Origin of the sequence: Eisenibacter elegans DSM 3317 (assembly GCF_000430505.1) — a bacterium.
GTDB lineage: Bacteria > Bacteroidota > Bacteroidia > Cytophagales > Microscillaceae > Eisenibacter > Eisenibacter elegans.
In genome coordinates, this window is record NZ_KE387154.1 from 173,873 (window position 1) to 404,558 (window position 230,686).

Annotated in this window: 186 protein-coding genes, 3 tRNA genes and 1 pseudogene (1 of these 190 only partly in view); 101 read left to right on the forward strand and 89 right to left on the reverse strand. The window is 47.9% G+C overall.

Annotated elements, in window-relative coordinates:
• Positions 1 to 398: 398 nt before the first annotated feature.
• The gene (locus tag G499_RS0116675; RefSeq protein ID WP_027000875.1) at positions 399 to 1,037 is read left to right on the forward strand and encodes an LON peptidase substrate-binding domain-containing protein; all 639 of its coding nucleotides are present in this window, start codon (positions 399 to 401) and stop codon (positions 1,035 to 1,037) included.
• 62 nt (positions 1,038 to 1,099) lie between these two features.
• Here G499_RS0116675 and nqrF read toward each other — a convergent pair whose 3' ends face one another.
• Entirely contained in the window at positions 1,100 to 2,398 is a 1,299-nt protein-coding gene (nqrF, locus tag G499_RS0116680; protein WP_035727943.1) for an NADH:ubiquinone reductase (Na(+)-transporting) subunit F, read from the reverse strand.
• A gap of 484 nt (positions 2,399 to 2,882) precedes the next feature.
• Here nqrF and G499_RS21325 point away from each other — a divergent pair, with 484 nt between their 5' ends.
• Complete coding sequence (locus G499_RS21325; RefSeq protein WP_081413863.1) at positions 2,883 to 3,995, forward strand: sensor histidine kinase; 1,113 nt, start codon at positions 2,883 to 2,885, stop codon at positions 3,993 to 3,995.
• Positions 3,996 to 4,021: 26 nt separating this feature from the next.
• Here G499_RS21325 and G499_RS0116690 read toward each other — a convergent pair whose 3' ends face one another.
• A complete protein-coding gene (locus tag G499_RS0116690; protein WP_154658514.1) occupies positions 4,022 to 4,525 on the reverse strand; it encodes a hypothetical protein in 504 nt (167 codons plus the stop codon).
• A gap of 304 nt (positions 4,526 to 4,829) precedes the next feature.
• Between G499_RS0116690 and cysS the strand changes: the two genes are divergently transcribed.
• Complete coding sequence (gene cysS / locus G499_RS0116695) at positions 4,830 to 6,347, forward strand: cysteine--tRNA ligase (RefSeq protein WP_051296346.1); 1,518 nt, start codon at positions 4,830 to 4,832, stop codon at positions 6,345 to 6,347.
• Between the two features lie 76 nt (positions 6,348 to 6,423).
• Here the strand turns inward: cysS and G499_RS0116700 are convergent, their stop codons facing one another.
• From G499_RS0116700 to G499_RS0116730, 7 genes are all read right to left on the reverse strand, one after another.
• The gene (locus G499_RS0116700) at positions 6,424 to 7,800 is read right to left on the reverse strand and encodes a M28 family metallopeptidase (protein ID WP_051296347.1); all 1,377 of its coding nucleotides are present in this window, start codon (positions 7,798 to 7,800) and stop codon (positions 6,424 to 6,426) included.
• A gap of 25 nt (positions 7,801 to 7,825) precedes the next feature.
• Positions 7,826 to 8,386, reverse strand: coding sequence for a crossover junction endodeoxyribonuclease RuvC (gene ruvC / locus G499_RS0116705; RefSeq protein WP_027000880.1), 561 nt, complete (start codon positions 8,384 to 8,386; stop codon positions 7,826 to 7,828).
• 271 nt (positions 8,387 to 8,657) lie between these two features.
• Positions 8,658 to 9,119: an ABA4-like family protein gene (locus G499_RS0116710; protein WP_027000881.1), complete on the reverse strand. Its 462-nt coding sequence runs from the start codon at positions 9,117 to 9,119 to the stop codon at positions 8,658 to 8,660.
• A 21-nt stretch (positions 9,120 to 9,140) separates the two neighbouring features.
• The gene (locus G499_RS21330; protein ID WP_027000882.1) at positions 9,141 to 11,765 is read right to left on the reverse strand and encodes a GAF domain-containing protein; all 2,625 of its coding nucleotides are present in this window, start codon (positions 11,763 to 11,765) and stop codon (positions 9,141 to 9,143) included.
• Positions 11,766 to 11,780: 15 nt separating this feature from the next.
• Positions 11,781 to 13,088, reverse strand: a complete 1,308-nt coding sequence (murA, locus tag G499_RS0116720; RefSeq protein ID WP_027000883.1) for a UDP-N-acetylglucosamine 1-carboxyvinyltransferase — start codon at positions 13,086 to 13,088, stop codon at positions 11,781 to 11,783.
• 75 nt (positions 13,089 to 13,163) lie between these two features.
• Complete coding sequence (locus G499_RS20520) at positions 13,164 to 13,835, reverse strand: DUF4290 domain-containing protein (protein ID WP_081413864.1); 672 nt, start codon at positions 13,833 to 13,835, stop codon at positions 13,164 to 13,166.
• 58 nt (positions 13,836 to 13,893) lie between these two features.
• Complete coding sequence (locus tag G499_RS0116730) at positions 13,894 to 14,364, reverse strand: regulatory protein RecX (protein ID WP_035727946.1); 471 nt, start codon at positions 14,362 to 14,364, stop codon at positions 13,894 to 13,896.
• A gap of 185 nt (positions 14,365 to 14,549) precedes the next feature.
• On the opposite strand from G499_RS0116730, the gene G499_RS0116735 reads away from it, so the two are divergent.
• On the forward strand, positions 14,550 to 15,266 hold the full coding sequence (locus G499_RS0116735) for an SUMF1/EgtB/PvdO family nonheme iron enzyme (protein WP_161627779.1): 717 nt from the start codon (positions 14,550 to 14,552) through the stop codon (positions 15,264 to 15,266).
• A gap of 166 nt (positions 15,267 to 15,432) precedes the next feature.
• Here G499_RS0116735 and G499_RS0116740 read toward each other — a convergent pair whose 3' ends face one another.
• Complete coding sequence (locus tag G499_RS0116740) at positions 15,433 to 15,822, reverse strand: DUF1987 domain-containing protein (RefSeq protein WP_027000886.1); 390 nt, start codon at positions 15,820 to 15,822, stop codon at positions 15,433 to 15,435.
• A gap of 277 nt (positions 15,823 to 16,099) precedes the next feature.
• Between G499_RS0116740 and G499_RS0116745 the strand changes: the two genes are divergently transcribed.
• The 6 genes from G499_RS0116745 (at position 16,100) to G499_RS20530 (ending at position 23,855) form a co-directional block, all read left to right on the forward strand.
• A complete protein-coding gene (locus tag G499_RS0116745) occupies positions 16,100 to 17,326 on the forward strand; it encodes a bifunctional 3,4-dihydroxy-2-butanone-4-phosphate synthase/GTP cyclohydrolase II (protein ID WP_027000887.1) in 1,227 nt (408 codons plus the stop codon).
• Positions 17,327 to 17,601: 275 nt separating this feature from the next.
• Positions 17,602 to 18,819, forward strand: coding sequence for an ABC transporter permease (locus G499_RS0116750; protein ID WP_027000888.1), 1,218 nt, complete (start codon positions 17,602 to 17,604; stop codon positions 18,817 to 18,819).
• Positions 18,820 to 18,993: 174 nt separating this feature from the next.
• Complete coding sequence (locus G499_RS0116755; RefSeq protein ID WP_027000889.1) at positions 18,994 to 20,268, forward strand: Glu/Leu/Phe/Val family dehydrogenase; 1,275 nt, start codon at positions 18,994 to 18,996, stop codon at positions 20,266 to 20,268.
• 84 nt (positions 20,269 to 20,352) lie between these two features.
• Positions 20,353 to 21,012 (forward strand): phosphatidylserine decarboxylase family protein, encoded by a 660-nt coding sequence (locus G499_RS0116760; protein WP_027000890.1) that lies wholly within the window; start codon positions 20,353 to 20,355, stop codon positions 21,010 to 21,012.
• A gap of 41 nt (positions 21,013 to 21,053) precedes the next feature.
• A complete protein-coding gene (locus G499_RS20525; protein ID WP_051296349.1) occupies positions 21,054 to 21,971 on the forward strand; it encodes a glycerophosphodiester phosphodiesterase family protein in 918 nt (305 codons plus the stop codon).
• 171 nt (positions 21,972 to 22,142) lie between these two features.
• Positions 22,143 to 23,855 carry a peptide MFS transporter gene (locus tag G499_RS20530; RefSeq protein ID WP_035727949.1) on the forward strand — a complete coding sequence of 571 codons (1,713 nt, stop codon included), beginning with the start codon at positions 22,143 to 22,145 and terminating at the stop codon, positions 23,853 to 23,855.
• 572 nt (positions 23,856 to 24,427) lie between these two features.
• Here G499_RS20530 and G499_RS0116775 read toward each other — a convergent pair.
• The 4 genes from G499_RS0116775 to fumC form a co-directional block, all read right to left on the reverse strand.
• Entirely contained in the window at positions 24,428 to 25,120 is a 693-nt protein-coding gene (locus G499_RS0116775) for a hypothetical protein (protein ID WP_154658515.1), read from the reverse strand.
• Entirely contained in the window at positions 25,117 to 25,737 is a 621-nt protein-coding gene (locus G499_RS0116780) for a coiled-coil domain-containing protein (protein ID WP_027000892.1), read from the reverse strand. Before G499_RS0116780 ends, G499_RS0116775 begins: the two co-directional genes overlap by 4 nt.
• A 33-nt stretch (positions 25,738 to 25,770) precedes the next feature.
• A complete protein-coding gene (locus tag G499_RS0116785) occupies positions 25,771 to 26,364 on the reverse strand; it encodes a coiled-coil domain-containing protein (RefSeq protein ID WP_027000893.1) in 594 nt (197 codons plus the stop codon).
• Between the two features lie 63 nt (positions 26,365 to 26,427).
• Complete coding sequence (gene fumC, locus G499_RS0116790; protein ID WP_027000894.1) at positions 26,428 to 27,819, reverse strand: class II fumarate hydratase; 1,392 nt, start codon at positions 27,817 to 27,819, stop codon at positions 26,428 to 26,430.
• A 332-nt stretch (positions 27,820 to 28,151) separates the two neighbouring features.
• Between fumC and G499_RS0116795 the strand changes: the two genes are divergently transcribed.
• Complete coding sequence (locus G499_RS0116795; protein ID WP_161627780.1) at positions 28,152 to 28,415, forward strand: hypothetical protein; 264 nt, start codon at positions 28,152 to 28,154, stop codon at positions 28,413 to 28,415.
• Positions 28,416 to 28,429: 14 nt separating this feature from the next.
• Here G499_RS0116795 and G499_RS0116800 read toward each other — a convergent pair whose 3' ends face one another.
• From G499_RS0116800 to G499_RS20535, 4 genes are all read right to left on the reverse strand, one after another.
• Positions 28,430 to 28,837 (reverse strand): hypothetical protein, encoded by a 408-nt coding sequence (locus G499_RS0116800; protein ID WP_027000896.1) that lies wholly within the window; start codon positions 28,835 to 28,837, stop codon positions 28,430 to 28,432.
• Positions 28,838 to 29,062: 225 nt separating this feature from the next.
• Positions 29,063 to 29,518, reverse strand: coding sequence for a MaoC family dehydratase (locus G499_RS0116805; RefSeq protein ID WP_027000897.1), 456 nt, complete (start codon positions 29,516 to 29,518; stop codon positions 29,063 to 29,065).
• A gap of 104 nt (positions 29,519 to 29,622) precedes the next feature.
• Positions 29,623 to 30,384 carry a DUF4129 domain-containing protein gene (locus G499_RS0116810; RefSeq protein WP_027000898.1) on the reverse strand — a complete coding sequence of 254 codons (762 nt, stop codon included), beginning with the start codon at positions 30,382 to 30,384 and terminating at the stop codon, positions 29,623 to 29,625.
• Positions 30,381 to 31,412: a stage II sporulation protein M gene (locus G499_RS20535; RefSeq protein WP_051296350.1), complete on the reverse strand. Its 1,032-nt coding sequence runs from the start codon at positions 31,410 to 31,412 to the stop codon at positions 30,381 to 30,383. The genes G499_RS0116810 and G499_RS20535 overlap by 4 nt, the downstream gene beginning before the upstream one ends.
• Before the next feature lie 440 nt (positions 31,413 to 31,852).
• Between G499_RS20535 and G499_RS20540 the strand changes: the two genes are divergently transcribed.
• The 5 genes from G499_RS20540 (at position 31,853) to G499_RS0116845 (ending at position 40,188) form a co-directional block, all read left to right on the forward strand.
• Positions 31,853 to 35,011: a VPS10 domain-containing protein gene (locus G499_RS20540; RefSeq protein ID WP_081413865.1), complete on the forward strand. Its 3,159-nt coding sequence runs from the start codon at positions 31,853 to 31,855 to the stop codon at positions 35,009 to 35,011.
• 345 nt (positions 35,012 to 35,356) lie between these two features.
• Positions 35,357 to 36,490, forward strand: coding sequence for a sensor histidine kinase (locus tag G499_RS20545; protein WP_051296351.1), 1,134 nt, complete (start codon positions 35,357 to 35,359; stop codon positions 36,488 to 36,490).
• Positions 36,487 to 37,230: a LytR/AlgR family response regulator transcription factor gene (locus tag G499_RS0116835; RefSeq protein ID WP_027000900.1), complete on the forward strand. Its 744-nt coding sequence runs from the start codon at positions 36,487 to 36,489 to the stop codon at positions 37,228 to 37,230. Before G499_RS20545 ends, G499_RS0116835 begins: the two co-directional genes overlap by 4 nt.
• Before the next feature lie 105 nt (positions 37,231 to 37,335).
• Positions 37,336 to 37,875: an acyl-CoA thioesterase gene (locus tag G499_RS0116840; RefSeq protein WP_027000901.1), complete on the forward strand. Its 540-nt coding sequence runs from the start codon at positions 37,336 to 37,338 to the stop codon at positions 37,873 to 37,875.
• 168 nt (positions 37,876 to 38,043) lie between these two features.
• A complete protein-coding gene (locus G499_RS0116845; RefSeq protein WP_027000902.1) occupies positions 38,044 to 40,188 on the forward strand; it encodes a protein-disulfide reductase DsbD family protein in 2,145 nt (714 codons plus the stop codon).
• A 402-nt stretch (positions 40,189 to 40,590) separates the two neighbouring features.
• Here the strand turns inward: G499_RS0116845 and ung are convergent, their stop codons facing one another.
• On the reverse strand, positions 40,591 to 41,247 hold the full coding sequence (ung, locus tag G499_RS0116850; RefSeq protein ID WP_027000903.1) for a uracil-DNA glycosylase: 657 nt from the start codon (positions 41,245 to 41,247) through the stop codon (positions 40,591 to 40,593).
• A 311-nt stretch (positions 41,248 to 41,558) separates the two neighbouring features.
• Between ung and apaG the strand changes: the two genes are divergently transcribed.
• From apaG to G499_RS0116870, 3 genes are all read left to right on the forward strand, one after another.
• The gene (gene apaG / locus G499_RS0116860) at positions 41,559 to 41,945 is read left to right on the forward strand and encodes a Co2+/Mg2+ efflux protein ApaG (RefSeq protein WP_027000904.1); all 387 of its coding nucleotides are present in this window, start codon (positions 41,559 to 41,561) and stop codon (positions 41,943 to 41,945) included.
• A gap of 12 nt (positions 41,946 to 41,957) precedes the next feature.
• The gene (locus tag G499_RS0116865) at positions 41,958 to 42,731 is read left to right on the forward strand and encodes an O-methyltransferase (protein WP_027000905.1); all 774 of its coding nucleotides are present in this window, start codon (positions 41,958 to 41,960) and stop codon (positions 42,729 to 42,731) included.
• Positions 42,732 to 43,024: 293 nt separating this feature from the next.
• Complete coding sequence (locus tag G499_RS0116870; RefSeq protein WP_051296352.1) at positions 43,025 to 43,840, forward strand: enoyl-CoA hydratase/isomerase family protein; 816 nt, start codon at positions 43,025 to 43,027, stop codon at positions 43,838 to 43,840.
• A gap of 59 nt (positions 43,841 to 43,899) precedes the next feature.
• Here the strand turns inward: G499_RS0116870 and G499_RS0116875 are convergent, their stop codons facing one another.
• The gene (locus tag G499_RS0116875) at positions 43,900 to 44,931 is read right to left on the reverse strand and encodes a threonine aldolase family protein (protein WP_027000907.1); all 1,032 of its coding nucleotides are present in this window, start codon (positions 44,929 to 44,931) and stop codon (positions 43,900 to 43,902) included.
• Positions 44,932 to 45,127: 196 nt separating this feature from the next.
• Here G499_RS0116875 and G499_RS0116880 point away from each other — a divergent pair, with 196 nt between their 5' ends.
• The 7 genes from G499_RS0116880 (at position 45,128) to mutS (ending at position 58,318) form a co-directional block, all read left to right on the forward strand.
• Positions 45,128 to 50,131 (forward strand): SpoIIE family protein phosphatase, encoded by a 5,004-nt coding sequence (locus tag G499_RS0116880; protein WP_027000908.1) that lies wholly within the window; start codon positions 45,128 to 45,130, stop codon positions 50,129 to 50,131.
• Positions 50,132 to 50,268: 137 nt separating this feature from the next.
• Positions 50,269 to 50,805 (forward strand): SiaB family protein kinase, encoded by a 537-nt coding sequence (locus G499_RS0116885; RefSeq protein WP_027000909.1) that lies wholly within the window; start codon positions 50,269 to 50,271, stop codon positions 50,803 to 50,805.
• Between the two features lie 69 nt (positions 50,806 to 50,874).
• Positions 50,875 to 51,273 carry a DUF1987 domain-containing protein gene (locus G499_RS0116890; RefSeq protein ID WP_027000910.1) on the forward strand — a complete coding sequence of 133 codons (399 nt, stop codon included), beginning with the start codon at positions 50,875 to 50,877 and terminating at the stop codon, positions 51,271 to 51,273.
• A gap of 126 nt (positions 51,274 to 51,399) precedes the next feature.
• Positions 51,400 to 53,379: a tetratricopeptide repeat protein gene (locus G499_RS0116895; protein WP_027000911.1), complete on the forward strand. Its 1,980-nt coding sequence runs from the start codon at positions 51,400 to 51,402 to the stop codon at positions 53,377 to 53,379.
• A 175-nt stretch (positions 53,380 to 53,554) separates the two neighbouring features.
• Complete coding sequence (locus G499_RS0116900; protein ID WP_027000912.1) at positions 53,555 to 53,944, forward strand: DUF1987 domain-containing protein; 390 nt, start codon at positions 53,555 to 53,557, stop codon at positions 53,942 to 53,944.
• Between the two features lie 38 nt (positions 53,945 to 53,982).
• Complete coding sequence (locus tag G499_RS0116905; RefSeq protein WP_027000913.1) at positions 53,983 to 55,242, forward strand: competence/damage-inducible protein A; 1,260 nt, start codon at positions 53,983 to 53,985, stop codon at positions 55,240 to 55,242.
• A gap of 475 nt (positions 55,243 to 55,717) precedes the next feature.
• Complete coding sequence (gene mutS, locus G499_RS0116910) at positions 55,718 to 58,318, forward strand: DNA mismatch repair protein MutS (protein WP_027000914.1); 2,601 nt, start codon at positions 55,718 to 55,720, stop codon at positions 58,316 to 58,318.
• Positions 58,319 to 58,351: 33 nt separating this feature from the next.
• Here the strand turns inward: mutS and G499_RS20550 are convergent, their stop codons facing one another.
• From G499_RS20550 to G499_RS0116940, 6 genes are all read right to left on the reverse strand, one after another.
• Positions 58,352 to 59,518, reverse strand: a complete 1,167-nt coding sequence (locus G499_RS20550) for a GNAT family N-acetyltransferase (RefSeq protein ID WP_161627781.1) — start codon at positions 59,516 to 59,518, stop codon at positions 58,352 to 58,354.
• A 147-nt stretch (positions 59,519 to 59,665) separates the two neighbouring features.
• Positions 59,666 to 60,511 carry a mechanosensitive ion channel family protein gene (locus G499_RS0116920; protein ID WP_035727953.1) on the reverse strand — a complete coding sequence of 282 codons (846 nt, stop codon included), beginning with the start codon at positions 60,509 to 60,511 and terminating at the stop codon, positions 59,666 to 59,668.
• 129 nt (positions 60,512 to 60,640) lie between these two features.
• Complete coding sequence (gene bioD, locus G499_RS0116925; RefSeq protein WP_027000916.1) at positions 60,641 to 61,246, reverse strand: dethiobiotin synthase; 606 nt, start codon at positions 61,244 to 61,246, stop codon at positions 60,641 to 60,643.
• A 12-nt stretch (positions 61,247 to 61,258) separates the two neighbouring features.
• Entirely contained in the window at positions 61,259 to 62,410 is a 1,152-nt protein-coding gene (locus G499_RS0116930) for an aminotransferase class I/II-fold pyridoxal phosphate-dependent enzyme (protein WP_027000917.1), read from the reverse strand.
• 130 nt (positions 62,411 to 62,540) lie between these two features.
• Entirely contained in the window at positions 62,541 to 64,151 is a 1,611-nt protein-coding gene (gene pckA / locus G499_RS0116935; RefSeq protein WP_027000918.1) for a phosphoenolpyruvate carboxykinase (ATP), read from the reverse strand.
• A 235-nt stretch (positions 64,152 to 64,386) separates the two neighbouring features.
• On the reverse strand, positions 64,387 to 65,319 hold the full coding sequence (locus tag G499_RS0116940; protein ID WP_027000919.1) for an ABC transporter substrate-binding protein: 933 nt from the start codon (positions 65,317 to 65,319) through the stop codon (positions 64,387 to 64,389).
• A gap of 379 nt (positions 65,320 to 65,698) precedes the next feature.
• On the opposite strand from G499_RS0116940, the gene G499_RS20555 reads away from it, so the two are divergent.
• The 3 genes from G499_RS20555 (at position 65,699) to aceA (ending at position 70,282) form a co-directional block, all read left to right on the forward strand.
• Positions 65,699 to 66,862, forward strand: a complete 1,164-nt coding sequence (locus tag G499_RS20555) for a lycopene cyclase family protein (RefSeq protein ID WP_051296354.1) — start codon at positions 65,699 to 65,701, stop codon at positions 66,860 to 66,862.
• Positions 66,863 to 67,291: 429 nt separating this feature from the next.
• Positions 67,292 to 68,899, forward strand: a complete 1,608-nt coding sequence (gene aceB, locus G499_RS0116955) for a malate synthase A (RefSeq protein ID WP_211231639.1) — start codon at positions 67,292 to 67,294, stop codon at positions 68,897 to 68,899.
• 108 nt (positions 68,900 to 69,007) lie between these two features.
• On the forward strand, positions 69,008 to 70,282 hold the full coding sequence (gene aceA, locus G499_RS0116960) for an isocitrate lyase (RefSeq protein ID WP_027000922.1): 1,275 nt from the start codon (positions 69,008 to 69,010) through the stop codon (positions 70,280 to 70,282).
• 181 nt (positions 70,283 to 70,463) lie between these two features.
• On the opposite strand, the gene G499_RS21335 is transcribed toward aceA, so the two are convergent.
• From G499_RS21335 to secA, 3 genes are all read right to left on the reverse strand, one after another.
• The gene (locus G499_RS21335) at positions 70,464 to 71,582 is read right to left on the reverse strand and encodes a methyltransferase (protein WP_051296355.1); all 1,119 of its coding nucleotides are present in this window, start codon (positions 71,580 to 71,582) and stop codon (positions 70,464 to 70,466) included.
• Between the two features lie 104 nt (positions 71,583 to 71,686).
• Positions 71,687 to 72,313 carry an SPOR domain-containing protein gene (locus G499_RS21340; RefSeq protein ID WP_051296356.1) on the reverse strand — a complete coding sequence of 209 codons (627 nt, stop codon included), beginning with the start codon at positions 72,311 to 72,313 and terminating at the stop codon, positions 71,687 to 71,689.
• Positions 72,314 to 72,375: 62 nt separating this feature from the next.
• The gene (gene secA, locus G499_RS0116975; RefSeq protein WP_027000923.1) at positions 72,376 to 75,729 is read right to left on the reverse strand and encodes a preprotein translocase subunit SecA; all 3,354 of its coding nucleotides are present in this window, start codon (positions 75,727 to 75,729) and stop codon (positions 72,376 to 72,378) included.
• 284 nt (positions 75,730 to 76,013) lie between these two features.
• Here secA and G499_RS0116980 point away from each other — a divergent pair, with 284 nt between their 5' ends.
• The 3 genes from G499_RS0116980 (at position 76,014) to G499_RS20570 (ending at position 80,731) form a co-directional block, all read left to right on the forward strand.
• On the forward strand, positions 76,014 to 76,691 hold the full coding sequence (locus G499_RS0116980) for an ABC transporter ATP-binding protein (protein WP_027000924.1): 678 nt from the start codon (positions 76,014 to 76,016) through the stop codon (positions 76,689 to 76,691).
• A 78-nt stretch (positions 76,692 to 76,769) separates the two neighbouring features.
• On the forward strand, positions 76,770 to 78,185 hold the full coding sequence (locus tag G499_RS0116985; protein WP_027000925.1) for a hypothetical protein: 1,416 nt from the start codon (positions 76,770 to 76,772) through the stop codon (positions 78,183 to 78,185).
• Between the two features lie 110 nt (positions 78,186 to 78,295).
• Entirely contained in the window at positions 78,296 to 80,731 is a 2,436-nt protein-coding gene (locus G499_RS20570) for a heavy metal translocating P-type ATPase (RefSeq protein WP_051296357.1), read from the forward strand.
• Between the two features lie 11 nt (positions 80,732 to 80,742).
• Here the strand turns inward: G499_RS20570 and G499_RS0116995 are convergent, their stop codons facing one another.
• Both G499_RS0116995 and G499_RS0117000 read right to left on the reverse strand, forming a co-directional pair.
• The gene (locus G499_RS0116995; protein WP_027000926.1) at positions 80,743 to 81,519 is read right to left on the reverse strand and encodes a type III pantothenate kinase; all 777 of its coding nucleotides are present in this window, start codon (positions 81,517 to 81,519) and stop codon (positions 80,743 to 80,745) included.
• A 176-nt stretch (positions 81,520 to 81,695) separates the two neighbouring features.
• Complete coding sequence (locus G499_RS0117000; protein ID WP_027000927.1) at positions 81,696 to 82,094, reverse strand: DUF1573 domain-containing protein; 399 nt, start codon at positions 82,092 to 82,094, stop codon at positions 81,696 to 81,698.
• Between the two features lie 128 nt (positions 82,095 to 82,222).
• On the opposite strand from G499_RS0117000, the gene G499_RS0117005 reads away from it, so the two are divergent.
• Positions 82,223 to 82,627, forward strand: a complete 405-nt coding sequence (locus G499_RS0117005) for a c-type cytochrome (protein WP_027000928.1) — start codon at positions 82,223 to 82,225, stop codon at positions 82,625 to 82,627.
• Positions 82,624 to 83,832: a glycosyltransferase gene (locus G499_RS0117010; RefSeq protein ID WP_027000929.1), complete on the forward strand. Its 1,209-nt coding sequence runs from the start codon at positions 82,624 to 82,626 to the stop codon at positions 83,830 to 83,832. Before G499_RS0117005 ends, G499_RS0117010 begins: the two co-directional genes overlap by 4 nt.
• Positions 83,833 to 83,956: 124 nt before the next feature.
• Here the strand turns inward: G499_RS0117010 and G499_RS20575 are convergent, their stop codons facing one another.
• From G499_RS20575 to G499_RS0117025, 3 genes are all read right to left on the reverse strand, one after another.
• The gene (locus tag G499_RS20575) at positions 83,957 to 84,382 is read right to left on the reverse strand and encodes a globin domain-containing protein (protein WP_051296358.1); all 426 of its coding nucleotides are present in this window, start codon (positions 84,380 to 84,382) and stop codon (positions 83,957 to 83,959) included.
• Between the two features lie 38 nt (positions 84,383 to 84,420).
• On the reverse strand, positions 84,421 to 84,843 hold the full coding sequence (locus tag G499_RS0117020; protein WP_027000930.1) for a globin domain-containing protein: 423 nt from the start codon (positions 84,841 to 84,843) through the stop codon (positions 84,421 to 84,423).
• A 303-nt stretch (positions 84,844 to 85,146) separates the two neighbouring features.
• Positions 85,147 to 87,222 carry a BatA domain-containing protein gene (locus G499_RS0117025; protein ID WP_027000931.1) on the reverse strand — a complete coding sequence of 692 codons (2,076 nt, stop codon included), beginning with the start codon at positions 87,220 to 87,222 and terminating at the stop codon, positions 85,147 to 85,149.
• A gap of 198 nt (positions 87,223 to 87,420) precedes the next feature.
• Between G499_RS0117025 and G499_RS0117030 the strand changes: the two genes are divergently transcribed.
• The 4 genes from G499_RS0117030 to G499_RS0117050 all read left to right on the forward strand — a co-directional run bounded on the left by G499_RS0117030 (position 87,421) and on the right by G499_RS0117050 (position 91,942).
• On the forward strand, positions 87,421 to 87,972 hold the full coding sequence (locus tag G499_RS0117030) for a hypothetical protein (RefSeq protein ID WP_154658520.1): 552 nt from the start codon (positions 87,421 to 87,423) through the stop codon (positions 87,970 to 87,972).
• Between the two features lie 612 nt (positions 87,973 to 88,584).
• Positions 88,585 to 90,414 (forward strand): tetratricopeptide repeat protein, encoded by a 1,830-nt coding sequence (locus G499_RS0117040; protein WP_081413870.1) that lies wholly within the window; start codon positions 88,585 to 88,587, stop codon positions 90,412 to 90,414.
• Between the two features lie 207 nt (positions 90,415 to 90,621).
• Entirely contained in the window at positions 90,622 to 91,404 is a 783-nt protein-coding gene (locus G499_RS0117045) for a TerC family protein (protein ID WP_027000935.1), read from the forward strand.
• Positions 91,405 to 91,498: 94 nt separating this feature from the next.
• Entirely contained in the window at positions 91,499 to 91,942 is a 444-nt protein-coding gene (locus tag G499_RS0117050) for a hypothetical protein (protein ID WP_027000936.1), read from the forward strand.
• Between the two features lie 54 nt (positions 91,943 to 91,996).
• On the opposite strand, the gene G499_RS0117055 is transcribed toward G499_RS0117050, so the two are convergent.
• The 4 genes from G499_RS0117055 to ileS all read right to left on the reverse strand — a co-directional run bounded on the left by G499_RS0117055 (position 91,997) and on the right by ileS (position 99,291).
• A complete protein-coding gene (locus tag G499_RS0117055) occupies positions 91,997 to 92,503 on the reverse strand; it encodes a phosphoribosyltransferase family protein (RefSeq protein WP_027000937.1) in 507 nt (168 codons plus the stop codon).
• Between the two features lie 12 nt (positions 92,504 to 92,515).
• Positions 92,516 to 94,327 (reverse strand): tetratricopeptide repeat protein, encoded by a 1,812-nt coding sequence (locus tag G499_RS0117060; RefSeq protein ID WP_027000938.1) that lies wholly within the window; start codon positions 94,325 to 94,327, stop codon positions 92,516 to 92,518.
• 376 nt (positions 94,328 to 94,703) lie between these two features.
• Positions 94,704 to 95,708, reverse strand: a complete 1,005-nt coding sequence (lplA, locus tag G499_RS20580; protein ID WP_051296360.1) for a lipoate--protein ligase — start codon at positions 95,706 to 95,708, stop codon at positions 94,704 to 94,706.
• Between the two features lie 70 nt (positions 95,709 to 95,778).
• Positions 95,779 to 99,291: an isoleucine--tRNA ligase gene (ileS, locus tag G499_RS0117070; protein ID WP_027000939.1), complete on the reverse strand. Its 3,513-nt coding sequence runs from the start codon at positions 99,289 to 99,291 to the stop codon at positions 95,779 to 95,781.
• A gap of 239 nt (positions 99,292 to 99,530) precedes the next feature.
• Here ileS and G499_RS0117075 point away from each other — a divergent pair, with 239 nt between their 5' ends.
• The 3 genes from G499_RS0117075 to G499_RS0117085 all read left to right on the forward strand — a co-directional run bounded on the left by G499_RS0117075 (position 99,531) and on the right by G499_RS0117085 (position 102,117).
• Positions 99,531 to 100,835: a flavin monoamine oxidase family protein gene (locus tag G499_RS0117075; RefSeq protein WP_027000940.1), complete on the forward strand. Its 1,305-nt coding sequence runs from the start codon at positions 99,531 to 99,533 to the stop codon at positions 100,833 to 100,835.
• A gap of 21 nt (positions 100,836 to 100,856) precedes the next feature.
• Positions 100,857 to 101,573 (forward strand): LiaF domain-containing protein, encoded by a 717-nt coding sequence (locus G499_RS0117080; RefSeq protein WP_027000941.1) that lies wholly within the window; start codon positions 100,857 to 100,859, stop codon positions 101,571 to 101,573.
• 142 nt (positions 101,574 to 101,715) lie between these two features.
• On the forward strand, positions 101,716 to 102,117 hold the full coding sequence (locus G499_RS0117085; RefSeq protein ID WP_027000942.1) for a hypothetical protein: 402 nt from the start codon (positions 101,716 to 101,718) through the stop codon (positions 102,115 to 102,117).
• A gap of 99 nt (positions 102,118 to 102,216) precedes the next feature.
• On the opposite strand, the gene G499_RS0117090 is transcribed toward G499_RS0117085, so the two are convergent.
• From G499_RS0117090 to G499_RS0117105, 4 genes are all read right to left on the reverse strand, one after another.
• A complete protein-coding gene (locus G499_RS0117090; RefSeq protein WP_027000943.1) occupies positions 102,217 to 102,792 on the reverse strand; it encodes a 50S ribosomal protein L25/general stress protein Ctc in 576 nt (191 codons plus the stop codon).
• Positions 102,793 to 102,820: 28 nt separating this feature from the next.
• On the reverse strand, positions 102,821 to 103,750 hold the full coding sequence (locus tag G499_RS0117095; protein ID WP_027000944.1) for a ribose-phosphate pyrophosphokinase: 930 nt from the start codon (positions 103,748 to 103,750) through the stop codon (positions 102,821 to 102,823).
• 159 nt (positions 103,751 to 103,909) lie between these two features.
• Positions 103,910 to 103,981 (reverse strand) — tRNA-Gln (locus G499_RS0117100).
• A gap of 152 nt (positions 103,982 to 104,133) precedes the next feature.
• Entirely contained in the window at positions 104,134 to 105,534 is a 1,401-nt protein-coding gene (locus G499_RS0117105) for an alanine/glycine:cation symporter family protein (RefSeq protein ID WP_035727956.1), read from the reverse strand.
• Positions 105,535 to 106,339: 805 nt separating this feature from the next.
• On the opposite strand from G499_RS0117105, the gene G499_RS0117110 reads away from it, so the two are divergent.
• The 8 genes from G499_RS0117110 (at position 106,340) to G499_RS0117150 (ending at position 115,137) form a co-directional block, all read left to right on the forward strand.
• On the forward strand, positions 106,340 to 106,759 hold the full coding sequence (locus G499_RS0117110) for an efflux RND transporter periplasmic adaptor subunit (protein ID WP_027000946.1): 420 nt from the start codon (positions 106,340 to 106,342) through the stop codon (positions 106,757 to 106,759).
• A 7-nt stretch (positions 106,760 to 106,766) separates the two neighbouring features.
• Positions 106,767 to 107,567, forward strand: coding sequence for an efflux RND transporter permease subunit (locus G499_RS0117115; RefSeq protein WP_027000947.1), 801 nt, complete (start codon positions 106,767 to 106,769; stop codon positions 107,565 to 107,567).
• A gap of 166 nt (positions 107,568 to 107,733) precedes the next feature.
• Complete coding sequence (locus G499_RS22440) at positions 107,734 to 108,372, forward strand: efflux RND transporter permease subunit (RefSeq protein ID WP_154658521.1); 639 nt, start codon at positions 107,734 to 107,736, stop codon at positions 108,370 to 108,372.
• Positions 108,285 to 108,587 carry an efflux RND transporter permease subunit gene (locus G499_RS22445; protein ID WP_154658522.1) on the forward strand — a complete coding sequence of 101 codons (303 nt, stop codon included), beginning with the start codon at positions 108,285 to 108,287 and terminating at the stop codon, positions 108,585 to 108,587. Before G499_RS22440 ends, G499_RS22445 begins: the two co-directional genes overlap by 88 nt.
• Positions 108,588 to 108,804: 217 nt before the next feature.
• Positions 108,805 to 110,682, forward strand: a complete 1,878-nt coding sequence (locus G499_RS0117135) for an ABC-F family ATP-binding cassette domain-containing protein (protein WP_027000951.1) — start codon at positions 108,805 to 108,807, stop codon at positions 110,680 to 110,682.
• A gap of 78 nt (positions 110,683 to 110,760) precedes the next feature.
• On the forward strand, positions 110,761 to 112,851 hold the full coding sequence (gene recG, locus G499_RS0117140; protein ID WP_035727961.1) for an ATP-dependent DNA helicase RecG: 2,091 nt from the start codon (positions 110,761 to 110,763) through the stop codon (positions 112,849 to 112,851).
• 11 nt (positions 112,852 to 112,862) lie between these two features.
• Complete coding sequence (locus G499_RS0117145; protein ID WP_051296361.1) at positions 112,863 to 114,125, forward strand: THUMP-like domain-containing protein; 1,263 nt, start codon at positions 112,863 to 112,865, stop codon at positions 114,123 to 114,125.
• A 277-nt stretch (positions 114,126 to 114,402) separates the two neighbouring features.
• On the forward strand, positions 114,403 to 115,137 hold the full coding sequence (locus G499_RS0117150; protein ID WP_035727963.1) for a glycosyltransferase family 2 protein: 735 nt from the start codon (positions 114,403 to 114,405) through the stop codon (positions 115,135 to 115,137).
• Positions 115,138 to 115,289: 152 nt separating this feature from the next.
• On the opposite strand, the gene G499_RS0117155 is transcribed toward G499_RS0117150, so the two are convergent.
• Positions 115,290 to 116,177, reverse strand: coding sequence for a hypothetical protein (locus G499_RS0117155; RefSeq protein WP_154658523.1), 888 nt, complete (start codon positions 116,175 to 116,177; stop codon positions 115,290 to 115,292).
• Between the two features lie 308 nt (positions 116,178 to 116,485).
• On the opposite strand from G499_RS0117155, the gene G499_RS0117160 reads away from it, so the two are divergent.
• Complete coding sequence (locus G499_RS0117160; protein WP_027000956.1) at positions 116,486 to 117,034, forward strand: SiaB family protein kinase; 549 nt, start codon at positions 116,486 to 116,488, stop codon at positions 117,032 to 117,034.
• 114 nt (positions 117,035 to 117,148) lie between these two features.
• Here G499_RS0117160 and G499_RS0117165 read toward each other — a convergent pair whose 3' ends face one another.
• Both G499_RS0117165 and G499_RS0117170 read right to left on the reverse strand, forming a co-directional pair.
• Positions 117,149 to 117,523, reverse strand: coding sequence for a DUF3127 domain-containing protein (locus G499_RS0117165; protein WP_027000957.1), 375 nt, complete (start codon positions 117,521 to 117,523; stop codon positions 117,149 to 117,151).
• Positions 117,524 to 117,652: 129 nt separating this feature from the next.
• Positions 117,653 to 118,366 (reverse strand): M48 family metallopeptidase, encoded by a 714-nt coding sequence (locus tag G499_RS0117170; protein ID WP_154658524.1) that lies wholly within the window; start codon positions 118,364 to 118,366, stop codon positions 117,653 to 117,655.
• A gap of 164 nt (positions 118,367 to 118,530) precedes the next feature.
• Here G499_RS0117170 and G499_RS0117175 point away from each other — a divergent pair, with 164 nt between their 5' ends.
• On the forward strand, positions 118,531 to 119,166 hold the full coding sequence (locus G499_RS0117175; RefSeq protein ID WP_027000959.1) for a rhomboid family intramembrane serine protease: 636 nt from the start codon (positions 118,531 to 118,533) through the stop codon (positions 119,164 to 119,166).
• Positions 119,167 to 119,303: 137 nt separating this feature from the next.
• On the opposite strand, the gene G499_RS20585 is transcribed toward G499_RS0117175, so the two are convergent.
• The 3 genes from G499_RS20585 to G499_RS0117190 all read right to left on the reverse strand — a co-directional run bounded on the left by G499_RS20585 (position 119,304) and on the right by G499_RS0117190 (position 121,359).
• Positions 119,304 to 120,242, reverse strand: a complete 939-nt coding sequence (locus tag G499_RS20585) for a bestrophin family protein (RefSeq protein WP_051296363.1) — start codon at positions 120,240 to 120,242, stop codon at positions 119,304 to 119,306.
• A gap of 154 nt (positions 120,243 to 120,396) precedes the next feature.
• Complete coding sequence (locus G499_RS0117185) at positions 120,397 to 120,918, reverse strand: 3'-5' exonuclease (RefSeq protein WP_027000960.1); 522 nt, start codon at positions 120,916 to 120,918, stop codon at positions 120,397 to 120,399.
• A gap of 21 nt (positions 120,919 to 120,939) precedes the next feature.
• The gene (locus G499_RS0117190) at positions 120,940 to 121,359 is read right to left on the reverse strand and encodes a hypothetical protein (RefSeq protein ID WP_027000961.1); all 420 of its coding nucleotides are present in this window, start codon (positions 121,357 to 121,359) and stop codon (positions 120,940 to 120,942) included.
• A 149-nt stretch (positions 121,360 to 121,508) separates the two neighbouring features.
• Here G499_RS0117190 and hppD point away from each other — a divergent pair, with 149 nt between their 5' ends.
• Positions 121,509 to 122,603 carry a 4-hydroxyphenylpyruvate dioxygenase gene (hppD, locus tag G499_RS0117195; protein WP_027000962.1) on the forward strand — a complete coding sequence of 365 codons (1,095 nt, stop codon included), beginning with the start codon at positions 121,509 to 121,511 and terminating at the stop codon, positions 122,601 to 122,603.
• 193 nt (positions 122,604 to 122,796) lie between these two features.
• Here the strand turns inward: hppD and G499_RS20590 are convergent, their stop codons facing one another.
• Both G499_RS20590 and G499_RS0117205 read right to left on the reverse strand, forming a co-directional pair.
• Positions 122,797 to 125,082, reverse strand: coding sequence for a sodium-translocating pyrophosphatase (locus G499_RS20590; RefSeq protein WP_051296364.1), 2,286 nt, complete (start codon positions 125,080 to 125,082; stop codon positions 122,797 to 122,799).
• 296 nt (positions 125,083 to 125,378) lie between these two features.
• Positions 125,379 to 126,152 carry a hypothetical protein gene (locus G499_RS0117205; RefSeq protein WP_027000963.1) on the reverse strand — a complete coding sequence of 258 codons (774 nt, stop codon included), beginning with the start codon at positions 126,150 to 126,152 and terminating at the stop codon, positions 125,379 to 125,381.
• A 437-nt stretch (positions 126,153 to 126,589) separates the two neighbouring features.
• On the opposite strand from G499_RS0117205, the gene G499_RS0117210 reads away from it, so the two are divergent.
• Positions 126,590 to 128,017: a TlpA family protein disulfide reductase gene (locus G499_RS0117210; RefSeq protein ID WP_081413873.1), complete on the forward strand. Its 1,428-nt coding sequence runs from the start codon at positions 126,590 to 126,592 to the stop codon at positions 128,015 to 128,017.
• Between the two features lie 216 nt (positions 128,018 to 128,233).
• Positions 128,234 to 131,515 carry a TonB-dependent receptor gene (locus G499_RS0117215; RefSeq protein WP_027000965.1) on the forward strand — a complete coding sequence of 1,094 codons (3,282 nt, stop codon included), beginning with the start codon at positions 128,234 to 128,236 and terminating at the stop codon, positions 131,513 to 131,515.
• 80 nt (positions 131,516 to 131,595) lie between these two features.
• On the opposite strand, the gene G499_RS0117220 is transcribed toward G499_RS0117215, so the two are convergent.
• Positions 131,596 to 133,836: a TerD family protein gene (locus G499_RS0117220; protein WP_027000966.1), complete on the reverse strand. Its 2,241-nt coding sequence runs from the start codon at positions 133,834 to 133,836 to the stop codon at positions 131,596 to 131,598.
• A gap of 39 nt (positions 133,837 to 133,875) precedes the next feature.
• Positions 133,876 to 134,003: transfer RNA gene (locus tag G499_RS21945), tRNA-OTHER, on the reverse strand.
• Positions 134,004 to 134,675: 672 nt separating this feature from the next.
• Between G499_RS21945 and G499_RS0117230 the strand changes: the two genes are divergently transcribed.
• Positions 134,676 to 135,119 carry a PaaI family thioesterase gene (locus G499_RS0117230; protein ID WP_035727968.1) on the forward strand — a complete coding sequence of 148 codons (444 nt, stop codon included), beginning with the start codon at positions 134,676 to 134,678 and terminating at the stop codon, positions 135,117 to 135,119.
• A 95-nt stretch (positions 135,120 to 135,214) separates the two neighbouring features.
• On the opposite strand, the gene rho is transcribed toward G499_RS0117230, so the two are convergent.
• Both rho and G499_RS21950 read right to left on the reverse strand, forming a co-directional pair.
• Positions 135,215 to 137,056, reverse strand: coding sequence for a transcription termination factor Rho (rho, locus tag G499_RS0117235; RefSeq protein WP_027000969.1), 1,842 nt, complete (start codon positions 137,054 to 137,056; stop codon positions 135,215 to 135,217).
• 80 nt (positions 137,057 to 137,136) lie between these two features.
• Positions 137,137 to 137,289, reverse strand: coding sequence for a hypothetical protein (locus tag G499_RS21950; protein ID WP_154658525.1), 153 nt, complete (start codon positions 137,287 to 137,289; stop codon positions 137,137 to 137,139).
• 475 nt (positions 137,290 to 137,764) lie between these two features.
• On the opposite strand from G499_RS21950, the gene serS reads away from it, so the two are divergent.
• The 11 genes from serS (at position 137,765) to G499_RS0117300 (ending at position 150,429) form a co-directional block, all read left to right on the forward strand.
• A complete protein-coding gene (gene serS / locus G499_RS0117245) occupies positions 137,765 to 139,060 on the forward strand; it encodes a serine--tRNA ligase (RefSeq protein ID WP_027000970.1) in 1,296 nt (431 codons plus the stop codon).
• Between the two features lie 174 nt (positions 139,061 to 139,234).
• The gene (locus G499_RS0117250) at positions 139,235 to 141,220 is read left to right on the forward strand and encodes an alpha-ketoacid dehydrogenase subunit alpha/beta (RefSeq protein WP_027000971.1); all 1,986 of its coding nucleotides are present in this window, start codon (positions 139,235 to 139,237) and stop codon (positions 141,218 to 141,220) included.
• A gap of 17 nt (positions 141,221 to 141,237) precedes the next feature.
• Positions 141,238 to 142,371 (forward strand): glycosyltransferase, encoded by a 1,134-nt coding sequence (locus G499_RS20595; RefSeq protein ID WP_051296365.1) that lies wholly within the window; start codon positions 141,238 to 141,240, stop codon positions 142,369 to 142,371.
• Positions 142,362 to 143,105: an RNA polymerase sigma factor gene (locus tag G499_RS0117260; RefSeq protein WP_081413874.1), complete on the forward strand. Its 744-nt coding sequence runs from the start codon at positions 142,362 to 142,364 to the stop codon at positions 143,103 to 143,105. The genes G499_RS20595 and G499_RS0117260 overlap by 10 nt, the downstream gene beginning before the upstream one ends.
• 131 nt (positions 143,106 to 143,236) lie before the next feature.
• Positions 143,237 to 143,488: a phosphoribosylformylglycinamidine synthase subunit PurS gene (gene purS, locus G499_RS0117265; protein ID WP_027000973.1), complete on the forward strand. Its 252-nt coding sequence runs from the start codon at positions 143,237 to 143,239 to the stop codon at positions 143,486 to 143,488.
• A 542-nt stretch (positions 143,489 to 144,030) separates the two neighbouring features.
• Positions 144,031 to 144,204 (forward strand): hypothetical protein, encoded by a 174-nt coding sequence (locus G499_RS21955; RefSeq protein WP_154658526.1) that lies wholly within the window; start codon positions 144,031 to 144,033, stop codon positions 144,202 to 144,204.
• Between the two features lie 136 nt (positions 144,205 to 144,340).
• Complete coding sequence (locus G499_RS0117280; protein ID WP_154658527.1) at positions 144,341 to 144,901, forward strand: hypothetical protein; 561 nt, start codon at positions 144,341 to 144,343, stop codon at positions 144,899 to 144,901.
• A 303-nt stretch (positions 144,902 to 145,204) separates the two neighbouring features.
• On the forward strand, positions 145,205 to 146,287 hold the full coding sequence (locus tag G499_RS0117285) for a hypothetical protein (protein ID WP_027000975.1): 1,083 nt from the start codon (positions 145,205 to 145,207) through the stop codon (positions 146,285 to 146,287).
• Positions 146,288 to 146,524: 237 nt separating this feature from the next.
• The gene (locus G499_RS0117290) at positions 146,525 to 148,615 is read left to right on the forward strand and encodes a tetratricopeptide repeat protein (protein WP_161627782.1); all 2,091 of its coding nucleotides are present in this window, start codon (positions 146,525 to 146,527) and stop codon (positions 148,613 to 148,615) included.
• A gap of 65 nt (positions 148,616 to 148,680) precedes the next feature.
• Positions 148,681 to 149,916, forward strand: coding sequence for an ABC transporter permease (locus G499_RS0117295; protein WP_027000977.1), 1,236 nt, complete (start codon positions 148,681 to 148,683; stop codon positions 149,914 to 149,916).
• An 87-nt stretch (positions 149,917 to 150,003) separates the two neighbouring features.
• Positions 150,004 to 150,429 carry a hypothetical protein gene (locus tag G499_RS0117300; RefSeq protein ID WP_027000978.1) on the forward strand — a complete coding sequence of 142 codons (426 nt, stop codon included), beginning with the start codon at positions 150,004 to 150,006 and terminating at the stop codon, positions 150,427 to 150,429.
• A gap of 105 nt (positions 150,430 to 150,534) precedes the next feature.
• Here G499_RS0117300 and G499_RS0117305 read toward each other — a convergent pair whose 3' ends face one another.
• From G499_RS0117305 to scpA, 4 genes are all read right to left on the reverse strand, one after another.
• Positions 150,535 to 151,806 (reverse strand): glycosyltransferase, encoded by a 1,272-nt coding sequence (locus G499_RS0117305; RefSeq protein ID WP_081413876.1) that lies wholly within the window; start codon positions 151,804 to 151,806, stop codon positions 150,535 to 150,537.
• Complete coding sequence (gene asnB, locus G499_RS0117310; protein WP_027000980.1) at positions 151,713 to 153,521, reverse strand: asparagine synthase (glutamine-hydrolyzing); 1,809 nt, start codon at positions 153,519 to 153,521, stop codon at positions 151,713 to 151,715. The genes G499_RS0117305 and asnB overlap by 94 nt, the downstream gene beginning before the upstream one ends.
• 24 nt (positions 153,522 to 153,545) lie before the next feature.
• Complete coding sequence (locus tag G499_RS0117315; RefSeq protein ID WP_027000981.1) at positions 153,546 to 154,187, reverse strand: response regulator; 642 nt, start codon at positions 154,185 to 154,187, stop codon at positions 153,546 to 153,548.
• Between the two features lie 201 nt (positions 154,188 to 154,388).
• Complete coding sequence (scpA, locus tag G499_RS0117320; protein ID WP_027000982.1) at positions 154,389 to 156,533, reverse strand: methylmalonyl-CoA mutase; 2,145 nt, start codon at positions 156,531 to 156,533, stop codon at positions 154,389 to 154,391.
• A gap of 598 nt (positions 156,534 to 157,131) precedes the next feature.
• Here scpA and G499_RS0117325 point away from each other — a divergent pair.
• The 7 genes from G499_RS0117325 (at position 157,132) to G499_RS0117355 (ending at position 164,566) form a co-directional block, all read left to right on the forward strand.
• The gene (locus G499_RS0117325) at positions 157,132 to 158,715 is read left to right on the forward strand and encodes a hypothetical protein (RefSeq protein WP_027000983.1); all 1,584 of its coding nucleotides are present in this window, start codon (positions 157,132 to 157,134) and stop codon (positions 158,713 to 158,715) included.
• A 268-nt stretch (positions 158,716 to 158,983) separates the two neighbouring features.
• The gene (locus G499_RS0117330; protein ID WP_027000984.1) at positions 158,984 to 160,552 is read left to right on the forward strand and encodes a DUF4836 family protein; all 1,569 of its coding nucleotides are present in this window, start codon (positions 158,984 to 158,986) and stop codon (positions 160,550 to 160,552) included.
• A 6-nt stretch (positions 160,553 to 160,558) separates the two neighbouring features.
• On the forward strand, positions 160,559 to 161,203 hold the full coding sequence (locus G499_RS0117335; protein ID WP_035727972.1) for an ATP-binding cassette domain-containing protein: 645 nt from the start codon (positions 160,559 to 160,561) through the stop codon (positions 161,201 to 161,203).
• Positions 161,204 to 161,227: 24 nt separating this feature from the next.
• On the forward strand, positions 161,228 to 162,412 hold the full coding sequence (locus G499_RS21345) for an ABC transporter permease (RefSeq protein WP_051296366.1): 1,185 nt from the start codon (positions 161,228 to 161,230) through the stop codon (positions 162,410 to 162,412).
• 20 nt (positions 162,413 to 162,432) lie between these two features.
• A complete protein-coding gene (locus tag G499_RS0117345; protein ID WP_027000986.1) occupies positions 162,433 to 163,083 on the forward strand; it encodes a SiaB family protein kinase in 651 nt (216 codons plus the stop codon).
• A 115-nt stretch (positions 163,084 to 163,198) separates the two neighbouring features.
• Positions 163,199 to 163,741 carry a DUF4178 domain-containing protein gene (locus tag G499_RS0117350; protein WP_027000987.1) on the forward strand — a complete coding sequence of 181 codons (543 nt, stop codon included), beginning with the start codon at positions 163,199 to 163,201 and terminating at the stop codon, positions 163,739 to 163,741.
• 51 nt (positions 163,742 to 163,792) lie between these two features.
• Positions 163,793 to 164,566 carry a hypothetical protein gene (locus tag G499_RS0117355; RefSeq protein WP_027000988.1) on the forward strand — a complete coding sequence of 258 codons (774 nt, stop codon included), beginning with the start codon at positions 163,793 to 163,795 and terminating at the stop codon, positions 164,564 to 164,566.
• A 92-nt stretch (positions 164,567 to 164,658) separates the two neighbouring features.
• On the opposite strand, the gene G499_RS0117360 is transcribed toward G499_RS0117355, so the two are convergent.
• On the reverse strand, positions 164,659 to 166,197 hold the full coding sequence (locus G499_RS0117360; protein WP_027000989.1) for a YifB family Mg chelatase-like AAA ATPase: 1,539 nt from the start codon (positions 166,195 to 166,197) through the stop codon (positions 164,659 to 164,661).
• Between the two features lie 500 nt (positions 166,198 to 166,697).
• On the opposite strand from G499_RS0117360, the gene G499_RS0117370 reads away from it, so the two are divergent.
• A complete protein-coding gene (locus tag G499_RS0117370; protein ID WP_035727976.1) occupies positions 166,698 to 167,759 on the forward strand; it encodes a Fe(3+) ABC transporter substrate-binding protein in 1,062 nt (353 codons plus the stop codon).
• 123 nt (positions 167,760 to 167,882) lie between these two features.
• On the opposite strand, the gene G499_RS0117375 is transcribed toward G499_RS0117370, so the two are convergent.
• Entirely contained in the window at positions 167,883 to 169,724 is a 1,842-nt protein-coding gene (locus G499_RS0117375) for a DNA topoisomerase IV subunit B (protein WP_027000991.1), read from the reverse strand.
• Between the two features lie 525 nt (positions 169,725 to 170,249).
• On the opposite strand from G499_RS0117375, the gene G499_RS0117380 reads away from it, so the two are divergent.
• Positions 170,250 to 171,248 (forward strand): DNA adenine methylase, encoded by a 999-nt coding sequence (locus G499_RS0117380; RefSeq protein ID WP_027000992.1) that lies wholly within the window; start codon positions 170,250 to 170,252, stop codon positions 171,246 to 171,248.
• Between the two features lie 100 nt (positions 171,249 to 171,348).
• Entirely contained in the window at positions 171,349 to 173,196 is a 1,848-nt protein-coding gene (locus G499_RS21350) for a DUF4153 domain-containing protein (RefSeq protein WP_051296367.1), read from the forward strand.
• Positions 173,197 to 173,413: 217 nt separating this feature from the next.
• On the opposite strand, the gene G499_RS0117395 is transcribed toward G499_RS21350, so the two are convergent.
• The 5 genes from G499_RS0117395 to G499_RS22065 all read right to left on the reverse strand — a co-directional run bounded on the left by G499_RS0117395 (position 173,414) and on the right by G499_RS22065 (position 175,671).
• Positions 173,414 to 173,902 carry a peptide deformylase gene (locus G499_RS0117395; protein WP_027000993.1) on the reverse strand — a complete coding sequence of 163 codons (489 nt, stop codon included), beginning with the start codon at positions 173,900 to 173,902 and terminating at the stop codon, positions 173,414 to 173,416.
• Positions 173,903 to 173,923: 21 nt separating this feature from the next.
• Positions 173,924 to 174,406 carry a hypothetical protein gene (locus G499_RS0117400; RefSeq protein WP_154658528.1) on the reverse strand — a complete coding sequence of 161 codons (483 nt, stop codon included), beginning with the start codon at positions 174,404 to 174,406 and terminating at the stop codon, positions 173,924 to 173,926.
• A 12-nt stretch (positions 174,407 to 174,418) separates the two neighbouring features.
• Positions 174,419 to 174,976 (reverse strand): hypothetical protein, encoded by a 558-nt coding sequence (locus G499_RS0117405; protein ID WP_027000995.1) that lies wholly within the window; start codon positions 174,974 to 174,976, stop codon positions 174,419 to 174,421.
• A 260-nt stretch (positions 174,977 to 175,236) separates the two neighbouring features.
• Positions 175,237 to 175,395, reverse strand: coding sequence for a hypothetical protein (locus G499_RS21960; protein WP_154658529.1), 159 nt, complete (start codon positions 175,393 to 175,395; stop codon positions 175,237 to 175,239).
• Positions 175,396 to 175,491: 96 nt separating this feature from the next.
• Complete coding sequence (locus G499_RS22065; protein ID WP_027000996.1) at positions 175,492 to 175,671, reverse strand: hypothetical protein; 180 nt, start codon at positions 175,669 to 175,671, stop codon at positions 175,492 to 175,494.
• A 462-nt stretch (positions 175,672 to 176,133) separates the two neighbouring features.
• On the opposite strand from G499_RS22065, the gene G499_RS21355 reads away from it, so the two are divergent.
• Positions 176,134 to 177,333, forward strand: a complete 1,200-nt coding sequence (locus tag G499_RS21355) for a lytic transglycosylase domain-containing protein (RefSeq protein WP_051296368.1) — start codon at positions 176,134 to 176,136, stop codon at positions 177,331 to 177,333.
• Positions 177,334 to 177,558: 225 nt separating this feature from the next.
• Here the strand turns inward: G499_RS21355 and G499_RS0117425 are convergent.
• From G499_RS0117425 to G499_RS0117440, 4 genes are all read right to left on the reverse strand, one after another.
• Positions 177,559 to 177,642: transfer RNA gene (locus G499_RS0117425), tRNA-Leu, on the reverse strand.
• Between the two features lie 99 nt (positions 177,643 to 177,741).
• Positions 177,742 to 179,829, reverse strand: a complete 2,088-nt coding sequence (locus G499_RS0117430; RefSeq protein WP_035727979.1) for a tetratricopeptide repeat protein — start codon at positions 179,827 to 179,829, stop codon at positions 177,742 to 177,744.
• A 170-nt stretch (positions 179,830 to 179,999) separates the two neighbouring features.
• Entirely contained in the window at positions 180,000 to 180,713 is a 714-nt protein-coding gene (locus G499_RS0117435; protein ID WP_027000998.1) for an ABC transporter ATP-binding protein, read from the reverse strand.
• 24 nt (positions 180,714 to 180,737) lie between these two features.
• Positions 180,738 to 183,767 (reverse strand): tetratricopeptide repeat protein, encoded by a 3,030-nt coding sequence (locus G499_RS0117440; protein ID WP_027000999.1) that lies wholly within the window; start codon positions 183,765 to 183,767, stop codon positions 180,738 to 180,740.
• A gap of 302 nt (positions 183,768 to 184,069) precedes the next feature.
• Between G499_RS0117440 and aroQ the strand changes: the two genes are divergently transcribed.
• The 3 genes from aroQ to G499_RS0117455 are packed head-to-tail and all read left to right on the forward strand — an operon-like array spanning position 184,070 to position 186,203.
• A complete protein-coding gene (gene aroQ / locus G499_RS20615) occupies positions 184,070 to 184,513 on the forward strand; it encodes a type II 3-dehydroquinate dehydratase (protein WP_035727980.1) in 444 nt (147 codons plus the stop codon).
• Positions 184,514 to 184,549: 36 nt separating this feature from the next.
• A complete protein-coding gene (locus G499_RS0117450; protein ID WP_027001000.1) occupies positions 184,550 to 185,617 on the forward strand; it encodes a ferredoxin--NADP reductase in 1,068 nt (355 codons plus the stop codon).
• Between the two features lie 7 nt (positions 185,618 to 185,624).
• Positions 185,625 to 186,203 carry a ribonuclease HII gene (locus G499_RS0117455; RefSeq protein ID WP_027001001.1) on the forward strand — a complete coding sequence of 193 codons (579 nt, stop codon included), beginning with the start codon at positions 185,625 to 185,627 and terminating at the stop codon, positions 186,201 to 186,203.
• Between the two features lie 67 nt (positions 186,204 to 186,270).
• Here G499_RS0117455 and G499_RS0117460 read toward each other — a convergent pair whose 3' ends face one another.
• Positions 186,271 to 188,658, reverse strand: coding sequence for a ribonucleoside-diphosphate reductase subunit alpha (locus G499_RS0117460; protein ID WP_027001002.1), 2,388 nt, complete (start codon positions 188,656 to 188,658; stop codon positions 186,271 to 186,273).
• A gap of 380 nt (positions 188,659 to 189,038) precedes the next feature.
• Here G499_RS0117460 and G499_RS0117465 point away from each other — a divergent pair, with 380 nt between their 5' ends.
• Positions 189,039 to 189,839, forward strand: a complete 801-nt coding sequence (locus G499_RS0117465) for a helical backbone metal receptor (protein WP_027001003.1) — start codon at positions 189,039 to 189,041, stop codon at positions 189,837 to 189,839.
• A gap of 64 nt (positions 189,840 to 189,903) precedes the next feature.
• On the opposite strand, the gene G499_RS0117470 is transcribed toward G499_RS0117465, so the two are convergent.
• The 3 genes from G499_RS0117470 to aroC all read right to left on the reverse strand — a co-directional run bounded on the left by G499_RS0117470 (position 189,904) and on the right by aroC (position 194,051).
• Complete coding sequence (locus tag G499_RS0117470) at positions 189,904 to 191,562, reverse strand: ion transporter (RefSeq protein WP_027001004.1); 1,659 nt, start codon at positions 191,560 to 191,562, stop codon at positions 189,904 to 189,906.
• 148 nt (positions 191,563 to 191,710) lie between these two features.
• Entirely contained in the window at positions 191,711 to 192,841 is a 1,131-nt protein-coding gene (locus G499_RS0117475; RefSeq protein ID WP_027001005.1) for an AAA family ATPase, read from the reverse strand.
• 115 nt (positions 192,842 to 192,956) lie between these two features.
• Positions 192,957 to 194,051 carry a chorismate synthase gene (aroC, locus tag G499_RS0117480; RefSeq protein WP_027001006.1) on the reverse strand — a complete coding sequence of 365 codons (1,095 nt, stop codon included), beginning with the start codon at positions 194,049 to 194,051 and terminating at the stop codon, positions 192,957 to 192,959.
• A 275-nt stretch (positions 194,052 to 194,326) separates the two neighbouring features.
• Between aroC and G499_RS20620 the strand changes: the two genes are divergently transcribed.
• Together G499_RS20620 and G499_RS0117490 are read left to right on the forward strand one after the other, a co-directional pair.
• Entirely contained in the window at positions 194,327 to 194,857 is a 531-nt protein-coding gene (locus tag G499_RS20620; RefSeq protein ID WP_051296369.1) for a TRAP transporter small permease subunit, read from the forward strand.
• Between the two features lie 11 nt (positions 194,858 to 194,868).
• On the forward strand, positions 194,869 to 196,182 hold the full coding sequence (locus G499_RS0117490; protein WP_027001007.1) for a TRAP transporter large permease: 1,314 nt from the start codon (positions 194,869 to 194,871) through the stop codon (positions 196,180 to 196,182).
• 25 nt (positions 196,183 to 196,207) lie between these two features.
• Here the strand turns inward: G499_RS0117490 and G499_RS0117495 are convergent, their stop codons facing one another.
• Complete coding sequence (locus G499_RS0117495) at positions 196,208 to 196,909, reverse strand: carotenoid biosynthesis protein (protein ID WP_051296370.1); 702 nt, start codon at positions 196,907 to 196,909, stop codon at positions 196,208 to 196,210.
• A 4-nt stretch (positions 196,910 to 196,913) separates the two neighbouring features.
• Entirely contained in the window at positions 196,914 to 197,330 is a 417-nt protein-coding gene (locus G499_RS0117500) for a Fur family transcriptional regulator (protein WP_027001009.1), read from the reverse strand.
• A gap of 213 nt (positions 197,331 to 197,543) precedes the next feature.
• Between G499_RS0117500 and G499_RS0117510 the strand changes: the two genes are divergently transcribed.
• From G499_RS0117510 to G499_RS0117530, 5 genes are all read left to right on the forward strand, one after another.
• Positions 197,544 to 198,899 carry a tetratricopeptide repeat protein gene (locus tag G499_RS0117510; RefSeq protein WP_027001010.1) on the forward strand — a complete coding sequence of 452 codons (1,356 nt, stop codon included), beginning with the start codon at positions 197,544 to 197,546 and terminating at the stop codon, positions 198,897 to 198,899.
• A gap of 182 nt (positions 198,900 to 199,081) precedes the next feature.
• Entirely contained in the window at positions 199,082 to 201,316 is a 2,235-nt protein-coding gene (locus G499_RS0117515; RefSeq protein WP_027001011.1) for a peptidase domain-containing ABC transporter, read from the forward strand.
• A 22-nt stretch (positions 201,317 to 201,338) separates the two neighbouring features.
• Positions 201,339 to 202,730, forward strand: coding sequence for an HlyD family secretion protein (locus tag G499_RS0117520; RefSeq protein WP_027001012.1), 1,392 nt, complete (start codon positions 201,339 to 201,341; stop codon positions 202,728 to 202,730).
• Positions 202,731 to 202,822: 92 nt separating this feature from the next.
• On the forward strand, positions 202,823 to 204,247 hold the full coding sequence (locus G499_RS20625; RefSeq protein ID WP_154658530.1) for a TolC family protein: 1,425 nt from the start codon (positions 202,823 to 202,825) through the stop codon (positions 204,245 to 204,247).
• A gap of 140 nt (positions 204,248 to 204,387) precedes the next feature.
• On the forward strand, positions 204,388 to 204,621 hold the full coding sequence (locus tag G499_RS0117530) for a hypothetical protein (protein WP_027001013.1): 234 nt from the start codon (positions 204,388 to 204,390) through the stop codon (positions 204,619 to 204,621).
• 57 nt (positions 204,622 to 204,678) lie between these two features.
• On the opposite strand, the gene G499_RS0117535 is transcribed toward G499_RS0117530, so the two are convergent.
• Positions 204,679 to 205,089 (reverse strand): hypothetical protein, encoded by a 411-nt coding sequence (locus G499_RS0117535; protein ID WP_027001014.1) that lies wholly within the window; start codon positions 205,087 to 205,089, stop codon positions 204,679 to 204,681.
• 13 nt (positions 205,090 to 205,102) lie between these two features.
• Positions 205,103 to 207,412: a lytic transglycosylase domain-containing protein gene (locus G499_RS0117540; RefSeq protein ID WP_027001015.1), complete on the reverse strand. Its 2,310-nt coding sequence runs from the start codon at positions 207,410 to 207,412 to the stop codon at positions 205,103 to 205,105.
• 116 nt (positions 207,413 to 207,528) lie between these two features.
• On the opposite strand from G499_RS0117540, the gene G499_RS0117545 reads away from it, so the two are divergent.
• The 8 genes and pseudogenes from G499_RS0117545 (at position 207,529) to G499_RS0117575 (ending at position 213,134) form a co-directional block, all read left to right on the forward strand.
• Positions 207,529 to 207,849: a DUF6787 family protein gene (locus G499_RS0117545; protein ID WP_027001016.1), complete on the forward strand. Its 321-nt coding sequence runs from the start codon at positions 207,529 to 207,531 to the stop codon at positions 207,847 to 207,849.
• Between the two features lie 17 nt (positions 207,850 to 207,866).
• Positions 207,867 to 208,253, forward strand: a pseudogene (locus G499_RS0117550) (DarT ssDNA thymidine ADP-ribosyltransferase family protein); the annotation flags it as partial.
• 74 nt (positions 208,254 to 208,327) lie between these two features.
• The gene (locus tag G499_RS22590) at positions 208,328 to 208,456 is read left to right on the forward strand and encodes a hypothetical protein (protein WP_483782866.1); all 129 of its coding nucleotides are present in this window, start codon (positions 208,328 to 208,330) and stop codon (positions 208,454 to 208,456) included.
• Positions 208,431 to 209,492, forward strand: a complete 1,062-nt coding sequence (gene darG, locus G499_RS0117555; RefSeq protein ID WP_211231641.1) for a type II toxin-antitoxin system antitoxin DNA ADP-ribosyl glycohydrolase DarG — start codon at positions 208,431 to 208,433, stop codon at positions 209,490 to 209,492. Before G499_RS22590 ends, darG begins: the two co-directional genes overlap by 26 nt.
• Positions 209,493 to 209,496: 4 nt before the next feature.
• Positions 209,497 to 210,480, forward strand: a complete 984-nt coding sequence (locus tag G499_RS0117560; protein WP_027001019.1) for a cation diffusion facilitator family transporter — start codon at positions 209,497 to 209,499, stop codon at positions 210,478 to 210,480.
• Complete coding sequence (locus tag G499_RS21360) at positions 210,480 to 211,400, forward strand: glycosyltransferase family 2 protein (protein ID WP_027001020.1); 921 nt, start codon at positions 210,480 to 210,482, stop codon at positions 211,398 to 211,400. Before G499_RS0117560 ends, G499_RS21360 begins: the two co-directional genes overlap by 1 nt.
• A gap of 97 nt (positions 211,401 to 211,497) precedes the next feature.
• On the forward strand, positions 211,498 to 212,457 hold the full coding sequence (locus G499_RS0117570) for a polysaccharide biosynthesis protein (RefSeq protein WP_027001021.1): 960 nt from the start codon (positions 211,498 to 211,500) through the stop codon (positions 212,455 to 212,457).
• Positions 212,454 to 213,134, forward strand: a complete 681-nt coding sequence (locus G499_RS0117575; protein ID WP_027001022.1) for a nucleotidyltransferase family protein — start codon at positions 212,454 to 212,456, stop codon at positions 213,132 to 213,134. Before G499_RS0117570 ends, G499_RS0117575 begins: the two co-directional genes overlap by 4 nt.
• Positions 213,135 to 213,290: 156 nt before the next feature.
• Here the strand turns inward: G499_RS0117575 and G499_RS0117580 are convergent, their stop codons facing one another.
• The 6 genes from G499_RS0117580 to G499_RS0117605 form a co-directional block, all read right to left on the reverse strand.
• Positions 213,291 to 215,015, reverse strand: coding sequence for a DEAD/DEAH box helicase (locus G499_RS0117580; protein ID WP_027001023.1), 1,725 nt, complete (start codon positions 215,013 to 215,015; stop codon positions 213,291 to 213,293).
• 337 nt (positions 215,016 to 215,352) lie between these two features.
• Positions 215,353 to 217,200: an excinuclease ABC subunit UvrC gene (gene uvrC, locus G499_RS20635; protein WP_051296372.1), complete on the reverse strand. Its 1,848-nt coding sequence runs from the start codon at positions 217,198 to 217,200 to the stop codon at positions 215,353 to 215,355.
• Between the two features lie 40 nt (positions 217,201 to 217,240).
• Positions 217,241 to 217,552: an Asp-tRNA(Asn)/Glu-tRNA(Gln) amidotransferase subunit GatC gene (gene gatC, locus G499_RS0117590; RefSeq protein WP_027001024.1), complete on the reverse strand. Its 312-nt coding sequence runs from the start codon at positions 217,550 to 217,552 to the stop codon at positions 217,241 to 217,243.
• A gap of 23 nt (positions 217,553 to 217,575) precedes the next feature.
• On the reverse strand, positions 217,576 to 218,337 hold the full coding sequence (locus tag G499_RS20640) for a lysophospholipid acyltransferase family protein (protein ID WP_051296373.1): 762 nt from the start codon (positions 218,335 to 218,337) through the stop codon (positions 217,576 to 217,578).
• Between the two features lie 37 nt (positions 218,338 to 218,374).
• Complete coding sequence (gene pdxA / locus G499_RS20645) at positions 218,375 to 219,421, reverse strand: 4-hydroxythreonine-4-phosphate dehydrogenase PdxA (RefSeq protein ID WP_035727981.1); 1,047 nt, start codon at positions 219,419 to 219,421, stop codon at positions 218,375 to 218,377.
• A gap of 63 nt (positions 219,422 to 219,484) precedes the next feature.
• Entirely contained in the window at positions 219,485 to 220,372 is an 888-nt protein-coding gene (locus G499_RS0117605; protein ID WP_027001025.1) for a 3-hydroxybutyryl-CoA dehydrogenase, read from the reverse strand.
• A 318-nt stretch (positions 220,373 to 220,690) separates the two neighbouring features.
• On the opposite strand from G499_RS0117605, the gene sucC reads away from it, so the two are divergent.
• Positions 220,691 to 221,881 carry an ADP-forming succinate--CoA ligase subunit beta gene (sucC, locus tag G499_RS0117610; RefSeq protein ID WP_027001026.1) on the forward strand — a complete coding sequence of 397 codons (1,191 nt, stop codon included), beginning with the start codon at positions 220,691 to 220,693 and terminating at the stop codon, positions 221,879 to 221,881.
• A 206-nt stretch (positions 221,882 to 222,087) separates the two neighbouring features.
• Here the strand turns inward: sucC and G499_RS22180 are convergent, their stop codons facing one another.
• The 4 genes from G499_RS22180 to G499_RS0117625 all read right to left on the reverse strand — a co-directional run bounded on the left by G499_RS22180 (position 222,088) and on the right by G499_RS0117625 (position 224,501).
• A complete protein-coding gene (locus G499_RS22180; RefSeq protein ID WP_425387265.1) occupies positions 222,088 to 222,597 on the reverse strand; it encodes a DUF6997 domain-containing protein in 510 nt (169 codons plus the stop codon).
• Between the two features lie 12 nt (positions 222,598 to 222,609).
• Complete coding sequence (locus G499_RS22185) at positions 222,610 to 222,855, reverse strand: type II restriction enzyme (protein WP_211231643.1); 246 nt, start codon at positions 222,853 to 222,855, stop codon at positions 222,610 to 222,612.
• Positions 222,824 to 223,768: a DNA adenine methylase gene (locus G499_RS0117620; RefSeq protein ID WP_027001027.1), complete on the reverse strand. Its 945-nt coding sequence runs from the start codon at positions 223,766 to 223,768 to the stop codon at positions 222,824 to 222,826. Before G499_RS0117620 ends, G499_RS22185 begins: the two co-directional genes overlap by 32 nt.
• An 88-nt stretch (positions 223,769 to 223,856) precedes the next feature.
• A complete protein-coding gene (locus tag G499_RS0117625; protein WP_027001028.1) occupies positions 223,857 to 224,501 on the reverse strand; it encodes a hypothetical protein in 645 nt (214 codons plus the stop codon).
• Between the two features lie 90 nt (positions 224,502 to 224,591).
• On the opposite strand from G499_RS0117625, the gene G499_RS0117630 reads away from it, so the two are divergent.
• Positions 224,592 to 225,788 carry an amidohydrolase gene (locus G499_RS0117630; RefSeq protein ID WP_051296374.1) on the forward strand — a complete coding sequence of 399 codons (1,197 nt, stop codon included), beginning with the start codon at positions 224,592 to 224,594 and terminating at the stop codon, positions 225,786 to 225,788.
• 21 nt (positions 225,789 to 225,809) lie between these two features.
• Here G499_RS0117630 and G499_RS20655 read toward each other — a convergent pair whose 3' ends face one another.
• Both G499_RS20655 and G499_RS0117640 read right to left on the reverse strand, forming a co-directional pair.
• Positions 225,810 to 226,925, reverse strand: a complete 1,116-nt coding sequence (locus G499_RS20655) for a threonine synthase (RefSeq protein ID WP_035727983.1) — start codon at positions 226,923 to 226,925, stop codon at positions 225,810 to 225,812.
• An 18-nt stretch (positions 226,926 to 226,943) separates the two neighbouring features.
• Complete coding sequence (locus tag G499_RS0117640) at positions 226,944 to 227,951, reverse strand: adenylyltransferase/cytidyltransferase family protein (RefSeq protein WP_027001030.1); 1,008 nt, start codon at positions 227,949 to 227,951, stop codon at positions 226,944 to 226,946.
• A 203-nt stretch (positions 227,952 to 228,154) separates the two neighbouring features.
• Between G499_RS0117640 and G499_RS20660 the strand changes: the two genes are divergently transcribed.
• The 3 genes from G499_RS20660 to coaBC all read left to right on the forward strand — a co-directional run.
• A complete protein-coding gene (locus G499_RS20660; protein ID WP_081413880.1) occupies positions 228,155 to 228,994 on the forward strand; it encodes an outer membrane protein assembly factor BamD in 840 nt (279 codons plus the stop codon).
• A gap of 192 nt (positions 228,995 to 229,186) precedes the next feature.
• On the forward strand, positions 229,187 to 229,501 hold the full coding sequence (locus G499_RS0117650; protein WP_081413881.1) for a DNA-directed RNA polymerase subunit omega: 315 nt from the start codon (positions 229,187 to 229,189) through the stop codon (positions 229,499 to 229,501).
• A 13-nt stretch (positions 229,502 to 229,514) separates the two neighbouring features.
• Positions 229,515 to 230,686 carry the 5' portion of a bifunctional phosphopantothenoylcysteine decarboxylase/phosphopantothenate--cysteine ligase CoaBC gene (gene coaBC / locus G499_RS20665; RefSeq protein WP_035727986.1) on the forward strand. It continues 64 nt past the right edge of the window, so 1,172 of the gene's 1,236 nt are visible here — the first part of the coding sequence; it begins with the start codon at positions 229,515 to 229,517; its stop codon lies off the right edge, out of view.

Genomic DNA, 230,686 nt, shown 5'->3' on the forward strand with positions numbered 1-230,686 from the left:
CATTATTTGTTGAATGCCCCCTAATTAGTCGGGCACACCACTGGCTTTTGTCGTTATTGTGTTTATTGACACCTTGGGTACTCAGCCTACATTTACTCACAAAGGACACAAAGTATGTGCAAAGAGCGCAAAGAAGAGGCAAGTATCAGTGGTGTTGTGCATTTTTTGGAGAGCCTTTGTGATAAAAAACAAAATGAGAAAACGCCTGATGGTGTGCTACTACTCGACTTGTTTTTTTTGATTCTCAGAGATTTTCAGTACATATATTTCCCAAACCAATTTTGATTGGGTATAGGTGTTCATAGCGCCAACCCATCACTAAACTCAAGTAGCGCTTTGGGGTGTATTTTGAACAAACCAAGCCTACTTGCGTTATTATAACACAATAGTTATCAATTATGCAAAAGGCGTTGCCATTTTTTCCACTCTCGATAGTGGTCTTTCCTGGTGAAATACTCAATCTACATGTATTCGAACCAAGGTACAAACAGCTCATCCACGAATGCGCAGAACACGAAACCACTTTTGGCATTCCTACTTTTATTGACAAAGTGCTTTCTGGGATGGGTACCGAAATTGCCTTGCTCAACATTGAGCGCGTGTATGATGATGGTCGGATGGATATCCGCACACAGGGCTTGCAACCTTTCAAGATTCTGAGCTTTGTCAACCCCATAGAGGGCAAATTATATGCTGGTGGAGAGGTCAGTATCATAAGCCGCCACCCTGACCTTGAGCCTCTCCAATACGGAGAGCTGCTCATCAGTCTGACCAAGGAGCTACACCAATACTTAAATGTAGACAAAGAACTTCCCGATGCGTTTGTGGCTGATTTGTCGTACCAATTGGGTCATAAGATAGGGTTGTCGATTACACAAGAATCCCAATTACTTCAAATAGACTCCGAGAATACCCGTAGGGAGTTTCTCATTGCTCATCTACAGGCAGCCATTCCGATTGTCAGAGAGATGGAGCGCGCCAAGGCATTGATTCAGATGAATGGGCATTTCAAACATTTTGACCCACTCAATTTCTAGCAATACAAAAGCCACCCCAAGATGAGGTGGCTTTTTTTAGGAAAAATAATGGATGTTGATGCTTACCCGCCGAAGTCGTCAAAACGGATATTTTCTTCGGGGATGCCCAAGTCATAGAGCATTTTGTTGACGGCATCGTTCATCAAAGGGGGGCCACAGAGATAGAACTCAATCTCCTCTGGCTCGGCGTGTTTGCTGAGGTAGTTATCATACAACACTTGGTGGATGAACCCTACATAGCCTTCGCCATCTTTATCATCAATATCTTTCTTCACCTTCCAGTCATCGCTTGGCAGCGGCTCAGAAAGCGCGATGTGGTAGCTGAAATTGGGGAAATCTTTCTCGATAGCTCGGAAGTGTTCGGTATAGAAAAGCTCGCGTCGTGAGCGACCACCATACCAATAAGACACCTTACGCCCGCTCTTCTCGGTGTGGAAGAGGTGGAAGATATGAGAGCGTAGAGGAGCCATACCCGCACCACCACCGATGTAGATCATTTCTCTTTCGGTAGGATTGATGTGGAACTCTCCATAAGGGCCAGAAATCATCACCTTGTCGCCAGGCTTACGTGAGAACACATAAGACGAACATACCCCGGGATTGACATCCATCCACTTGTTGTTGGCTCTATCCCAAGGCGGGGTAGCAATACGGATATTGAGCATGATGATGTTTCCTTCGGCGGGGTGGTTGGCCATAGAGTAAGCACGGAACTGCTCTTCTTCATTGACCATGCGCAGCGACCATAGGTTGAACTTGTCCCAGTCTTCTTTGAACTTATCTTTTCCGGCAGGGTCTTCAGGGTGTGGCGCAATGTCCATATCCTTAAAATCAACCGTAATAATAGGTACATCGATTTGAATGTAGCCGCCTGATTCGAAGTGGAGTGTTTCGCCTTCGGGAAGTTTTACGACAAATTCTTTGATGAAGGTAGCCACGTTATAGTTGGATACCACTTCACATTCCCATTTTTTGATACCGAAAATCTCTTCGGGAACGCGGATTTTCATGTCGTTTTTCACTTTCACTTGGCAAGCCAAGCGTACTTTTTCTTGGCGCTCTTTTCGAGTGAGTTGGCCTACTTCGGTGGGGAGGACATCTCCTCCGCCTTCTTCCACCACACACTTACACATCGCACAAGTACCTCCGCCACCACAGGCCGAAGGCAAGAACATGCTCTCGGCAGACAGTGTGGAGAGTAGGGTGGAGCCGGCCTGTACAACTCTAGGGTTGGCCTCATCTCCATTGATGATTATTTTGACGGGTCCGCTCTGCACAAGTTTTGATTGTGCAAATAACAAGAGCATGACCAGCAAAAGAATCACGAAGGTGAATGCAATAATAGCAGCGACTACGGTCATAATCAATGTATGTTTGGTTTTATTGAATTTGCGTTTTAGGTGCGCTTATTCTTGAAGTGCAAATATATTGAATTAGGGGCTGAATTACTATGGGCTTTAAGGGCTTTTTTTAGGGGTATTAAGGTTTTTATACTAGGGTTTACTGATTTAAGGATTCACTGGACTTGATTTTCTTGATTCTCAATGATTCTTAGACCATCTATTTCCAAAACTCCCAGACTACACCCAATCAAATTTGACTTGGAAAATGTATATGTTGAAAATGCTTCAGGAGCCCATAAATCCTCAAACTAAGCACATCTTGGTACACATTCAGGAATCGAACAGTGTGTAGAGTCAAAAGGTTGTGTTTGGCGTTGTTTTTTTGTGTTCGAAAGAGGAAATTAAGAAAAAAATCACCCTTCGAAGCAATTTGGTACAATTTTGTAGCATTGTTTGAGAAGATGTATTTGGCCCTTTGTTTGTTGTTCTTGAGCGTGTTTATATGCCTAAACTATTATATGTTGCGCAGTGTTTGGAGTGGTGTCAGGGTTTAGTATGGCCAGAGGGCTGGGAGGCCGTCTGTGTTCATACCATTGATGTATTGGAGGAGCCACTGCCAGCGTTGTTGGTCTTAGACATATCGGGTATGGAAACCGAGCAGGCCTTGGGTTTATTGGCGGCTTGGCAGTCGCAAGCATCGACAAGCCAACTACCCGTGTTGTTGCTTACCCCTCCTCTGACAGAAGAAGCGCTTGGCCAATACCTCAAGATGGGAGTAAGTGACTATGTACTGCTACCCTTGTCGGGGCTTACTTTAGGGTTACGTCTACAGCAACTATTGGCAACACAACAACAACTACAGACCATCCAACAGCAAAAGTTGGCTCTAGCGGAGCTTCATCAAACCAGAGAGCGTTTTCTCTCGATTTTGGGGCATGACTTGCGCAGCCCGCTCAACTCTTTACATTCTTTTGCCTACCTCATCAGCCAACACCTCGATGCACTCAGCCGGGAGGAACTACAACAATTAGGCGAAGACCTTACCCATGCGGTCAAATATCTTCACAAGCTGCTCGACAGCTTGCGCGAGTGGGCGGTTGCGCCTCAGGCTGCCCATACCATTCCCCATAATGTTGTGTTGCAGCATCTTATCGAAGAAAATATTCAGCTTATGAGACATCTGGCTAGCCAAAAGACCATAACGGTGTCTAACGAAGTAAGTGAAAAACACTGGGTACAGGCTGACCGCAATGCGCTGCGCGCCATTATCCGTAATTTGCTTTCCAATGCGCTCAAGTTCACCCCCCAAGGCGGTGAGGTGGTGTGGAGCGCCCTGCCTTTGTCCGACACTGTGCTTGAAGTTTGTATACGTGATAATGGTGTGGGGATGAACGAAGAGATGTTGGGGCAGCTTTTTGAGCCCAACCACCGGTTCAGTACCAAAGGCACTGCCGGCGAGCAAGGTACAGGGCTAGGGCTGATACTCTGCCGAGAGCTCATCATTCAGATTGGGGGAGAAATCAGGCTCGAAAGCAGCCCCGAACAGGGCATGTCTGTGTACTTTACCCTTGCCTTGGCTGCGCCCAACCCTGATACAGAAAGCCTACAGCCATGAAAGAAGGCTGCATTAGCAAGCGTTCGTTATTCTTTGCCTCTACCAAGCTCATTGAGTTTGCGCTGCAAGAACCGTAAGTCATCGTCTTTTTCTAGGAGCAGTTCTTCGAGCTCAGCTATTTCTTTGAGCGCTTCGGCCAGCTCTAGCCTAATATCACTACAAGCGTCGGCCTCTTTGGTCGCATTTTTCTTAAAAGCCTCGTATGCTTGGCTGATACGATTGAGTTCTTGCAATAAATTATTGACATACACATCATTATTCTCTTGCGCGCGGCGCATTGCAGTAGTATCTTGTTGGAGCGTTTCCAACGCATCGTACAATGACTCTACTTGCAGGCGCATATGTTCGGTTTCATCTTTTGCCTGCTGGGCTTGTATTTGGCAAATGCTGTCCCGTAGCCGCAGAGCCTCCATCTGCTCTTGGTGTTGTCGGTATTTTTGAGGGGTCATGATACACCCTGTAACACTACTAAGAGCCAGTAACCAAAGCCCCAAGGGCACTGAGAATGGCAGTATACGGAGCTTATTCATGGTGATTGCTAGTTGTTTGTTTTTGGTGAATACACAGTCCACAGCTTTGTCAGGCGAACCTTTCAAGCACCTTGGTTGTTTGGCCTAAGTGAATTATGTACTTTTGCAAGTCTGGTAATCAAATGCTTTTGGGCGCTACCTAAGTGAGTAAATTTAGGCAAGTTTGAGAACATTAAAAAGCACCTGTACCGAAATCACAAGTTCTGTGCCACCTCTATAGCCCACACGGGCAAGGGCTTAGCACACCAAAACCGCCTTGTCTACCCCCTCCTCTTAACCCAACTAGGTGATTATTCTTTGATTTATGGCTAATTCTGCAAGCGCACACATCCCCCCCTTGAGTTTTTATAACTCCCTCAGCAAAGAGAAAGAAGTTTTTGAGCCGCTCAACCCTCCTTTTGTAGGGATGTATGTGTGTGGCCCTACAGTATATAACGAGCCGCACATTGGCAATGCACGTCCGGCGATTTTTTTTGATGTTGTAGCGCGTTATCTGCGTTATTTGGGCTATCGAGTGCGCTATGTCCGCAATATCACTGATGTAGGCCACCTATTGGGCGATACCAATGAGGGCGAAGACCGCATCTCGCGCCAAGCCCGCCTCGACCAGCTAGAACCGATGGAAATTGTTCACAAATACACCCATGCCTACCATCAGGTAATGGACGCTCTGGGGGTATTGCGCCCCAGCATTGAGCCTACAGCTACCGGCCATATTGTAGAACAAATAGCGCTCGTACAGCAAATCATCGATGCAGGCCTTGCCTATGAGAGCCATGGCTCGGTGTATTTTGATGTCCGTAAATATTCCGAAAATGAAAACTATGGTGAGCTTTCAGGGCGCGTTATCGACGAACTACTAGCCCAAACCCGCGAGCTGGACGGGCAAGAAGAAAAGCGTTTTTCGGCAGATTTTGCTCTTTGGAAAAAAGCTTCTCCCGAACACCTCATGCGCTGGCCTTCACCTTGGGGAGAGGGCTTTCCCGGCTGGCACTTAGAGTGTACCGTAATGAGTACCAAATACTTAGGACAAACCTTTGATATTCATGGCGGCGGGATGGACTTGCAGTTCCCACACCACGAGTGCGAAATAGCACAAGCCAAAGCCGCTCACAAAGGGCAAGCGCCAGTCAAATATTGGCTACACAATAACATGATTACCATCAACGGTCAGAAGATGAGCAAGTCTTTGGGCAATTTTATTACCATCCCCCAACTGCTCAATGGTGACCACGAGACCCTCAGCCGCCCTTATTCGCCGATGACAGTGCGCTTCTTCATCTTACAAGCGCATTACCGTAGCACGCTCGACTTCTCCGATGCTTCGCTCGAAGCCGCTGCCAAGGGCTACAAAAAACTTATCAATGGGCTACGTATTCTCAAAAAAATGGAATATCCTAGCAACGCTGATACGACAGCCATTGACCCCAAGGCTGAGGCTCAGATACACCAGTTTTGTGATAATACCCTGCGTGGTATGAACAATGACCTCAATACAGCCTTGGCCATCGGACAGCTGTTTAATCTCAACAAGAAAATCAATGCCTTCTACAATAATCCTGACTCTATCACTAGCATCAGCAAAGATGCTTTTGAACGGATGAAGCTGCTCTATATCAGTTTTGTAGAAGATATTCTCGGCTTGCAAGAAGAGAAGCCCAAAGACTCTGAAGCACTCATCGAGGCCATGTTGCAACTCTACAAACAAGCCAAGGAGCTAAAAGATTATGAAAAAGTGGATGAAATTAGAGGGTTTTTTAAACAAAATCAGCTGATTATCAAAGACTTAAAACACCTTATCGATTGGGCTTATGAAGAATAAGGGAGTTGCGATTGACGAACTAAAATCCCAAATTGTCAATCGTCAATCCCAAATACATATGGGGGAAGCATCTTGTTTATTTTCGTGAAATTCTGGAGGGAGTATCCAGCCCTTGAACCAAGCCGTGGGTAGCCTTGGCAATGGCCGTAATCAGCTGATGCATATTGTCAAGCGCCAAGGTAGACACCTCGTCGGTTACTTGGTGGTAGTGTGTGTCTGTATCAAGCGGGACACTGGAGAGTGTGTGGGCTGGAATACCGGCACGGGCCAACGTAGCATTATCGGAGCGGTAAAAAAGCTTGAGCTGTGGATAAGGGTCGGGCAAGATTTGATATACACTGCCTGCCAAGGCTTTTTGCAAAAGCGGCCCAAGGGTAGATTTCTCGAAGCCTGTCAAAAACAGTGATTTTTCACCAAATTTTGATACCTTTCCTATCATCTCGATATTGATGCCAGCACTCACCAACTCAGGGGTGATTGTTTGTGTAAAATATCGTGAGCCATAGCCTCCTACCTCTTCGGCTGTAAAGGCCACAAAATACAGGTCTCGTATGGGTTTGGGTGTTTGTTGGGCAAAATGTTTTGCCAACAACATCACCGCTACCACGCCCGAAGCATCATCATCGGCTCCGTTGGCAATGCTGTCGCCAGCCGCATTGGGCGGTAAGATACCGATATGGTCATAATGTGCCGAAAAGATCACACTTCCCTTAGCAGGCTCTTGCCCCTCTAGCCGCCCAATGACATTGTGTAGGCGCAGCCCTTGTGGTTGGCTCAATTGGCAGTATAGCTCTTGCGCCTCTACAGGGGTAGCCAATACGACCAATAAGGCCGTTAGCGGGCTAGGCACTAGCGACTGGGCGTTTACTTCGGCTTTGATAATGTTGTGGAAAAAGTCGGCCAGATGAGGCGCCACCACCACTAGCTGTGGTGCCGTTATCTCCTGTACATGCATTTCGGGATGTTGGCTTTGCGCCAGGCACTCCCGCCAAAAGGTAAGCCAAGTATCTTCGGCCTGTGTCAGATTTCCATCTATTATCGTGAGGCAAGCTTCTGCTGCCTGAAAGCGCATTTCGGGAAAAGAAGACAACAAAGCCCAACGTTCTTCGTCTAGGCTGCGATCGCCAATGAGTACCTGAGCCTGTAGCGCATTTTTATCTATTTTGGCAAAAGATTGAAAATGGGCTTGTAAGCCTTGCGCTTGGAAATACTGGTGGATATATTGCGCGGCCTGATCTAGCTCGGGGCTTCCGGTAGCGCGCCCACGCATCGCATCAGCCGCCAGAAATGTCAACAATGTTTCCATTTCTTGCCGGTCTATTTCGGGAGAAAGCGAAGAAGAGGTTTGTTGGCAGTAGCCGTTTAGCGTGCCCATTAGGGCACATATCAGCAATAGGCGGTACGACCACGCCCTAGAAAGGCGGCTGATGGGTTCAAAACTGGAGCTTGTCATACAGTTAGGGGAGTTTGTGGAGCGTTTAGCGAATCCGGTCAGGGTTTTGTTGGATGAAGTGGCTCCATCCTTTGTTTTTGGTTTGTGGTAAGTTGGCCTGAAAATGGTGGCAAAGTGCTACGCCGATGGCATCGGTCGCATCGAGTTCTATTTTTTGGAGATTGGGCGCATAGATTAGTTGAGGCAACATTGCGGCTACCTGCTCCTTAGAAGCATTGCCATTACCAGTTACAGACTGCTTGACCTTGCGGGGGGCATACTCCGTAATGGGGATATCTCGGGCGAGTGCGGCAGCCATTGCTACCCCTTGCGCACGGCCAAGCTTGATGGCTACTTGGATATTCTCCCCCAAAAAAGGGGCTTCTAGCGCTACTTCATCTGGGGCATATTCTTCGATAATGGCCGAAATGCGTTCGTATATCTTCTTTAGTTTTTGGGCTTGTTCGGTATATTTGACCAACCGGATGATACCGTACTGTAGCAACTCTACCCGCTGGGGCACTACCCGAATCAGGCCATAGCCCATCACACGTGTTCCCGGGTCAATGCCCATGATTATCTTCTCTTGTATTGCTGTATCGCTCATCGGTATGGGGGTTTGGGATATCAATGATACAAAAACTCTCTGACAAAAGCCTACACCCTCAAAAATATAGGGCTTCTGCTTTCACACCACTAGAAATTTTCCAATCCCCACAGTTAAAACTGTGGGCTAAGTCTCATTTTACCCCCAAATGAGGCATCAGCTCAGCTCCGAGATACTTTTCCAAAAATGCCCATATGAGGCTATGCCACAAAAAACATCCCTTGGAACAAACGAAGGGATGTTGGATAATGGGCAATACCAAGTTTTAGGCTTATGAGTGTACCATTGATGTATCCCCTTGTAGCGAGGCTTTTCCTTGCATCAGCATTGTTAGTTGGAACAAAAGCCAGCCGATAGGCCCAAGCATAAAGGTGGTCAACAAACAAGGAACAATCCAGCTATGCCCTATTTCTTTGGCCTGGGCTGTACGCAAAATAAGTATCCCTACCATCAGGTCAAAGGCCAGATAATGAAACCATGCAGCCGTTACGAGCCAGTCGCTGTTGTGTGCGGTGAGGGCTTTTACGCCTTCGAGGGTGCTGAAGTCTGCATTCCCGATGACTTGTATGTGTAACAATATAATAATCGCATAAGCAGCCCCTACCAAGGTAGGCACTGTAGTGTGTTCGCTAAGGTATTGGGTAATCTTCCATCGGGGCGCTATTATAAGGCAGAGCCACATCAATAGTGCTAACGTATTAAAACAAGTAAAAACCAATTCGGGAGCAGTCATTTCAGTGTTGCGTTTGGGTAATTAGGGTTTGTCTTGGGCTTGTTGTTCGAGCAAGTCTTTGAGGCGGCTGATTTCATCTTCTTTTTCGGCGAGCTGCTTGCGGAGCGTGCCTTCTAGCTCTGCCGCCCTTAGGTAGGCTTTCTTAAGGACGTTTTCGTTGTTTTTAATCTTTGTATTTTGCTGTTCGAGCAAGGCCTTGGAGCGTTCGAGCTCCATCTGCTTTTGCTTCATTTCTTGTTGTGCGGCCTGTAGCTGCATTACGGTGGCTTTCAGCTCCGACTCTTGGATGCGTTGCGCTTCGAGCGATGCCTGTAGCTCGCTTTCTTGTATTTGTTGGCGTTCTTGGGCTAGGCGTAGGCGCTCTTCATTGGCTTTGAGGCGTTGGTTTTGCGCCTCAAGTTCTTTGCGCGATTGCTCTAGCTCGGCTTCGCGCTTACGTCCGGCGGCTTGGAGGTCTTCTAGTTCGGCTATTTTATCACGCAAATCAATTTCAGCTTGATGGAGCTGCTTACTGCGTTCTTGCGCATCCCTCAGGAGGCTCTTGGTTTGGTCATTGATGCGTACCGTATTGAAGGTAGCCGCCACAGCCTCAGCGATTGCCTCTGCAAATTCCTGCTGGTAGGTTTCTATAGGTTGGAGCGAGGCCACTTCAATCACCCCAAGTGTTTGCTCTTCGTTTTTGATAGGGATAATCAGTACGGAGGCTGGTGGTGTACTGCCAAGGCCAGAGGTAATTTCGACATAGTCTTCGGGCAAATCGAGCATATAAATGCTTTCACCCTCTTGGAAGGCTTGCCCTACCAGGCCTTCGCCGGGCAGAATGCTTTTCTCAAAGAATTTATAGCGGTCATATGCATAGGCGCTGATCATTTCGAGTTGTTGGCTCTTATCATCAAACAAGAAGATGGCTCCGTGTGTGGCTTCGAGATATTTGACAAAATTGCGGATTAGCTCTTGGCAGAGCTGCGCTACATCGTCGTTATACTTGCGCAAAATTTCTCCAAAAAGCGCCCGTCCAGAGCTGACCCACCCCCGTATATAGTCTTGTTGGGCTACATCACGCAGGTTTTCTTTCATGTTCTGTAGGGCATTGCCGAGGGTATCTTCTTGGCTGATGGGTTTGAACTGATAGTCAAAATTACCCTTACCGATATTTTCAGCAAATAACGTAGCAGACTCAAAGTTCTTAATCAAGTCATTGAGTGCGGCATCAATTTCACCCAACTCATCCTTATAAATCACCTTACTGGGTTTGGGAATCACACCGATGGCCAGAAGCTTGATGTCGTCGCGTATCTTGAGCATTGGCTTAGACAGACCCTGCGCCAAAAAGAAGCCCAAGACAGCCTGAACCAATAAGATGACAGCACTAATGATAAAGAGGCGGTTGCGGAAAGAATATACTGATTGGAAAATCTCTTCTGCGTTGATTTCGGTCTGTATTGCCCACCGTGTATTGAACACATCAATAGGGGCATAAACATACAATACTTGGTTGCCTAGGAAGTCCCGCCCTAGGATATTGCCCCTTTCTCCTTTGAGCGCCCTGATGACAGCCTCGCCCTTGGCTTCGCGCAAGAGAATCGTTGTTTCGAGGCGCTTGATACGCTCTAAGGTAACGCTGTCAGTTTTACCCGAATTTTTGATATTGGTATAATACAATAGTGGGTTCGACAATATCGAGCGGGTATTGGTGCGTATCTTTCGGTCTTGGCCGATCAGGTTGACCTCTCCCGTCGTAGCCAGCCCCTCTCCTTCCCAATCTTGGTTGTTGGTAATGATGTGCTGGATGGGGGCTGTGGGCAGCTGTAGTGCCAATACGCCTATTTTTTCGTCACCATCATAAATAGCAGTTCCCATAAACATGGAGGGGCGGAAATAAGACGGCTCATAGTGTTCATAATCTACAAAGGCCACCTCATCGCGTTTGCTCTGATTGAGCAAGCGAGTAACCATTTTGCTGAGGTTCGATTTTTGATAAGGTCCTTTGAAAAGGTTGGTGGCGAAATCAACGTGTTTGGCCGTAGAGTACACCACATTGCCCTTGCTATCAATCAATAGCACATCCACAAACTCCATATTCCGCTGAAAGGCGTTCAGAAATGGGTGAAACCGGGTGTGGGCCTCTGCATAGCTGTTGCTTTCGTCAAGGCTGACGAGGCGTTGTTTGTAGCCTTCGGGGTTGGGGTTGTTGGCCAGGTAGTGATATTGCAGGATAATCTGCCGCTTATCGGTAGGCATAAAAGCCTTTTCCCCTTGTTCGTTGAGGCTGTAGTAAGTCAGGTTAGGGACAAACTCCTGCTGATAGAAGCGCTGGAGTTTGGGGCGCATCTTAAACAAATCTGTGGCATCTGTTTCGGCATCAATTTGCTGAAATCCTTTGACAAAGGCCTTCAGCCCTTCCGAAACAGTCGGGTTGGCCGCAAGGGTGCGCAGTTCTTTTTCGGTATTCTGAAAATACTGCTCTATGTTTTGGCGCTTGTTGTCGGTAATACTAATGAGGAGTTGGAAGGAGCGCTCTTCGAGCAAGCGCTTTCCTTCGTAGTAGCTCGTGATGGCGATAATGGCCTGTATCGAAGTCGATACGAGGAATATCGTAATCTGGAACTTGGTGTGTAGTTTTAGGTTCTTAAAAAACTCTCTCATACGTATTGGCGCGTGTTACAGGCGTTTGATTTCTGCCCCGAGGGCATTGAGGCGCTGGTCGATATATTGATAGCCCCTGTCGATTTGCTCTACGTTATCAATGACGCTGGTGCCTTCGGCAGAAAGCGCGGCAATGAGCAGAGCCACCCCGGCGCGTATGTCGGGCGAGGTCATACGAATGCCTCGGAGCTTGATTTGCTTATCTAGGCCGATGACAGTAGCCCTATGTGGGTCGCAGAGAATAATCTGCGCACCCATGTCAATGAGCTTATCCACAAAAAACAAGCGGCTCTCGAACATCTTTTGATGTACCAAAATCGTGCCTTTTGCTTGGATAGCCGTTACGAGTACAATGCTGAGCAGGTCTGGCGTAAAGCCCGGCCAAGGCGCGTCGGAGACCGTCAGGATAGAACCATCGATAAAGGTATCGAGGTGATAATGATCTTGGGCAGGGATATAAATATCATCGCCCCGAAACTCCATCGCGATACCCAATCGCTGGAAGGTATAGGGAATACAACCTAGTTGGTCGATGCGTGCGTTTTTGATGGTCAGCTCAGAGGCTGTCATTGCTGCTAGCCCAATAAAGGAGCCGACTTCTATCATATCGGGCAAGAGCGTGTGTTCTGTTCCACCTAAGCGGTCTACTCCATTTATTTTCAGTAAGTTAGATCCTATTCCTGAGATATTGGCTCCCATCCGATTGAGCATCAAGCAGAGCTGCTGGATGTATGGCTCACAAGCTGCGTGGTAGATAGTAGTTTCGCCTTTGGCCAATACGGCAGCCATAATCAAGTTGGCCGTTCCGGTTACGGAGGCCTCATCAAGGAGCATATAAGTGCCTTTTAGCGCTCGGGCTTCTACTTCATACCAGTGCGTTTCGGGCTGGTAATTGAACTGAGCGCCCAACTTCTGAAAGCCAATAAAGTGTGTGTCGAGGCGGCGGCGGCCTATTTTGTCGCCTCCCGGGCTGGGGATACGGCTGCGGCCAAAGCGCCCCAACATAGGGCCTAACATCATCACTGAGCCGCGCAGCGAAGCTGCCTTTTGGCGGTAGGTGGCGCTGTCGAGGTAGTCAAAGTTGAGGGCCTTGGCTTGAAATCTGAAGCTCCCCTCTGAGTCTAGGCGCGTTACTTGTACGCCTAAATCTCCCAACAACTCTATTAGTTTGTTGACATCTAGGATATTGGGGATATTGTGTATCGTTACGGGCTCGTCGGTGAGCAATACCGCACAAAGGATTTGTAGGGCTTCGTTTTTTGCCCCTTGTGGCACGATAGTGCCCGAAAGTTTTTTGCCGCCTTTTACTTCTATAGAAGCCATAAGTTTGTATTGATAGAGGTTTGGGGAGAAAGCCCTCCCCTGGTTTTGAATGGAGGTACGAACTGAGGTTCGATGTTATTTATTTTTGTTTTTATAATTGCGATACTGCCTCTTGAAGGTCTTATTGGTTGTTTTGCCTGTTGGTTGGGCGGGTTGGCTATACTTCACCGAAGGGTCTTTGATGGTAATTTCAAGCAGCTGCTCTTGTTTGATAAAGGCAGCGATTCCGGGTCTGATGGGCTGTTTGCCTATTTGTTCGATATGCCCTAGGATGGTGTCGGCTTCTACTTGGTCTTTATTCCAAGTGGTGTAGAAGTTTTTCATCAATCTAGCCACTGATACCAAGGCTACGAGATATTCTTCGGGGGTTTCGGCTTCATTTACTTGGCTGATGAGCTGCTCTACGCCCTTACCATAATGCCTAAACATCACCTTGCTATCATTGTAGGGCACTGGTTGGGGCTTTCGGCCTACCTTGGCGGGGTCAGGCATTGGGTATGGGCTATCGATATCGAGGTCGTAGCCGGCCAACATATAAAGGTCATCCCATATTTTGACATCAGCCTCTTGCACATCTTTGGCTGTCGGTTGTGGGATTAGTTGTTTTACCAAAGTTACCCATGCGTGGGCTTGTTGGGTGCGTTTGTCGCGGTCTTCGATGGTTTTGATGTGCTTGACAAGATCTTGCAAGCTCCTTCCGTATTCTCTTAGGAGAATTGGCTCGTCTTCTGTATGGTAGTTGTGCATAAAAACAAAATTAAAACAAATTCATTCAAATCAATCATCAACAATTCGCCTCAAGGCCTTAGTTGGCGGCTTGGGCGGCAATCTCTCCGATAATTTCCCAAATATGGGTATTTTCGTAGCCTTTTTGCGCTAAAAAGCGCCAAGTTTTTTGTTTGCGTTGGGCAGGCGGCTCTCCGTCGAGCGATGTCCATTTTTTTTGCGCCAAGTCGTAGAGGGTTTGGTAATAGTCTTCGGGGTCTATCTCTGCAAGCCCTAGGCGTACACAGTAGGGGCTAAGCCCGCGTGCTTCGAGTGCTTTTTGGATTTTGATTCGCCCCCATTGTTTGACCCTAAACTTACTTCCTGCATAGATTTTGGCAAATCGCTCTTCATTCAAAAAGTTTTCGGTAATCAACATCCCGATAATTTCTTCTATACTATCAGATGACAGGCCGCCGAGGGCATAGAGTTTATCACGAACTTCTTGTTGGGTGCGCTCTTGATAGGCACAAAAGCTACACATTTTCAAGAAGGCTTCTTTTTGGGTCATAGGCGGTATCTCTTGCGGGTCGTAAATGCCTATTGGGCTTCGGGCATACACTAGCCCGGATGAGCAAAGCGTTATTGGGTTATGAATATACAAAAATACGCAATATGGGCAAATATCTGACCGTAATCGGCTTACAATCTTTTATCAAACCGTATTTTTTTTGTCTGGGTTGTTGGCTTTGTCTTTTGGGAACCTTATCAGCCCAGCCGGCGGCTCCCAGCAATATGGTTCGGCTTTATGACAGCCTCTTTGTCGATATCAGTGAGGTGGCCAATTTGCATTATCTGGAGTATTTGAGTGATATCAGGCGTGACTCGGGCGAGGCTTATTTTTTAACACAACTGCCCGACAGCCAATTTATTGCCCATCCTACAGGGAGTTTGTTGGAGCATCCGGCCTACCGCTTCCGCCCGGTGATTGGCCTGAGCTACACACAGGTGCTCAATTTTTGCCGTTGGCGCTCGGCCAAGGCTACACAGATTTACAACCAACGCTATGCCAAGGGCAAACAAACCTATACCCTGACCTACCGCCTGCCTACTGCGCAGGAGTGGATGGTGGCTGCTGCCGGTGGGCTTGACCCCGGCCTTTATCCTTTTGGGCTGACCCACATCGAGCTAGTTACTGGAGACACACAGCCAAAGACCCTCATCAACCACAAAGCCGACCGCCTCAAACATTTTGTTTTGGAGGATGTGTATGCTGGCTTGCCCAACCCCCTAGGGGTTTTCCATGCCGCAGGCAATGTGGCCGAGATGCTACAAGAAGAGGGTGTCGCCAAGGGGGGGAGTTGGTGGCACAGGCTTGAGGATTGTAAGCTGCGCCATCAACAACAATATGACAGACCACAGGCTTGGCTTGGGTTTCGGAATGTCTGTATTATACGCCTCAACAACCCCTAAATACAACAGCTGATGTTGTTGGTGAGCAACATATTCGGGTATTGGTCTGCATTTTGGCGGCGCGGCGCTTGTTGGGCAGTGCCTAACGAAAATGGCGGTATTTTAAATCAAACTACTTTACAAACTTTCGCTCAATCAAAAGCGCATCAAGAACATTGCTTGCTTGTTAGATAATTTCTTCACAAGAAACCAAGGTAAAGGGCAAAGCTGTAAAGGCCTTGAAATCGTTGCCAATCTCACGCATGTCATCGTCTCCTTCCTCATAATACCACTTGGCCGCTACAGGGTGTCGTTGGCTATGAAGGCGCTCCAAAACTTTGATGATACGCGCCAAAATGGCTGATGTACTGGTGTTGATATAAATAAGCTTGAAAGAAACCGTAGTTTGTTTGCTCTTGGGCTTCTTGATATAATTCTCCAAATAATCGAGCAAATCACGGTAGAAGTCTTCTGTATCTTCCGGAATAGATACCCCTTTGATTTCTAATACTCCCTTTTGATAATTAAAGCTAATCTCAGGAGTGGTATCGGTCTCTTTCACAAAAATGTTTTCCATAGGTATTTGCTGACTTAGTATCAGTTGGTAAAGTAAGTACCCAAAGATGCAAATTAACTAAAAAGCCTTTAGAAATAAAACAAAATATTGGGCGAATGTTGTGCGCCTTTTCTGCTTCTTTGTACGGTATAAGCCCTCAGATGTGTTACCTTTGTGGTAAGGGTGCTTCGGTGCCTAGCTAAATACCCCTTGGCTACAAGGCCAAAAACTTATGAAGGGCTTTTGGTGTTAATCTTTTGAAGTCAATTTAGACGATATTCATACTTTTTTAGCGTTTATGAGCGAACAAAAAATAGCCCTCGATACTATCGAGGAGGCCATTGAGGCTATCAAAAGAGGGGAGATTATTATTGTGGTAGACGACGAAGACCGCGAGAACGAGGGGGATTTTATCTGCGCAGCAGAAACAGTAACCCCCGAAATGGTTAACTTTATGCTCAAAGAAGGGCGAGGAGTGCTTTGCGCCGCCCTGACCGAAGAGCGCTGTCAAGCGTTGAACCTCGACCTGATGGTCGGCAAGAATACAGACCCCAACAAAACAGCTTTTACCGTTACAGTAGACCTACTGGGGCACGGCTGCACCACAGGAGTATCGGCACACGACCGCTCCAAGACCTTACGCGCCCTTGCTGACCCTGCTACCAAGCCGACCGACCTAGGCCGCCCAGGCCATATCAACCCCCTAAAGGCGCGCAACGGCGGAGTATTGCGCCGAACAGGGCATACCGAAGCCACTGTAGACTTTGCGCGGCTGGCGGGATTCAACCCCGTAGGGGTGCTGATAGAGGTGATGAACGAGGACGGCTCGATGGCTCGCCTGCCTGACCTGCGCAAGGTAGCAGACAAGTTTGGCCTAAAGCTGGTTTCTATCGAAGACCTGATCGCCTACCGCCTCAAACACGAATCGCTCATACAGCGCGAAATAGGCGTACAAATGCCAACCGAATGGGGCAACTTTGACCTTGTAGCCTATCGACAGCGCAATACTGATGATATTCACCTCGCCCTTGTCAAAGGTAGCTGGGAGGCTGACGAGCCAGTGATGGTAAGGGTACACTCTTCGTGTGTTACGGGAGATATTTTCGGCTCTTGCCGCTGCGACTGCGGCCCACAGCTGCATAGCGCGATGGAAATGGTAGAAAAAGCCGGAAAGGGGGTTGTCCTTTATATGAACCAAGAGGGGCGCGGCATCGGGCTTGTCAACAAACTCAAAGCCTACAAGCTCCAAGAAACAGGACTGGATACCGTACAGGCCAACGAAGCCCTCGGCTTCAAAATGGATGCCCGTGATTATGGTGTAGGCGCACAGATTTTGCGCGACTTGGGCATCTCTAAGATTCAACTCATTTCTAATAATCCCAAGAAACGTGTGGGGCTGATTGGCTATGGACTCGAAATCGTGGAGATGATTCCGCTCGAAATTCATCCTAATCCCTACAATGAAAACTACCTGCGCACCAAACGCGATAAAATGGGGCATCAGATTTTAAAAAATGAGGACTAACGCCCCCAAGTGCTCTAGATGAAATACACCGGAACCGAGGGTATTTTGCTATGCTTGCTTGATGATATGTCAAGGTTGATTTTCTTGATGCTCAAGGATTTTCAGAACATCAGCCCCCAACTAATGTCCATTAAGTACAAATACTGCGTATTAAGCAATGTATCCTAGGTTCCAACCTATCGTTGGCACGAAAACGACAGCCTACGCGGCTATGGTGCTGCTCCATAACGCCAAACCGCAAACCCAAGCTTAAGATATCAAAGATTATCCTCTCGATGAGTATTTATTACTTTATAGCACAACGGGCCATTCAAAACACCCGGGCTTCCTTTTCGTCCATTGTCGCACGAGTGGCCATCGTTAGCGTGGCGCTGGGGCTTTCTATTTTGTTAATTGCCTTTGGCGTATTGGTCGGCTTCAAACAAGCCATTCAAGAAAAGCTTTTCAGCTTCAGCGGGCATCTGCAAGTAACCAAATATACCCTCAACCAATCGTATGAGGAGACCCCCATTTCGACCCAAACCCATCTGTATCAAAACTATGGGCAACACCCCGTCTTGCGACATTTGTATGCCTACAGCCTCAAGGCCGGCATTATCAAAACCCAAGAAGAGGTGATGGGGGTGATTATCAAAGGCTTGGGAGAAGACTACCCACGTGAGCGTTTCCGACACAATATGGTAGCCGGAGGGTTTCTGGATGCGCCCAGTGACAGCACTGACAGGCAGATACTCATCAGCCAAAAAATCGCTACCAAGCTGGCTTTGAGCATCGGAGATACGGCCTTGATTTTTTTTGTGCAAGACCCTCCACGCTTCCGAAAGCTGGTGGTACAGGGGATATACGAAACAGGTCTAGAAGGCTTCGACGACAAGTTTGTCATCGGCCAACTACCAATGATTCAGCGCCTCAATGGCTGGCCCGATACCTTGGTAGGAGGGTACGAGATTTTCACCGGTGATTTTGAGCAGCTCAACCAGGCCGCTGAGCTGGCCTATGAGCTGATGGAATACGATATGCAGCTTTCGAGCACACCCCGGAAGTTCCCCGAGATATTTGAATGGCTCTACCTGCTCAACACCAACGTGCGCGTTTTCCTTACGCTTATCTTGGCTGTAGCCAGTTTTAATATGATTGCCATTTTGCTGATTATGATTATGGAGCGTGTACAGATGATAGGCACGCTGAAGGCTTTGGGCGCAAGCAATTGGCAAATTCGGCAGATTTTTATTTATCAGGGGATGATTTTGATTGTCAAAGGGCTGTTTTGGGGCAATGTCATCGGGCTTGGCTTCTGTGTGCTCCAATATTATTTCAAACTCATTCCACTCAATACCGAAAACTACTATATGAGTACTGTGCCTATTGCTTGGGATTGGTGGAATATACTAGGGGTCAACTTATTGACCTTTCTCCTAGTATCGGCGGCTCTGCTGGTGCCTACTATCATCATTACCCAAATCGAACCTATCCGCGCCATCAAGTTTGATTAGCCTCCCCTGTCTGCCAAACTAACAACCCACACACAATCACATCAGATATTACGTATTGCTTTTCGAGGCAGATTTTTACGCATTTCAAATTTTTAATGCCTTTAAATAGTACAGCTTCGCATTTATTTTTTACTAACTTTGCAGCTCAGTTCCACTACAAAGCTTTCATACAATATGGCTTATTTAGAACCTGCACCCATTAAAGACAAAGAGAATCCATTTGATTCGATGATGTCGCGCTTTGATATAGCCGCCAAACTGCTTGGCATCTCTGACGAGATATACAACATACTCAAAACCCCCGCCCGCCAAGTCATTGTCGGTATCCCCGTTACGATGGACAATGGCAAGATTCAGGTTTTTGAAGGCTATCGCGTGATTCACTCCAACATTCTAGGCCCTGCTAAAGGCGGTATCCGCTTTGCTCCCGATGTACACATTGACGAAGTACGCGCCCTTGCCGCTTGGATGACTTGGAAGTGTGCCGTAGTGGATATCCCCTATGGAGGCGCTAAAGGCGGAATTACTTGCAACCCCCGCGAAATGTCAGAAGGAGAGTTGGAGCGCCTTGTGCGTGGCTATACGAGCGCTATGCTCAGTGTAATCGGTCCTGACAAAGATATTCCTGCCCCTGATATGGGTAGCGGCCCTCGCGAGATGGCCTGGATGATGGACGAATTTTCTAAAGCCCACGGGATGACCATCCCCGCTGTAGTAACGGGCAAGCCCTTAGTATTGGGCGGCTCACTAGGTCGTGTAGAGGCTACAGGCCGTGGCGTGATGGTCTGCGCTTTGGCCGGAATGGAACGCCTCCACATCAACCCTTATAAAGCTACTTGTGCCGTTCAAGGCTTTGGCAATGTAGGCTCTTATGCGGCCAAGCTGCTCAATGAGCGCGGTGTAAGCATATTGGCTATCAGCGATATGAGCGGTGGCTACTACAACGACAAAGGCATAGACATAGACAAGGCTATGGCGTATAGCCAAGCCAACAAAGGCTCGCTAGAAGGCTTCGACGGCGCCGAAAAAATCACCAACGAAGACCTTCTGACAATGAAGGCTGATGTGTTGGTGCCAGCAGCCAAAGAAGACGTAATCGACGAAAATATCGCCCGCAAGCTACAAGCTAAGCTGATTGTAGAAGGTGCCAATGGCCCTACTTCACACAAGGCCGACCCCATCATCAACGAAAAAGGTGTACTGGCTGTGCCCGACATCTTGGCCAATGCCGGCGGGGTAACTGTCTCTTACTTTGAGTGGGTTCAAAACCGCTTAGGCTACAAGTGGACTGCCGAGCGTATCAGCCGCCGTACAGACCGCATTATGAAGGAGTCGTTTGACCGTGTGTACCAAGCCTCTATCGACTATAACGTACCTATGCGTATTGCAGCCTATATCGTAGCTATCGACAAAGTAGCCAAAACCTACCAATTCCGTGGCGGGTATTAAGCTAAAAACAAGCCGATAGTTGTCAATATTCAAAAGCCGTTTGTGTATTTTTGCACGAACGGCTTTTCCTTTTGATTGATTCCCATGACTATTCACCGCGAAGGCCACCGGTTGTTATCAGTGGCATTTTTGATAGTATTATTGTTGCTAAGCCTTACTTGGGCTTATCTCCCTTGGCCTTGGCTGTCGAGCTTATTGACAATAGGGCTGGCAGCCTTTTTCCTGTTCTTGTTGCAGTTTTTCCGCAACCCCAGCCGTCAGCTTGTGGTTGATGCCTCACTGCTGATTTGCCCTGCCGACGGCAAGGTAGTCGTCATAGAGGAAGTATATGAGCCAGAATACCTTCAGACCCAATGCCGCCAGATTTCGATTTTTATGTCGCCACTGAATGTACACATCAACCGGGCAGTAGCCGCCGGCACTGTCAGCTACTTCAAATACCACCCGGGCAAGTACTTGGTAGCGTGGCACCCCAAATCAAGCACCGAAAACGAACGCACCAGCCTTGCACTAAAACTACATAACAACCAAGAGGTGCTGCTCCGCCAAATTGCCGGCGCAGTAGCGCGGCGTATCCGCTGGTATGTCAAACAAGGCGACAGTCTCGCACAAGGGCAAGAGTTTGGCTTTATCAAGTTTGGTTCGAGGGTCGATATTTTCGTGCCACTGGATGCTGAAATCAAGGTAACCCTAGGGCAAAAAGTCAAAGGAGGCCTTACGGTATTGGCTCAGCTGAACAAATAGCCTATTCCCCCATTCATTATCACCCACCCAAATAGCTCCTTATGCGTTTTTTAAGTCGTGTTGTGATTGGCATTATAGCCGTCCTCTTGTTGGGCACATTCCCCCTACAAGCCCAGCGTTATCGCCTAGCGCCCAAAACACAGGCAGCATTATACCAAATTTTTGCCTACAGCCCCGAGCGCGTGCCCATAGTCAGCGCCCACCGAGGAGGCCCGGCAGCAGGCTACCCCGAAAACTGCCCACAGACCTTTGCCCACACCCTCGACCACGTACCGGCTATCATCGAATGTGATATCAGCCTCAGCCAAGACAGTGTGCTGTTTATGTTGCACGACAACAAGCTCGACCGCACGACTACGGGCAGCGGCCCTGTCAACCAAACCCCTTGGAAACAAATCCGCAAGCTACATCTCAAAGACAATAGCGGGCAGGAAACCAAGTTTAAAGTCCCCACCTTGGCACAGTGCCTACGCTGGGGCAAAGGCAAAACTGTCTTGCAACTCGACATCAAACGTGGCATCAGGCCGGAGCAAATCGTGGCCGCCATTCGCAAGGCCAAGGCCGCACACCGTGTGATGGTTATCTGCTATACTCTCGAACAAGCCCAAGCTTACCATACCCTCGCACCTGACTTGCTGCTCTCGGTCTCGGCCAACAATATAGAGGAGTGGGAGGCACACAAGGCCGCTGGTATTCCCCCCCAACAAATGGTCGTTTTTACGGGAGTAGACACCCTCAAACCCGAACTGTATGCCGCCGTTCACGCCGACGGCGCAATGTGTATCATTGGCGCGATGAGGGCCATCGACAAGGCCGCCACACAAGATGGCCTGACAGTATACCAAGACATCGCCCAGCAAGGAGTAGATGTGTTTGCTACTGACCGCCCAATGGCCTTTGCCGAATGGATTATCCCATTGCTCCAACAAAACAATACACAAGGTTGGTTATTCAAATAAACCCCAAACAAGTATGAAGCATAGGTTAAATAAATATGGCGCAAGTATTTCCTTTTTCAAAAATAGCCGTATATTTGCCCCGCTCATACGCAAAAAATAATACAGCGATAACTCAGAAAAATTATATTGCACCCCTTTAAACGCCTAACATAGGCGTTTTTTTAAACTGTTATGAATCAGCAAGATACTCGTTTTTTTGGGCATCCCCTTGGGCTAGCCTTTTTGTTTTTTACCGAACTTTGGGAGCGTTTCAGCTACTATGGCATGCGTGCCATACTGGTGCTTTACATCTACTCTTCTATCGATGATGGAGGCCTAGGCTGGACACAAAAGTCTGCACTAGCCCTCTATGGCTGGTATACGATGTTGGTATACCTGATGAGTATTCCCGGTGGTTATGTAGCCGATAAATATTTGGGACAAAAACGCACGGTGATGCTTGGGGGAATCCTGCTCTGCATTGGGCACGGTATCTTGGCCGTAGATGCGCTTTGGGCTTTCTATGCTGGTTTGGCCTTTATTGTTATGGGTGTGGGTGGTCTAAAACCCAACATCTCTACCATGGTAGGTGGGCTATATACCGAAGGGGATCCCCGCCGCGACAAAGGCTTTACCATCTTCTACATTGGCATCAACGTAGGGGCTTTTATCGCTTCTATCATAGTTGGTTATGTGGGAGAAACCATCGGCTGGCACTATGGATTCGGTCTTGCCGGTATCGGGATGTTGCTTGGCCAAATTGTATTCGTCTATGGGCAGCGCTATCTCGTAGGGGTAGGCGACTATACTCCCGCCCCCAAAATTGAAGGCACTAACCGCAACGCCCCACTGACGAAGGTAGAAAAAGACCGCACCGTCGTACTCTTGATTTCATTCTTGATTGTCATTGTTTTCTGGGGTGCTTTCGAACAAGCCGGCGGGTTGATGAATATCTATGCCAAAGAAAAAGTAGACCGCGTATTTTTTGGGCTCTTTGAGATTCCAGCCAGCGTGTTTCAGTCTGTCAACGCCTTCTTTATCATCACTTTTGGTACAATCGTAGCTGCTTATTGGGACCGCCGTCGCCGTAAGGGAGGAGAAGTATCTTCGCTTTACAAAATGGCTATCGGTACGATTGTAATGGGCTTGGGCTTTTTGATGATGGCCTTTGCCTCTATCGAGGCCAGCGCAGAGCCTTTTGGCCGCGCAGGGATGTACTGGCTAATCTTGGCCTACTGGCTACATACCTTGGGCGAGCTTTCGGCCTCTCCTGTAGCGCTGTCTTTCATTACCAAGCTGGCTCCGCTCAAAGTAGCCTCCTTGATGATGGGCGTGTACTTTGCCATGACCGGATTTGGCAACAAAGTAGCAGGCTGGATAGGTGAAGCCGCCCAAATAGATCCTATAGAGATTGTATATACCGGCAACGCCGAACTATTACAAGAATTTGAAGAGGCTGCCCAAGCCATCAGCGAAGACAAAGGCTTCAGCTTCCGCGCCAAGTTATATCCGCAGACTGATGGCAGCTGGATACTCGAAACTTATGAAGACGGTAAGCCGCTCCAACAACTCTTCGCCCTCAGCGGGAACGCTGAAACTGTAGCCAAAGATGAAGCATACATCAAAAAAGCCCTTCAAGACGGCAAAGCTACCCAAGAAAAACCTTATCACGCTACCCTACGCTTCAACAAAGATGTAGAGGCTAGAAAGATAAAAGCCAACAAAGGCGATGGCAAAGACTACAGCGGTACACTCGTCATCGAAGAGGTACAAAACCGTGCAGAGCTATACACCTTCCTCTTTATCACGGTATTCACAGTACTCTTTGGCATCATTCTGATTGCTTTCCTCAAACCTCTAAAAGCCCTAACACACGGCGCAGAGAACGACAAGCACGAAGAATAATACTGCTTTGACAAGTAGCAACATATTTTACCCCTCACGGTTTTGAAAGCCTTGAGGGGTTTATTCTTTTTTGGGAAAAAATATTGTTGTGCTGATTGCCCACTGTGCTTGATATATATATTTAACCACAAAGGAGCATTCAGGTTACGGAGCTTTCGGAAGATATGATGTGATGAAGCAAGCTGTTGAATCAAACACAAATTAGAAAATATCCAGTGGCGAGCCAATTTGACTAACATTGTCTATAGTCTACTTCGTAGGTGATTATAAACAACAACCCCTCAAGGGTGTGGAGTCCTTGAAGGGTTGTTATTATACACCATCTTAAGCCCAATCAAAATAGCGTTAGAGACTATTCACTAAATAACTTACCTATTTCCAAAGTGTGCAAAGTGGTGATGTATGTATTCCTCATCCCGAAGGGATGAGATGTTTGTAACACATTAGGTCGTTGAGCGTGCGCCCCCTACAGGGTCGATTAATGGGTAGCTTTTTGAATACCCCCTTATGCCCAGTTTGACTTGGTGGCCCTGATTCTCAAATAGAATATATCTTATCTGAGGATAATCCGTCTAGAGGTATTCGCTAGGCAAATCCTTAACACTAAGGCGTTTACCTTTGCTATCATAATAGCGAATAAAGATTTGAGCCTTCGGCTTATGCTTTTCAAACAAATCCTTGATACCGAGATTTTCCATAGCGGCTAAGTTGCCATTGGGCACACTATGCATCAAGAGATACTTCCAGAGCGTGCGGGCTTCGTCTACATTGCTGAAATATCCGACGGTATAGCCCTTGAAAGTTTTGCCGGCTTCATCTTGATAAATTTCGCTGTCTACAAACTCGGGCAGGTTGTCGAGGTATCGGGTGGCGGTTGTATTTTCAAAAGCCCCTATTTGGAACTTCATATAGATATCGTGCTTTTGCTGTGCCGGAGATTGGTTGTAGAGCTCTTGCAGTTCTCGGAGCAAGTTTTTGACCAAGGTTTTCTTGTCGCGTAGTTCGTTTTCTCTTTTCTTAAACTCACTTTCGATTTTGGCTACTTGGGCTTCTTTTTCGGTGAGCTTGACTTTCATCGTGCTGATAGAGTCTGAAAAAGCTTTGTAGAGCGGCAGGTTTCGGCCAAAAGTTTTGAGTTCGGCTTTGAGCTGGCTACGCTCTTGGGCAGTGATTTTTTGCGCCTGTAAGGGTGTGTTACCCAGCGCTATCGTCATCACACACAACAAGCAGATAAGGTAAGTTGGGAAATATCTTTGATGCATCATTTTACCTTTTGGCCATTTTGGTATTTTGTTACGATTACTTTGGGGATGTCGATGCTTTGGAGATATTTTCTAAATTTCTGTGCATCTTCCTCGTTTTTGAAGTAGGCAAGGGTATATTTCCTGCTACCGTCAGCGTCAGTATCTCCACTAAAGACAGGAGTGCCTTTTTCGTCGAGGCGTGCCGGTTTCATCGTGGAGACATCAAACTGCACGACAAAGACCGTTTCCTCTGTAGGGATACGGTACTTGGAAGGGGCTTTATTTTCTCCATTTGGTTGATAGGAGCCTTCGGCAATCGCTTTTTTGAGAGAGTCGATTTCGGCGCGCAGTTGCTGTTCCTTAGTAAGGTATTCGGTCAGCTCTTCGCCTTGGGCGGCATATTGCCTTTTGAGCGCGCTATGTTTCTCATCTAGCTCTTGATAAGCCAGGCGATTGAGGGCGAGCTGATCTTTTTTTTCCTTATACTCCTCTATATTTTTGTAGAGGTTTTTGAGTTCTTTGATGAGGCGTTTGCGCTCTTTGCCGCTTATTCCCTGTGCTTGAGTAAGCAAGGGGAATAAGCACAAGAGAGCAGCCCCCACCAAACACTGGAGTGTCTTTAATGGGTGGCGTGTCATTTGTTGTCAATTAGTGCTGCCGGTAAGCAGGCTTTATTTCAATACATCTTTTACATCTACACGTACTCCGTCGCGGTAGGCAACTACCCAAGCGTCTTTGACACCCATACGGCGCACATAGTCGCGTAGCTCAGAAGCCTTGCTGTGGTCAGTAAATACGCCAAGTACGTATTTGTTGAGGCCGTCATCGGTAGTAGCATTGAGGTCGTTGTTGGTTACAAGCCCGTTGCCTTGTAGGTCGATGTTGCGGTAAGCGCCCAGCTGTACAGTAAAGTATACACCTTTTGAGGGGATTTGAGAGCCTCCGGGGTTGTTGCTACCATTAGCTTCTAGCTCACGGATTTTTTCGTTGCGTACGTTCAACTCAGCTTGTAGGCGGGTGATTTCATCGGCCTGTGAGCGTTGTTTGTTTTGTAGGCGGTCGATTTCATCCTGTAAAGCACTGGCGCGGTTCTCGGCAGATTCCTTGTCTTCTTTGAGTTGGCGGAATTCGTCGAGGTTTTTGACCATATTTTTTGCTTCTTTTTTGAGTGCTTTTCTTTCAGCCTTGGTCATATCTTGTGCTTGTACAAGGGGTGCCAACACAAAAGCCGAAAGTAGTACTACGAGAAATAATGGCTTTTTCATAGAGTTCGTATAGGGTTAAATAATTGAACGGTAAAAGTTGGTTACAAAATGAGTTCCAAAATGTTATAATCCGCCCACCATTTTTTCAGCAATTACCCATTGGTCGAATTGTTCGGCAGTGAGTAAGCCAAGTGCTAGTGCAGCTTCTTTGAGTGTAGTGCCTTCGGCGTGTGCTTTTTTAGCAATTTTAGCCGCGTTTTCGTAGCCAATATGTGGATTGAGCGCTGTTACGAGCATCAAAGAATTTTCCAAATGACGTTTGATCATCGGGTAGTTTGGCTCAATGCCTACGGCACAGTTGGCGCGGAAGGACTCGCAAGCGTCGCCCAATAGGCGGGCAGAGTTGAGCAAGTTATAAATCATCATCGGCTTGAATACATTGAGCTCAAAATGCCCGGTAGCCCCACCGATAGAGATGGCTGTATCATTCCCAATGACTTGGGCGCAGACCATCGTCAGGGCTTCAGACTGGGTAGGGTTTACTTTGCCGGGCATGATAGAGGAGCCGGGTTCGTTTTCGGGGATGAGGATTTCGCCGATACCGCTGCGAGGCCCAGAGCTAAGCATACGAATGTCATTGCCTATTTTCATCAACGCTACGGCCAGCTGTTTTAGTGCGCCAGAGGTCTCTACGATAGCATCGTGCGCGGCTAGGGCTTCAAACTTATTCTCGGCTGTGATGAACGGCTGCCCGGCAAACTCCGCAATTTTTTGGGCTACCAATTCGGCATAACCCTTGGGCGTATTCAGCCCCGTACCTACTGCGGTGCCGCCCAAGGCAAGCTGGCTAAGGTGGGCTAGGGTATTGCGCAGGGCTTTCATCCCGAAGTCAAGTTGGGCTACATACCCTGAGAACTCGTGGCCCAGCGTAAGCGGTGTAGCATCCATAAAGTGTGTACGGCCAATTTTGACTACATTGGCAAAAGCCTTGGCCTTTTGGTCGAGCACATCGCGCAGCCCCTGGATTTTGGGCAGCGTCTCTTCCACAATCAGCTTGTAGGCCGCAATGTGCATCGCTGTTGGGAAGGTATCATTAGACGATTGTGATTTGTTGACATCATCGTTGGGGTGTACTTTCTTCTTCTCGTCTACTAGTTGGCCGCCGGCGATGACGTGCGCACGGTTGGCTATTACTTCGTTCACGTTCATATTCGACTGTGTACCCGAGCCGGTCTGCCATACAACAAGCGGGAACTGATCGTCGAGCTTTCCGGCCAAAATCTCATCGCACACTTGGCTGATAAGCTGCGCCTTTTCAGCATCCATCACCCCTAGGGCTTGATTGGTTTGGGCGGCTGCTTTTTTGAGGATAGCAAAAGCCTTGATGATTTCATCGGGCATTCGGTTATTGCCGATGGCAAAGTTTTGCAAAGAGCGTTGGGTTTGAGCGCCCCAATATTTTTCGGCAGGTACTTGTACCTCGCCCATAGTATCTTTTTCGATGCGGTAACTCATTGGATTACTGTTGTGTTGGTTTTGGGTTTTGAGCGTGAAAATAGCAAACTCACGCTATATAAATGTCAAACTAGCACTTTTTTTCCAATTTACGCAAATGCTTAGCTTCATGATATGTTTTTAGGAATAAAAGTACGCTGCTTAGGCTTGGGTTATAGACAAAATATTTACTGTTTGCAGGCAACGCCGCAGCTGATTTTGCGTATAAGCAAATATCTATGCCTAAAGCGTTATGAAATTGATGGATAGAGTTATTGTTTAATATTGGAACCACAAAAACCTCCCCAATCTTTTTGAGGAGGTTTTTTCGTTTGGGCTTGTATTTGGGGCAAATGGACGATAATCCCTATATTTGTGCTTCTGTATTGCTTACCAATGGTTTTGTTTGGCCTATGAAAATGTTGTTTTTCTGCGCGTTGGTGGTATATGCCCTATTTCGGTTTCATCGTTTTTTGGGGCGTGTTATTCGGTGGCTAAGCCCTTTTGAGGTGGTTATCCGCACCAAGGCCAAGCCTCCGTTATCTTCCACACCGTCTGCTACCAAGGCCAAGCCTTCCATAGGCGAGTATATCGACTACGAAGAGATAAAGCCTTAATATTGGATATATTTTTATTGGTTGAGGCTCTTCAGCCAAGCCACTGCCGGGGCGCGTTTGTTAAAAATCTCTACGTGTATATCTTCGTTCAGGCGGCGCAAAATATTTTTGATGATTCCGGGGCGTATAATATCTCGCTCGCTCACTACCACAAAGGTATGTAGGCGGTTGCGCACCAACTCTGGATAAAACTGCGTTTCGAGCCACACTTCGTGGGCAGTACTCAGGCGGGGGCGGTCAGTGATATCTACCATATACTTAGTGAGGGCATTTTCTTTGAAGGCTTGCAAACCCTGCCCCACGGCTTGGGTCAATACTTCGAGGGTAAAAGGCTCTTGATAGGCCAATTTCCAAGTTTCGCTGATGCTGTGCAGTTGGTTGTCAAGGCGGATGTCAACCAGAGGATTTTGATAAATGGTCATATGAGTTTTTTTGGGTATATGGGTTGTACTAAAAACAGATAGACTGATACACTGCAAACACGATAAGCGCTTGTCTAAACGCTATATTTAGGGCGCAAACACAGTCGTGTTTGTGTTTGTTGGGGAAGGACTCCCAACGAGTACTCAACACACTTGATTATCTCGCTTACAGTGTATACAGCAAAGACTGTTGGCATCGTAGCCGACGGCTAATGCCGTGTTTGGCTATACATAAAAACGCATCAGAAACTCTGCGATACAGGCCGGTTTATCTTGGCCTTTGAGCTCATAGGTCAGGTGCATTTCTGCTTGTTGGCCACCCTCAAAAGGGCTTAGTTTTGCCAAAACAGCTTTGACACGCAGCTGCCCACCGGCAGGCACAGGCGAGGTAAAACGCAGTTTGTTGAGGCCATAGTTGATGCCCATTTTGACTCCCTCGACCTTGAATATTTGGTCCATAAACATCGGCGCGAGCGACATCGTCAGGAAGCCGTGGGCGATGGTTGTTCCAAATGGAGAAAAAGTCTTGGCTTTTTCGATGTCGATGTGTATCCACTGGTGGTCGCCGGTAGCATCGGCAAAGGCGTTGATTTGGTCTTGGCTGATGGTATGCCAATCGCTAGTGCCTATTTCGCTGCCTTCTAGGGCTTTGAGTTCTGCTATTCCATTGATGATTTTCATATTCTTTAAGGGGTTAGTGTAATAAGGGTATTTTCGATGTTCTAAAAAAGCAAAAATATCCGAGATTGGAAAATGCCCCGATATTTTTCAGCTGCGGTTTGGGTCTAGGTCTTTGGAGGTTTGCTAGGCTGTATGGCCATAAAAAGCGACCTTGCGTGCTCCCAGTGCGTACTTTGGATAGGAAATCCCCCATAGTATCCATATTCAAACAATTGCGTACAGGCGCGTATTTGCTCGTAGTGCGGGTGTTGTGTCAGTTGTATGAGGTATTCATTATTGGTGCGTTGTAGTTCCTTGCGTAGCCACCCTTGGCTGATGAGCTGCTCTATGAGCGCTAGGTATTGCCAACGTAGCGCCTCGGCATAGGCTTGTTCTTTGAGGGCTTTTTGTATCAGTGCTTCGAGCGATTGTGCGCTGGGCAGCGGCTCGTGTAGGTTGTCTATGGAGGAGTTGTAGAGGTTTTTCTTGTGTGCGAATAGGCCGATGTTGGCATTCAGTAACTTGAGTACAATCAGGGCGGCTAAACAAGCAAACAACGACCACGTCAGGATGCTGAGGGGGTTGTCCCAAGAGGGGTTCAGAATAGCGTCAGAAATCCGCATCCGCCAATAGTACCATTGCATGAGTAAGTTTTCATACCATGTCGGTGTATCGTCAAACTCGACCTGCTTGGTTTTGGTCAGATAGTCAAACTCCGGATCTTGATAATAACGCTTCAAAGCCTCCTCGTCAAACTTCCGAGTTTTTGCTGTGGCAGTAGTTTGGTGTTTTTGTGCAAAAGTCGTGGCGCTAGTGCCCCACAGTAGCACACACACCAGCCCTACCCAAAAGTAGTTGGGATAGGATAGTAATAGATGCTTTTTCATGACTTCATCGTGATAAAGGCCAACAGCTCTGAGAGTGTGGGTTCAGCGTCTTCTTCAAGCCTTTTGGGCTGGCGGGCTAGCCGCCGCGCTACTTGCCAAGGCCAATAAACAAAATACCCCACCATCAGAACCAACGACGACAAGATGATACCGACACGGATAATATTGGGCCATTCGGTGTGGCGCGTAGCAAAGCTCTCCAAGGCGGCGGCCACGATGATAAAGGGAATCAAACCCAACAATACCCGCCCGCCTGTTGCTGCGCCTCTTTTGAGACTCTCTACACGACTATATGTGCCCGGGAAAAGCCAGCTGCTGCCCAGTAATATGCCTGAGCCTCCAGCAATGACAATACAAAGGATTTCGATGGTACCGTGTATCCAAATAGTAAGCACTGACTCGGCCAGTAGGCCGTGCGACACAAACATATATTGGAAAGTACCCAACATCACACCGTTGATCGCCAAGATATATACCGTACCCACAGAAAACAGTATACCGGCAGCAAAAGTCCGAAAAGCTACCGAGAGATTGTTTTTGGCGATATAATAAAACATCCCAAAGGCATTTGTTTGTTTGTAGATGGCCAGCGGGTCGCCGTTCTGGATGTTGTAGAGGGTTTGGTCCACATACGCATCTCCCAAGATAATACGGACATAGTTTTCGTCGTGGTGGCTGGACAATACGCCTAAGGCCACAAAAGCCATAAAAAACAACAGACTATAGAGCATATACCAGCGCATTTGGTATACATTTAAGGGTAGGTCTATGAGCCAATAACGCCCAAAAGCAGCCCGGTCAAACCGCTGTTTTTGATGAATTTCTTGATATACCTTCCCAGCCATCGCATTGAGATAAGAGACGGCTTGCCCTTGGGGAAAGTGTGTGCGGGCAAAGGCCAAATCATCGGTAATGGCAATAAACAAATTGGCTAATTTCTCGGGGTCTTTAACCTGTTTTTGTCCCAGCTGTGCTTCAAAAGTACGCCATTTGTCTGCGTGTTGTTGAATAAATTGTGCTTCCTGCATACATTCAAGGCTCTTTGTGTTCGTAGTTGGTTGGTCTAAGAGCTTGTCTAAATTTTCAGCGCGGTACTCAAAATAGCTGATTTTTGCGCTGATACTAGACAAAAAGCGCAGGCCTTATGTTCAGCCCACAATTAAAATCGTGGGAGGGCTACGGCGAGCATTTTTAACGAAGTATCAGCCAAAAAGCGGCGTTTTGGTGTCGATGAAGAGAATTTTAGACAAGCTCTAAGCCTAGGAGGTCTTTGTTATTTGACAAAATGGTTTGTTTGCGCAATAACAGTGGGTTATTTTGCAATACTCTTGCAAAGTAATCATTGATACTGACATATTTACAGACTCAGAACAATGCTCCCAAGGCAAGTTATGGATTTGTTTTTAGTATCACAACAGCATTTGGGCTAAATTGCCGATGTGCTTTTTCAATTAAACTCTCCTATGATATGAAGCATTATTTTTACCACAAGCTTTTGTGTTGTACCCTCTTCTGTTATGTTTTGTTGCCCAGTGTGTATGGGCAGCAAAAAAAATCAGCAGCCACTACTTCTGAGGCTGTCGTAGCGCCTGCGGCCTTACAGTCGCTCCAGTGGCGCAATATCGGCCCCTTCCGTGGGGGGCGTTCGGCTGCCGTTACGGGGGTGCGGGGCAAGCCCAATGTCTTTTTCTTTGGCGCTACCGGCGGTGGCGTATGGAAAAGTATTGATGCTGGTGGCACGTGGCGCAACATCTCCGATGGCTTCTTTGGTGGCTCCATTGGGGCGGTGGCCATCAGCGAGTCTGACCCCAATATCCTCTACGTAGGCGGGGGCGAGAAAACTGTCCGAGGCAATGTGTCTCACGGCGACGGGATGTGGAAATCTGAAGATGGGGGCAAAACTTGGCGCTTCATCGGCCTAGCCGACTCGCGGCACATCACCCGCATCCGCATTCACCCCAAAAACCCCAACATCGTCTATGCAGCAGTGCTTGGCCACCTCTTCGGCCCCAACCAAGAACGGGGGGTATACCGCTCTACCGATGGGGGCAATACCTGGCAACGCTTGCTTTTTGTGAATAACCAAAGCGGCGCGGTAGACCTACGGATGGATCCCTCCAACCCAAGAGTGTTGTATGCCGCTACGTGGCGTGTTATCCGTACACCCTACAGCCTCGAAAGCGGGGGCGAAGGCTCCGGCCTTTGGAAGAGCACCGACGGCGGCGACACCTGGACAGAGCTGACCAAGGAGGCGCAAGGATTGCCCAAAGGCACCCTAGGCATCATCGGCGTTACGGTCTCTCCGGCCAACCCCAACAGGGTATGGGCCATCATCGAAGCCCACGACGGCGGGGTATTCCGATCTGATGATGCTGGGCAAACTTGGAAAAAAATCAACGAAGATCGCTCCCTGCGTCAACGCGCTTGGTACTATACCCGCATCGAAGCCGACCCCAAAAACCCCGATGTGGTCTATGTGCTCAATGTGCAGTTTCATCGCTCTAAGGATGGCGGGCGCACTTATGAGACCATCTCCACCCCACACAGCGACCACCACGACCTCTGGATAGACCCCGACGACCCCGAAAGGATGATTATTGCTGATGATGGTGGCGCACAAGTATCTATGGATGGCGGACAGAGTTGGTCTACCTATCACAACCAATCGACGGCACAGATGTACCGCATCGCAGTAGACAACTATTTCCCCTACCGCATTTACGGCGGCCAACAAGACAATACGGCTCTCCGTATCAGCAGCCAAAGCAATGAAGGCGGTATTACGGAATCGCATTGGCAAGTAACTGCTGGCGGCGAAAGCGCACACATTGCCCCACACCCGACAAAGCATGATATTGTCTATGGTACTTCGTATGGTGGCTACCTCACCCGCTACGACCACGCCCGCGAAGAGGAACGCTCCGTAGATGTATACCCCGACAACCCGATAGGCCACCCCGCCAAAAATCTCAAATACCGCTTCCAGTGGAACTTCCCGATTGCCTTTTCGCCACACGACGAAAATATACTCTACACCGCTGCCAACGTGTTGTTCAAAACCACCAATGAGGGACAAACTTGGACAGCTATCAGCCCTGACCTCACCCGCAATGACACTACCCGCATGGGTGCTTCTGGTGGGCCTATCACCAAGGACAACACCAGTGTAGAGTACTATGGTACTATCTTCGCCTTTGCAGAATCGAAGCGTGTGCCCGGCCTTATCTGGACTGGCTCCGATGACGGCCTCATTCACCTGACCCGCGACGGCGGCCAAACTTGGATTAACGTAACGCCCAAGCAAATGCCCGAGTGGATGATGATTAACAGCATTGACCCTGACCCCTTCAACGATGGCGGGGTATATGTAGCCGGCACACGGTATAAGTCCAATGACTTTACGCCGTATCTTTACAAAACAACAGACTACGGCAAAACTTGGACACTCATCACACAGGGCATCGCTCCCGACCATTTCACACGCGTTGTACGCGCTGACCCCGCCCGGCAGGGCTTGCTTTATGCCGGTACGGAGCGCGGCGTGTATGTCTCTTGGGATGATGGTAAACGTTGGCAACCACTTCAGCTCAACCTGCCCATCGTGCCCATCACCGACTTGGCTGTCAAGGAGAATGACCTCATCGCGGCTACCCAAGGGCGCGGCTATTGGATTTTGGATGACCTGCACCTGCTCCAAACAGCTCCCGAAGCAGCCAAGGCCAACAAACCCTACCTACACCCCATCGCCCCAACATACAACACCATACGTTCGGGCTACGGCTACAATCCGCTGCTACAGGGCCAAAACCCTCCCAACGGCTTGACGATGCACCTCTACCTGCCACAGAAGCCCGATACCTCGACCAAGGCCACGCTGGAGATTCTGGATGCCCAAGGGCAGGTGCTTCGCACACTCAGCACACATCCACCACAAGGCCAAAACCAAAACAAGCTATCGCTCAAACAAGGAGCCAATATGTTGGTTTGGAATATGCGCTATGACGATGCCCTGCTCCCCGATGGAATGATTCTATGGGCCGGAGGTACCCAAGGGGCGCGTACCGTGCCGGGCAAATACCAAGCCCGCCTGACTATCGGGGGGGAAGTACTGACACAGCCTTTTGAAGTGCTGCGGGACCCTCGCAGCGAAGCTTCTGAAACCGACGCACAGGCGCAACTCCAGTTTGTACGCGAAATTCACGAAAAACTCAACCAAACCCATCAGGCCATCTTGCACATCCGGGAGATGCGTACCGACCTACAACGCATTGCCAAGCAGTTTGCCAAAAACGAACAAGGGGCGGATGTGGTAGCCAAGGCCAAAGAAATAGAAAAACAAATCACAGCTATCGAAGAGGCCTTGTACCAAACCAAGAACCGTAGCGGGCAAGACCCGCTCAACTATCCTATCAGGCTCAACAACAAGCTCAGCGCCTTGGTATCCTTGATACAGATGGGCAATCACCGCCCCACTGATGGGATGTTGGAGGTAAAGCAGGCCATCACTGCCGAAATAGACCAAGAACTGGCCAAGTGGCAGCAAGTGCTGACTACAGAAGTGCCGGCCTTCAATACACTGGTAAAATCTAAGGATTTTCCCGCCTTGGCTACTCCACAACAAGATTAATTGTTTGCAGCCCGTCAAAATCATTCTTTGGCGGGCTCTTTTTGATTTGCCCAAAAACACCTTCTTACGACAGAAACCCGCTGCCTACCCTGATAATACCTTTTGCAGCGCCAAAAGTGTCGTTGAGGCTCAAACACAACGCATTGGTCTAAAAGCCAAAAAAAAGCAAACCTTTCCCCTCTTTTTGCGGTATTTTTGATAAATTGTATTTTACTGACCATAAGCTATCGCCCTCAAATATCACCAATACAATCGCGTTTCCGGCAAGTACCTGTAGTTTTGTTGGGGCTTTGTTGGGAGTTTATCCGCTTGTCTTATGTCAGAAACCATCTCTAAGGATATATTATGGAACTGAACTTGTCCAAAGGTGTGCCCTTTATCAAAAACCGCCTCCTAGCACACATCATACTTTGGGTATGCTACCTGAGCTTTTTTATTGTATTGGTGGGCAGCCATAAAGGGAAGTATTACGAAGAGTTTGTCATACAACTCTATCTTTTGCCTATTCGTTTGGCGGTAGTATACCTGAGCTTGTATGTGTTGTTGCCCTATTTGTTGCTCAAACAACGCTATGCGCTGTTTCTGAGCTCCTTGTTTACGCTCTTGGTGTTGGCCGTACTGCTGATGCGGGTAGAGGTGTATTACTTTATCTACCCTCGTTATTATCCTGAAGCCCTGACCGACTGCGAATGGTGTACCTTCTGGCACGTCCACAAGCTGATTCAATATACCTTTTCGCTGAGCGCTATTTTGTTTTTGGCGACTTCTATCAAAATTTTGAAACTATGGTACAAGGAGCAACAAAATGCCAAATCATTGGCACAAGAAAAGCTAGAAGCCGAGCTGAAGTTTCTCAAAGGACAAATACATCCACACTTCCTGTTCAATGTATTGAACAACCTCTACGCCCTGACACTCAAGAAATCAGATGTGGCTCCCGAAGTAGTACTTCGTCTGTCGGACTTAATGAACTACATGCTCTATGAGTCCAATACAGAATATACTACTCTCGAAAAAGAGGTAGAGTATCTCCAAAACTATATCGCCTTAGAAAAGGTACGGTATGGCGACCGCGCCGAGGTCGTGTTCAATGTTTCGGGGGGTATCAATGGCCGCCGCATTGCCCCAATGCTCTTGCTACCCTTTGTTGAAAACGCTTTTAAACACGGAGTAAGCGGGGAGATAGAGCTAAGCTGGGTCAGCTTGGACTTGGTCATCAAGGACGATATGCTCACCTTCAAGGTAGAAAATAGCAAAGCCCCGGCTCACTTCAGGCGCGCCCAACAAGACTATGCCCACGGCATAGGCCTGCAAAATGTGCGCCGCCGACTGGAACTCCTCTACAAAGACCGCCACGAGTTGAAAATTTTTGACGAAGAAAATACCTATATGATTGTGCTCAAAGTACGCCTAGGTACTGAGATGCACACACACAAAAGCCCGAGCCAAGTCTCCTCACAAGCCCCTGTTAATGTATGAAACTCAAGTGTATCATCGTAGATGATGAAGCGTTGGCCTTAGATATTCTTGAAAACTATATTGAGCGTATCGATTCTCTACAGTTGGTTGCCCGGTGTGCCAATGCAGTAGAGGCCTTCAACATCTTACAACAACAGGCCATAGACCTGATGTTTTTGGATATCCAAATGCCCAAACTCACCGGCATCGACTTCCTCAAAACAGTATCACACCCCCCAAAGGTGATTTTTACAACAGCTTACCGCGACTATGCGCTGGAAAGCTATGAGATGAATGCCGTAGATTATCTACTCAAACCGATTTCTTTTGACCGCTTCCTCAAGGCTGTCAACAAGGTTCAAGAGCTTTTCCAAGAAGCCGGAGCCGCGTTGCGCCCTCTGCCTACTGCCCCAGCTGCGGATAGCAGCTATGACGAAAGCTTTATCTACCTCAAGGCGGATAAGAAAATGGTAAAGATTTTCCTCAAAGACATCCTCTTCATCGAAAGCCTCAAGGACTACATCCGCGTAAGAACAGAACAGAAGGAGGTCATCTCTTACCAAAAAATCAGCTATATGGAGGAGAAATTGCCAGAGCAAAAGTTTTTACGCATTCACCGCTCGTTCATTGTAGCTGTAGATAAAATCGAAAGCTTTTCTGCTGCTTTTGTAGAGGTGGGCGGAAAGGAAGTACCTATTGGGCGAAATTATAAAAATGAAGTGCTCAAAATGTTGGAACAAAACAACTTGCTGGAAGAATAAACAAATTACAATTGACGAATCGTAAATCCCGAATCGTCAATCATAAATCGTACCTTTGCCCAAAGTTCCACCATTCCGGCTGTTGCCGGTACAAAATCGATACTTATGGTCAAGCGAAATGCCAAACCTGCTTCGGAATCGTTGACAACGATGACCGAAATGGTCTTGCCGAATGATACGAACACGCTCAACAACCTAATGGGAGGGCGTATGATGCATATGATGGACATTGTAGCAGCCATCGCTGCCCAGAAACACTCCAACCGCATTGTGGTAACGGCCTCTGTAGATAATATTACCTTTAGTGAGCCTATTTCATTGGGAGATGTGGTTACGATTACAGCCAAGGTTACCCGTGCGTTCAACTCCTCTATGGAGGTTTTCTTGGATGTAGTAGCCGAAAACATCCCCGCCTCTCGTAAGAAGGCCACCAACCGTGCTTTTTTTACTTTTGTGGCAGTAGACCAATTAGGCACTCCCATCAATGTGCCCGAAGTAATCCCCGAAACACCTGAGGAGCAAGAACTGTATGCCGGAGCGCTACGCCGACGGCAGCTGCGCCTCATCTTGGCCGGCAGAATGAAGCCCGACGATGCCACAGAGCTAAAGCTGCTTTTTGAAAGCCCCGCCAAATCGAAATCTTAGGCAATACTTCCTGACCTTTTGTCTCTTTGGGGGCAAAAGGTCAACTTTTATCCCCTACAGGCTGTCTTATGGCTGAGCAGCCAAAAAACAAAGAACTTTTGTAAAAACAGTAGTGTTTTCAGGTTGTCATCCGAACACAGACTACTCCACTTAAAACTTCACAAGACTATGCGACTTTACCCTTGGAGTGTTGCGCTTTTGTTTTGCCTTTGGAATTTGCAAGGGCTACAAGCACAAATACTCAAACCGGCCAAATGGCAGATGAGCCTCTCGACTACAGAAGTAACCGTAGGCGATGAGCTGGAGCTGATTTTTACGGCTACCATCGACGACAAGTGGTACCTCTACTCCTCTGATTTTGACCCTAACCTAGGCCCGCAAGTAACGGAGTTTAGCTTTACGCCTCACCCTTCTTACCAGCTCCTCGGTGGTATCCGCCCTATTAACCCACAAAAAAAGTATGACGACATCTGGGAGGGGGAGTATACCTACTTCAAGAAAAAGGGAGAGTTTAGGCAACGGGTCAAAATCTTGGCCGAAAACCCCAAAATCGAAGGCACCTACAGCTATCAAGTCTGTTCGGATGTAGATGGGAAATGTATCCCTTTCGAAAGTGATTTCAGCTTCAAAAACATCAAGGCAAAACCTGCCAAAGACACGCCAAAAGAGGAAAATACCAAGGCTGACACCAAGGCCGAAGAAGATGAAGCCCTAACAAAAGACTCTTTGGCTGCCAAGCAAGATACTGCTTCTGATAATATGGCAAATACCGCTACAACAGACAGCACCAACGCCCAACTAGCCGCAACAGATACCCTAGACCCACTACAGGCCAACCCTGAGCAAGAAACCAATGTGGCCTTGATTTATTTTATCGGTCTAGCATTTTTGGCAGGTTTTTCGGCTTTGTTTACGCCCTGTGTGTTCCCAATGATTCCGATGACGGTCAGCATCTTCACCAAACAAAGCGGCACCCGCGCCCAAGGAATTACCAAAGCCCTCGTGTATGGTGGGTCTATTGTCCTGATTTACACCATATTGGGCACATTGGTAGCCTTTTTCTATGGTGCAGGTTTCAACAACTGGCTCAGCACACACTGGCTACCGAACTTGTTTTTCTTCTCTCTCTTGGTCGTTTTTGCCCTGTCATTTCTAGGGATGTTTGAGTTAGTATTGCCAGCCTCTTGGGTCAATCAGGCCGATGCCCAAGCCGACAAAGGCGGCTACTATGGTATCTTTTTTATGGCTTTTACCTTGGCCTTGGTATCGTTTTCTTGCACAGCCCCTATAGTAGGCTTTATCTTGGTGATGGCCTCCAAGGGCGAAGTCATCAAACCCGTCTTAGGGATGATTGCCTTTTCGACAGCCGTGGCTCTGCCCTTCACCTTGTTTGCTCTCTTCCCTTCTTGGCTCAACAACCTGCCCAAGTCGGGGGGCTGGCTCAACAAGGTAAAGGTATCCTTGGGCTTGTTGGAGTTGGCCTTAGCGCTTAAGTTCTTGAGTCAAGCCGACTTGGTCTATGGCTGGCATATCCTGCCAAGGGAAATATTCTTGGCTCTATGGATTGTGATTTTTGCTGTATGGGGCTTCTATATGTTGGGAGCCATCCGCTTCCCACACGACAGCTCACAAGCATTTGTGCCCGTACCACAGGCCATTATGGGTATCCTGATTTTAAGCTTTGTAGTATATCTTATCCCCGGCATGTTTGGAGCACCCCTGCGGATGCTTTCGGGCTACCTCCCTCCCGAAACAACACAAGAGTTCAATATTGCCAATACAGGCACCGCGATGTATGCCGGCTACACGCCCAAAACACAACTGCCATCAGATCGCCTCTATGTCAATTTGTTTAAATTTCCTCATAATCTGAAAGGCTTCTTTGATTATGAAGAAGGCATGGCTTATGCCCGCAAGGTAGGCAAGCCGGTATTCATTGACTTCACAGGCCACGGTTGTGCCAACTGTCGAGAGATGGAGGCCCGTGTGTGGTCCGACCCAAACGTAATGCGTCGTTTAGATGAAGACTATGTGCTCATTGCCCTTTATGTAGATGACCGCACCAAGCTCCCCGAAGAAGCTTGGTATACCTCGCCCAACGACCAAAAAGTAAAAAAAACCATTGGTGCCCAAAATATAGATTTGCAGGTGCGTAAGTTCAATAACAACGCCCAACCTTACTACTGCCTACTCGACCACAACGGGCAGCTCTTGGTGCGTCCGGTGGGTTATGAGCTCAACATCTCCAAATTCAATGACTTCCTCGATGAGGGTAAGGCCGCTTTTAAACAACGGATGCTGGCCAAAAAATAAAAATCTTGCCCATCCCCGCGTATTTGTCATTAGCCATACCGGAGGATATCCCAAGATTCATCACACCCCTTGTGATGACAACCCTTCAAAGGCTTCTAGCCCTTGAAGGGTTTTTGTTTAGTAATCACCCACAAAATAGGCAATATGTGTTAAATGATTTGTGTACTGATACTAGGCAAGAAATGTAGGCGCGAGGGCGAGCATTTTTAACGACTTAGCAGGCCAAAAACAGCGTTTTGGTGTAGATGAAGGGTATTTTTTAAACACCCCACTGGACATTTTTGGAAAAGTAGCTCGGAGCTGAGGCCTCATTTTGGGAGTAAAATGAGACTTAGCCCACAGCTTTAACTGTGGGATTTGAAAAATGTCCAGTGTCGTGAATTTTAAACAAGATCTAATAGATTACCAATCAATTTCGGGCAGATTGTTTTGGGTTAGATAGTTATTGGCTTGGCTGAAATGTTGGCAACCATTAAACCCTCTGGCCAAGGGCGAAGGATGTGATGCCTTGAGCACAAGATGTTTTTGGGTATCAATATTTTTTCCCTTGTCTTGTGCATACTTGCCCCAAAGCATAAAAACAAGTTGCTCTTTTTGGTCAGATAAGACCTGTATGACCGCATCGGTGAACGTCTCCCAACCTTTGCGCTGATGGGAGCCGGCTTCAGCCGCACGAACCGTCAGGGTGGCATTGAGCAATAGTACGCCTTGCTTGGCCCAGCGCTCTAGGTTGCCGCTTTTGGGGATGGGCTTGCCGAGGTCTGTATTGATTTCCTTGAAAATATTGCGCAATGATGGTGGAATAGCAATACCATCATTCACCGAAAAACACAAGCCATTGGCTTGCCCTGGCCCGTGATACGGATCTTGACCTAGAATCACCACCTTGGTATCTTCAAAGCTGCAATGCTCGAAAGCACTGAAAATCTGCTTGCCCGGAGGGTATACTGTATGGCTCTTGTATTCATTTTTGACAAATAAGGTCAAGGCCTCAAAATAAGGCTTGGTAAACTCTGAAACCAAATGGCTTTTCCAAGAATCTGCAATTTTTACATCCATATTTTTTAATAAAACAATATTGCTATAGAGCGTGTTTAACAAAAAAATGACATCATCTTGATTGTTTGTACCCAATCAAAACTGGGAAACACCTATTTTGAAAATCCTTGATAATCAAGAAAATCAAATTCTGTGAACCCACAAACCCCTTTGAATTTAGGTATAAATTTGCCCAAAAAAAGTGGACAAACAAAAAGTTTGTTAAAAATACGTCTTTGCGCGCCCCTGTGGCCGCAGATTTGTTGTGTTTTTAGTAAGGAGTTTGTACCTTTATCAAATCATCGGCCATTCAAAAATTCCTACTTAGTACTATGGCTACACAAGTTTCTGAAGGCATTAAAATCAGTGTGCTGACGCAATATCAAGCAGACTACTCCAGTCCGCAACAGTTTCACTATGTATTCACGTACCGGATTCGTATCGAAAACGAAAGCCCCCACACCGTACAGCTTTTGCGCAGGCACTGGTACATCTACGATGCCAACGGAACGCTCAAAGAGGTAGAAGGCGAAGGAGTAGTAGGGCAACAACCTATCCTAGAGCCCGGCGACGTATACGAGTATGTATCGGGTTGTAACTTACGCACCGGGATGGGTAAGATGCGCGGCAACTATCTGATGGAGCGCATTTTGGATGGCAAGTCTTTCCGTGCTACTATTCCGGAGTTTACCTTGGTGGTTCCTTATCTCCTCAATTAGTCGATTTTTATTTTGCTTCGGGCTTATCTACTCCATCGGCTGCGTGCACGCAATGCACACGGCCTACACTCTCCTTTTGTCTATCAGTTTTATACCACTGTCTATCGGCCACGCCGCGATGCGTTTGTATACCCCGGTAAACTAGAGCAACACTACACACAGCTGGCCAAAAGCCGCCAGACGATAGACATCCAAGACTTTGGTGCAGGCTCACGCACAGGCTCCTCCAAGCGCCGCCACATTGGGCATTTGGTACGACATAGTGCCTGTGGGCAGCAGAAAGGGCGCTTGTTGTACCGCCTAGTGCAAAGCTTTGCCCCACAAACCATTCTCGAAACAGGTACTTGTGTAGGCATGGGCACGGCCTATTTGGCAGCAGCGCGCCCTCAAGCCCAAATTCATACCATCGAGGGCTGCCCACAGCTAAGCGCATTTGCCCAAGCACAGTTCACACAACTACAGCTCCCCAACATCCACCTACACACAGGTGCACTGGCCAATACCCTACCACAGGTATTGAGACAGTTAGAGCGCCCCTTGGACCTAGTATATCTGGATGCCAACCATCAGTTGGCTCCTACACTGGCTTACTTTGAAGCCTGTCTGCCCTACACCCACGAAGGGACTTGCTGGGTAATAGACGACATCCACTGGTCGGCAGCAATGGAGCAGGCTTGGGCGCAGCTTTGTGCCCGAGCAGAGATAAAGCTCAGCCTAGACTTGTTTTGGATGGGCATTTTGCTAGGACGAGATAAGCAACCCAAGCAGCATTTTGTCCTATATTGAACGCCAAAAAAAATGCGCTGCCAGAGGGATAGGTCAAATTTTGGACAAACAACCCCTAAAAGCCGCCCAATGCTCAATGAGCCTTTCCCAATAACCAAACAAAGAGAGGCATTGGTCGGTTAATGTGAGGCAACACTGATTTTTATAAAGTACTACCAATCAAGCAGATAAACAAAACTATCAGGCTTGGTACTTCCATAGGATAATTTTGTGTTTAAACAGGCAATCGTATTGATTGTTTGATAATTAGGGGTCAAATCCCTACATTTGAGAGTTATAAACACCAAAGCATTATGGTTAATTTTATATTTCAAGAAGTAGACCCTACCCACAAAAACATACGCCTGACAGTAGACCAAGATGGCATTGCTACCATCACTATCTGTCGCGCATCAAAGCTCAACGCCCTCAATTTTCAGACAATAGAGGATATCCGCTGGGCAATGCAGCAAGTGTATGAGCGCGAAGACATCAAGAGTGTCATTATTACAGGAGAGGGCACCAAAGCCTTTGCTGCCGGCGCAGACATTGCGGAGTTGGTAAAAATGGATGAAGTAAACGCCAAGCGTTATTCACAAAACGGGCAAGATGTGTATGCAATGCTCGAAAACTGCACCAAGCCTGTGATTGCTGCCGTCAATGGTTATGCCCTAGGTGGCGGCTGTGAGCTGGCGCTGGCCTGCCATATGCGTGTGGCTGTAGAGAACGCCAAGTTTGGCTTGCCCGAAGTAAAGCTTGGTACATTGCCCGGCTTCGGAGGCACACAGCGCCTCACCCAAAGCATCGGCAAGGCCAAAACCCTAGAACTGATTATGACCGGCGACTCGCTCTCGGCCAAAGAAGCCAAAGAACTGGGGCTTGTGAACCACGTCGTGTCTTCACAAGAAAATTTGATGAAGAAGTGTAAGGAGATTCTGTTGAAAATCTCTTCTTCGGGCCCTCTGGCCGTCGAGATGGTCATCAAGTCTGTCAATGCTGTATACAGCAGCCAAGAGCGTGGCTATCAAAAAGAAGCACAGTATTTTGGTTGGTCTGCCGGCACACACGACTTCCACGAAGGGATGCAGGCCTTCTTAGAGAAACGCAAGCCCGAATTTAAGGGCAAATAAGCGACTGAATAGTGACGTTGACGGGTGATGAGGCTTCATCACCCGTCAACACTTTATGGCTATCCCTTATACTGCCGAATCAGTGTCATTAGGCGCTCCAGCTGTAGGTCGTCAAAATCAAGATGGGTTACCATCCGGACAGCATCTGCCCCAATACGGCCTACCTTTGCCCCTGCCTGCGCGAGGTAGTTGTAGAAATTCGCGGCGGCGGCCTCGTGCTCAAAATACGCAATGACGATATTGGTTTCGACCGGCAAAAGCTCGGTAATGGCAGGCACGGCCTCCAATGCTTGGCCGATAAGCTTAGCGCGACGGTGATCATCAGCCAACCGGTCGATGTGGTGGTCTAAGGCATACAAGCCTGCAGCCGCCAAAAAGCCCGCTTGGCGCATTCCTCCGCCCAACACTTTTCGCAAGCGCTTGGCACGCTGCATAGCCGCCGCTGGCCCCAAAAGCACCGACCCTACCGGACAACCGAGACTTTTGGAAAAACAGATGGAGATGGTATCAAAATACTGCCCATAATCGGCGGCCTTGTCGCCAGTGGCAATCAACGCATTGAACAACCGCGCACCGTCGAGGTGTAACCCCAGCCCTTGTTCTTGACAAAAATCTGCAATAGGCGCAATGTCACTCAACCGATAACAACTTCCTCCCCCACGGTTGACGGTATTTTCGAGAGCTACAAGGCGCGAAACCGGATAGTGAATATCATCTGGATTGAGCGCCGGGCGCAACTGCGCTACCGTGAGCAATCCCCTAGGCGCGTCTACCAGCTTGTTAGAAATCAAGGCATTGAAAGCCAAGCCTCCAGCCTCATATTTGTAGATATGGGCATCTTTATAACAAATGACCTCATCTTGAGGTTGAGTAAGCAATTTGATGGCTATTTGGTTGGTCATTGTACCCGAAGGGCAAAACAACCCTGCCTCCATGCCAAACATTGCCGCGACCCTATCTTGGAAAGCCACCACAGTAGGGTCTTCGTCATACACATCATCTCCCACAACGGCTTCCAGCATTGCTTGTCTCATCGCAGCAGTAGGCTTGGTAAGGGTGTCGCTACGTAAATCTATTAGGTTTGTTGGCATATCCGACTAATATAAAAAGGCTTGAGAATTGTTTTGGCGTAAAAATTGAACAAATAAATAGAATTTCGCAAACTTATTGTGAGCAAAAGCAGGATTTTCACAAATAGCCCTTAATTTTGCTACCACTATTTTGTACGGGCTTCTGCTGTACAAAAACTTCACAAACACAGCTTATTACCATCGGCATATACCCTGAATGAAAGCCCAACGTTATTATTTTTTATACATACTATTTCTTTGTTGTTCGTTCATCCCAACAGCCCACGCACAGTTGTTGGAAGGGCTACCACATATTGATTTATATACCTCTGATGAATACAATGCTGATCGCAATATCTGGGGAGTAGTAGAAGACTTTAGGGGGGTAAGCTATTTTGGTTCCAACCAAGGTCTGTTGGAGTTTGATGGGCTGCGTTGGCAACTACACGAGCTTCCCTCTCGTACCCGTTTGCGCTCGATGGTATTTGGGGATGACCAGCGGCTTTATGTCGGAGCCATTGGCGAGATTGGCTACTTCGATTATGACGAACGCGGGCGCTGGCAGTATACCTCACTCTTGCCACTTATTCCTGAAGGACAACGACGTTTTACTGAGGTTTGGAATGTATACAAGACCAAGTACGGCATCGCTTTTTGTACCTTTACAGCCATCTACCTCTACCAAAACAACCGTATTCAAGTATGCCTGCCCAGCGAAGGCAGCACTTTTCACATCGCCCATACCGTACGCGAAGAGCTATATGTACGCGAGGTAGGTAAGGGCCTGCTCAAATACCACCAAGGGCAGATGATGTTGATGGCCGATGGGGAAAAAATGGCTGATGTACGGCTCTATGGTTGGGTAGGTCTGCCCGACAACAGCTTCTTGGCCTTTACACGAGAAGACGGCCTGATGCGCTACAAAAACGGTCAGTTTGAACCTTGGAACCCACCAGTGGCCGACTTTATCAACAAAGCGCAAGTATACAAAACCGAAGTACTCCGAGATGGTACTATCGCTGTAGCCACCCTCACACAGGGCTTGGCCATCATCAACACACAAGGCGAACTTGTCAGCCTATTTAACCGTAACCGTGGCCTACCCGACAATACCATCTACAAAGTATATGAGAACACCGAAGGCAATCTTTGGCTTTGCCTCAGCAACGGGATTGCTTTTGTAGAGCGTAACACAGCTTTTTATACCATCGATGAGCGCCTTGGGCTAGAGGGCGACGCCCAATTGCCTATCCAATATCAGGGCAGGCAATATCTGGCTACCTCGCGTGCACTCATGCAAGCCACCCCTCTTGGGGCAGATGATTGGCTCAAAGGAAAGGTAGCACCCTTCACGCTAGTTCCCAACACCACTAATTTCATCCTTTCTTTGGCTGTTGCCCAAGACCGCCTGTTGGTAGGGCATATCAATGGGCTTTATGAGCTGGATGCCAACAACAAGGTACGGGATGTTTCGCGCAAGCGGATAGAGTTTTTGGCCAATACCAAAGACCCCGAAGTAGTCTTGGCTGGTACAACCAACGGCATCGCCGTATTGCGCTGGAAAAACAAACGCTGGGAAGATGAAGGTATCCTCAAGGGTTTTGACTTTGAGGCCGTTTCGGCCAGTACCCAAATGATAGAGCAACGCCGTGGGATATGGTGGGTAGCAGACCCCGCACACGGCCTGAGCAAGATTGAACTGAATGAAGACTATAGCCGTATCCTGAAACAAGCTCGCTACGACCAAACCAAGGGCCTACCCCTACAACTACACAACTACCCGGCCCTGATAGGGCGCGAAGTATGGGTAGGGAGCGGTAAAGGACTGTACCGATATAACCCCCAAAAAGATATTTTTGAGCCACATACCGCTTTACAACAAGTACTAGGAGCCTATGGGAAAAAAGCCACTACATTCATCCACCAAGATGGCAAGGGTGTAATTTGGCTTGTTTGTGAAGGACGTGTGATTCAATTGTATCCACAAAAAGACGGTACATACCAACTAGACGACCGCAAGTTTCGTCGCTTACAAAAAGTGCGTGCCCTCCACTTTAACCCCGACGGAACCCTGCTCATCATACACGATAACCGCCTGACCTATTACCAACCCAAACACCAGACCAAACGCAATACCCCCTTTAAAGCATACTTGCGCTTGGTACAAGAAGATGCCAGCGACAATGACTCCATCTTTTCGATGGGCATATACCGCGAAAAAAATAAAAAACTCAGCATACAACAACCTCGCACAGAGGTGTTCAAGCTGCCTTTTGCACTCAATAGTTTACGCTTTGCTTTTGGATCTAACGCCGGAGCACAACCCAAACAAACGCTATACAGCTACTTGCTAGAAGGGTTTGAAGACCATTGGTCGCCTTGGAACAGCAAGTTCGAAAAAGAATATACCAACCTCCGCCCTGGAAAGTATACCTTCCGAGTGCGGGCACAAAACGCAGCCGGGCTTGTCAGCCAAGAGGCACGTTACCAATTTGTCATCTTGCCCCCGTGGTACCGCACTTGGTGGGCTTATCTGCTCTATGTCGTAGGAGGGTCAGGTGTTATTTTTGCCATTGTTTGGCTCAATATCTACCGCATACGCCTCCAGCGCAAAGCGCTGGAGCGCAAGGTAGAAGAAAAAACCCTTGAGCTGCAAGAGCAAAACGAACGCCTCCGCGCTCAAGAAGAGGAATTGCGCCAAAATATGGAAGAACTCATTGCGACCCAAGAAGAAATGGCGCGCACCCAAGGAGAGCTTTTTGGCCAATTGACCGCCCTCGAAAACAGCAATATCATCTATGCCGAAATAGACCCTGTGGGTACAGTCCTCAAGGTCAATCAGTCGTTTATGCGTTTCTTTGAATACGACTGGCAAGAAGTACTCACGCTAGACCACCGACAGCTACTACCCGAAGCCTATGCCAATGATGAAGCGTATCGCACCGATTGGGAGCGTATCCTGAACGGCGAGTACCTCTCGGGTACATACAAACGCTACGACAAACAAGGCAACCTCAAATGGATAGATGCTATCTACTCCCCTGTGCGCGATGCCCAAGGGCAGATTATCAAGGTGCTCAATATCGGCTTTGACATCACCCGGGTACAGGAGTTGCTGGCCGAAAGCGAGGCACAAAACACCATCTTACAAGCACAGGAGAGCGAACTACGTCATGCCCTCGAAGAGGCCATCGCCCTGCAATCAGAACTACAAAAGAAAACAGCCATCTTCGAAAACTCCCGTGATGCCATCTGGCTCTTAGAAGGGGCTCAAATTATCAACTGTAATGAGGCTGCGGTAGCTCTTTTTGAAGGCAAACACAAGGTCGATGTCATCGGGCACGCTATGACAAAGTTCTTGCCCGAGCAACAACAAAATGGCAAATCTTCTGCCGAGCTCATCAATCGCCGTATCCAGAAAGCCATAGAAAAAGGCACCAACTTCTTTGAATGGCAACATAAAACCCTCCAAGGGCGGGTGTTCTATGCAGAGGTGATGATGAGCTATTTTGAATTTGAAAACAAAAAACTCCTCGCCGCCACCATCCGCGATATCAGCGAAAGAAAGCTTCAAGAAGAAGAAATACAGCGCCAAAATGAGCTCATCCTAGAGCAAAAAGTAGCTATCGAAGCAGCTCTCCAAGAGCAACAAGAGCAAAACGAGCGCCTCCGCGCCCAAGAAGAAGAGATGCGCCAAAATGTTGAAGAGCTGATAGCCATCCAAGAGCAAATGCAAGCTACCCAGCTAGAGCTTTTAGGACAAATGAGCGCCATCGACAGCAGTAGCGTGCTCAAGGCTGAGTATGCCCTCGACGGAGAGCTTATCGCCGCCAACAGCGCCTTTATACAGCGTTTTGCCCTGCCCGAAGACTGGCAAGAACAAAGCACCTTTTACCACAAAATGTTTATCCCTTCGCGCTATGCCGACTCATATGAGTATGATTTCTTCTGGGATAACCTGCGCGAAGGAGCCACCTACCCCGGAGAATTCAAACGCTATGGGCTAGACAAAAAACGCTTCTGGATCAATACGGTATACTCCCCCGTTACCAATGCCGAAGGCAAGGTCTACAAAGTCATTGAGCTGGCTTTCGACGTAACCGAGTCCAAACAACTCACAGAAGAGCTGCGCTACCAAGCCCAAATCTTGCGCGAGCAAGAGGAGCAAATGCGCCAAAATATGGAAGAACTGGTAGCCACCCAAGAGGCCATGGAGCAGAAGCAAATCGAGCTAGAAAAAACCTCAGAAGAGGTAGCCCGCAAAAACCAAAAACTCGAAGCCAACGAAACCGTCTTGCGCAAGGCTTATGAAAAAATGCGGAGCCAAGAAGAACAACTCCGCCTCAGCTACGAAGCCCTCAAGTCTCAAGAAGAGGAGCTGCGCCAAAATATGGAAGAACTGGTATCGACTCAAGATGCACTCAAACAACAGAAAGAGACGCTCGAAGTAAAAAATAAACTCATCACTGCCAGTATTCAATACGCCCTCAATATCCAACAGGCTATCTTACCTGGAGAAGAAGTGTTGCGGCAGTATTTCAAAAACTGCTTCGTGATTTTCCGCCCCAAAGACATCGTGTCAGGCGACTTCTACTGGGTCAGCCGCAAAAAAGATTGTTATATCGTCGCAGTTGTAGACTGTACCGGCCACGGTGTACCGGGCGCGTTTATGAGTATGATAGGCAATTCACTGCTCAACGAAATCGTCAATAACGATGGCCATATCAGCCCTTCGACCATTCTCGAAAAACTGCATCTTGGTATCCGCCAACGCCTCAAACAAGAGAACACAGACAATCACGACGGTATGGATGTAGCCATTTGTAGTGTTCGACACGTATCAGAAGCAGATTTTGAAGTTACCTTTGCCGGAGCCAAACGCCCACTCTATTACCTGCCCCAAGGCCACACCGAACTGCAAGTACTCCAAGGAGAGCGCAAGGCTATCGGAGGCTGGCAACACGAAATCGAGCGCCGCTTCCATAACCAAACCATCACCCTCACAACAGGAAGCCTCATCTACCTTTGTACTGACGGCATTGCGGACAACCCCAACGCCCGACGCAAAAAATTTGGAGAAATTCCCCTTCGCCAACTCCTACAAGAGCTAGCCACAGAGCCACTCCAAACCCAACAAGCCAAAATCATAGAGGCTATCGTTAATCATCAAGGACGCGCCGAGCAACGTGATGACATGACACTCGTAGCCATACAGTTGTAAAAACAGCACGAAAATTGTAACTCAATAACTAACAAGCTCAATACACCAAAATCAATTACAAAAAAAACGATAGATTTGATTAATTACGAATTTTATTGTTAATTGGTGAAGTAATCTGAAGCCCTAAATATACGACCGTGGGAAACTTTAACTTTTTTGAGTATCACACACTGATTAGCAACGATAATGTGCTACTCTCATACAAGGGTCCTCTGACAGACATCTTGCTTGCCGAATTCAGCAGAGATATTCGTGATAAGCTCAAGGAGGATAAACGTGCTGGTAAGAAAGTCTTTGCCATTTTTATGGAATTGGCTCAGAATGTCTTGTATTACTCTAAGGAGGTGAATCTTTTCGGAAACAATGATAAGGTGGGGACTTTGGTCATCCTAGATATAGGGGACGCATACAAAGTCATCACTGGAAATATGGTTTACAAAACATCACTACCCCTACTGATTGAGAAATGCGAAATGGTCAACTCTTTGGATCGAGATGCACTGCGCGAATACAAACGCGAACTGCGCAGCGCCCCTTCTGAAGGAGAAAGCCGTGGAGCAGGCATCGGGTTGGTGCAGGCCGCCCTCACTGCCGATAATCACCTCGAAATGATTGTCCAAGAGCTGCAAGGCGAACACGCCTTCTTTGTCTTGGGGGTATTAGTCGAAAAATAAACCACCCTCCTAACGCTAACTCAAGTCAAACTCCAATATCACACCCATAAACACTGAAACATAACATATATGGAAAATTTAGAAATAAAAGGCGAAAGCGGCGTATACTTTATCCCCAATGTAAGCCTCAACGCTCAAACAGGGACTTGCGAAATCTCTGGAGAATCATATCTGGAAGATACTAGCGAGTTTTATAACGGTATCATCAACTGGATCGAACAATATACTATCGAAGTAAAAGGTGCATTGACTTTTAACTTCAAGCTGACTTATTTCAATACTAGCTCTTCGCGTAGCATCTTGGATGTACTACGTACACTCAAAAAATACCAAGACCAAGGCGGTGGCGTAACTATCAACTGGTATTACCCCGAAGACGATGACAGCATCGCCGAAGAGGCCGAAGACTATATGAAAGACACCGGCTTGGCGATTAATATGTTCTCTTTTGAACCTGATGAAGACTAAACCCTCAAGAATACAGACCACGACATAATGCCCTTTTGTCAGAGGTCTAATCTTGATGTGAGCCAAGGCGTGGGTTGAACCCAACTCACGCCTACACCCCCGACTGTTATAAGGGACTTCGATTGCATGAAACACATTTTACGAGCACCTCTAAGTCTGCTGCTGGTATGGGTATTGGCTTTGGCCTTCACCCACACAACAACGGCTTATGGCCAAGCTTCTTCCAATAAAGTAGAGCAACTAACACGCTTGCTAAGCGCTGCCAATACTGACAGCAGCCGCATCAGTGTATTGCATCAACTTTTTGATGAGCTGCTCAATTATGAGCCTGCAAAGGCCCGTAAATATGCTACCGAAGCACTCGAATTGGCTAAAAGCAGCCAAAACCATAGCGCCACCGCTGAAAGCCTTGATAAGTTTGGTATTTTTTATCGCCGCCAAGGTGATTACCGCCAAGCTACCGACTATTTTGAACAGGCGCTACAACTGCGGCAACGACACCAACTCAACCACCAGCTTGCGCTCTCTTATAACCACCTCGCCAATATGGCCGTTATCCGAGGCGATAACGAACGTGCTTTGCAATATTATCAAACCGCGCTCAATATCCGCCGCGACAACAAAGACCCCGAAGGCATTGCTGTCAGCCTAGCCAACCTAGGAGGGTTTTATTATAGACTCAAAGACTTCACAAACTCCATTGACCACCACCAACGCGCCCTGGCCATTGCCGACTCTATCGGCAACAAGGGTATGGTCAACTATAATCTCTACCGTCTTGGAGAAGGTTGTTTTTTGGTAGAAGATTATAAAAACGCCCTCAAATATTACCGTCAGTTGCTCTATACCGCCCAAGCGCAAGGTGATAAATTTGAAATGCAGCGCGCCTATCAAGGAATCTCAAAAGTATATGCCAAAATAGGAGACTACAAACAAGCCTACGAATATTATCAATACCACTCCATCGCCAAGGAGCAGATGTATGAGGAGAAAAGCTCCCAACGAATCGAACAAGTACAGGCCGAAAAAGAACAAACCAACAATGAGCTGATGCTCATCAACCAACAACGTGAAGAAGAACGCAAACGTAACCGCTTGGTACGTATCTTCTTGGCGGTAGCCTTTTTGTTGGCTAGCTCTATCGTGGTCATTCTGTACCGAAACAACCAACAAAAACAGCGTACCAACTTCTTGCTCGAACAACAAAAGCGCGAAATCGAACGCAAAAGCCAAGAACTCGAAAAGCAAACCGCCCAAATCGAACAACAAAACCAGTCCATCACCCGAAATAAGGATACGCTAGAGCGCGCTTTTACCGAAATTGAGCGCAAAAATAAAGAAATGACGGCCAGTATCAACTACGCCCAGCGGATACAACAGGCGATGCTGCCACTCGATAAGATGATTGTACGCCACTTGCCCGAACATTTCATCTTATTCCGCCCACGGGATATTGTGTCAGGCGACTTTTACTGGTTTTTGGAAAAGGATGACAAAATATTTCTGGCAGCCGTTGACTGTACCGGCCACGGTATCCCCGGCGCTTTTATGAGCTTGATTGGCAGTGATTACCTCACCCATATCATCAATCTACAACAAATAGAACACCCTACCGAAATCCTCAACCAATTGCATTTTAGCATTACCAAAGCCCTAAAACAAGAAGAAACTGACAATAGGGATGGGATGGACGTGGCTATGTGTGTGATTGATAAAAAATCCAATACGCTTCAATATGCCGGCGCGGCTCGCCCACTATTGTATGTGCAAGATAATGAGATGAAAGAGCTGCTTTCGACCAAGCTGCCCATCGGTGGGTTTCAAATAGAAACCGAACGCGATTTCGTTACTTATACCATTCCCATTGACCGGCCAACGACCTTTTATATCTATTCCGACGGCTATCAAGATCAGTTTGGTGGCCCCAAAGGTCGAAAATTTGCACAAAAAAAGCTCAAATCTCTACTTTTTGATATCCATCATCTCCCTGCCAAAGAGCAGAAAAAAGCGCTCGAAACAACCCTCGACGATTGGATGCAAGACAATCGCCAAATGGACGATATCCTCATCATCGGAGTACACCTCAGCCCTCTTCATAAATCCTAAGCTCAACTAACCACAGTTAGAGATTACCTTACATTCTTTAATCAACAAGCTAACAGTTAGTTACTCTAATTTTATACTGCTAGTTTTATCCCTAACCATTAGTTAGTCAAGGATTCTGTGTATATTTGTAAAAGCACAATACGCTCAAGGTTGATACTATTGATTCTCTGAATATATGGACTTTCTCATACCAAAAACTGAGTCTACCCCTGAGGTTAATTTTAAAGCAGAGCAAGGCGTGGTTGAAATAAAAGGTGTTTCTATTCCAGAAGATACCGACCAATTTTACCTCCCTTTGTTAGACAAAATCGAAGCACACATCCGCACAAAACCCAAAGGGCTATTTCGTTTGGTGCTCAGATTTATCTACATCAATACCGGCACTTCAGCATCGGTAGCCAAAACCCTCAGAGCTTTGGAAGTATTGACTGTAGAGACTGAGCGTGATATCCGTATAGAATGGCATTATGAAAAAGGAGATGAAGACATGAAAGAACTAGGGGACTACTTTGAGTCTTTTACCTCTCTTTCCTTTGAAAAAGTGCCCTGCAACGAAATCAGCTAAGCCTTACGTTTATCTGCTACCCTTTTTGATTTGGCCTTATGAAGCATACCCTACGCGCTGAGATAATTACCATTGGCGATGAACTGCTCTATGGGCAGATTCAGAACACCAATACCACTTGGATGAGCCAAGCGCTCACCAGTATTGGTATCAAAGTCAACCGGCAAATCTCTGTAGGGGATGAAGCAGGTCAAATCAAGGCCGTACTGCGTAGCGCCTACGAAGGAGATGCACAGATACTTTTGCTTACAGGAGGCCTAGGCCCTACCAAGGATGACATTACCAAAAAAACATTGGCTGACTTTTTTGGAACCACCCTCGCCCCACATCCCGAAGCCCTAGCTGCTGTGGAGGCCTATTTTCATCAAAGACAACGTATCCCCAGCGAAGTACAAAAGCAGATGGGCTGGATGCCCACCAATGCCAAGTTCTTAGTCAATAGTACTGGTGTTGCTGCGGGTATGTGGTTTGAAGAACAAGGTAAAATCCTTGTATCAATGCCCGGTGTGCCTTCCGAAATGCGCGCTATTATGCAGGAAGAGGTCATCCCACGCCTCAAACAACACTTCATATTGCCCGTTATCCAACATAAGGTCATCCGTTGTGTGGGGCAGGGCGAATCATTTTTGGCCTCCAAAATCGCCGAATGGGAAGATAATTTGCCCGAAAATATGGGGCTGGCTTACCTACCACAGGTCGGAACAGTAGACCTACGCCTAACGGCTACCGGCCAAGAGGCCTTACAACTGCGTCAGGAAATGGAACTACAAGTAGGGCAATTACTCCCCCTCATAGGCCGCTATATCTATGGCTACCAAGATGAGACACTTGAAGAAGCCATTGGCCAGCTACTGTTATCCAATCAAGCCACAATAGCAACTGCCGAAAGCTGTACAGGCGGGTATTTGGCGCACCTGTTTACCAAGGTTCCCGGCAGCTCGCGCTATTACCAAGGAGGTATCGTGGCCTATGCCAACGAAGTAAAAATGGCACAGTTGGGGGTAAGTGCCGACATCCTCCAAACCCACGGAGCCGTCAGTGAGGCCTGTATCCGTGCAATGGCCGAAGGCGTACGCCAACGATTAGGTACGGACATCGGGGTAGCAAGCAGCGGAGTAGCCGGCCCTGATGGAGGCTCCGCCGAAAAACCCGTTGGCACGGTTTGGGTGGCTTATAGCGATACCCAAGGCACTTATAGCAAAAAACTATTGCTCACCCCCGACCGCGCCCTGAACATCCAATTAGCCTCTATCCTAATCTTGGATTTGATTCGAAAAAAACTTAGCAATATATTGTAGGTCAAGCTCTTAGGCCATCGCTTATAGACAACGAAGGGATACCTTCTTCCAACAATTTGGTAAAAATTTAGCGCGCATTTTATACCCCCAATCACAACTGGTTTGAGAAACCTACACACTGAGCATCCTTGATAATCAAGAAAATCAACTCTTGTAAATCCCCAAACCCTGTGAATCTTGGTGATGGTTCCCAAGGACATTACCCCTTCAGGGCTTTTTCAGCAACGTAGTTGTGGTAACATCGATAGAAAAACCATATTTTTTGAAGAAAAGCTCCGTAGTTGCGCCACCATACAGGAGCTAACGATATCGTTACTCCGGAGCCTTTTGTGATGGTGCATTTATTGGGTATAAATGATTTTGATGCTATCGGCCTAGATTTGTGCCTAAACTTCGGAAGAACCAGCCAAAAGCCTTAAATTTGCTAGCTACTGGATTTTTCAAAACAACTCCTCTGACAAGACGCACACCCACTATGGCCAAGAAAAAAACGCCTCAGGAAACCCCGATGATGAAGCAGTATTATTCTTTCAAAGAAAAATACCCGGGGGCGATTTTACTCTTCAGGGTGGGTGATTTTTATGAGACTTTTGGCGAAGATGCCATCAAGGCCAGCAAGATCTTGGGCATTACACTCACCAAGCGCCACAACGGTGCTGCGTCAGAGATGGAGCTAGCCGGCTTTCCACACCACTCGCTCGAAGCATACCTGCCCAAGCTGGTACGCGCAGGGCAGCGCGTAGCCATCTGCGACCAAGTCGAAGACCCTCGGTTTGCCAAAAAACTGGTCAAGCGTGATGTAACTGAGCTGGTTACGCCCGGAGTTTCGTACCACGACAATGTGCTCGATACCAAACATAACAATTATCTCGCAGCACTACATCAGCAAAAAGAACAATGGGGCATTGCTCTGCTCGATATCTCTACCGGTGAATTTCTATTGGCACAAGGCTCAGAGGAATATGTCGACAAGCTATTACAGAGCTTTCAGCCTGCCGAACTATTGTTTAACAAAAAACACAAACAAGCTTATTACGACCGCTTTGGCGACCAATACCATGTCTTTTTCTTAGACGACTGGTTTTTCCAGTTCGACTTCGCCACCGATGCACTCTTGCAGCATTTCAAGACACAATCGCTCAAAGGCTTCGGTATTGCCGACCAACCCGAGGGCATTGTAGCCGCCGGAGCTGTCATGCATTACCTCAGCGAAAGCCGCCATACCAACCTACAGCATATTTCGTCCTTGGCGCGACTCGAAGAAAGTAATTATGTATGGCTGGATAAGTTCACCATTCGCAGCTTAGAGCTCCTTTATCCACAGCACGAAAACGGGGTGGCGCTTATCGACGTACTCGACCAAACCGTTACGCCTATGGGGGCGCGCTTGCTGCGCAAATGGGTCGCCCTGCCCCTCAAAGAAGTAAAACGCATCGAAGAGCGTCAGCAGATTGTCAAAATATTACTCGAAGACCCCGAAGTACTCGAAAAAACGGTAGACTCGCTCAAACCTATGGGCGATTTGGAGCGCCTTATCTCGAAGGTGGCCTCGCTGCGTATCAAACCACGAGAATTGCAACAAATCAAACGTGCACTAGGCCATATTGCCACGCTCAAGCAGTGGCTCGAAAGCAGTCCGCACGAGCTGCTCCATAAGTTTGGCAACCAACTCAACAACTGTCAGTTTTTGTATGACAAAATCGACAAAACCCTGCTTGACGAGCCCAAGAATGTCCTCAATGAAGGGCAGCTTATCAAGGCCGGCGTAGACGCAGAGCTGGACGAGCTGCAAGATATTGTCCGCAATAGCAAGGACTACCTAGAGCAAGTGCGCTTACACGCCATCGAAGAGACGGGCATCAGCTCGCTCAAGATCGACTACAACAAAGTTTATGGCTATTACCTCGAAGTAACCCACACACACCGCAGCAAAGTACCCAAGAGCTGGATACGCAAACAAACCCTCACCAATGCCGAGCGCTACATCACCGAAGAGCTGAAGGTGTATGAGGACAAGATTCTGAATGCGGAGGAGAAAATATTTGTCATCGAGCAGCGCTGTTATGAAGCCCTCGTGCGTGAGGCGGTAGATTTTACCCAGAGTATCCAACAAAACGCCAGGGTGTTGGCCACCCTCGACTGCCTAAGCAACTTTGCCCACTTGGCACAAAAAAACCGCTATACCTGTCCCACACTCAGCGACGACAACGCCCTTCAAATCGTTGGCGGGCGACACCCTGTCATCGAGCAACAGCTCCCCCCGGCCACGCCCTACATCCCCAACGATACCTACCTCGACAGCGAAAGCCAACAGATACTCGTCATCACCGGCCCCAATATGGCCGGAAAATCAGCCCTGCTCAGGCAGGTAGCCCTCATCACCCTGATGGCACAAATGGGCTGCTTTGTCCCTGCCGAAAAGGCGCATATCGGCATTGTAGACAAGGTCTTTACTCGCGTAGGGGCTTCCGACAACCTCTCCAAAGGCGAGTCTACCTTTATGGTAGAGATGACCGAAACAGCCAGCATCATGAACAACCTCAGCGACCGCAGCCTCCTGCTGATGGACGAGATTGGGCGCGGAACCAGTACCTACGACGGTATTTCGATCGCCTGGGCTATTCTGGAATACCTGCACCAACACCCCAACCTACGCCCCCGAACTCTCTTTGCCACACACTACCACGAGCTCAACGAACTGAGCAAGTCCTTGGAGCGTATCAAAAACTACCACGTAACGGTCAAAGAAGCCGGGAACAAAATTGTGTTTATGCGCAAACTGGCCGAAGGAGGCAGCGAGCATAGCTTTGGTATCCACGTAGCGCAAATGGCCGGCATGCCCCAGCAGATTGTCCGCCGTGCCGAAGAAATTATGCAACACCTAGAGCAAAACCGCAGCCGAGAGGTTACACAGGCCAACCTACAAGAGCTGCCTCAGCAAGTACAGATGCATATCTTTGAGCCCTCGCCCGAAGTAGAAGCCCTGCGCAAATACCTCAAAAAAATCGATGTCAACAGCCTTGCCCCTATCGAGGCCTTGCTCAAGCTCAACGAACTCAAAAATATGCTGAAATAACTCCCCAACTGTGGCGTTCTAAAAACACCTGATTTATAACCCGTAGCGTTGCATTGCCGGAATGGCAAAGCGAACTGAAAAAAATCGAAACAGCTGCCAAGGCAAACGCCGCCACCAAGGTAAATGCCGGTAGAAGGCCAGATTATACTCCAGATAAGGGATACCCCCTCTCATTTTTTTGAAGGGGGCAGCTCCAGAGCTAAGGTTCACCAAAGGATAGGCCTGTTGGCGTGCCTCTTGTATCAGATTGAAACTAAGGTAACGATACAAATCAAGCGCTTGTGGATGATTGCGGTCATAGCCAATCAGTGGCGTAGTCAGTACACCCTCACAAGCATACAACGCGCTTACCCCATCGATGCGGCCTGTTTCGCGATGACGCAAAACCCAAATCGGCATCCAAGCACTTTGTATTAAAGCAGCAATATACGTAGTCGTGTAGTGTGGATTGAAGGAAGAGTATTTTTCTAAATAAAGTTGATTGTATAACTGCTGTATTCTATCAAGTTCCTCACTGCTAGGGTTTTGAATTAGCTCCCAAGTATATGTCTGCTGCTTTTGCCAAAGCTTTTGGTCAGACTTATACATTCTTTTTTTGCCAAAACCCTCCTCTTGTGTAAACAACATATACACCTGTCTACTGATGATTGGCGTGCCTTTGAGCGCACAAAGTTCTGCCAAAAGTTGTACGTTATCACACTCATTGACCGACCGAAACACTATGGCGTGTTGTGGAAAATGTTGAAAAAGCCAAGGAATCATTGCTTGCAGCTGGGCCTCGCTGATAGCCGGGTATAAGTTGGTAGATACGAGCCAGTTGTTCACAAACAATACTTTATCAAATAAACAAGCTTTGCAAAGCCGCTTGGCAAGGCGCAACACCGGAGCAGCAAAGGGCTTTAGCCGGTTGTTGTCGTCTATCTCCAATTGGATTTCTTCGATGGTCAGATCTATGTACTGCGAGGTGGGCGAGCTGAGATAAGTTGCGGCTTCGGCCCGAGAATTACCCTCTACTAGGGGCAACAATAAGTCATCTATGGCCAACAAATAGCATTGGTTAGGGGCATTTGTTGCAAAATGTATGAGCTTGCCATCGGCAGAAAGAGGAGCAAACAATTGCTGAAGTACTGCGCCCTGTCGGTATTGCGTCCAAGGCAGATCCGCAAAATCAGCGTGTGTGTATAAGTGGAGATGAGACATAAAAAAAGCCACAAACTTGGCCTGTAAAGATGCACTTTTAAACCGACAAAGTACTATGCCAAGCTTCTTTTTAGCCCAAAAGCCTGCCCCCATCGGCTAAGACTTGGAACAGGCTTGTGAGCGTATATTTTGTTTGGTAGCGAACGTTTAGTCTTGGTCTTTTTTGAGATGTACGACCCGTTGTGGGAAAGGAATCTCGATGCCCTCTTCGTCCAGACGCAACTTGATTGCTTCGAGTACTTCTCCATAAACTGCCCAGTAGTCTGCGGATTTGCACCAAGGGCGTACTGCAAAATTGACCGAACTATCAGCCAAGCTTTGCACAAATACATTGGGGGCAGGCTCTTTGAGTACCTTATTATTAGTAGTCAATACTTCGTACAATACCTCTTTGGTTTTTTTGAGGTCGGCGTTGTAGCTCACCCCAATAATCAGATCGACGCGGCGGTTTGGTTCTTTACTGTAGTTGATGAGAGGGCTGTTGGAGAGGTTGCCGTTGGGGATGATGATATTCTTATTGTCTCCAGTTGTAAGTACAGTTGTAAAGATCTGAATCTCCTTTACTACTCCCATAAACCCTAATGCTTCTATAAAGTCTCCGACTTTGAAGGGTTTGAACGCCAGAATAAGTATCCCCCCGGCAAAGTTGGCCAAGCTACCTTGCAGCGACAAGCCAATAGCCAAGCTAGCTGCACCTAAGATAGCGGCGAAGGAGGTCGTCTGAATACCTAAAATAGAGGCTACTGTAATAAAAAGTACCACCAACAACACTGTGCGTATTAGGCTTTGCAAAAACTTGCTCAGTGAAGGGTCTTTGATGGTATGGCTGATGGCCTTCATTGCCAAGCGGGTAGCCAGCCGTACCAACCAAAGTCCTACAAAAAGCACCACTAGCGCATATGCCAGGGTCGTTAGTAAGGTCGTGCTGTATTGTACTACATAAGTAGAAAACAAGTCCTGCAATTGTTTGGGGTCAAGATTCATCAAGTTCATAAAAAGGGGTGAGGGTTATGAGAGTTAGAGAGTCATTTACACGCATTAAGTTAGCAGGCTATTTGGTAAAATGCTATTTTTCTTCAAAAAAAGAAAGCACATCCGGCGAATTTGCCACAGGGCATACTGTTAGAGATGCCTTAATACCCGTTCGGCATATCGTTTTACTGTGTCTTTATCTACAGAAGCTTCTTTCTTGATTTGCAATAAGCAAGGTACTTGGGCATACTGTAAGATAACTTCTTCGGCATAGAGGTTGCGTTCCCCGTTGAAGATAATACCTCGCAGACTGATGTCGCGCTGCCGGAGTGCCTCTATCGTCAGTAGGGTATGGTTGATACTCCCCAAGTAAGTGTTGCTCACTAAGATTACTTCGCAGCCAAATCGCTTGGCAATGTCAATGACAAAGGCTTGCTCGTTGATAGGTACCAACACCCCGCCGGCTCCCTCGATGATGAGGTGGTTTTCGGTATCGGGGAGCAGCAACTCTTCCAGGTGCATTGTTACCCCCACTGCTCTGGCGGCAGCTTCGGGAGCGATGGGCTGTTCAAAAGTATAGACAGCAGGGTGGAAAACCGTCCGCTCATTGCTGACCAAGGTCTGCATCACTTCGGTATCCGTGGGTTGTCCCGACTGGATAGGCTTCCAATAATCGGCTTGGAGCGCTTCGGTAAGGATGGCGCTGCACAGGGTCTTGCCGCTGTCAGTGCCGATGGCAGTAATAAAATAACGCATAAACTAAGAATCTCAGGAAATAGTGTGAAAAGAAAGCTGTTTGAGGGCTTGGCAGAGCTGTATGATTTGCACCGTACTATGGGTGGCATGTAGGCAAATACGCAAACACTCTTGCCCCAAGGGCACAGTAGGCGCTAAAATAGGCCGTACATCCATTCCGGCGGCTTGCAATGTTTGGGCGGCTTGGCGAGCGGCCTCATTTCCGCCCTCTACACGCCAAATTTGAATGGGAGCCGTACCCAAGGTAGGGTTTTTGAGTTGTTGGCAAAACAAGTCTATATTTTGGTGCAATTGCGTCTGCCACTGGGGCTGTGTTTCGAGCCATTGGAGTGCCTGTCCAATACCAATAGCGGTATGTAAGGGCATCGCTGTGGTATAAATGAAAGTTCGGGCAAAGTTAGTCAGATAATCAATCATCAGGCGGCTGCCTACTACACAAGCGCCGTGGTTGCCAAAGGCTTTGCCAAAGGTAAGAACACGCAACGGGACTGCTGTTTCGCCTAGGCCATCTTGCGCTACCAATCCCCGCCCTTGTGGCCCAAACACCCCTATGCTGTGTGCTTCATCTACGATAAGGTAAGCCCCATAGCGCTCACAACAGGCGGCCATCGCTTGGAGCGGCGCTTGGTCTCCATCCATAGAATATACGGACTCTACCACAACAAATGTCTGCCCTTGGCCTTGTTTTTTTTGAAGCTTTTGTTCGAGGGCTTCTAGGTCATTGTGAGCAAAATAATACCGTTTGGCTTGGCTGAGCCTAGCGCCATCGCGTAGGCTTGCGTGGATATTGGCATCACAAAGCAAGGTATCGCCTCGCTGTGGTAAGGTCGCCAATACGGCTACATTGGCCTGATAGCCACTATTGAATAATAGGGCGGCCTCTGTGCCTGCCCAATCAGCCAATTGCGCCTCCAAGTCCATCAGGTATGGATGGTTGCCCGAAATCAGCCGCGACCCAGTAGCTCCGCCACGTACGCCACCTTCAAGGCTACGCCAAGTATCGTGTACCGCTTCCCAGAAGCCCTGATGCCGGGCAAAGCCCAGATAATCGTTAGAGCAAAAGTCTACCAACTCTTGAGGAGCTGTCTTGAGTTGGCGGAGGTTTCCGTCTTCGAGGCGTTGCGCTAAAGCCGCTTGCCAAGATTTTTCAACAGAGTAACGCATTCCCTTCAAAGTCAAAATTTTGGACGGCAAAGTTCGACAAATCCGAAAGCTTGCACAACTATATGCCCATAAAAAAAGCCGCTACCGAAAAGGCAGCGACTTAATCATTCAAACGTGTACAAACAAAATTTTAGGCATTTACGCTCGCATTGGGAGCACCAGCCAAAATCTCTTCGTTGGCAAAATCAGCGTACTTGCTGAAATTTTTGACAAATTGCTGTGCTAGGTTCTGCGCTTGTGCGTCATATGCGTCCTTGTCTTGCCAAGTACTGCGGGGGTTGAGCACCTCGTCGGGTACATTGGGGCAAGCCTGTGGTACAAGCACACCAAAGACATTGTGTTTCTTATATTCTACACCATCGAGCTGCCCTTCGAGCGCGGCGGTAATCATCGCACGGGTATAGCTGAGCTTCATACGGCTGCCTACGCCATAAGGGCCGCCAGTCCAGCCGGTATTGATGAGCCATACATTGACATTGTGTTGGCGCATTTTCTCACCCAACATCTCCGCATACTTCGTAGGGTGCAGGGGCAAGAACGCTGCTCCAAAACAAGCCGAGAAAGTGGTCTGAGGCTCGGTTACGCCCATTTCCGTACCAGCAACTTTGGCTGTGTAGCCAGAGATGAAGTGGTACATAGCTTGTCCGGGGCTCAGCTTAGAAATTGGGGGGAGTACGCCAAAAGCGTCAGCAGTAAGGAAGAAGATATTCTTGGGAACGTCTGCCACAGAAACGGGCAGGGCATTGTCGATATGGTGAATAGGATAAGCAGTGCGGGTATTTTCGGTTACGCTTCCGTTGCTGTAATCTACTGTGCGGGTACCTTCTTGGAAGCGGGTATTTTCGACGATAGCTCCGAAGCGGATGGCATCCCAGATTTGGGGTTCTTTTTCGCGGGTTAAGTCAATGACTTTGGCGTAGCAGCCTCCTTCAAAGTTGAAGACCTTGTCGGCCCAGCCGTGTTCGTCATCCCCTACAAGGCCGCGTTTAGGGTCGGCAGAGAGCGTGGTTTTGCCTGTGCCTGAGAGGCCGAAGAATACGGCGGTGTCTCCTTTTTCGCCCACATTGGCCGAGCAGTGCATTGAGAGGACTTTGTGCTCGTGTGGCAGTAAGTAGTTGAGTACTGAGAATATTCCCTTCTTCATCTCCCCTGCGTAGCCTGTGCCGCCAATCAAGATGCGGCGTTTGGTAAAGTTGACGATGGTAAAGTTGCCTTGGCGTGTACCGTCGTGAGCAGGGTCAGCTTCAAACTCAGGAATATTGATAATGGTAAAATTCGGAACGAAGTTGGCTAACTCTTCTTGGCTTGGTCGGATGAACATGTTGTCGCAGAAGAGGTTGTGCCAAGCAAGGGTATTGACTACACGAACGTTGAGGCGGTACTCCGGGTGAGCGCCGGCGTAGAGGTCTCGCACATACACTTTTTTGTCGGCTAAGTAGGCAATCATTTTCGCTTCGATGCCGGCATAGTGCTCAGGAGAAAGTGGGATGTTGATATCGCCCCACCAGACAGTATCTTGGGTGGTTTCGTCTTTGACACAAAACTTGTCCTTGGGCGAGCGCCCTGTGAATTTGCCCGTATCGGCCATCAGCGCGCCTACATCCGTAAGTGTCCCTTCTTCGTTACGGAGCGCCTCTTCTACGAGCGCTGCGGGGGGAAGGTTCCAGTATGCAGCTGCTACTTGCTGAATGCCAAGGGTATCCAAGCCGCTTTTGGCAGACTTCAATCCAAATTCTTTCATTATGACTGTGATTATGGCGATGGAATGTACTTTTGGGTATTATGGGGGTGTTTTGTAGATAGAGCAATACTACCAAAGAATTGCGCCTGAGTACAAAGCGCAAATTTAATAATTATTCTTTATATGGGAGGGGATATTTTTGGTTTTTTGGCCTCATCAAAAAACCCCGAACACAGCGGCAACACTGTATTCGAGGTATAGGTGTGTGTTCTTTGGCTGGGGGCTACTGCCTTGGTTAATTGTTGCCATATAGGCGTTGGCTCAGGGCTAGGGCGGCTTCGGGGCTGTGAGTGCCAAAGTGTATGAGGGTATGTTTGGGTGCCAAGACTATCCGCCCTTCGCGAAAAGCTTTGGTATTGAGCAAGGTTTTGTTGCGAATACCATAGGGGGCTTTCTTGAGTTTTTCCCAATGCTCTTCGGCCATCAGGATGATATCGGGGTCGGCAAACACGAGTGTTTCCTCTGTGAGTTGGGTCATCTCTGAGTAGGTTTCGGCAGCGTTTTTGGCTCCGGCAGCCTCTATAATCCAGTGGGCGTGTGTGCCTGCTCCACCCATCAAGAATACCTCTGGTGAAGCTGGATATAGATACAATACCCGCAGGCTGTCGTTTACTCTGTTGGTGATTTTGGCTACTTCGTGCATTTGTTTGTCCATCTGGGTCAATACTTGCTCGGCGCGGTCAGCCACATTAAATGTTTTGGCGACGGTTTGCACCATATACCGCAAATTGGCCGTGCTGTATTCTGGCTCAAAGAGGTAGCAGGTAATGCCCAGCGTTTGTAGGCTATCTACCAAGCTGCGCATTTGTGGGTGGGTGTTGAAAGCCAACACGAGGTCGGGGCGGTGTTTGGTAATGCTGGCTACTGTTTGTTGCCCCCGCAACCCTACTTCTCCAGCCTTGGCAAAGGCTGTTGTGGCTCCACGGCGGTCTACCGCCACTACGCGTGTGCTTTGGTTCAAGGCCAACACCACCTCCTTGATAGGCTCGCCCAATATTACCGCACGACGATATTCTTTTTTCGTCGGGCGGGTTTTGTATTGGGCAGCTACTTCTCGCATGGTAGTCGTACTTTGCAAGCGGGCTTGCTCTGATTTTTCTTGGTGAATACCGCAGGCATATAAGCTGATGATCAGCGGCAGGTATAATCCGTATTTTGCTTTCTTCATGGTCGTTCGAGTATTTGGTGTACCAATAGGGCTTTCCCCACATCCTGACACGCAATCTTGTACCCTATACTTTTGAAGCGCTCGGCGCTTTTGTAAGATGACCGGTAGGCACTCGGACTGCATGTTTTGTGTACCCATGTATACGCAGCTATGAAGTCCTAACGATAACCGTTCACAGAACAAAATCGACCGTTTGTCTAATTATTCTCAATCAAAGTTGGTTTGGAAAATCTATGCCCTGAAAATCCTTGATAATCAAGAAAATCAACTCCTGTCAATCCTCCAATCAAATAAGTATTGGTATATTTTTCCAAAAAAAGCGACTTTTAGCCGCATAATTCTGTTATCTAAGGCATTAACCCTACCCTTTGTACTAGGTATGCACTACGACTTGATTATCGCCGGAATGGGCGCTGCCGGGCTTGACTTGGCCTACCGCCTCCAACAACATCCCCGCCTACGACAGTGGCGGCTGCTGTTGCTCGAAAAGCAGCCCAAAAACCAAAATGACCGTACCTGGAGTTTTTGGACGAAGCAGCCTACTCCCTACGACGACATTGTATACCACCGCTGGGACAAGCTTTGGTTTCACAATGAGCGCTTCTCCAAAATGCTTGACCCCAAGCCTTATAGTTATCAGACTATCCGTGGCATTGATTTTTATCGACATACCCTCAATTTTTTGGAGCAATGCCCCAATGTCGATATAGTATATGGGCAAGTAACTGCAATCCGCTCCGAAGGCCAGACTGCTGTTGTCAACCTACAACAAGAGGAAAATCATTCTACTTACACTGCTCCTTGGGCCTTCAGCGCTCTTTATACCCCTCCCAAGCCTAATGGCAAGCATCATTTTTTTCACCAACATTTCAAAGGATGGGTGTTGGAAACGGACAAACCGGTGTTTGATGCTTCTAAGGCTACTTTTATGGACTTCCGCATTCCACAACATCGACAAACGCGCTTTGTGTATCTCCTGCCTACTTCCCCCACACGCTGCTTGGTGGAGTTTACCATTTTTTCGGAGCCCTTGTTGGCCAAAGATGAGTATGATATTCACCTCAAAGAATACCTACAGCAATATTGGCCGCAACTTCAGTACCGCATTGTAGAAGAAGAATTTGGGATTATCCCCATGTTCGATATTCCACACCCATACCAACAAAGTGCCCGTGTGTTTAATCTAGGTACTGCCGCCGGCAACAACAAGCCCAGCACGGGGTATGCATTTATGAATATCCTCAAACACAATACACAAATCCTCAAAAGCCTCGATAAGTCTGGCTCGCCCGATTTCAGACACGGCGGTGCTTGGCGCTTCAAACTATACGACTCTATCTTGCTGAATGTGATGAAACATGACCGTGTGCCTGCTCCCGAGATTTTTGGGCGGATGATGGAGCGCCACCCAGTTACGCGTGTATTTCGGTTTCTGGATGAAGAATCTCATTTTGGCGAAGAGCTACAAATTATGGCTTCTATGCCAATGCTGCCTTTCTTACGCTCTGTTCCTAAGGCGCTACGCCTACATACGATAGGCTGAGCTTTGGCTGGTGATTTCTAGTCGTGAGTTTGTAATCAGTAACTCACATCCATCACCTGAGGGCTTGTATGATAGCCTTCAGGCTTTTGTATGCCCAGTGAGGTTTGTCATAGAACAAGACCGCACCAGTCGCAGACAATCCTTCTTCGCCCACTCCCCCAAATCTTATCCTACAAAACAGGTACTCATCCTCTAAAAAGCACAATAAAGTCTCAGAAGTCGAAATGTTATTTGGAAGCAGTGTATCCATATTTTTACACCAAAAGTGCAATTTCAACCCGATATCATACTGTTTTGACAAAAATTAGAGGCATAAATTCTTTTTTAGCGAAATTTCGCTTGACAATAAAATTTCGCTTACGTATGTTTGTTTCATCAAGCAAGCATTATCAACATAGTGCCATCGAGTATCTAAAAACCTCTCTGCTTATGTCTACTACTGTTATACAAGGTGTGATTTTGACAGGCGAAACCAAGCCCGCCTACCAACATATACTAACTCCTGAGGCGCTCAACTTTGTAGCGAACTTACAACGTCGCTTCAACGCCCGACGCAAAGAATTACTAAAAGCACGCATTGCCCGTCAAGAAGCTATTGCTGCCGGCCAACTACCCGACTTTCTGCCCGAAACGGCACAGGTGCGCAACGACGACTGGAAAGCCGCCGATGTATTGGCTGACCTCCAAGACCGTCGTACTGAAATCACCGGCCCGGTAGACCGCAAGATGATTATTAATGCACTCAACTCTGGAGCTAAGGTATTTATGGCCGATTTTGAGGACTCTAACGCGCCTACTCGTGCCAATTGTATCGAAGGACAAGTCAACCTCTATGATGCCATTCGCCGTCAGATAGACTTTACCAACGAACAAGGTAAGACCTATAAGCTGAACGAAAAAACTGCCGTCTTGAAAGTACGCCCCCGTGGCTGGCATCTTGAGGACAAAGGCTTATTCATCGACGGCGAGCCAGTATCGGGTAGCTTGATGGACTTCGGCCTTTACTTCTTCCACAATGCACATCAACTGCTTCAAAACGGAACTGCGCCCTATTTCTACCTACCCAAACTAGAGAGCCATCTCGAAGCCCGCCTCTGGAACGATGTATTTGTATTTGCACAAGACACCCTCCAAGTACCACAGGGTACTATCAAAGCTACGGTATTGATAGAAACTATCTTGGCTGCTTTTGAGATGGAGGAGATTATCTATGAGTTGCGGGAGCATATGGCCGGACTCAATGCCGGACGCTGGGATTATATCTTCAGTGCCATCAAAAAATTCATTACCTACCCCGACCGTATTTTCCCTGACCGCGCACAAGTAACTATGCAAGTGCCCTTTATGCGGGCCTATGCCAAACTATTAGTGAAGACTTGCCACAAGCGCAATGTCCACGCCATAGGCGGGATGGCAGCCTTTATCCCGAGCCGCAAGGACGAGGAGGTCAACCGACAGGCTTTTGCCAAGGTAAAGGCCGATAAAGAACTGGAAGCCTCTACCGGATTTGACGGAACTTGGGTGGCACATCCCGACCTAGTACCGGTAGCGATGGAAGTGTTTGACCGCACTTTTGGGCAACGCCCCAACCAAAAAGACGAAACCTTCAGCGCCGATTACCAAATCAGCGCCACCGACTTGATCAACTTCCAGATAGAGGGAGGTAAGATTACCGAAGCCGGTCTCAGAATGAATATCAATGTAGGGATTCTTTATATCGAATCTTGGCTCAACGGCATAGGCGCTGCAGCGCTCTATAACCTGATGGAAGATGCGGCTACTGCCGAAATCTCCCGCGCTCAGGTATGGCAGTGGATACACAACAAAGGCGTAACGCTCGACGACGGGCGCGAAGTCAATACGGCGCTCTACAAAGCGCTGCTCCCCGAAGAGCTAGAAAAAATAAAGGCTTATGTGGGTGAAGCACGCTACCAAAACGGGCAGTTCGAGCTAGCCACCAGGCTATTTGATGAGCTGGTCATGCACGATAGCTTCGAGGATTTTCTCACGCTCAAAGCGTATGAGTATTTGGCCTAAAAACCTAAAATCGCATTCTACAAAACCCCCAGATAGACGAAAGTTGTAGGCAGCAAAACCACCTACAACTTGATATAAACCAATTTTGACTTATAAAATTACAAAACCATGACAAAGATTGAAAAAATCAATCAAATAAACAAGGATTGGGCAACAAATCCTCGTTGGAAAGGAATTACCCGCCCCTACACTGCTGAAGAGGTGGTTCGTTTGCAAGGTTCTTTCCGTATTGAATATACCATTGCACGCCTAGGTGCTGAGCGTCTGTGGAACCTACTCCAGACACGTAAATATGTGGCTGCCCTAGGTGCCATGACCGGCAACCAAGCCGTACAACAAGTACAGGCCGGCCTAGAATCTATCTACCTCAGCGGCTGGCAGGTAGCTGCCGATGCCAACTTGGCTGGGATGATGTACCCCGACCAAAGCCTTTATCCTGCCGATTCTGTGCCCAAAGTAGTAGAGCGCATCAACAACGCCCTTTTGCGTGCGGATGAGATTCAGAGCGTAGCTGGCGATGGCGATATCTACTGGCTCGCCCCCATTATGGCCGATGCTGAGGCAGGCTTTGGTGGCAACCTCAATGCTTTTGAGTTGATGAAGGGAATGATTCGTGCTGGAGCTGCTGGAGTTCACTTTGAAGACCAACTCTCTTCAGCCAAAAAATGTGGCCACTTAGGCGGAAAAGTACTCGTGCCTACACAAGAGGCTGTAAATAAATTGGTTGCTGCACGTCTAGCTGCCGACGTAATGGGTGTGCCTACCCTTTTGGTGGCTCGTACAGATGCCGATGCGGCCAACCTCATCACAAGTGACATCGACCCACGCGACGCTAAGTTTATCATCGGGGAACGCACTGCTGAAGGCTTCTACTATGTGCGCAATGGCGTGGAGCAAGCCATCGACCGAGGCCTGTCATATGCACCTTATGCTGACTTGCTCTGGATGGAAACCTCTAAGCCTGATATCGGCGAGGCGCGTGAATTTGCCCAAGCCATCCACGAAAAATATCCTGAGCAAATGTTGGCCTACAACTGCTCGCCTTCGTTCAACTGGGCTTCACACATGACCGAAGACAAAATGGAGCGCTTCCGTGAAGAGCTAGGCGACCTAGGCTACAAGTTCCAATTCATTACCCTTGCCGGTTTCCACGCGCTCAACACCAGCATGTTTGAGTTGGCTAGCGCTTACAAGGCACGCGGTATGGCCGGATACTCTGCCCTACAACAACGTGAGTTTGCGTTACAAAGCCAAGGATTCAAGGCTGTAAAACACCAAGCGTTTGTAGGAACAGGCTACTTCGATGCCGTTCAAAACACTGTTCAGCAAGGCGAAGCTTCTACCGTAGCGATGAAAGGTTCTACGGAAGAGGAGCAATTCTAAGCCCGACTGAAATCTGAAAAACTCGATTTGTATTTTTTTGTTGTTCTCAAAAACAGCCCTGCCTTTGGTGAGGCTGTTTTTTGTTTTGTGTACCAAGGGGTTGTTTGATTTGAGAACGCATCGCATTGACAAACAATGCCTTTTATCAAAAAATAGTCCTCCAATCACCCTAGTTGTGGTTTTAGGGAGTGGTCTCGTCAGATGGGGGGAATAAATCTTGGGTATCGAGCGGGAAGTTACGAAGAAACTCCTGCCAGAAATCATCCGAAAATTCACTAACCATATCCTCTTCTTCATCGATATGATGAATGATAGAAGGATAGTTGGTTGCTTCGATGAGGTAATAGAGGTAGTACCAATGTTGGTCTATTGGCGCTCCGGGCAGGTCTGGGTCATTGGGTGGGCAAAGCCGGATGAGTTGGTTATCGGCATCGAGCATGGCCCAACCATCTTCTGTTTGCATAAACTTTACGGCAACTTCTTCCCCCTCAATCACCACTGTCGTGATAATAAAAGAATAGCCATCAAAGTCCTTTTGAGTAGCAAACTTACGTCCATTGGCATCTTTTTGGTACACACGCAAGTCAAGATCCATTTCTTGCAAAAAAAGCCACGTATCCATATAAGGCTGATGGTAGCTAGGGTCGATAGCGTGTTCGTAGGTATAGATATGAGTCCATTCTAGCCCCCAGTGTTTATTGAATAGCTCTATCGTACGGCGGTGTCCGTGGCGGCTGGAGCAAGAAGTAATCATTTTACCGCCGATATTGAGGTACTGTTGTGCTTCTTGGATCAGCGCATCAAGCACTAGACGGCCGTCGGCTCCGGCTTCGTTCCAAGCAGCACTACTGATGCGCTCTTGCTCGTTGTCAAGGTCTGTAAAGAGCCAAGGCTGCACAGGGGGGTTGGAGATGATGAGATCAAAGGTCTTGCCTTCTAAGGCCTGAAAGCGGTCGCTTTGTATGCTTTCTGCATCTTTGAAGCCATTGAGACGGGCGTTGACCTTAGCAATTTGGACTGCGGGCTGGCAGTAGTCTGTCAAGGTGATTTGTTTGGCTCCCAAAAGCGCGCATGCGATTCCGATAATGCCCGTACCAGTACCCATATCGAGTACAGTTTTGCCGCCGAGGTGGTCTAGGTATTGGTGGGTGTACAAAAAATTGAGCATTTCGGTGGCGCTATAAGGCTGCCAAACGCTAGGGTCTACAAGCATTTCTAACTCTCTACCGACTACGCGGTATTTTTTGAGGTTGAGGTGCTCTCTGAGCAAGTGATTGGGTGTCTTTTGTTCCGGTTTCATGGGGTCTTGTCAGTTGCCTACCTGTACTACTGTTTAATGCTGCAAAAAGTTGCTAAGTACCACTAGTTTTGTTGTAAGATTGTCCTTCCACCTACAAGATTAGCCTATGGCTTGTCAAACTCTTCATATTCTTCATACTCTTCCTCTTCTTCGCTTTTCTTTTTCTCTTCGGTAGTTTTTTTCTGTTTGTTGGGGTCATTCACCACTACAATCTGTACCTTATCAGGCACTATCATTGCCGTAGGGAACTCTTGTTTGAGGCGATTGTAGTACTTGATATACTCTGTCTGCTCTAAGAAGTCTCCTACTTTTACGCGATAGTTGGGCGCGCTATAGGTCATATACGCGGACATTTTGGGGAAGATGCGGTATGAGGAAGCCTTGGCGCGTTCGGCTTCTTCGCGGCTGCGGCCTCGATAGATTTGTATGCGGTAGCCGTCGAAAGTTCCGGTAGAAATAGGGGCTACATAGCGTACAGGCTTGGTATCCAATACCTTATGAAGGCGTTGGGTAATACTCAGTTCAAAGCCCGTAGTATCAGCGGGCAGGCTGATGGTGATGGTTTGAGGGTTGCCTTCAAAGGTTTCGGGGCTATAAGGGTATTGCACCCGGTGTTGGGCAAGATCTTCCCGATAGTCGTTTACTGTTGTTGCCTTGGGCAAGCCCTTGGGAGTACAGGCCGCAAGTAGGGCCATCAGGCTCCACAGAGGCCACAAACGCAAATTTTTCATAAGCATAGGAAAAAGCTCCACACCTTTTGATTGTTGAAAAATGGTGTGGAGCGACTGATGTATTAATCAATGATGACGCAGCGGTTGTTTTTCAAATCCTGCTCAACGGTTTTGTATTTGACATCTTTCTTGATGCTGCCGTCGGTGTATTGTACAGTTACTTTGTCGTTGCGCCCGATAGTTTTATCAGATTTGATTGGCTCGGCAATGCGCTCTGGCATAGGGGCGGTAGGCAGGGGTGCACTAGGGGTATTGCCTCCAAACTCTGGTTTGTTTTCGCGCAGCTTGGGCTGTTGGCGACGTGGAGTAGGGCGAGCCTCGCTCATTTGGTTAGGCTCTACACGGGGCACATCGGCCTTGAGTAAGAAGCTGACCGTCTGCCGGTTGAGGTTAGACACAAAGCTGCTAAACAACTGGAAGGCCTCAAACTTATAGACCAAGAGCGGGTCTTTTTGCTCATGAACAGCCATTTGTACCGACTGCTTGAGGTCGTCCATCTCACGGAGGTGTTCTTTCCAGAGTTGGTCTATCAAGGCGAGGGTAATATTTTTCTCCATCGACTTGATCAAGTGCTGCCCTTGGGTTTCGCAAGCTTTTTGTAGGTTGGCAGCCACATTGATTTGGCGTTTCCCGTCCGTAAACGGCACGACAATTTCTTCGACTACCGCTCCCTTTTCTTGGCGAATATCTTCCAAGATTGGCAAAATTTGCTCCGCGATACGGTCATTTTTGGCCTTATAGCTACGAAGCGCTCCTTGATAGAGCAGGTCGGTCAGTTGCTCGGCAGATACTTTGGAAAATTGCTCTAGGCTTACGGGCAGTTCTATACCTAGGTTGGTATAAACAGCCAGTTTGAAGCTTTCATAAGCATCTTCACCTTGGTAGCCTTGGGCAATATCTTCACTGGTTTGATACAACATATTGAGGATATCGACTTCAAGGCGCTCGCCGTGGAGGGCGGTATGGCGGCGTTTGTAGACAATCTCGCGCTGGGCGTTCATGACATCATCATACTCCAAAAGACGCTTACGAATACCGAAGTTATTTTCTTCTACTTTTTTCTGTGCACGTTCGATAGACTTGGTAATCATCGAATGTTGAATAACTTCTCCTTCTTGGAAGCCCATGCGGTCCATAAACTTGGCGATACGGTCGGAGCCAAAACGGCGCATGAGATCGTCTTCAAGGCTGACAAAAAACTGCGAGCTACCGGGGTCGCCTTGGCGGCCTGAGCGACCTCGGAGCTGTCGGTCTACGCGGCGTGATTCGTGGCGCTCGGTACCGATGATGGCCAAGCCTCCGGCAGATTTTGACTCAGGAGTAAGCTTGATGTCTGTACCACGACCAGCCATATTGGTAGCGATGGTTACGGTACCGGGCTTACCAGCTTCGGCCACAATTTCGGCTTCTTTTTGGTGAAGCTTGGCGTTGAGGACTTGGTGTTTGATTTTGCGGATAGTCAGCATACGGCTGAGCAATTCCGAAATCTCGACCGAGGTAGTCCCTACCAATACAGGGCGGCCTTGTTCGGTTAGGCGCACGACTTCCTCAGCAACGGCGTTGAATTTCTCGCGGATGGTTTTGAAGACCAAATCTTGCTCGTCTTTGCGGGCAATGGGCACATTGGTCGGGATGACCGTAACATCGAGTTTGTAGATTTCCCAAAACTCTGAGGCTTCCGTTTCGGCAGTACCAGTCATACCAGACAGTTTATGATACATTCGGAAGTAGTTTTGGAGCGTAATAGTCGCGTAGGTTTGGGTTGCGTCTTCGATTTTGACGTTTTCCTTGGCCTCTAGGGCTTGGTGTAGCCCATCAGAGTAGCGGCGGCCTTCCATCACACGGCCTGTCTGCTCGTCTACAATTTTGACTTTGCCGTCGACGATGATATAATCCACCTCTCGTTCGAAGAGCGCATAGGCTTTTAGTAGCTGGTTGACGGCGTGGATACGCTGTGCTTTGATGCTATAGTCATTGATGACCGCTTCTTTTTGGGCGAGCTTTTCTTCTTCGCTCAAGTCTGCCTTTTCTTCGATATTGTTAATTTCTACCCCAATATCAGGCAAGATAAAGAAGCTTGGGTCTTCACTATTGCCAGTGATAAACTCGAGTCCTTTTTCGGTAAGGTCTATTTGGTTATTTTTTTCGTCTATTGTAAAATAGAGCGGTTGGTCTGCCTCGGGCATTTGGCGGGCATTGTCTTGTAGGTAGTAGTTTTCTACCTTCTGCATCATTGTCCGCATGCCGGGTTCGCTCAAGAACTTAATCAGTGGTTTGTTTTTGGGCAATCCACGGAAGGCGCGGAACAGCGGCAAGCCTGCATCTTTTTCCTTCCCTTCTTTGACGAGGCGTTTGGCTTCGCTAAGGAAGTTTTGTACTACTTTTTTCTGCTCTTCAACCACCCGTTGGATACGTGGTTTTAGCTCATAGTACTCGTGTTCGTCGCCTCTTGGGATAGGGCCGGAGATAATCAGCGGTGTTCGGGCATCATCAATCAATACTGAGTCTACCTCATCAATCATAGCATAGTGATGACGGCGCTGCACGATTTGGTCTATCTCCCTGGCCATATTGTCGCGCAGGTAGTCAAAGCCAAATTCGTTATTCGTCCCATAAGTAATATCGGCACGATAGGCTGCTTTTCGTTCTTCAGAGTTGGGCTCATACTTATCGATACAGTCTACGATCATTCCGTGGAATTCAAAGATAGGAGCCATCCACTCAGAGTCACGTTTGGCCAAGTAGTCGTTTACCGTAACGATGTGTACCCCTCTGCCTGCGAGGGCGTTGAGGAATGCGGGTAAGGTAGCGACGAGCGTTTTGCCTTCTCCGGTGGCCATTTCGGCTATTTTACCTTCATGTAATACAACTCCACCGATGATTTGCACATCATAATGAAGCATATCCCAAGTAACGGTATTGCCTGCTGCCTGCCAGCTGTTGTGCCAGATGGCTGTTTCACCATTGATTTCGACATTGGCCTTCCGAGCAGCTATCTGCCGGTCATGCATATTGGCCTGTACTCGAAGCTGTTTATTTTCTTTAAAACGGCGGGCCGTTTCTTTGACAATAGCAAAAGCCTTAGGCAAAATATCTATCAAAACCTCTTCGAGGCGTTCATTACGCTTATCTTCTAAGCTATCTATTTGTGCAAAAATAGCTTCCTTAGTACTCAAATCAGTGGATTCGGCTGCTTGAGCTTGTAGGTCGCTAATTTGAGTATCGATACTTTGTAGCTGGTCAGCAATATGCGCCCGCAAGTCGGCGGAGCGCTGGCGTAGTTCGTCAGGGCTGATAGATTGTAATGTTGCCCACTCCTGGTTTACCTTGGTTACGTAAGGAAGCAAGCGTTTGAGGTCGCGCTCATATTTAGAACCAAATAGTTTGGTTACGACTTTGGTTACGAGGTTTGACATATGTTATAATAATGCAGAATGCTTTTGAACTATCAAGTGCAAAGTTAGTTTTTTTCGTAAAAAGAAGCCAAGAACCTTATCATATTCCCACATAAAAACTGCTTGGCTTGTAGCTTCTTCGGCAAAAGTCTAGCTTTGTAAGGAACAGAGCGCCTATATACTTTGTCCAAATTCTGACTCGTTTATATAAACCAAGTGTCTTGGCTTGCGTTATAAGGATGTTTATATACTCCGTACTTCACTTTTTTCCTAAAAACTACTGCTTACTTACTGATCCAAGAAATATGCTCACTGTCAAGAATCTATCCCAGCGTTATGGCCAGTTGGCCGTGCTCGACCGTATTAGTTTTGAGATTGCCACAGGGGAAGTCTGCGCGATTATAGGCCCTTCGGGCAGCGGCAAAACCACCTTGTTGGGTTTGTGTGCTGGCTTAGACAGCGCCACCGAGGGGGAAATTTACCTACTCGACCACCCGCTACACCGCCTAGGCGAAGAAGCACGAACTGCTGTCCGCAACCGTCATGTCGGATTTGTGTTTCAAAACTTTCAGCTGATTCCTACCCTTACGGCGCTCGAAAATGTGATGATTCCGCTGGAGCTAAACCGCAAGCCCAATGCCCGCCGTCAGGCCGCCGAATGGCTCGACAAAGTAGGCCTAAGCGCCCGCCAACGTCATTATCCTGTACAGCTCTCTGGCGGTGAGCAGCAGCGTGTAGCCTTGGCGAGGGCTTTTGCCAACCAGCCCCAAATCTTGTTTGCGGATGAACCCACCGGCAACCTAGATACCGAAACCGGGCAAGCTATCGAAGCCTTGCTTTTTGAGCTAAACCAAAGCCATCAAACAACACTCATCCTCGTTACACACGACCCCGAGCTCGCCGAAAAAGCCCAACACGTTATTGCGCTCAAAGGCGGCCAAATCGTCTCACAATCACATCAGGAGGGTTTTATCGCAAAGTGAGTCGCTTTTTTTCAGTTTTTTGTCAAAATAGAACAATATTTGCGAAACTAAACACTGCAACCAAGCATACAGCACTGAATGAACCCTTTACTGAAGATTTTATGGCTGTTGGGGCTAAGCCTTTGGATAAACAACCTGCTATATGCACAAGAAACGCTCAAGAAAGAGAAAATATACACCCTGAGTGCCGAAGAACAACTCGCATATAACGAAAACTCACTGGGCGTTTATCAAGACGAATTGGGCTACATTGTCGTAACAGCCAAGCTTACTAGCAACAGAACAAGCCGCACATACCATATACAGGGCAAATCGTATGGTCCTTATGACCGCCCAGTGGTGGATAAACCCGTATTTTCGCGCTGGGGTTGGGGATTTATTGACTCCAAGGGCGAAGTTTCGGATATTGTCGTCAACGGCGAACGTATCGGCAGACACAAAGAACCACAATACCCCCTAGAGCTTAAAATGTCACAGGGGGCTTGGGCGTATTTGCTCTACGATATGCTCACGGGCAACTCAATCGTCAAATACAATGGCAAGGAATATGGGCCTTATAAAAGCCTCAAAAACTGCTATCTCAACCACAAAGGCGATATTTGCGCCATTGCCTACAGCAACAAACCCGGAGAGTATAAGCTCTTCTTTACCCACGACCGTAGCGAGGTAGGGCCTTTTTTACAAATCCTTGACTTTAAATTTCTAGAAGGAGATGGTAATCGCTGGGTGATGACTGTCAAGAAAACTAACGATGCCTTTACAGTCGTTACCAATCAAGGCGAAGTAGGGTCTTTTAGCCTCTTGATGCCGGGGTACACCAAGGAAGCTGCAAATATTTTGGCCGAAGGGGTAAACTATGGTATGCCAGTACGGCACGAAGGACAAATTTATTTTTTGGCCAACGACGAGCTTTATGGTCCCTATGCAGATTACCCCAAGCAAGTCAGCTTTGGGAAGGCCTTCAACCGATTCAATTATCTTCTAGGCGAACAAAGTGATTTTTATTTCAAAGGCGAAAAAGGGTTTTCCACCAATGTAGAAAAGTATTTTTTGAGCGAATCACGCCAGACAGTGGCCATCATCAAACAAGGACAGGGCAAACAAGACTCACTCATTATCAATGACAAAGACCTTATAGGTCTGTTTGAGAATGTGGAATATGTCAAGTTTGCCCCCAAAAGCGAAGACTGGGTTTTGTTGAGTAACCGTGGCGGTGGGAGCTATGCCCTACACTTTTCGGATGGGCGAAGCCTAGGGCCTTTCAACCTAGGGGCTGTCAAACAAGCACCTGATGTATTGGTAGGGAAAGGCTGTAAAAACTGGGCTATCAGCTATACTGACAATAGCGGCAACAACCGCCTTATTATCAACAATGAAGAATGGAGCAATTCTTTTTTGGGTAATGTGGTCATCATTGCCGAAGGTGGGCAAGAGTATTTCTCGTGGTTTAGTATCGAAGACCGCACTATTTATTTGAACAAGTTGATTCTTTGAGATATTCTGAACAGTAACACTTCCTTCAAAAGCTGACAAAAATCATAGGTATCGCGCCTGAAGCAGTGCATTTTTGCTAACAATTACCACTGCTTTGTCTGCATTTGCTTATGGATACCACCAAATCTGCCCCCGATACTGTTGCTCAAGCTACTTGTTACCACTGTGGGGATGCCTGTGCGCCTCAAGAAGTCCGTCATTTTGATGAGAAAACTTTTTGCTGTCATGGCTGCCAGACGGTATACGAAATATTAGCCCAAAAAGACCTCTGTACCTATTACGATCTCAGCCCCAACCCGGGCACCAAGCAAGCCGGCGGCGCTTGGGGTGAGCGCTATGCCTTTCTGGACAATGAGGCGCTGGCGCGTCAGCTCATCAGCTTCGATGACGGTACTTGGCAGCATATCACCCTGCACCTACCCACGATGCATTGCAGCGCCTGCATTTGGCTGGTAGAGCACCTGCCCGGCATCCGCGCCGGAGTACAGTCTGCACGGGTCAATTTTACCAAACGAACGGTCGCGCTCGTATTTCGTGCTGATACCGTATCGCTGCGCCAACTAGTCGAGCAGTTGGCCGCCTTAGGATACCCCCCCGACATCAGTCTGGAGCACGGCGAAAAACGGCAAAAGCGACAACAATACGCCCAACTACTCTACAAAATCGGAATTGCCGGATTCTGCTTCGGAAACATTATGCTTTTTAGCTTTCCCGAATATCTGGCCCTCAACGACTGGCTCGACGGGCAATACAAGCAATGGTTTGGCTACTTGAGCATTTTGTTGGCGCTGCCCATCGTCTTGTATGCGGCCTCTGATTACTTTGTTTCGGCCTATCAGGCACTCAAAATACGCAAAGTCAATCTGGATGTACCCATCGCTGTGGGCATTATGGCCTTGTTTGGGCGCAGCACCTACGAAATCCTTACCCTTACCGGAATGGGTTATCTCGATTCATTGGCTAGCCTAGTGTTCTTCTTACTCGTAGGCCGCTGGGTGCAGCAAATGACTTTCGAGCACCTCTCTTTTGAGCGCGACTACAAGGCCTACTTCCCACTGGCCATCCAAGTACAACAGCCTGACGGCTCTTGGGAGTACCAAACCATCACCACGCTCAAAAAGGGGAATGTCATCCAAGTGCGCAACCAAGAGCTGATTCCGGCAGATGGTATATTGCTAAGCGCCGAAGCAGCCATAGATTACAGCTTCGTAACCGGCGAAGCACAGCTTATCCACAAGCAACAGGGCGACTACCTCTACGCAGGCGGACGACAAGCTGCGGCGGCCATCACCCTAGCCGTACAAAAAGAGGTGGCGCAAAGCTATCTGACCCAACTCTGGAACAATGAAGCCTTCCGTCAGCCCAAAGCCCTGCCCGACCTGAGGCTGGAGCGCCTCAGCCAGTACTTTACCCTCATTACCCTCAGCATTGCCACCCTGACGGCGCTGTACTGGTATTGGGCCGATGCCGGACGAATGTGGCAGACTTTTACGGCGGTGCTCATCATTGCCTGCCCTTGTGCGCTAGCGCTGGCTACCCCCTATGCTTTGGGGAATGCGATGCGCCTTTTGGGGCACGCCCGCTGCTACCTCCGCCAACCTGAAGTACTGCATTATTTGGCCAAGGCCACTCACCTCGTATTTGACAAAACCGGTACCATCACCCAAACGCGCAAACAGCATATCCGCTATGAAGGGGCGCCCCTGAGCCGCGCTCAACAGCAGGTATTGGCCTATCTCACCCAACAATCGACACACCCGCTCAGCCGGATGGTCGCTACTGAACTAGGCAAAGCACTGGGTACACTGCCCGACTACCTAGGTTGTGAACATTATCAGGAGCATACCGGCAAAGGAATCGAAGCATACCTTGGGGGGCAGTGTTATCGGATAGGGGCGGCGGCCTTTGTAGGTGCTGAAAGCCCTGCCGCCGCCCCCAATGAATCGCGGGTGTATGTGGGCGAAAACGGACAAGCTTGGGGCTATTTTGCTATTCAACATCATTACCGCCAAGGGTTGGGAGAAATGATGCAGGCCTTATCATCCTACGAATGTGCTTTGCTTTCGGGCGATAACGACCACGAGCGCGATAGGCTGACACCGTATTTCGCCCCTGATCAGATGCATTTCGAGCAATCACCACAAGATAAACTGACCTATATCCAAGCACTACAAGCAGCACCCCAAAATACTGTAGTGATGATTGGCGACGGCCTAAACGATGCCGGCGCTCTGCGCCAAAGCAATGTCGGGATTGCTATCACAGAAGACACTACGGCCTTCTCGCCGGCCTGCGATGCAATTCTGGACGCACAAATGCTCCCCCAGTTGCCTACTATCTTACGGTACAGTAAGGATACAGCGCGCATCATCCGCAGTAGTTTGGCGCTTTCGCTGGCCTACAACTTGGTGGGCGTATCAATAGCCGTAACGGGTAATTTATCCCCTATTGTGGCTGCGATATTGATGCCCATCAGCTCTATCACAGTAGTGGGGTTTGTGATTGGCACTACCTATTGGGCTGCCAAAAGACGGGGGCTTGTATGATAAGCGGAAAATCAATCGGGCTGCTGCTCGCTTTTCTCGTACAAAAGGCGGAGGCCGTCGAGGGTAAGGTGTGGCACAATATCATCAAACAGATAGGCCAGCGGGCGCATCACAAAAGACAGTCCTCCGGTTACGACCACACGGCAATTGCGGTTGAGTTCGCGCCGGATGCGCTCTATCATCTTCTCTACCATTCCGACATACCCCAACATCACACCGGCCTGAATGGCGTGGGTGGTATTGAGGCCTAAAACCGTTTCGGGCAGCTCCAACGGCACTTCGGGCAGCTGAGCCGTATTTTGGTAGAGGGCGTGGATGGCAGTTTTGAGCCCCGGGGCAATCGAAACCCCCACGATACTACCTTGGTCGTTGAGGGTAGTAAAAGTCAAGGCAGTGCCAAAATCAATGATAATACACGTTTGTCGGTATTTGTCAAAAGCAGCTACCGCATTGGCTACCAAGTCGGCACCGATTTCGTGTGGGCGCAAGATGGGCAGCTTCAGCCGCTCATACAAAGCTGCATTGAGCATTGTGGCGGGGCGTTGGAACACCTGCTCGCAGGCCTGCCGAACCAAGGGAGTAAGGTCTGGCACTACACTGCTGATAATGAGACCACTGGCTTGCCCAGCGCTTAGGTTTTGCTCCAAAAGATAGTCTGCAATTTGCAAACTAAACGACAGGGCAGAGGCTTCGCGGGCGCTTTCGAGGCGTAGCGTGTGTGTCCAAGTGGCGGCTTGATAAATACCCAATACCACATTAGAGTTACCAATATCTACTGCAATCAACATTGCTTTGGGGGTTACAATCGACAGAAAAAATGCCTCTACAGGTCATCAAACTCGAAGATACGTAGTTTGTATTAGAATATGGCTTTTGGCGGTTTTTTTTGTAACCCCGGGTTTCAAACAAAAAGCCGACCTGAGGCAAATTTCAGACCGGCTCTGTTGTTGAAAACACGAAGGGCTTATTGAACGACTTCGCCCTTGATAAAGAGCACGACAGGCTCGCCTACATTAGACATCACCGTGATGCTTTTGTTAAAATTACCCATAGCAGCAGCATTGTAGGTGGCTTTGATAGTACCGGTTTTGCCTGGGGCTATGGGGTCTTTGGTATATTCAGGTACTGTACAGCCACAAGAAGGGTTGACAGCACTGAGAATCAGGGGTGAGTTGCCAATATTGGTAAACTCAAAAATAGCGGTTTGGGGTGCGCCTTGCTTGATTTGGCCAAAGTCGTGGACAGTCTTTGTCCATTTGAAAGAAGGAGCCGCAGCCGTATCTCCTGCTGTTTTGGGGGAAGTCCAAGTCCACGCAACAAGTAATGCCATCACTGGCAAGGCAAAATACAATAGCTTTTTCATACAATTAAAAGGTTGGAACGGTTAAAAGTTATAGGGTTAACAATTTTTATGAGATAGAGGTTGCCTATTGGGACTTATATACGATTTTTGAGGCCAAAAGTCTTATTTTTGACAGAAAAAGAACACGGATGAAATATTTTAGTTTTTGTATTTGGATATTTTTGGGGCTATGGGCTTGCTCCAATACCAGCACCCAAAATGCCGCTCAAAACACAACCAACACCCCTGTAGCGGCTTTAGATGCCAATGATCCGATTGTGAAGGGTAAAAAACTGTTTAAGCTCAACTGCGGGATGTGCCATGCCCTCGAAGGGGTCATCATTGGGCCGGCGCTCAAGGGCATTACCCAAAAACACTCGCTGGAGTGGTTGGTATCATTCACCCAAAACTCTCAGGCAATGATCAAAGCCGGAGACCCCAAGGCGGTGGCTATTTATGAAGAATACAACAAGGTGGTGATGACTTCCTTTTCGCATCTGCCCGAAGAAGACATCAAGGCCATTTTTGCCTACATTGCCTCAGAAGGAGAATGAGCCACACCACGCCAACGGTCATTTATTTGTCTTATGACGGGCTGACGGATCCGCTGGGGCAGTCTCAGATACTGCCTTACCTCCAGGGCTTGGCGGCGGCAGGCTATCGGTTTTGTGTGATTAGTGCCGAGAAACCTGAGGCGTATCGGTTGCGTTCGGACAACATTCGGGCGCAATTGGGTGCACATATCGAGTGGTATCCAGTATTTTACCATAAGTCGCCGCCAGTCCTGTCTACCCTTTGGGACTTGAACAGGATGTGGCGGCAGCTCCGGCGGCTGATACACCAAAAACAAACGGCCTTGATTCACTGCCGCAGCTACCCTGTCAGCTTATTAGGCTTACGGGCCAAGCGCCGCTTCGGCCTTCCTTTTATATTTGATATGCGTGGATTTTGGGCAGATGAGCGGGTAGAAGGCGGGCTTTGGCCACTGAAAAGCCCTGTTTTCAGGCGTATTTATCGTTATTTCAAAGCCAAGGAACAACAATATTTACAAGAAAGCGCCCACACTATCAGCCTGACCCACAATGCTGCCGAAGAAATCCGGCGTTGGCAGTTGCCTAGGCTCTCTCCTATTACGGTGATTCCATGTTGTGTAGATACAACGTTATTTTGCCCTGCTGTGGGAGTTTCGACGGCCAAGCCTTATGCTTTGGCTTATTTAGGTTCGTTGGGCACTTGGTATATGCTCCCCGAAATGCTGGACTTTTTTGTGTGCCTGCGCCAATCATACCCTCAGGCGCGTTTCCTATTCATCACCCGTGATGCGCCCTCGCTAGTATACCAAGCAGCTGAAGCGCGCCAGATTCCGGCAGAAGCCTTGACTGTAGTAGCCGCTGAGCGCCACGAAGTGCCTCATTATCTTGCTCAAGCGCAGGCCTCGGTGTTTTTTATACGCCCCACATTCTCCAAAAAAGCCTCTTCTGCTACCAAACTAGGGGAGCTGCTAGCTATGGGCATTCCAGTAATCGGCAATGCAGATATTGGGGACCAAGGGCTGATTCTGCCCCAAGCCGGGGCGATGGTCCAAGCATTTAACCAAGCCGAGTATCGGCGTGTGGTGGCACAATGGCCACAACTGATGGCACTACAGCCAGAGGAACTCCGCACCTTGGGGCTACGCTATTTTAGTTTGCAAGAAGGTATTTCCCGGTATGAAGCAGTATATGCGGCAGCGCTCAAAAATTTGCGCCAGGGCAAATAGGTTGCCCTAGGGTAGGATACCTTTGTAACAACAACGAACGTAACGGTGCCCAAACTTTGCGGGGAATATTTCCTCGCAAAGTTTTTTTTGTGGATATACTCCAGACAAAATCAGCTGAGGTAAGTTATGCCCCTGCAAGTACCTTCTTCATTGCCTCTCCGACGTTATGTAATACTTTTGACCAAGCGTTATTCAACTCATCCGACCAATATTCAGGGTATACTTCTTTGATAGATTGTAATAGAAGAGCCAAAAAGGGGTCGAAATACTCAGGCCGAACTTGATAGTTTATGTGGCGTTTGCCGAGGTATTTTACTTCTTCGCCGATATGCTCCAACTTATCGAGTTTGGTTACAACGAGGGTGATGATATAGCTCAGTTTGCGGGCTTGTTCTTGGGTGTTATCCTTGAATAAGGGCTGAAACTCTGGATGTTGCTCAAACAATTGGGTGTAAAAATGCAGTCCTATTTGTTGAGATTTGGCGACTAAGGTCGCCCAAGAGTTTTTGATAAGCTCCTTTTCGTCAGCATTCAGTATTGTATTATCCATTATAGCATCTGTTAGAATATCAAAAAAACATTTTTATGCTACTTCAGGTGCTCTTTCATTGCGTCAGCTACTTGATATAGTACCTGCTCCCAGGCCTCAGCCAGTGCCGTATTCCATTGTGCTCCTAAAGTATCTTCTAGTGATAACAAGAGTTGTTTGATAAAGGGTTCAAAATGTACGACCCTCACTTGGTAGGTTTTGTGACGTTTGCCTAGGTATTTTACCTCCTCTGCGATGGTTTCGAGTTTGTCCAATTTCGTAACTACTAGAGAAATCACATAAGTAAGCTTACGAGCTTGGGTACTGCGGTCTATGCTATCAAATAGACGCTCATACTCAGGGTGTATGCGGAAAAGCTCCGAATAGAAGTGTTCGCCTAATGTTTGAGCTTTAGCAACTATCAGCCCCCAAGAGGATTTGATAAGCCCTATTTGGTCTACGTTTAGCTTTTGGGATGACATAGAGGGAGTGTTATTAATTATTTCTGAGCCGATACCTGCTTAGTTGCAATGGTCAACGGTTGTAACTTCATAAAGTACAAAAATAAGGAAATACGTCTTTATTTTCATTATGAATGTAACTTTTGCCAGCAAAACATATTATACAGCATTGTTATCAATAGCCACAGCACTTAGTATTAGCCCCTTGCCAAAGCCAGCATATCATAGTTTGATGTATGTTAATAGAACAAGATGCGCACTGTTATCGACCATACGACAGTGCAGGTACAAAAAATTACTTGATTGACAAGTGAAACCAAATTGTTACAAAAGTCTGATAAAGGCGATTTCGAGTGCTAGTGCCAACAAGGCAATGAGGAGCATTGTTTTCCAAAGTTCTTGGCGCAAGTTACGTTGTTTGAAGGTGTCGGCCAATCTGGTTTCAGCTGTTTCTCCTTCATATACTTCTACTTTTTTATTTTCTTTAAAATAAGCTTGTATCACTTCTTTATCATAAAAACTCATTTCTGATTCTGCTTTATCAGTATTGAAAGCCAGCAATCTAATCAATTTATTGCCTGCATAAAGTTGGTAATGCCCGGGGGTTTGTATCTCTTCCGGCATCTCCAGCATCAACACATTATCTACCAAGCGCTGCGCGGGAGTAAACTGAATCGAGTCTTGGCGGAGATGGTAGACTTGTTGGGCGGGGGGATTATCAAGCGCTAAGCTGATATTGTTTTCTTGGAAGGTATAAGCTAGGCGTTCGTTACCGGTCTTGCTTTTGGTGGCGATGGTATACATCACCGGCACAAAGAGGGCGTGTTTGGCAAAGGTGCTGTATTTGGCTTGTAGCGGTGCGGCGCAGAGGTATACTTTTCCTTGGCCGGTGCGCCATTCTGTTAAAAAAGGGTTGTTATTTTTAAAACCCAAAATCAATTGTTGATACCTTTTCCAGCTCAATACTGCCTGCGCTTGGGGCATATCCATCTGTTCGGGAGCGCGCTCAAACACTCCGTCATAAAAAGGATTGTTGATATTGGGAGCGGCCAGCTGCGCAGACACCTCTTGGGTGTTCTCTCCGGAGCCTCTGTTGTTTGTCCTCTTAGGTGGCACTAGTTGTATGTCGGCTCCGGTAAGGGCGCTAGTCAGCGAAGCCCAGCTTGGGTCAGGCGCTGCTGGGGGGAACATCAGCAGGCTTCCGCCTCGTTGAACAAAGGCCTTCAGGGCAGTAGCTAGCGCCCCATCAAGTTGTGTTAGCTCATCTATCACCACCAAATCGGCCAAGTCCATTTGTTTGAAATCCAAGTTATTGGCGCTCAAGGTTTGTAATTTGAACAGAGACTCATTGGCAAATACTCGTTGGATATAAGGGCTGTTGTTTTGTTGTGTGAGGTGAATGATGCGTACCGCAGGGGCGGCATTGAGCACAAAGAAGTACTCGTTGTCGAAAGTAACGGGGAAGTCTTCAAAACTGATTTTGGCAGCCTGCCATCCTTGTTCTCCCTTCATGGTGAAGTTAAAATAAGTTTGGGTGGTTTGTTGGGCTTCGATGCTGACATTGGCGGTAGATATTTGTCTATCAGCCACATACAATTTCAGGATAAGGTCTTCGTAGCGCTCTTCTCCTGAGTTGTGTATCCTTACTTGTAGTTTATTGCTTTCGTTGGCCTTGAGGAAGGGGTTGTCGAGCCACACCGAGTCTATACTCAGATTGGTTCGCACGCTGGGTGTAAAAGGCACTAAAAAATAGCGGTAATTGCTGTCAAGGGGCAGTTGATCCAAGGATTTGAGTGTACTCTTCTGAAAATCAGTCAATAAGAATACCCAAGGCTTATCTGCTGCGCCAGCTTCTTTTTGCAAGAGCTTGTGTTGTCGGGCCAATACTTCGTCCAGGGTACGGAACTGGGGGGCAAAGCGCAGCTCTGTCAGGCGGTCGGCAGCTTCTTGGGGCGAGATAACAAACTGTTCTTTATTTTCAAAACCATTGGTAATGAGCTGAATACGGCTGGCTTCGGGCAGCGTAGCGAGGAGTTTTTCGAGTGCTTGACTGGCCCTACTAATGAGGGATTCGTTGCCTATTTCGCTCTGCATGCTATACGAATTATCAAGATAAATGCTGACCAAAGGGCGGGAGCTGCCTTGGGTGGCGGCCTCTCCCTTGGGGAGGTAAGGCTGCGCAAATGCCAATACCAAAGCCGCCAAAGCCAACATACGCGCACTCATGACGAGTAGACGCTTGAACCGCCGTACGCTGCGCGTGCTGGTCTGCACCTCCTGTAGCCAAGCTACATTGGGGAAGTATACCTTACGAATGCGGCGGAAGTTAAACAAGTGTACCAACAGGGGGATGGCCAAGGCCAACAACGCCCACAAAAACTGAGGATATACAAACAGCATAGAGTTACACATGGATAGGTCTTGCTGCAAGATAGCATCCTTTGCCCTATGGCACAACCTTTTGTGCAAATCTTATCCGACTATGGTACGGTTTGTGAAATATACATAAAACTTATCCACACCATAGGTCAGCCCCCTGTGGATAACTTGTGGATATTGCTATTTATCTTATTTCACCTACTTCACAATCAATCGCTTATGGCACAGTTTGTTTGCTTCTACCCCAACGCCACCGTCTCCGGACGTGTGGTGAATATGCTCCTCAAAATCGCTCCGCTACAGCATGCACCTGTATACGAAACCCTCCAGCGGCATGGCCTCCAAAACCCACATGAAGAACAATGGTATAGCCTTCAGAACTATCTCAACGCCTACCGAGAGCTGTCGCGGCAGCTGGGCAGCTATTTCTTGCTCAATGCCGGAAAACAATTCTTCTCCTTCATTCGCCTTGGTGCCGAAATCCAAACCCTGCCCGATGCGGTCAAGGCTTTGAACGAATGGTACAAAGACCAGCACCGTGGCGAGCAACTGGAGTACTTTCAAGTACAGGGGGTTTTCCCTGAACGTTGCGAGATACAAGTGCTCTGCCAAAACCCATATCCTTGCTATTTTGACCGTGGGCTGCTACTGGCGCTAACGAAGAAATATCGCCCGGAGCAGGCCAAATTCTTTAATGTTGAGCTACATCCCAACAAGCCCAACCGCCTCATGGGGAGTGATGAAAGCACTTATATCATCTCTTGGGTCTAACAATCTGAGAAGCAATCTCTTGTGACAAAAGGCCTCTAAAAGGCTGTGGATAGTATTGTGGATAAATCGCGAATTTATCCACAAATGCGTTTTTTCTTGGTGGATTGTCTAAAATTGGCACAGCATACTTTTGCACTTGTCCACCAAAGTTATCCACAGCCTCAGCTGATTTTAGTGGAAAAGTAGCTATTTTTGGGGGATAACCCTGTGTATTAAGTGCCCATCTATACACAATTTTCCGCCCGGACGTACAGGTTTCAAAAGCCTGTGGGAAACCCGCTCTTTGTCCACCATTAATCCACAACTTATGCCCCATTTATACACAATTTATGCACATACTTATTGTACTCAAAGTAATATGGATAAGTTGTGGACAAGTAGTGGATAGCTTGTGGATAGGCTGTGAATTGGCTTATAATCAAGTCTGTTTGAAACGTGGATAACTTTTGCCTCAAACAGGCGTTTCCATGAAAAGTGAAAGCTTTGTCAAGTTATCCACCGCATGATAATAACAACAAAAGTTTTTAAAAAATATAAGAACTACTACTATTAACAGGGCTGTATGCTCATGCGGACTTGTGTCTCTCATTATCTCTTTTGACGGATTATTTCATGATGAATCAATCAACTCTCCTTACAGCTTTTGTATATGTGCTGGTGGCCGCGTTTTTGGGTAGCGGCGGTGTGGTTTATGCACAACAAGCCGAGCTTGCCGACCAGTATTTCTATGACCAAGCCTACGACAAGGCCGTGGATTTGTATCAAAAGTTTTGGGACAAGCCCCAATACAACCTAGAGGCTTATCCCAAATACCTCGAAGCCTTGCGCCAGCTCCAAGACCACAAAACAATCGAGAAGGTCATCAACCAACAAATCAAGATGCACCCCCAGCAGGCCAGTTACCAACTGGACTTGGCCTTCTGGCTCGAATCCCAAAATAAGGGCAACAAAGCCGAAGCAGCCTATCAGCAAGCGGCTGATTTGGCCTTGCAGGACGAGCGCCAGCTTAGCCCTATGATTCAGAAACTACTTGACCAAGACCAGGCCGGGCGTGCGGAGAATCTCTTGTTACAGGCCCGCAAACGCAGCCGTAATGAGTTTGCATATTCGGCGGAGCTGGCCCAGGTATACAGCGCCAAAGGCAATACCGAAGGCATGGTCAATGAATATATCAATGCGGCGCTCGAAAATCAGAGCAATTTCAACTTGGTCAAGGCTGCGCTCCAAGACCGCCTCAGCCGCGCCGAGGACTATGAGCTGCTAGAACGCGTACTGCTCTCGCGTGCTCAGAGTGCCCCAGGAGAGCTTATCTACAACGAGCTGTTGCTGTGGTTGTATATTCAGCAAAAGTTGTTTGAGCGTGCCTTTATACAAGCCAGAGCCATAGACAAACGCAAACGGCTCGAAGGGCTGGGGCTGATAGAGCTAGGGATGATAGCCATGCGCAACGAAGACTACAAGGCTGCTGTATTGGCTTTCGAATATGTGGCCAAAACCTACCCTCGCAGCCCCAATTATGCTGTGGCAAAACACTATGCAATCAAGGCCAAGGAAGAGGTACTCAAAGGTACTTATCCTGTAACCCGTGAGCAAATTACAGCCCTTATTCAGGAGTATGAGCTGATGGTCAATGAGTTGGGGCGCAGCCCCAATACCGTACCCTCATTGCGCAGTATGGCCTTGTTGTATGCTTTTTATCTAGATGATCGCGCCAAGGCCATTGCCTTACTCGAAGAGGCCATCCAGCTTTCTGCTCGCAACAGCAGGCTTTTGTCTGAGTGTAAAATAGACCTTGGAGACATCTACCTGCTCAACAATGAGCCTTGGGAGGCTACCTTGTTGTATTCGCAAGCCGAGAAGGAACAAAAAGACAGCCCCATCGCCTATGAGGCCAAGCTCAAAAACGCTAAATTGTCTTATTACAAAGGCGAGTTTGTCTTGGCCAAAGAACTGCTCGATATCCTCAAAATGGCTACTACCAGAGAGATAGCCAACGACGCGATGGAGTTGTCGCTCTTGCTCCAAGACCAACTCTTTGTAGATACCAGTGGCTTGGCGCTCAAGGGCTATGCCGCCGTAGAGTTGTTGGTTTTTCAACATCGTTACCCACAGGCGCTGGAAGCTCTAAACAAAATAGCACAAAACTACCCCCAACATCCTATCTTGGCGTATGTGTTTTGGAGCAAAGCCCAAATTTATTTACGTTTGGGGCAATACAGCGAGGCCATCAAGCACTTTGAGTTGGTCGTAGAGCGTTTTGGAGATGGGGTGCTAGCCGATGATGCCTACTTCCTCATTGCACAAACCTATGAGCGGCATCTCAAAGACAAAACCAAGGCTATGGAGTATTACCAAAACCACCTTATCCGCTACAAGGGAAGTATCTATGCCGTTGAAGCCCGCAAACGTTTCCGTATCCTAAGGGGCGACTTTGTCAACTAACCTTGCCTTCCAAAGCCCCACCGGACTGTACTTGGCTTCCATGGAGACAGCGGCGTTGTTTGTCTCTATGGGTGAGCTATGAACCAGTGGTTTGTAGAAAATTGTGATGTCCAATTATTTTTAGCAACCTCAATACTATCAAGTCGTTTAAATGCGTACTTTGTTCCGAAATATTTTGGCACCCCATAACCCACTCCCTAACTCATTATGGAAGTACTCTTTACCTCTGCGGGCTTGATTAGCTTGGTAAGCCTGACTTTTATGGAAATAGTCCTTGGTATCGACAATGTTGTTTTCATCTCCATTGTTTCGAGCAAGCTCCCCGCCGAACAACAAGCCCGTGCCCGCAATATCGGCTTGGTATTGGCGCTGATTCCAAGGCTGATTCTGTTGATGTTTATTTCTTGGCTAATCAATCTTAAAGACAACCTCATTGACATCACCCTATTGGGGCATCAAATCCAACTAACAGAAAAAGGCTTGGTATTGCTGGTCGGGGGTTTGTTTTTGCTTTACAGCGCCACTAGCGAAATACATCATAAAATAGATGAAGTAGGGCATAGTGGAGATAAAGATGATAAAAAGGGTAATAAAAAGAAAAAAACGCCTAGTATGACACAAGCAATCGTACAGATTGTCTTGCTCAACATTGTTTTTTCTTTTGACTCTATCCTTACGGCAGTAGGTTTGGCCAAACACATAGAGGTGATGGTCATAGCCGTGATTTTATCTTTGTTGATTACCCTGGCATTTGCCGGCACAGTGTCGCGCTTTGTCGAGAAGCACCCTACCGTCAAAATGCTTGCTTTGTCATTTTTATTGATGATTGGCTTTCTGCTCATTACAGAATCCTTCATCGTAGACGGCCACCCTGTCGAAGTACCCAAAGGCTATGTCTATTTTGCGATGATGTTTTCTTTATTTGTAGAATTGCTTAATTTACGCCTTCGTCGTAGTCATGAGTTGAAACAAGAGTTCAACAATGCCTGATTAATTCTCCCACGTTCACCAGAGATAGCAGCTTATTGTTAGGCAAAACAATAAGCCGGCTATTGCCCGAATGCCCCCATAGGCAGTAATTTATATGGATATTAGCCAACTGTATCAAGCCTACAAACAAGAGCGTAAGACTCCCCTCACCGAAGAGCAGTTTCTTGTATTGTTGATTTTTTTTCCCACCTTATTGCTGGTACGCTCCGAGCCTACCCCCGATCAAACCGCCCGACACTACCTACAGCGCCTTTGTGTCAGTATGGGCAGAAGCTTTGAACCAATGGGCTACCAAGAGGCTCAACTGGCCAGCCTCAGTACCCACTACTTAGACGAGGTCGATTACCTAATGGAACAGGTAGCTGTTTGGGAAGATAATTTTTTGACTTGCCTGCGTACTTATCTGAACGCCTTTCCAGTATTTAAACCAGTGGTTTTGGATGCGCTGTATTCGTTTGCCGAAATATCAGAGCGCTTTTCTCCTACCGAACACGAAACCCTGCACTTGTTAGTCCAGACACTAGCCTTAGAGGCCTGAGACTTTAGAGTTTGCTTATACCCAAACCAATTGTGATTGGGTATAAACAAGCTCTTAGGACATATACACTCCTTCAGGGGTATCAAAGCTGACTTCTATGTAGTCTTGGAGAGTGGTTGCAAAGGCATAGCCTACATATGTAGCCGATACGGGAAACTGTGCGTGGCTGCGATCTACCACAACTGCGGTTTGTAGTTTTTTGACCCCTGCCTCCAAAAATGGGCACATACAATAGGCCATTGTACGGCCTGTATTGAGCACATCATCTACCAAAATGACGGTTTGTCCGTGGAAACTTTGCACTGCTTGGCTGACTTGTATGTTGCTGGGGTTGGGTGATTTTTTATCGAGGCTGACTTCTATCAATTGAATCGTGATAGGGCTGATAAGCCCTAAGGCTTTTTGTAGGCGCTGAGCCAAGATATAGCCGCCACCGCTGATTCCGGCCAATACAATATGCTCTTCTTTGAAATTATTTTCATAAATTTGGTATGCCATGCGGGTTATTTTCTGGCCTACTTGGGTATGGTTTAAAATCAAAATTTTTTCTTGTGTGCTCATTATCGTGGGCTGTTATTGTTTTTGGCTTTTGAGCTTGGCTGCTTGGTATAGCTCCTGTATTTCTTGGTCGTCAGGGTAATATTGCAACACCAGTGTATAGGCTTTGAGTGCTTCTTGTGGCTTGCCTTGTGCGTCATACACCCTACCACGGAGGTAGTATGCCGACATATTTTGGGGGTTTTGCTTCAATACCCGCTGACAGGCCTCTAGGGCTTCATCATAATTTTTGGCCTGTAAGGCATAGTAGGCCCAGTCGGTGAGGTATTCCTCTTCGTTTGGCGACAGACTGATAGCTTTGCGAATATCTTCAATAGCTTTTTTGGGTTGGTCTAATGCTTCATATACCTCAGCGCGTTCGGCATAATATACAGCCTCCTCATTGTTTTTTTGAATAGTTTGATGGAGATAATCAAGTGCTTTTTCCCAAACTTCCAGCGATTTGTATACCAAGGCTATGGTAAAAAAGCTGCGTTCGAGGTCTTGGTTAAGTGGTTTTCTCAGGCTTTGCTCTAGGCTGGTGAGCGCATCGTCGTAGAGTAGTTTGAGGGCTTCGATAGTACCTTTGACGAGCCATATTTGCGAGTCCTCCGCATCTAAGTTCAGGGCTTGTTCTATGGCTTCGAGCGCATTATCTGCATCCCCTTGCCAGAAAAGCGCCTCAGCGCGGTCGCGATAGCCCGTGGTGATGGCGCGCACTGTTTGTGGTTGGTTGATATTGATGCCAAGGGCTTGCGCCGGATTGTCGAGTAGCTCAGGATATTTCTGAGTTTGGCTCCAGAGGTCAGGGTCTAGGTATAGGGCTTGTAAAAATTGTTGGCGGCCTTCTTCCAAAGATTTGGCCTTGAGCGCAATGCAGGCAAAGTTGTAAAATAGTGGCGCGTATTGTTCGTTGTTAGGGTCGGCGAGGGCTGCGGCTTTGCGGATTTGTTCGAGCGCTGTTTTGTAGGTTTTATTTTGATACAAGGCCATTGCGAGGGCGTGTAGCAGCTCGGGGTTTTGGCTATCTTCGGGAAGCTCAAAGAAAAACTGTGCTTGGAGATACTCTTGTTGTTGGTAGTGCGCCATTCCCCAAGTATAGAAGTCATCTTCTTCAAATAAATCTACCCAAGCTTTATTTTTTTGCCATTGTTGATACGCATGAATCACGGCAGGGTACTGCCCTTGGGTGTAGAAAATTCGGATACGTAGGCGCTCATATTGTGTTTGCTCTTGTGGGCTTTTGCCAAACTTTAGTGCAGTATTGATGGCCTGATGTGCTTGGGCAAAATCATTCATAGCCAGCGCCAACTCAGCGGCATAATAATAGTTTTCGGCAACTTGAGGCCCTATTTCGAGTGCTTTTTGGATAGCGTCTTGTGCTTCATCAAACCAGTCGAGCTGGGTGTACAACAAACACAAAGTTTGGTAAGCATCGAGGCTTCTGGGGTTGATGGTGATGGCTTTGAGCAAGTCCTGCTCTGCTTCTTCATAATTCTCGGTGTAGAGGTAGGCCTGGCCACGATAGATGTAAAGTTGCTCGTCGGTGTGGTTTTGCTCTCCTGTCAAGAGAATGAGCAAGTCAAGGTCTGAAATTGCTTGTTCGTAATTTTCTTCTAAAAAATGCAAATAAGCTCTAGCATAAAGAGCATCATTCGACTTAGGGTTTAGCCCAATAGCCCGATTGAGATATTCCAGCCCTTGTTGATTATTCCCTGCGTCGAGCGAGGCGATGGCCTGTAAGTAAAATTTCTCAGATTCAGCAGTTTGTGCAAATACAGGGTGGGGGTATACGCTACAAAATAAAAAGCCCAATAATAGATAAAAGGTTTTTTTTGTATTTTTCATAGCAAATTTAGTTATACACATTTTGTAAAAAATCAAGTAGCTTTTGCTACAACAAGGTTTAGTATAATTTGGTAGATGAAAATATGGGTACTTATTGATAAGTTATTGTGTTGGTAGTCAAGCCAAAACAAAACCGACTTTGTGGGTAGCATGTTTGGTACTTGATACAATATACATCCCAAAACCCCCTCGTGTTTATTGTTTTGCCAAGGATTGCATCACAAATATAATGGTAAGGTGATAACAATCTATGTGTAAATTAGATGAATCGCACGTAAATTCGACCAGTGTTATTTTTAGCAAGATAAGCCCCAAGCCTACCAAGCCCGAAGGGTACAGGTAAGCGCGCAAAAAGTCAGCCAAAATCCAAACGGAATTATATTGGCCAGACAAAATCACAGATTGCTGCTGCCCATTGATCTACAGAGGCCTGAGTATTGTTTAGGTGGCGGAGTTGTTGTTGGATTTGGGTGTATTCATAAGGACTTTGGAGCAATGATTGGCTGACTGCTTGCAACACTTCTGGGGTAATATGGGGGGCTTCGAGCGCCAATTCTTGGATACGGCCTTCGCGGATGTGTATGGTAGCAGTCAGGATTCCGAGCCCTAATGGGCGGCTGCGCTCAATCGTACAGGCAGGGTTGCGGCCTAGTGTCCAAGCCCAGCCAAGGTATTTTTCTTGAACCAATGCTTCTATGGCTTGCCAAGCGGCCTCATCGAGCTGATAGCGTGGTGCTGCTTCTGCTGTAAATACTTCAAAAATATGGCATATCAAGGCTTCTTCTATTGTTTGGAGGCTGAGGTCTTGGCCTAACCAGTGGCGGATATTTTCTACTTGGCTTCGATAAGATTTCACACCGTTGGAGCTGATCTTGTCGATTGGTGGCTGAATTGCTTGGCGCAGGCGCTCCAGGTCAGCTTCTATCAACAGGGTGCCGTGGCTCATCATCATTTTGGTAGACGAAAACTGGGCATTACCCGATATTTTTTTGCCTTCGGCAATGATGTCGTTGCGGTGGTTGGCCATTGCCGGAACTCCCAAACTGTTGAGTGCCGCAATCACCGGCGCATTGAACAATGGATAATTACCCACTTTGTGGCTGTCGTAGCGGGTAATAAAGCTGAAATTCATATTGTTGGTATCATGATAGACCGTACCACCACCCGAAATGCGCCGCACTACTTTTACGCCTGCCTCACGCACATAGGGCCAGTTGACTTCTTCTAGGATATTTTGGTGCTTGCCCACAACCACAGATGACGCATTGCGGTACAGCAGTACGTATTCGTGTGTGGGGTCGGCGTGGCGCAAGAGGTACTCTTCGAGGGCAAGGTTGTACGCCGGATGGGTATGGGCCCGATTGTCTACCAGAAATTTCATAACTACCGAAACGATATGATTAAAAAAACTTTCCAAACCTCAGGGCTTGGAAAGTTCTAAAAATGGAGGGTTAGGCCTTTTGAATCAGGGCTTCGAGTACAAAGCCTTCCATCTCGATGGTGCGGCCTTGGCTGACTTGGGGCTGTAATACGAGCGAAAGCGCCTGTGTTTCTTCACAGATGTATTCTTTGAAGTTTTCGAAGGCCGCATCGTTAAACGCCTCTCCTTTTTGGAGTATGATTTGAATCTTGTCCTGTACTTCGAGCTGCATATCCTTACGGATATTTTGGATGCGGTTTACCAAGTCGCGGGCAATGCCTTCTTGTTGTAGCGCATCGGTCAATGTAGTATCGAGGGCAACGGTCAGACCGTTTTCAGACAAGACCGAAAGCCCCTGCACATCTTCAGAACTGATGATGACATCATCCAAGGTGAGTACAAAACCTTCTTTTTCGAGTTGGCCGGCTTGCTCCAGCGCCCGGATGTCATCCGTGCTAAATTGCTGAATAACAGCCGACACCTCTTTTACTTGGGCCTTAAACTTCTGCCCCAAGGTACGGAAGTTGGGTTTGACACTTTTGACCAAAATGTCCGAATCGTCGCTGATGCACTCAACTTGCTTCACATTGACCTCGCTCATAATCAAGTCAGCTACGGCCTCCACATATTGGCGGGTTTGGGCATCGAGCGTGGGTATCAGAATACGGCTCAGTGGCAGGCGCACACGCAGGTTGTCCTTCTTGCGTAGGGCGTGTGTGAGCGAAGAGATGCGCTGCGCGAGGGTCATTTTTTGCTCCAGTGCCGTATCGATGGCGGCGTTGTCGGCTTGCGGAAAGCGTGTGAGGTGGATAGAAGCTTCGGGCTCGCGTTGGCTGACCTCGTTGAGGTTTTGGTAGAGGCGCTCACTGAAGAAAGGCATTACCGGAGAAGCCAACTTGGCCACCGTCATCAAGCAATCGTAGAGGGTTTGGTAAGCAGCGATTTTATCTTCGTTGTACTCCCCTTTCCAGAAACGTTTGCGGTTGAGACGCACATACCAGTTGCTTAGGTCGTCGATGGTGAAGTCCTGAATGAGGCGTGCCGCCTTGGTAGGCTCATAATCTTCGTAAGCTTCGGCCACAGCAGCGGCCAAAGAATTGAGCTTGGAGATAATCCAGCGGTCGCTTTCGGGGCGTTTGGCCAAAGGCACAGGAGCCTCTTGGTAGCTGAAGTTGTCGAGGTTGGCATAAAGCGCAAAAAACGCATAGGTATTGCGCAAAGTGCCAAAAAACCGGCGCTGCACTTCTTCTATCTTTTCGGAGCGTTCTTCAATACCCTTGGCGCGTTCTTCGGCAGTAGTCCAGCTGAAGCGCAGGTTGTCCCAGGGGTTGGCATTGCTGACCATATACCAGCGCGTTGCATCGGCGCCGTACTTGTTGAGCACAAAGAATGGGTCTACGGCATTGCCCAAACGTTTAGACATTTTCTGTCCTTTGGCATCCAACACCAAGCCATTAGAGACTACATTTTTGAAAGCCACCGAATCAAAGAGCATTCCGGCGATGGCGTGCAGGGTAAAAAACCACCCACGGGTTTGGTCTACCCCCTCTGCAATAAAGTCAGCAGGATAAGCTTGTTGGAAGCGCTCCTGATTTTCGAACGGATAGTGCCATTGGGCATAAGGCATAGCACCCGAGTCAAACCAGACATCTATCAGGTCTAACTCGCGGAACATAGGCTTGCCCGACTCAGACACCAGTACCACACTATCGATATAGGGGCGGTGTAAGTCGGTAAGGCCTTTTGAAAAATCTTGATGTGTTTCCCAGGCTTGTAGCAGCTGCTTGACAATGTCCGGGTTTACTTGTTTTGAAGCCTTCACTTCGGGCAGGTCGTATACCTTGTACTCCACGACAGCGCGTCGGAGTTCGCGGTTTAGCTCCTCCACACTACCGATGGCCTTCTCCTCTGTGCCGTCTGTAGTGCGCCAGATGGGCAGCGGAATACCCCAGTAGCGTTGGCGTGATAGGTTCCAGTCTACTAGGTTTTCGAGCCAGTTGCCAAAACGGCCTTCACCGGTAGACTGCGGCTTCCAGTTGATGGTTTTGTTGAGTGCCACCAGCTTGTCCTTCATCGCAGTAGTACGGACAAACCAAGAGTCGAGCGGATAATACAAGATAGGCTTGTCGGTACGCCAACAGTGTGGGTAAGAGTGAACGTATTTTTCTACCTTAAAGGCCTTGTTTTGTTCTTTGAGCAAGATGGAGATTAGCACATCAGAGCTGTACTCGGGGGCTTCTCCTTCTTCATACTCTGCCTTCATATACTTGGGCAGGTCGTATTCGTGGGGGGCTTTGCCGTGTTTTTGGGCTATTTGGCGCAGGTCTGCGTTCATTCCGGCTACCAAAGGAGCCACAAAGCGCCCTTGTTTATCAACAAGAGGCACGTCGTTCCCTTGCTCATCTTTAATCATCACAGCAGGCACATTGTTTTGTTGGGCTACGCGGAAGTCGTCGGCGCCAAACACCGAAGCCGTATGCACCACACCCGTACCATCCTCGGTCGTTACGAAGTCGCCGGGAATCACTCGGAAGGCGTTTTTCTCCAAGTTTTCGTTGCTGATATAGGGCATCAGTTGTGTATAGCGGATGCCTACCAAGGCTTTGCCCTCAAAAGCCTCTCCTACTTGGTAAGGAATAAGTTTTTGACTGGGCTGGTAGTCGGTCAAGGCCAGCTCGGCAGCCTTGGCATTGAAATACGCACCCACACGGTCTTTGGCCAAGACCACTGACACAGGAGCGTGGGTGTAGGGGTTGAAAGTTTTGACCTTGACATAAGCAATCTTTTCGCCAATGGCCAAGGCACAGTTAGAGGGCAGTGTCCAGGGGGTGGTGGTCCAAGCCAATACAAACACCTCTTCGTCGGGGCTGTCGAACAGGAAGGCAGAGGCCTCATTACGACGAACAGCAAACTGCGCCGTGATAGACGTATCCGTTACATCGCGGTAGCAACCCGGCTGGTTCAGTTCGTGTGAGCTAAGCCCTGTACCTGCTTTGGGTGAGTAGGGCTGTACGGTATAGCCCTTGTAGAGCAAGCCTTTTTGGTGGAGCTTTTGGAGCAAATGCCAAACAGACTCGATATAGGTATTGTGATAGGTTACGTAGGGGTTGTCCATATCCACCCAATAGCCCATCTGCTCGGTCAGCGCACGCCACTCATCGGTGTATTTCATAACCGTTTCGCGGCAGCGTTGATTGTATTCGTCTACCGATACTTTGGTGCCAATGTCATCTTTGGTGATGCCGAGTTCTTTTTCTACTTGCAGCTCTACGGGTAGGCCGTGGGTATCCCACCCGGCCTTACGCTGTACTTGAAAACCTTGCAGGGTCTTGTAGCGGCAAAAAATATCCTTAATCGTTCGCGCCATTACGTGGTGAATGCCGGGCTTACCATTAGCCGAGGGAGGGCCTTCATAAAAGGTAAACTGAGGCTGCCCTTGGCGGCTGCTGATGCTTTGGTCAAAAATGTTGTTGGTTTGCCAAAACTGTAGGATTTCTTGCTCAAGACTTGGGTAGTCTGCTTCTTTTTCTCTGTACTTTTTCACTGCGGTTTATCTCTTTCGGGGAAAAATGGGTCAAGCACCCGATACACTAATGGTTTGAATGGGTACAAGCAGGGCAAAGTTACGTTTTTTTTCTATTTTTTTTGAGTAGGGCTTTTCTGAAATGCGCTGTCATTTTTTGGGTTCACAGTTGTGCATCGTATATTTGATTGTTATTGGCAAGACTATGTTGATATCAAGGGAGGTATCCCAAAATTTATTTGTGCTACAAACCTGAGAATATGAGTGAGACAAACAACTGGTATGGCGAAGTCCTTATCATAGGAGCCGGAGCTGCGGGCTTATCAGCAGCACATCTGCTGCATAATCAGGAGATTTCTTTTATGTTATTAGAAGCCTCTAACCGCGCCGGAGGGCGTATTTGGAGCATAGACGATGGCTTTGCCTCGTTTCCGCTGGAGATGGGCGCAGAGGAGATTCACGGCAGCCAGTCGATTTGGTATGAGTGTGTACGGCGAGCAGGCAAACACCTGTTGCGGCCTAGCGGTTGGGATTATTTCTACCTCAATGGCCGCTTAGACTCAGAGCGGCAATGGTATCAAGACCAAGACTTACAGTGGTTGGATGTGTTTTTTGCAGAGCTATATGACTATGAAGGCGCAGAAATCAACCTTATGCACTATATCCGTGAGCAAGAAGTACCCCCACATTTGCTGCCATTATTGGAGGCTTGGGTGGGCAACGAATACGGTACTTCTAACGAACGTATCGGGCTACGTAGCCTGATTGAAGCTGATAGGGCCTGGTTATCGGGCAATGGCAATTATGTTTTGCAAGAGGCTTCGTGTATGTCGGTGATAGATAAAGTTTTTGCCGAAGTAATGCCGAAAATTAAGTATGGACACGCGGTTAAACATATTGATTATTCTGGCGAGTTTGTACGCGTAACAGACCAAAACGGCAACCTATTTTTTGCTGACAAGCTGATCATTACAGTTCCATTGACAGTCTTGCAGCGCAATGATATTGTGTTTCATCCACCCCTACCCGAAACAACCCAAACCGCTATCCATAGCCTTCGGATGGATGCAGGTTTGAAGGTTATCCTCAAGTTTAGCGAGGCTTTTTGGCCTGCCAATATGCAATCACTTTATGGGGGTACTTTTGTGCCCGAATACTGGGTAACCAATCTTGGACGAAGCCAAGGGGAATATCTGCTTACGGCCTTTGTAAATGGCAAACCTGCAGAGCGTCTTTCTGAAATGCCACAAGCGGATGCCTTGGCTCTTATTTTGCAAGAATTGGGCACGCTGCTAGGAAGAGCCAACCCCAAAGACCTCTTGCTGGATTACCGCTGGGCTGATTGGAAAAAGGAGCCGTTTATCGGAGGAGCTTATTCATATCCATCGCCAAACGCCACACAATATCGACAAGCTTTGGCACAACCTATCAACAAAACATTGTACTTTGCCGGAGAAGCTACTCATACCGGAGGGCATTTTGCCACCGTACACGGAGCGATGGAAACGGCCTATGTCGCCGTCGAACGGCTTTTGAAAGATGTGGGCATGCTGCCTCAAATCTAACCCCCCGAAAACCTAGTATTTATGGCTACCACCTACGGACTACCCAAAAAGCGCGAAGAAGTCATCGAAGTGCTACAACAAGCTTTCAACAACCAAAATCTTGAAGAAGAAGAATATGAACGCCGGCTGAAAGAGGCCAACAGCGCCCGCTCGGTTGAAGACTTGACCTTGGTCGTGTTTGATTTCCCACATGACATCCGTAGAAAACTGTTCCCTGAAAGCCCTCTAGCCAGAACAGCAAATACCCCAACAGAGGCGCATTTGCCTCAAGTAATCGCACCGCAAGAAGATACAGCCCTGACAGTAATGGTTACTGATACTAGGCAGTTTGCTGTGCTCAATGAAGGGCCTATGCGCTTTACGGCCATTATGGCGACTCAAAAGCTCGACTTCAGGCAGGCAGAGGTGATTGACCAAGACATCCATATTTTGGTGCGTTGTTGGCTCAGTACGACTGTCATCGACTTACGCAATGAAGCACTCGATGGCCGTACACTGCACATCAACATACATGGCGCGTTGGGGGAGGTCAAGGTGATGCTGCCGCCGGGCATTACGGTCAACAGAGCGGTGAACGTAATAGGAGGGGATTATACCCTCAAAGACCACCGACGCAGCTGGATGTACCGTGTCTCGGATATACTACAACTAAATGCGACCCCGCCCCCTCAGCCCGCCCAACTGACTGTAAACATTACCGGAAGGTATTGGTTTGGCAGCGTAAGGCTGGTATATTGAGGGATGGTGCGATTGTTCTGGCTGATTTTGAACCAAAATAATTGCAGACATGTTTCGTTCTAAATATGTGGAGGGATTGCTTTAGGACAAGCTCCTTGGGCGAATACCCCCGTATTTTTTAACCAAAATAAAACCATTCAATATGCGACACAAGTTAGTTCAAACAGGTTTTTTGGCCTTATTATTCACCACACTATACAACCTACCAACACAAGCACAGATTTTGAATAAAATCCTGCCCACAACACTCCAAGTAACCGTATTGGATGATAAGGGTAAGATTTTGCCCAACACCATCGTCTATCTGTATGAGAATGAGACAGACTACGAAAACAAGAAAGCGACCATTACCCCACAAGTAGCCAACAAACGTGGGCGGGTGGAATTTTCGGGATTAGAATCGAAGATTTACTTCATTCGCGCCGAAAACGGAGCGCTCAACAACAGCCAAGGCGTATTCCAAACTCCGCCCCTGACGGAAGCCAAGCAAAACCAAATCAACATCATTGTCAAACAAGAAGAGGACAGCTTCCCAGGGTTTTAACCCCCCGATACCTTAGGTCTAGCACCAAGGATACTAAAAAAGCCACCCCGTAAGAGGTGGCTTTTAGTTGGTATATCACCGAAAAGCAGTGTAGCGCTATTATTGAGCGTTTGCGCCCATTTTGCCACGGAGTGCTCTTGGAATATCGATAGAAACTACGGGGTTAGACATATTGTCTAGGATTTCATAGCCTTCTACAGCAATCTCACGTACTTTGATAGACTTGCCCAGCTCTAATTCGCTGATGTCTACCTGTACAGTATCAGGCAATTGGGCAGGAAGTGCTTTTACGCGCATTTTACGCATTTTATACACCAACTTACCACCAGCTTGTACCCCTGGAGACACACCTACAGTCGTGATAGGCACGGCCATTTTCACAGGCTTGTCAGGGAAGATTTGTAAAAAGTCAACGTGTAGCATCACCTCACTTACTGGGTGAAATTGAGCTTCTTGCAATACACACTCATAGATATCGCCTTCGATATTGAGTGTAACAATACAAGCTTCGGGGGTGTACAACACCTCGCGGAACAAAATCATCGGAGAGTAGAAGTGTACCTGCTGCTCACCGCCGTATAGTACCCCTGGTACCAAACCTTCGTTGCGCAAGCGCTTGGCTTCTGCCTTACCGAGATTTGCTCTTTTATACCCTATAATCTCTACTTTTTTCATAAGTTTTAAAAGATAAGTGAATTGTGAATTAATGAATAAATAAAGAACTGATAGACTCGTGTTGGTGTATGCGGCGGATAGCCGTTGCAAAAAGCTCCCCAACACTGAGCTGATGTATTTTTTCTGACTGGGTCTTGAGTGGAATGGTATCCGAAACGACCAACCTAGTCAGTACAGAGTTTTCAATATTTTCGACTGCCTTGCCCGAAAGCAGTGGGTGTGTACAGATAGCCTGTACAGATTTTGCCCCCTTCTCCATAATGATTTCGGCAGCGCGGCAGAGTGTTCCGCCAGTGTCGATGATATCATCCACCAAAACCACATTGGCACTTTCCACATTGCCTATCACCTGCATAGAGGCTATTTCGTTGGCGCGCTTGCGGTGTTTGTCACACACGACCATATCGGCACGGAAGTATTTGGCATAGCTACGGGCGCGCCCCACACCGCCTACGTCAGGAGCGGCAAATACGAGATTCTCAAGGTTTTGCTGCTCGATATAAGGAATAAAGATGGCTGACCCGTCGAGATGATCTACCGGAAAATCGAAAAAACCTTGGATTTGGCCTGCGTGTAGGTCGCAAGTCATCAGGCGGCTTGCTCCAGCAGCCGAGAACAAATTGGCCACCAGCTTGGCAGCAATGGCGACGCGGGGCTTGTCTTTGCGGTCTTGGCGAGCATAGCCAAAATAAGGCACCACAATCACGATACTGGCCGCAGAGGCACGCTTGGCTGCATCTATCATCAGGAGGAGCTCCATCAGGTTATCTGCCGGAGGGAAAGTAGACTGAATCAAAAAAATCTCACATCCTCGAACTGATTCGTCGAAAATGGGAGACATTTCGCCATCGTTGAAGCGCTGTACAGTCAGCTCGCCTAAAGGCTTGCCATAAGCAGCAGCTATTTTTTCGGCCAAGTAGCGGGAGTTTGTCCCAGAGAAGATTTTTACGGCAGACATGGGGCAGGGTATTTTTACTATCAGAGAATCGAAACTAGCCGCAAAGATACAAGGAATTATCTGCCTGACGAAACCATCACCTCGCTTATTCTAGCCTTTTTCAAAAGAGGGCTGATAGATAAAAAAACTAACAACACTCGCAAGTATTGTTAGTTTTTGTTGCCCGACTAGGACTCGAACCTAGACTGACTGAACCAAAATCAGCTGTCCTGCCAATTAGACGATCGGGCATCCTGAAAGCGACTTCAAAGTGGTTTGTTGTCGTTTGGGAATGCAAATATGCAGGTCTTTTTTTTATATTCCAAACAGTGTGTAAATATTTTTCAAAGTTTTTTTTAACTAACTAATTGTCAGTAACTTATTTTTATTATTGGGGACAAAATCTAGCGATGTCTCAGCTCTTGCCGTCTCAATTTATCAAAATATACTTGGCTAGCCTGCCGGACTTTGGGAGCCAATATCAGGGCTGATACCATGGTGGGGATGGCCATCAGGGCATACATAAGATCAATAAAACTCAGCACTCCTTCGATGGAGCCCACAGCGCCCAAGATGATGGTGGCGATATAAAAATAGTTGTAGCGCTGCTTGTAGCGTGCTCCTATCAAAAAAGACAAACATTTGACACCATAATAAGAATAGGAGAAGAGTGTGGTGATAGAAAAGACCATCGCACACAAGAGCAAGAGCCAGCTACCAAGGTCGGGAATGGCTTGGTCAAAGGCCTGAGCTGTCAGACTGATACCATTGGCTCCTTTTTGTTGCCACACACCCGTAACCAAAATAGCCAAGGCAGTCATCGTACAGACAATGAGGGTATCAATCACTGGGCCGAGCATGGCCACCAGGCCCTCACGCACGGGCTCCGAGGTTTTGGCTGCTCCATGCATCATAGGCGCAGTACCGATACCAGCTTCGTTGGAAAAGGCCGCTCGCCTTACACCAGTACGAATGACCTCACCCACAGCCCCGCCCAGCACTGCCTGACCAGTGAAGGCATCGTGGAAAATCAGGGCAAAACAGGCCGGTACTTGTGCCCAGTGTGTTATCAGGATGTATACCACAGTCAGGACATAGAGCAGTACCATCATTGGCACGAGTCGCTCGGCTTGGCGTGCTATGACCTTGATACCTCCAAAAATCACTCCCGACACCAGTATAACCAAGGCCAAACCAGTGAGCAAATCACTATAAAAATGAGACTCGGCATTACTCAGACCCTGTGGAATCAGCACCATATCGCGCAGCACTTGTGTAAACTGGTTGGCCTGAAACATAGGGGTAGCCCCAAACAGGCCTGCAATGGCAAAAAACACGGCCAGTGGCCTCCATTGTTGCCCCAAACCTTCGGTGATGACATACATCGGCCCGCCTTCGGGTTGGCCTTGGGTATCACGCCCACGGTACATGACGGCCAGCGTACAGGTAAAAAACTTGGTGGCCATCCCAATGAAGGCGCTGACCCACATCCAGAACAGCGCTCCCGGCCCTCCGGTAGTAATGGCTACAGCTACCCCGCTGATATTGCCCATTCCGACGGTGGCCGCTAGGGCTGCGGAGAGTGCCTGAAAATGACTAATCTCGCCCGGATCGTCGGGGTTGTCATATTTGCCCCGCAAAATAGCAACTCCGTGCCAGAAGTACCGAAAAGGCGAAAACCGAGCATAAAACATAAAAAAAATACCCCCACCAAGCAACAAAGCCAAAATAGGGACATTCCAAATAAAAGCGCTAGCATCAATGATGAATCGTTCTAGGGCTATCGGTTTTTGAGTATCTGCCATACTGTTTGTCTCAACGAATAAAACCGCAAGATACAAGAAAAAAGATAGGACGTGCAAGTGCCAACATAGTTTGAATCGCAGATTTCAAAAATTGCCAGTGGTGTATGAAAGATTCATACTATGCTGTTACAATAACGAGATTAGGTTGTAGAAAAAGCACCTACTTAATCCAAAGTTGGCAATAACCTTCTAGTGTGGCTTCGCTATTGCTTACATTTATAAGATTGTTTGACAGTATAAAAAGTAGTATACTACTGGTGTATTCTAAAAATTAGCCTCAGGCTCAAAATATTATTTTGTTTTTAATTTTTAAACACAGTCTGTATCAACCAAACTGATAAATTGAATTTATTAATAATTTGTTAACATTGAAAACTTGGATATATCGTGAGTGCGGGTGTTTTTGTTGGATAATTTAATTATTTATTATATAAAATAAAATTAAAATTTAAAAAAAGTACTATTATCTTAATTTACCTTATTTTTACTGGTATTCCTATCCGCTCCTGCCCGTAATGAAGCACTGATTACCATCATCACTGACGATGACCACGTGATTGTGATATCTGGAGACTGCGGCTCTGGAGCTTGTGCTGGAAATGGCAGTTGTGTCATTTTCGATGGAAAACGCATACAATAAGAAAGCACATTAAGCCACCCATTATCTTGGCTAAACATAGCGTTAGCCAAGGTTTTCGTTCCAATTAATGTCTGTATGAAAACAACACATACTTTCATATTCCTGTTGGTCTTAGGGCTGGCAGCTTGTCAGTCTTCATAAGAGGGCGGCCAAAAACAACCTGAGATGGACTTGGGCAAGTTCCAAAAAGTGGCGGAAGTGAGTTTGGACTTGGATGAGGAGAGCGCCTATAATCCACATATTGCGAGTACTTTATTGACTCCCGAACGGGAGTTATTAAAAGTGTATGTGCGCAACGGCCAAAAGGTGGGTGCAGGGCAAGTACTGGCCGAGCTGGATAAGTCCGAATGGCAATTGGCACTGCAAACAGCAGAGAATGACTTGGCCTTGACTAGGGAAGAGTATATCAAAGAAGTGATTGACTATGGCGGAGATTTGAGTCAAGCCAATGCGGGCATAGACCCCGTGCTGCATGAGCGCATCAGGGTGCGCAAAGGACTGAAGGGGGTAGAACTCAAAGTACAACAGGCACAAATGCAGCTCGACTGGGCTACAGCGCCGCAGTGTTTTAATAACCCCCGATGAAGCCCGGATGCAGGCACTGGGCATTACCGATGAGCTATTGGCACAAACCATCACCCAAAACAACCAAGAGCTGGGCACTATTTCGGTCAAGGACGGGCAGTATCGTTATTTTATGAAGCTGACCGCCCAAATACGCAACAGCGAAGATGTACGCAATATCAGCTTCATTACCCCCGGTGGTCAGGTGTTGCCTTTGTATCAGTTTGCCCAAGTATATGATACCGTTGCACGGGCGCAAGGGCTGCACCTCTTCAACCACCAAGAGGCTGTGGCCATTACCATCCACAAACAAGCGCAGGCCCAAATGCCTGTGCTGATGCAAGCATTGGAGGAGGCCGTTGTGCAGTTCGAGAAAGACTACCCCCAAGTGGCTTTCCAACTGACTCAAAATCAGTCGTCCTTGTTACAGGCCGCCATTGGCAACCTCCAAAGTGATTTGCTCTTTGGGGGATGCTTTGCGTTTTTGGTGTTGTTTCTGTTTATGGGCAATTACAAAGCGCCTTTTTTGATAGGGGTGATTCTACCCACCTCCTTGGTGATGAGTTTTTTGATTTTCTATGTGTTTGGGATTGCCATCAATATCATCTCCTTGTCGGGCTTGGCACTGGGCTTGGGGATGACCATAGACAATGCCATCATTATTTTTGACAACATCGCCAAAAAACGGCAAGAAGGGCTCGATTTGTTGGATAGCTGTGTGGAGGGCACGGCAGAGATGATACCCCCGCTGGTGAGCTCTTCGCTCACTACCTTGGCCGTTTGTTGGCGCTGTTGGCCGGGCTGTCTGTCAACTTGGCCTTGTGCCTAGGGGTAGTGTACTTGTTGGGCATTCAGATTCACCTGTATTCTTTGTCCGGGCTGACCATCTCTTTTGGCCTAGTGCTGGACAATGCCATTGTCATGCTCGACCACTTGAGGCGCAAGGGAGACCGCCGGATTCTGCTTGCCTTGATTGGAGCTACCTTCAGCTGGCTTTGCGCAGCAAACCCATCGGCCACAGCCTGTATACTCTTTATCAACAAGAGTGGACTCCGGTGCTGATGAAATCCCGCCATGCGGAAGCGTTTTCGACCTTCCAACTATCCGACGCACAGCTCTCTTTTACTCCCGAGCAAGCGCTCAAAATGAGCCAAGTCAGCACACTCCAATTTGAAAAAACAAGCAGCGCCCTATACAAAGAAAATCGCCAATATCTCCGTGTAATCGGCTTTGAGTACTATGGTAGCGACCGGTTTGGCAAAAAATACCTACAAGAAGTCCTAGAAGGCTTCCGTGGTGAGCTTCCCATTGGCTACAGTGCCGAAGCCGTAGAGCTGCGCTTTGGCGAAGCAGCCAAAGCCAAACGCCGCTATAGCCTGCTTTTGGTGATGTTGGTGGGCATCTTTTTGGTGTGTAGTATTTTGTTTGAAAACCTGCGGCAGCCCTTGATGATCATCTTTACTATCCCCTTATCATTCATCGGCCTTTTTTTGATTTTTGCCTGGGGGAGTTCTACTTCGACCAAGGAGGCTATGCCGCCTTCATTATGCTTGGTGGATTGGTGGTCAATGCCGCTATTTTCATCCTCAACGATTTCAACAACAACCCCCAAAAGCCGCACAAGCGTCGCGTAGTGAAGGCTGTTTGGTACAAAGCTACTCCCATCTTGATGACTACCCTCTCCACCATCTTGGGGCTTCTTCCTTTTCTGACCGAAGGTGATCAAGAGGTGTTCTGGTTTTCATTGGCCATAGGAGCCATCGGCGGGTTGTTATTTTCGCTCATTGGGGTGTTTGTAGTGTTGCCGGTGTGGATGCTAGATAATAACATTGTGTCTGCCAAGCGGTAAAGAGGGTGTGTTTATCAAGTGGAATCAAAATTAGTTTTGAAGGCTGAGGGACTAGTAACTCTTGAACGTCAGTAAAACCAAATAGGCAAATCCTTCAATCAAATAAATCTTGATGTATTTTCGGTATGGCTTCAAAAGGCAGCCTGTCAGCCACTCACTCTAAGGTAAACTTGGCCAAAAATTGCTAATTTTGCCCCTACATCGATTATCATTTCTTATGAATCTCCTCTCCGTTGATAGTATCAGCAAAGCCTTTGGCCTGCGGGTTCTCTTCGAAAACCTTTCTTTTGGCATCCAACAAGGCCAAAAAGTAGCCCTTGTAGCGCCCAATGGCGCGGGCAAGTCTACCATGCTCAAAATCATCACCCAACAAGAACCGCCCGACAGCGGAGAGGTAGCCTTTCGACAGGGGGTGCGGGTGGGGTTTTTGCCCCAAAACCCTGATTTTAGCGCCTATGAAACCGTAGAAGAGGCGGTGTTTGCCTCCCAAAATCCGGCAGTAGCCGCCATCCTCCTATACCGTCGTTGTCTTGAAGGGCAGGCCGACTCGGCGCAGATGCAACAAGCCTTAGAGCAGATGGATACCCACAAGGCTTGGGACTACGAAACCAAGATCCAACAGATTCTTTCGGAGCTTAAAGTAGGCAATCTCCAACAGGCTGTCTCTTCGCTTTCTGGAGGACAGGAAAAGCGTGTGGCCTTGGCCAAAATTTTGATTGACGAACCCGACCTACTCATCCTTGATGAGCCTACCAACCACCTCGACCTCGATATGATTGCCTGGCTCGAAGAATACCTCTCTCAAAAACGCCTCAGCTTGCTGATGGTTACCCACGACCGCTATTTTTTGGAGAATGTGTGTAATGAAATTCTGGAGCTGGCCGATGGAACACTCTACCGGCACTTGGGCAACTACTCGTACTTCTTGGAACAAAAAGAAATCCGTGAAACCCAGCAAGCCACTGAAGTAACCAAGGCGCGCAACCTGATGCGTAAAGAACTGGACTGGATTCGCCGCCAGCCCAAAGCCCGAGGTACCAAGGCCAAGTATAGGGTAGAGGCATTTGAGGGTATCAAAGAAAAAGCTTCCCAAAATACTGCGACCCAACAGCTGCAGGTCGATTCACAGATGAGCCGCTTGGGCAAAAAAATTCTGGAATTCGAGAAAGTCTCCAAACGCTTTGGCGACATCATCATCACCCAAGACTTTGATTATGTCTTCAAACGCAAGGAACGGGTAGGTATTGTCGGCCATAACGGTGTGGGTAAGTCTTCTTTCTTACAGATGTTGACCGGCCAGCTTGCCCCCGATAGCGGGCAGATTACCAAGGGTGAAACGGTCGTTTTTGGCTACTACACCCAAGGTGGGCTCCAACTCCCCGAAGACAAGCGGGTGCTGGAGGTGATTCAAGATATTGCCGAAAAAATCGAACTGGGGGGGGGACAAACCGCCTCGCCTACCCAGCTCCTAGAGCAGTTTATGTTCGACAAAGACCGCCGCTATGCCTATGTCAGCACCTTGAGCGGGGGCGAAAAGCGCCGTTTATACCTCCTGACAGTCTTGCTTCAAAAGCCTAATTTCCTCATCCTTGATGAGCCTACCAATGATCTTGACTTGCTGACACTCAATGTTTTGGAAGAGTTTTTGGCTAATTTTGAAGGTTGTCTGCTCGTGGTTACCCACGATCGTTATTTCCTCGATAAGCTCGCCGACCACTTGCTAATCTTCGAAGGCCAAGGTGTTATCCGCGACTACAACGGGCAGTATAGCGACTACCGCGCCGAGCTAGCCATCGAAAAGGCAGAAGCCCAAAAGCCCAGCCCTAAAACGCCCGTCGAAACCCCCAAACCTGCCCACCCAGTGGCGGCGGCTCCTGCCAAGAAAAAGCTAAGCTTCAAAGAACAACGCGAATATGAAGCCCTAGAGGCCGAGATTGCTGAGCTAGAAGCCCAAAAGGAGGCCCTGACCGCAGAGATGAGTGGAGACCAACAAGACCACGAAGCCCTACAACAACTAGCCGAAAAACTCGAAAAACTCATCCAAACCATCGACGAAAAAACCGACCGCTGGCTGACCTTGGCCGAATCTGCATAGCACAAAAGCGATATACGTCTTTTTTTGTGTGGGAAATAGGTTTTTTTGTGTATTTTTAACCTACTCAAACCATTGCTGATGAGTGTACTGGATACCAAAATAGAGTTTGCCAAAGGGGTAGGGACTAAACGCGCTGACTTGCTCAAAACTGAGCTGAACCTTCACACCTTTAGGGATGTGTTGGAATATTATCCCTTTCGGCACGAAGACCGCACCGAGTTACACAAAGCCAAAAACCTACTCGAATCGATGACGGTGGCGCAGCTAAAAGGCAAAATTCTATACACCAGCCTAGTAGGCGAAGGAGCCAAGCAGCGCCTAGTCGCTACCTTTTCGGATGGTACAGGCGAGGTAGACTTGGTATGGTTTCACGGCATCAATGGCATCCAAAAATTTATCAAAAGCCAAACCGAGTACCTCATCTATGGGCAGCCGCAGTTTTTTAATGGCAAGTTCAGCTTCATACACCCCGAAATGGAGCTGTACCAAGAAGAGGGGAGCAGCATTGGACTGCTCTACCCAGTCTATAATACTACCGAAAAGCTCAAACGCAGCTATGTAAACAGCAAAGCGCTGAGCAAAGTAGTGCAGGCTGTGTTGGAAAAATGCGTTACCCAATTGCCTGAAACCCTTTCGGATGAGCTGCGGGCGGAGTTTGAACTGCTCCCCCGCCCCGATGCTGTCCGTTGTATACACTTCCCACCTAATGTGGGGATGCTGGCCAAGGCCAAAAAACGCCTCAAGTTTGAAGAGTTGTTTTTTATTCAACTACAACTTGTCCGCCAAAAACGTCTCAAGCAGCAAACCTTCCACGGTATGGTATGTAGGGACACCAAGCTCTTCACCGATTTTTTTGAAAATCATCTTCCTTTTGAGCTTACCGATGCACAAAAGCGTGTACTCAAGGAGATTTACACCGACATGGCCTCTGGCAAACAGATGAACCGCCTGCTACAAGGGGATGTAGGCAGCGGCAAAACCATTGTCGCCTTTATGGCCATGCTCATCGCCGTGGGCAATGGCGCACAGGCCTGCTTGATGGCTCCTACCGAAATCTTGGCCGACCAACACTACCGCTCTCTAGAGCCGCTGGCTACTGCTATGGGCTTGCAGATAGACTTGCTCACCGGCTCTACCCGTACCAGAGTACGGCGTGTGATGCACCAACGCCTCGAAAACGGCAATCTACACCTGCTTGTAGGCACTCACGCCTTGCTCGAAGACAAGGTACAGTTTGAGAATCTCGGCCTTTGCATTATCGACGAGCAACACCGCTTTGGGGTAGAGCAACGCAGCCGCCTCTGGACTAAGAACGAGCAACACTATCCGCATATCTTGGTCATGACGGCCACACCCATTCCCCGTACCCTAGCCATGACACTCTACGGCGACCTCGATGTGTCGGTCATTGACCAGCTGCCCGCCGGGCGCAAACCCATCGTCACGGCTCACCGCTATGATGCCCACCGCCTGCGGGTGTTTGGTTTTATCAAAGAGCAAATCGCCGCCGGAAGGCAGGCCTATATCGTTTATCCGCTGATTGAGGAGTCAGAAAAACTGGACTACAAAAACCTCATGGATGGCTACGAGAGTGTGTGCCGCGCTTTTCCCGGAATGGGTATCAGTATCGTACACGGGCAAATGGGCGCTCCTGAGAAAGAATACGAAATGCAACGCTTTGTAAAAGGCGAAACCAAGATTATGGTGGCTACCACGGTGATAGAAGTCGGTGTAAACGTGCCCAATGCTTCTGTGATGGTCATTGAAAATGCCGAACGCTTTGGCCTAGCCCAGCTTCACCAGCTCAGAGGCCGGGTAGGGCGGGGTGCAGAGCAGTCTTATTGTATCCTGATGACCAAGGACAAGCTCAGCCAAGATGGCAAAATCCGTATCGATACCATGGTACGCACCACCAACGGCTTTGAGATTGCCGATGTAGACCTACAACTGCGCGGCCCCGGCGACCTGATGGGCAAGCAACAAAGCGGTACGGTAGACCTTATCATCGCCGACCTCGCCCAAGATGGTGAATTGCTCCAACAAGCCCGCACAGCAGCGATTGCCTTGCTCGAACACGATCCGCAGCTACAGCGTCCGCAAAACGCCCCCATTCGTAATCAACTCAATGAGTTAGCCCGCCACAAAAGCTTCTGGAGCCGAATTAGCTAAGTCCCGTTTCTATGGATATGGATGCCCTACTCACTGCCGAGGTGCAGGCCTTGTGCCAACAATACCTCAACGAAGACCCGGCGCAGCTAATGCTCAAAAAGCCCCCGGTAGCGCCTGCGCTATGGAAGGCTGTCGTAAAACAGATACAAGCCCGCCAAAAAGTCAAACACAAACTACCCGACTGGTATGCGCATCCGCAGGTAATCTATCCGGCGGCGCTTTCCTCTGAGCAGGCTTCTTCGCAAGCGACCGCCTCACTCAAGCTCAATTTGTTGACACACAGCAGCAGCCCAATATTGGTGGATAAACAAACTACCGCCGCAGACTTGACGGGAGGCTTGGGGGTAGATACTTGGCATTGGGCCTCTGCTTTCCAGACGGTACATTATGTAGAGCAGATGGCTGATATTGCGGTCTGTGCTCAACACAATTTTAGGGTGTTTCACAAAAACAACATCCAAGTACACGCACAAACTGCCGAGGATTTTCTGGCTCAATATGAGGGAATGCTGGATTTTTGCTACCTCGACCCTGCCCGCCGCAATCAAACTGCGCGAAAGGTTTTCCGCTGGCAAGACTGCCAGCCCGACCTTGTCGAGCTGCTGCCTTTGTTGTTACAAAAAAGCCGCCTGACATTGGTCAAAGCTTCGCCCATACTGGATATAACACAAGCAACTGCTTCGCTTATACAAGCAGGGGCACACATAAGGGCGGTGTGGGTCGTCAGCCTGATGAATGAAGTCAAAGAACTACTGATTGCCTTTGGTGCATCTCCGGCAGAGCAACCCTGGGAAATCACCTGTGTAGACCTCTACGACGATGGTAGCACCCGCCACCAATATCAGTTTGATCCACTGGCAGAGCCTGATATTGCCGTAAACTACAGCGAGCCAAAAACATATATTTTTGAACCCATGCCGGCTATCTTGAAAGCAGGAGCGTTCAAATCTGTGGCCAATGCGTGGGGATTGACCAAGCTCCACCCCAACAGCCATCTCTATACGGCAGATACGTTTGAATTCAGAAGCGGATTCCCCGGGCGTATTTTTACCCTTGAGGCAGTAACCAAATATCAAAAAAAGTCAGTCAGAGCCTTCCTCTCAGACGACAAAGCGCATATCGCCACCCGAAACTTCCCCGATACGGCTGTGAAGGTAAGGCAAAAGTTAGGGCTACGCGATGGAGGAGCATACTATCTCTTTGCTACCACACTACTCGACAAACAACCTGCAATCTTGATTTGCAAGAAATCACCCGCCTTTGAGGATGATTGATGAACTTGTCGGTGTGTGAAAGCCCAACTTTACGAAGTTATTCCTATTTTTGCAGCGCTTTTTCGCTGCTATACTCCCTGAAAATTATACCTAATCAGTATTGGTTTGAGAAATGTGTGTGTTGGAAGTACTTGATAATCAAGAAGATAAAATCCTGTGCATTCTCAAATCAGCTGAATCTTGGTATCGTTTGGGAAATGGGTGTTCGAGAAGTTATTGAGCATCAAAAGAGTCAAATCAAGTAACCCTTGGCATATATTTTTCAAAAAGCCTTCTGATGAAAGAAATTCAAATTCGCAAGCTCTCCATAGTCATTCCGGCCTACAACGAAGCTCGCACCATTCACCTCATTCTTGACAAAATCAAGGCTGTTGAGTTAACAGGAAATATCGAAAAAGAGCTGATCATTGTCAATGATTGTTCAACCGACGCTACCGCCACCGCCATAGCCCAATACCAAGAGGCCAACCCAATGCTCCCCATTACCTATGTGGAGCACGAGCGAAACAAGGGCAAAGGCGCAGCGTTGCATACAGGCATTGCCCACGCTACCGGAGAGTATATCATCATCCAAGATGCTGACCTTGAGTACGACCCCCGAGAGTATAACGACTTGCTCAAGCCTATTCTGGAGGGCTTTGCAGATGTGGTATATGGCTCTCGCTTTATGGGTGGTAACCCCCACCGCGTGTTGTTTTTCTGGCATACAATCGGCAATAAATTCTTGACCTTCTTGTCCAATTTTTTTACCGATCTCAACCTGACTGATATGGAGACTTGCTACAAGCTCTTCCGTGCAGACTTGGTGCAGGGGCTGCGCTTGCGCGAAAAACGTTTTGGTTTTGAGCCAGAGGTAACCGCCAAGATTGCCCGTGTCAAAGGGGTGCGTATTTACGAAGTCGGTATCTCATACTATGGGCGTACCTATGCCGAAGGCAAAAAAATCAACTGGCGCGACGGCTTCCGGGCTATCTACTGTATCTTGAAGTACAACATTTGGGCTAGGCGCTAAGGCCGTCCGCCCCCCACAATACAAAACCGCAGGTAAACCCTAGGGCTTATCTGCGGTTTTTATATCTGTGGTCTCAGGGCTCAGATGTATGTATACCCAATCAAAAATCGAGAAATTTACCCACTGAAAACCCTTGTGAATCTTGGTATACTTTAACCTACCAAGCCACTTCGAATTTGTTTTACCTTAGCTGTAATCTGCTTGATGGTCTCATCATTGATGACCAAATCACCTTCATTGTTTTTGATGCGCTCTTCTATATCAAGCTTGGCATAGGATTCTTTCAACTCCTTGAGGTCTGCCAAAAGCTTTTGTACCGTTGCGTCTTGTTCTCCCAAAGACTCCAATACATCAATAAGGTTGGCCAAAGGCTCGTCTTGCTTGATAATCAGTCGGACAATGGGAATCAAAATCTGGTCGCGTACATCGGCAGGCAAGATGTCTTTGGGATAATTGTCTACCAAGGCAGTAGCGATATACAAGCCCTCGATGAAGCTGCCGGCAAAGATATAAGACGAGATGTTGTTGCGCTCATTGTCTTTGAGGTATTCATCGGCTGACTTGATAGACTCGTCGATAATGGTCGCTAGAGAGTCTTTGTTGTCAAGGTTTTGCTTGAATCGCTCGATAGTGCTAGCCTCAAATACATTAGACAAGCCTAGCTTGTCGCTCAATGTCTTGACAGCATTCATATAGTCTAGCGCATCTTGTACCTTCTCATACACAGATACATACCCAATATCAGCGGCGTAGATTCCCAAATTGAGCGCAGCTATAGTATTAGTAGTTTTGTATTTGTCTACATTTTCGGCTTTATTGGGTATTTTGGCATTGAAATCAGCCCCAGTAGCTTCTAAGAGGTAGGGTATTTCGGTAGGCTTGGGAACTTCATTGAGGATTTTCTTCAAGTTTTCAGTAACGGCCTCTGTGCTGCTGCTATCAGTGTTTTGGGCATTGTTGCTGTTGCTGCCACCGCAGGCCCAGACACCACAAGCCAGCAAGGCAAAGGCAATAGGAGTTATTAATTTCTTGACCATCATTGTGGTTTGGTTTGTGTGATAAATGATTTTGTTTGCCCAACAAACATAAAAATAAAGCAGCAATCATACGAAAAACCAAAGGATTATTTTTGAGGCCATGGGCAAAAGCATATCTTTTTTAGCCTGCTTACGTATCACCTAACGTGGATTGGCAGTTTTGTTGCTAAAAGTTTGTTATCAACAAAATATTTTGTATTTTGGAACAACCAAACCCGTGCGTTCCCTGTACAAAGTAACACTTCTTCCCGAGCAGGTTTCCGTTACGCCCTCGATTAGTCCCTAATTATTACCCCCAAACCCTCGTCATTATGGAGCGAAAAGCTGAATTTAATTTCTTCGAATATCATAGCCAAATCAGCCAAGACAATGTAATGCTATCTTACAAAGGTCCCTTGACTGATGTGTTGCTCTCTCAATTTATCCGTGATATTCGAGACAAGCTGCAAGACGATCCCCGCGTAGGCAAAAAAGTTTTTGCTGTGTTTATGGAGTTAGCCCAAAACGTATTGTATTATTCCAAAGAAGTCAATCATTTTGGTGAACGCAACAAAGTAGGCACTTTGGTGATTGTGAATGAAGAAGACCGCTACCGAGTGGTAACAGGCAACCTTATTTACAAAAAAGATGTCTCCTCATTGGTAGAAAAGTGTCAAGTAATCAACTCTCTTGACCGCGAATCGCTGCGCGAGTACAAGCGTAAGCTACGCAACGCCCCCACAGAAAGTGAGAGTAAAGGAGCCGGCATTGGGCTAGTACAAGCTGCGTTGACTTCTGACAATCCGCTGGAGTTTCAGGTGCGTGAGCTAGAAAATGAATATGCTTTCTATGTGCTGTTTGTCAATATCGAAAAGTTATAAATCCTTTTAGATGCGAGGTGATACCTGCGAGGCTTCTACTGAGAGCTTGGCAGGTTTTTTTTAGTGTCAAAATAAAACCACGTCAGGCAGTGCAGACGTGGTCTTGTAGGAGAGTTAGAAGGGCAAATCGTCTTCGCCAGAGGGCGGCGGCGGGGGGGGTGGTGTGCTACCACTTTGCGGGCTAGGGCGGCTTTGGTCAAAGCTACCACCACCATCATTGAGGGTTTCCATGCGCCAAGCCTTGATATCGGTATACCAACGCCCGTTGTATTCTCTTGATTCGATATTGATAGCTACATTCAGCTCTGTTCCTTCGGCCATATCATTGAGCATGTCTATCTTATCACCCCAAACCGAAATACACACTTTTTTGGGATAAGTATCAAAGGTCTCAATGATGAAGTCTCGTTTGCGCCAAGCGCCGTTGCGGCCTTCTCCTGTTTGCTCGGGAAGTTTTTGCAATAATTTTCCGCTAATTTCTAAGCTCATAATTATTTTTGATTTGGTTTCATGGCCAATGTATGGGAAAAGTATCCTGTCATTTGTTTGGCCTTGATTGTCAGCCTGATTTTGTGAGTATTTAGCAAAGGTACATTTTTTTTGGGCTTGTTTCAAACGCTAAAGATTATGCCCATAAGTTTGCAACCAGGCGGTGGCTTGCTCATAGTCAGGGTCTAAAGCCGCCACACGCACCCAAAATCTCGGGCTGTGGTCCATAATTTCGGTATGGGCTAGCTCATGAAGGATGACATAATCCAACACAAAAGCCGGTGCCTTGATGAGCTTCCAATTGAAGCTTAAGTTGCCCAAGCTGGAGCACGTGCCCCACTTGGTGCGTTGGCTTCGGATAAACACTTTCTTGTAGCGGAAGCCGTGTTTTTGAGCCAATTCGGCCACCCTTGGCAAGATAAAAGCCTTGGCCTGAGCCTTATACCAAGCCTCTTGGAGCAAGGGCTGGCTAAGGTCTAGCGAGGTAATCAGCGTGGGGGGCTGTTGTTGCCACTGCCAAGTACCCGGCAGCAGTTCTGGTTGGTATTGCCAAGCGATGGGCTGCCCTTGCCAGAGCAGCTGGTCAGGAGCTAAGAGAATCGCATCTTTGCGTTGGCGGAAGTTGCCGATGTGTTTGTCTATCCAAGCTTGTTTTCGGCGCAATAAGGCCTGAATGTCTGTTTTGGTATAATGTAGCGGCACAGTAATCTTGACACGCTCGTGAATATCAACGTGAATGCGCGCATACTTGACCTGCTTCTTCTGGATAGTATAGTTTTGGGGGTATTCTTGTGCCATAGCAAAAATAAATCGACCGACCGGACGCTTTGAATAGGCTTGCAAACTTACGTAAATTTTAAAAATTGAGTGGGATTTTTCCCAAACGCCACATTACCTACGAGGTCTTGGCGTTATGGAGTGTAATAGTTGCGCAAAAATCCTTATTTTTGACCCTACTAGAAAGTCTTCTTTCCCCAGCATCTTGCCCATCTTATCCCCTTGTTTGTATGAATAACTCTCTTTCCATTACTGTTGTCATTACGCTTCTGACAGCCGTTACTAGTGTATATGCCTTTTCTAATCCGGAGCTGCAAGCCCGCTGGATGATGAATCCGTTTGCGGTATCGAGGCGTAAGGAGTATTATCGGATGCTTTCGTCAGGGTTGATTCATCAAGACTGGATGCACCTACTCTTCAACATGCTCGCCTTTTATTTGTTTGGAGAACGGGTAGAGTATCTTTATAAAATGATTTTTGGCCCACAGTTGGGGGGATTGGCCTTTTTGGGTTTGTATGTGTTGGGCGTGGTGATTTCTGACTTGCCTACTTATTTCAAATACCGTGATTACCCACACTACAACAGCCTAGGTGCGTCGGGTGGGGTATCGGCAGTAGTTTTTGCCAGTATTTTGTTTACCCCTACACAACCCATCTGTTTGTATGCAATATTGTGTTTGCCTGGGTTTGTGTTTGCAGTATTGTATATCTTGTATTCGGTACAGATGTCGCGCCAAGGTGGCGACAACATCAACCACGATGCCCACCTTTATGGGGCTATTTTTGGGGCTGTTTTTACAATTGTCCTCTATCCGCCAGTGGTTTTGATGTTTATTCGGGCTTTGGCCGAATGGCGAATTTTTTAGTTTTTGTGTTACTCCATCGGGCGTTATCAGAAAAATAGCCCCAGCCGCGAAGCAGCCACATAGGTAAGCTCCGGTTTCGGGGGGCAACAAATCGTTTTTGGAATCAGGCTTAGGCTTGTTCTACAATGAGCTAGTATTTAGCCTTGGCCGTTGACATAAGCGGCGGCTGTTTCTGCTTCGGGCGAAGTCTCTCTCAAGGGGACTTGTAGGGCTTCGTATACGTTGTTGTAGACTGTATTGCAGATTGTTTCTACCGGCAAATCGTTGACATCTGTTCCAAAAGGGTCTTCTATTTCTTCGCCAATCATCCGCAAGCCCATCAAGGCATAATACACAAAGCAACTGACGGGGATAGTCCAGTAGTCTAGCTCATCCAACAAAATCAAGGGCAGTGTAAACAAGTAGAGGTGCAAGAATTGGTATAGGTGTACACCATAGGCAATGGGCATTGGCGTGCGTTGTACACGCTCACAGCCCGAGAGCGCTTCGGTAAAGGCCGTCAGGTGGTTGTCTACACTGACAAAATGCCCGGCGGCTGTGCCCTCCTCTTGGTGTAGTTGGTGTAGGCGTGCATACAAAAGCCCGACGATGGCATTGGGGATATGCTTCATTTTGGCCAAATGCGCTCGCTCGTGGTCTGTCAACAAAGGGTAATAGTCTATCTTGGTGATATTGCGGAGATGGTTTTTGAGGGCGAAGCCATAGGCGGCAATCAGGCGGGCTACAGCCTGCCGGTCTTCCGGTTTTTGTACCAAGGCATTGGCCTTGATGGCTAGCGCTCGGGCATTGCTGACAAACAACCCCAGCAGCTTGCGCCCTTCCCACCAGCGGTCATAGGCGGTATTGGTTCTGAATACCAACAACAAGCCCAAGACTAGCCCTAGGATAGAGTGTGCTGTATTATTGATTTTGGTGGTCTGGAAATAGGTCTCATATGTAAAGGTAACAATCACACTATATACCAACATCACCAACATTCCGGAGCGCATGTTGTAGAGGGTATTAAAGTTGAGTAGGTAACCGATGATGCGTTCCACTTGTTCGCGGATAGGTCTTTTGGCGATGGAGTTAGGCATAGTTTTGGGTTTTGGTAAGTATAGGCATAGAAAAAATAGCCGCCTAGGGGTGTCTTAGGCTTTTAACGTGAAAGCCAAAGTAGGGGTTTTGTTTGCCCTACAAATCAAAAGAGCCTGCCTTGCTTGAGCGGATTCAATAGGGGCAGGCAATTGATTATGACAAGTTGATGCGTAGGTTGAGTGTGTCTTGAAGCTCCAAGAGCACCTCTGCGTTGCCTAGGGCATCGTCTAGGGCATTGTGTGTGTGTGCGCGTTTGCGGAGGTGTTTGAAATTACTGAAAACGCTGCCCATCAGTCCTTTATAGATACTGCCAAGGTTGCTAGAGCTATGGCCGAAGGGGTTTCGTTCTAAGAATTTATGAAAATACCAACATACAAACATCCAGTCGAAGCCGTTGTTGTCAGAGATAAAATGCGGCCTGCCTTCGCTAACTTCCAAGACCCATTGCTCGAAGCGGTTCATCACGGCCTTGGGGTCCTCGAAGGCTAGCGTTTGCTCTCTTGTAAAGCCTGTAACCGCCAGCGCTTGGGGGACAGAGCGGGCCGAAATGGGTCGCAGCTCGGCATAGAACGTTTTGTCAAGCGTAGGTGTAACCAAAACTGCTCCCAGAGCAATCATAGAATACTCTCCGGGGATGGGGCCATCGGCCTCAATATCGACCATAATGTAGCTCATAACAACAGGGTTGAGAGGCTATCAGCCTTGCCAAACAATATCAGTTTTTTTCCCCTCTTGGGTGATGAGCAACAGGCGTGGCGGGCCGGCTAGCCAGAGCAAACGGCCTGCTTGGCCGCCCCTCACCTCTACCAACAAGCCTTGTTGGGCGGTTTCGGGCAAATATTCAGCTTTGCCTCCCTTTGTTTTTTTGGCCAATACATATTTTTGCCCTACATAAGCCAGCGGAGAGAGCACATCGCTCTCAGGGCAGTATTGGTCGTGTACCTCTTGTAAGATGGCCTCAAGAGGAGCTTCATAGGCTTCGAGAAAGTCGTCTTCCAAATCGTGTAACGCTTCTTCTAGGTCGTCGTACTTTGCGTCGCTATAATCCATTTGGCTCAGTGCCATTCTCTTTTCGATGAGCTGCGTCAGGGCAGTATCTAGTGCTTTAATGTCCATAGTACTTGTAAGTAGTTGTGAGGCTGATGAGGCAAAGATGCTACATAGACTTGTAAAACTGCAACTTTTTGCCTCAAATTCACTATCTTCGCAATAATTTAGCAATTTAAGCAATTTCATCAACTCTCTTATCAGAACCGAGCCAAATTATGGAACAACAAGACTTTATGCCGCTTATCGGTACAGACCACATTGAGTTTTATGTGGGCAATGCCAAGCAGTCGGCCTATTACTATCAAGTCGCTTTCGGCTACAAGGTAGTGGCTTATCAAGGTTTGGAAACAGGCAAAAAAGACAGCTGCTCATATGTATTGGAGCAGGGCAAAGTGCGCTTGGTACTGACTACTGCGCTGCGCTCTGATAGCGATATTGCCCGGCACGTCAGCAAGCACGGCGACGGGGTAAAGGTGCTGGCCTTAGAGGTGGCCGATGCTGCACAAGCCTACCAAGAGGCCATCAAGCGTGGAGCCAAAAGCGCCCTTGAGCCACATACCTTGCGCGATGAGCACGGCGAGGTGGTGGTAGCCGGCATCTATACCTATGGCGAAACGATTCATAAGTTTGTAGAACGCAAAAACTATCGTGGCGCTTTTATGCCTGGTTTTGCCCCAAAATCTTGGCTCAATGTTACCCCGATAGGCTTTAAACACGTAGATCACTGCGTGGGCAATGTGGAGCTTGGCCAGATGAACGACTGGGTGAAGTATTACCAAGAGGTGATGGGCTTTAATTTGTTGGTTACTTTTGACGATAAGGACATCTCTACCGAATATACTGCCCTAATGTCGAAGGTGGTTTCTAATGGCAATGGCTATGTCAAATTCCCTATCAATGAGCCTGCCAACGGGCGTAAAAAATCGCAGATAGAAGAGTATCTAGAGTTTTATGAAGGTGCTGGAGTACAGCATATTGCCATTGCTACAGACGATATTGTCCATACTGTAACCGAACTGCGCAATCGTGGTGTGGAGTTTTTGTATGTACCCGAAACATATTACGATGATCTCTTTGAGCGGGTAGGCAATATTGACGAAGACCTTGAGCCACTCAAGAAGCTCAATATTCTCGTAGACCGCGACGACGAAGGCTACCTCCTCCAGATCTTTACCAAGCCCGTAGAAGACCGCCCTACGGTATTCTATGAAATCATTCAGCGCAAAGGAGCCAAGTCGTTTGGCAAAGGCAACTTCAAAGCCCTATTTGAAGCCATTGAGCGCGAGCAAGAGCTGCGCGGTACGCTCTAAGTCCTTAAACTTTGCTCCTGTAGGGAGCAACACTTAACTTGTACCAAGATTGACAAGATTTGGGGATTTATAGGATTTGATTTTCTGGATTCTCAACACACACATTTCCCAAGCCAATTTGGGTTGGGTACAAACCAGCCGCCCTCTCAATAGAAGGGGCGGCTGTTGTATTGGATGCCTGATTAGGAAGGACTTATTGCAAATCTTCTGCTTTGAGCGAAAGTTGTTTGCTCTGGTCTTTAGGTTGCTCAATAACAGACTGTTCTTTGGGGGCAACAGTTTCTTCTTTAATCTCCTCTTTGGCAACAGTATTGACCAAATAAGGAGCCAATACCAAGGCTACCACTGACATCAGCTTTAGCAAGATATTGAGCGAAGGTCCAGAAGTGTCCTTGAAGGGGTCGCCTACGGTATCGCCTACCACAGCAGCTTTATGAGGGTCAGAGCCTTTGAAATACTTCTGTCCTTTGATATCTACTCCTTCTTCAAACATCTTCTTGGCGTTGTCCCAAGCACCACCGGCATTAGATTGGAAAATAGCCATCAATACACCTGATACTGTAACACCGGCCAATAATCCACCAAGCATTTCGGCACCACCGAGCAAGCCCACCACTACTGGAGCCGTTACGGCTACTAGGCCTGGCAATACCATTTCGCGGATAGAGGCCTTGGTAGAGATTTCAACGCATTTGCCATATTCGGCAGAGCCGTCGGCCTTTTCGAAGACAGCACGATCTTCGGCTGACCACTCTTCCATCTCTTTGCCATCATTCTTACGCATTACTTCAAGCGCGGCTTTGAGCGCCGGAATTTCTTTAAACTGGCGGCGTACTTCTTCAATCATCGACATCGCTGCTTTGCCTACGGCATCCATTGCCATGGCCGAGAACAAGAAAGGCAGCATCGCACCTATAAACAAGCCTGCCATCACTAGGGGGTTGGCTACGTTGATGGTATCGATACCGGCAGTGGTCATAAAGGCGGCAAAAAGCGCCAAGGCTGTCAAAGCTGCTGAGCCAATCGCAAATCCTTTGCCGATGGCAGCAGTGGTATTGCCTACAGCATCGAGCTTGTCAGTACGTTTGCGGACTTCCTTGGGGAGCTCGCTCATTTCGGCAATACCGCCGGCATTGTCCGAAATAGGGCCATAAGCATCTACAGCTAGCTGGATACCGGTGTTGGCCAGCATCCCTACAGCGGCAATCGCAATACCGTATAGCCCGGCAAAATGATATGCGCCTACGATGGCAGCCGCAATAATCAAAATAGGATAAGCCGTAGAGCGCATCCCTACGCCAAGGCCGGCGATGATATTGGTGGCCGCACCGGTAGAGGACTGGTCTACGATTTTCTTCACAGGCTTAGTACCTGTGCCGGTGTAGTACTCGGTAATCAAGCCAATCAAAAGGCCCGAAACTGCACCTATGACAGTAGCAAAGAATACATTGACGGCGCTGAAGGTTTTGCCGCCCATAGTCCATTCGGCAGGCAACACATTCGTAATCAGGAAATAAGAGGCGACAATGAGTACTGCCGACGAGCCAAACTCCCCGATGTTGAGTGCGCGCTGAGGGTTACCATCTTCTTTTACATTTACAAAGAAAGTACCCAAGATAGAAGTGATGATGCCCAACCCGGCTAGCAACAGAGGCAATAATACAGCTGAAAGCCCGTCAAAGTTGTCTACAAATCCGGCTGCGCCCATAAAGGTTACGCCCAATACCATCGTGCCGATGATAGAGCCTACATACGATTCAAAAAGGTCGGCACCCATCCCGGCTACGTCGCCTACGTTATCACCTACGTTATCGGCGATGGTGGCAGGGTTGAGCGGGTGGTCTTCGGGGATACCGGCCTCTACCTTGCCCACTAGGTCAGCTCCTACGTCGGCAGCCTTGGTATAAATACCTCCACCCACACGGGCAAAGAGCGCAATAGAAGAAGCGCCAAAAGAGAACCCGGTGATGATATTGAGTACGCGGCCAAGGTTGTCTGCATTGTCAATGCCAAACCTTTGGCTGTAGACCAGCAGCAGAGCGCCTAAGCCAAGCAGCCCTAAACCTACCACGCCCAAGCCCATTACAGAACCGCCCGTAAAAGCAATTTTAAGGGCTTTGCTCAAACCCTCGCGGGCGGCGTTGGTGGTCCGTACATTGGCCTTGGTGGCTACACGCATTCCGATAAAACCGGCTAGTGCCGAACATACTGCCCCAATCACAAAAGACAAGGCTACCAGAGGCGATGAGTTTTGTTGTGCCGTAACAGCCAAAATGATTGCTACTACAACCACAAAAATCGACAAAATACGGTATTCGGCTTTGAGGAAGGCCATCGCTCCGTTGGCGATGTGTTCGGCGATTTTGGCCATTTTTGGCGTTCCGGGGTCTTGTTTATTCACCCAAGCCGATTTGATAAAAGTAAATAATAGTGCCAAAATTCCCAAGGTGGGAATCAGGTAAAGGACATTCTGTGCCATATTAAAGTTGGTTTACGTGCGTTTGAGGGGTGTTTGATATTGGAAATAGAAGTAACGGCCACAAAAATAGAATAAAATCGCAAAATACGGCAGCCTAGGGCAAAATACTTATCCTCCTAAAAAATATCTCTCAAGTGCAATCAAGCCTAATCTTGCATCAGCTACTACCTTTCCCCTAAATCACAAAAGAAGCCTCCAAGGAAGCCTTAGTACAAAAGGTAGTGCAACAAAAAACCATCCCGAAAAATTTTAGGATGGTTTGTGTCATACTGTGAGAGGCAACAAACATCCCAACACTAGTTGAGCGAGAGCTGGCTCAAGCTTTCACGAATTTCAAAGTTCAGTATTTGCATCCGAACACTGTCATAAAGTTCGCGCGCCTGATTGATGTAGTGGATTGCCTGCCAATAGTTTTGGGCTTGACTTTCTACAATGGCTTGGTTGTAGAGTTGTAGTGCGGCGAGTTTTTGGAGGTCAATCTTATAACTAAAGCCTAGCGAGGCATCTATTTGGCCGGCATTGGTACGCATGAGCATCTCCAAATCTGCAATGGTCTCTTGATTGGTTACAAACCCCTGCGGGCTGGTAGTTTCGAGCAAGGCCCATTGCCCATTGTCAAGCTGTATTTTGAGATATACATGCATCGGAGCCTCATATACCTGATAAGTAATCCCTAGTTGCTCATATATATAGGCATACATTCCTACAGCCGTAACACAGTTGTATTGCCTGTGTGTAAGTAGGTCAGCAGGCATCGCCGAGGGGTTGTATTGGCGCAGGTATTGGCGCTGTACTTTATAGAAAATGTGTTCCATCAAACGGGTATCAGCCCCAAGTTTGGTTATCTGACCTTGCCACTGGCTTAGTTGACGCTTGAGCTTGGTCTCCAACAAAGTCGTTTGTTTGTTGCTAGCCCAAGTTGTGGGATGCCAGATATTGGCAAAAGCCTGTAATCGGATGCTGTCTTCATCAGCACGAACAGCCAGCGGCATCCAAAATAAACACAAAACCAACAGCACTAATGGCCGTAAGCGTTTGTTAATCAAAAGGGTGGTGTGGGTAGTTGACATAGATGTATACTCCTTTTGTGGTGATGATGTTGGACTATTAGCTCTCTAATTTAACAAAAAATTAACAATTAGATAACATTAGTAGATTAAAACACCTTTGAGCTTGTTTTGGTTCTCTACAAAATTTTTTTTGCAGACTCGACCAAAACACCCATATTTAGCAATTGGCAAGCACAATCAATTGTTCAAAAAGAAGAACAGCCCCCGCATAGGCCAAAAAGGGTATATTTTGTTTTTTGGCGGATTTGTAGTGAGTTTGTCGGTGATAGTTGTTGTCAGAGTTTATGTTTTACTACCTTTGTGGCCAGAGGTGAATCATTTGTAAGCCTACATACCTGAAAAAACGGGCAAATATTTTGTAGTATATCCTCAAGCCTCTAAATTTACACCAAAGCCCTACAGCGGAGCCATTTGGTTGTTATCATCAGAAGGAATTTATGAGCAAACGTCATTTTTGGTATTTTGTGTGCTTGCTAAGCCTGATGCCTATCTGGAATATCCGTGCCGATGTGGTCGTTCGTGGCAAGATAGAGCTGGGCTTAGGCAACACAGTGAGGTTGATTTATTGTCGAAATCCATTAACACTTGATTTTCAAACACTTGAAACACAAGTTGGTGCTTTTCAGGAGTTTAGCTTCAAAATCAAAAACCAAACACCTTTGGAGGTATATGTACAATATGGTACCCGCCAAAGCTTCACCCGCTTGATTTACTTGCCCTCCAAGGGGAGCGTAAATCTCAATATCCAAGCCCACCAAGTCAAGATTACAGGCAGTACCCGTAACGAAAACGAGTACCTGCGTGCCTACTTTCATACCTTTAAGGACTACATTCACGAGGATGTCTGGAGTATTCCCGAAGCCCAGCTCAAACGCTATCAACAATACAATGAGGCAGATTTTCTTCATTATATGAATGAAGTACAATATGCCCAACTACAACATCTCGAAAAATACCAAGCCGAACACGGCCTGCGCTCAGAGTTTATCATCTACATGCGGCAGCGTATCCAAGAACACTATGCCCTCCACCTGCTACACTACCACAGCGCACACTGGGTTTTCAATGCCGATACGCCCAACCAAACCCAAGGCGCAAGCCCTAGGGCGGTTTCGCACCAATATTATGACTTCCTCAATCAGGTAGACCTGCGCCATACCAACGACTATATCCTCATCAATAGCTACCTTCAGGTCTACTATTTGCCTACCAATGCCAATATACCCCCCAAAGACCAATACTACCAACTGGCCAGTATTTTCCAAGGGGAGGCGCTCCTAGCCGCCCGACACGACCTGCTGATGTACCTCCTAGATGCCTATGGCATCAACGAATCGGTAGAAGGGCTGATGCGCCCCTTTATCAAGGAATATAAAGGCACTAAATTGGCCGATAAGGTTATGGAACGCTACAATATCCAAAAGCGCCTGTCTGCTGGCAATGCCGCCCCTTACTTTATCTTGCCCGATGAAAGCGGCAAGCGGATTTCGCTCAAATCTTTGCGCGGAAAGGTCATCTACCTCCAAATAGGCGCAAGCTGGAGCCGCGATTGCGACCGAGAGGTAAGCGCCTTCCGAAGGCTGCAATACCATTTTGCCGACAACCCCAATTTAGCCTTTGTCTACATCTCCCTAGACGAAGAAGAAGAGCTCTGGCGCAAGGCCATCCGCAAACGAGGCCTAGAAGGAATCCACCTCCGCGCCGAAACAGGCCTGCTCTCCCAAGTAGCCGAAAGCTATGATGTAGCGGCGCTCCCCTCCTATTATATCATCGATAAGCGCGGCCTGATGTTCAAAAGCTACGCTCCTTCGCCCCAAAGCTTTGAACACCTGACAACATTGTTGGAACAGGCACTACGGAAATAAACACCCACCAAAATAGCGCTGCCCCCCATATAAAGCTGATTTTGAGACCTCCTAAGGGGAAGACCCACACCAAAACCGGAAACCACCCGCCAACCAAACCCCACTCTCGGGGCACAGCAGTATAAAATATTAATAATTCCTTAACCCAACAAGGGTATCTGTCTGTCAAGCAGGGCGTAAATTTGCGCTTGCAAACCAATTACAAACAGAATACCCATGAAAAGAGTATTTTACCATCTATTACTCATCGCCGTAGTGGCCTTCGGCTTCAGCTTCCAAGCTGCCGCTCAGGGGGTTACTACTTCGACAATCACTGGTTATATCACCGATAATAACGGTGAAGCCCTTCCTGGTGCTACCGTGATAGCCATTCACGAGCCTTCGGGAACACGCTATGGTACAGTTACCCAAGCCGATGGACGCTTCTTGATTCCTAACGCTCGTGTGGGTGGCCCTTACAGCGTAACAGCCAGCTATGTAGGCTATACCAGCCAAAGCGCACAAGGAATTACCCTTTCATTGGGTAATGCGGCAAATGTTGACATCAAACTAGCTGATGAAAACACCCAGCTCTCAGCCGTTGAAATTGTAGGCAGCCGCAATGACTTATTTAACCCTGACCGTACTGGTGCTTCAACTAACTTGGATGAGCGCACTATTAACTCTATGCCTACCATCAGCCGTAGTATCAACGACTTCACTCGTTTGACTCCTCAGAGCAATGGTACTAGCTTTGCTGGTCGTGATAACCGCTTTAATAACTATACTATTGACGGTAACATTTACAACAATAACTTCGGCCTTGGCAGTGATCAGTTTGCCGGTGGTAACCCTGTAAGCTTGGACGCTATTGAAGAGATTCAGGTAAATCTAGCTCCTTATGATGTACGTAATGGTGGCTTTACAGGCGCTAACGTAAATGCGATTACGCGCAGTGGTACCAATGAGTTTAAAGGCTCTGTATATTATTATACTCGTAACCAGACTTTTCAAGGAAAGAAAATTGGTGATAATGAGCTTGTTGCTCAAGACTTTGGACAGAATATCATTGGTGGTCGTATAGGTGGACCAATCATCAAAAATAAGCTCTTCTTCTTCTTGAGTGCCGAAAGTGACAGAGAGACTCGTCCCGGCCAACAAAACCGCGCTTTGCGCCCCGGCCTCGACCCTAACGCACCCAACGTAACTCGTGTTCGTGCAGAAGACCTAGACTTTATACGCAGCGAACTACAACGCCTCTATGGATATGATACAGGTCCTTATGAAGGGTATGATTTTGGTAATAACCAACTGCGCCTCAATGCTCGTATTGACTGGAACATCAGTGATAAGCATAAATTGGCAGTACGTTTTAATCGCTATAGCAGCTCGAATGATGTATTTATCAATGGAAGTAGTACTTCTAATGTGCTCCCTGGTGGACTTGGTAATAGAAATTCTATCCAGTCTATGCATTTCCGTAACTCGAACTACACCCTAGATCAAGCTACTACTTCAATTGTAGCTGAGTTGAACTCGGTATTAAGCAACCGTGTATCTAACAGCCTCAATATTGGGTATACTATTTACCGTCAAGAGCGCGGTATCCCAGGAGGTCAAGACTTCCCGTTCATTGAGGTAGTAGAAGGAACTCAGTATTACACTGCACTTGGTAATGAGTTGTTTTCAGTTGCTAACATCTTAGGGAATAACACGTTGAATATTACCAATAATACGACTGTATTCCTCAATAAACATACAGTAACTGCTGGCTTTAATGTAGAGTACATGACGTTTGAAAATGCTTTTAACCGCTTCTTCAATTCTGTATATCGCTATGGCTCTTACAACGACTTTGTTGAAGCTGTTATTCGTCAGAACCCAAATGTTCAGCCAATAGGCTTCATTCAAGGCTTTGCTTTTGGTTCAGACCCTAACCGCCCTGCAGTTGATGAAACTGCTTTCGGACAAGTAGGTTTGTATATCCAAGATGAGTTCCAAGTAAACCGCAACTTGCGTATTACTGCCGGCTTGCGTGTTGATGGACAGTTCTATCCTCGTCAACTTGATGAAAATCCAGCTATTAGAGATAATTTCACATTCCGTGACCCTCGTAATGGCGCACCTATCATTGCTGATGTATCTAAACTACCTTCTATTTATCCTTTGTGGTCTCCTCGTATAGGCTTTAACTGGGATGTATTGGGTGACAATACACTTAAAGTACGTGGTGGAACAGGCATCTTCACGGGTCGTATCCCATTTGTGTGGATTTCTAACCAAGTTAACAACAATGGTGTACTTCGTGGGTTTCAAGCGATTACTACACCTGCTGGTTTTGCAGCTAATCCTCGTCCATTCAATCCTAACGTAGGAGCATATCGCCCAGCTAACCCAACACCAAGCGCTCCAAGTGGAGACCTAGCAATCACTGCTGAGGATTTTCGTTTCCCACAGGTATGGCGTTCTAACTTAGCGGTTGATTATCAATTACCTTGGGGAATCGTAGCTACTTTGGAAGGTATTTATACCAAAGATATTAACAATACTTTGCCATTGAATGTTAATCAGCCAGCATTTGATGGTCGATTTGAGGGAGCAGATAATCGTCCTTTTGCAACCCAAAGCCGAATCAATGCACCTTTCACACAAGCCATCTTTTTGACAAATACAAATGAGGGCTACTATGCGGCAGGTACCATTCAATTGCAAAAAACTTTTGATAAAGGCTTCTACGCTAGTTTGGCTTATACCCGTAGTGTATCTAAAGATCAAGGCATCAGTGGTGCTGGTGGTTCAACAGCTGGCTCACTTTGGACAAACAATGTACAGTTTGACCGTAACAACCCTGAACTTAGTTGGACTGGTGTTGACCAACCTAACCGTGTTGTTGGTTTGGTATCTTATAGCAAGGAATACCTCAAATTTGGTAAAACTACTATATCATTATTCTATGATGGTGGTGAGCAAGGACGCTTTAGCTACTTGATTGGTAACAATATGGCAGGAGATAATGGTAACCGCCTAATTTATGTACCAAACAACCCTAGTGAAATCATCTTCCGTAATATTACGCAGGGAACAGGAGCTAACCAAGTAGTACTATTTACGGCACAACAACAAAGTGATGCATTTTTTGCATATATTAATCAAGACCCTTATCTGAGCAGCCGCCGTGGACAGTATGCCGAACGCAATGGTGCTTTGTTGCCTTGGCTACATCGTTTTGACTTCCGTATTGTACAAGACCTCTTCGTCAATGCAGGTGGCAAACGTAATACTATTCAGTTTAGCCTTGACATCCTAAACGTAGGCAATATGTTGAACTCTGAGTGGGGTGTAGGTCGTTTGACAAATGCAGCAACATTGTTAGCATATGCTGGACGTGATGCTCAAAACAGACCTACTTATCGTTTAAATCGATTCCAGAACGAGCTTCCTACAACAACAAGCCGTCCTAACATCAACCTCAGCCAAGTATGGCAGATGCAGTTTGGTGTTCGTTACATCTTCAACTAAGGTTGAGTTGTTAGAGAGCGTTTGAGTTCTCTTAAACCCAAAAACCCCCTACCGTTTTGGCGGCAGGGGGTTTTGCTTTTTCAGTCGGCGAAGAGGGCGGTTACGGCGGCGGGGTCATAGACCCAGTTTTGGCCATATTGCTCCTCGGCTTGGGAGGCTTCTTCAGTAATCAGCATCCCTTGGGCTTTGGCTTTGACTTCCAGTAGGCGGCCTACGTTGAACTTGCTGTTCAGCCTGGCCAGTAGAGCCTGTACTTGCTCGAAGTTCAGCCCGGCGGCCAGTTGCCCCGAGAAGGGCAGTTCGAGCCAGATGATTTCGCGTGTGGCTATCTCCAACACCCCAAACACCAAGCTCTTGCTCAGACTTTGGCTGATGCGCACCTGATGCTGCAGACAAGAGGGGTCGTAGGCCACACCGCTTTTTTCAGAGATTTTCATCCGGTGGCGGCTGTCCATCCAGCCCAGCACAAGGTTGGGCGTAATTTCTCCATTGCTGTAAGCATTACAGGTAAAGACAGCATGGGTATATCCGGCCTTAGCCACCTTGTTCACATTGATATTGATGTACTCTGCCGTACCTACTTTGGCCGGAATGCTCCGAATGTCGCCGCTGTGCTGGCAACCTGTGGCAGTAAGGTTGCCAAAATAACACAGTTCTTTTTTATCGAGGCCAATAAGGTGGCAGCTCAAGTCCATATCGAGGTGTTGTGCGGGCAAGCCCTCTCCCCACTGCATAAACAGCCGTACCTGCGTTCCTTCTATCGGAAAGCGTGTACCCATCAGCGCTACCGGGCGGTCTTGTACGGTTTCGCTGCGGTCACCGATGGCCAGCGGTATTTTATAGAGCATCGGGTGGATGTACATCGTCTTACCTAGCTGTGGTGCTTGGGCAAAACGCCGGTACAGCATGGCGACACATAGGTCATCAATGCCTCTCGTCATTCGCTTCAGCTCCACGGCTTTGTATAGCTTCAGCATTTGGTTTGGGGGAATGGTCTTGTTGACTCCTCCCAGAGGCTTTACACTACGTTGTTGTGTGGGGTCAAAGTAATATCCGGCATACATCTGTAGGGTCAGCAGCAGGCGCATCGGCACCTGATCGGCCACTGCTTCAAAAGCTTGGAGTACGGGGTTTGCCCCAAACCAAAGCATCTGTGCGAAGAGCGAACGAGCAAACAACCCCGGGCGTTGCTGGAGTAAGGCCAAGGTTTCTTCCTGATTGTAGCGCAGGCGAGCCTGCTCTACGCGCCCTTGCCACACGGGGTAGTCTTGACGATAGAAGACATCCATCAGCTCGCGTAGGTGGCTCATCCCTTGGCGTTGGCTCATTTCGGCTAGGCGCAATGCACGGATAAAGCGTACCCACATCTGACGCTTGGGGTGCATTGTTTCGGCCATCTGACGGGGCGACATCGGCAGCCCGTTCAACCACTCGGCCACCTGCCGGCAGGTCTTGGGGTCATACTTTAGTCGGAGCTGCTGTGCAGTCTCTATTTGCGCTACAATGCCTTGGTCAAGGCGGGGGTGTATATGGCGCTTGTTTTTAGCCTTACGCTTGATGATGGTCTTGGGAGCCACGATTTGCAACAGTCCCGTATGCCGAAACCAAAGGTAGCGCAAGATGTCGTTGGGCGATTGAAACAAGGCTTGTACCTCTGCGCCACGCCCTTGAGCCAGACAATAGTTTATCACTTCCATCAAAGTTTCCTTCATCCCAACCACAACATCTTGGGGCAAGGCAAATGCCGCCAAGAGTTGCTGCAAGCTGTCTATTTGTGTCGCATCGAGCGCTGTTTTGGCTTCGAGTAAATGGCGCAGTGCTTTTTGGGCATCGGCTTCCGTCCACAGTTCCAAGAGATGCAGTTTACTGCCTTGGCCTAGGTAAACAGTCTTGTCTAGCTCGAAGGGCGTACCACAGTAAGGGCAGCCGTTGTAGCGCTCCAATGGGAAAGTATTGGCCGGAATCAAGTGCCCGCAGGCCAAACGCGTGCAGTCTTTAGTACCGAAGAGTTGGGCAAAAAAGGTCATCAGGTGGTCTGCGTAGCCCTCGCCGGTAGGCACTTGCCAGTTTTTTACCAAGGGAGTCCAGTTTTTGTGTACCCCTGCCAGCTGCTTTAGTTGTGCGATAAGCTCAGCCCTAAAACCCTCCTCCGTATGGCAGAGTGCTTTCCAGAGAGCTTCAGATACACCATAGCCCAGCTGGTTCATTTGGGCAATCAATACGGCCACTTGGGGCTGTTGGGTTGGGGCGGCGGCTTGGAGGGCTGCTTCAGGAATCAAAACAGCCTTGTAGCGTAGACTTACTTGTAGTAATGTGCGCATGGCTTGAGGGGTTTGGGGGTGAAACCAACAAAAAGAAAGTGAAACAGGCAGGAATCGAACCTGCGCTCCCGGTTTGGAATTTTAGGAGTAAGTTGTGCTTGACCTGCCCAAGAGCAAATAATGGCTCAACTATAAAGACCGGTGTGCTACCACTACACTACTGTTTCGGAAAGGGGAGCAGGGAGGACTCGAACCTCCGACTTAAAAGGCCAGAAGTAAATCTTACTTGACCGCTAATGATAATCAAAAAAGCCTGCGGATTCGAACCGCTAGCCCCCTATGAGGGAGCCGAACCGATTGAGAAGTAGCTTTTCTTTGACCGTGCAGTGGCAGTAATGGCAAGGTTAACGCTGTGCTCTACCACTGAGCTACTGCTCCCATCATACATACCTGAAAGAACGCACACTGCCATCAAAACAAAAAAAGGCTGGGTAATGGTACAACTGATTTATCCTAAAATTTAGAAGTAAGCTGTACTTGACCCTAGCCTAGGCTTTTGGGCTTAGTGTGCTACAAAGTAAAAGTAGTCCTGCGCAGTCTATTTGCGTAGTGCGAAAAAATGTGAAAAAGTTTTCAAAAATATACGTTATCAAGGCCTTAGCTCCCAAATTCTTTCGAAAAGGATGGTTTATTTGTTTGAATAGGTGTTGGCTGTGTCGCCCCTGCGAGGCTTTTTTTAGCAGCTTAGTTGCGTACATATGGGTAGAAATCAAAGCAGTATGTCTTTATACGTGTACCCTCTTTGGAAAAGGATGATGTATGTTTTCCTGTGAGTGGGGGAATTGTTTTTGGCCGAGATGGATTAACATATACATTGTCATCATTCTATCATTATCCCAATGAACACACAAGAAAACCCCCGTTTAGCTTGGGCACAAAGCATGCTCGGCCAGTCTACCAGTCAATCTCCTTCTCCTTTTGGGCGTTGGCTCAACGGAACAATCGTAGAAGCTTCTGAGGCGTGTTTGGTATTAGATTTTATAGTGCGGCCAGAGATGACCAACCCTGCCGGAATGCTCCATGGCGGTGTAACTGCCGGAATGTTTGATGAAGTGATGGGGATGCACCACTTCTTGCTCAACCTATCGCAGTTTTATCCTACCATCACCCTCAAGATTGATTACCTAGGCAAGGCCTTGCCGGGCGAGGTCGTTCGTGTGCGTACCGAGTTGGTCAAGAAAGGAAGTACACTTTTGTATTTTGACGGTACGATGTACAACGCCGAGGGGAAGTTGTTGGCTAAGGCAAGCACGCATATGGTCGTCAGCAGGCAAAGTGTATAGTTGCGCCGGAACCCCAAAAAACCAAAGAAGCCATCTCAAAAGACTTGAGATGGCTGATTTTTTATGATACTGACAATACGAGGCTAGCAATAAACCTAGCCGTTCATAGACACTAAAAACTCGTCATTGTCCATAGTGCCGCGCATTTTGTCAAGTAAGAACTCCATGGCTTCTACCGAATTCATATCGGCCATATACTTGCGCAGAATCCAGATACGAGACATCTCTTCTTTGGTCATCAGCAAGTCCTCTTTTCGAGTACCCGAAGCAGGAATATCGATAGCGGGGTATAGGCGGCGGTTGGCCAAGCGGCGGTCGAGTTGTAGCTCCATGTTGCCTGTACCTTTGAATTCTTCAAAGATTACTTCGTCCATTTTGGAGCCTGTTTCAATCAGAGCTGTGGCGATGATGGTCAGTGAGCCTCCGTTTTCTACGTTACGGGCTGCGCCAAAGAAGCGTTTGGGTTTGTGTAGTGCATTGGCATCAACACCACCAGAAAGAATTTTACCCGACGAAGGCACGACCGTATTGTAGGCGCGGGCTAGGCGGGTGATAGAGTCCAACAAGATGACTACATCGTGGCCACACTCTACCATGCGTTTGGCTTTTTCTAGTACGAGGCTCGATACTTTGACGTGGCGCTCTGCTTGTTCGTCAAAGGTAGAAGCCACTACCTCTGCCTTTACGCTGCGTGCCATATCCGTAACTTCTTCAGGGCGCTCATCAATCAGCAATACGATGAGATATACCTCTGGGTGGTTTTTGGCAATGGCGTTGGCTATTTTCTTGAGCAATTCGGTTTTACCGGTTTTGGGCTGTGCCACAATCATTCCGCGTTGGCCTTTGCCTATGGGCGAGAAGAGATCCAAGATACGGGTAGAGTATTCGGTGGCGGTAGTGCTGAGGTTGAGGCGCTCTTGGGGGAATAGGGGTGTGAGGTGTTCGAAAGCCACACGGTCGCGGATTTCCTCTGTTGTTTTGCCGTTGATACTTGATACTTGGAGCAGGGCGAAATATTTCTCTCCTTCTTTTGGTGGGCGAATTTGACCACGGACAGAGTCGCCGGTTTTGAGGCTGAAGAGCTTGATTTGCGAAGGCGACACGTACACATCATCGGGGCTGGCGAGGTAGTTATAGTCTGGAGAGCGCAAGAAACCGTAACCGTCTTGCATAATTTCCAATACCCCATAGCTCTCTACAATACCTTCAAAATCGCGGATGCTTTCGATGAGCTTACGTTTGGCTTTTTGCGCGTCGCGTTGTGCTTCACGTTGCGCCTCACGTTGTTGGTGGGCGTGCTGTTGTTGTGAGTTTTGGGCAGGGTGTTGTTGATGTCCTTGTTGGTGTTGGTGGCCGTTGTTGTGTTGTGGCTGCTGACGCTGCTGATACTGAGGGTTGTGTGTTTGGGTTTCCTTCGTAGGAAGGGGAGTCGTATCTTTTGGTCCTTGTTGTTGGTTTTGAGCCTGCTCTTGTCGGTAATCGGCGCGAGGTTGAAACGATTGTTGACCTTGTTGTGGGTTGAATTTAGGCGTTTCTTTTTCTTTGGGTTTTTCGGAGCCAGATGAAAAAATACCTTGTTGTTGGGGCTGCTGTTGTGGCGTGGGCTGTTGGCTTTGTGGCTGAACATTCTCACGCTTCATACGGTAGCGTGGTACAAAGCCTTGGGCTTCTGTTTGGCTTTCGGCAGGCTTCTGTGGGGGAGTTGGAGACTCTAATACGGCGGCAGTAGTCGTAGCGGCAGTACTGGTGGTGGCTGCAGCCTCTTCCTTAGCTTTGAGCGGCTTGATGTGTGATTCTGGAAGGATGGCTTGTTGGTCTAAAATCTTGTAAATCAGCTCTTTCTTGGTTAGTTTTTTATAATTCTTCACCTCCAATTGCTCGGCGATGTCTTTCAACTCAGAAAGGAGTTTCAGGTTAAGTTCCTCAATGTTGTACATACGTATAATGCTTACAATTTAATGTGTGATTCAAAATCTGGGATTTTTCACAGGGTTTTGGGTTGATAAAAATTAAGGGGCTATATCACTTCATACAAAGCCGCTTGGGGCTTGGTATTGGGAAAATAGGCAATGTAAAAGGTGTATAGTTTGGTGGGGGGGAAGGTAAGGAGGTGTTGGTAGTAGGTATTGACCAACATACCGAGAATCACCAAGTTATTGGGAAAAGCCACAGCCATTCACAAAAACAAAAGAGCGCTATACACAAAAGCAGGTTCTTGAACAAAATGATGTTTGATAGCATATTCAATTACTACAAAACATATTCTATGACAATGTTTGTGAGGAAAGGTAGGAGATGGTGCTCTGGATATGTCTGAACAGTATCCTTTAATCGGGGAGATTGAGCCAAAAGTATAGTGAGATATTTGGGTAGACTTTCCCGCGCTGTGTGCTTTTGAGCAACATCAAAGCGTTTGTTTTTCTCAAAAGTAACGATGGTGAGTCTGGTGTAGTGAACAGGTCAGGAATTTACACAGCAATCGTGCTACTTTCATACTGTAACGAACAAAGCGCCTTAAAAGTTGTCGAAAAGGTTTTTTAAGCACTGAGGTCTGATACTTTGCCGGTAATTCTTTAGATTTGTGAGTCAATTCTAGTGCAAACATATACATTTAATTTTATTAATCAAAACAACGCGCCGATTTTATGTTACAACTTCAGCACATCCGCGAACAAACCCAGGCAGTAATCCAAGGCTTAGAAAAGAGAGGGTTGGCTGAGGCCTCCTCTTGGGTGTCCGAAATACTGACAACAGACCAACAGCGGCGCGAAACTCAAGCCACGCTCGACCAGTTGTTGGCCCAAGCCAACCAGTTGGCCAAGCAAATAGGCCAGCTGATGAAAGAAGGCAATAAAGCCGAGGCCGAGGCTGCCAAAGCCCAAACTGCTGACCTCAAGGAGCAAACCAAAACCCTAGGCATACAGTTACAAACGCTCGAAGCTACACTGCAAGAGCAGCTTGTGCGCTTGCCCAACCTCCCCCATAGCAGTGTGCCCGTAGGACGTAGCGCCGACGACAACGAGGTGGTGCTCCAACACGGATACATCCCTACGCTTGCCCCCGGCGCGCAGCCACATTGGGAGCTTATCAAAACCCTCGATATCATTGATTTTGAATTAGGCAATAAAATCGCCGGAGCAGGTTTCCCTGTCTATAAAGGCAAAGGAGCCCGCTTACAGCGTGCGCTGATTAACTTTTTCTTGGATGAAGCCAGCGCCGCCGGCTATGCGGAGGTACAGCCGCCGCTCCTTGTCAATGCTGATTCGGGCTTTGGCACAGGGCAACTCCCCGACAAAGAGGGGCAAATGTATCACGCTACTGCCGACGACTTGTACCTTATCCCTACGGCAGAAGTGCCGATTACCAATATTTTCCGCGATGTGATTTTGGAAGAGAAGCAACTGCCCATCAAATGTGTGGGTTATACCCCCTGCTTCCGAAGAGAGGCCGGCTCTTGGGGCGCTCACGTACGCGGACTCAATCGACTACACCAGTTTGATAAGGTCGAAATTGTACAAATACAACACCCCGACCACTCTTACCAAGCCCTTGAGGAGATGTCGGCTTATGTCCAAGGGCTGCTCCAGAAACTAGAACTCCCCTACCGGGTGCTGCGGTTGTGTAGTGGCGATATGGGCTTTACCTCTGCGCTTACCTATGATATGGAGGTATACTCTGCAGCGCAAGAACGATGGCTGGAGGTCAGCTCTGTGAGTAATTTTGAGACCTACCAAGCCAATCGTCTCAAGCTGCGTCTCCGTGGCGCAGATAAGAAGCCTTTTCTTGCCCATACGCTCAATGGCAGTGCCTTGGCGCTACCACGCATTGTGGCCGCACTACTCGAAAACAACCAAGATGCAGAGGGCAATATCCATATCCCAAAAGTCTTGCAGCCATATACCGACTTTGACTGCATCAGCGCCCCTGTGGGTTTAAAATGAACCCGAAAAATCCATTGCTCCTAAAGCCTGCCGGGGGCGTAAACCTTGGTAGGCTTACACAGAGCATAACATCGACCCATACCACAGACATAAGGGCTTAGACCCAAAACCGAATGCTCATCAATACGGAATACCTTGAAAACAACAACATCTACTACACCTCAGGCTCCGCTCATGTCATTTGACCGCCATCACTATACTGATGCCCAACTGTTGGCATTATACCAAGCCCTCGTCAGACCTCGTATGATAGAGGAAAAAATGTTGGTGCTCTTGCGCCAAGGGCGCGCCAGTAAGTGGTTTGCAGGCATCGGTCAAGAGGCCATTGCCGTAGGCGCTACCCTAGCCTTGCGCCCTACAGATTATATATTGCCCCTACACCGCAACTTGGGCGTGTTTACCTCGCGCAATGTGCCACTAGATGCGCTCTTCAAGCAGTTTCAGGGCAAAAAAGGAGGCTTTACCAAGGGGCGCGATCGTTCCTTTCATTTTGGCACACACGAACACCATATTGTCGGAATGATTTCGCACCTAGGGCCTCAACTCTCTGTGGCCAACGGCATTGCTCTGGCCGAAACCCTCGAACAATCGCAGGGAATCTCCCTAGCCTTCAGTGGAGAGGGTGCCACCAGCCAAGGGGAGTTTCACGAAGCGCTCAATGTAGCTGCTGTCTGGGATTTGCCCGTTATTTTTGTGATTGAAAACAACGGATATGGCCTGTCTACGCCTATCAGTGAGCAGTTTCGTTGTGAACGCCTTGCCGACAAAGGCATTGGCTATGGCATCGAAAGCCACCGTATCGACGGCAACAATATCCTTGAAGTATACCATACCATTGCACAAGTAGCCGACAGCATCCGCCAATCGCCCCGCCCTATTTTAATAGAGGCGATGACCTTCCGAATGCGTGGGCACGAAGAGGCCTCCGGCACAAAGTATGTGCCACAAGCGCTCTTTGACGAGTGGGCGCTCAAAGACCCCATTAGTAATTATGAAAAATACCTCCTTGACCAAAAAATCCTCGACCAAGACTTTATCCAAGCTTATCGCCAGGAAGTAAAGCAAGAGATAGAAGCCGCCCTAGAGCAATCATTTGCCGAACCCATACCCACTGCCGATATTGTCGAAGAGTTGGCCGATGTCTATGCACCACATCATTTTGTAGCCCAAACGCCCGCCCCAAACAGCCCACAGGCCGAAATACGCTTTATTGATGCCATATCACAAGGCCTGCGCCAAGCCCTGGAGCAACACCCCAAGCTACTCCTGATGGGACAAGATATTGCCGAATATGGGGGCGCTTTTAAAGTAACCGAAGGCTTTGTACAGCAGTTTGGCAAAGGCCGCGTGCGCAATACCCCACTTTGTGAGTCGGCCATTGTAGGAGCCGGCTTGGGTTTGGCTGTAAAAGGGCATAAGTCAGTGATAGAGATGCAGTTTGCGGACTTTGTCAGCTGCGGGTTTAATCAGATTGTGAATAACTTGGCTAAAATCCATTACCGATGGGGTCAAGCTGCCGATGTGGTCATCCGAATGCCAACAGGCGCAGGAGTAGGCGCAGGTCCCTTCCACTCACAGTCAAACGAGAGTTGGTTTTTCCATACGCCCGGGCTGAAGGTGGTTTACCCAGCTACTCCTTATGATGCCAAAGGACTACTGCTCAGCTCGATAGAAGACCCTAACCCAGTGATGTTTTTTGAGCACAAGGCCCTCTACCGTGCAATCACCGCTGCGGTTCCCGAGGCCTACTATACCCTTCCGATAGGCCAAGCACAAACGATATGCGAAGGCGAGGAGGCAACCATCATCACCTATGGTATGGGTGTACACTGGGCTACCAAGGCCATTGAGGCGATGGGGCTGAGCGGCAAGGTAGCTGTCATAGACTTGCGTACATTACTACCTTGGGACCAAGAGGCGGTGGCCGCTTCGGTACGCCAAACAGGCAAGGTGTTGGTGTTGCACGAAGACAGCCTCACAGGAGGTATCGCTGCCGAAATAGCCTCCTGGATTGGTGAATACTGCTTCCAGTGGCTCGACGCGCCAGTGATGCGCTTGGGTAGCCTCGATACGCCAGTGCCTTTTGCTATCCCTTTGGAACAAGCATACCTGCCTGTGGGCAGGCTGGAAGCCCGCCTCCAAACACTACTGGACTTCTAACAAGGCTTATCAACCAAATGTGGATAACTGCCCTCTTGCTTTGTGGCCTAGCCGCCTATGGGGTACAGCTTTGGTTTTGGGCTTTTGTATTCCGAGCTTGGCGCAGCACCCCTTTGCCCCCCAAGGCAAAAGCCAGCCAAAAGGGCGTTTCTGTGATTGTATGTGCTCATAACGAAGCCGAAAAGCTCCCCCGCCTTTTGGCCGCATTGGCTACACAACACCATCCTGCTTGGGAATTGGTATTGGTCAATGACCGCTCTACCGATGGTACAGCGGGCTTATGCACAGCTTATCAACAGAGTTATCCACATTGTCAAGTCCTCCATATCGACGATGTGCCCGCCGGGCTTAACCCAAAGAAACATGCGCTCAGCCAAGGAATTGCCGCTGCCCGATATGAGTTGCTCTTGCTGACAGATGCCGACTGCTGCCCGGCTAGCCCTGACTGGATTCGGGAGATGAGCGCCCCCTTTGCCCTGCCCCACATAGATTTTGTATTGGGAATCTCGCCTTATGAAGAAAACACTGGATGGCTCAATCGCCTGATTCAGTATGAAACATTTTATACCGCATTGCAGTATATCTGCTTAGCGCAGCGTGGATACCCCTATATGGGGGTAGGGCGCAACTTGGCTTATCGTAAGCGTGTTTTTGTACAACAAGGCGGCTTTTTGCCCCAACATCAAGCCCTAGTGGGAGGAGATGATGATCTACTGGTGGGGCATTTGGCCAACACACACAATACAGCTACTGTCATTGCTCCAACGGCCTTTACCTACTCCCTCCCGCCCCATACTTGGCAAGCTTGGCTACGCCAAAAAACCAGACATTTGTCTGTTAGTAAATATTATAAACCCGCTCATAGTTTACGGCTAGGCGCATTGCACCTATCACAATTATTGGTCTTATTCGTCAACCTTACAGCCTTCCCATACTTTTGGTATGATGGACAAAAAATATATCTGTTTGGCTTACTGATGATTTATTGCCTACGATTAGTTATATTTGTAAAAGCTAGTCATAAGCCGTGGCGCTCTTTACAATCACAAACCTCTAGCGCTTACCTGCCCATATTAGCACTATTGTACCTCTTTTACCTGTGGACTGCAGGAATAGTCGCGATGATATCCAAACGCACACAATGGAACTAGAAGAAGATAAAAATACCGAAAACCCCCAACCCTCCCCAAAAAATAAAGCTGATGCTGCCGCTGCGCAAAACTCCAAGGCCGCCAAAGCACAACCCGAGGCCGACGATGAGGAGGAGCTTGATGAGGAGGCTGAAAACACCAAACAGTTTTCGGACAAAGCCCTGCGTGATTTTCTATTGGTAGATCTTGCCAAAGAGAATGACCAGCAAGCCTATGCAGAGCTGATGGAGCGTTATCGAAAACCGGTATACTATACCATCCTCAAGATGGTCAAGAATGTAGATGATGCCGAAGATTTGACTATCGAGGCATTCGCTAAGGCATTTAAAGGGTTGCACAAATTTAAAAAAGAATACTCATTCAGTACTTGGTTGTTCAGAATAGCTACCAATAATTGTATCGATTTTATTCGCAAGAAAAAACTCGAAACCTTTAGTATCAGTGCTACCTTTAAGGACGATAACGGCTCAGAAGTAGGGCTGGAGATACGCGATAGCAACCTCGACCCCCACGAAAAAGCCATCAAAGGGCAAAAAATAGAAGTAATGCAGATGATTGTGAGCCGCCTGCCGGCCAAGTACCAACGCTTGGTGCGCCTGCGCTATTTCCAAGAATATTCTTATGAGGAAATTGCGCAAGAGGTAGAAATACCGCTCGGAACGGTCAAAGCCCAATTGCACCGCGCCAAAGAGCTGCTCTACGATATGATAAAAGACAAACGAGACCTGATTTGACCATAAGCCTACTACCGCTTTGACAAGGTTAAATCTGTACTTGAAGCGCAATAAGGCTGCAGGTTTTGGAATTATTTCCTTACTTTTGTGCTTCTTACCCTTAGTTGATTTAGCCCACCTCCTTTGCACGTATGGAATTTATTGCACATATTCACGTGATGCCTCACAAAGAAATCCTCGACCCACAAGGCAAGGCCGTCAAGCTGGGTCTGCAAAATCTAGGCATCGGCCAAGTATCGGATGTACGCATCGGCAAACGTATAGAGCTTACCCTAAAAGCCGATAACGAAGCACAAGCCCACCAACAGGTGGAAGAGGCCTGCCAAAAATTGTTGGCCAACATGATTATGGAGTCTTATAGCTTTGAGCTAAAGACGGTATAAGCCTCTACAAAAACACCATCATAACCCGCTTACCCGGGCTTGTGATGATAAGCTTGTTGAGATAGTTGCTTTTGCTGTCTTATGCTTATCTACTAAACCTCACCGGCTGTTTGGAAACAACAGATTTGTGGGGTTTTTTTGCGCCCAAAACAGACTGACTAACAAACTACCTAGTATTTGACAACTCATCAGAACCCAATATACTCAAGGGGAATCGTTATTCTGAAAGTCTATGGAGTGATAAAAAGCAGTTTTTTTAGTCAAAATAAACATTAGTATAAAATAGAGAAAATATATCAAAACCAGTATAAGGAAGTGTACTTTGATGCTGATAACCAAATACTCGAAGAGCATTGGCTGGAAAGTACAAGCACTCTCACAAACGAAACCTTTAAGTTGGAAATGCAACAGACTATTGGGTTGTTGTTGCAATATAAGCCCAAGGGTATCTTGCTCAATACGGTTAAGTTTTGTTTACGATAGTGCCTAAGGTACAGACTTGGATTGCTGAAAATGTTTTTGTAATTTGTCCGACGATAGCAATGCATCATAAAGCAGTGCTGGTGAGCGAAGCAATCTTTCCACAAGTCAGGATTGAACAACACCTAGATGCAGTAGGTGCGACCTATTTTATCAGCCAAATCTTTCAAGACCGCACAGAGGCATATGCTTGGCTTTCGGCGCAAACCAAGGCTACCCCTAGAGGCAGAGGGTGATTAGGAAGCACTTGGAATATTGATGCTTTTATGTCAATATTTGCTGAATTTGATTTTCTTGATGTTCATACGATTTTCAGTGCATGCATTTCCCAACTAATTTTGATTGAGCATAATATAATCCCCTTGTCAGTATATGAAAGTTTACGAAAGTCAGTACAAAGAAGTGCATTTCTACCCTGAGACACAGCTCTTAGAGGAAGTTTGGTATGAGAAATCAAAACTCATGCGCGAGCATGAGTTCAAAGAAGAGATGTTGGTGTATGTCGATTTGCTCAAGAAACACCAACCCCAAGGGGTGTTGGTCAATAGTCAGAAGTTATTGTTTACTATTGCGCCTTCTGTGCAGACTTGGATGGCCGAACAGGTATTTGTGGTATACCCTAGTGTAGGGATGCGTTATAAGGCTTTTGTAATGAGCGAAGAGTTTTTTACCCACGTCAGCCTAGAACAACATTTAGAAGAAGACCGCACCAACTATTTCATTAGCAAAACTTTTGAAACTAGGGAAGCCGCGCTAGCTTGCTTGAAGCGAAGTTGGCAGCATAATTTCCATCAAGGAGCTAAAAGCAGCTTATACCAAGATTTAAAAGATTTGATTTTCTTGATTCTCCATGATTCTTGGCATGCACATTTCTCAAACCAATTTTGGTTGGGTATAAAACTGTGGGCTAAGTCTTGTTTTGCCCCAAAATAAGGCCTCAACTTGCCTCGAAGCTCCAGCTTCGAGCTACTTTTCCAAAAATGTACAGTGGCGCGCAGATTTCCCAACCCAGTTGTGATTGGGTATAATACACCCTAAATACAACAGCAAGTTTGCAGATGGTAAAAGTAGCGGCCTAGATTTCCTATCAACCCAAAACAGGGTCATTTATCCAACTTTAATCCTAGTAGCCCGTTATCATTAGAAAGAACATACTCTCAAAAGCATTACTTTCAAAGGGTGTAGCTTGACTATTAGTCGAAAATTTTGTATCTTTAAAAAAAAAGGAGAAAAACCATGAAAAATACCAAAGCTACCTATGTCTTGTTGATATTTGGCTTGGGGTTTAGTTTGAGTTTCAGTGCCTGTAGTTCACACGTCTACACTAGTGTCGGTGGAGAAGAGTACGATGACGCTTACTTTATGACCAAGGACACGCCGCGCTCACTCAACCAACGAGCTTTAAATACCAATAGCCGCCAAAATGCGAATTATGCCATCGAGAATGAGGTATATTATGACGAATTTGGCAATCCGCTTTACAGCGCCGATCCAATCTCTATGCCTTACGAAACGTCAAGGTTTGCCATTCGTATGGACAACATGCAGGAGCGCATGGGTGTCATCGTGATGGACGAGATGGCCATTGCAGACCAAAACAATGTCTTCGTTGACCCCAATATGATGCGCTACAACGACAACTTTGCAGCCGCCAATAGCACCTTCATGCACCAACAAAACCTGCGCCGTGCTTGGGCAGGTGGTATGCACATGGGCGTAGGTTTAGGAATGAACGCTATGTGGGGAATGAATACAGGCTTCTACAACCCAATGTGGGGAATGAACCCTTATTATTATGATCCGTTTTTTGACCCCTATATGGGGATGGGCTTCCGCAATCCTTATATGGGCTTTGGGTATGGCTTCCATAACCCCTTTGGGTTTTATGGCAGCCCTTACCGCAGAACCTACCACAGAACAACTTTCTACAACCCTAACCGCCAAAACGCCGGCGTATTGGCTAGCCAAGAAACACAGATCAAAACGCGTACTTACTCCCCACGCAACAGCAACAACTACAACAATAATAACCGTAACACCACCCGAGGGTATTATCAACAAAACAATACCACCACACAACAAAACCGCCAACGTTACAATACCAGTACTAACCAAAATAACATTGGCCGTACTTCTAGCTCGCAGTTTCGTACCAATACCAATGCTACGCAGCAAAATTACTCGAACCCCACACGCTCTAGCAACTTTGGGAATACCAATACTAACCGCAACTATAACAGCGGCAGTACTTACCAACAACGCACCAATACCAACATGAACCGGACAATCTCCCCACGCGGAGGTAGAGGCGGGCGCTAATGCCTAAAGGCTGATATTTTTATATGCCATCTCTGATTCAGAGATGGCTTTTTTGTGGATTCATTACAAGGTAAGGCAGTTGATTCAAATGATGTGCATTATATTTGTAGCATATTTCAAAAAAGTGTGTTGTTGATGAAACGTTGTTGCATATTCATAGTTATAGCAGTACTCTGTACTAGCTTTTTAACCCCCTTAAGCGCGCAAAATACCCTTAGAGATAGTTTGTATGCAGTCTTGACGCAACCTAATCTGACGGATACCTCTCGCGCCCTCGTGTTGGCAGATTTGGCCATCGCGCTGCGCAACATCAATGCAGATAGTAGCAAAAGCTGTGCAGAGGAGGTGTTGAAAATTTCGAAAAAATACAATTTTACCAAAGGAGAAGGACGTGCCTATCAGGCGCTGGGTATCTATCACTATATCCGGGGGGAATACGAAACCGCGCTTGGCTTTTACCAAAAAGCACAAAAATGTTATCAAACAGCCAACTACCTCTCCGGCGTGGCTTGGTCTTATACCAATATAGGTTCTGTATACCGCAACTTTGGCAACTATGACAAAGCCCTGAGCGCTTATGAAGAGAGCCTCACAATATTCGAACAAATCCAAGAGTTGCCCGGTATGGGCTGGGCTTATGGCAATATCAGTCTGATACATAGCTCCCAGAATAACTACGAACAGGCAGAGCAGTATGCCCAGAAAAGCCTGAAAGTACGTCAAAAACACGGCTATTTACCTGATATTGCTCAAGCATATAACCACGTTGCTGACATTGCCCAGAAGCAACGCCGCTATCAAGAGGCGGCACAAAGCTACCAGCAGGCCATTGCGCTTTACGAACGCGTAGACGACAAGGTCAACGCCTCTAAGGCTTATCGTACACTTGGCTTGATGAGCCTGAGCTTGGAGCAAGATAGCGCCGCCCAAGCCCAACTAGAACAATCGCTGGCCTTGGGTGAAAAGATGAACAGTGCTATCCTCATTTGCGAAGCGCAAACAGCACTGGCACAGTATTATCTGAAGAAAAACGAGAAGAACAAAGCCCTACAAATGGCTGAAAAGGCCCTGACAACCGCCCAAAAAATAGGACAGAGGGAAGCCCTAAGCGCTGCGGCCTATACCCATAGCCAAGTCGCCTTTGCGCTACGCGACTTTGAAAAGGCTTACCAAAGCCTCGCACTCTATAAAACTACCGAAGATAGCCTGCGCCAAGAACAGTTCAAAAAACAAGCCCTACAGCAAGATTTTCAGTACCAACTCAAACTCCAAACCGCCGAAGAAGAACGCAAGCGGCTCTTACTTGAAAATCAAGTGCAACGCCAAAAATATTGGCTCTATGGTGTTGTAGGAGGCTTTTTGAGTATCTTATTGCTCACAAGCTTGGCTTTCAGAGCCTACCGACAGAAGCAAAAAGACAACCAACTACTGGCCATACAACAACAAGAAATTGTCGCCCAAAATGAGGAGCTTCGCCAAAATCAAGAAGAGCTGATGTTGCTCAATGAAGGGCTGAATGAACAAAAAAACACTCTAGAACTAGTCTATACCCAACTCAAAAACACTACCGGAGAGCTTGGAAAAAGTATCCGCTATGCTTCTCGAATGCAAGACCTTATCTTGGCCGAGCGCCAAGCTTTGGAGGAGTTCTTTGGAGAAGTTTTCTTGATATATAAGCCTCGCAATATCGTTTCGGGGGATTTTTATTGGTTTCACCAATTTGACCAAAACCGCGCTATCTTGGCCGTAGCTGACTGTACCGGGCACGGTGTCCCCGGGGCTTTTATGAGTATGTTGGGCGCGTCTTTGCTCTACCAAGAAGTGGCTATGGGGGGTAACTCAGCCCCCGAGCAAATCCTACAACATTTGCACAAAGGTATCCAGAATATCCTCAAACAACATTTGGGGCATAATAATGACGGGATGGACATCAGCATTGGCTTGTTTGAAAAGCAAGCTGACGGTGCCATGCAACTGACCTTTGCCGGCGCTAAAACACAGATTTATTACCAACAAGACAAAGCCTTGGAGCGCTTGCAAGGAGACAAAACATTCATTGGCGGCCCACAACAACTCGAAAAACACTTCCAAGCACATAGTGTCTTGCTTCAACCTCAGACGATGGTCTATTTCTTCAGTGATGGACTGATAGACCAAAACAATCACAAACGTAAACGTCTAGGTATCAAGCGGTTTGAAGAAACTTTGACCACACATTTACACGAACCAGCCAACGTACAGAAGAATGCGCTTGATGCTGCGCTCAACGACCACCAAGGCCAAGAAGAACAACGAGACGACATCACGGTGTTGGGGCTGAGGGTATAAACATCCAAAGCCGCTATTGCCTTCGTTTTTTTGGTATCTTTGCTGCTTAGGCCAACGCTATTGTCATGAATATAGCCCTTCGTATCGCCCGGCGGTATTTTTTATCAGGAAAAAAAACCAGATTTATCAATATCATCTCCATGCTTTCGATGTTGGGAGTAGCTATCGGTACTACTGCCCTCATCATTGTATTGTCGGTATTTAATGGTCTAGAAGACCTCATCAGAAACCTACATCAAACCATCAACCCCGAGCTAAAAGTAAGCCTCCAAACAGGCAAGAGCTTTGAAGTCTCCGAGGAATGGCTGGCAGCTGTTCGGAAAATAGAGGGGGTGGCGCTGGTAGTAGAAGCCATTGAGGACAACGCCGTCTTGAAGTACCGCGATGGGCAGATGGTGGTACATGTCAAAGGAGTAAGCAGCAACTATCCACAAAGCCTCCCCGGGCTAGACTCTATCATGAAAGCCGGTCGGTTTGAGCTACAGCAGGGCCAAAACGCTACTGCCGTCCTCGGCCAAACAGTAGCTTATACCATTTCATTGGCCCTACACAATGAGTTTGATATGTTGGAACTTTGGTATCCTAAGCGGCTCAAAACCATCAACCTGGGCAGCCTCAGCGCCGAGGCCAATTTCAACCGTGTATTTGTAAAGCCGGCGGGCATTTTTTCTTTGGAGCAACAATACGACGCCAGCTATGTGTTCGTGCCTCTTAGCGTAGCCGAAACACTCCTAGACTATTCCGGGCGGCGTACCGCGCTCGAAATCAAGACCAGCCCCGGGGTGAGTATCTCCAAAGTAAAACGAGCACTACAGCGCTTCTTGGGCGATGATTTTCTGGTACAAAATAGCGATGAGCAGCAAGCCGGGCTTTTGCGCGCCCTGCGTATCGAAAAGTTTTTTGTCTACCTGACGCTTTCTTTTATCTTGGCGGTGGCTTCGTTCAATATCTTTTTCTCACTAATGATGTTGGCCATCGAAAAAAAACGCGACATTGCAATCCTCTATGCTCTTGGCGCAGAACAACGCTTGGTAAAGCGGGTTTTTTTGTGGGAAGGAGCAATGATTGCTTTTTCAGGAGCCTTGATAGGCCTGAGCTTGGGCGTGTTGATTGTATTGTTACAGCAACGGTATAGTTTTGTTGGCATGGGTACAACCACTACGGTTGTCTCGGCTTACCCCGTTGTATTACAATTCAGCGATATCTGTTATACAGCCATTACGATGGCCGTCATTACAGTGGCAGCCGCTATTTTCCCGGCCATCAAGGCAGGCCAAGTGGATGTAAAAGAGGAGTTGTAAAATATATGGCTCTTCGGTCTAACCTCATAAGGTCTGATGCGTACTGCTATATAGACAACGTTATTTTACACCCTTTATCACCTCCTTATGGATTACCTATTTCAAAATGATTATTGCCGAATCTACACCCCCAAGCCAGACCTGCCCGAGGTATTGCATATCGCCTGGGTGGGCTATTGGGAGGTAAACGAAGGTTTGGTAGCAGCGCTCAATGCTTCCCTAGATATTATTGCCGCACGCAAAATCAAAGTACTGATTTCGGATTGTCGTGAGCTAGATGTTTTGACAGATGAGCTCTCTAATCACCTACAAACACAATGGTATCCTCAAGCCCAAGAGCGGGGGCTGCTGTTAGAGCTATATCTCGATTCCGAAGACTTTGTGGGGCAAATATCGTTGGAGATGCTCTTCAGCGATGTAGCCAATAGTGCACAACTACAAACCCTGGCGGTCGACAACCTCACACACGCCTTTGAGTTTGCCGCAACGTATCTGAGCACACGCAAGACCTAAGTTTCATCACAGTTATCCACAGACTTGTTCACACACCCCGTTGAGCCGCTGTGGATAACTACGTCTTTTTGGTGGATAAGTAGATTTCCCATTATTAAAAAATCTTTACTTCTCTAAGCATTTGAGCAAATTTTTTGTCAAATTTTTTCGTGAAAATACTTGCTTTCCTAGTGTTAGCGCGTTTCGTTGTGCTTCAATCAACAGGGTTGTATCGGCCAAAAAAGGAGCTAATTGTTGATAAAGTGCGACTTCATCTAAAGGATTTATATAGATTCCACAATGGTATTTTTCTACTAAATCTTGTAGCCATCCTTCTACATTGACAATACACAACTTGCCGGCAGCCAAGCCATCAAAAAACTTATTGGGACTAGTGGTTTGTAAAATAGGATGTGGTGCAAATGAAACCATTATTGCCTGAACTTGAGCCATCATTTCTCGGATTTCAAACTTGTTTGATTTAGGTATAAACTCCACATTTTCAAGCATTAATCTCTTGGATAATGCCATTAATGCCTCTTTTTCTTTGCCTTCGCCTACCAAAAAAAAACGTACTTGTTGCCCACACTGCGCCTGACAATAAGCTATTTGCTTCAAGTAATACTTTAAGCCGTTGGCCGGCCCCATAGCACCAAAATACCCCACTAGTAACGGGTTTTCTGAATTGTATTTTTCAAATATTCTGGGGGGCTTATAAGCTGATGCAAAAAAATCAATATCAGCCATATTGGGCACGAAATGCAACTTTTCCTGAGGAATCCCTTGTTGCGCTAGGGCTTTTGTTACTTCAGGGGAAAGTGTGATAATATTTTGAGCATTTTGATAGAGTAGTTTTTCCACTCTTTTGAGCAAAGTTATCCACAAGCGCTTGTTGATAACTCCCAATTGGATGGGTACTTCGGGCCACCAGTCCCTTAATTCGATACTATAAGCCAAACCCCTGAACTGCTTGATTAGTAAGGCAGTTACCCCTACACTCAAGGGGGTAGAGCTGGCCCAGCAATGCTCAAATCGGGGCAGACGCATAGCCAAGGCAAAACTTTGCCACATAAACCGTGCAAAAGCCCATATACGCGCCCATTTGCCCAAATGATTGGCATAGTAAATAGGTAGATAATGTACCTCTATTCCCTCTATGAAGCGCTGTTCGTAGCGGGGTTTGTTGTGGCTGGTAATCATCACCACCTCCCACCCGCGAGCTACCATCTCTTGGGCAACATAATAGGAGCGGGTAGCGCCGCCATCGGCATATGTCTTGAAATATTGATGTAGATAGAGTATTCTCATCCGAAACGTTGTTGAATCCAAACCGCCAGCAAAGCTACCGACAATAACTCTGTCGAAAAATCGGCCTGGCCTCTCTGATGTGCCTGCCATTGTTGGGCTACAGCTCCATAAGGGACATATTTGAAAATGGCTGCCTGTGGGTTGTCAAAATACTGTTTCCAAAACAAAGGGGCTTGCCGCATATATTGGCCTATTGGCAGTCCAAACCCTTGTTTGGGGCGCTGGCCGATGGATGTGCCTAGGGAACTAGAAAGTTGGATAAGTGCTTGTTTGAGCGGCCATTTTGCAGGGTTTTGGCATAAGTATCGATTAGACAAGCACTGTGCCCATTCCGTAAAAGCTGTATCGAGGTAGGGCATTCGAAGCTCTACACTGTGGCGCATAGCCATCTGATCATTCAGCCGTAGGATATCATAGGGCAGGTAGTGTTGTTGTTCCATTTGCAAAAAACCCTTCAAATCAAACCTTTGAGGCTCAGGTGTTAAAGTATTTGTTGAATAGACTAAAGGGCTACTGAGCGCACACAAGGTTTGCATCGTATAGACTGGGTTGGCTTGTAGCCCCAGTGCCTGCCTACGAGCGCGGGAGTATTGTTGCCACCGCCGGGGCAAGACCTTACGCGCCACCGCTGCAGCCCAATGACTCCAAGGCTTCCATTGGTGGTATTGTGCATACCACTGATGACGGCGATACCCCCCCAGTAGCTCATCTGCCCCTGCCCCCGACCAAAGGACATACACCCCTTGGCGGGCGGCAGTCTCGGCTATCCAATAGGTGCTGAAGGCTGCAATGTCGGCAATGGGGCTATCGGTGTGGCCGATGATAGCTTCAAAAGAAGCTTCGAGGGCTTTGGCCGAAGCCCGAACCTCTACCAAAGGCATCCGGCAGGCTCGGGCGATGACAGTCGCATAGCGGAAATCGTCAGAGAGTTGTTGGCTATCCGTGATTTGGAGGCTAAAGGCCAGCATACCGCCAGATGGCCGTACTTGGGCTACTGACAAGGCCAGCAACGAAGAATCTACTCCTCCGCTGAGCATCAAACCCGTAGGCACTGCTGCCGGCAGGTGTCGCAAGACAGCCTCTTGCAAAGGCATTGGCGCAGGGTGGTCTGTTTCGGAGGCGCATTGGCTGCCGTGATTTAGCGCCTCAAAGCGCTGCTCGAAAAGCGAGAAATAAGCTGCTCCCTGCCAAGCGTAGACACCTTGGTAGAATGTCTGAGGGTGTGGGGCGTAGCGATATTGCAAATAATGGGGAATGGCGGCCTCATTGAGCTGGCGGGGCATTAAGCCCGAAGCCAACAAACTTTGTATTTCAGACGAAAAGAGCAGGTGTGTAGGGGTTTGGGCATAATACAATGGCTTCATCTGCCAAGGGTCTTGGGCTATGAGTAGCCGCTGCGTTTGTCGGTCATAGTAGATGAGGGCATACATCCCTGCGAGGCTTTCTAGGCCTTTGGCACCCTTATGAGCCAAATGATAGAGCAAGGTTTCGGCATCGCTTTGGCTTTGCCAATCTCTTGGCGGCAAAGCTTGACGCAGTTGGTGGTGGTTGTAGATTTGTCCGTTGAACGCCAACACATAGCGACCATCATCACTTTGGATAGGCTGCCGATTGAATGGGTGAATATCGGCTATTTGTAAAAGATTATGCCCTAGCGCTATTGGTAGAGGCTCCGATGTTGCCCACTGTCCTTGTCCGTCCTTGCCTCTATGTTGAGCGGCATCCAACATCAGCGCTAAGGCCTTATCAAGCCCCTGAGCCGTCGAGACGGCCTTAGTTTGGACAATCAGGTGTATGCCACACATACCACAACAAACAAAAAGCGGGGGCTATACAAGCTTATTTTCGATGGCAAACTTGACCAACTCGGCCGTATTTTTAGCGTCCGATTTTTTGAGCAGGCTGGTACGGTGTGTGTCTACGGTTTTGATACTGATGAAGAGCTTATCTGAAATTTCACGGTTACTATAGCCCTCGGTGATGAGTTTGAGGATTTCTTTCTCGCGTGGTGTAAAGGCCGCCGCACCGGAATTGCCAGTACGCTTGTTGACCATATTGTTGATGATGATTTGCGAAACAGCCTGCGAAAAATACTTCTCGCCTTTGTAGACCTTCAGGATACCCTCTATGAGTTCTTTTTTGAGGATGCTTTTGTGTAGGTAGCCATCTGTATTGACTTCTAGCGCCCTCAAGACAAAATACTCCTCGTTGTGTGAGCTCAGGATAATGACCTTGATGTTGGGGTATTTTTTTTTGATTTTGGCAATGAGTTCTATGCCGTCAGTATCTGCTAGGGTAATGTCACAGAGAATGACATCGGGGATGTGGTTGGTCAGGATATGGAGCGCATCTTCGGCATTATCACACTCTTCTGTAACATACATTCCTTCGTGTTGGGAGATGATGCCTTTTACGCCTTCACGCACGATGCCGTGGTCTTCTATCAGTAGAATTTTGATAACTTGGTTCATAGATGCAAGCGGTGGTTTAGTGCGGGAATTTTTGACACAAATTACAAAAATTACGCCCAAATGACAATTTAGGTTGGGTATATTTAGGCCGAATACCTTATTTTTTCGGTATAATGCATCAGGTATTCGGCAGGTTGTACCTACCTCACCGGGAGTGTCGAACCCTGTTGGGGGGATACTCCCAGAGAGAGGCTTTTCAGTTTAGGCTGCCAATTCGGGCATTAGCTTGCTCAAGATTTGTTGGGCGGCAACAGCGATAATCGTACCGGGGCCGAATACGCCTGCCACACCTGCCTCATACAAGAAGGCATAATCTTTTGGCGGAATTACGCCTCCGGCAATGACCAGAATATCTTCGCGGCCATACTGGCGCAAGGCATCGATGAGTTGTGGGATGAGGGTCTTGTGTCCGGCGGCCAAACTGGATACACCCACTACGTGTACGTCATTTTCGATGGCTTGTCGGGCGACTTCCTCAGGTGTTTGAAAGAGCGCCCCCATATCTACGTCGAAGCCTAGGTCGGCAAAGCTAGTGGCGATGACCTTTGCGCCACGGTCGTGGCCGTCTTGTCCCATTTTGGCCACCAGGATACGTGGGCGCCGGCCCTCGTGTTGGGCAAATTTATCAGCCATTTGTTGGGCTAGGGCAAAGTTTTCGTCGTCTGAAACCTCTTGTGAGTATACTCCCGACACGGTGCGGATAAGGGCTTTGTGGCGGCCAAAGACTTGTTCCATAGCAGACGAGATTTCGCCCAAGGTAGCCCGCACACGGGCGGCCTCTACGGCTAGGGCGAGCAAGTTGCCGCTGCCATTTTCGGCTGCTTGGCGGATGGCATCAAGGGCCTTAGTTACGGCTTCGGGGTTGCGATTGGCTTTAAGGCTTTCGAGTCTGGCCAATTGGCTTTGCCGCACAACGGTGTTGTCTACCTCTAGAAGCTCGATGTCGGTTGCTTCGGGCGATAAAAACTTATTCACCCCTACAATCACATCTTTTTGGGCATCAATGCGGGCTTGTTTGCGTGCAGCGGCCTCTTCAATACGCATTTTGGGCAGGCCGGTTTCAATGGCCTTGGCCATTCCTCCGAGGCTCTCTACCTCTTCTATCAGCTCCCAAGCGCGTTGGGCGAGGTCGTGGGTGAGCTTCTCAACATAATAAGAGCCTCCCCAAGGGTCTACAACCGCCGTAATACCGGTTTCGAGCTGGAGGAAAAGCTGGGTATTGCGCGCAATACGGGCCGAAAAATCGGTGGGCAGGGCAATGGCCTCATCAAGAGAGTTGGTATGGAGTGATTGGGTATGGCCCAAAGCTGCAGCCATCGCTTCGATACACGTACGCGCTACATTGTTGAAGGGATCTTGTTCGGTAAGGCTGTAGCCTGAGGTCTGGCAGTGGGTACGCAAAGCCATCGACTTTGATTTTTTGGGGTTGAATTGCTGCACAATTTTGGCCCATAGCAACCTACCAGCACGCATCTTGGCAATTTCCATAAAGTGGTTCATCCCAATAGCCCAGAAGAAAGACAACCTTGGCGCAAAATCATCGATGGCCAGCCCAGCTTTGAGGCCGGTGCGGATATAGTCGAGGCCGTCGGCGAGGGTATAGGCCAGCTCTATGTCTGCTGGTGCGCCAGCTTCTTGCATATGGTAGCCGCTGATACTGATAGAGTTGAACTTGGGCATATGCTGTGCTGTGTAGGCAAAAATATCGGCAATGATACGCATCGAAGGCTCAGGGGGGTAGATATAGGTATTGCGTACCATAAACTCCTTGAGGATGTCGTTTTGGATTGTGCCGGTTAGCTTTTCGGCGCTTACACCCTGCTCTTCGGCAGCGACAATGTAGAAGGCCATCACCGGAATCACAGCGCCGTTCATCGTCATAGAAACAGACATTTCATCGAGCGGGATACCGTCAAAGAGGATTTTCATATCCTCTACGGAGTCAATAGCTACCCCGGCCTTGCCTACATCGCCCACAACACGAGGGTGATCAGAATCATAACCTCGGTGGGTGGCCAAGTCAAAAGCAACAGAAAGCCCCTTTTGCCCGGCGGCCAAATTGCGTCTATAAAAGGCATTGGACTCCTCTGCCGTCGAAAAACCAGCATATTGGCGGATAGTCCAAGGGCGCTGGGTATACATCGTGGCATAGGGGCCGCGCAAATAGGGTGGTAGCCCCGCACCAAAGCCGAGGTGATGTACCTCTTGCAGGTCTTGGGCGGTGTAAAAAGGCTTTAACTCAATTTTTTCGGCTGTTTTCCAAGCTTTTGCGCCTGTGCTGGGAGAGGTATCCGCCGTTGATGGGTGGAGGCGGGTATAGGCAATTTGGGTAAAATCGGGCTTCATGGGGCAAGCAATGTTTTGAGATAGAGTTACTTGGCCGTCAACAACGGTAGGGTTGAATCGCCGTGCTTTATTGGCTGACTTGTAAAGTTACAAAATTACACCAAGATTTATTTGATTTAAAGAGTTTGCCATCGGTGATTTTCTTGATGTTTTTAGGACTCTTATATATTTCCGGTACAGGTTATGTAGCATGGCCTTGAAGCTGCCATTTTTGGCAGAGGTTGTGTAGCATTGTTTTTAGGTGGCCGTATTTTGATATATGGTACATTATTGCTAGGGCTATAAACCACTGCACTGGATATTCTGACTTTCGTCCTTGTTGTGCTCAATTTTGCCCTTGTTCTTGACGCATATGTGGCCGCAAGGAGCGTAAGTAAGCGCAACTTTGCAGGACAAGTTCCTATCTGCTTTTGGGGACACAGGCACAGGCGGAGCATACAAGCCCTACGGGGCTGATTAATGGGGTAGCTTTTTTGGAACGCCCCCTAAAAGCCTAGGCAGCAGGGGGTAATCACCCGAAAATTTGGAAAAAAAATCTTATTAGCCCGTAATTGTCAAAAAAAAACATGATTTTTGCTCGTATAGTAGCTCTACTCTTATGACAACAGTTGTGTTTGGGCGTGTGCTGTTCACGCGGTTTTTGTTCCAGAAATATCTTTTGGGCATTGGCTTAGCCTTGCTTTGCAGTGCTTGTTTTAGCCCTAAAGCTGCCTTGCGGCACATTCCGCAAGAAACACCCTTGGTTGTCAAAACCAACCTGCTGGGGGTAGCAGTAAAATTAGCCCCTTACCAAGACTTTTTTGCGGAGGAGATGAAGGACTTGCTCCCTCCGGCCTTCAACGATAGCATCCAAAACACCAAATTGCTCAAAAGGGTAAAACGCTCTGGGGTCAACCTGATGCGGATGTATACCCACGGTACTATCTTCAATGAAGAAAGCAACTACTTGGTTATGACTGCGCCCCTGCTGCGTGCCAAGCGCTTTCAGCGGGTGATGGAACACCTGTTGGACTCTGGTCGCATCCAAAAAACTGAAACCTCGCGCTATCAGTATACTTTTCACGAGCGGATGGCCCTGACTTGGGACAAGCGCGTGGTGATGCTTTGTTATATGCCTCACCCCACTCCTTCGGTACAGCCTCTTGCCCTGCTCGACAGTCTTTTTGCGCGTCCTGCGCAGACTTCTGTCTGGGATAAACACCGGAACTTCCGCCAAGCCAACCGGCAGTGGTCGGAGTCGATGTTATGGCTTAACATGGGGGCATTACGCCAAACGCCGTTTATGCAAAACCTGATAGGGGATCGGGTATGGATGCAGACCCTGCCGTTTGAAGACAACTACCTGCGGGCTTCCCTAAAGTTTGGCGAAAGCAGTATCCAGATGGATGTCCGCTATACTTTACCAGACTCTGTGGCGCGGCGCTATCGCCGTTTTCTCAAAAAATCTTTAGATCCCAGTCTAGTTGACAATGCCCCCATACAAGACCCCGCGCTCGTAGGTGCTATAGGAGTCAATATGAAAGACCTGCCCCATTGGCTCAAACAACGCAATTTTTATGAGGCTATCAACAATGTAGCAGCCTTCGTTGACCTCGAAGGTACAGACTTGTTACAAATGATGCGGGGTGACCTAGCCTTTTTTGTCAAAGATATACACCGGGTATACGAAAATGGCAAGGAACGCCTCAAACTAGATTATGCCCTTGGCCTTGGAGTACAAAACCAAGAAACGCTCAACAACCTCTTTACGCTGCTCAAAGAAAGCGGGCTGCTAGTAGAGAAAAACGGGCTATACACCTTCTTTGAGGAGTATTTCCTCATCGAAGAAGGAAACATCCTTTATCTGACCAATAGCGAAAACATACACAGAGACTTTGTGGGTAATGAAGCCTTACAGCAAAAAAATATTACTGCTCTAGCCCAAACACATAGCCTGATGCTTTTTGCTGACGAAAGCCTTAACTCACACTTGAGCAGACCACGCTACGCCAGCCTAGAAGGTAGCAATGCCCCCCAACAAGGGCTGCGGCTGCCCATCAAAGAAGTAGACTTGTTTATGCGCAATATCAGCCAGAAACACGTCGCAGGGATGGCGCAAATCAAACTTACGAGCATCGAAAATGCGCTCATTACACTTTACAAAGGAATCAAACCAATACTCTTGGGAGCACTTCACGAATAAACTGCGAAATTTAGCCCGACCAGTGCTATTTTCCCGCCATTGGTTGTATCTTTGGATGGCCTATGTGATTGATAATAAGCATATCATCATCCCATATTTTAGGCCGCCGCTTCGTGTTTTAATGGCCTTGTGCCTTCCTGATACTTCTTCAACTAGATTTTGGACTTTAGAATACTAACACCTAAAATCAATACAAACATACACTATGCGATTGTACTACCCCACAAGACCATTACATTCTCTTTTTCTTGGATTTTGCCTCAGCCTGATGTTATGGAGCTGTGGCAAATCTGTACAACACGAACGCTATATTCCCAAAAATGCTTCTTTTGTCTTGAGCATAGACCTCAAGCAGCTCAGCAGCAAAGCGCCCGAACAGTGGGCAGCGCTTTTTGACAAACCCGCCAAAGAGTTGTTTGTGGCCTTGGGAGGCAAGGCAGACTTCTTGCTAGGCGCACAAATGCAGACCGCAGGCATCGATACCAAAATGCCAGTTTATTTCTTCTCGGCTCCCGAAGAAGGCGTACAACAGCGCAAAGACGAATACTTGGCTATGACCTGGATTATCAACGATGAGGCGGCCTTTGAACAATACATCCAACAAATCCACAATGGCAAAACTGTACGCTCACAAGACGGTGTGCGCTACCTCATGCTCGGAGAAAATACCATCTTGACTTGGGCCAATCAGTTTGCGATTCTGTGTCAGTTTGCCAACCCTATTGAGCAGGCCAAGCTCTTGCGCCATGTCTTGCGGATGCGCGATTTGCCCGAAAAAGAATCGCTAAGTGCCCAAAATGTTTCGTTTCAAAACTTGCGCTCCAAGCCTGCTGATGCCTCGGTATGGGTGCATTTGGGCCGCCTCAATAGGGATGTCAACCGCTTGACTCCAGGAACCCTGCCATTGTCGTTTGACCTGAATGAGTGCTATTTCTCGGCCAGTATCAAGCTCGAAGCCTCCCAAATAAGCGCTGAAACTAAGCTGACCCTCAGCCCCAAGATGGAGCGCTATAGCAAGATATTTGACAGTCAAGTAGATCCGCAGCTGGTCTTGCAGCTTCCCGGCGCTGGGCAGTCTTTGCTCTTGGCCAGTACTAGTTTGCGCTTAGAAGAAATCTATACCACGGTCAACGATCTCTTTGGAAACTTTATCAACAAACAGCTGCAATCCTCCACAGGCCTAGGATTGAAGGACTTCTTCGATACCTTTTCGGGCAATGTGGCCATATCGCTGCGTGATATTACACTCACCGACTATACCACCGAAAGCCTTAACCTCGTTACTGGAGAGCCCGAGATTCAAATCAGCTCACAGATTGATTATCAATATATGATAGGGCTGTCTGTAAAGAATAAAAAAAATCTCAAAACCTTGCTCCAAATGCTTAGCGAAGGAGCAACCCCCTTTATCCGCAAGATAGAGAGCTGCTACATGCGTGATATGGGTGATGGGCAAGTGCTTTATATCATCGAAACACCCCAACACCTTTTGTTGACATTTACGCCCACACTCAAAGATGAAGTCCTGCGGAAGTTGGCTCCCGGCAATGTAGCCGAGGGCTTTGGCCAACAACATTGGCTAATGGCGCAAATGGACTTACGCCCCGAAGCCCTAAGTCGGCTGCCGAGTGAGTTGGGAGAAGATCTGCCTTGGTTGCGTAGTTTCCAACGCAAAGAAGCTCCCTTTGCCTTGCAAAACCTAGAATATAACCTACAACCTGCTAAAGGCAACATAGCCGAAGGGCAGATGCGCTTAAAACTCAATAAAGAAGGACTGAGTATGGTAGACTTGCTGCGCCTCTTTTTAGACATGATACCGACTTCGGAAGCCTCCTAACTGCTTATGGATATTATTATCAGAAACTTACTGCCCGCACCATTAGAGGGTAGCTATGACCCTGAGTCGCAAATATGGAATCAGCCCGAGCGGCGCTTTGTCAAAGGGCAGAAATACCTCTTACAAGCACCTTCGGGCAGGGGCAAATCGTCCTTTATACATACGCTATATGGTATCCGGCAAGATTATGAAGGGCAGGTGTTCTTGGCTGAGCAAAATATCCAGCGGCTCTCCTCAAAACAGTGGGCCGACTATCGACAGCGTCACCTTAGCATTGTTTTTCAAGATTTACGGCTTTTTCTGGAGTTGAATGCTTTTGATAATATCCGCGTCAAATCACAACTGACCCAATACCGCTCCGATACACAAATCAAACAGATGGCCGAACAACTCGGCATAGCTCCCCTGCTCAACAAGCAAGTAAAACTGCTTTCTTATGGCGAGCGCCAGCGGGTCGCCATCATCAGGGCGCTATGCCAGCCTTTTGAATGGCTGTTGATGGATGAGCCTTTCAGCCACCTAGATGAAGACAATATCACCAAGGCCATCACGCTGATTGACCAAGTTTGCAACGAACAACAGGCCGGCTTCATCAGTACCTCCTTAGGTGCTACATACCAACTCCCCCTCGACCACCAAATCAGACTCTAAAAGCAGCTTTTTTATTATTTGGCTATGCACGTACTACTACGCAAAATTTTTATACACTCCGGCAATCGCTGGCAACTGCTTCTGGCTGGGTTTGGCTTTGCGGTAGGTTTCTGGCTGATGCTCTCCTCATTGCAGGTATATATTCAGGTTCAGAAACTGATGACCCCTCCCGAAAATGCTCCGCAAGATGTGATTTTGAGCAAAAAAATCTCACTGGGCGATGTGTTGGCCGATGCCAAAGCCGGCTTTGGTGAAGGTGACATCCGCCAACTACAAGCCCAACCTTTTGTAGAGCAGAGTGTCCCGTTTTTGTCAAGCCAATTTGAAATCTGGGCCTACGCCGACGGTAGCATCCCCTTTGCGACCGAAATGTTTTTTGAGGCCATCCCTGATGCCTTTCTCGATACCATCCCCGACGGGTGGCGCTGGTCGCCTGGCAACAATTTTGTGCCCATTATCCTCTCTCGTGACTTCCTAAACCTCTACAATTTTGGCTATGCTCCCAGCAAAGGGTTGCCCAAGCTCCCTGCCAGTATGGTCGGGATTTTGCGCTTCAAGCTCAAAATCAGCGGTAGAGGCGGCTCTGAAGTTCTGCGGGGCAAGGTAGTAGGTTTTAGCGAACGTATCCCGACCATCCTCGTGCCCGAAGAGTTTTTACACTGGGCCAATGACAAGTATGGCACCAAGGCCAGCCCCCCACCCACACGCCTTATGACCCGGCTCAAAGCCGGAACCCAAGCCCAAGCCCAACAATATTTTGATATGGCCGACATAGAGGTCAATCAAGAAACCATGCGCCTACGCTACTTGGCCGACCTAGGAGGGGTCATTACGGGCCTCATTGGTGTGCTCGGAGCTGCTTTTCTGCTCCTGACAGTGATGTTGTTTATGATGAACTTCAGGCTCATTTTGGCCGAAGCCAAACAAGAAGTGGATTTATTATTGTACTTAGGCTACAGACACACACATCTTGCACAACATTTGATGTATTATTTTAGCATTTTCCTACTTATCATTACCTTTGTAGTAGTGGGTGGTGGGCTTTATTGGTTTGTCAAACAGTTGTACCACTACCTCAACACACAAACCGGCATTCAAGTAAACCCCTCTATAGAGCCGCTGGTCTTGTTGGTAGGGGGAATTACTATAGTGGTGATATTGTTGATAAACTATCTTGCCACACTACGACTATTACAGCGAAGTCGCTGAACCTTTAAAAAAACGCCTCTATGAGTACTATCATCACTTATAAGCCCAACGAACACCTCACCCACGTGCGGGAATTACGGCAACAGGTAGCCGCCAATCCCTTTTTCTTTATCTATGAGGGTGAGATTACCCATACTATCATGTTGGCAGCCCGCAAAATCGTAGAGAGCTACCTCAAACAAAAAGAAGAGAAAATCTTATACCGCAAACGCTGTGTACACCTCATTGTCGAATGTGTGCAGAATACCATCAAACACAGCAACCATATTCCCACACCCGAGAATCTCGACCGTAAACACCTGCCCCTGATTATGTTTGGCCAAGAAGATGACCAATACACCATCGTATCGGGGAATCTAATCAAGGCAGATAATGTGGCCTTGTTAGCCAATTATTTGGACTACCTCAACGGCCTCAGCGAAGAACGCCTGATGATGTATTACCGGCGTGCTATCAAATCTGTAATGGATTGGGGGCGCAAAGGCAAGATGGGCTTTATCGAAATGGTGCTCAAATCAGGCAATACAATCCAATATGACTTTGCCCCCGTAGGCGAAGACTTGGCCTATTTTACTTACATGCTCACCATCAACCGCCATCTGCTCTTAGAAGGCAATGACGACGAAAATGCCGATACAGACGAAACTCCAAGCCCCGAAATAGACGTATAAAACGGCTGCTTTCTGAGGATTGTGGCAACATAATGAAACATCATTGCTCCGAAAATAGTATATTTATATCATACTACTAAGCGTTTATCACCCACCTACAAACAGATATAAACCTATGGTATTTGGTTGGTTCAAAAAGAAAAAAGAAGAAAAGCGCGAATATATAGACCCCACAGAGGTCAATATTACTATGTTGCGCAAAGGCGCTTTCGTTGATTATGATCTCAAAACTTGGCAGGTAACAGCCTGTTATGAGTATGATTGGGGCAATGAATACTTTTCTCATGAGTTTCAACTCAAGTCTGGAAAAGATACAATATACCTACACATCGAAGATGACGATGAGCTAGAGTGTACTATTGTCCGCAAAATCAGCCCTCGTGCTATTCAAGACGATGCCGTTGACTACATCCGCAAACACGATAATGGGCCTATGGAGGTCATCTATGAAGGCACAAAGTATTACCGCGAAAGCGAGCAAGTAGGCTATTTTGCCAACCTTGGTGCCACTAACTGGGAGGAGTTCATCTCTTGGTCTTATTATGACGACTCTGGCAAGAAAGTACTCGAAATAGAGCGCTGGGATGAAGAAGAGTTTGAAGCCTCTGCTGGGATTGTCGTAGGTGAGTTTGAGTTTATGAACATCATCTTGCCCTAGACCTCAGGGTTCTAATCTGCTTACATATTTATATCAAGTCACAACAAAGCCATGAAAAAGTACGCTGTATTTACCTTCTTCCTCCTGAGTATTTGGATGTTAAGCGCTTGCGGCGGCAATAAGCGCAAATATGTCCAAAACCCTGTAGACAAGCTCATCAAACAACTCAGCAACGATTCCTCTGTCAAGACTTTTTCCATCATCTTAGAAGATATGGAGCTAGACAATGACGGCTACAAACACAAGTACAAAGTACTTACAAACTTAGAAGATTCCGTCAACAAAAAAATCCAACATACTGAATGGATGCCTGTAGAAGAGGCTTTTTTCGTAAAACACGAAGAAAACCTCGGCCTAGAGCTTGCCGGAATGGATGAGAGCGGCGAAGTACACAAAGTACCTACCCCTCCAGGATACCGCAACTATGTAGGGAATGAGCGCTATGGCGAGTGGCGCACCAATAGCAACGGGCAGTCGTTTTGGGCGTTTTATGGGCAGTATATGTTTATGTCTTCTATGTTTCATATGATGGCTGCTCCAGTATACCGCAACCATTACGATACCTATCGGGGTAGCTATTACAACAGTGGACGGCCATATTACGGCCCTCGCACTGCCAGCGGTAGCTATACTTATGGAACATCGGGCAGCGTCACACGCACGACCAACCCAAGCTTTCACAACCGCTATAGCAGCACATCTTCTTTCAAAAGCAAGTTACGCAGCCGTGTGCAGCAATCGCAAAGCCGCACCACACGCAGCTCTAACCGCAGCAGCAGCAGCGGCTCGTCATACCGCTCTCGCGGCGGAAGCTATGGCAAATAGAGACAAGGATTCCCTTTAGGGCTTAACAAGTATTTTGAAATACCGCAGCCACCCTTAAATTTTTTTGGGGTGGCTTTCTTATGTATTCGGGCTTATCCTGCCCAGTTTTCGCGGTCGAGGTTGCGGTATTGAATAGCTTCGGCAAGGTGGGCAATCTGAATAGTATCGCTTTCGGCCAAGTCGGCGATTGTCCGGGCTACTTTCAGGATACGGTCATAAGCCCTAGCCGAGAGGCGCAGCCGCTCCATCGCTGTTTTGAGCAGAGTCAGCCCAGCGCCATCTACCCGGCAGAGCTCTTTGACCATCGGAGAGGGCATCATGGCGTTGGAGTACATTTTGGGGTGTTCTTTGAAACGCTCCGTTTGGCGTTGTCTTGCTTTAATAACCCTAGCCCTGATAGCGGCACTGCTTTCGGCCTTGCGGTTGGCCGTCATTTGCTCAAAAGACACCGGCGTAACCTCTACGTGCAAGTCGATGCGGTCGAGCAAAGGGCCGCTGATACGGCTCAAATACCGCTGCACCGTTCCGGGGCCACAGACACATTGCCGCTCCGGATGATTGTAATACCCACATGGGCAAGGGTTCATACTGGCGATGAGCATAAAATTGGCGGGAAAATCTACCGCTACCTTTGCCCTAGAAATAGACACACAGCGTTCTTCGAGCGGCTGGCGCATGACTTCCAAGACATTGCGTTTGAACTCAGGCAGCTCATCCAGAAAAAGTACGCCGTTGTGTGCCAAGGAAATTTCGCCGGGCTGGGGGATAGTGCCACCGCCCACCAGTGCGACATCGCTGATGGTGTGGTGTGGCGTTCGGAATGGGCGTTTGGCCACCAACGCCGCTTCTGTCCCCAGTTTGCCGGCCACAGAGTGTATCTTGGTTGTTTCGAGCGCTTCCTGCAACGACAAGGGCGGCAAGATAGAGGGCAAACGCTTGGCCAACATTGTTTTGCCTGCTCCCGGTGGGCCTATCATAATGACATTGTGCCCACCGGCGGCAGCAATTTCTAAGGCTCTTTTGATATTTTCTTGCCCTTGAACAGCCTCAAAGTCAGCTTCATAGTCATTGGCCGTGTCCTCAAATATTTCCCGGGTATTGCGGATGGTGGGTTGGATATGCAGCTTATCGGTCAGAAAGGCTACTGCCTCCTCCAAATTTTTGACACCAATGACCTCCAATTGATTGACAATAGCTGCTTCTGCGGCATTCGGTTCGGGCAAAATAAACCCCTTAAACCCCTGCTTACGAGCTTCTATCGCAATGGGCAACACTCCTTTGATGGGTCGTAGTACTCCGTCAAGTGCCAGCTCCCCCATAATGACATATTGCCCCAGCAAGTCGGTATGGATCTGACCAGAAGCCGACAAAATACCGATAGCAATGGGCAGGTCGTAGGCTGCGCCTTCTTTGCGGATGTCGGCTGGGGCTAGGTTGATGATAGTCCGTTGGCGGGGCATATGGTAGTCATAGTGTTTGAGCGCGGCGTGGATACGCATTTGGCTCTCACGGACGGCATTATCGGGTAGACCAACCATATAAAATTTTGTCCCTTGGCCTACATCTACCTCTATGGTAATGGTATAGGCATCGATGCCATAAACGGCGCTTCCAAAGGTTTTGGCCAACATAGTAGCGTGGTTTAGTCTTTAAAAGTAATAGGGAAAGATACAAAAGCTTTTACAGAAAACAAGCTTTTTGGTGTTTATTTTGAGACTTGCTTCATCAGAGGGTATTATGGGGCAAATCTTGCACAATGGAGCTTGGCCAATCTATTATGCCGAAGCTGGGTAGCTTTTTTAAAGCTTGTCTAAAATTCTCTTCATCAACACCAAAACGTCGCTTTTGGGCTGCTAATTCGTTAAAAATGCTCGCCGTAGCCCTCCCACGATTAAAATCGTGGGCTAAACAAGCGCCTGCGCTTTTTACCTATTATCAGCGCAAAAATCAGCTGTTTTGAGTGCCGCGCTGAAAATTTAGACAAGCTCTTAATTACTTCAGCCAAGAGGAAATCAAAAAAAATAAACACATTGTTTAGATTGTTTCTAAATTACTATCTTTGTAGCCCAACTGCCGCTTTTGGTAGTTTTGTGTTGATAATTGTTTCACCTTATTTTTTCTAAATCACTATATGAAAATTCGTCAAATATTTGCTTGGTCAATGGCTTTGTTGGCACTGATGACGGCCTGTAATACAGCTACCGACAAAAATACTGATAGCGACAGCACCGCCACCGCAGAGGCTGTGGTGAATGTCTACACCCACCGCCACTATGATGTGGATAAGCAATTGTTTAAGAAGTTTGAAGAGCAAACCGGCATCAAGGTCAATGTGGTCGAAGCTGGTGCCGATGAGCTTATCAACAAGCTCGAAACCGAAGGCAAAAACTCCCCTGCCGATGTACTCATTACAGTAGATGCCGGACGTTTGTACCGTGCCAAAGAAAAAGGCCTGCTACAGGCTGTGTCAAGTGAATACCTTGAGAAAAATGTACCCAAAACATTTAAAGATTCTGACAACCAATGGTTTGCGCTTACTTACCGCGCCCGTGTCATTGTATATGACAAAGAAAAGGTAGATCCCAAAACATTGAGTACCTATGAGGCTCTAGCCAATCCGGAATGGAAAGGCAAGGTGCTGATTCGTTCTTCGGACAATATCTACAACCAATCATTGTTGGCTTCAATGATTAGCAGCGTTGGAACAGAAAAAGCCACCGAATGGGCCAAGGGAGTTGTTGCCAATATGGCACGAGCGCCCAAGGGCAACGACCGCGACCAAGTGAAAGCCATTGCTGCCGGAGAAGGTGTGCTGGCAGTGGTCAATACCTATTACTTGGGGGGAATGCTCAATTCTGAAGTAGAAGAAGAACGCAAAGCTGCCGAGAAAGTGGGTATCTTCTTTCCCAACCAAAACGGCCGTGGTACACACATCAATATCAGTGGCGCGGGAGTTACAAAGTATGCGCCTAACCGCGACAACGCACTGAAGTTTATCGAGTTCTTGCTCAGCGATGAGGCCCAAGAAGTGTTTGCCCAGGCCAACTATGAATACCCTATCAAGCCGGGGGTTGAAAAAGCCGAATTACTCAAAACTTGGGGCGATTTTAAAGCCGACACTACTTCTTTTGAAGAAATGGGCAAGCGCAACAAAGAGGCTGTGATGGTCTTTGATGCAGCACAATGGAAATAAGGCCATGCTAAAAACCCTCTACGAGGGCTTTTGGTAGTGCAAAACTCCAAATGGTATAGAAAAAACAACCCTGACTTTGTGTGAACACAGTCAGGGTTGTTTTGTAATAAGCCCTAGCCTTACTTATACCACATCACGCTCCTCTACGCGGAGGTTTTCGACAATAAAGCCTTGACGCTCTTGCGTGTTCTTGCCCATATAGTAGCTCAACACATCTTCGACAGAGGTGTCGCTTTTGAGCTTGATTTGGTCGAGGCGGATATTCTTGCCAATAAATTGGCCAAATTCATCCGGTGAGATTTCGCCCAAGCCTTTGAAGCGGGTAATCTCAGGTTTGTTGCCTAGTTTTTGGATGGCCTTCTGTTTTTCTTGCTCGCTGTAGCAGTAGATGGTCTTCTCTTTGTTGCGCACCCTGAAGAGCGGCGTATCCAAGATATAGAGGTGGCCGTTGCGCACCAAGTCAGGGAAAAACTGCAAGAAGAAAGTCAGCAACAGCAGGCGAATGTGCATCCCGTCTACGTCGGCATCAGTGGCTACGACTACGCGGTTGAAGCGGAGGTTTTCGAGCCCGTTTTCGATGTCGAGAGCGTGTTGGAGAAGGTTAAACTCTTCGTTTTCGTACACTATTTTTTTGCTCAGACCATAGCTGTTGAGCGGCTTTCCGCGTAGCGAAAATACAGCCTGAGTCTGTACATCACGGGCCTTGGTGAGCGAGCCGCTGGCCGAGTCCCCTTCGGTGATGAAAATGGTGCTTTGGTCGCGCAGCTTGTTGCGCTTGTCAGTTAGATGGATGCGGCAGTCGCGTAGCTTTTTGTTGTGTAGGTTGGCTTTTTTGGCTTTTTCGTTGGCCAGCTTCTTGATGACTGAAATATCCTTGCGTTCTTTTTCGGATTGTAAGATACGCGCTAACATGGCCTCTGCAACTGAGGGGTTGCGGTGGAGGTAGTTGTCTAGCTCTGTACGAACAAAGTCGTTGATGAAGGTTCGGATGCTGGGGCCTTCGGGCCCCATTGACTGCGAGCCAAGGCGGTTTTTGGTTTGAGACTCAAACACCGGTTCTTGGACACGCAAACTGACAGCGGCGATGATAGAAGCGCGTACGTCGGAAGGCTCAAACTCTTTTTTGAAAAAATCACGGGCTACACGTACCACAGACTCACGAAAGGCTGCGAGGTGTGTGCCTCCTTGGGTGGTGTTTTGGCCATTGACAAAGGAGTAATACGCCTCGCCATAGAGGTTGCCGTGGGTAAGGGCTATCTCGATGTCTTTGCCCTTGATATGGATAATGGGGTAGCGGATCTTCTCTTTTTGTGTTTTGTATTTGAGCAAATCCATCAGGCCATTGTGCGAGACAAAGGTTTTGTCGTTGAGCTTGACCTCCAGCCCACTATTAAGGAAAGCATAATTGAGGAACAGCTCTTCGAGATACTCCCCGGCAAACTCGTAGCCCTCAAATACTTGCTCATCAGGTTCGAAGATAATGAGTGTACCGTCTGGCTCGTCTGTGTTTTGGATTTTATGTTCTTTGAGAAGTTCTCCGCGAATAAATTCCGCTTTTTTGACCTTGCCACCCCGGTGTGAGGATACCATAAAATAGCTCGAAAGCGCATTGACAGCCTTGGTACCTACCCCATTGAGGCCGACAGACTTCTGAAACGCTTCAGAATCGTACTTGCCACCGGTATTGATTTTGGAGACACAGTCGATGACCTTACCTAGGGGAATGCCACGGCCATAGTCGCGGATTTGTACTTGGCGCTCTTCCAAGAGGACATCAATGCGCTTGCCGAAGCCCATCATGTGTTCGTCTATGGCATTGTCCATAATCTCTTTGACCAGTACATAGATGCCGTCGTCGGCAGAGGTACCATCCCCTAGTTTGCCTATGTACATCCCTGGGCGCTTGCGGATGTGCTCGCGCCAGTCAAGGGTTTTGATATTGTCTTCAGTATAATTGTATTCCATCGGGCTGCTGTCGGTACAGTTTTAGAAGGGCAAATTTAAGTGCTTTTGGATGATTTTGAGGAACGACCTCTTATAAATACGTTTTTGAGAGAGAAGAGTGGGAGTTTTTGCTCACAAATATAGCAAAAATAGATTTTAATAGCAAATAGTGTTTAAGAGAATTGCTTTTTGCTGATTAGATGACGAATGTGTGGAAAACTAGCGCTTCGGCCTGCTTCCACACCAAGCCGAACCATTGATGTTTGGTAGATGCTTTTGGCTAGACGGCGTTTCGTCGCTATAGTGGGTCAACACGAAAACCATCTTTTGGAGCTTGTGATATGTTTGGATAACGTCGGGCTAGGCAAGATGTTTTGCCGGTCTCTACAGGCTTTTGGGTAAATTGGCAAGATATGTGGATAACTCGGTGGATAAGCTTGTGGATATGTTGACAAATTGAGCAATTCGTAACTAAGTTGCCAAAAGTTTATAATTTTGCATCCTTGAGGATTTGCGACCACTGTTGTCGCCAGTGTATTTGTAGGTATGAACTATATCGGCTCTAAGCGAAAGTTGTCAGATTTTATTACGGGAAACATTGCGTCAGTAACGGGCGGCTTTGCAGGCAAGCATTTTGCAGAGCTTTTCGGGGGTACCTATGTGATTAGCCGTGCGGTGAAGCCTTTGGTTGCCGAGTTGACGGTCAATGATATAGAGCCATATAGCTATATTTTGGCACAAAACTATATTGGCAACAGCGCTCCGCTGGCCTATGAAGCAAGCTTAGCACAGCTCAATGCTTTATCATTGGTAGAGGGCTTTATTTATCAACATTACTGTATGGGCAGCGGTAGCGGTCGGCAGTACTTCAGCAATGCCAACGGCCAGCGGATAGATGCCGTCCGACAGCAAATAGAGCAGTGGCGGCAAACAGCTTTCATAGACGAGGCAATGTACTATTTTTTGTTGGCCAGCCTGCTCGAAAGCGCCGACAAGGTCGCCAATACGGCCTCGGTGTATGGGGCATTTCTCAAACACCTCAAACGCAGCGCCCAGCAGGAGCTGGTAGTCAAGCCGGCGCATTTTGAGTCTAGTGCCGCCGCCGTGCATATTTTCAATGAGGATGCCAACAGCCTCATCAGGCGGATAGAAGGTGATATTCTCTACCTCGACCCACCCTACAACGCCCGTCAATATGGTGCCAACTATCACCTACTCAATACCATTACACTCTACGATCGCTTTGAGCCTAAGGGCAAAACGGGTCTTCGGCATTACCCCAAATCGGCCTACTGTCGCAAGCCGCTGGTGGCCGAGGCTTTTGAGGAGTTGATAGCAGCAGCGCAATTCCGCTATATTTTTGTGAGCTACAACAACGAAGGTCTGCTGCCTGCGGCCCAACTACGCAGCCTGATGAGCCGCTATGGCCGCTACGACCTCTTCACCCAAACTTATGAGCGCTTCAAAGCCGACCGCGACAGCAACCGCCAACACAAGGCCTCACAAACCTTAGAGTACCTTCACATACTCGAAAAAACAGGCTAAACCATAGATTTTTAGGTCTGAGGCGTTGATTATTAACAATCTTCTCCATAACTTGTATACAACACATATACAATACACAACCCCTTATCGCACCTAAACTATGAGATTTACTTTTTCTGTTCAGGAGCTGGCCATAGCGGCTACCCGCACGTTGTTGCGATTTCCCGGTGTTTTACTCATGGCTTTTGTGATGGTTTTTACCACCATTATTCAGATAGAGCTAGAGTATAACAGCGAGCACAATGTGATGCTTACCAACCTCACCTTGTGCGCGGCCTTGGGTTTGCCAATTAGTTTTGCTTTACGGCTTTTTGGGGAGCGGCTGCGTTGGTCGGAGCTCATTCAGCAGTTGGCTGTTCTTGGTCTGATAGGGTTGTTGGGGCTTTATTACTGGTCTCTGCCTACAGAGGCGTTTCGGGATACCACCATGTTGAGGTTTGTGCTTTGGAATATTGCGGCACACCTACTTGTGGCTTTTGCGCCCTACATACGACACGGGCACGAGGCCAACGGTTTTTGGCAATTCAACCAATACCTTTTTATACGCCTGCTTACGGCAGGCGTATATAGCTTCTTGCTGTATTTCGGTCTTAGTGTTGCCCTATTGTCTATCGATCAATTATTTAATGTCAATATCCCCTCTAAGCTCTACCTACATCTTTTTACGGCCATTACAGGTATTTTCAATACTTGGTTTTTTTTGGCGGGTGTCCCTCAAGACTGGGAAGAGCTACAAGCAGATGCCAACTATCCTGTTGGGCTCAAAATTTTGACGCAGTATGTCTTGTTGCCTTTGGTGGTCATTTATCTGGTTATTTTGTATGTCTATATGGGCAAAATCATCTTGACTTGGAGCTTGCCCAAGGGCTGGGTGTCTTATTTGATATTAGCGTTTTCGACTGCCGGCATTTTTGCACTCTTACTCATACACCCTATCCGTGAAAAACTCGAAGCACGCTGGATACAGACTTTCTCCAGAGTTTTTTACATCGCCTTATTGCCACTGATTGTGCTATTGTTTGTGGCTATTGGGCGGCGAGTGTTGGACTATGGCGTTACCGAACAGCGGTACTTTGGAATTGTGCTAGGGGTTTGGCTTTTGGGAATCAGCCTGTATTTCTTGCTAAGCCCTGTCAAGCGGATTCGTTATATCCCTATTTCGCTCTGTCTGATTAGCTTCTTGGCCGCATTTGGCCCTTGGGGGGCTGCGTCGGTGTCAATACAACATCAAACAGCTATCCTAGCCAAGGAGCTACAAGAAGTCGGCTATCTGGATGCTTCTAGAAAGGTGCTCAAAGGCTCATTGGCTGATGACAGCCTATCGGCAAAGCGTTTGGAGCGCATCGAAAACATCATCGCGTTTTTGAGTCAGCGTGATGCTGAAAGCCGCGTGGCCAAACTCATAGGGCTAGCCCCTGACTCGCTTAAGGGCATCAACACAAATTACCAAAAAACAAAGTATCTGATGAGCCATATCCAACAACGCTCCCCTGAGAAAATCATACGCAACCATTGGACTTTGACCTCCCAAAACAGTATCTATGACCTGCCTTTTGATTTGCGGGGCTTTGATTATTTGATTCCGGTTGACTTTTATAAAAATAACAACGACAGCGTATCCGGTTTTAACAAAGAAGTAGTCGCTGGTGATCATACGTACTTACTAACACTAAACCACGAAAAAAATAGCGTAGATATAAGCGAAGGCTCCCGATTCTTGATTCAAATTCCGCTTCAGGAGCTGATTACTCGTTATCAACAAAAAGTCAGTCAATCCAAGGCGGGGGATAATTATTTTAGCGAACCAGTGGTGAAACTTACGCTCCTGACCCAAAATCAACTATGTAGTACAAAGCTGATTATCAATACAATGGATATTGCTGAGACACAGAAAAGCCGTCGTGTGGAGACGCTGAGAGCCATCTTGTTTATTCGTTCACAGAATTAATATCGGCTTGATGTGAAGCATGTGCGATACGGCTCATCCTTCGAGGAACTGTATACCCAATCAAAATTAGTTTGGGCAATGGATACGCTAAAAGTCCTTGATAATCAAGGGTATATTGGTATAATCCTGCTAGAGTATATTCAAAAACAGCCCGAAGCTACTGCCTCGGGCTGTTTTTAAAGGATACCACTACAGACTGGCCTATTGCTGCTGGCTCTCAAGGCCTCCATCGAAATGACTGTGAGTCAATCGCACGCATCGTACACAAGACCCCATCGAGGTGGTCGCATTCGTGTTGGAGCAACTCGGCCAAATCATCGCGCAACAGTAGTGTTTGTGGTTGCCAATGTCTGTCTCTATAATGAAGGACAATCTCCTTGTGTCGCCGTACTTTTACGAGCAGATTCGGGAAGCTCATACAATCATCCCACAATTCAAAAGTTTCGGCAGTGGGGTAGCTAATCTCCGGATTGATAAACACCATTGGGCGGTCGATATGCAGATATACCAGCCGTTTCATAATACCCACCTGTGGTGCGGCAATGGCTCTGCCAAATCCATATTTTTGGCGCACAGCCTGCATTACTTCGGCCATTTCTGCCACCCAAACAGCTACCTGTGATAATTCTGAATCTGTTATGGAGGTACAGACCTGATACAGCCGCTCATCACCTAGCAGCAGCAGTTTGTCAAGAGGATTGGACATCGTTGGGCGGGTTGGGTCAAACTATTGTTTTTTGAAAAATAACCGCACGAGCTCGTCAGGGTTTTCGCCTGCTTGAAACTCTAAGCCAAGCACAATCCCCTCACTTTGGTCCGAAAACTGGTGTTTTTCAGGTGCTTTGACGATATTAAAGCTAGTGGCTTCGGCACTGTTACTTTCTGTGTTTGTCAGTAATAGCTGGTTGGCACTTACTTTCCAAGTACCTTTTTCTTCGCTCTCTCCATCTTTCATCACGTATTGCCCGTTGGCTTTCAGCTCGAGAGAGTTTTGTTCGCGCATTTGTTGTAGTCCTTTTTGCATTTCGGCCTTGATAGCATCTGCCATGTCAGGCATTTCGCTTATCAGTTGCTCCATCAAAGCGCTTTCGAGGTCATATAACTTCCAAAAGCCGGCATATTCTTGTTGGGCATAGCTTTGGAGAATACAAAAGAAGGCCGCTAGGGTTAGGGTGCAGCTGCGGAGTAGGGCGTTAAAGTTCATTGTCATAATAAAAAGGGTTTAGGGTTGGTCTTGTATGGCCGGCACTAGCGTCAGTCTGCTGGCGCGCCCATCTTCTATATTGACGGTTTTGATGACAAATTGTTGGTTGCTTAGTCGTTCTACTTCGATTACTTTCTCGCTGCCGGTGCTGTTGGTGATATACAAATGTTTGTTGGCTGCGTCGTAGCGCCACTGGCCTCGGGCAGGAGTGGGTTGGTATCCCATCACGATTTCGTACTGGCCGTCTTCTCGAAAATCAAAGTAACTATGGGTATGCATTTCTTCTAGTCGCCGGGTCAGCTGTTGGCGTACTTTGGCCGGCAGGGTATCAAGAGCCAAGGTCATTTCGTTTTCCACCAAGGCTATTTTCCAATATCCTACCACAGTGGGAGGTATCGGCTGCGCTTGCGTGTTGAGGCTGTCTTGTTGGGCGTAGATTTTTGACCCATAGGCCGAGCCAACGGTAAACCACAGCGTTAGCAGGCATACAATCGATACCCGTGTATATAATAAAGGGTACGGCAGCAGTGCTATATTGATAATCGTCTGAGGCCTGATGAATGAGGGGGTGCGCATTGTCGGGGTTAGGTTTGGATGAATAAAAGGCACTGAGTTTGGTGTCAAAATTCGTCGTTTATAACGAGTTTGGCAATAGAAAAGTATCCGGGGAGCCGCAGCATTGGTTTGTATCCAATCAACACTAGTTTGGGCAATATGCGCTGAAAGCCCTTGAAGACCCAACCCAGTGAGTCCCTAAATCATATGAGTCTTGGTATAAAAAAGGCGTACACCTGTAGCAGATGTACGCTGTTATTGGCCAAAAAGCAACAATAGCATTATTTGTTAGTGTTGCTGACTTGACGGACACGTTGGAGAATTTCTTCGCGTTGTTGTTTGAGTTTCTCCAGTTCTTCAATCGATTTCTGAATATCGTTGAACGCCCCACTTTTGGGGATTTTCTCAACTTCGATGGGCTTCTTGTCTTCTTTTTTCATAAAAATACATATTTTGTCTTCAGACAGTGTTTCAAATACAGTAGGGCTTTGATTACGCTTTAATCCCTAATAGTCTTGTACGAGTAATAACAAAGATTAGATGCCTTTGTTTCCAAGCCAAGTAGGATTGGCTCTTTTAGGATCATTTTGAGCCATCCACTGTAAAATTCCCTCTCGCTCTTTTTTAAGCCGCTCAAGCTCTTCTATTGTTTGATACACCCTAGCAAGCTTAGGGCTTTTTTGGGGCTGGGAACTACCTTGATATGATGATTCCATAAGACAGATATTTTGGTGGAAATAACATTTATTTATTTTTTCGCTCCATTTGGCCTTGTTTTTTGAGAATTTTGACCAAGGCGACAGTTAGAATATTCTAACGCATCGCTTTTTGCTTTGTTAGTCCCTCGTACATCAATTGTATATAACTACACTTGTACTAAAAATGACCCAAAATCATAAAAGTACAAGAGTGTCCGTATTATGTTTTGTAGAAATGGCTAAATACCATTAAAAATTAGCTTTTCTATCAAGCAAGCCTGTTTTAAAGACAGAGTAAAGAGCTGGAGAAGAGGCTATTTTTGAAAATTGTACTATTAGAAAAGAAGCGTATTTTTGGATATGCTAACTATCTGTTTTTCAATACATTGCGTTAGCGATGTTAAAAAAAAGTTATCAAAAATTTTTAATATTCTGAGACAGTACCGTACCTTTGCAGCCGTTACCAACCAAAATCCACGTATGAGGAAGGTTTTACAAGGTTTGACGTATGCCGGAGTTTTGGCGTTTAGCCCTTCGGTTTTTGCGGATATTCCTTCAACGTATGTTTTTGAGATAGATAGTTTACACACCACTCAAATACAGCTTACCAAAGCCACCGATTTTTCGACACCCACTGGAGTCACTTCCCAACTGGTTCTCCAAAGACTGGAAGCGCTCCAAACCACTGTAGAGGTTTTTGTGGATACAGAAGTGATGCAACACGTATACGCTTTTACTACCTACAGCCCCCAAAGCACTTCGTTCTTGCTCCAACGCCAGGCGTTTTATTTCAGCACCTTCGAGCAAATCTTACAAAAGCACGGCATCCCTCAAGAATTAAAATACCTAGCCGTGATTGAATCCGGCCTAGTTCCTGAAGCAACTTCGTATGTGGCTGCTGCCGGGTTGTGGCAGCTGATGCCTAGCACAGCCGCCGGACTGGGACTCAAGCAAAATGAGTGGCTCGATGAGCGACTTGACCCCGTAAAGTCTACAGAAGCAGCAGCTCGCTATCTCAAATACCTTCACCATATGTTTGGTGATTGGAAGCTAGTAATGGGCGCTTATAACTGTGGCGAAGGGGTAATGCTTCAAGCCATTCAAGCTGCTGGCGGCAAATATGATTGGGACAGTGTGGCGCCTTTCCTGCCTGCGCAAACACGTGCTTACCTGCCTAAATTTATGGCAATGCTCTATGTGCTCAACTATGCCCCCCAGCACGGCATAGGCGCGGTGGAGCCTTGGAAACCTATTGTTTCGGATACCATAGCACTGCCCAAAGCACAATCGCTCCACAACCTCGCCGAGGTGCTGGATGTCCCCCTAGCTACGCTCAAGCTCCTCAACCCACACTTGCGCAAAGGGATTGCACCCAAATACTACCCTATCCGTGTACCCAAGCACAGCAAGGCCTTGTTTCAGCTTTTGCCCGAAACACCAACAGCAACAACAGCAGCCAAGACTGCCGACGAAATAGAGGCGTATAGCGACGATGCGCTAGCCAAAGGGTTGGTTTTTAAGCCTCAACAACAAATGAGCCAAGCAGCCCGCGCAATGGTGAATAAGGCCTATGCCTGCGCCACAATGCCTATCAAAGTACAAGACTATAGCGCCCCTCTCAGCAAACAACAAACGCTATGGGTGCGCACACGTAAGCGTCGAAAAAACACAACAGCGTAGGTTTCCACCAGTGGGGCGGTGTCTCCATAGCCACAGATACTATTTGGATGCAGACTACCTATTTCATAGGAGCCTGAATATACAAGCCTTCAAGGGGGTTAAACTCTTTGAAGGCTTAGTGGTATGTATGTGCAATAAAGTTGAATTGGGGCAGGCCGTAATCCTACGCAACCAGTACACTGGAAACAAAAAAACACTCAACCTGTGTAGATTGAGTGTTTGTAGTACCCGGGATCGGAGTCGAACCGATACGGGATTGCTCCCATTGGTGTTTGAGACCAACGCGTCTACCAATTCCGCCACCCGGGCAGGGTTTGTGGGCTTTCTGTCGAATTGGGAATGCAAATTTAGGAAGGAAAACCGGAAGTGCAAATGTTTTGCCGAAATTTTTGTGAAAATTCCCCTTTTCTACAATCGCATACCAATGACTAGGATATCATCTACTTGGGGTTCAGTGCCTTTCCATTCATCAAGTGCTTTTTCGAGTAGCTGGGCTTGTTTGTGCATAGGTTCTTGATGGATGTCGGCTAGGAGCTGATAAAAATTCTTTTTCATAAACTTCCGGTTCTTAATCCCACCAAACTGGTCTTGGAAGCCATCCGAGAACAGATAGAAGGTGGTCGGCTCTTGTAGGTCGATGGTATGTTTGCTGAAAGGGGTACGTTTGCCTACGAGGCTATACCCACCTATACCTTGTTTGTCGCCATTGATGATATGCATCTCTCCTTTTTGAAAATAGACCAAGGGGTTGTTTGCGCCGGCAAATTCCATTGTTTTGGCTTCTCGGTCAATCACACAGAGGGCGATGTCCATTCCGTCATAAGTCTCGCCTTCTAGGCCTTGTTGGCGCAGCCTGAGCTGTATGTTGCGGTGTAGGTAATTAAGAATTTGGTCGGCAGAGGTAACATTATCCATGGTTACGATTTCATTGAGCAAGCTAGAACCTATCAGGCTCATAAAGGCTCCGGGCACGCCGTGTCCGGTACAGTCTACGGCAGCGACCACCTGCTTTTCGTTGGTAAAGCCTTGAAAAACAGAGGCCTTATTGGGTAGTTCAGGGTCAATGGTATAGACAGGCTCTGGGTCTGTTTCGGCAAACCAGTAGAAATCTCCTGAGACTACATCTCTTGGTTTGAAAAAAATACAATGTTGGGGGATTTTGAGCGCAATTTCCTCCTGTGTGGGTAATATAGCCTGTTGGATTCGCAGGGCGTAGCGGATACTGCTTTCTATGTCTTGTTTTTTTTCTTCGATAATCTGCTTTTGCTCGCGCAGCTCTTGGTTTTTGATATTGACCTCAGTGTTGGCCAGACGTAGTTTTTGGGCTTGTTGTTGGCTTCGGCTTCGGCTCCAGAGCAAGATGAGCACTACAATCCCCAAGGCCAGCACCCCCTGCCATAACATGTTGCGGACGTAGAGGTCTTTTTCCTTTTCGAGGCTGTAAGTATCTATTTCGGCTTGTTTTTTTTCTAACAAATATCCGGCCTCTAGCCTTGCAATCCGTTCTTTGCTTTCTTCGTTGCTGAGGCTGTCTTTGTAGGCCATGACGATTTGGGTGTAGATGAGTGCTTCGTCATACACCTGTTTTTGGATAGCGATTTCGGCCAGAATACCGGCAGCAGCTTTGATATATCGTTTACTACTGACAGTGTAGGCGAGCTCTAGGCAGCGGGCGGCATAGGTTTCGGCTTCCTCATTTTTTTGGCGAATCATGGAGATACTGGCTTTGAGCTGTAAGGCGGCGGCCTGCCCTTCGTAGTGGTCTATCTGAGTATTTTCGACCAAGGCCGAATCAGCATAGGCGTAGGCAATGTCATAGTTGCCTTCATCCATAAATATAGCACTGATATTGAGCAGGTTATCTGCCGAAAAGGCCACATTCCCCAGCTTTCGGTTGAGGGCCAAGGCCTCTGTAAAATAGCGCAAGGCCGTATTGTTACGGTCTCGATAATAGTAGATATTGCCAATATTGTTGAGCGCATTAGCAATACTTTGCTCATCTTTGAGCTGGCGTGCGAGTCGCAAAGTACGTTGGTAAAAGGCGAGCGATACCTCGTACTTTTTTTGTAAAAAATAAATATTACCGATGCTGTTGTAAGTAGCCGCTATTTGACTAGAGTCTTTGAGGCGCTCAAAAATGCGGAGCGCATCCAGAAAGAACTCCAGCGCTCTGAAGTCGCTGCCTTGTAGGCGGTATACGTGCCCTAGCGCTTGTAGTGCTTCGGCTTGTAGTTTATTTTTTTTGAGTTTTTGTGCACCCTGTAGGGCCTCTTGCGCGTAGGCAATGGCTTGGTTGGGTTGTCGGTTGTTGAGGGTATTGGCTAAGTGGATTTGTGTTTGGATATAGGCTTCTGTTCCCTGTTTGAGGGTTTGCAGTTGCGCTCTTAGGCTATCTGTTGGGTAATGCTGCCCCTGTACCAATGTTATACCTACCAGCCCTTGCACCCAAAAGAAGCAGACCCACAGGCAACAACACCGGTATAGAGAATATATCATACACAGATAAGTTTGTCGAAAGGTAATGATTGATAGCTACTTATCAAAATTAACGCCATACTCAATCAGCGATATCACATTAAAATAAACCAAGGATAAATTTTTGAAGACTAAGCACTTATCCTTGTGTTTATTTGAGAATCAGTTTGTTTTTTGCAAGCGAATGCTAGCTAGGTATTGAGTGCGGGTTTGGTAATATCCACATTGGCCTCATCACTTTCTATCAGGCCGTCGCGCAGTCGGATGATGCGGTGCGCATAGCGGGCGATGTCTTCTTCGTGGGTAACCATCACAATGGTATTGCCTTGTTGGTGGAGCTTGTCGAAGATGTCCATAATCTCATAGGAGGTTTTGGTATCGAGGTTGCCCGTAGGTTCGTCGGCCAGAATAATACTGGGACGGTTGACTAGAGCGCGGGCAATGGCTACACGTTGGCGCTGGCCACCTGAGAGCTCATTAGGTTTGTGTTTGGCGCGGTCTTCGAGCCCTACGCTGGCCAAGGCCTTGAGGGCGATATTGGTGCGCTCTTTTTGGCCATAGCCTGCATATACTAGCGGCAGGGCTACATTTTCGAGCGAGGTGCTGCGGGGCAAGAGGTTAAAAGTTTGGAAAACAAACCCGATTTCTTTGTTCCGAATCAGCGCCAGTTGGTTTTCGCTCATTCGGCTTACATCTTGGTTGTTGAGCATATATGTGCCCGAAGTAGGCGTATCCAAGCAGCCGATGATATTCATCAGGGTAGACTTACCCGAACCCGAAGGCCCCATAAAAGCCACGTATTCGCCATAGCGGATTTGGATAGAAACAGACTTGAGTGCCTGTACTTTTTCCTTGCCCATTACATAGGTTTTAGCAATGGACTGTGTTTCAATAACATAAGACATAGTGCTACTTTCAGGGTGTATAGTTTAATTAAATTGTTGGAAGTGTGTGGCCAAGGTATCGTTAGCGTGTTTGCGCTCTTGGTACTTCTGTTCAAATATACGAAAGTCTGCTTCATTGGCCAATCTTTTGACTTCGGCCAGGGCTTTGTCTCCAAATTCTATCAGGTTCATTTCCAAACACAGCAGGGCGTAGGTTTTTTGGAGTTCGACAGCATCTTCTTGTAGCTGTACGGCATAGACGACGGCCATATAGGCGTTTTCTACATTTTTCTTTTGGTATTGGTAATAGTGTACGGCGGCCAACACTACATCTTCGTCATAGGGGTTGGCTTCCAATGCTCTGACGAAGTGGCTTTCGGCTTCAGGGTTTTTGCCGGGACTTTGGCCTGTCAGCGCTTGCGCGAGGTAGTAGTCGCGTAGTCGTGCATCACGCCCTGTGAGGGGGAGTTTTTTGGCATTATCAGCCAGCGCGTCATAACGCTTGGTGGCTAGGAGTAAGTCCAGAAAACAGCGATTCAAGGCCGAGATACCATCTTTGTTCTTGGGTGGTGTCGCTACCATTTCCCGGTACCAGCGCATACCAGCCTGATACTCTTGATAGTGTAGGTAGGCACGGAGGAGTTGTGCGCCGATGGCTGCTTTGTAGTCAAGGCTATTGGCTTGTTTGTAGAGTTGTTGTAGGACTAGGGTATCGGCGGGGGCAGTGCGGTATCGGGCAAAGGCCAGCCGTTCTACATCGTTGCGTAGGGTATTGAAATTGGCATTGGCCCAGACCCTCAGCATTAACGTTGCTTCTTCGCGTATTTCGGGGGCTTTGTTTTTGGCCAGCTCTTGCCATTGTTCGAGCGCTGCTTCGGCTTCTCCGGCTTCGCTCAGCGCGATGGCATAGAGGCGCTTGGCCGAGGCATCGCCAAGGGTGAGCGCACGCGAGAAGTACTCGGCGGCTAAGTCATAACGCTCTTGTTCGAGCAGCCAAATCCCCAACAAACGATTGTGGTAGGGGTTATTGCCCAGATTAGGCATTGCTCCGAGTGTTCGTAGGGCTTCGGTAGTATTGCCTTGATAGTAGCGCTGTAAGACATTCAAGAGCCTGAAGTCATCGGCGTAGTTGAGATTGACTTCTGTACTGCTCAATTCACGCAGTATGCGGCGGAAGCTTGTATCAACAGGCGCACGCAATTGGGACAAACCAAAGTTATAGAGGTAGCCCATGGCGGAGTTGGGCAGGGGCTTATCAGTAGGAATCTGAACCAAGGGGCGGCGCAATGTTTGCCCTTTACGAGCAGCTTGAGCCAATAGGTTGCTTTGCCCTACCAGGTCGCGTGTGCTGACCAAGGCCGACAGTGAGTCGAGTGCTGTGGCCTGCCAAGGGGCACGGTCGTTGAGGCTGAGCATATTGCCACGAATCAGCTCCGCATCCCCTCCGGCGGCTAGGGCTTTATCCCAATAGCTGCGGGCAGCCTCAAAGTCGTTCTGTGCGGCCTTGATATAGCCCATATTGGTGAGCAACATTGGGTGTGTGGGGAATTTCTGTAGCCCTTGTTCCAACGCTCGCGCCGCCTCTGAGAGGTTGCCCATAACATACAGCGCATCTGCCAAAAGCAAATAACTCTGTGGGGAAGCTTGGAAATAGCCTATTTCGCTCAATATCTCTGCGGTATGATTCATTTCTTGGGCTTGCCAAGCCATTCCGGCGCGTGTGTATAGGGGATAGTGCCCGATAGGATAGAAAGACACGGCTCGGTTGAAAAATTCCTTGGCTAGGCGTTCTTCGCCCTGAAATTGGTACAGGCTCGCGATGCCGGCATGGTAGCTGCTCTGTGTACGGTAGTAACTGCGGTAGAAGTTGTTCATAAAAAATACACAAATCACCACGATACTGATGATGCGCGACATCCGGTATGAGAACACATCTCCTTGGTATATGATGGGTTGTATGGGCTCTCCCTCTTGTAGGGTTGGGCCAAAATTGACGATGACATAGAAAAAGAACATCGTGCCGGTAGCCAGTTGGCTGTACATCGTAAACTCTCGGCTGACACGCAGCATCCCCTCGTCGGCTATTGCCCCAAAATAGGCCAGAGTAGCCACGGCAATCACCCCCCAAGCCAAGTACATCTGCCCACCGCCCTCACGAAGTGCGGGCGAAGACTGGGGGCGCTGCTGGCTGCGTGCCCAAAAACTCCAAATGCCGATAAGGCTTGACAGGCCAAACATCCAAACCACATCCAGAAATGATAAATCGATTTTTATCAAGCCGATATTTCTGAAATGAATCAAAAACACATTGCTGAGGTAGAGCAAACTAATGATGATGACTGGTATCAGGTGGTTTTTGGCTTTGCGTCTCGTAACCAAATACACCAAGAACGAGAGCACTTCGTGTCCTACATAAAACACAAAGGCCATACTTAGGCCAAAAGGAATCAACCAGCCGTGTTGGATGGGCACGAGCAAGGGCTGCGCCAAGGGACTGCTGCGGTGTATCCACGCTGCCAAGACACCCAATATCAGGCAAAACAACAACCAGCGCGCCCAAATCGGGAGGTGGCGGTCATAGGCATAAAAGTAAAAACTCAAGGGCAATAGCGCGACCAAAAAGACAATCAAGACCCCGTTTTCGTAGGGCATTGCTTCTGTGTAATTTAATTTAGAAAAGGCCAAAGCCGCTACCAACACCGTTACGGTTCCCCCATACCACCACAAGGACTGCCGGGTGGCTACTGCCAATAGCCACAGCATCGCCAGCCAAACCACTGCTCCATAAAGGTATAAAATACCCACAGGTAGCTCCCAAGGCATAGGTACATACCGCTGCCTCAACAGAAGATAACTTGTAGAGACTTCGATGTTGAAAATCCCCCGAGTGAAACTGTCCATCAACAGCTCACCCGCGCTGGTAGTAGTAAACACTTCGTATGGCAAAGCCGCATCATATCCGCCCTGATAGTAATATAAATAAGTACCCAAGCCCAATAAAAGCAAGCTAAGCCAAACCAAAGAACTGATTTTTTGCCAAAGTGGCCATTGTTTCCATTGCGCAAGTGTTTGCATAGAAGAGTCGAATAAAGGTTTTGGAGAATGAGTAGGTAGGCGCTTCCGTGTTTTGGTGGCATACCTGCCCAATAACGCTACAAAAATAGCTTATCTTATCCATCAGTCACCCATAGGGGTGATTTTGTGAGGCAAATTTGCCAACATCTCCCAAAGTTACTCAAACGGCTCACTTTATTGGCTCACAAACCAAATTCCTTGACAAAACAACTAGCTTACACCGTAGTAGGATACATACAAGGGTAGCTTTTTGAGTGATTAATGCCTAATTTTGACACGCTAATGTTTAATGTAGCTTCACTATGGCAGCAAGATACCTAATACTCAACGGACCCAATCTCAACTTGTTGGGCAAGCGCGAACCGGAAATCTACGGCTCACAGTCATTTGAGGAGTATTTCAGTAGCCTTCAAGAGGCTTTTGCAGACGTGGAGCTGCACTATTTTCAGTCGAACCACGAGGGCGCGCTCATCGACAAAATCCACGAGGTAGGCTTTAGCTTCCAAGGGGTGGTCATCAATGCTGGTGCATATACCCATACGTCTATTGCCTTGGCCGATGCGCTGGCTGCTGTGCCGATGCCTGCTGTAGAAGTACATATCTCCAATATCCACGCCCGCGAGGCATTTCGCCGGCATAGTTATATAGCCCCTCAGTGTATCGGGATGATTACCGGTCTGGGCTTGCAAGGCTATCAGCTGGCGCTATCGTTTTTGGTACAATACCAACAAAGCCAATCTGCTTGATGTTTTAGCAACAACAAGTCATTTTCCCAAAAAACTATGCAAACACTCCAACTACGTATACACGACGTAATTCGTGAAACACACGACTCGGTCGTCGTACTTTTTGACAAACCCGAAGGCCTGAACTATGAGCCGGGGCAATTTCTTACGCCTATTCTCCACATCGATGGGCGCGAAGAGCGCCGCTCGTATTCGCTGTGTACCTCACCTACCGTAGATGCTCAATGGGGCATTGGGGTCAAGAGAGTAGCCGGCGGATTGGTGTCTAACTACATCTGTGACCACTGGCAAGCTGGGCAAGAGGTGCAGGTGTTGGCACCTTTGGGGCGCTTTACGCTTCCTGCGCCTGCCGGAATGCTTACCCGTCGCCACTTGGTGCTTTTGGCCGCTGGCAGCGGTATCACACCGCTGATGAGTATGCTCAAGACGGTTCTCAGTCAAGAGCCTAATGCCCGTATTAGCCTGTTATATGCCAATACCAATGCCGAATCAGTAATGTTTTTGGATACCCTTAAGGCTTGGCAGGAGCGCTACGGTGAGCGTCTACACATCACACATGCCCTTTCGACTCCTAGCGCCGCGCTAGGCGGGATTGGCCGCCTCTCGGCAGATAATTTTGGGGACTGGCTGCGCGAACTCCCTCCCCCAAATCCACAAACACTTTATTTCTTGTGTGGCCCTAATGAGCTTATGCAGCTACAAGTCCAAGTATTGCGCAGCCTCCGTATCCCCGAAGCCAATATCTACCAAGAAAGCTTTACCCCATCGACCAAAGAGACGGCTGATAAAGCTCCAACTCCCACTCCGGCAACAAACAGCGTGGCCGGTGGTGCTCCTATCGTAACCATACGCTATGCAGGGGCAGAGTACCAGTTTGAGGTACGTCCAGACCAGACTATCTTGGAGGCTGCCCAAAGTCGCGATATCGATTTGCCCTATTCTTGCCAAAGCGGTATGTGTACGGCCTGCTTGGGGCGTTGTGTGCAAGGAAAGGTCAGCCTCGACGAAGAGGATTCGCTCACTCCGGGAGAGCTGAACGCTGGCTATGTGTTGACTTGTGTGGGTCGTCCTGAGTCGGACGATGTCATCATCGAAATTGACTAAACACCCCATGCTCCACTCTTCTTTTAGCCAAGATTTGTACGAAGCCGGGGTAGACGAAGCCGGTCGTGGCGCAGCAGTAGGGCCGGTGGTTGCGGCGGCGGTTGTCTTGCCCAAAGGCTTTGAGAGCGCGCTTTTGCGTGATTCTAAAAAACTTACAGAAAAACAACGCCTCACCCTCAGAGAAGAGATTGAAAGAGAGGCCTTGGCTTGGGCTATCGGCGAAGCTTCGCATCAAGAGATTGACCAATACAACATCTTACAGGCCACCTTTTTGGCGATGCACCGCGCCATTGCACAGCTTGCCCCTGTGCCTGAGTTGTTGTTAATAGACGGTAACCGCTTCAAGCCCTATCCCTTTGTGGCCCATCAGTGTGTCATAGGAGGTGATGATTTGTATTATGCCATCGCCGCAGCCTCTATCTTGGCCAAAACGCACCGCGATGCTCTGCTCAAAGAGCTTGATGCCCAGTACCCACAGTATGGGTGGGCTGCCAACAAAGGATACCTGACAAAAGCACACCGAGAGGCCATCGCCCATTATGGGGCTTGCCCAGTACATCGGCAGAGCTTTAAACTACTAGCCTGATATAAACCAATCGCCCACATATTTGGATACAATATGTGGGCGAATATTTTGGTACGAAAACCTCGGCTTAGGCACTGCAGGCCTCACAATCGGGGTCATCGAGCGAGCAAGCCGGTCCGTTGGGGTCTTCGCTGGCGGCTAGGGTGGCCTGCATAGCGGCTACAGTACGGGGTTGCTCTTGGGTCAGCTTCGACTTGTCAAGGGTAAACTTGATGGCATCGGCGGCGGCCTGTGTGCGGAGGTAATAAGTGCCGGTTTTGAGGCCAAGCTTCCAGGCATAGAAGTGCATGGACGAGAGCTTGGCAAAGGTCGGCTCCTGCATGTGGATATTAAGGCTCTGGCTTTGGCAGATAAAGGCACCACGGTCAGCCGCCATTTCGAGGATACTTTTTTGCTTCACCTCCCAGACGGTTTTGTAGAGGTCTTTGAGGTTTTGTGGAATTTCGGCGATGTTTTGGATAGAACCGTCGGCAGCCACAATCTTATTTTTCAGCTCCTCATTCCAAATACCCAGCTCTACCAAGTCGTGCAGAAGGTGTTTGTTGACGACGACAAACTCGCCCGAAAGCACGCGGCGCAGATACATATTGGAGGTAAATGGCTCGAAACATTCGTTATTGCCCAAAATCTGAGAGGTAGAGGCAGTAGGCATAGGCGCTAGCAACAGTGAGTTGTAGATGCCATGTTGCATAATCTCTTGGCGGAGGGCTTCCCAATCCCAGCGTCCGGAGTTAGGCTGTACGCCCCACATATCGAATTGGAAGATGCCCTTGGAGATGGGAGAGCCGGGGAAGGTCTCGTAAGGGCCGTTTTTCTTGGCCAACTCCAAAGAGGCTGTAAGGGCGGCATAGTAGATGGTCTCGAAAATGTCTTTGTTCAGTCCACGTGCTTCTTCAGACTCAAAGGGCATCCGTAGCATGGCAAAAGCATCGGCCAGGCCTTGTACTCCGATACCGATGGGGCGGTGGCGGCGGTTGGAGCGCTCTGTTTCGGGTACGGGGTAGTAGTTGATGTCGATGATGCGGTTGAGGTTGCGCGTAACAACCTTAGTAACCTCAAAGAGCTGCTTGTGGTCAAACTTGCCATCGACCACAAATTTGGGCAGCGACAGCGAGGCAAGGTTACAAACGGCAATCTCGTCTTTGTCGGTATATTCGATAATCTCGCAGCACAAGTTTGACGACTTGATAGTCCCTAAATTTTGCTGGTTTGACTTACCGTTGGCGTGGTCCTTATACAACATATAAGGCGTACCGGTTTCGATTTGTGATTCTACAATCTTAAACCAAAGCTCTTGTGCTTTGACTACTTTGCGTGGGCGGCCTTCGCGCTCATATTTTTCGTAGAGGGCTTCAAACTCCTCGCCGAAGGTTTCGTGTAGCCCGGGGGCTTCGTGTGGGCAGAATAGCGACCAAGTATCGTCGGCCTCAACACGCTTCATAAACAAGTCAGGAATCCACATAGCATAGAACAAGTCGCGGGCACGCATTTCTTCTTTGCCGTGGTTTTTCTTCAAATCCAAGAACTCAAACACGTCGGCGTGCCAAGGCTCTAGGTATACCGCAAAAGCCCCTTTGCGCTTGCCCCCGCCTTGGTCTACGTAGCGGGCGGTGTCATTGAAGACACGCAGCATCGGGATAATGCCGTTGGAATAGCCATTGGTACCTTTGATATAAGTACCGGTAGCGCGGATGTTGTGGATGGCTAGGCCGATACCTCCGGCAGATTGTGAGATTTTGGCGCAGTCTTTCAGGGTATCATAAATGCCCTCTATGCTGTCGTCTTTCATCGTTAGCAAGAAACAAGACGAGAGCTGTGGCTTGGGGGTGCCGGCGTTGAAAAGCGTCGGTGTGGCGTGGATGAACCACTTTTCGGACATGAGGTTGTAGGTCTCGATGGCCGCCTCGATGTCTTCGCCGTGGATGCCCACTGCTACACGCATCAACATATGCTGGGGGCGCTCGGTTACTTTACCATCTGTTTTGAGGAGGTACGAACGCTCCAAGGTTTTGAAGCCAAAGTAGTCGTAGTTGTAGTCGCGGTCGTAGATGATGGCCGAGTTGAGGCGGGCAGCGTGTTTTTTGACAATGCGGTAGGTCTCCTCCGAAATCAGCCCGGCGGCTTCTCCGGTACGAGGGTCTATGTAGCTGTAGAGTTTCTCAATGGTTTTGGAGAATGACTTGAGGGTAGTTTTGTGTAGGTTCGAGATGGCTATGCGGGCGGCGAGCTTGGCATAGTCGGGGTGCTTGGTGGCCATGGTGGCGCAAATCTCGGCAGCGAGGTTGTCGAGGTCTATGGTCGTTACGCCATCATACAGGCCTTGGATGACTTTCATGGCTACTTCTACTGGCGACACATAGTTGCGGTCTAGGCTATACGAGAGCTTTTCAATACGGGCAGTGATTTTGTCGAACTTCACCGGCTCTCGTCGTCCGTCTCTTTTGATTACTTCCATGGGCGAAACAGGGGGCTAACAAGATGAACAAAAAGGTATAACAGGGTTTTTCTTTAAAGACTTAACAAATATAACACCGAAACATGAGGCTTGGTTTCGGCCAAAAGACGTATATTGAATACTGTCAATTGTTTGATTTTCAAATACTTAGGTATTAAAGTTTTGCTTAAACGTCTATTTTCAAACAACTGAAAATCAAGTGTCTATCCTCAGACCTTTCAAGCAATGCTCCAAGGGCAAAATATTTTTGCCACCGAGGCGTTGTGGCTATTTTTGGGAGATGGTAGGGGGCACAAAAGCCAAAGCATTGTAGCTTTGCGTATCGATGTAGCACTTGCTTCAAGCTTTATGTGTTCAATTTTATTTATCAAATTGATTGTATGCCTACCGTACAAGACCAAATGGGGAGAGAGGTGCAAGTACCAGAAGCTCCTCAACGCATCATTTCCTTAGTTCCCTCACAAACAGAGCTGCTCTTTGAGTTGGGCTTAGCACATCGGGTGGTTGGGATTACCAAATTCTGTATCCATCCGAAAGAGGCCTGCAAAAATACGACAAAAATAGGGGGAACCAAAAACTTCCGCTTCGAACACATTGCCGCTCTTCAGCCCGACCTCATCATTGGCAACAAAGAAGAAAACTATCGTGAAGGCATCGAGCAGTTGGCCACACAATACCCTGTGTGGATGAGCGACATCTATACCCTTGCTGATTCCTTGGAGATGATGCAAACCATCGGCCAACTGACTCAGACCGAGGCCGCCGCTCAGGCCTTGGTACAAGAAATCAGCCTAGGCTTTAGGGGTTTGGCCTCCGCCTCTGTGTCTGCTAAGCCTCTCCGTGTGTTGTATTTGATTTGGCGAAAGCCTTGGATGGCTGCCGGATGCGATACCTTTATCCACCAAATGTTGGAGGCTTGTGGCTGGCAGAACGCGCTTACTGACCCAAAAAGCCGCTATCCGGAGCTGAGCGATGCCGACCTAAAGCAGCTGAGTCCGCAGGTAGTGCTGCTCTCGTCGGAGCCATACCCTTTTGCCGAAAAGCATTTGGCCGACCTACAAGCGCTCTTGCCAGAGGCTAAATTATTGCTTGTAGATGGAGAACTGTTTTCATGGTATGGCAGTAGGCTGCGCCACGCCCCAGCTTATTTTAGCACATTACAGACTACACTGGGCTACTAGGGCGTGTATTGAAATTTGTTTGATGCTCAGCAGACATATTTCTCCAACTAGCTTCTATTGGAGATTACTTCTGGCCATTCCGTGGTTTGCGTCTGTTGTTGGGTTTTCGGGTAGTTTTTGGAGCTGGCGGCTCAGGAGGTTTTTGCTCATAAGTTTTCCAATATGCTCTCAACGCCTCACTGGCCTCACGGATATAACGCAGGTAGGAGTATTGTTCTAGGGTTTTGACATTGACCAAGAGCTTGGTTACGAGTAAATTTTGGGAGCGCAACCACACAGCCAGCGGGCGTGGATCATCGAAGCAAGGCTCTATGGCGAAGGGCTGCTCTCCTAGCTCAGTACTATAATCGATGATGACCACGCGGCTGATACCTTGGGCGATATAGTGTCGGATATCTTTCTTGAAAGCAAACAAGGCTCTGGTTTTGATAGGCAGCTTTCGATACTCCTTAGAGCTGGGCCTTAGGCCGGGGGGCGGCTCCACAAGGTAGTCTGTATCCCAAAAATCCATATCCAGATTTGCGGCAAGGGCGTGTTTCTGAAACCGTTCGTTAGACAACAGCGGTTTTTGGAGTAAGGCTGCCGTACAATAAGCAAAATACCCAATGCCGACCTGCGACTCGCTGCGTGGGCAGACCACAAGGCTCTTGAAGCCGGGAGTTTCTTGGGGCATATGTACGCCGTAGGGCGTGAGGCGGCCATAGCCAAAGAACTCTAACAGGTTGGTATCGTTGTACTTTTCGTCTTCGGCAGATTGTACTGAACGTACCCGGAAGCCATCTTGTAGGGCTACGATTTTGTAGAGTTGGTTTTCGTAGATATTCAGCGCATTTTGGACAGTCATCACGGTACGGGGGCGCTCATATACAGGTATTTCGAGTACTTCGTTGTATTTTGGCCTAAAAGCTTCTTTGAGTCTCGAATAGCTGGAGGTGAGCTGCTCTTCTTCTACGGCTTCAATAAAGCCAGAGGCAATGATGGCCGTAGGGATGACCAAAACAGCAATATTGAGCAAACCAATCAACATAGCTACCCCGCGCCCGGTGGGTGTGATGGGGCTCATATCATTTTCCTGATACCCGGCAGGGTCGCCTACGAAGAAGGAGAAAGTCCAGGTCAGCGTCGAATAAATGTCCTTAAAAGGGGTTTTCTGTTCTAGTTTGGCGAGTTTTTTAGGGTCTCCTAGCTCGAAGTTATGCTCAGCTTCATATAACACCACTGACAAAAAGACTGCCGAAATCAGCACTAAGATGGCCGAGCGGAGCAGCTCCTGTCTTTTGCGCAAAATGGCCTTGAGCACCAGCTCTACGGAGTGGTCGTGACGGAAGGCCTTGAACATCCGCAAGAGGCGGAAGGTGAGGAAATAGTCGTGATGATTGCCCAAAAGCGCAAATACCAGCGCAGGTACTACAGCCAGCGCATCGATAAAAAGGTAGAATAGAATCAAAAATCTGTCCCAGCGTGTGGGGTGTTGCCCGAAAATTTCTTTGAGTGTCCACAGTCTCAGGATAAGCTCTATCAAAAATATGATTGTTACGAAACTCTCCAATACTTCGAGGCTGAAATTGAAGCGGGCATCAATATGAGGGAAGGTTTCTAAAATAACAGCCACTGTACTGACCAAGATGAGGACATAAAAAGTCCGCTCGATTTGCCGCAATAGCGGGTCTTCAATCGGGTTAAGGTCAAATAGTTCGACTAGTTTTTTGCGGAAAGTTTCCAAGGGAGTCGCGTATTTTTGTTTCAGAAGAGTAATCAATAGGTGTTAAGTATTCTGAACCAAGCTTACCAACCTGCCAGATGTATGGGGCAGGTGTAAGGGTTGTTTGAAGTGCTTTATGCCCTCAAAAATAAGCCCAAATTGCTTGGGATTATATCGCTCCTGAGAGCAAAACTTTGCTCAACTCTGGGTCGGTGGCAATATTCTGGACGGCACTGTTGTTGGAGTTGACCAAATCACGGACAGCGAGGAAGCGCATATCATTGGGCAAGAAGCTCATTTTCAAGTATTTTTTGAGGTTTTCTAGGGCTGTGGTGGCGATTTTCTTTTGCTCATTGAGTAAGAGATGGTTTACCAGTCGCGTTGTGATGGTAGAGAGAATATCGACCCGTTGGGTGTCTTGATTCGTCAGGGTTTGGAGGTGTTCCAGTACTTCTTTATCAAAATTTTTGCTGTAGAGGATTTGCTCTGGGGAGAGGAGCTGGTTGAGCTGATTATTGACAAAGGCCAAGAAGGCCGTTACGGTGGCGCTATCTAGGCAGGCATCGGCCAACATTTTGACCAAACTGATTTGCTTGGCCAAGTCGGAGATGGGCTGGATGTGTTCACAAAACTGTACCAAGGTGCGGGGAGTGGTGCGTTCTCCGCTGACAATCTCGGGGTAGGTCAGGACAAAGTTGATACCGCGGGCATCTACCTCGTTTTTTTCGGCCCACAGCGCCCATTGCTTTACATCAAACTTGAGGGTGATGTGCATCATTCGGGTAACAAAGGCAAAATCCATCGGCGTAACCGAGTAATCGCCCCCGTCGGGGTTGGCTGTCAAGACGATATGCCATTGCGGTGGCATTTTCCAGCTGGCCAGTTCATAGTTTTGGAGGAGCTGCATAATGCCCCTCAGGATGCGGTCATCAGCGCGGTTGACATCATCGATGAGTAAAATTCCCGGGCCATTTTCTGTTGGCACCCATTCGGGAGGGACAAAGGCAGTAACCTCAGTGTTGTGTACTTCTTTGATTTTGGGCATACCGATTAGGTCTCCCATTTCCTCAAACTGCGCAGGGGCGATATAACGAAAAGCATAGCCATTTTGCTTGGCATAGTGTTCTACAATTTGTGTTTTGCCGATGCCGTGAGTTCCCCAGATACAGAGCGGGGTCTTGAGGCGGCCTGTGGCCTCGGCCTTGGTGTTTACGTTGAGGGTATGGGCTAAAAACTGGATGACTTCCTCAGCATTGCAAGGTGTGCCATATTGTATGTAGTTGTGGGTGTGTTGGCTCATAAGTTATGTCAATGTTTGACAGTAGGTATCAGAAAGTGATTCTGTTTACAAGTTTGAGAAATGTGTGTGTGTGGAAAATCCTTGCACATCAAGCAAACCAAGCCGGGTGAGGTCCTTAGTGTTGATTCGCCTTGGTATAGCTTTTGGCTTGGTGTATAAGGTAGAGGTCAGCCAATACTAGGGCGGCCATAGCCTCTACAATAGGGACAGCACGTGGGACTACGCAGGGGTCGTGTCGGCCTTTACCCGATACGACTACAGGCTGCCCTTGGTGGTCGATGCTTTCTTGGTCTTGCATCAGGGTTGCGACGGGTTTGAAAGCCACCCGAAAGTAGATATCTTCTCCGTTGCTGATTCCTCCCTGTATTCCCCCCGAGTGATTAGTACGGGTACGTATGCGTCCGGTTTCATCTTGATAGAAAGTATCGTTGTGTGCTGAGCCTAGCATCGCCACCCCTTCAAAGCCTGAGCCATACTCAAATCCTTTGGCGGCGTTGATACTCAACATTGCGCCGCCCAACAAGGCGTGTAGCTTGGCAAATACTGGCTCTCCCCAACCTACGGGTACCCCTTGGATAAGTGCGCTGACAACCCCGCCGATGGTGTCTCCTGCCTTACGGACTTCGCGTATGCGTGCAATCATCGCCTCGGCAGTGGCTGGGTCGGGGCAGCGGATATCGTTTGTTTCGGTTTGGTTGAGGTCTAGGGTGTTGTAGGGTTGTTCGAGCTTGATGTCGCCTACTTGTGAGACATAGGCCTGTATTCGAATGCCTAAGGGCTGTAACAGCATTTTGGCCACAGCTCCGGCGGCTACCCGGGCTAGGGTTTCGCGTGCTGAGCTTCGCCCTCCCCCGCGATAGTCGCGCAGGCCATATTTGACTTGGTAGGTATAGTCGGCGTGTGAGGGGCGGTATTGTTGGGCTATGTGGCTATAATCCTTGCTTTTGGCATCTTCATTCCACACACTGAGGGTAATGGGCATACCTGTGGTGAGGCCTTCAAAAACACCAGACAGTACCTGCACACGGTCAGCCTCTTTGCGCTGGGTAACGATGGCCGACTGGCCGGGGCGGCGGCGGTCTAGTTCTGCCTGAACGGCCTCTAGGTCGAAGGGTATGCCCGCAGGGCAGCCATCTATCACTACTCCTACAGCAGTACCGTGCGACTCGCCAAAAGTAGTTATCTTGAATAAATGTCCGAAAGTGTTCATACGTATGTTTTTAGCACCATAAGGCGACTTATGCGCCTAAGCAATCGTCTATTGATAGGACTTTTTGCAAGGTAATGATTTTGGGGCGGGTTTGAAAATTTAGATTTTATGAGTCTGGAATTTGCACTGCTGGGCAAACAAACTGTATTTTTACCAAATGTATACCAAGACGCACTTGGTTTGAGGGCTCACCCGATGTGATATTCTTGATGCTCAAGGATTTTCAGTACATAATATTTCCCAATCTTGATTGGGTTTACCAAAATACCTCTCCTATGCAGTGGTTTAGCCGGAAGATTCACCAACTCAACGAGGCCGTAGGCCGTATTACGGCTTGGCTTACCAGCGCCTTGGTGCTCTTGGTGAGCTTTGATGTGGTACAGCGTTATTTTTTCAAAACCACCTCTGTCGCTTTTTTAGACTTGGAGTGGCACTTATTTGCGATGATATTCTTGTTGGGCGCGGGCTATTCTCTGTGTCACGACCAACACGTGCGGGTAGATGTGTTTTATACCCGTATGTCAGAACGGCAACAAGCATGGGTAGACTTGTTGGGCACCTTGTTTTTTTTGCTGCCTTTTTGTGTGGTAATGATTTATGCCTCTTTCAAGTATGCATTCGTTTCGTGGAGCTACAACGAAGGCTCTGCTGACCCTGGGGGGCTGCCGGCGCGTTATGTCATCAAGGCGATGATAAGCATCGGCTTCAGCCTGTTATTCTTGCAGGGTTTGGCTATGGCCATAGACGCAGTGGCTAAGATTCGTAAGCCCAAATCGCCAACAGATACGCCTTCTACCCACCCTTAACACCAAATTTTATGGACGCACTGCCCTTGCTATTTTTCTTATTGGCTTTGATTTGTCTGCTTGTTGGCTATCCTGTAGCGTTTACGCTTGGGGGGCTATCAGTAGTGGTTGGCTTGTGGTTGTTTGACCTCGACTTTTTTTATCTCTTAGCGCTACGCACCTATGGCATCATGAACAACTACGTGCTGATTGCCGTGCCATTGTTTGTGTATATGGGGATGATGTTGGAGCGTTCGGGTATTGCTGAGCGCCTGCTCGAAACGATGGCCTTGCTTTTTGGTCGTATTCCGGGTGGGTTGGCCATTTCGGTAGTCGTCGTAGGAACCTTGCTGGCGGCCTCTACGGGGGTGGTTGGGGCTACTGTAGTTACGATGGGGCTGATTAGCCTGCCGACGATGCTCAAACGGGGCTACGGCATTCCCCTTGCCGCAGGGACCATTGCCGCCTCGGGTACACTGGGGCAGATTATCCCCCCGAGTGTGGTCTTGGTGCTTTTGGGTAGTGTGATGGGCGTATCAGTAGGGCAGTTGTTTACGGCAGCCTTTATTCCCGGCTTTAGTTTGGTAGGGTTATACCTGCTTTACATTGTGGGGTATGCTGTAGTATATCCTGCGCGAGTACCGCCTATTCCGGCAGCAGAGCTAGCAGCTTTTCGCTCGGGCAACTTTTGGAGGCAGGTATTGATGGCTTTTTTGCTGCCTATGTCCTTGATTGTGGCGGTATTGGGCTCTATCTTTTTTGGCATTGCCTCACCTACTGAGGCTGCCGCTGTGGGAGCTATTGGGGCTAGCCTGCTGACCTTGCTCCAAGGGCGGCTCAACTTGAGTACCCTCCAGCAGGTAATGCGCAGCACCACCCACATTACGGTGATGGTATTCTTGGTCTTGGTAGGAGCTACGGCCTTCTCATTGGTTTTTAGAGCCTTGAAAGGCGACGACTACCTCATAGAGTTGATTCAGGCGGCCAATCTCAGTCCCTATGCTTTTTTGGCCTTGGTGATGGTGGTGATGTTTGTCGCCGGGTTTTTCATTGATTTTATCGAGATTATCTTCATCATCGTGCCCGTGGTTATTCCTAGTTTCAAGGCTATGGGCATTGATTTGGTATGGGTAGGGGTATTGATGGCGATGAATTTGCAAACCTCCTTCTTGACACCGCCCTTTGGCTTTTCGTTGTTTTATCTCAAAGGAATTGCGCCCCCACAGGTGCGTACTGCCGATATTTATCGTGGGATAATCCCCTTTGTGATTATACAGGGCATCTTATTGGTAGCCATTATTTGCTACCCTGAGTTGGTTACTTGGTTGCCAAAGCAGCTCAAATAATTCCCCTCTAGTAAGTGGGAGAAGCCTATGCCCCGCCCAGCCAATACAAAAGATTGAGCGCGGCAAAAAACATTCCTTGCAACAAAAACAACCATAAGGCCAAGGGATTGTAACCCTGCTCTTGTGGACGAACGACACGCAACCCAAAAAATACGGCTAAGATAATCACTGACACGCAATACCAGCCTACAAAATTCTGTGAGGGAATGTGGCCATCAGCCCAATACCAGAAATCTTGTCGTATGGCCACAGGCTCTATCAAAATATCTAGGGCGACCATCAGGGCGGCGGCAACCAAGGCCTTGAGCCACCAAAAGCCTTCCCACAACAAGCTGATAATAGTGCCGGCAGCATAGCTAAGCATAAACCAATTGACCCCTATCATCAGTGGGACTTCCCAGAGCTTGGGGCCAAGCGCTGCGCCATACCAGTAAGTGCCGAAAATAGCTTGAGTATGAACACCGGCTACCTCTGCCAAAAAGCCTACAATAGCCGAAAAGCCTACAAAAAACCAAAACGCAGGGTTGTGGTGTGGGTGTAGCCAAATCAAAAAGCCGGCGCTGGCCAAAAGATTGAAGGGAACTAAGAGCTGGAAAAGCGGCCTTGATACCGGATGATACAAGCCCAAAACCCCGGCAATGTGCATAGCAACCAACAAGGGCACAAGGTACTGCTGCTGCCCTAAAGCAGGGTTTTTGGGAGAAAACAAAGCAATGAGGCGTGTCATAACATTATCGACAATTCGGGCACTGCCCTTGGATAAGCAAATTGGTTTCGTGGACTTGGTAGCCTTGAGGCAACTTCAACGCAGGAATCTGTACGTTCTCCAAACAAGTAGTGTTGCCACAGGCCTCACACTTAAAGTGTACGTGTTCGTGGTTGTGAGAGGCTTCATTACAAGTATGTGCGCATAGCGCATACTTGAGGGTACTGCTATCGTCGAGCACTTTGTGGATAACCCCTTTTTCTAAAAATGTTTTCAGGGTTCGGTATACCGTAACCCTATCATATTCTTTGCCGACGGCCTGCTCTATGTCGGCATTGGAGAGCGCAAAGGGGCTACCCAAGAAAGCCTTGAGCGTATCCGCACGACAACTGGTATGCCTCAGGTCATATTGTTTGAGCAAATGTTTGATTTGTACTGCCATAAGAAGAGTTTCTGTTGGAGAATAGTGAGCGATATTACGAGATTTTTTTGATGGAAGCAATCAGACCGCCAATAAGTTCATTTTTGTAACTAAACAAGCCAAGGCTTTTTATCGTTCGGGTGATTATCAGTTGTTTTTGGCAGCCAATTTTTGTAACTTCAAAAAATGAAGTACTAGGCTTGCCATTTTTTTGAGACACAAACACCCACATCTATGGACAATACCGCCAAGATAGAAGCTTATCTCAACAAATTGCTCAGCTTCCAGCTGAAGGAGCAGGCTTTGAGTGAGGCCGAGCTGCGCGAAATAGCCCTTAGCTCTGGTATTAGCGAGCACGAATATACCCAAATACAAGCAACTGCTGATGCTTGTATTACGCGGGGGCGAGCTTTTATGAAACACAACAACTGGCAGGATGCCATCCCGGAGTTTGAGCAAGCGGCTACGTTACGCCCTTTTCAAGCCTCACTCTATGTGGCGCTCGCCAATGCATATCAGCTCAAGTTTGTACATACCCGCAACCGACAAGCCCAAAACACAGCCCTCGAACACGCCAACCGCGCCCTACAAATCCAACCAGACAATCACGAAGCCATCCGCATTATCAGCGAAATCCGTAGCGGAGAGCAGGTAGCAATGTCGGGTAGCACCGCTCAAAATACAAAAATGGTGGCCAGTGTGATAATCATTGTGGCTATGCTCATCATCGGGGCCGTATCAGGCCTTATTTTTTGGGCTGCTTCAAACAACCCGGATGCATCAAGCTACCCCACTGATGACAATCCAGCCATCGTTGAGATTGCCAAAAGCGAAGACGAAGTGTTTGCCACTCCTATGGTTGCCCTAGAGCTTGTGAAGAATAATTGGAGCGAAAAATTTGATTTACAAGTACATAGCTCTGATTTTAGCCCCTATGACAACGCTTATAGCTATACTCTCTTGGCCAACCTAGAGCCCAAGGGCATAGAGGTAAGCCGTCTCTCCATAAAATATGACTTACTGGACAACAACGGCAATACTGTCCAGTCTGAAGTCAAAGAAATTGTTGGGAATTACAAACGAATGACCTATCGTAGTGGTGACCTAATCCCCATCTACATCCTAAAACACGTCAGCAATGTGCCTAAGAAAGACCAGCCCAAAATTACCACCATTAAGGTAGAGCTGTACAATATTATGGCCGAAGAAGCGCCCCAAAATTATGAAACCTCTGAGACAGTAACGTTAGAATGGCTCAGTGGGATAAAACCGGCCAATTTTGACCTAGCCGTGCGCGCACGCCACAGTGAGTTTACACATTATGCGCACGATAGCTACCATACCGCCGAAATGGAGTTTGAAAACACCGGCAACCGCAGCATCAAAGCCCTGCGCGGAGAAGTTATTTGGCTAGACCAACAACAAAACATCATTGGCCAACACGGGTTCTATATCCAAACCGCTACGGATACCCCACCCCTCAAACGTGGGCAAACACGTATCACAAATCACACTTGGGGGCTAAAAGACAAAATAAAAGACCCCCGCCAACTGAGCAGCTTTCGAGTACGTATCGTTTCGATAGAATGATTCTTTGGCTGATGGAGAGGAGCAAGACCTCGAAATACTTTTTGAAGCGCTCAAAACACCAGTTAGTGGCGCTTATCTTGTGCTTGTAAGCTCATTTGCAAAAACTTGAGCTGCGAGAACATTTACACTCTCTTTTTTGTTATCTTTGCTGAATAAAAAAATAGTAATACTATCGCACCCCTATGGATACCGCCCAAATCGATCGCATTGTCGTCAAGTTGGCAGAGCTGGTAAAGCAAAACTTCAATTACTTTGATTTTCGAGAGCATTACGAAGAAAACATCACATACGCCCCTCAAGAGCTAGGCAAATATATCGACCATATGGTCGAGCGTGGGATGCATATCAACCTCAGCGTGCTGCGCCACCATATCAGCCGAGAGTACTTCAACACTTTTATACAAGACTCACACTTCCCTATTTTGGTATTCCACCGATGCCCACAAAGCCAAAAAGTAGAGCCGGTGGTGATTTTTAATGATTACAATAAGAAAATTTATTGTTACAATTTTGAATCAGACCAAGAATTGGGTGAGGCCGAAATACGTCGGATTTTACCCAATCTGGTAGTCCACGAAAACGCCGCCGATGTGCGTAAAAACGGGAAGATAATTTTTCTGACAGTGTTCCCGCTCAAATATAATGTAAGCGACTACTACAGCGCCCACGACAACACCGAAGAACTGACTCCGCTGGTACGTCTCTTACGCCTGTTGCGTGGCGAAAGCAAGGATATTGGTTATATCTATGTTTATGCCTTCCTGATAGGGATTGTGAACCTATCGCTCCCCTTGGGCATACAAGCCACCATAGGGATGATTTCGGGGGGCATGATTTTCAGCAGCGTGGTCGTATTGATTGCCTTGGTCATCATTGGTACACTCATCAGCGGAGGGCTTCAGATTATGCAGCTGGCTCTGGTAGAGGTACTCCAACAACGAGTATTTGCCAAAGGCTCCTATGAGATTGCTTTTCGCCTGCCGCGTATCAAAACTGAGGCGCTTTTCAAATATTATCCGCCGGAGTTGGTCAACCGTTACTTTGATGTTGTCAATCTACAAAAGAGCTTGCCCAAACTACTCATTGACATCACAGGGGCGGCACTACAAATATTTTTCGGCCTGTTACTCTTATCCCTTTACCACCCGCTATTTTTGGCTTTTGCTTTTACGGTAGTTTTGATATTGGTACTCATCTTTTACGTAACAAGCCCCAAAGGCTTGGAGACGAAAATCATCGAGTCTAAGTATAAATACAAAATCGCACATTGGCTCGAAGAAGTCGCTCGGACAGTCGATGCCTTCAAAATGGCCGGTAGCACCAATCTGCCTATCGAAAAAAGCGACGAGCTAATCAATGGTTATCTCTACTACCGCAAGACTTATTTCCGGGTTATTATCTCGCAAATGTCTTATATGGTCGTGTTTAAGACCGCCATCACAGGTGCCGTACTCGTTTTGGGTTCTATCTTAGTGGTAGACCGCCAAATCAGCCTTGGGCAATTTGTAGCCTCTGAAATCATTATCGTATTGGTCATCTCAGCAGTAGAGAAGCTAGTCGGCAGTATTGATACGGTATATGAGACCCTGACATCGGTCGATAAAATTGCCCATATCACCGATTTGCCCCTAGAGAAAAAACAAGGCGTACACGCATCGCTCCGCAAATACCCTCAAGGCGTACACCTAGCCACCCAAAACCTGAGCTACAAATACCCTGAGAACAACGAATATACCATCAAAGACATTACGATGGAGGTAATGCCCGGAGAAAGTATTTGCTTTGCCGGCTCGAATGACTCGGGCAAACATACCCTCGTAAAAGTATTGGTAGGAGGGCTCTCGGGCTATGATGGGGTGATTACCTACAATCATATGTCAATGCGTAATATCAACAGCTATACCTTGCGCGACAATGTCAGCCAACATATCTTACACGACGAGATTTTCTATGGCACTATTCTGGAAAACATTACAATGGGGCGCTCGCAAGTAACCTATCAAGATGTACTCTGGGCCATCGAAAATGTAGGGCTGAGCCACTATGTCAACAGCCTCAAAGACGGACTTTATACCGTTATCGGCGCATCGGGCAAGCGGGTGTCGGGCAGCCTCACAGCTAAGATTCTCTTGGCAAGAGCGATAGCCTCAAAGCCTAAGCTGCTGATAGTCAATGATTTTTCGGAGCATATCAGCCGCAAAGACAAGCTTAAAATCTTGTTTTTCTTGATGGATAAGCTCAATCCTTGGACGCTGATTATCATCAGCCTCGAAGACGACCCCACGCTGCTCAGCGCCTGCGACCGCGTATTTGTGCTCAACCAAGGCCAAATCGTGATGCGTGGAGACTATGAGTCGCTCTCCAAAGACCCCGAATTTTACAAACACATCTCTCGCCCTCAGCAAGAAGAAGTCTAACAATATTTAGAAACGAAAAGCTATGTTACGCATTTCAAAAGATGAAATAGAACGAGAGGAGGTACAGCGTATCGAAAACAGTGTCTACTCGCTTCGTACGCTGTATAATCCCAAAACCGCCCGCCGCCTGACTTACTGGCTATCCGGGCTTTTTGGCCTGATGTTCTTGGCCTTGTTCTTACCTTGGCAACAAAACGTCGTCGCGGTAGGTGAAGTAACAGCATTGAACCCCCAAGACCGCCCCCAAGACGTACAGACCGCCATCGCCGGGCGTATCCGAGAGTGGCGGGTGATGGAAGGGCAGTTTGTCAAAAAAGGAGATACCATCATTGTACTGGATGAAATCAAGGCCGATTACTTTGACCCTGAGCTGCTTGTCCGCTTGCAAGAGCAAGTAGATGCCAAAGAAGATGGAATTACGGCCACACGTCAAAAAATAATGGCACTGAACAATCAAATTGCCGCCCTAAATCAAGGCCTACAACTTAGCCTTGAAAAGGCGCGTAACAAATACAAACAGGCTCGCTTTAAGGTCATCAGTGATAGTACTGACCTTGGTGCAGAGCGCATCAACTACCAAATCGCACAAGTGCAGTTTGCCCGCTTTGACACCCTCTATGCGCAAGGGGTGGTTTCGCGTACGGCCTGGGAACAGCGGCAGCTCAAGCTACAAGAAACCAATGCCAAGGTAATCGCTGTAGAAAATAAGCTACTTACAAGCCGCAACGAGCTCATCAATGCGGCCATTGAGCTCAACTCATTGGAGGCTGAGTATCGGGATAAAATCTCCAAAGCCGAGTCTGATCGCAGCTCTGCTATCGGCTATTTGGCCGATGCGCAAGGCGAGCTATCCAAGCTACGAAATTATTATGCCAATATGGTGATACGCAATGACCAGTATTACCTTATCGCCCCTCAAGCCGGTTATGTTGTCAAGGCGCTTAAATCTGGTATTGGCGAAGCCGTCAAAGAAAATGATGCCATCATTACCATTATGCCAGCACAGCCCAATGTGGCTGTACAGGTCTATGCCCGTGCGATGGATGTACCCCTTTTGGCTGTAGGCCGCCACGTCAGGCTGGAGTTTGATGGTTGGCCTGCGCTGCAGTTCTCTGGGTGGCCAGGGCTATCAGTAGGTACCTTTGGCGGACGTATTGCTGTGATTGACTATGTAGACAGCAAGGAGGGAATGTATCGGTTATTGGTCATACCAGACCCTGACGATGACCCTTGGCCGGAGCAAATCCGTGTCGGCTCCGGAGTATACAGCTGGGTGATGCTCAAGGATGTGCCCGTTTGGTATGAAATCTGGCGACAACTCAACGGCTTCCCACCTGACCTCTACGAAGAAGACGATGACAAGGATGGGCCTAAGGCCAAAAGCGCCAACAAAATCAAACTGAAAGTAAAATAAACCACTGTTGATATTTGGCACAACACAAGCCGCTTATCGCCCACATAAGCCGCTTGTGTTTGTTGGAAACTGCCAAAAACGCACAAAACCCTATGAGAAAGGTATCTCTAATGCGTTTGAGCAGGCTTGTCGCCCTCTTCGCTACATTCATTTTTTACCAACCGGCTAACGCCCAAGACAATATCCTGACTTGGGAAGAATACTACCAACAGATTTTGGCTTATCACCCCGTAGTGGTCAATGCCAACATCAACCTTGACCTCGCCGGCCAAGAACTACGCTTTGCACGTGGTTTTTTTGACCCTATGCTCATCGGGGATTACAAACAAAAACAGTTTACCGAAAAAGATTACTACCGCCTACTTACTACCAAGGTCTCGGTACCGCTTTGGATAGGCGAGCTTGAGGCTGGGTATTACCAAAACGAGGGAGAATTCCTGAACCCCGAAAACTTGTTGCCGCGTAATGGGCAATCCTTTGTTGGGGTTTCGATTCCCTTGGCCCAAGGCCTACTTATTGACGAACGACGCAGCACCCTGAGGCAAGCACGCTACCTAACCGATATTGCCGAGGCCGAGCGCCTCAGTATGATCAACAAGCTCCTGCTGAGTGCTACCAAAGATTATTGGAATTGGTATTTTGCTTACCAACGTTACCGCTTTGTGCAAGAGGCCTACCGGCTGGCCGAAATTCGCTATGAGGCCGTAAAGCTGAGCGTTATTACCGGTGACCAAGCCCCTATCGATTCGGTAGAGGCCAAAATCAGCCTTCAAAATAGGGACATAGAGCTGCAACAATCTGCCATAGAGTTGAAAAACGCACGCCTGATAGCCTCCAACCACCTCTGGGGCGAAGGCGAAACCCCGCTCGAAATTCTGGAAACCACCCTGCCCGATGACTTCGACCTAGCCCGCTGGTCGGCCAATTTGCCCCAAGCCGAAGCCCTAGTGGCTCAAGCCGAAGAGCAGCACCCCGACCTACGCAAGATCATCTTCAAAAATCGGCAACTCGATGTAGAACGCAGTCTACAAGTCAATAAGCTGGCGCCCAAAATCAATCTCCAATACCACCTCCTCAGCGAGCCGCAGGCCGTCAGTGGTGATCAATATGGCTGGTCTACTCAAAACTACATGCTAGGGCTAAAAGTGGCTTTCCCCTTGTTTTTGCGGCAGGAGCGCGGCAAGCTACAGCTCGTGCGCCTCAAACAAGTACAGCTAGAGCAAGAGAACCTCCAAACCCGCCGAGAGATTATCAACACCGTATTGGCACAATACAATTTACTCAATAACATTGCAGAGCTGATTGGGCTACAAGAGTCGATGGTCAATAACTACCAACAGCTGCTCCGAGGAGAACAACTGCGCTTCGAAAACGGAGAAAGCTCTATTTTCCTTATCAATGTGCGAGAGACACAATTGCTTGATTCTCAGGTAAAACTTGTAAAGCTCCACAGCGACTATGGCAAGGCGCGTGCAGAGCTCAACCAAGCCGTCGGTCTTGTAGATTGGGATTATTAAGCCCTAAGAACACCAAGAAGGGGGACAGCAAAAAACACGTAAAAAAACAAAAACTTCTAGCAACCATTAGAAATTTTGGCAATAATGCGTATCTTTATAGCTAACACCCCAAACTTCTACTGTATACCTATTTCGTTCTTATGGCAACAGACCTCTCTCAAATTGAGCAAGAAATCAGTAGGCTTACCGCAGAACGAGGCCAATTGTTTACCCAATGGGCCAATACGGTAAAGCATAACCAACGCCTAGCCGAGTTGAATGGTGTAGAATCACCAGAACTAGTAGCCAAAGCCGAGAGCCTTTTAGCCGCACATAATGCGATTCGTGAAAAGATTTTGGAACTGATCAGCCGGGCGGATAGGGTTGTCCGATAGCGCAAGCGCTCAAAATATTTTTCCAAAACACCTGTACTTAGTCAAGCAGGTGTTTTTTTATGCCTTCAGCACAAACCTTGCCTGCACACTAAAGTGGAGCCTGCCTGTAAACTCTTCGAGCGCCAATTGCAAAGGGCTTTGGCTGTAGGGAGAATGTGGGAGATAGAGCGCCAAATCAAGGCTTTGGGAGGATACACCTACCTCCATCTGAGCAAAAGGCAGGCAGGTACGCAAACGCTCAAAAATCAACTCAAAAGTGGTTTGATTGAGCATAGTACAGCCAAAGCGGTGATAATCAATATCAGGCAAAAACTGCTGCAAATACATCCTGACTACCCGCGCAACCAAGGCTTGGAGGCAATCTTCGGGATAGCCTCCTCCCACACACAACTGCGCGGCCAAACGTAATTCTTCCCAAGCCCCTTGGGCAATGAGTAGCTTTATTTTGTCGCGGGCAGCTGTGTCCATATGGAGTGTGGTTTTAGCGCGCCATAGGCAGGGCTACGTGATAGGTCTTGTCGTTGGGGATGGTCGAAGCCTTGAGCCACTTGTTGAAATCTTTCAGTGTATTGGCATTGACATTTTGTTCGCGGGCGATTTGTTGTAGTGTTTTTCGATTGCCTTGGGTGTAATTTTGAATACGGATGGGCGAAGCATTTTGGTTGAGCAGATGGTCAAAGGCCACCATATGCGCCAAAAACTTGACTAAGTACCAGTGTGCCTCATCGTCGAGCAACAGACGCGAGGGGGTTTGGTCAAAAGGCAGGTCAGGGTATTGTTGGGCAAAATAATTGCGCGCCCCCGTAAAGCCCATATTGTAAGAGAGCAAGGCAAAGACCCAGTTGTTGGAAAAGCTATGGCTGCGCTTCAGGTATTGGCAGGCCGCTCGGCTAGAGGCGATGATGTTCATCCGCTCGTCCACCTGAGCATTGATGAGCAACCCAAACTCCCGTGCTGCGGGTTCTTTAAATTGCCAATAGCCTACCGCCTTGGAGCTAGACACCGCCGTCGCATTAAAATCGCTCTCTTGAATAGGCAGTAACCTAAACACATTGGGAACGTCTTCGCCGGCCAATACCTCTTCTACAATGAAGAGATGCTGGTTGGCGCGGGCTATTTTTTCTTGTAAGAAACGTTGACTGCGATAAAAGGCGTTTACGTCTTGTTGTACCCGATTGCGGGTAAGAGGCGAAAGTTCTAACCGAATGTCGGCCAAGCTAAGACTTTGGCTGACGGTAGGGGCTCCTGCGGCGGCAGCAATAGGCTGCACGCTGCGGTCTATTACAGGGTTGCGCTGGTAAGTTCCCCCATTGCTGCCATTGTTGTTGCTGCTGTTATTCCCACCGCTCGACTGTTGTTGGCCACTAGAAGCATTGGCAGGCAAAATCAAGACTTGCCCTACCGAAAGCGCCATCGAGCCCAGTCGATTGGCAGCTACCAGCGCATCGACTGTAGTATTGTATTGGCGCGAAATAGCAAATAGCGACTCCCCACGTTGTACGACGTGCTGACGTGCCCCCGTTTGGTTTTGAGTTTGGTTTTGAGTTTGGCGGTTATCTTCAGGACGGGTAGCTTGGTTATTGCCGCTGTTGTTGTTGTTACTATTATTGCTGCTGTTATTGTTGTTGCTGCTAGTGGGGTTGGGGTTTTCTATAAAAAGCCGCTGGCCAATACTCAGGTTATCGGTACGCAAGCGATTCCAAGTACGTAAATCATTGACACTGATGCTGTATTGGCGCGAAATAGCAAATAGCGATTCCCCACGGCTGACGGTATGTTGGCGGGCGTTGGCGCTTCCAAAAGAACCAGTATTGGCCGCACCTAGGACGTAGTAGGTTGAGTAATCGGCAGTATAGGCCCTGTTGCCTTCAATGGCCGCCGCATATACAATATTGACGGCCTCGTTGCTAGCATCGGCCAGCGACATCTCCGGGCGTTGTAGTGCCTGTGCGGCAAGGCGGGCATTTTCCTCTTCGCCAGTAGGCGACTGTGCCCAGATACGCACCAAAACCGGCTGGTTTTGGAGAATGTAAATCTCTTCTTTGACCCAACTGTTGAGTTCACGTACTTGTACGTAGGGTACTTTCAGGCGAATCGCTACGCTTTCAAGTGTTTCATCATTGACCCAATACGGAACCAGTGAGTAGGATTCGTCCTTGCCCGGCTGGGCAATATCTGCCTCCAATGCTGTTCGCCAAGCCCAATATTGAGCCAGCTCATCTGAGTTGCTATGGGCTTGGATTGTGCTCCCCGGCGGGGGCGAGGGGTTAGCTTTGAGATGTTGAATCATAGCTACACTTCCCGAAAAATAAGAATAAAGCGTGTACCACCAGTTGGTAGAAATTTTATGGTTTTTGTTGAAGTATTCGGCGGCATGGTAGCTAGTCAAAGCCGGGTTAAGTGTTTCGTCTATGAATAGGTTTTGGACATAGCGAATCTCAAGATTGCGCGAGAAATTGACAAACCATAGTTTGAGTGTGGGCTCTTGCAAGGAGCGGTTTACTAGAGCCGCATAGACCAGCTCCTTGGGCACTTTTTGGTCTTGGAGTACCTCTGCGGCAAGGCGCATATAGGGCAACAGCTTGGTTTTGTAGGCACGCCAAGCCGCCGGGTCTTGCGTCCATTGTTGGAGATAGCGTTGTGCGGAGGCTGCCGTGTTGGCATCAATGCTGACGGTGTGCGCACCTATGACATATTGTCGGGGAACTTGAGGCGTTTGTGCCGAAAGGCTATTGCTAAACCCAATACTGAGCAGGCAGCAATAAAACCAAAAACAATTATTTTTGAGCATATTCGCCAGATTTGTTGAGACTTCAAACGAGGGCTAGTATCTTGCAGGTGTATTCAATCTATCAAAATAAACGCCAAAAACACAGCGGCATTGCTCAAGCTGCTCCCAAACCGCTTATGAAACCCTCTTCCCCCTCTTGGATTGCCCGCCTACAAGAGCGCTGGCAAGTACATAGTGCTTGGCAAGTGTTTATCATTTTGTTGGTCTTTGCTTGCACTGGTTTTACGGTATTGTGGCTCAAAAAGCCGATTTTGGGCGTATTACTCTCCGATGATGTCGTTGGTTGGCAGCGCAACCTCATCTACACATTGGTCATCCTACCAATTTACCAAGTCGTCCTGCTGGCTTATGGATGGCTTTTTGGGCAGTTTCGTTTTTTTTGGAATTTTGAAAAACGCATGTTCGCCCGCCTCTTGGGCAGAAAAGCATCGGAGTGAGAATGACAGGTGATTTTATGGAAGAAATCTGCTTATTCAGAATAACTCATATTGACAATATACCGCATATTTTGCAACACGGAATAACACACGGGGCATCTCATCGGGCAAACCCCAACTTCATACCTATTGGAGATGTAAGCTTGATAAGTAAAAGAAATAGCACATTTGAGTATATTCCCCTTTATCTTTGGTACAGAATGCCAATGCCCTACGTATTACAAAATGGGTTTAATGGTGTTACCCCTGTTTCTCCTTCAGATATTGTGTATTGTGTCAGCTCTGTAACACAAGTGATGTCTTTTACAATTGACTTTATATTCACGGATGGTCATGCTGTTGATAAATTATCAACACAGTATTCAGCGAGAGATATTCACCAAATTAAAGAGTTACTGGATTGGGGAGCCATAAAATTCAATACTGGAAGGAGACTACGAATTTGGATAAGAAACGAAGAAAAGAGGCGGAGTTTTTGGTGCACTCAGATGTCCCTAGCAATGCAATTATATGGAATTTGGTTCTTGATAAAGCATCAAAACAAAACTTAGCTGCCCTTGGTACTGATACGTCCAAAGTACGTGTTTGCCCTGACTGTTACTTCTAAAACAATGATACACTACATCAAAGGAAATTTGTTAGAAAGTGAGGCCGAGGCCTTGGTCAATACCGTGAATACAGTAGGGGTAATGGGTAAAGGCATTGCTTTACGGTTTAAGAATAGGTTTCCCAACAATTTCAAAGCATACCAACAAGCCTGCAAACAACAAGAGCTGCAAATAGGCCAATTATTTGTTTTTGAAGAAGAGACAATAACAGGAAATAAACTCATCATTAACTTCCCCACAAAAACACACTGGCGTTTGCCTTCTGAGTATGACTACATATCTCAAGGCTTGGAGACATTAGCAAATCTAATTCAAAAAAGAACCATTCGTTCTGTAGCCATACCTCCCTTAGGTGCAGGCAATAGAGGACTAAATTGGGAGAAGGTGCGGCAACTAATAGAGCAGTATCTTACACAACTAGATTGTGATATTTATATTTATGAGCCGGGAGCTGTCATTGTGGAGCATCTCAAAAAAGAAAAGGTAAAGCTCACATCTGCAAGAGCTATGCTATTGGCGGTGTTGTATGATTTGGTTCGTTACGGCGCGTTTGTTGCTGAGTTTTCTGCAGAAAAAGTTGTCTACTTTTTACAGCGTTTCGGTGCTAATGACACCTTTAAACTAACATTCAAACCGAACTTCTATAGCCCTTACTCCGGAAAAGTAAGGCATCTGTTGCATCATCTCAATGGCAATTACTTGACAGGATATAGTGCGAAGGACAAAAAGCCTTTCGGAGAGCTTAGCCTGATGATGGACACTGAAAGCAGCCTGAGTGAATATTTGGCAATGCCTGAAAATCATCGTTACAAGGCTACCGTAGAAAGAACAAAAGACTTTTTATCAGGGTTTTATGGTGCGTTTAGCCTAGAGCTGTTATCCACTGTTGATTTTATCGTTACGGAACAAGGGGTAAGTATCCTTGAAGGTATCACAGAAGTATTACACCAGTGGAACAACCACAAGAAAAGCTTGTTCACCAATCAACGATTTGTTGAAATAGCCCTCCAAAACCTAAAAACCCACCTTCCCTAACACTATGCAGCAGGTCGACAGACAGAAAATACAGGTACAGGCTTGGGTCTTTGGTATCGGAGTATTGATTTTGGTGGCAAAGTTTGTGGCCTATTGGCTGACCAACTCCAACGCCATTCTTACCGATGCTGTCGAATCGATTGCCAATGTTGCCGCTGGGGCTTTTGCCCTACAGAGTCTGTGGTTGGCTGCCAAGCCCCGCGACCGTAACCACCCCTATGGGCACGGTAAGGTGGAGTTTGTCGCCGCTGCTGTCGAGGGAAGCCTCATTACTGTGGCCGGAGGGCTGATGATAGCCAAGGCCTTGTATGACTTCAGTACGGCGCACACCGTCCAACACCTCGACCAAGGGCTGTGGATTGTAGCTGTTGCCGGCCTGCTCAACTATCTGATGGGCTTTGTGATTGAGCGACAAGGCCGTATACTACATTCTCTCACGATGATAGCCGAAGGCAAACACCTCAAAACCGATGCCTACTCTACCGTGGGGATGATGCTCGGACTGGGCATCATCGTCTGGACCGGCCAATATTGGGTAGATAATCTACTGGCTATCTTGCTGGGGGCGATGATTTGCTTTACCGGTGCCAAAGTGCTGCGCAAATCGTGGGCAGGCATTACTGATGAGGCCGATGAGCAGATTCTGCGCCAGCTCATCACCGCCTTGGAGCAAAATCGAAAACCCGCTTGGGTCGATATCCATAACTTTCGTGTCATTCAGTATGGCGCTAATTGGCACATCGATTGTCATCTCACGCTACCGCGTTATTTTACTATCGAAGAAGGGCACGAGGCCGTCAAAGAGGTAGAAGACCTCATTGCAGCTTACTGCCCCCAAGAAACGGAGTTTTTTATTCACGTCGATGCTTGCGTCGATACCAGCTGTGCCATCTGCCACCAGCCTGATTGCCCCATACGCAAGGCGCTGCCTAGCCGGACAGTCGTCTGGCGGACGGACAATGTCGTGCGCAACCAAAAACACCGATAATGGCCGAAAAACCTTTCTTTTCTATCGTCATTCCGACGTATAACCGTGCCGATCTCATCGGGCAAACGCTAGAGAGCGTCTTTGCACAGACTTTCCAAAGTTATGAGGTGATTGTCGTAGACAATGCCTCCACCGACCATACCCCAGCTTTGTTGGCTCCCCTCGTGGCCGAGGGTAAGCTGCGGCTCATCGTCCATGACCGAAACTACGAACGAGCCAAATCGCGCAATACGGGAATGGCTGCTGCCCAGGGGCAGTACCTGACTTTCCTTGATTCGGATGATTTTATGTATCCCCAAAATTTGGCCGAGGCTTACCAATATATTAAGCAAAACCCTGAAAATCAGGCTTTTCATAATCTCTACGAGCTTGTTGACGCGCAGCAACAGCTACTCTATCGTTACCCCTTTGCGCCTTTGCGCGAGCCACTGCGCCAAATTGCCCAAGGCAATTTCCTCTCCTGCATCGGGGTATTCCTCCATCAAGACCTCTACCGAACCCTCCGCTGGGACGAGCACCCGCTCTTGACCGGCTCCGAAGATTATGACTTTGCCCTGCGGCTCGTTGCCCGCTGCCCGCAGCTAGGGCGCATCCCCCGATACAACAGCGGTGTGCGCGAACACCCTGCCCGCACTGTCAACCAACAGCACTATGCCCAAGCCCTCGAACGCTTCGAGTACCTGCGCCACAAGATGGCCACCGACCCTGAGTACCTTCCTTTGCGCCCCTTTGCCGGACAAATAGCGGCTACGCTGTGGATATTTTTGGCCGGAATGGCGCTCAGCACCCAACAAACAGCTGAGGCTGGCCGCGCACTCTCCCAAGCCCGACAAGCCGACAAAAAAGTTTGGAGCCGTCGAAACTACCTAGGCTTGTGGCTTCGTTATTGCAAAAAGCGTTTGATGGCTCCCTTCGGGTAAGGCCTGTTTCCTGATATACTCGGGGCGCTAGCTCAGGATATCACCTCATGCTCCCTGATTTCATTGTTGATACTTTATTCCCCTATTCAAAAAAACTATGAAAGACACCCTACTCATCACCGGAGGTACCGGTTTTTTGGGCAAACGCCTTGCTTTGGCTCTCAAAGACCGCTATGAGGTAGTACTCACCGGGCGCAACAATAAGCAAAATATGGAAGCCAAAGCCTTCACAGGCTGTGAGGTAGCTCCTATGGATATAGCCGCTATCGAGTCTGTGCGGGATACCTTCAGGGCATACAAGCCCAAGGTGGTGATTCACGCTGCCGCAACCAAGTTTGTCGATTTGGCCGAAAAATTCCCGATGGAGTGTGTGGATGTCAATGTAGTGGGCTCTCAAAACGTAGCACGGGTAGCTGTGGAGAATGAAGTGCGGACGGTCATCGGTATTTCTACCGACAAAGCCGCCCCCCCCGTACGCAATATTTATGGCTTGAGCAAGGCAACGATGGAGCGTCTTTTTTGTGCCATGAACGACAAAACCAACACCCGCTTTACGTGTGTGCGCTATGGCAATGTGGCCTGGTCTACGGGGTCGGTGTTGCCAGTGTGGCGCAAAATGCACGCCCAAACAGGAGTGATTGGCACTACAGGGCCTGAAATGCGCCGTTTTTTCTTTACCGTCGATGAGGCCGTACAGTTGGTCATCACCGCCCTCGACCATATCGAGCTGACCCAAGGCAAAGTCCTTTCACGGATGATGAAGGCCGCCCAAATGCAAGAAATTCTCGAAGTATGGGTACAGCACAAAGGCGGAAGCTATGAGCGTATCGAAGGCCGGCCCGGCGAGCGCAACGACGAGTACCTCATTGGAGAGCTAGAGCTGCCCTATACCCAAGAGCTCGACTTTCACGGTATCAAGCACTACCTCATTTCTTTCAACGAAAAAGTAGCCAACCCAACGCCTTTCGGCCTGTCTTCGGCCAATACCGAGCGCCTAAGCGAAGCCGAAATACTGGCCATCATCAACAACCCACCCATTGAAGAAACAGGCGTATGAAAACCATCCGGCACGCACTCATTATGGCGGCAGGCAGGGGCACGCGAATGTTGCCCCTGACCGACATCATCCCCAAGCCAATGGCTCCCTACAAAGGCTCTACCCTCATTGCCGACGGTATTGCCAAAATACGTCCTACCATCCCTTTTTTGCACATCACTGTAGGCTATAAGGGGGCTGTGTTGGCGCAACATGTCATCGAGTTGGGGGTGCAGTCGGTGTTCAATACCGATGGCAAGGGCAACGCTTGGTGGGTATATCATACCCTGATGGCGCATCTCGACGAGCCCGTGTTTGTGCTTACTGCCGACAACATCACCGAGCTAGATTTTGACTTGCTTACTGCCGAGTATTACAAATACCAAGCGCCGGCCTGTATGGTGGTGCCGGTAGCGCCGGTGGCTGGGTTGGAAGGAGATTATATTCATCACCAAAACAATTGTGTGTATGAGCTCAACCGCCACAAGCCCGCTCCTACTTATTGTTCGGGGATACAGATGCTCAATCCACATAAAATCAACCAACTCACAGAGCCGGTGGAGGATTTTTATCAGCTCTGGCAACAACTCATTGCTCAAAAACAGCTCTACTGCGCCGATAGCTATCCCAAAAACTGGTTTACCGTCGATACCATTGAGCAACTCAACCGACTCAACCAAGAGGGCACCGATTTGTAATAAGCCACACCACTGATATTCACCCTTTTGTGTTGTTAGACCAACCTGAATAGCCTGGATATGGAGTATGATTTTGGGCAGGGACATTAAAAAACCCCACTACCTTGGGTAGCGGGGTCTGGATTGGTGTCAAGCTTTGTTGGACAAAGACTTGCCTTATTGGGCAATTTCGAGCGTTACCGCATTGCCTTTGATGCGGCGGTGCTGCATTTTTTGCAATACTTTTTGAGCGTGGCTGCTCTGAACGTCTACGTGGGTGTATTCGTCATACACACGGATGAGGCCTATGTCGTGGCCACGTACGCCGGTTTCGCCGGTGATAGCGCCTACGATGTCAGCCTTGCTGACGTTATGTTCTTTACCGATGCTGAGCTGGATTTTGGTCATCCCCTCCTCGCTAAAGCGGGTGCGGGTGCTACCACCGCTTCTCTCACGCTGCTGGAAGCGGTCGCGGCTACCACCACGCTCGCCACCACGGCGTTCGTCGCGTCGGTTGCCATATTTCCCTCCTTGGCGGCCACCTTTGTCGTAGCTGTCGCGGGTTTGGGTATTTTGTTGTGCTAGAGCCTCTTGTAGTGCATCGCGTTGGTTTTGTTCTCCAAGTTGGAGCTTGAGCAAGGCGGCAGTAATTTGCTCAAGCGTAAAGCCTTCTCCCAACATTTCGTCTACCAAGTGTTGGTAGTCGTTTTGAGTAGCTTTGAGCATTTCTTCTTTACACTGGAGCAAGAAGCGGGCTTGGCGGCGCTTTTGTACTTCGGCTACAGTAGGGATTTCACCTTTGACGATAGGCGCACGCGCATAGCGTTCGATATTTTTGAGGTTGCGCACATCATAACGTTCTACAAAGCTGAAAGCTTTACCGCTTTTGCCGGCGCGGCCTGTACGACCGATACGGTGTACATAGTACTCAGGGTCGTGGGGAATATCGTAGTTGAATACCACCTCTACATCGTCTACATCGATACCGCGAGCGGCTACATCAGTAGCAACAAGAAGGTTGACAATACCTTGGCGGAACTTGTTCATCACCACGGTACGGGTCATCTGCGTGAGGTCGCCGTGTAGGCCTTCGGCCATATAGCCACGTGCTTGGAGGGTAGCTACCAGCTCGTCTACACGTTGCTTGGTATTACAGAAGATAACACCGATTTTGACATCGTTTACTTCTATCAGGCGGATGAGCAATTCAGCTTTGTAGGCCTCTCTTACGGGGAAGTAGGTCTGCTCAATGCGGTTGGCCGTCAAGTTTTGAGGGATTACCTTCACGATTTCGGGGTCGCGCTGATACTTTTTGGTCAGGCGCATGATGGCTTCCGGCATAGTGGCCGAGAAGAGCAGCGTTTGGCGGTCTTCGGGAGCAAAGCGGAGGATAGACTCGATTTCGTCCACAAAGCCCATATTGAGCATTTCGTCGGCCTCATCAAGTACGATGGTGCGGAGTTGGTCTATTTGCAAAGTACCGCGCTTGAGGTGGTCAATTACACGGCCGGGAGTACCGACAATGATTTGCGCACCGCGCTTGATACCGCGAATTTGGCGGTCGATAGATTCACCACCATAAACAGCCAATACAGAAAGACGGGGAATATACTGCCCTATTTTGCCAAACTCTTCTGATACCTGAAGCGCCAACTCACGGGTAGGGCAAAGCACCAAGGCTTGCACATAGGGCAGGGTAGTATCAATGTTTTCGAGGGTAGGGATGGCAAACGCGGCTGTTTTGCCGGTGCCTGTCTGGGCTTGGCCGAGCAAGTCGCGGCCTTCTAGTGCAAATGGGATGGCTTGAGCCTGAATAGGAGACGGGGCGCTGAAGCCCATAGTTTGGAGCGCTTGTTGTACTTCGCTAGACAAAGACAACTGCTCGAATGTTACTAAACTCATTCGGAATAATTAAGGGAAATTGGATAAATTCTTAAAAACGAAATGCTTGACGCTTAGTGAGAAAGAGGTGGTTCACTGATTTTTACAATCAACACCTTTGTATACACCGATAGGTCAACAGAATTCGCCTTTATGAGCGGAGGACTGGTTAGCCATCCACTCGTGCCCTTAGTTATTAGAGAGTGTTCTGACTTCCTATACAATGCAGTACAAAGCACAGTAAAAATAATCGCGTGGTTATTTCAGCCACAAAGGTAGGCAATCTTTTAATGAAAAACTATGCGGATTGGAAAATATTTTTCTACCCTGTGCTCTCAGCCTGTTAAAGGAGTATAAACTATGGTTTTTCCGTGTCTTGGCTGTTGTTTTGTTTGGTGCTCTGGCTGCTCTCCCGAAAATACCCGTATACTACCTTGGCCTTAGCTTGGCCAATGAGCTTGGCCAGCTCTTCTTCTGGGGCTTTGGCTATGTTAGTCAGCGACTTATAGGTTTTGAGTAGCTTCTGGATGGTGGCTTCGCCAATGCCGGGCAGGGTTTCGAGTTGGGTGTTGAGGCTATTTTTGCTGCGCACATCACGGTGGAAGGTGATGGCGAAGCGGTGGGCTTCGTCGCGGGCGTGTTGGAGTACTTTGAGCGCCGCCGACTTCTTGCTGAGGTGTAGCGGAATCTCATCTTCGGGGAAATAAATCTCTTCTAGGCGCTTAGCAATGCCGATAATACTTACTCTGCCATAGATATGTAGGTCTTTGAGGGCTTGGCAGGCTGAGCTGAGTTGTCCTTTGCCTCCATCAATGACAATGAGGTCAGGAAGGGCTTGTTTTTCTTTGATGATTCTGCTGTATCTGCGGTAAACTATTTCATACATAGAAGCAAAATCGTTTGGGCCTTCCACTGTCTTGATATGAAAATGGCGGTATTCTTTCTTGTGTGGTTTGCCGTTTTTAAACTGCACCATTGAAGCCACAGGGTTCGTTCCTTGGATGTTGGAGTTGTCGAAACACTCTATGATGTAGGGCAGGACGGGCAGACTCAGCGCTTTTTGCAATTCATTTAACACCCCGCTCTCTGCACGTTTTTTGCGGAAGGCTTCGGCTTTTTGTAGTTTTTCTTTTTTGGCAAATAGCGCATTCTTGAGCGATAGGTCTATGAGTTTGCGTTTGTCGCCTATTTTAGGAACGTGGCATACCACCCCTTCGAGTGGGGTGCTGAGAGCAATATTGGTCAGTACTTCGGGGGCTTGGCTCTCGATTTGCGCACGCAAGTGGAGCACGGCAAAGGTCAGCAGCTCTTCGTCACTCTCTTCGAGGCGCTTTTGTAACTCTAGGTTTTGTGTGTGGACGATGGCTCCTTGCTTGATTTTGAGGTAGTTTACAAATGCACCTTTTTCTTCTGTACTGATAGAAAACACATCCACATCGGCGATATTAGGATTGACTACCAAGGACTTGCTGCGGAAATTTTCCAACAGGGTGATTTTTTCCTTTAGCTCCTGCGCTTTTTCAAAAGCCAAGGCCTCTGCATAAGCCATCATTTTTACCTTGAGCGATTGAACCACAGCGGAGGCATTGCCTTTCAAAATTTGCTTGATTTCCTGAATATCTTGTCCATATGCCTCTACAGACTGCAAGCCCTCGCAAGGACCTTTGCAGTTGCCTAAGTGGTATTCGAGGCATACCTTGAACTTATTGGCGGCGATGTTGTGTGGGGTGAGGGCTAGGCTACAGTTGCGCACAGGGTACAGCTCCCGAATTAGGTCAAGCGCTGCGCTCATCGCCCTACCGTGGGTGTAGGGGCCGAAAAAAGTCCCATAGCGGCGGTCTACTTGGCGAAGTACTTCTATCTTGGGGAAATCTTCATTGGTAATACAGATATAAGGATAAGTCTTGTCATCCTTGAGCAAGATATTGTACTTGGGTTGATGTTGCTTGATGAGGTTATTTTCGAGCAAGAGCGCATCATACTCATTGTTGACCAATACGACCTCAAGCCTGATAATCTGCTTGACCATGCGCAGGGTCTTGCGGCTATGTTGCGCCGACTGGTTGAAGTAGCTCCCTACCCGATTGCGCAAATCTTTGGCTTTGCCTACATAAAGCAGGGTTTGCGAAGCGTCAAAGAACTTATACACCCCCGGGCTGTGGGGTAGTTGGCTTACTTGTGTTTTGAGTGCGTCTTGTGAGGTCATCCCTTGGGCAAATATCAGTCAAAAACTAACCCGGGCTGCACTAGCTCTCTTGGCTTTGGTCAAGCACCTTGGGCACACGGAAATAGTCAGAGTCTTTGGCGGGGGCTTGTGAAAGGCCGCGTTGGTGGTCGAGGTGGGGCTTTACCTCATCGGGGCGCAATTGATTGACCTCTTCCGACATATGGATAAGTGGCGCTACGTCCTTGGTATCGATAGCGTCTAGTTGGTCTATCCAGTTCAAGATTTTGTTGAGGTCGGCAATCATGGCCGGAGCTGTGGATGCGTCAAAGCTCAGGCGCGAAAGGTGAGCCAATTTTTCTAAGGTTTGGATGTCTACTTTGGGGGTACTCATTGGTTTAAAAGGGGGATAAATGATTATACTTTGCTGAGTGATTCTTTTTTGGGCAAATAGGGCTTTAAGGGGGCTTCGATGGCCGCACGGGTTTGTGCTTTGAGGGTCTCCAAATCATCTAAGCCCAGTCCCTTGGTATCGATGGGCGGGTGTACGATGGCCTCGCCCCTACCCCAAGACGCTGCCGGAACAGGCGTATCAGGTAATAACTTCCAGTTGAAGAGTAAGGTTACGGGCACAATAGGCACTTGTTGCTCAATCGCTACCCGGAAAGCCCCGTCTTTGAAGCGCACCATCTCGGGTGGGTTTTTGGTATAGACCCCTCCTTCAGGAAAAATAATCACGCTTTTGCCGGCAGCCACCGCCTCGCTGGCGCGCTGCATAGCGCGGTAGGCATCGGTAGAGCGCTCACGCACCACAGGGATGTGAAATTTTTTAAACACATATCCAAAAAGCGGCGGGCGGGTCAGTGTGTCTTTCCCCACAAAGGTATAGGCTTCGCGTGGTATCAGGCCCATCGTTACGATGTCGAGCAAAGAGCTGTGGTTGGCACAGTATACACAGGCCTGCCCTTGGCTAGCCACCACAGAAGCGCGGCGTACTTTGTAGGGGATAAACGCCCAAGCCAAGCAAATGTGTGCCCACCAACGGTGTAGCCACGAAGCATAAAGCGCTCCCTTGCCGTTAGGTTGGAGCACATAAAACCAAGGCAAGAATACCAACATCGGTAGAACAAAGCCTGCCAAACACCATAGGCTGTACAGGCGGCGGAAAAACCATTTCATATCACAAAGCTACGCTAATTTTTGGGTTCGGGAGTGGCTATTCGTCCGAATGCGTGTCTGTGGTGCTCAATTGCTCTCGGCTGCGGACAATATCTACTGCCGCAAAAATAGCAGCCAACATCGAGCCTTCGTCTGCAATGCCCTTGCCGGCGATGTCGTAGGCCGTGCCATGGTCAGGAGAAGTACGTACTACTGGTAAGCCGGCAGTAAAGTTGACTCCATCATCAAAAGCCATCATCTTGAAGGGAATCAGCCCTTGGTCATGATACATCGCCAATACTGCATCATAGCGGCGGTAGTCGTGGCTGGCAAAAAAGCCATCTGCCGGAAAAGGACCATACACCAAGTGGCCCTGTTTTTTGAAATCTACAATCACCGGGCGGATGATTTGCTGCTCTTCTGTACCCAGCAGACCGTCTTCGCCGGCGTGAGGGTTCAGCCCCAATACGGCAACCTTGGGGCGGGCGATGCCAAAATCTTGGCGCAGCGACTGAAGCATCAGCTGGAGCTTGCGGCTAATGCGCTCAGCACTCAGCTGGCGGGCGACCTCTTGGTGAGGAATATGCCCCGTAACCACGCCCACCCGGATGCGCTCCGACACCAAGAACATCAGGCTGTCTTGTTGGCCAAACTGCTCCGTAAAATACTCCGTATGCCCCGCAAAACGGAAGCCTTCCTGCTGGATATTATGTTTGTTGATAGGAGCCGTAACAACAGCATCCAAAAAGCCATTCTTCAGGTCTTCGGTGGCTTTTTGTAAGGCCAAAAAAGCAAACTTACCTGAGTCTTCTGTAGGGCTGCCGGGCTGTATCTCAACCTGCTTGGTATCCCAAGTCGTAACCAGATTGGTCTTTTTGTGCGTAATTTGGTCTATTGAGGGGATGGTATTGATAAACCAGTCCTTCAGGTCTAGTAGCTTACGGTAGCGCGCCACTATCTTCATAGAGCCATAGAGCACCGGTGTACATATCTTGAGGATGCGGTTGTTGTCTAGGGCCTTGAGGAGCACTTCAATACCGATACCGTTGTAGTCGCCCATCGTAATGCCGATGACGGGGCGCTCGTGTGGTGATTTATGTTGCATAGCAATTTTAGGGGAATCTGGGGGAGAGACTCCAAAGGTGGCTTCCCTTGGAGCCTCGATACATTAACGGAAGCGTGGGGCCACCACCAGCTCTTTGTTGCCGGCTTGGTATTCGTAGAAGCCGATGCCTGATTTTACGCCTTTGTGGCCGGCTTCGACCATATTGACCAGCAGCGGGCACGGAGCGTATTTGGGGTTGCCCAAGCCTTCGTGCATCACACGCAAGATGTATAGACACACATCTAGGCCAATAAAATCGGCCAATTGGAGCGGGCCCATAGGGTGTGCCATGCCAAGCTTCATCACGGTATCGATTTCTGACACACCGCCTACGCCTTCGTACAGCGCATAAATCGCCTCGTTGATCATTGGCAACAAGATGCGGTTGGCCACAAAGCCCGGGTAGTCGTTTACTGCCGTAGGTACTTTGCTAATATTCTTAGACAGCGCCAAAATGGTCTCAGTAGTTTCGGCGCTGGTAGCATAGCCATTGATTACCTCTACCAACTTCATCACCGGTACAGGGTTCATAAAATGCATCCCGATTACCTTGTCAGGGCGCTTGGTTACGGCGGCTATCTGGGTGATAGAGATAGACGAGGTATTGGTGGCCAAGATGGTATGTGCAGGCGCGAGGCTGTCGAGCTGGACAAAGATTTTCTTCTTGAGCTCAATGTTTTCAGTGGCAGCTTCTACGATGAGATCTGCCTTGGGGGCGGCTTCTTCGATATTGGTGTAGGTCGTGATGCGCGCCAGCGTAGCGGCTTGGTCGGCCTCGCTGAGGCTGCCTTTGGCCACTTGGCGGCTTAGGTTCTTGTCGATAGTTTGGAGGGCTTTTTGGAGGGCTTCTGCCGAAATATCGACTAGCGAAACCTCATAGCCGTATTGTGCAAATACGTGGGCGATGCCGTTGCCCATAGTGCCCGAACCGATGACAGTGATATTTTTCATATTTAGAGGGAATGTGTATAGCGTGATGAATCAATCGAATCGTAAAAGGCAAAATTACAGAAATTATGCGTTTTTCCGAACACCGACAGCCGCAAAAGCCCACAAAGCCCATTGCCTGCTTGGCAGCCCCTAATAACGACACAGAGCCAAAGATAGGAAATCAAACGATAGAGAGATAAAACACTGAAAGATAGCAAGTTGCGCTTGGGCGCGCCAGCCTGCAAATCGAATATTTTTGAGCCTAAATTTTTAATTTTTGCCAAAATCATATAGCTTAGTGCAAAAATCAACGTACTACCCAAACGAATCGGATTTACCATGAATATTCACGAATATCAAGCCAAGGAGACTTTCAACGCCTACGGGGTGGGTATCCAGCGCGGCATTGTGGCCGATACTCCCGAAAAAGCCCTCGAAGCTGCCCAAAAACTCAACGCCGACACTGGCACAAGCTGGTATGTCATCAAAGCCCAAATCCACGCCGGTGGCCGTGGCAAAGGCGGTGGTGTGAAGCTGGCCAAAAGCTTGGATGATGTGAAGACCATCTCCTCACAAATCATCGGGATGCAATTGGTAACTCCCCAAACAGGCCCCGAAGGCAAAAAAGTACACCAAGTGCTAGTAGCAGAAGATGTGTACTACCCCGGAGAATCAGAGCCGAAAGAATTTTATGTCAGCATCTTGCTCGACCGCCAAAGCGGACGCAATGCCATCATCGCCAGTACAGAAGGCGGGATGGATATTGAAGAGGTAGCCGAAAAGACTCCTGAGAAAATCATCACCGAAATCATTGACCCTAAAATCGGTCTGCGCGACTTCCAAGTGCGCAAGCTTGCTTTTGCTCTCGGCCTCGAAGGCAAAGCATTTAAGGAAATGGTGAGCTTCATCAAAAACTTGTACAAGGCATATGAAGGCATCGATGCTTCGTTGGTAGAAGTAAACCCTGCCCTCAAAACTTCTGACAACCGCATCATCGCCGTAGATGGTAAAGTAAACATCGATGACAATGCCCTCTACCGCCAGCCCAAAATCGAAGAGATGCGTGATGAGCGCGAAGAGGATCCCTTCGAAGTAGAAGCCCGTGCCTCACATCTCAACTATGTAAAGCTCGAAGGCAACGTAGGTTGTATGGTGAATGGCGCTGGTTTGGCGATGGCCACAATGGATATGATCAAGCTCTCTGGTGGCGACCCTGCCAACTTCCTCGATGTAGGGGGTGGCGCCAATGCCAAAACAGTAGAGGCTGGTTTCCGCCTGATTTTGAAAGACCCCAACGTAAAAGCTATCCTGATCAACATCTTCGGAGGCATTGTCCGTTGTGATCGTGTAGCCAACGGAGTGGTAGAAGCTTACAAAAACATTGGCGACATCCAAGTACCAATCATTGTGCGTTTGCAAGGAACCAACGCCGAAGAAGGTGCCAAAATCATTGATGAGTCTGGCCTGAAAGTATACTCAGCCATCTCTCTCAAAGAAGCCGCCGAACGCGTAAAGCAAGTATTGGCCTAAGCCATAGTATATACTTTGCCTCAAAAGAATCGCCTCAAGTTTTGGGGCGATTTTTTTGCCATATCACCCCAAAACGATATGGCATTTGTGCAGGGCGGGCTTAGTAGCACTACCGTTTCTACACTTACAAAAGCCAATAGAAAGTCCAAAAGTTCAATTTAGCCCTTCTGCCCGCCTTGAACAAATGTAATGTTGGCTGATGTTTTTTATTTGTCCTGTATCTCAAATTTCGCACTTTTCAAGAGTTCTATGCTGTTGTAGTTATTTTCGTCTGCAAAACCAAACTCCCAAAGTGAATAAATATCTTTTCGTTTCTCAAAGAAAAGTATGTTTACTTTTTTCTTGGTATGAATTTGCCACTGACGAAACGGATAATACAACTGTCTGATTATCGTGTTTTTAGTTGCAGAATTTTTGGCTTCTATCAGTACGATTTGATTTCTGCCTTCATAACCTGCATCTACTTCCGTTTGTACACTTTCAGTTGCGATAAGTTGCTTATGCTGTCCTGCATAAAACTCAAACTTTGGCGTGTATTTTCTGCCCCGAATAGTCAAAACCAAACTTTCATCTTCCAAAAAACTACGCACCAAACTTGACGCATACGCAAAATCTAAATGCTGCATTTCAGAGTTCCCGATTTGCGAAGTTTCTAACTCAAAATCAAGTTTGGACTTGTAAATACTTGCTTCAGTGGTAATTTCGGGAATATCAATATAGCTTTCTCCCTATAAAATGGTGTAAATTCCGTTTTTAATAGGCAAAATAAACAAATTATTATCCACAAAAATCTGCGGTCTGCTTTCTCTTGTATCTTGTTTGCACAAAACACGAACTTCTCTTTCAGTAGTGTTTGTGAAATGTGCAGTTGCTTTTTTGATTTGTTCGGCTGTCAAAACAAACGGACTTTTTGAAAAATCGTGTTTGTGAATGTTGTATGTATCAAAAATTGATTGCCAAGGTTTGTGGTTCATATTGATAGTTGGTGATTAAAAGTTCGTTTATTTTTCCACGCTTGTCACCATTGCAATTGATGGCTCTACCTGCCGAAACTCTGAAAATATTATATCCTAAAAATGCCTTTTCAAAAAAGTCATCTTCTGGGTTTTCGTTTTTAGGGTCTGAATTGGAAAGCATCAATTTCGCTCCTTTTTCTCTGTCTAATTTTTGAAAGAATTGGGCTAATTCTAACTGCTCTTTATCCTTAAATTCTGCACCTGTATAAGTCGTAAAACTTGCTGTTTGGCTGATAGGTCTGTAAGGCGGGTCAAAATAAACAAATGTGTTTTCATTTACTTTATCAAAGCAACTTGAATAGTTAGCCTGCTGAATTTCAGCATTTTGCAATGCTTTTGAAACAGCCAAAATATTAGGTTCGTCAAAAATAGTGGCTGTTTTGTACTTTCCGTAAGGCACACTAAACTCGCCTTTTGAGTTCAGGCGAAAAAGTCCGTTAAAGCAAGTTTTGTTTAGAAATATAAATTGTGCTGCTCTTGAAATCCAATTATCAGACAACTTTTTATAGTTTATCTCAAATCGTTGCAGGTTGAAATGTTTGCGAACTGCCAAAAACAAGTTATTGCGTTTTTCTTGTTCGGTTTGGTCATAATCTTTTTGGTACTGTTCCAAAAAGTCAAGCAAATCGTTGGGGCGTTGTTGAATAACTTGGTAAGTCAAAACTAAATCTTTGTTTAGGTCTGACAAATAAGCATTTTCAATTTTGTAGCGTTGCGAAAGAGCAAAAAACAAAGCACCGCCACCCAAAAAAGGCTCAACATAATTTTTGATAATGCCTTTTCTAAGTTCACTTGGATAGTAATTTTCAAACTGCTCTAAAAGCTGATTTTTACCGCCTACCCATTTTATAAAAGGTCTTGCTTTTGTCATATCGTTGTTTTTTCGCAAAGGTACATTTTTTTCGGTTTTTTACTCTTAAAATATCAGCCAACAACCAGCTAGGCGCTAGTTCTGATAGCTAGTTGCGAAGTTGGTTATAAAACTCTATCAAATTGATGACATCTTGTCTGGCTTCAAAATAGAGCCTGTTTTTTTTGAGAAATTCCTGTACTTGTACTTCCCTGTCTTGCAAATAGTCGAGCAATTCTTTGCGATTGGTGGCCGGTTTGATAGCTCCACTGGGGAACATCAGGAAATAGTTTTGACTAATAAACGTCCGTGTTGTAGATACAGGCGTAAGCATAAAGCCAAAAGAAGAAGTTACAATTTCGGTTTGTAGCTGCTCCCGTGCCAAAAGCAAGAGCGGAGAGCTTTGGTTGAGCAATTCAAAAAAAATAGGTGTCTCATAAGTTCCATTCAGCGCATAGGGCAGGGCATAATATGAGCGCTCAAACCCAAAATTGCTATCCAAATATTTGAAATAGAGTAATTTGCGGGCTGTGTAGGTTTCGATGGTGGCTTGCTCGCTACGCCGAAACTGTACGATATTGGTATTGAGGTCAAACTTTATCAGGCCATCCAGAAAACTGTCCTCATCAAAGTAGATAGTACCTCGATGCCAGAAATTCTCAGCAAAAAATCGGATAGACTGCGCCTGTGTGGGTATCCATAGGTTGAGCGATAGTAATAGCGCCAATGTGGTATTTTTCAGGAGTTTTTTCATCGTTGTTATTCTCAAAGAGGTCGTATATTGCTGGCTAATCAAAGATACACAAAAGTGTTGCCTTGTACAAATACAGCTTGTCATAAGCCTATGTTTGAAGAATTTGGCAAGCCCTCAGGCTTTGCGTATCTTAGCCCAATGACCCACGATTTAAGTTTACTGATTCAGCTCCGACGGTATCTACACCGCTACCCGGCGCTTTCTGGCCAAGAGCAGGGTAGTGCAGATTACATAGCAGATTTCTTGCGCACACATGCTCCTCCAGATGCCTTTATTGGCCAACTTGGGGGAAGCGGATTGGCGGCCATATATGAAGGTGCTCAGCCAGGAGAAACGGTCGTTTTTCGCGCAGAGCTAGACGCGCTCCCCATTCAAGAGCTAGGGCAAAGCCCGCATACTTCATACCATCAAGGGGTTGCTCATCTTTGTGGACACGACGGGCACAGTGCTATCTTGGCGGGTTTGGGGCTACATCTGCGGCGGCGGCGGCCAGCCAAAGGGAGGGTGGTCTTGCTTTTTCAACCTGCCGAAGAGACAGGACAAGGGGCTGCTTGGGTATTACAAGACCGCCGCTTTCAGGCATTAACACCTGACTGGATGTTTGCCCTACACAACCTGCCTCAGTATCCGCTACACGCGCTGGTGCTAAGAGATGGCGCCTTCACGGCGGCAGTACAGAGCCTAGTCTTGAAGTTTTTGGGCAAAACAGCACACGCTGCCGAACCTGAATATGGCCATAACCCAGCCAATACTGTCGCCGCATTGTTGCTGGATTATGCCCAACGGCAAAACCCCAACGCAGCACATCCAGACTTCAGGCTGGTAACGCCAGTACATCTTGTGTTGGGAGAAAAGGCCTATGGAGTAGCTGCCGGACACGCCGAGCTACACCTGACACTCAGGGCTTGGGAGAATGAGCTGATGCAGGCATTTGCTCAGGAGCTGTTGCAAGTAGCCCACGATAGCGCTACCCGCGATAGCCTAGCGCTACATTACCAATGGGTCGAGACTTTCAATGCCACCCAAAATAACCCTCTGGCCAACAACTTTATTCGACAGGCTGCCCAAGCCACGGGCATATCATTGTTAGAACAACAGCAGCCATTTAAGTGGGGAGAAGATTTCGGCCTCTTTACGCAACACTACAAAGGGGCAATGTTTGGTCTTGGCGCTGGCCAACAAACGGCTGCCTTGCATAACCCTGATTATGATTTTCCGGACGAAATTATCGAAACAGGCCTAAAGTTGTTCTTGCAAATCAGCCGCCAATTGACTGACATCGACTGAGCCAGCGGTCATATACCACACTCATTGTGGGCTTTTACCACCTGTTTTGAGGCCTGAGCCAGTCAGTACCGACGCGATACTGACCTGTGGGCTTGGGCGATTTTGGGTAATCCACTGGGCTACACCCGCAACAACAGCCGCCGAAGTAGGCTCGATATAATGCCCACGGCGCGCCATTGTTTGCCAATAGTATTTGATTTCGTCTTCCGAAACCACTACCAAGTCTCCGTTGGTAGCCTCCAAAATAGCCAACATTTGTGCTGCCCTTCGGGGCGCAGCAATGGCAATCCCTTCGGCCAGTGTAGGCTGTGTGTGAGGCATCGGCAGCCCTTGGCGCGCATAATACAAGGGCGCACAGTAGGCGGCTTGTACGCCCACCAAACGGGGCATTTGCTTAATAATGCCCCAGCGGAGCAGCTCTGCAAAACCAAGGTAGGCCCCTATAAGTAATGTGCCGTTGCCTGCCGGCAAGACCACCACATCGGGTGCTTGCCAAGAACGTTGTTCGCAAAGCTCATAGGCAAAGGTCTTGGTGCCCTGATAAAACATCGGATGCCACACATGGCTGGCATAAAACGTGTCTTGAGCAGCTGCTAGGGCCGCAGTGGCGGTGTCTTCGCGGCTACCGGCCACCTTGTGTAGACTTGCCCCAAAGGCCCGAATTTGCGCCAGCTTCCCCTCAGAGGTACTCTCGGGAACAAAAATCTCACAGCTGATGCCCGCCAGGGCTGCATACATCGCCACGGCGCTTCCGGCATTGCCCGAAGAATCTTGAACCACTGACCGAACTCCCAAGTGTTGGGCATAGCTTAATAATAGCGTCGCGCCTCGGTCTTTGTAGGAGCCAGAAGGAAAAAGATAATCTGCCTTAAACAATACCTGCCGCCCCTCCAGCAAGATGGGCAACAGCGGAGTAAAACCCTCCTGATAACTGACCGGACTCAGGGCTTGCGCCAAGGGAAAGGTATCGCGGTAACGCCACAGGTTATATGCCTGCCCTTGGAGCTGCTCCGGCGACCAGCGCAGCCCGGCAGGTGCTTGCAAATCCAACAACCCTTGCGCATCATCACACCAGCGTGCTGTGTGAAGTGAATAGGTGTCAGCACTGTTTTGTGCGCTGAAAAGCCAATCTTGCATACAAAATCCGGCGATTATTTATAGGGGTAAATACTGCTTTCCGGCTCCTTTTCGTACTTTTTCGAGGTTTTTAATCCCCGAAGAGCTGATATGTTCAAACTGCTTGTCGCAAGGGATAAACACAATCTTGAGGTCGGCCTTCATCTCATCCATAAACCGCAATTGGTTGACCTCATAGTCGAGGTCATCACCATTGCGCAAGCCCCTCACCAAAACCACCTCCGCGTCTTGCTCCTTGCTGCTGAGGTATTCGGTCAAGAAGGCGCTGAAAGTATCCAACTGCCGGTGGCGCAGGGCGTTGATGTCGGTAAGTTTGTAGAGATTTTCGGCTTGTTTTTCGGGGTTAATCCCTTGAGCTACAATGATTTTATCGAATATAGCCTCGGCTTTTTCGAGAATATTCAAATGGCCGTTATGGAAAGGGTTGAACGACCCTGCATACACCCCGATACGCGGGCGATACTGCCGCAGGTAAGCTTGCAGGAACTGCAAGTTGGCCGCATTCGCCGGAAACTCTTGTTCCCAGCGAGCCAATAGCTGTAGCCGAAGCTGCTTGTAGAGGCTGTATTCTAAAAATTGGTACTCCTTAAAAATTCCCCGCTCCCAAGCCAACAGCTCGTCAAGACTCCCCTGACTGACAATCTCCATATCCCAAGCACTGAACTGCGCCGATAGCTCGTTGCTCGATTGGTGGGTGGCGGTGTCGAGAATAATGGTTTTGATATCCTCACGCAGGGGGTGTGGAGCCGTCATTTGCTCAAAAAGCAAGGCCGACAACACCTCATTGTCTTGGCGGCGCGGCTCATAGACCGCATCGTGAAAATAAGCGGCCATAATCAAGCTCGCATACGCATCATCTGATAATTGTTGTGTTAGACGCGCCCCCTCGATACGCTCCAACAACTGCTGAAGATGGGCTTCATTGTGATAATAACGGTGTGCTTCTTGCCAACGAGCAGCCAAAGGTTGGTAATCAAATAAGCCAAAACTCTCAAAAACAGCTTGGTGCGATTGATAGAGTATCATCGAAAAAATTGGGATTGTCGTGTGTAATGAGGCTAACTTACGTATTTCGAATCATAGTTCCAAATTTGATTTGACGAATCTCCGGAACGAACCAGTACCCTCCAAAAGCCGTAGCGCCGTGGAATATTTTGAATACCCCTCCTAAATCTACAGAAATTTGTTAAGAAGTTGTGAGTCTGAATAGAAGCTTGTATTTTTGCGAGATGCAACGTCAATTGATTTTTGGAGCTTGTGCGCTGTGGATAGCGGCAAGTCTCTTAGGTGGCTGTAAGTTTCAACGCCTCCAAAAAAGTACCGATGTCAAGCGTAAGTATGAAGCCGCCATCGAGTTTTATGCGAGTAAAGACTACAACAAAGCCGGAATCCTTTTTGAAGAGATTATTCCTTTGCTCTCTGGTACTCAAGAAGACGAGACTGCGCAGTTTTATTTTGCCTATTGTAACTACCATCAAAAGCAATACCTGACAGCCTCACACTACTTTGAGAAGTTTTACCTCAACTTCCAGCGGAGTGTATTTGCCGAAGAAGCACTATATATGCACGCGTTCTCGCTCTATAAAGATGCAGCACCTCATTATCTGGATCAAAAAAGCACGCGTAAAGCCATCTTGGCTTTCCAAAACCTGCTCAATGCCTACAAACAAACAGCCTATAAGGATGAGTGTAACAAACTCATATTTGACCTAAGAGAGCGCCTCGAACGCAAGTCTTTTGAGCAAGCAAGGCTTTATTACCGCATTCGCAACTACAAAGCCGCAGTAATCACAACTGGCAATTTTCAGAAAGATTATCCCGACTCTCAATACAGCGAAGAAGCGGCATACTTCAGAATATTGTCCCAATACAAATATGCCAAAAACAGCCTCGAAACCCGCCAACAAGAGCGCTACCAAGATGTCGTGAAGTTTTATGAATATCTGGTAGATAACTTTCCCGATGGAAAGTTTGCCAAACAGGCTGAAGATATGTACAAAGATAGCGTAACACAAATCGCTAAACTTGGCAACAAATACAAGACCCTACAAACGCTCAATCAACAATAAAGTTTGACTAGAGTGGCGGCGCGTTACTCAGCAGCGTGCGATTTGAACAAACATACTCATTACACAAGCCCCAACTGTTTGTAACCCAACAGGCACAAACGTTTGGGGTAGCTTCCGAACTTCTAGCCATAGCACTTCGTTAAGGCTATAGCTGATTCTTTTTTATCACCCATTTTACCAAAGGCTTTTTGTATGAAGCATATCTCATCCACCTCGTCCATCATTACCCGCGACCTCGACAAGCTCGAGTACCAAAGCGGTAATATTTACCAATCTGTTGCCATCATCTCTAAGCGCGCACGCCAAATTGCGGTAGAAATGAAAGAAGAACTAAGCGGAAAATTGGCCGAGTTTGCCTCTTCGGTAGATAACTTGGAGGAGATTTTTGAGAACCGCGAGCAAATCGAAATCTCACGCCACTATGAACGCCTGCCCAAGCCTACTACCATCGCCACAGATGAGTTTCTGGAGGACTTGGTAAGCTTCCGCAGCCGCGAAGAAGAATAGTCCCCCACGATTTATGGGAGCTTTGCAAGGCAAAAAAATCATCTTAGCCGTTACGGCCAGCATCGCCGCTTACAAAAGCGCGATGTTGGTGAGGCTTTTGGTCAAAGCCGGGGCAGAGGTGCAGGTATTGATGAGCCAAGCCGCGACAACATTTATTACACCCTTGACCCTGAGCACCTTGTCTAATAGGCCGGTGTTGGTAGATTTTGTCAAAGACAATACCGGAGTGTGGAACAACCACGTAGACCTAGGCCTCTGGGCTGATGCGATGGTCTTTGCACCTGCTTCGGCCAATAGTTTGGCCAAATGCGCCCACGGATTATCGGACAACCTGCTGATTGCTACCTACTTATCGGCGCGTTGTCCGGTATTTTTTGCTCCCGCAATGGACTTGGACATGTACCAACATCCGGCCACCCGCGAGAGCTTGCAGCGCCTACAAGGCTTTGGCAATCATATCATAGCCGCTACCCACGGAGAGCTGGCCAGTGGTTTGGTAGGCGAAGGACGTATGGCCGAGCCAGAAGCTATTGTGGCGCATTTAGAGGCTTTTTGGGCCGCATCGCTCCCACTACAAGGCCTACAGGCCATCGTTACTGCCGGCCCTACTTATGAAGCCATCGACCCGGTGCGTTTTATCGGCAATCACTCAACCGGTAAGATGGGCTTTGCCATTGCCCAAAGCCTAGCCCGGTATGGGGCAAGGGTGCAGCTTGTAAGTGGCCCTACGGCCTTGCCAACCCCATCACACACACACCTACAGCTCACACGAGTACAAAGCGCACAAGAGATGTATGAGGCCGTCAGCCAATATGACACCCAAAGCCAAATTATAGTCCTTTCGGCAGCCGTAGCCGACTATCGACCGGCAGCCGTGGCCACCCAAAAAATCAAGAAAAATGATGCCGATATGAGTATCCCCTTGGTACGAACTATCGATATCGCCCAAACGCTCGGCCAGCGTAAGCGCCCCGAGCAAACCTTGGTAGGCTTTGCGCTCGAAACCGAGCAAGAGCTGGCCAACGCGCAGGGCAAGCTCCAACGCAAAAACCTTGACCTCATCGTACTCAATTCGATGAATGACCCGGGTGCAGGCTTCGGGCACAATACCAATCTGGTAACCCTCATCAACCGCCAAGGCACCATACAACCCCTGCCACTGATGGATAAGGCCGAAGTAGCCAA

What these genes read in the sequence shown, in the direction of transcription:
- G499_RS0116675 (WP_027000875.1), top strand. Translation starts at nt 399, where the DNA reads ATGCAAAAGGCGTTGCCATTTTTTCCACTCTCGATAGTGGTCTTTCCT.
- nqrF (WP_035727943.1), bottom strand. Translation starts at nt 2,398, where the DNA reads ATGACCGTAGTCGCTGCTATTATTGCATTCACCTTCGTGATTCTTTTG.
- G499_RS21325 (WP_081413863.1), top strand. Translation starts at nt 2,883, where the DNA reads ATGCCTAAACTATTATATGTTGCGCAGTGTTTGGAGTGGTGTCAGGGT.
- G499_RS0116690 (WP_154658514.1), bottom strand. Translation starts at nt 4,525, where the DNA reads ATGAATAAGCTCCGTATACTGCCATTCTCAGTGCCCTTGGGGCTTTGG.
- cysS (WP_051296346.1), top strand. Translation starts at nt 4,830, where the DNA reads ATGGCTAATTCTGCAAGCGCACACATCCCCCCCTTGAGTTTTTATAAC.
- G499_RS0116700 (WP_051296347.1), bottom strand. Translation starts at nt 7,800, where the DNA reads ATGACAAGCTCCAGTTTTGAACCCATCAGCCGCCTTTCTAGGGCGTGG.
- ruvC (WP_027000880.1), bottom strand. Translation starts at nt 8,386, where the DNA reads ATGAGCGATACAGCAATACAAGAGAAGATAATCATGGGCATTGACCCG.
- G499_RS0116710 (WP_027000881.1), bottom strand. Translation starts at nt 9,119, where the DNA reads ATGACTGCTCCCGAATTGGTTTTTACTTGTTTTAATACGTTAGCACTA.
- G499_RS21330 (WP_027000882.1), bottom strand. Translation starts at nt 11,765, where the DNA reads ATGAGAGAGTTTTTTAAGAACCTAAAACTACACACCAAGTTCCAGATT.
- murA (WP_027000883.1), bottom strand. Translation starts at nt 13,088, where the DNA reads ATGGCTTCTATAGAAGTAAAAGGCGGCAAAAAACTTTCGGGCACTATC.
- G499_RS20520 (WP_081413864.1), bottom strand. Translation starts at nt 13,835, where the DNA reads ATGCACAACTACCATACAGAAGACGAGCCAATTCTCCTAAGAGAATAC.
- G499_RS0116730 (WP_035727946.1), bottom strand. Translation starts at nt 14,364, where the DNA reads ATGACCCAAAAAGAAGCCTTCTTGAAAATGTGTAGCTTTTGTGCCTAT.
- G499_RS0116740 (WP_027000886.1), bottom strand. Translation starts at nt 15,822, where the DNA reads ATGGAAAACATTTTTGTGAAAGAGACCGATACCACTCCTGAGATTAGC.
- G499_RS0116745 (WP_027000887.1), top strand. Translation starts at nt 16,100, where the DNA reads ATGAGCGAACAAAAAATAGCCCTCGATACTATCGAGGAGGCCATTGAG.
- G499_RS0116750 (WP_027000888.1), top strand. Translation starts at nt 17,602, where the DNA reads ATGAGTATTTATTACTTTATAGCACAACGGGCCATTCAAAACACCCGG.
- G499_RS0116755 (WP_027000889.1), top strand. Translation starts at nt 18,994, where the DNA reads ATGGCTTATTTAGAACCTGCACCCATTAAAGACAAAGAGAATCCATTT.
- G499_RS0116760 (WP_027000890.1), top strand. Translation starts at nt 20,353, where the DNA reads ATGACTATTCACCGCGAAGGCCACCGGTTGTTATCAGTGGCATTTTTG.
- G499_RS20525 (WP_051296349.1), top strand. Translation starts at nt 21,054, where the DNA reads ATGCGTTTTTTAAGTCGTGTTGTGATTGGCATTATAGCCGTCCTCTTG.
- G499_RS20530 (WP_035727949.1), top strand. Translation starts at nt 22,143, where the DNA reads ATGAATCAGCAAGATACTCGTTTTTTTGGGCATCCCCTTGGGCTAGCC.
- G499_RS0116775 (WP_154658515.1), bottom strand. Translation starts at nt 25,120, where the DNA reads ATGATGCATCAAAGATATTTCCCAACTTACCTTATCTGCTTGTTGTGT.
- G499_RS0116780 (WP_027000892.1), bottom strand. Translation starts at nt 25,737, where the DNA reads ATGACACGCCACCCATTAAAGACACTCCAGTGTTTGGTGGGGGCTGCT.
- G499_RS0116785 (WP_027000893.1), bottom strand. Translation starts at nt 26,364, where the DNA reads ATGAAAAAGCCATTATTTCTCGTAGTACTACTTTCGGCTTTTGTGTTG.
- fumC (WP_027000894.1), bottom strand. Translation starts at nt 27,819, where the DNA reads ATGAGTTACCGCATCGAAAAAGATACTATGGGCGAGGTACAAGTACCT.
- G499_RS0116795 (WP_161627780.1), top strand. Translation starts at nt 28,152, where the DNA reads ATGGACGATAATCCCTATATTTGTGCTTCTGTATTGCTTACCAATGGT.
- G499_RS0116800 (WP_027000896.1), bottom strand. Translation starts at nt 28,837, where the DNA reads ATGACCATTTATCAAAATCCTCTGGTTGACATCCGCCTTGACAACCAA.
- G499_RS0116805 (WP_027000897.1), bottom strand. Translation starts at nt 29,518, where the DNA reads ATGAAAATCATCAATGGAATAGCAGAACTCAAAGCCCTAGAAGGCAGC.
- G499_RS0116810 (WP_027000898.1), bottom strand. Translation starts at nt 30,384, where the DNA reads ATGAAAAAGCATCTATTACTATCCTATCCCAACTACTTTTGGGTAGGG.
- G499_RS20535 (WP_051296350.1), bottom strand. Translation starts at nt 31,412, where the DNA reads ATGCAGGAAGCACAATTTATTCAACAACACGCAGACAAATGGCGTACT.
- G499_RS20540 (WP_081413865.1), top strand. Translation starts at nt 31,853, where the DNA reads ATGAAGCATTATTTTTACCACAAGCTTTTGTGTTGTACCCTCTTCTGT.
- G499_RS20545 (WP_051296351.1), top strand. Translation starts at nt 35,357, where the DNA reads ATGGAACTGAACTTGTCCAAAGGTGTGCCCTTTATCAAAAACCGCCTC.
- G499_RS0116835 (WP_027000900.1), top strand. Translation starts at nt 36,487, where the DNA reads ATGAAACTCAAGTGTATCATCGTAGATGATGAAGCGTTGGCCTTAGAT.
- G499_RS0116840 (WP_027000901.1), top strand. Translation starts at nt 37,336, where the DNA reads ATGGTCAAGCGAAATGCCAAACCTGCTTCGGAATCGTTGACAACGATG.
- G499_RS0116845 (WP_027000902.1), top strand. Translation starts at nt 38,044, where the DNA reads ATGCGACTTTACCCTTGGAGTGTTGCGCTTTTGTTTTGCCTTTGGAAT.
- ung (WP_027000903.1), bottom strand. Translation starts at nt 41,247, where the DNA reads ATGGATGTAAAAATTGCAGATTCTTGGAAAAGCCATTTGGTTTCAGAG.
- apaG (WP_027000904.1), top strand. Translation starts at nt 41,559, where the DNA reads ATGGCTACACAAGTTTCTGAAGGCATTAAAATCAGTGTGCTGACGCAA.
- G499_RS0116870 (WP_051296352.1), top strand. Translation starts at nt 43,025, where the DNA reads ATGGTTAATTTTATATTTCAAGAAGTAGACCCTACCCACAAAAACATA.
- G499_RS0116875 (WP_027000907.1), bottom strand. Translation starts at nt 44,931, where the DNA reads ATGCCAACAAACCTAATAGATTTACGTAGCGACACCCTTACCAAGCCT.
- G499_RS0116880 (WP_027000908.1), top strand. Translation starts at nt 45,128, where the DNA reads ATGAAAGCCCAACGTTATTATTTTTTATACATACTATTTCTTTGTTGT.
- G499_RS0116890 (WP_027000910.1), top strand. Translation starts at nt 50,875, where the DNA reads ATGGAAAATTTAGAAATAAAAGGCGAAAGCGGCGTATACTTTATCCCC.
- G499_RS0116895 (WP_027000911.1), top strand. Translation starts at nt 51,400, where the DNA reads ATGAAACACATTTTACGAGCACCTCTAAGTCTGCTGCTGGTATGGGTA.
- G499_RS0116900 (WP_027000912.1), top strand. Translation starts at nt 53,555, where the DNA reads ATGGACTTTCTCATACCAAAAACTGAGTCTACCCCTGAGGTTAATTTT.
- G499_RS0116905 (WP_027000913.1), top strand. Translation starts at nt 53,983, where the DNA reads ATGAAGCATACCCTACGCGCTGAGATAATTACCATTGGCGATGAACTG.
- mutS (WP_027000914.1), top strand. Translation starts at nt 55,718, where the DNA reads ATGGCCAAGAAAAAAACGCCTCAGGAAACCCCGATGATGAAGCAGTAT.
- G499_RS20550 (WP_161627781.1), bottom strand. Translation starts at nt 59,518, where the DNA reads ATGTCTCATCTCCACTTATACACACACGCTGATTTTGCGGATCTGCCT.
- G499_RS0116920 (WP_035727953.1), bottom strand. Translation starts at nt 60,511, where the DNA reads ATGAACTTGATGAATCTTGACCCCAAACAATTGCAGGACTTGTTTTCT.
- bioD (WP_027000916.1), bottom strand. Translation starts at nt 61,246, where the DNA reads ATGCGTTATTTTATTACTGCCATCGGCACTGACAGCGGCAAGACCCTG.
- G499_RS0116930 (WP_027000917.1), bottom strand. Translation starts at nt 62,410, where the DNA reads ATGCGTTACTCTGTTGAAAAATCTTGGCAAGCGGCTTTAGCGCAACGC.
- pckA (WP_027000918.1), bottom strand. Translation starts at nt 64,151, where the DNA reads ATGAAAGAATTTGGATTGAAGTCTGCCAAAAGCGGCTTGGATACCCTT.
- G499_RS0116940 (WP_027000919.1), bottom strand. Translation starts at nt 65,319, where the DNA reads ATGAAGAAAGCAAAATACGGATTATACCTGCCGCTGATCATCAGCTTA.
- G499_RS20555 (WP_051296354.1), top strand. Translation starts at nt 65,699, where the DNA reads ATGCACTACGACTTGATTATCGCCGGAATGGGCGCTGCCGGGCTTGAC.
- aceB (WP_211231639.1), top strand. Translation starts at nt 67,292, where the DNA reads ATGTCTACTACTGTTATACAAGGTGTGATTTTGACAGGCGAAACCAAG.
- aceA (WP_027000922.1), top strand. Translation starts at nt 69,008, where the DNA reads ATGACAAAGATTGAAAAAATCAATCAAATAAACAAGGATTGGGCAACA.
- G499_RS21335 (WP_051296355.1), bottom strand. Translation starts at nt 71,582, where the DNA reads ATGAAACCGGAACAAAAGACACCCAATCACTTGCTCAGAGAGCACCTC.
- G499_RS21340 (WP_051296356.1), bottom strand. Translation starts at nt 72,313, where the DNA reads ATGAAAAATTTGCGTTTGTGGCCTCTGTGGAGCCTGATGGCCCTACTT.
- secA (WP_027000923.1), bottom strand. Translation starts at nt 75,729, where the DNA reads ATGTCAAACCTCGTAACCAAAGTCGTAACCAAACTATTTGGTTCTAAA.
- G499_RS0116980 (WP_027000924.1), top strand. Translation starts at nt 76,014, where the DNA reads ATGCTCACTGTCAAGAATCTATCCCAGCGTTATGGCCAGTTGGCCGTG.
- G499_RS0116985 (WP_027000925.1), top strand. Translation starts at nt 76,770, where the DNA reads ATGAACCCTTTACTGAAGATTTTATGGCTGTTGGGGCTAAGCCTTTGG.
- G499_RS20570 (WP_051296357.1), top strand. Translation starts at nt 78,296, where the DNA reads ATGGATACCACCAAATCTGCCCCCGATACTGTTGCTCAAGCTACTTGT.
- G499_RS0116995 (WP_027000926.1), bottom strand. Translation starts at nt 81,519, where the DNA reads ATGTTGATTGCAGTAGATATTGGTAACTCTAATGTGGTATTGGGTATT.
- G499_RS0117000 (WP_027000927.1), bottom strand. Translation starts at nt 82,094, where the DNA reads ATGAAAAAGCTATTGTATTTTGCCTTGCCAGTGATGGCATTACTTGTT.
- G499_RS0117005 (WP_027000928.1), top strand. Translation starts at nt 82,223, where the DNA reads ATGAAATATTTTAGTTTTTGTATTTGGATATTTTTGGGGCTATGGGCT.
- G499_RS0117010 (WP_027000929.1), top strand. Translation starts at nt 82,624, where the DNA reads ATGAGCCACACCACGCCAACGGTCATTTATTTGTCTTATGACGGGCTG.
- G499_RS20575 (WP_051296358.1), bottom strand. Translation starts at nt 84,382, where the DNA reads ATGGATAATACAATACTGAATGCTGACGAAAAGGAGCTTATCAAAAAC.
- G499_RS0117020 (WP_027000930.1), bottom strand. Translation starts at nt 84,843, where the DNA reads ATGTCATCCCAAAAGCTAAACGTAGACCAAATAGGGCTTATCAAATCC.
- G499_RS0117025 (WP_027000931.1), bottom strand. Translation starts at nt 87,222, where the DNA reads ATGCTGTTTGTATATCCTCAGTTTTTGTGGGCGTTGTTGGCCTTGGCC.
- G499_RS0117030 (WP_154658520.1), top strand. Translation starts at nt 87,421, where the DNA reads ATGGCACAGTTTGTTTGCTTCTACCCCAACGCCACCGTCTCCGGACGT.
- G499_RS0117040 (WP_081413870.1), top strand. Translation starts at nt 88,585, where the DNA reads ATGATGAATCAATCAACTCTCCTTACAGCTTTTGTATATGTGCTGGTG.
- G499_RS0117045 (WP_027000935.1), top strand. Translation starts at nt 90,622, where the DNA reads ATGGAAGTACTCTTTACCTCTGCGGGCTTGATTAGCTTGGTAAGCCTG.
- G499_RS0117050 (WP_027000936.1), top strand. Translation starts at nt 91,499, where the DNA reads ATGGATATTAGCCAACTGTATCAAGCCTACAAACAAGAGCGTAAGACT.
- G499_RS0117055 (WP_027000937.1), bottom strand. Translation starts at nt 92,503, where the DNA reads ATGAGCACACAAGAAAAAATTTTGATTTTAAACCATACCCAAGTAGGC.
- G499_RS0117060 (WP_027000938.1), bottom strand. Translation starts at nt 94,327, where the DNA reads ATGAAAAATACAAAAAAAACCTTTTATCTATTATTGGGCTTTTTATTT.
- lplA (WP_051296360.1), bottom strand. Translation starts at nt 95,708, where the DNA reads ATGAAATTTCTGGTAGACAATCGGGCCCATACCCATCCGGCGTACAAC.
- G499_RS0117075 (WP_027000940.1), top strand. Translation starts at nt 99,531, where the DNA reads ATGAGTGAGACAAACAACTGGTATGGCGAAGTCCTTATCATAGGAGCC.
- G499_RS0117080 (WP_027000941.1), top strand. Translation starts at nt 100,857, where the DNA reads ATGGCTACCACCTACGGACTACCCAAAAAGCGCGAAGAAGTCATCGAA.
- G499_RS0117085 (WP_027000942.1), top strand. Translation starts at nt 101,716, where the DNA reads ATGCGACACAAGTTAGTTCAAACAGGTTTTTTGGCCTTATTATTCACC.
- G499_RS0117090 (WP_027000943.1), bottom strand. Translation starts at nt 102,792, where the DNA reads ATGAAAAAAGTAGAGATTATAGGGTATAAAAGAGCAAATCTCGGTAAG.
- G499_RS0117095 (WP_027000944.1), bottom strand. Translation starts at nt 103,750, where the DNA reads ATGTCTGCCGTAAAAATCTTCTCTGGGACAAACTCCCGCTACTTGGCC.
- G499_RS0117105 (WP_035727956.1), bottom strand. Translation starts at nt 105,534, where the DNA reads ATGGCAGATACTCAAAAACCGATAGCCCTAGAACGATTCATCATTGAT.
- G499_RS0117110 (WP_027000946.1), top strand. Translation starts at nt 106,340, where the DNA reads ATGGACTTGGGCAAGTTCCAAAAAGTGGCGGAAGTGAGTTTGGACTTG.
- G499_RS0117115 (WP_027000947.1), top strand. Translation starts at nt 106,767, where the DNA reads ATGCAGGCACTGGGCATTACCGATGAGCTATTGGCACAAACCATCACC.
- G499_RS22445 (WP_154658522.1), top strand. Translation starts at nt 108,285, where the DNA reads ATGCTTGGTGGATTGGTGGTCAATGCCGCTATTTTCATCCTCAACGAT.
- G499_RS0117135 (WP_027000951.1), top strand. Translation starts at nt 108,805, where the DNA reads ATGAATCTCCTCTCCGTTGATAGTATCAGCAAAGCCTTTGGCCTGCGG.
- recG (WP_035727961.1), top strand. Translation starts at nt 110,761, where the DNA reads ATGAGTGTACTGGATACCAAAATAGAGTTTGCCAAAGGGGTAGGGACT.
- G499_RS0117145 (WP_051296361.1), top strand. Translation starts at nt 112,863, where the DNA reads ATGGATATGGATGCCCTACTCACTGCCGAGGTGCAGGCCTTGTGCCAA.
- G499_RS0117150 (WP_035727963.1), top strand. Translation starts at nt 114,403, where the DNA reads ATGAAAGAAATTCAAATTCGCAAGCTCTCCATAGTCATTCCGGCCTAC.
- G499_RS0117155 (WP_154658523.1), bottom strand. Translation starts at nt 116,177, where the DNA reads ATGATGGTCAAGAAATTAATAACTCCTATTGCCTTTGCCTTGCTGGCT.
- G499_RS0117160 (WP_027000956.1), top strand. Translation starts at nt 116,486, where the DNA reads ATGGAGCGAAAAGCTGAATTTAATTTCTTCGAATATCATAGCCAAATC.
- G499_RS0117165 (WP_027000957.1), bottom strand. Translation starts at nt 117,523, where the DNA reads ATGAGCTTAGAAATTAGCGGAAAATTATTGCAAAAACTTCCCGAGCAA.
- G499_RS0117175 (WP_027000959.1), top strand. Translation starts at nt 118,531, where the DNA reads ATGAATAACTCTCTTTCCATTACTGTTGTCATTACGCTTCTGACAGCC.
- G499_RS20585 (WP_051296363.1), bottom strand. Translation starts at nt 120,242, where the DNA reads ATGCCTAACTCCATCGCCAAAAGACCTATCCGCGAACAAGTGGAACGC.
- G499_RS0117185 (WP_027000960.1), bottom strand. Translation starts at nt 120,918, where the DNA reads ATGAGCTACATTATGGTCGATATTGAGGCCGATGGCCCCATCCCCGGA.
- G499_RS0117190 (WP_027000961.1), bottom strand. Translation starts at nt 121,359, where the DNA reads ATGGACATTAAAGCACTAGATACTGCCCTGACGCAGCTCATCGAAAAG.
- hppD (WP_027000962.1), top strand. Translation starts at nt 121,509, where the DNA reads ATGGAACAACAAGACTTTATGCCGCTTATCGGTACAGACCACATTGAG.
- G499_RS20590 (WP_051296364.1), bottom strand. Translation starts at nt 125,082, where the DNA reads ATGGCACAGAATGTCCTTTACCTGATTCCCACCTTGGGAATTTTGGCA.
- G499_RS0117205 (WP_027000963.1), bottom strand. Translation starts at nt 126,152, where the DNA reads ATGTCAACTACCCACACCACCCTTTTGATTAACAAACGCTTACGGCCA.
- G499_RS0117210 (WP_081413873.1), top strand. Translation starts at nt 126,590, where the DNA reads ATGAGCAAACGTCATTTTTGGTATTTTGTGTGCTTGCTAAGCCTGATG.
- G499_RS0117215 (WP_027000965.1), top strand. Translation starts at nt 128,234, where the DNA reads ATGAAAAGAGTATTTTACCATCTATTACTCATCGCCGTAGTGGCCTTC.
- G499_RS0117220 (WP_027000966.1), bottom strand. Translation starts at nt 133,836, where the DNA reads ATGCGCACATTACTACAAGTAAGTCTACGCTACAAGGCTGTTTTGATT.
- G499_RS0117230 (WP_035727968.1), top strand. Translation starts at nt 134,676, where the DNA reads ATGAACACACAAGAAAACCCCCGTTTAGCTTGGGCACAAAGCATGCTC.
- rho (WP_027000969.1), bottom strand. Translation starts at nt 137,056, where the DNA reads ATGTACAACATTGAGGAACTTAACCTGAAACTCCTTTCTGAGTTGAAA.
- serS (WP_027000970.1), top strand. Translation starts at nt 137,765, where the DNA reads ATGTTACAACTTCAGCACATCCGCGAACAAACCCAGGCAGTAATCCAA.
- G499_RS0117250 (WP_027000971.1), top strand. Translation starts at nt 139,235, where the DNA reads ATGTCATTTGACCGCCATCACTATACTGATGCCCAACTGTTGGCATTA.
- G499_RS20595 (WP_051296365.1), top strand. Translation starts at nt 141,238, where the DNA reads ATGTGGATAACTGCCCTCTTGCTTTGTGGCCTAGCCGCCTATGGGGTA.
- G499_RS0117260 (WP_081413874.1), top strand. Translation starts at nt 142,362, where the DNA reads ATGGAACTAGAAGAAGATAAAAATACCGAAAACCCCCAACCCTCCCCA.
- purS (WP_027000973.1), top strand. Translation starts at nt 143,237, where the DNA reads ATGGAATTTATTGCACATATTCACGTGATGCCTCACAAAGAAATCCTC.
- G499_RS21955 (WP_154658526.1), top strand. Translation starts at nt 144,031, where the DNA reads ATGCATCATAAAGCAGTGCTGGTGAGCGAAGCAATCTTTCCACAAGTC.
- G499_RS0117280 (WP_154658527.1), top strand. Translation starts at nt 144,341, where the DNA reads ATGAAAGTTTACGAAAGTCAGTACAAAGAAGTGCATTTCTACCCTGAG.
- G499_RS0117285 (WP_027000975.1), top strand. Translation starts at nt 145,205, where the DNA reads ATGAAAAATACCAAAGCTACCTATGTCTTGTTGATATTTGGCTTGGGG.
- G499_RS0117295 (WP_027000977.1), top strand. Translation starts at nt 148,681, where the DNA reads ATGAATATAGCCCTTCGTATCGCCCGGCGGTATTTTTTATCAGGAAAA.
- G499_RS0117300 (WP_027000978.1), top strand. Translation starts at nt 150,004, where the DNA reads ATGGATTACCTATTTCAAAATGATTATTGCCGAATCTACACCCCCAAG.
- G499_RS0117305 (WP_081413876.1), bottom strand. Translation starts at nt 151,806, where the DNA reads ATGGCAGGCACATCAGAGAGGCCAGGCCGATTTTTCGACAGAGTTATT.
- asnB (WP_027000980.1), bottom strand. Translation starts at nt 153,521, where the DNA reads ATGTGTGGCATACACCTGATTGTCCAAACTAAGGCCGTCTCGACGGCT.
- G499_RS0117315 (WP_027000981.1), bottom strand. Translation starts at nt 154,187, where the DNA reads ATGAACCAAGTTATCAAAATTCTACTGATAGAAGACCACGGCATCGTG.
- scpA (WP_027000982.1), bottom strand. Translation starts at nt 156,533, where the DNA reads ATGAAGCCCGATTTTACCCAAATTGCCTATACCCGCCTCCACCCATCA.
- G499_RS0117325 (WP_027000983.1), top strand. Translation starts at nt 157,132, where the DNA reads ATGACAACAGTTGTGTTTGGGCGTGTGCTGTTCACGCGGTTTTTGTTC.
- G499_RS0117330 (WP_027000984.1), top strand. Translation starts at nt 158,984, where the DNA reads ATGTTATGGAGCTGTGGCAAATCTGTACAACACGAACGCTATATTCCC.
- G499_RS0117335 (WP_035727972.1), top strand. Translation starts at nt 160,559, where the DNA reads ATGGATATTATTATCAGAAACTTACTGCCCGCACCATTAGAGGGTAGC.
- G499_RS21345 (WP_051296366.1), top strand. Translation starts at nt 161,228, where the DNA reads ATGCACGTACTACTACGCAAAATTTTTATACACTCCGGCAATCGCTGG.
- G499_RS0117345 (WP_027000986.1), top strand. Translation starts at nt 162,433, where the DNA reads ATGAGTACTATCATCACTTATAAGCCCAACGAACACCTCACCCACGTG.
- G499_RS0117350 (WP_027000987.1), top strand. Translation starts at nt 163,199, where the DNA reads ATGGTATTTGGTTGGTTCAAAAAGAAAAAAGAAGAAAAGCGCGAATAT.
- G499_RS0117355 (WP_027000988.1), top strand. Translation starts at nt 163,793, where the DNA reads ATGAAAAAGTACGCTGTATTTACCTTCTTCCTCCTGAGTATTTGGATG.
- G499_RS0117360 (WP_027000989.1), bottom strand. Translation starts at nt 166,197, where the DNA reads ATGTTGGCCAAAACCTTTGGAAGCGCCGTTTATGGCATCGATGCCTAT.
- G499_RS0117370 (WP_035727976.1), top strand. Translation starts at nt 166,698, where the DNA reads ATGAAAATTCGTCAAATATTTGCTTGGTCAATGGCTTTGTTGGCACTG.
- G499_RS0117375 (WP_027000991.1), bottom strand. Translation starts at nt 169,724, where the DNA reads ATGGAATACAATTATACTGAAGACAATATCAAAACCCTTGACTGGCGC.
- G499_RS0117380 (WP_027000992.1), top strand. Translation starts at nt 170,250, where the DNA reads ATGAACTATATCGGCTCTAAGCGAAAGTTGTCAGATTTTATTACGGGA.
- G499_RS21350 (WP_051296367.1), top strand. Translation starts at nt 171,349, where the DNA reads ATGAGATTTACTTTTTCTGTTCAGGAGCTGGCCATAGCGGCTACCCGC.
- G499_RS0117395 (WP_027000993.1), bottom strand. Translation starts at nt 173,902, where the DNA reads ATGTCCAATCCTCTTGACAAACTGCTGCTGCTAGGTGATGAGCGGCTG.
- G499_RS0117400 (WP_154658528.1), bottom strand. Translation starts at nt 174,406, where the DNA reads ATGACAATGAACTTTAACGCCCTACTCCGCAGCTGCACCCTAACCCTA.
- G499_RS0117405 (WP_027000995.1), bottom strand. Translation starts at nt 174,976, where the DNA reads ATGCGCACCCCCTCATTCATCAGGCCTCAGACGATTATCAATATAGCA.
- G499_RS21960 (WP_154658529.1), bottom strand. Translation starts at nt 175,395, where the DNA reads ATGAAAAAAGAAGACAAGAAGCCCATCGAAGTTGAGAAAATCCCCAAA.
- G499_RS22065 (WP_027000996.1), bottom strand. Translation starts at nt 175,671, where the DNA reads ATGGAATCATCATATCAAGGTAGTTCCCAGCCCCAAAAAAGCCCTAAG.
- G499_RS21355 (WP_051296368.1), top strand. Translation starts at nt 176,134, where the DNA reads ATGAGGAAGGTTTTACAAGGTTTGACGTATGCCGGAGTTTTGGCGTTT.
- G499_RS0117430 (WP_035727979.1), bottom strand. Translation starts at nt 179,829, where the DNA reads ATGATATATTCTCTATACCGGTGTTGTTGCCTGTGGGTCTGCTTCTTT.
- G499_RS0117435 (WP_027000998.1), bottom strand. Translation starts at nt 180,713, where the DNA reads ATGTCTTATGTTATTGAAACACAGTCCATTGCTAAAACCTATGTAATG.
- G499_RS0117440 (WP_027000999.1), bottom strand. Translation starts at nt 183,767, where the DNA reads ATGCAAACACTTGCGCAATGGAAACAATGGCCACTTTGGCAAAAAATC.
- aroQ (WP_035727980.1), top strand. Translation starts at nt 184,070, where the DNA reads ATGGCAGCAAGATACCTAATACTCAACGGACCCAATCTCAACTTGTTG.
- G499_RS0117450 (WP_027001000.1), top strand. Translation starts at nt 184,550, where the DNA reads ATGCAAACACTCCAACTACGTATACACGACGTAATTCGTGAAACACAC.
- G499_RS0117455 (WP_027001001.1), top strand. Translation starts at nt 185,625, where the DNA reads ATGCTCCACTCTTCTTTTAGCCAAGATTTGTACGAAGCCGGGGTAGAC.
- G499_RS0117460 (WP_027001002.1), bottom strand. Translation starts at nt 188,658, where the DNA reads ATGGAAGTAATCAAAAGAGACGGACGACGAGAGCCGGTGAAGTTCGAC.
- G499_RS0117465 (WP_027001003.1), top strand. Translation starts at nt 189,039, where the DNA reads ATGCCTACCGTACAAGACCAAATGGGGAGAGAGGTGCAAGTACCAGAA.
- G499_RS0117475 (WP_027001005.1), bottom strand. Translation starts at nt 192,841, where the DNA reads ATGAGCCAACACACCCACAACTACATACAATATGGCACACCTTGCAAT.
- aroC (WP_027001006.1), bottom strand. Translation starts at nt 194,051, where the DNA reads ATGAACACTTTCGGACATTTATTCAAGATAACTACTTTTGGCGAGTCG.
- G499_RS20620 (WP_051296369.1), top strand. Translation starts at nt 194,327, where the DNA reads ATGCAGTGGTTTAGCCGGAAGATTCACCAACTCAACGAGGCCGTAGGC.
- G499_RS0117490 (WP_027001007.1), top strand. Translation starts at nt 194,869, where the DNA reads ATGGACGCACTGCCCTTGCTATTTTTCTTATTGGCTTTGATTTGTCTG.
- G499_RS0117495 (WP_051296370.1), bottom strand. Translation starts at nt 196,909, where the DNA reads ATGACACGCCTCATTGCTTTGTTTTCTCCCAAAAACCCTGCTTTAGGG.
- G499_RS0117500 (WP_027001009.1), bottom strand. Translation starts at nt 197,330, where the DNA reads ATGGCAGTACAAATCAAACATTTGCTCAAACAATATGACCTGAGGCAT.
- G499_RS0117510 (WP_027001010.1), top strand. Translation starts at nt 197,544, where the DNA reads ATGGACAATACCGCCAAGATAGAAGCTTATCTCAACAAATTGCTCAGC.
- G499_RS0117515 (WP_027001011.1), top strand. Translation starts at nt 199,082, where the DNA reads ATGGATACCGCCCAAATCGATCGCATTGTCGTCAAGTTGGCAGAGCTG.
- G499_RS0117520 (WP_027001012.1), top strand. Translation starts at nt 201,339, where the DNA reads ATGTTACGCATTTCAAAAGATGAAATAGAACGAGAGGAGGTACAGCGT.
- G499_RS20625 (WP_154658530.1), top strand. Translation starts at nt 202,823, where the DNA reads ATGAGAAAGGTATCTCTAATGCGTTTGAGCAGGCTTGTCGCCCTCTTC.
- G499_RS0117530 (WP_027001013.1), top strand. Translation starts at nt 204,388, where the DNA reads ATGGCAACAGACCTCTCTCAAATTGAGCAAGAAATCAGTAGGCTTACC.
- G499_RS0117535 (WP_027001014.1), bottom strand. Translation starts at nt 205,089, where the DNA reads ATGGACACAGCTGCCCGCGACAAAATAAAGCTACTCATTGCCCAAGGG.
- G499_RS0117540 (WP_027001015.1), bottom strand. Translation starts at nt 207,412, where the DNA reads ATGCTCAAAAATAATTGTTTTTGGTTTTATTGCTGCCTGCTCAGTATT.
- G499_RS0117545 (WP_027001016.1), top strand. Translation starts at nt 207,529, where the DNA reads ATGAAACCCTCTTCCCCCTCTTGGATTGCCCGCCTACAAGAGCGCTGG.
- G499_RS0117560 (WP_027001019.1), top strand. Translation starts at nt 209,497, where the DNA reads ATGCAGCAGGTCGACAGACAGAAAATACAGGTACAGGCTTGGGTCTTT.
- G499_RS21360 (WP_027001020.1), top strand. Translation starts at nt 210,480, where the DNA reads ATGGCCGAAAAACCTTTCTTTTCTATCGTCATTCCGACGTATAACCGT.
- G499_RS0117570 (WP_027001021.1), top strand. Translation starts at nt 211,498, where the DNA reads ATGAAAGACACCCTACTCATCACCGGAGGTACCGGTTTTTTGGGCAAA.
- G499_RS0117575 (WP_027001022.1), top strand. Translation starts at nt 212,454, where the DNA reads ATGAAAACCATCCGGCACGCACTCATTATGGCGGCAGGCAGGGGCACG.
- G499_RS0117580 (WP_027001023.1), bottom strand. Translation starts at nt 215,015, where the DNA reads ATGAGTTTAGTAACATTCGAGCAGTTGTCTTTGTCTAGCGAAGTACAA.
- uvrC (WP_051296372.1), bottom strand. Translation starts at nt 217,200, where the DNA reads ATGACCTCACAAGACGCACTCAAAACACAAGTAAGCCAACTACCCCAC.
- gatC (WP_027001024.1), bottom strand. Translation starts at nt 217,552, where the DNA reads ATGAGTACCCCCAAAGTAGACATCCAAACCTTAGAAAAATTGGCTCAC.
- G499_RS20640 (WP_051296373.1), bottom strand. Translation starts at nt 218,337, where the DNA reads ATGAAATGGTTTTTCCGCCGCCTGTACAGCCTATGGTGTTTGGCAGGC.
- pdxA (WP_035727981.1), bottom strand. Translation starts at nt 219,421, where the DNA reads ATGCAACATAAATCACCACACGAGCGCCCCGTCATCGGCATTACGATG.
- G499_RS0117605 (WP_027001025.1), bottom strand. Translation starts at nt 220,372, where the DNA reads ATGAAAAATATCACTGTCATCGGTTCGGGCACTATGGGCAACGGCATC.
- sucC (WP_027001026.1), top strand. Translation starts at nt 220,691, where the DNA reads ATGAATATTCACGAATATCAAGCCAAGGAGACTTTCAACGCCTACGGG.
- G499_RS22185 (WP_211231643.1), bottom strand. Translation starts at nt 222,855, where the DNA reads ATGAACCACAAACCTTGGCAATCAATTTTTGATACATACAACATTCAC.
- G499_RS0117620 (WP_027001027.1), bottom strand. Translation starts at nt 223,768, where the DNA reads ATGACAAAAGCAAGACCTTTTATAAAATGGGTAGGCGGTAAAAATCAG.
- G499_RS0117625 (WP_027001028.1), bottom strand. Translation starts at nt 224,501, where the DNA reads ATGAAAAAACTCCTGAAAAATACCACATTGGCGCTATTACTATCGCTC.
- G499_RS0117630 (WP_051296374.1), top strand. Translation starts at nt 224,592, where the DNA reads ATGTTTGAAGAATTTGGCAAGCCCTCAGGCTTTGCGTATCTTAGCCCA.
- G499_RS20655 (WP_035727983.1), bottom strand. Translation starts at nt 226,925, where the DNA reads ATGCAAGATTGGCTTTTCAGCGCACAAAACAGTGCTGACACCTATTCA.
- G499_RS0117640 (WP_027001030.1), bottom strand. Translation starts at nt 227,951, where the DNA reads ATGATACTCTATCAATCGCACCAAGCTGTTTTTGAGAGTTTTGGCTTA.
- G499_RS20660 (WP_081413880.1), top strand. Translation starts at nt 228,155, where the DNA reads ATGCAACGTCAATTGATTTTTGGAGCTTGTGCGCTGTGGATAGCGGCA.
- G499_RS0117650 (WP_081413881.1), top strand. Translation starts at nt 229,187, where the DNA reads ATGAAGCATATCTCATCCACCTCGTCCATCATTACCCGCGACCTCGAC.